The 198,535-nt window shown below is 57.4% G+C and carries 162 protein-coding genes, 2 tRNA genes, 2 rRNA genes and 1 pseudogene (1 of these 167 only partly in view); 97 read left to right on the top strand and 70 right to left on the bottom strand.

What is annotated here, in order from left to right:
• The 8 genes from ACYVAC_RS07605 to ACYVAC_RS07570 form a co-directional block, all read left to right on the top strand.
• Positions 1-91, top strand: a 23S ribosomal RNA gene (locus tag ACYVAC_RS07605); the annotation flags it as partial.
• Positions 92-212: 121 nt separating this feature from the next.
• Positions 213-323, top strand: a 5S ribosomal RNA gene (gene rrf, locus ACYVAC_RS07600).
• A 777-nt stretch (positions 324-1,100) separates the two neighbouring features.
• Entirely contained in the window at positions 1,101-4,214 is a 3,114-nt protein-coding gene (locus tag ACYVAC_RS07595) for a SusC/RagA family TonB-linked outer membrane protein (RefSeq protein ID WP_461096998.1), read from the top strand.
• A 7-nt stretch (positions 4,215-4,221) separates the two neighbouring features.
• Positions 4,222-5,823 carry a SusD/RagB family nutrient-binding outer membrane lipoprotein gene (locus ACYVAC_RS07590; RefSeq protein ID WP_461096997.1) on the top strand — a complete coding sequence of 534 codons (1,602 nt, stop codon included), beginning with the start codon at positions 4,222-4,224 and terminating at the stop codon, positions 5,821-5,823.
• A gap of 199 nt (positions 5,824-6,022) precedes the next feature.
• Entirely contained in the window at positions 6,023-9,283 is a 3,261-nt protein-coding gene (locus tag ACYVAC_RS07585) for a VCBS repeat-containing protein (protein WP_461096996.1), read from the top strand.
• Positions 9,280-10,635, top strand: coding sequence for a vanadium-dependent haloperoxidase (locus ACYVAC_RS07580; RefSeq protein WP_461096994.1), 1,356 nt, complete (start codon positions 9,280-9,282; stop codon positions 10,633-10,635). Before ACYVAC_RS07585 ends, ACYVAC_RS07580 begins: the two co-directional genes overlap by 4 nt.
• 256 nt (positions 10,636-10,891) lie before the next feature.
• Positions 10,892-12,106: an ROK family protein gene (locus ACYVAC_RS07575; protein ID WP_461096993.1), complete on the top strand. Its 1,215-nt coding sequence runs from the start codon at positions 10,892-10,894 to the stop codon at positions 12,104-12,106.
• A gap of 23 nt (positions 12,107-12,129) precedes the next feature.
• Complete coding sequence (locus ACYVAC_RS07570; RefSeq protein ID WP_461096992.1) at positions 12,130-14,424, top strand: GH92 family glycosyl hydrolase; 2,295 nt, start codon at positions 12,130-12,132, stop codon at positions 14,422-14,424.
• Between the two features lie 84 nt (positions 14,425-14,508).
• Here ACYVAC_RS07570 and ACYVAC_RS07565 read toward each other — a convergent pair whose 3' ends face one another.
• The 11 genes and pseudogenes from ACYVAC_RS07565 to ACYVAC_RS07515 form a co-directional block, all read right to left on the bottom strand.
• A complete protein-coding gene (locus tag ACYVAC_RS07565) occupies positions 14,509-15,063 on the bottom strand; it encodes an LOG family protein (RefSeq protein ID WP_461096991.1) in 555 nt (184 codons plus the stop codon).
• A gap of 45 nt (positions 15,064-15,108) precedes the next feature.
• A complete protein-coding gene (locus ACYVAC_RS07560; RefSeq protein ID WP_461096990.1) occupies positions 15,109-16,473 on the bottom strand; it encodes a UDP-N-acetylmuramate--L-alanine ligase in 1,365 nt (454 codons plus the stop codon).
• A 231-nt stretch (positions 16,474-16,704) separates the two neighbouring features.
• On the bottom strand, positions 16,705-18,261 hold the full coding sequence (locus ACYVAC_RS07555) for a DHA2 family efflux MFS transporter permease subunit (protein ID WP_461096989.1): 1,557 nt from the start codon (positions 18,259-18,261) through the stop codon (positions 16,705-16,707).
• Between the two features lie 164 nt (positions 18,262-18,425).
• Positions 18,426-19,535, bottom strand: coding sequence for an HlyD family secretion protein (locus ACYVAC_RS07550; protein ID WP_461096988.1), 1,110 nt, complete (start codon positions 19,533-19,535; stop codon positions 18,426-18,428).
• Positions 19,536-19,570: 35 nt separating this feature from the next.
• Positions 19,571-20,902, bottom strand: a complete 1,332-nt coding sequence (locus ACYVAC_RS07545) for a TolC family protein (RefSeq protein ID WP_461096987.1) — start codon at positions 20,900-20,902, stop codon at positions 19,571-19,573.
• Positions 20,903-20,905: 3 nt separating this feature from the next.
• A complete protein-coding gene (locus ACYVAC_RS07540) occupies positions 20,906-21,334 on the bottom strand; it encodes a MarR family winged helix-turn-helix transcriptional regulator (protein ID WP_461096986.1) in 429 nt (142 codons plus the stop codon).
• 160 nt (positions 21,335-21,494) lie between these two features.
• Positions 21,495-22,412: pseudogene (locus ACYVAC_RS07535) on the bottom strand (alpha/beta hydrolase fold domain-containing protein).
• A gap of 90 nt (positions 22,413-22,502) precedes the next feature.
• Positions 22,503-23,585 carry an NAD(P)-dependent alcohol dehydrogenase gene (locus ACYVAC_RS07530; RefSeq protein WP_461096985.1) on the bottom strand — a complete coding sequence of 361 codons (1,083 nt, stop codon included), beginning with the start codon at positions 23,583-23,585 and terminating at the stop codon, positions 22,503-22,505.
• A 218-nt stretch (positions 23,586-23,803) separates the two neighbouring features.
• Positions 23,804-24,916 carry an NAD(P)-dependent alcohol dehydrogenase gene (locus ACYVAC_RS07525; protein ID WP_461096984.1) on the bottom strand — a complete coding sequence of 371 codons (1,113 nt, stop codon included), beginning with the start codon at positions 24,914-24,916 and terminating at the stop codon, positions 23,804-23,806.
• Positions 24,917-25,130: 214 nt separating this feature from the next.
• Positions 25,131-26,174 carry an NAD(P)-dependent alcohol dehydrogenase gene (locus ACYVAC_RS07520; protein WP_461096983.1) on the bottom strand — a complete coding sequence of 348 codons (1,044 nt, stop codon included), beginning with the start codon at positions 26,172-26,174 and terminating at the stop codon, positions 25,131-25,133.
• A gap of 119 nt (positions 26,175-26,293) precedes the next feature.
• Positions 26,294-27,271 carry an aldo/keto reductase gene (locus ACYVAC_RS07515; RefSeq protein ID WP_461096982.1) on the bottom strand — a complete coding sequence of 326 codons (978 nt, stop codon included), beginning with the start codon at positions 27,269-27,271 and terminating at the stop codon, positions 26,294-26,296.
• A 266-nt stretch (positions 27,272-27,537) separates the two neighbouring features.
• Here ACYVAC_RS07515 and ACYVAC_RS07510 point away from each other — a divergent pair, with 266 nt between their 5' ends.
• From ACYVAC_RS07510 to ACYVAC_RS07495, 4 genes are all read left to right on the top strand, one after another.
• Positions 27,538-29,142, top strand: coding sequence for a M12 family metallopeptidase (locus ACYVAC_RS07510; protein WP_461096981.1), 1,605 nt, complete (start codon positions 27,538-27,540; stop codon positions 29,140-29,142).
• Between the two features lie 69 nt (positions 29,143-29,211).
• Entirely contained in the window at positions 29,212-29,562 is a 351-nt protein-coding gene (locus tag ACYVAC_RS07505; protein ID WP_461096980.1) for a hypothetical protein, read from the top strand.
• 207 nt (positions 29,563-29,769) lie between these two features.
• Positions 29,770-31,248, top strand: coding sequence for a type III PLP-dependent enzyme domain-containing protein (locus tag ACYVAC_RS07500; protein ID WP_461096979.1), 1,479 nt, complete (start codon positions 29,770-29,772; stop codon positions 31,246-31,248).
• Between the two features lie 124 nt (positions 31,249-31,372).
• On the top strand, positions 31,373-31,498 hold the full coding sequence (locus ACYVAC_RS07495; RefSeq protein WP_461096978.1) for a hypothetical protein: 126 nt from the start codon (positions 31,373-31,375) through the stop codon (positions 31,496-31,498).
• A gap of 78 nt (positions 31,499-31,576) precedes the next feature.
• Here ACYVAC_RS07495 and ACYVAC_RS07490 read toward each other — a convergent pair whose 3' ends face one another.
• Positions 31,577-32,098 carry a D-glycero-alpha-D-manno-heptose-1,7-bisphosphate 7-phosphatase gene (locus ACYVAC_RS07490; RefSeq protein WP_461096977.1) on the bottom strand — a complete coding sequence of 174 codons (522 nt, stop codon included), beginning with the start codon at positions 32,096-32,098 and terminating at the stop codon, positions 31,577-31,579.
• Between the two features lie 149 nt (positions 32,099-32,247).
• Here ACYVAC_RS07490 and ACYVAC_RS07485 point away from each other — a divergent pair, with 149 nt between their 5' ends.
• Positions 32,248-33,573, top strand: coding sequence for a glycosyltransferase family 87 protein (locus ACYVAC_RS07485; RefSeq protein ID WP_461096976.1), 1,326 nt, complete (start codon positions 32,248-32,250; stop codon positions 33,571-33,573).
• Here the strand turns inward: ACYVAC_RS07485 and ACYVAC_RS07480 are convergent.
• A complete protein-coding gene (locus ACYVAC_RS07480; RefSeq protein ID WP_461096975.1) occupies positions 33,540-36,173 on the bottom strand; it encodes a valine--tRNA ligase in 2,634 nt (877 codons plus the stop codon). The two genes, ACYVAC_RS07485 and ACYVAC_RS07480, sit on opposite strands and share 34 nt — an antisense overlap.
• A gap of 206 nt (positions 36,174-36,379) precedes the next feature.
• On the opposite strand from ACYVAC_RS07480, the gene ACYVAC_RS07475 reads away from it, so the two are divergent.
• The 7 genes from ACYVAC_RS07475 to hisF all read left to right on the top strand — a co-directional run bounded on the left by ACYVAC_RS07475 (position 36,380) and on the right by hisF (position 41,150).
• Positions 36,380-37,291 (top strand): DUF72 domain-containing protein, encoded by a 912-nt coding sequence (locus tag ACYVAC_RS07475; RefSeq protein ID WP_461096974.1) that lies wholly within the window; start codon positions 36,380-36,382, stop codon positions 37,289-37,291.
• A gap of 158 nt (positions 37,292-37,449) precedes the next feature.
• The gene (hisH, locus tag ACYVAC_RS07470; RefSeq protein WP_461096973.1) at positions 37,450-38,049 is read left to right on the top strand and encodes an imidazole glycerol phosphate synthase subunit HisH; all 600 of its coding nucleotides are present in this window, start codon (positions 37,450-37,452) and stop codon (positions 38,047-38,049) included.
• Between the two features lie 31 nt (positions 38,050-38,080).
• Positions 38,081-38,497: a four helix bundle protein gene (locus tag ACYVAC_RS07465; RefSeq protein ID WP_461096972.1), complete on the top strand. Its 417-nt coding sequence runs from the start codon at positions 38,081-38,083 to the stop codon at positions 38,495-38,497.
• Positions 38,498-38,552: 55 nt separating this feature from the next.
• Positions 38,553-39,272: a 1-(5-phosphoribosyl)-5-[(5-phosphoribosylamino)methylideneamino]imidazole-4-carboxamide isomerase gene (gene hisA, locus ACYVAC_RS07460; RefSeq protein WP_461096971.1), complete on the top strand. Its 720-nt coding sequence runs from the start codon at positions 38,553-38,555 to the stop codon at positions 39,270-39,272.
• Positions 39,269-39,949: a hypothetical protein gene (locus ACYVAC_RS07455; RefSeq protein WP_461096970.1), complete on the top strand. Its 681-nt coding sequence runs from the start codon at positions 39,269-39,271 to the stop codon at positions 39,947-39,949. Before hisA ends, ACYVAC_RS07455 begins: the two co-directional genes overlap by 4 nt.
• Positions 39,950-39,955: 6 nt before the next feature.
• Positions 39,956-40,390: a GNAT family N-acetyltransferase gene (locus ACYVAC_RS07450; protein ID WP_461096969.1), complete on the top strand. Its 435-nt coding sequence runs from the start codon at positions 39,956-39,958 to the stop codon at positions 40,388-40,390.
• A gap of 4 nt (positions 40,391-40,394) precedes the next feature.
• Complete coding sequence (gene hisF, locus ACYVAC_RS07445) at positions 40,395-41,150, top strand: imidazole glycerol phosphate synthase subunit HisF (RefSeq protein WP_461096968.1); 756 nt, start codon at positions 40,395-40,397, stop codon at positions 41,148-41,150.
• Positions 41,151-41,168: 18 nt separating this feature from the next.
• Here the strand turns inward: hisF and ACYVAC_RS07440 are convergent, their stop codons facing one another.
• The gene (locus tag ACYVAC_RS07440; RefSeq protein WP_461096967.1) at positions 41,169-42,056 is read right to left on the bottom strand and encodes a porin family protein; all 888 of its coding nucleotides are present in this window, start codon (positions 42,054-42,056) and stop codon (positions 41,169-41,171) included.
• A gap of 39 nt (positions 42,057-42,095) precedes the next feature.
• Here ACYVAC_RS07440 and ACYVAC_RS07435 point away from each other — a divergent pair, with 39 nt between their 5' ends.
• The 5 genes from ACYVAC_RS07435 to ACYVAC_RS07415 all read left to right on the top strand — a co-directional run bounded on the left by ACYVAC_RS07435 (position 42,096) and on the right by ACYVAC_RS07415 (position 47,844).
• Positions 42,096-43,070 (top strand): gliding motility protein GldB-related protein, encoded by a 975-nt coding sequence (locus tag ACYVAC_RS07435; RefSeq protein WP_461096966.1) that lies wholly within the window; start codon positions 42,096-42,098, stop codon positions 43,068-43,070.
• Between the two features lie 53 nt (positions 43,071-43,123).
• Complete coding sequence (locus tag ACYVAC_RS07430) at positions 43,124-44,926, top strand: ABC transporter ATP-binding protein (RefSeq protein WP_461096965.1); 1,803 nt, start codon at positions 43,124-43,126, stop codon at positions 44,924-44,926.
• A 42-nt stretch (positions 44,927-44,968) separates the two neighbouring features.
• On the top strand, positions 44,969-45,385 hold the full coding sequence (locus ACYVAC_RS07425) for a Fur family transcriptional regulator (RefSeq protein ID WP_461096964.1): 417 nt from the start codon (positions 44,969-44,971) through the stop codon (positions 45,383-45,385).
• Between the two features lie 112 nt (positions 45,386-45,497).
• Positions 45,498-46,040, top strand: a complete 543-nt coding sequence (locus ACYVAC_RS07420; RefSeq protein WP_461096963.1) for a hypothetical protein — start codon at positions 45,498-45,500, stop codon at positions 46,038-46,040.
• A complete protein-coding gene (locus ACYVAC_RS07415; protein ID WP_461096962.1) occupies positions 46,030-47,844 on the top strand; it encodes a MutS-related protein in 1,815 nt (604 codons plus the stop codon). Before ACYVAC_RS07420 ends, ACYVAC_RS07415 begins: the two co-directional genes overlap by 11 nt.
• A 257-nt stretch (positions 47,845-48,101) precedes the next feature.
• Here ACYVAC_RS07415 and ACYVAC_RS07410 read toward each other — a convergent pair.
• A tRNA-Phe gene (locus ACYVAC_RS07410) sits at positions 48,102-48,177 on the bottom strand.
• A gap of 124 nt (positions 48,178-48,301) precedes the next feature.
• Here ACYVAC_RS07410 and ACYVAC_RS07405 point away from each other — a divergent pair.
• The 12 genes from ACYVAC_RS07405 to ACYVAC_RS07350 all read left to right on the top strand — a co-directional run bounded on the left by ACYVAC_RS07405 (position 48,302) and on the right by ACYVAC_RS07350 (position 58,270).
• Positions 48,302-49,684 carry a 4Fe-4S dicluster domain-containing protein gene (locus ACYVAC_RS07405; RefSeq protein ID WP_461096961.1) on the top strand — a complete coding sequence of 461 codons (1,383 nt, stop codon included), beginning with the start codon at positions 48,302-48,304 and terminating at the stop codon, positions 49,682-49,684.
• A 179-nt stretch (positions 49,685-49,863) separates the two neighbouring features.
• Entirely contained in the window at positions 49,864-50,667 is an 804-nt protein-coding gene (locus tag ACYVAC_RS07400; protein ID WP_461096960.1) for a (Fe-S)-binding protein, read from the top strand.
• Positions 50,668-50,720: 53 nt separating this feature from the next.
• Entirely contained in the window at positions 50,721-51,233 is a 513-nt protein-coding gene (locus ACYVAC_RS07395) for a hypothetical protein (RefSeq protein ID WP_461096959.1), read from the top strand.
• A gap of 268 nt (positions 51,234-51,501) precedes the next feature.
• The gene (locus ACYVAC_RS07390; RefSeq protein ID WP_461097012.1) at positions 51,502-52,164 is read left to right on the top strand and encodes a sigma-70 family RNA polymerase sigma factor; all 663 of its coding nucleotides are present in this window, start codon (positions 51,502-51,504) and stop codon (positions 52,162-52,164) included.
• 80 nt (positions 52,165-52,244) lie between these two features.
• Complete coding sequence (locus tag ACYVAC_RS07385; RefSeq protein ID WP_461096958.1) at positions 52,245-52,535, top strand: hypothetical protein; 291 nt, start codon at positions 52,245-52,247, stop codon at positions 52,533-52,535.
• Between the two features lie 96 nt (positions 52,536-52,631).
• Positions 52,632-53,231 (top strand): guanylate kinase, encoded by a 600-nt coding sequence (gmk, locus tag ACYVAC_RS07380; protein ID WP_461096957.1) that lies wholly within the window; start codon positions 52,632-52,634, stop codon positions 53,229-53,231.
• A gap of 3 nt (positions 53,232-53,234) precedes the next feature.
• Positions 53,235-53,816 carry a nicotinate (nicotinamide) nucleotide adenylyltransferase gene (nadD, locus tag ACYVAC_RS07375; protein ID WP_461096956.1) on the top strand — a complete coding sequence of 194 codons (582 nt, stop codon included), beginning with the start codon at positions 53,235-53,237 and terminating at the stop codon, positions 53,814-53,816.
• Positions 53,817-53,979: 163 nt separating this feature from the next.
• Positions 53,980-54,390 (top strand): hypothetical protein, encoded by a 411-nt coding sequence (locus ACYVAC_RS07370; RefSeq protein WP_461096955.1) that lies wholly within the window; start codon positions 53,980-53,982, stop codon positions 54,388-54,390.
• Positions 54,345-55,439, top strand: a complete 1,095-nt coding sequence (locus ACYVAC_RS07365) for a S41 family peptidase (RefSeq protein ID WP_461096954.1) — start codon at positions 54,345-54,347, stop codon at positions 55,437-55,439. The genes ACYVAC_RS07370 and ACYVAC_RS07365 overlap by 46 nt, the downstream gene beginning before the upstream one ends.
• Before the next feature lie 160 nt (positions 55,440-55,599).
• Positions 55,600-56,601 carry a Kelch repeat-containing protein gene (locus ACYVAC_RS07360; RefSeq protein ID WP_461096953.1) on the top strand — a complete coding sequence of 334 codons (1,002 nt, stop codon included), beginning with the start codon at positions 55,600-55,602 and terminating at the stop codon, positions 56,599-56,601.
• A complete protein-coding gene (locus ACYVAC_RS07355; RefSeq protein ID WP_461096952.1) occupies positions 56,591-56,941 on the top strand; it encodes a DUF4907 domain-containing protein in 351 nt (116 codons plus the stop codon). Before ACYVAC_RS07360 ends, ACYVAC_RS07355 begins: the two co-directional genes overlap by 11 nt.
• 18 nt (positions 56,942-56,959) lie before the next feature.
• Positions 56,960-58,270, top strand: a complete 1,311-nt coding sequence (locus ACYVAC_RS07350) for a DUF4270 family protein (RefSeq protein ID WP_461096951.1) — start codon at positions 56,960-56,962, stop codon at positions 58,268-58,270.
• Between the two features lie 338 nt (positions 58,271-58,608).
• On the opposite strand, the gene ACYVAC_RS07345 is transcribed toward ACYVAC_RS07350, so the two are convergent.
• Genes ACYVAC_RS07345 through cysS form a run of 3 tightly spaced genes read right to left on the bottom strand, consistent with a single transcriptional unit; the run spans position 58,609 to position 61,607 of the window.
• Positions 58,609-59,019 (bottom strand): hypothetical protein, encoded by a 411-nt coding sequence (locus ACYVAC_RS07345; RefSeq protein ID WP_461096950.1) that lies wholly within the window; start codon positions 59,017-59,019, stop codon positions 58,609-58,611.
• 13 nt (positions 59,020-59,032) lie between these two features.
• Entirely contained in the window at positions 59,033-60,070 is a 1,038-nt protein-coding gene (locus tag ACYVAC_RS07340; RefSeq protein ID WP_461096949.1) for a M28 family peptidase, read from the bottom strand.
• A gap of 34 nt (positions 60,071-60,104) precedes the next feature.
• Positions 60,105-61,607: a cysteine--tRNA ligase gene (cysS, locus tag ACYVAC_RS07335; protein WP_461096948.1), complete on the bottom strand. Its 1,503-nt coding sequence runs from the start codon at positions 61,605-61,607 to the stop codon at positions 60,105-60,107.
• Between the two features lie 135 nt (positions 61,608-61,742).
• Here cysS and ACYVAC_RS07330 point away from each other — a divergent pair, with 135 nt between their 5' ends.
• Both ACYVAC_RS07330 and ACYVAC_RS07325 read left to right on the top strand, forming a co-directional pair.
• Positions 61,743-62,942, top strand: a complete 1,200-nt coding sequence (locus ACYVAC_RS07330) for a hypothetical protein (RefSeq protein ID WP_461096947.1) — start codon at positions 61,743-61,745, stop codon at positions 62,940-62,942.
• An 86-nt stretch (positions 62,943-63,028) separates the two neighbouring features.
• Positions 63,029-63,943: a PfkB family carbohydrate kinase gene (locus ACYVAC_RS07325; RefSeq protein ID WP_461096946.1), complete on the top strand. Its 915-nt coding sequence runs from the start codon at positions 63,029-63,031 to the stop codon at positions 63,941-63,943.
• A gap of 153 nt (positions 63,944-64,096) precedes the next feature.
• Here ACYVAC_RS07325 and ACYVAC_RS07320 read toward each other — a convergent pair whose 3' ends face one another.
• From ACYVAC_RS07320 to ACYVAC_RS07310, 3 genes are all read right to left on the bottom strand, one after another.
• Entirely contained in the window at positions 64,097-68,941 is a 4,845-nt protein-coding gene (locus ACYVAC_RS07320; protein WP_461096945.1) for a hypothetical protein, read from the bottom strand.
• A 57-nt stretch (positions 68,942-68,998) separates the two neighbouring features.
• Positions 68,999-69,826, bottom strand: a complete 828-nt coding sequence (prmA, locus tag ACYVAC_RS07315) for a 50S ribosomal protein L11 methyltransferase (protein WP_461096944.1) — start codon at positions 69,824-69,826, stop codon at positions 68,999-69,001.
• A 117-nt stretch (positions 69,827-69,943) separates the two neighbouring features.
• Entirely contained in the window at positions 69,944-72,460 is a 2,517-nt protein-coding gene (locus tag ACYVAC_RS07310; RefSeq protein ID WP_461096943.1) for a nidogen-like domain-containing protein, read from the bottom strand.
• Positions 72,461-72,985: 525 nt separating this feature from the next.
• On the opposite strand from ACYVAC_RS07310, the gene ACYVAC_RS07305 reads away from it, so the two are divergent.
• The 3 genes from ACYVAC_RS07305 (at position 72,986) to ACYVAC_RS07295 (ending at position 77,332) form a co-directional block, all read left to right on the top strand.
• Positions 72,986-74,491, top strand: a complete 1,506-nt coding sequence (locus ACYVAC_RS07305) for a S41 family peptidase (RefSeq protein WP_461096942.1) — start codon at positions 72,986-72,988, stop codon at positions 74,489-74,491.
• 112 nt (positions 74,492-74,603) lie between these two features.
• Positions 74,604-75,143, top strand: a complete 540-nt coding sequence (locus ACYVAC_RS07300; RefSeq protein WP_461096941.1) for a 3'-5' exonuclease — start codon at positions 74,604-74,606, stop codon at positions 75,141-75,143.
• An 83-nt stretch (positions 75,144-75,226) separates the two neighbouring features.
• On the top strand, positions 75,227-77,332 hold the full coding sequence (locus ACYVAC_RS07295) for a prolyl oligopeptidase family serine peptidase (RefSeq protein ID WP_461097011.1): 2,106 nt from the start codon (positions 75,227-75,229) through the stop codon (positions 77,330-77,332).
• A 93-nt stretch (positions 77,333-77,425) separates the two neighbouring features.
• On the opposite strand, the gene ACYVAC_RS07290 is transcribed toward ACYVAC_RS07295, so the two are convergent.
• Positions 77,426-77,944, bottom strand: a complete 519-nt coding sequence (locus tag ACYVAC_RS07290) for a hypothetical protein (RefSeq protein WP_461096940.1) — start codon at positions 77,942-77,944, stop codon at positions 77,426-77,428.
• 198 nt (positions 77,945-78,142) lie between these two features.
• Between ACYVAC_RS07290 and ACYVAC_RS07285 the strand changes: the two genes are divergently transcribed.
• Complete coding sequence (locus tag ACYVAC_RS07285; RefSeq protein WP_461096939.1) at positions 78,143-78,673, top strand: response regulator; 531 nt, start codon at positions 78,143-78,145, stop codon at positions 78,671-78,673.
• A 36-nt stretch (positions 78,674-78,709) separates the two neighbouring features.
• Here ACYVAC_RS07285 and ACYVAC_RS07280 read toward each other — a convergent pair whose 3' ends face one another.
• On the bottom strand, positions 78,710-78,976 hold the full coding sequence (locus ACYVAC_RS07280; RefSeq protein WP_461096938.1) for a hypothetical protein: 267 nt from the start codon (positions 78,974-78,976) through the stop codon (positions 78,710-78,712).
• 301 nt (positions 78,977-79,277) lie between these two features.
• Positions 79,278-79,835, bottom strand: a complete 558-nt coding sequence (gene msrA / locus ACYVAC_RS07275) for a peptide-methionine (S)-S-oxide reductase MsrA (RefSeq protein ID WP_461096937.1) — start codon at positions 79,833-79,835, stop codon at positions 79,278-79,280.
• A gap of 140 nt (positions 79,836-79,975) precedes the next feature.
• On the opposite strand from msrA, the gene ACYVAC_RS07270 reads away from it, so the two are divergent.
• On the top strand, positions 79,976-80,857 hold the full coding sequence (locus ACYVAC_RS07270; RefSeq protein WP_461096936.1) for a PPK2 family polyphosphate kinase: 882 nt from the start codon (positions 79,976-79,978) through the stop codon (positions 80,855-80,857).
• Between the two features lie 30 nt (positions 80,858-80,887).
• Positions 80,888-81,766: a PPK2 family polyphosphate kinase gene (locus ACYVAC_RS07265; protein WP_461096935.1), complete on the top strand. Its 879-nt coding sequence runs from the start codon at positions 80,888-80,890 to the stop codon at positions 81,764-81,766.
• A 58-nt stretch (positions 81,767-81,824) separates the two neighbouring features.
• Here the strand turns inward: ACYVAC_RS07265 and ACYVAC_RS07260 are convergent, their stop codons facing one another.
• Positions 81,825-82,682: a TraB/GumN family protein gene (locus tag ACYVAC_RS07260; RefSeq protein WP_461096934.1), complete on the bottom strand. Its 858-nt coding sequence runs from the start codon at positions 82,680-82,682 to the stop codon at positions 81,825-81,827.
• Between the two features lie 185 nt (positions 82,683-82,867).
• Between ACYVAC_RS07260 and ACYVAC_RS07255 the strand changes: the two genes are divergently transcribed.
• Together ACYVAC_RS07255 and ACYVAC_RS07250 are read left to right on the top strand one after the other, a co-directional pair.
• Positions 82,868-85,255, top strand: coding sequence for a TonB-dependent receptor (locus tag ACYVAC_RS07255; protein ID WP_461096933.1), 2,388 nt, complete (start codon positions 82,868-82,870; stop codon positions 85,253-85,255).
• Positions 85,256-85,275: 20 nt separating this feature from the next.
• Positions 85,276-86,196: a DUF4249 domain-containing protein gene (locus ACYVAC_RS07250; RefSeq protein ID WP_461096932.1), complete on the top strand. Its 921-nt coding sequence runs from the start codon at positions 85,276-85,278 to the stop codon at positions 86,194-86,196.
• On the opposite strand, the gene ACYVAC_RS07245 is transcribed toward ACYVAC_RS07250, so the two are convergent.
• On the bottom strand, positions 86,193-87,752 hold the full coding sequence (locus ACYVAC_RS07245) for a lipopolysaccharide biosynthesis protein (protein WP_461096931.1): 1,560 nt from the start codon (positions 87,750-87,752) through the stop codon (positions 86,193-86,195). The two genes, ACYVAC_RS07250 and ACYVAC_RS07245, sit on opposite strands and share 4 nt — an antisense overlap.
• Positions 87,753-87,831: 79 nt before the next feature.
• Here ACYVAC_RS07245 and purH point away from each other — a divergent pair, with 79 nt between their 5' ends.
• The 3 genes from purH (at position 87,832) to gatC (ending at position 90,523) form a co-directional block, all read left to right on the top strand.
• Positions 87,832-89,385: a bifunctional phosphoribosylaminoimidazolecarboxamide formyltransferase/IMP cyclohydrolase gene (gene purH, locus ACYVAC_RS07240; protein ID WP_461096930.1), complete on the top strand. Its 1,554-nt coding sequence runs from the start codon at positions 87,832-87,834 to the stop codon at positions 89,383-89,385.
• Between the two features lie 92 nt (positions 89,386-89,477).
• Positions 89,478-90,227 (top strand): lysophospholipid acyltransferase family protein, encoded by a 750-nt coding sequence (locus tag ACYVAC_RS07235; RefSeq protein WP_461096929.1) that lies wholly within the window; start codon positions 89,478-89,480, stop codon positions 90,225-90,227.
• Between the two features lie 8 nt (positions 90,228-90,235).
• Entirely contained in the window at positions 90,236-90,523 is a 288-nt protein-coding gene (gatC, locus tag ACYVAC_RS07230; RefSeq protein ID WP_461096928.1) for an Asp-tRNA(Asn)/Glu-tRNA(Gln) amidotransferase subunit GatC, read from the top strand.
• 71 nt (positions 90,524-90,594) lie between these two features.
• Here gatC and ACYVAC_RS07225 read toward each other — a convergent pair whose 3' ends face one another.
• The 6 genes from ACYVAC_RS07225 to uvrA all read right to left on the bottom strand — a co-directional run bounded on the left by ACYVAC_RS07225 (position 90,595) and on the right by uvrA (position 104,885).
• Positions 90,595-91,260, bottom strand: coding sequence for an alpha/beta fold hydrolase (locus ACYVAC_RS07225; protein WP_461096927.1), 666 nt, complete (start codon positions 91,258-91,260; stop codon positions 90,595-90,597).
• A 9-nt stretch (positions 91,261-91,269) separates the two neighbouring features.
• The gene (locus tag ACYVAC_RS07220) at positions 91,270-92,766 is read right to left on the bottom strand and encodes a DUF1501 domain-containing protein (RefSeq protein ID WP_461096926.1); all 1,497 of its coding nucleotides are present in this window, start codon (positions 92,764-92,766) and stop codon (positions 91,270-91,272) included.
• Positions 92,767-92,781: 15 nt separating this feature from the next.
• Complete coding sequence (locus ACYVAC_RS07215; protein WP_461096925.1) at positions 92,782-95,547, bottom strand: DUF1553 domain-containing protein; 2,766 nt, start codon at positions 95,545-95,547, stop codon at positions 92,782-92,784.
• Between the two features lie 150 nt (positions 95,548-95,697).
• Positions 95,698-98,085: a sialate O-acetylesterase gene (locus tag ACYVAC_RS07210; protein WP_461096924.1), complete on the bottom strand. Its 2,388-nt coding sequence runs from the start codon at positions 98,083-98,085 to the stop codon at positions 95,698-95,700.
• A gap of 81 nt (positions 98,086-98,166) precedes the next feature.
• Positions 98,167-101,784: a family 78 glycoside hydrolase catalytic domain gene (locus tag ACYVAC_RS07205; protein WP_461096923.1), complete on the bottom strand. Its 3,618-nt coding sequence runs from the start codon at positions 101,782-101,784 to the stop codon at positions 98,167-98,169.
• Between the two features lie 152 nt (positions 101,785-101,936).
• A complete protein-coding gene (gene uvrA, locus ACYVAC_RS07200) occupies positions 101,937-104,885 on the bottom strand; it encodes an excinuclease ABC subunit UvrA (protein WP_461096922.1) in 2,949 nt (982 codons plus the stop codon).
• Positions 104,886-105,021: 136 nt separating this feature from the next.
• Between uvrA and ACYVAC_RS07195 the strand changes: the two genes are divergently transcribed.
• Both ACYVAC_RS07195 and ACYVAC_RS07190 read left to right on the top strand, forming a co-directional pair.
• Positions 105,022-105,654 carry an MgtC/SapB family protein gene (locus ACYVAC_RS07195; RefSeq protein WP_461096921.1) on the top strand — a complete coding sequence of 211 codons (633 nt, stop codon included), beginning with the start codon at positions 105,022-105,024 and terminating at the stop codon, positions 105,652-105,654.
• Between the two features lie 40 nt (positions 105,655-105,694).
• The gene (locus tag ACYVAC_RS07190) at positions 105,695-106,330 is read left to right on the top strand and encodes a hypothetical protein (RefSeq protein WP_461096920.1); all 636 of its coding nucleotides are present in this window, start codon (positions 105,695-105,697) and stop codon (positions 106,328-106,330) included.
• 84 nt (positions 106,331-106,414) lie between these two features.
• Here ACYVAC_RS07190 and ACYVAC_RS07185 read toward each other — a convergent pair whose 3' ends face one another.
• Positions 106,415-107,452, bottom strand: coding sequence for a GDSL-type esterase/lipase family protein (locus ACYVAC_RS07185; protein WP_461096919.1), 1,038 nt, complete (start codon positions 107,450-107,452; stop codon positions 106,415-106,417).
• A 278-nt stretch (positions 107,453-107,730) separates the two neighbouring features.
• On the opposite strand from ACYVAC_RS07185, the gene ACYVAC_RS07180 reads away from it, so the two are divergent.
• Genes ACYVAC_RS07180 through ACYVAC_RS07170 form a run of 3 tightly spaced genes read left to right on the top strand, consistent with a single transcriptional unit; the run spans position 107,731 to position 111,543 of the window.
• Positions 107,731-109,176 (top strand): MBOAT family O-acyltransferase, encoded by a 1,446-nt coding sequence (locus tag ACYVAC_RS07180; RefSeq protein ID WP_461096918.1) that lies wholly within the window; start codon positions 107,731-107,733, stop codon positions 109,174-109,176.
• A 21-nt stretch (positions 109,177-109,197) separates the two neighbouring features.
• Complete coding sequence (locus ACYVAC_RS07175; RefSeq protein WP_461096917.1) at positions 109,198-110,373, top strand: alginate O-acetyltransferase AlgX-related protein; 1,176 nt, start codon at positions 109,198-109,200, stop codon at positions 110,371-110,373.
• Between the two features lie 51 nt (positions 110,374-110,424).
• Positions 110,425-111,543, top strand: a complete 1,119-nt coding sequence (locus tag ACYVAC_RS07170; RefSeq protein WP_461096916.1) for an alginate O-acetyltransferase AlgX-related protein — start codon at positions 110,425-110,427, stop codon at positions 111,541-111,543.
• Here the strand turns inward: ACYVAC_RS07170 and ACYVAC_RS07165 are convergent.
• On the bottom strand, positions 111,533-113,200 hold the full coding sequence (locus tag ACYVAC_RS07165; protein ID WP_461096915.1) for a GMC family oxidoreductase: 1,668 nt from the start codon (positions 113,198-113,200) through the stop codon (positions 111,533-111,535). The genes ACYVAC_RS07170 and ACYVAC_RS07165 overlap by 11 nt on opposite strands.
• 264 nt (positions 113,201-113,464) lie before the next feature.
• Here ACYVAC_RS07165 and ACYVAC_RS07160 point away from each other — a divergent pair, with 264 nt between their 5' ends.
• On the top strand, positions 113,465-114,274 hold the full coding sequence (locus ACYVAC_RS07160) for an SMP-30/gluconolactonase/LRE family protein (RefSeq protein ID WP_461096914.1): 810 nt from the start codon (positions 113,465-113,467) through the stop codon (positions 114,272-114,274).
• 47 nt (positions 114,275-114,321) lie between these two features.
• Here ACYVAC_RS07160 and ACYVAC_RS07155 read toward each other — a convergent pair whose 3' ends face one another.
• Both ACYVAC_RS07155 and ACYVAC_RS07150 read right to left on the bottom strand, forming a co-directional pair.
• Entirely contained in the window at positions 114,322-114,987 is a 666-nt protein-coding gene (locus tag ACYVAC_RS07155) for a phosphatidylserine decarboxylase family protein (protein WP_461096913.1), read from the bottom strand.
• Between the two features lie 102 nt (positions 114,988-115,089).
• Positions 115,090-116,364 (bottom strand): Glu/Leu/Phe/Val family dehydrogenase, encoded by a 1,275-nt coding sequence (locus ACYVAC_RS07150; RefSeq protein WP_461096912.1) that lies wholly within the window; start codon positions 116,362-116,364, stop codon positions 115,090-115,092.
• 330 nt (positions 116,365-116,694) lie between these two features.
• On the opposite strand from ACYVAC_RS07150, the gene ACYVAC_RS07145 reads away from it, so the two are divergent.
• The 5 genes from ACYVAC_RS07145 (at position 116,695) to ACYVAC_RS07125 (ending at position 119,412) form a co-directional block, all read left to right on the top strand.
• Positions 116,695-117,081, top strand: coding sequence for a TraR/DksA family transcriptional regulator (locus ACYVAC_RS07145; RefSeq protein ID WP_461096911.1), 387 nt, complete (start codon positions 116,695-116,697; stop codon positions 117,079-117,081).
• 169 nt (positions 117,082-117,250) lie between these two features.
• Positions 117,251-117,658, top strand: coding sequence for a phage holin family protein (locus ACYVAC_RS07140; protein WP_461096910.1), 408 nt, complete (start codon positions 117,251-117,253; stop codon positions 117,656-117,658).
• Positions 117,659-117,728: 70 nt separating this feature from the next.
• A complete protein-coding gene (locus ACYVAC_RS07135) occupies positions 117,729-118,250 on the top strand; it encodes a hypothetical protein (protein WP_461096909.1) in 522 nt (173 codons plus the stop codon).
• On the top strand, positions 118,228-118,977 hold the full coding sequence (locus tag ACYVAC_RS07130) for a phosphoglycerol geranylgeranyltransferase (RefSeq protein ID WP_461097010.1): 750 nt from the start codon (positions 118,228-118,230) through the stop codon (positions 118,975-118,977). The genes ACYVAC_RS07135 and ACYVAC_RS07130 overlap by 23 nt, the downstream gene beginning before the upstream one ends.
• 3 nt (positions 118,978-118,980) lie before the next feature.
• Positions 118,981-119,412, top strand: a complete 432-nt coding sequence (locus ACYVAC_RS07125; RefSeq protein ID WP_461096908.1) for an energy transducer TonB — start codon at positions 118,981-118,983, stop codon at positions 119,410-119,412.
• Between the two features lie 91 nt (positions 119,413-119,503).
• Here the strand turns inward: ACYVAC_RS07125 and ACYVAC_RS07120 are convergent, their stop codons facing one another.
• From ACYVAC_RS07120 to ACYVAC_RS07110, 3 genes are all read right to left on the bottom strand, one after another.
• Positions 119,504-120,430 (bottom strand): AraC family transcriptional regulator, encoded by a 927-nt coding sequence (locus ACYVAC_RS07120; RefSeq protein ID WP_461096907.1) that lies wholly within the window; start codon positions 120,428-120,430, stop codon positions 119,504-119,506.
• A 174-nt stretch (positions 120,431-120,604) separates the two neighbouring features.
• Positions 120,605-121,774: an acyl-CoA dehydrogenase gene (locus ACYVAC_RS07115; protein ID WP_461096906.1), complete on the bottom strand. Its 1,170-nt coding sequence runs from the start codon at positions 121,772-121,774 to the stop codon at positions 120,605-120,607.
• 76 nt (positions 121,775-121,850) lie between these two features.
• Positions 121,851-122,321, bottom strand: a complete 471-nt coding sequence (locus ACYVAC_RS07110) for a MaoC family dehydratase (RefSeq protein ID WP_461096905.1) — start codon at positions 122,319-122,321, stop codon at positions 121,851-121,853.
• Between the two features lie 31 nt (positions 122,322-122,352).
• Between ACYVAC_RS07110 and ACYVAC_RS07105 the strand changes: the two genes are divergently transcribed.
• On the top strand, positions 122,353-123,201 hold the full coding sequence (locus ACYVAC_RS07105) for an alpha/beta fold hydrolase (RefSeq protein ID WP_461096904.1): 849 nt from the start codon (positions 122,353-122,355) through the stop codon (positions 123,199-123,201).
• A gap of 14 nt (positions 123,202-123,215) precedes the next feature.
• Here ACYVAC_RS07105 and ACYVAC_RS07100 read toward each other — a convergent pair whose 3' ends face one another.
• On the bottom strand, positions 123,216-123,887 hold the full coding sequence (locus ACYVAC_RS07100) for a TVP38/TMEM64 family protein (RefSeq protein ID WP_461096903.1): 672 nt from the start codon (positions 123,885-123,887) through the stop codon (positions 123,216-123,218).
• 96 nt (positions 123,888-123,983) lie between these two features.
• Here ACYVAC_RS07100 and ACYVAC_RS07095 point away from each other — a divergent pair, with 96 nt between their 5' ends.
• The gene (locus ACYVAC_RS07095) at positions 123,984-125,126 is read left to right on the top strand and encodes a cystathionine gamma-synthase (protein WP_461096901.1); all 1,143 of its coding nucleotides are present in this window, start codon (positions 123,984-123,986) and stop codon (positions 125,124-125,126) included.
• 509 nt (positions 125,127-125,635) lie between these two features.
• Positions 125,636-126,121, top strand: coding sequence for an RrF2 family transcriptional regulator (locus ACYVAC_RS07090; protein WP_461096900.1), 486 nt, complete (start codon positions 125,636-125,638; stop codon positions 126,119-126,121).
• A 68-nt stretch (positions 126,122-126,189) separates the two neighbouring features.
• Here ACYVAC_RS07090 and ACYVAC_RS07085 read toward each other — a convergent pair whose 3' ends face one another.
• The 5 genes from ACYVAC_RS07085 to ACYVAC_RS07065 form a co-directional block, all read right to left on the bottom strand.
• On the bottom strand, positions 126,190-127,716 hold the full coding sequence (locus ACYVAC_RS07085; RefSeq protein WP_461096899.1) for a DUF4301 family protein: 1,527 nt from the start codon (positions 127,714-127,716) through the stop codon (positions 126,190-126,192).
• 143 nt (positions 127,717-127,859) lie between these two features.
• Positions 127,860-128,657 (bottom strand): amidohydrolase, encoded by a 798-nt coding sequence (locus tag ACYVAC_RS07080; protein WP_461096898.1) that lies wholly within the window; start codon positions 128,655-128,657, stop codon positions 127,860-127,862.
• A gap of 3 nt (positions 128,658-128,660) precedes the next feature.
• Positions 128,661-129,233, bottom strand: coding sequence for a peptide deformylase (def, locus tag ACYVAC_RS07075; RefSeq protein WP_461096897.1), 573 nt, complete (start codon positions 129,231-129,233; stop codon positions 128,661-128,663).
• 104 nt (positions 129,234-129,337) lie between these two features.
• The gene (ruvX, locus tag ACYVAC_RS07070) at positions 129,338-129,751 is read right to left on the bottom strand and encodes a Holliday junction resolvase RuvX (protein ID WP_461096896.1); all 414 of its coding nucleotides are present in this window, start codon (positions 129,749-129,751) and stop codon (positions 129,338-129,340) included.
• 58 nt (positions 129,752-129,809) lie between these two features.
• Complete coding sequence (locus tag ACYVAC_RS07065) at positions 129,810-130,415, bottom strand: nucleotidyltransferase family protein (RefSeq protein ID WP_461096895.1); 606 nt, start codon at positions 130,413-130,415, stop codon at positions 129,810-129,812.
• Positions 130,416-130,497: 82 nt separating this feature from the next.
• Here ACYVAC_RS07065 and ACYVAC_RS07060 point away from each other — a divergent pair, with 82 nt between their 5' ends.
• The 12 genes from ACYVAC_RS07060 (at position 130,498) to ACYVAC_RS07005 (ending at position 143,530) form a co-directional block, all read left to right on the top strand.
• Positions 130,498-131,646: a Gfo/Idh/MocA family protein gene (locus ACYVAC_RS07060; RefSeq protein WP_461096894.1), complete on the top strand. Its 1,149-nt coding sequence runs from the start codon at positions 130,498-130,500 to the stop codon at positions 131,644-131,646.
• A gap of 138 nt (positions 131,647-131,784) precedes the next feature.
• A complete protein-coding gene (gene nagB, locus ACYVAC_RS07055; RefSeq protein WP_461096893.1) occupies positions 131,785-133,758 on the top strand; it encodes a glucosamine-6-phosphate deaminase in 1,974 nt (657 codons plus the stop codon).
• 164 nt (positions 133,759-133,922) lie between these two features.
• Positions 133,923-134,702 (top strand): hypothetical protein, encoded by a 780-nt coding sequence (locus ACYVAC_RS07050; RefSeq protein WP_461096892.1) that lies wholly within the window; start codon positions 133,923-133,925, stop codon positions 134,700-134,702.
• Between the two features lie 69 nt (positions 134,703-134,771).
• Entirely contained in the window at positions 134,772-135,923 is a 1,152-nt protein-coding gene (locus tag ACYVAC_RS07045; protein ID WP_461096891.1) for an acyltransferase family protein, read from the top strand.
• Between the two features lie 59 nt (positions 135,924-135,982).
• Complete coding sequence (locus tag ACYVAC_RS07040) at positions 135,983-136,201, top strand: hypothetical protein (RefSeq protein ID WP_461096890.1); 219 nt, start codon at positions 135,983-135,985, stop codon at positions 136,199-136,201.
• The gene (locus ACYVAC_RS07035; protein ID WP_461096889.1) at positions 136,191-136,523 is read left to right on the top strand and encodes a type II toxin-antitoxin system RelE/ParE family toxin; all 333 of its coding nucleotides are present in this window, start codon (positions 136,191-136,193) and stop codon (positions 136,521-136,523) included. Before ACYVAC_RS07040 ends, ACYVAC_RS07035 begins: the two co-directional genes overlap by 11 nt.
• Before the next feature lie 79 nt (positions 136,524-136,602).
• Positions 136,603-139,467 (top strand): M16 family metallopeptidase, encoded by a 2,865-nt coding sequence (locus tag ACYVAC_RS07030; protein ID WP_461096888.1) that lies wholly within the window; start codon positions 136,603-136,605, stop codon positions 139,465-139,467.
• Between the two features lie 235 nt (positions 139,468-139,702).
• The gene (locus ACYVAC_RS07025; protein WP_461096887.1) at positions 139,703-140,578 is read left to right on the top strand and encodes a c-type cytochrome; all 876 of its coding nucleotides are present in this window, start codon (positions 139,703-139,705) and stop codon (positions 140,576-140,578) included.
• Between the two features lie 95 nt (positions 140,579-140,673).
• Positions 140,674-141,225, top strand: coding sequence for a cupin domain-containing protein (locus tag ACYVAC_RS07020; protein ID WP_461096886.1), 552 nt, complete (start codon positions 140,674-140,676; stop codon positions 141,223-141,225).
• Between the two features lie 2 nt (positions 141,226-141,227).
• Complete coding sequence (locus ACYVAC_RS07015) at positions 141,228-142,073, top strand: helix-turn-helix domain-containing protein (RefSeq protein ID WP_461096885.1); 846 nt, start codon at positions 141,228-141,230, stop codon at positions 142,071-142,073.
• A 32-nt stretch (positions 142,074-142,105) separates the two neighbouring features.
• On the top strand, positions 142,106-142,936 hold the full coding sequence (locus ACYVAC_RS07010) for a helix-turn-helix domain-containing protein (RefSeq protein WP_461096884.1): 831 nt from the start codon (positions 142,106-142,108) through the stop codon (positions 142,934-142,936).
• A gap of 75 nt (positions 142,937-143,011) precedes the next feature.
• A complete protein-coding gene (locus tag ACYVAC_RS07005) occupies positions 143,012-143,530 on the top strand; it encodes an SgcJ/EcaC family oxidoreductase (RefSeq protein ID WP_461096883.1) in 519 nt (172 codons plus the stop codon).
• A 62-nt stretch (positions 143,531-143,592) separates the two neighbouring features.
• On the opposite strand, the gene nadC is transcribed toward ACYVAC_RS07005, so the two are convergent.
• Positions 143,593-144,426: a carboxylating nicotinate-nucleotide diphosphorylase gene (nadC, locus tag ACYVAC_RS07000; RefSeq protein WP_461096882.1), complete on the bottom strand. Its 834-nt coding sequence runs from the start codon at positions 144,424-144,426 to the stop codon at positions 143,593-143,595.
• A gap of 204 nt (positions 144,427-144,630) precedes the next feature.
• On the opposite strand from nadC, the gene ACYVAC_RS06995 reads away from it, so the two are divergent.
• The 8 genes from ACYVAC_RS06995 (at position 144,631) to ACYVAC_RS06960 (ending at position 154,020) form a co-directional block, all read left to right on the top strand.
• On the top strand, positions 144,631-145,017 hold the full coding sequence (locus tag ACYVAC_RS06995) for a hypothetical protein (RefSeq protein ID WP_461096881.1): 387 nt from the start codon (positions 144,631-144,633) through the stop codon (positions 145,015-145,017).
• A gap of 105 nt (positions 145,018-145,122) precedes the next feature.
• Positions 145,123-148,200: a protein translocase subunit SecDF gene (gene secDF / locus ACYVAC_RS06990; RefSeq protein WP_461096880.1), complete on the top strand. Its 3,078-nt coding sequence runs from the start codon at positions 145,123-145,125 to the stop codon at positions 148,198-148,200.
• 158 nt (positions 148,201-148,358) lie between these two features.
• Positions 148,359-149,861, top strand: a complete 1,503-nt coding sequence (locus ACYVAC_RS06985) for an amino acid permease (RefSeq protein ID WP_461096879.1) — start codon at positions 148,359-148,361, stop codon at positions 149,859-149,861.
• 69 nt (positions 149,862-149,930) lie between these two features.
• Complete coding sequence (locus ACYVAC_RS06980) at positions 149,931-150,572, top strand: Crp/Fnr family transcriptional regulator (protein ID WP_461096878.1); 642 nt, start codon at positions 149,931-149,933, stop codon at positions 150,570-150,572.
• A 47-nt stretch (positions 150,573-150,619) separates the two neighbouring features.
• Positions 150,620-151,432, top strand: coding sequence for a sulfite exporter TauE/SafE family protein (locus ACYVAC_RS06975; RefSeq protein WP_461096877.1), 813 nt, complete (start codon positions 150,620-150,622; stop codon positions 151,430-151,432).
• 42 nt (positions 151,433-151,474) lie between these two features.
• Positions 151,475-152,881, top strand: a complete 1,407-nt coding sequence (locus ACYVAC_RS06970) for an MBL fold metallo-hydrolase (protein ID WP_461096876.1) — start codon at positions 151,475-151,477, stop codon at positions 152,879-152,881.
• A gap of 39 nt (positions 152,882-152,920) precedes the next feature.
• Complete coding sequence (locus ACYVAC_RS06965) at positions 152,921-153,496, top strand: YeeE/YedE family protein (protein WP_461096875.1); 576 nt, start codon at positions 152,921-152,923, stop codon at positions 153,494-153,496.
• A 65-nt stretch (positions 153,497-153,561) separates the two neighbouring features.
• Positions 153,562-154,020, top strand: a complete 459-nt coding sequence (locus ACYVAC_RS06960) for a DUF6691 family protein (protein WP_461096874.1) — start codon at positions 153,562-153,564, stop codon at positions 154,018-154,020.
• A gap of 1 nt (position 154,021) precedes the next feature.
• On the opposite strand, the gene ACYVAC_RS06955 is transcribed toward ACYVAC_RS06960, so the two are convergent.
• Together ACYVAC_RS06955 and ACYVAC_RS06950 are read right to left on the bottom strand one after the other, a co-directional pair.
• Positions 154,022-154,381: a hypothetical protein gene (locus tag ACYVAC_RS06955; protein ID WP_461096873.1), complete on the bottom strand. Its 360-nt coding sequence runs from the start codon at positions 154,379-154,381 to the stop codon at positions 154,022-154,024.
• Positions 154,382-154,581: 200 nt separating this feature from the next.
• Positions 154,582-155,565 (bottom strand): pyruvate dehydrogenase complex E1 component subunit beta, encoded by a 984-nt coding sequence (locus ACYVAC_RS06950; protein ID WP_461096872.1) that lies wholly within the window; start codon positions 155,563-155,565, stop codon positions 154,582-154,584.
• Between the two features lie 896 nt (positions 155,566-156,461).
• Here ACYVAC_RS06950 and ACYVAC_RS06945 point away from each other — a divergent pair.
• Both ACYVAC_RS06945 and ACYVAC_RS06940 read left to right on the top strand, forming a co-directional pair.
• Positions 156,462-159,653: a SusC/RagA family TonB-linked outer membrane protein gene (locus tag ACYVAC_RS06945; RefSeq protein ID WP_461096871.1), complete on the top strand. Its 3,192-nt coding sequence runs from the start codon at positions 156,462-156,464 to the stop codon at positions 159,651-159,653.
• A 24-nt stretch (positions 159,654-159,677) separates the two neighbouring features.
• Positions 159,678-161,183 carry a RagB/SusD family nutrient uptake outer membrane protein gene (locus ACYVAC_RS06940; RefSeq protein WP_461096870.1) on the top strand — a complete coding sequence of 502 codons (1,506 nt, stop codon included), beginning with the start codon at positions 159,678-159,680 and terminating at the stop codon, positions 161,181-161,183.
• A gap of 95 nt (positions 161,184-161,278) precedes the next feature.
• Here ACYVAC_RS06940 and ACYVAC_RS06935 read toward each other — a convergent pair whose 3' ends face one another.
• The 3 genes from ACYVAC_RS06935 to ACYVAC_RS06925 all read right to left on the bottom strand — a co-directional run bounded on the left by ACYVAC_RS06935 (position 161,279) and on the right by ACYVAC_RS06925 (position 165,216).
• Positions 161,279-162,268 carry a phosphotransferase gene (locus tag ACYVAC_RS06935; protein WP_461096869.1) on the bottom strand — a complete coding sequence of 330 codons (990 nt, stop codon included), beginning with the start codon at positions 162,266-162,268 and terminating at the stop codon, positions 161,279-161,281.
• An 82-nt stretch (positions 162,269-162,350) separates the two neighbouring features.
• Positions 162,351-164,600, bottom strand: coding sequence for a type IX secretion system anionic LPS delivery protein PorZ (porZ, locus tag ACYVAC_RS06930; protein ID WP_461096868.1), 2,250 nt, complete (start codon positions 164,598-164,600; stop codon positions 162,351-162,353).
• Positions 164,593-165,216, bottom strand: coding sequence for a thymidine kinase (locus ACYVAC_RS06925; protein WP_461096867.1), 624 nt, complete (start codon positions 165,214-165,216; stop codon positions 164,593-164,595). Before ACYVAC_RS06925 ends, porZ begins: the two co-directional genes overlap by 8 nt.
• A 155-nt stretch (positions 165,217-165,371) precedes the next feature.
• Between ACYVAC_RS06925 and ACYVAC_RS06920 the strand changes: the two genes are divergently transcribed.
• Positions 165,372-166,634 (top strand): hypothetical protein, encoded by a 1,263-nt coding sequence (locus tag ACYVAC_RS06920; protein WP_461096866.1) that lies wholly within the window; start codon positions 165,372-165,374, stop codon positions 166,632-166,634.
• Between the two features lie 109 nt (positions 166,635-166,743).
• Complete coding sequence (locus ACYVAC_RS06915) at positions 166,744-168,846, top strand: ComEA family DNA-binding protein (RefSeq protein WP_461096865.1); 2,103 nt, start codon at positions 166,744-166,746, stop codon at positions 168,844-168,846.
• 3 nt (positions 168,847-168,849) lie between these two features.
• On the opposite strand, the gene ACYVAC_RS06910 is transcribed toward ACYVAC_RS06915, so the two are convergent.
• Together ACYVAC_RS06910 and ACYVAC_RS06905 are read right to left on the bottom strand one after the other, a co-directional pair.
• Positions 168,850-169,596, bottom strand: a complete 747-nt coding sequence (locus ACYVAC_RS06910; protein ID WP_461096864.1) for an ABC transporter ATP-binding protein — start codon at positions 169,594-169,596, stop codon at positions 168,850-168,852.
• An 89-nt stretch (positions 169,597-169,685) separates the two neighbouring features.
• Complete coding sequence (locus ACYVAC_RS06905; protein WP_461096863.1) at positions 169,686-170,420, bottom strand: MlaE family ABC transporter permease; 735 nt, start codon at positions 170,418-170,420, stop codon at positions 169,686-169,688.
• 129 nt (positions 170,421-170,549) lie between these two features.
• Between ACYVAC_RS06905 and ACYVAC_RS06900 the strand changes: the two genes are divergently transcribed.
• A complete protein-coding gene (locus ACYVAC_RS06900; protein WP_461096862.1) occupies positions 170,550-171,224 on the top strand; it encodes an SDR family oxidoreductase in 675 nt (224 codons plus the stop codon).
• Positions 171,225-171,343: 119 nt separating this feature from the next.
• A complete protein-coding gene (locus ACYVAC_RS06895; RefSeq protein WP_461096861.1) occupies positions 171,344-172,258 on the top strand; it encodes an ROK family protein in 915 nt (304 codons plus the stop codon).
• A gap of 84 nt (positions 172,259-172,342) precedes the next feature.
• On the opposite strand, the gene murB is transcribed toward ACYVAC_RS06895, so the two are convergent.
• Positions 172,343-173,368, bottom strand: a complete 1,026-nt coding sequence (murB, locus tag ACYVAC_RS06890) for a UDP-N-acetylmuramate dehydrogenase (protein WP_461096860.1) — start codon at positions 173,366-173,368, stop codon at positions 172,343-172,345.
• Positions 173,369-173,489: 121 nt separating this feature from the next.
• Here murB and ACYVAC_RS06885 point away from each other — a divergent pair, with 121 nt between their 5' ends.
• Positions 173,490-174,092 (top strand): SPOR domain-containing protein, encoded by a 603-nt coding sequence (locus ACYVAC_RS06885; RefSeq protein WP_461096859.1) that lies wholly within the window; start codon positions 173,490-173,492, stop codon positions 174,090-174,092.
• A 79-nt stretch (positions 174,093-174,171) separates the two neighbouring features.
• Positions 174,172-175,284 carry a GDP-mannose 4,6-dehydratase gene (gene gmd, locus ACYVAC_RS06880; RefSeq protein ID WP_461096858.1) on the top strand — a complete coding sequence of 371 codons (1,113 nt, stop codon included), beginning with the start codon at positions 174,172-174,174 and terminating at the stop codon, positions 175,282-175,284.
• A gap of 121 nt (positions 175,285-175,405) precedes the next feature.
• Here the strand turns inward: gmd and ACYVAC_RS06875 are convergent, their stop codons facing one another.
• The 6 genes from ACYVAC_RS06875 to nadA all read right to left on the bottom strand — a co-directional run bounded on the left by ACYVAC_RS06875 (position 175,406) and on the right by nadA (position 182,715).
• Positions 175,406-176,935: a Do family serine endopeptidase gene (locus tag ACYVAC_RS06875; protein WP_461096857.1), complete on the bottom strand. Its 1,530-nt coding sequence runs from the start codon at positions 176,933-176,935 to the stop codon at positions 175,406-175,408.
• A 356-nt stretch (positions 176,936-177,291) separates the two neighbouring features.
• A complete protein-coding gene (gene rnc, locus ACYVAC_RS06870) occupies positions 177,292-178,050 on the bottom strand; it encodes a ribonuclease III (RefSeq protein WP_461096856.1) in 759 nt (252 codons plus the stop codon).
• 3 nt (positions 178,051-178,053) lie between these two features.
• A complete protein-coding gene (gene fabF, locus ACYVAC_RS06865) occupies positions 178,054-179,304 on the bottom strand; it encodes a beta-ketoacyl-ACP synthase II (protein ID WP_461096855.1) in 1,251 nt (416 codons plus the stop codon).
• Positions 179,305-179,358: 54 nt separating this feature from the next.
• Entirely contained in the window at positions 179,359-179,598 is a 240-nt protein-coding gene (locus ACYVAC_RS06860) for an acyl carrier protein (protein ID WP_169549787.1), read from the bottom strand.
• 475 nt (positions 179,599-180,073) lie between these two features.
• Positions 180,074-181,663, bottom strand: coding sequence for an L-aspartate oxidase (gene nadB, locus ACYVAC_RS06855; protein WP_461096854.1), 1,590 nt, complete (start codon positions 181,661-181,663; stop codon positions 180,074-180,076).
• 62 nt (positions 181,664-181,725) lie between these two features.
• Complete coding sequence (gene nadA / locus ACYVAC_RS06850) at positions 181,726-182,715, bottom strand: quinolinate synthase NadA (protein ID WP_461096853.1); 990 nt, start codon at positions 182,713-182,715, stop codon at positions 181,726-181,728.
• 158 nt (positions 182,716-182,873) lie between these two features.
• On the opposite strand from nadA, the gene ACYVAC_RS06845 reads away from it, so the two are divergent.
• Positions 182,874-183,914, top strand: coding sequence for a 2Fe-2S iron-sulfur cluster-binding protein (locus ACYVAC_RS06845; RefSeq protein WP_461096852.1), 1,041 nt, complete (start codon positions 182,874-182,876; stop codon positions 183,912-183,914).
• Between the two features lie 39 nt (positions 183,915-183,953).
• On the opposite strand, the gene udk is transcribed toward ACYVAC_RS06845, so the two are convergent.
• Both udk and ACYVAC_RS06835 read right to left on the bottom strand, forming a co-directional pair.
• Positions 183,954-184,577, bottom strand: coding sequence for a uridine kinase (gene udk / locus ACYVAC_RS06840; protein ID WP_461096851.1), 624 nt, complete (start codon positions 184,575-184,577; stop codon positions 183,954-183,956).
• Positions 184,578-184,599: 22 nt separating this feature from the next.
• The gene (locus ACYVAC_RS06835) at positions 184,600-185,325 is read right to left on the bottom strand and encodes an MIP/aquaporin family protein (RefSeq protein WP_461096850.1); all 726 of its coding nucleotides are present in this window, start codon (positions 185,323-185,325) and stop codon (positions 184,600-184,602) included.
• A gap of 74 nt (positions 185,326-185,399) precedes the next feature.
• Between ACYVAC_RS06835 and ACYVAC_RS06830 the strand changes: the two genes are divergently transcribed.
• The 4 genes from ACYVAC_RS06830 to ACYVAC_RS06815 all read left to right on the top strand — a co-directional run bounded on the left by ACYVAC_RS06830 (position 185,400) and on the right by ACYVAC_RS06815 (position 189,444).
• Positions 185,400-186,374, top strand: coding sequence for a zinc-dependent alcohol dehydrogenase family protein (locus ACYVAC_RS06830; protein ID WP_461096849.1), 975 nt, complete (start codon positions 185,400-185,402; stop codon positions 186,372-186,374).
• Positions 186,375-186,519: 145 nt separating this feature from the next.
• The gene (locus tag ACYVAC_RS06825; RefSeq protein ID WP_461096848.1) at positions 186,520-187,230 is read left to right on the top strand and encodes a MotA/TolQ/ExbB proton channel family protein; all 711 of its coding nucleotides are present in this window, start codon (positions 186,520-186,522) and stop codon (positions 187,228-187,230) included.
• A 109-nt stretch (positions 187,231-187,339) separates the two neighbouring features.
• The gene (locus ACYVAC_RS06820) at positions 187,340-187,732 is read left to right on the top strand and encodes an ExbD/TolR family protein (RefSeq protein WP_460959661.1); all 393 of its coding nucleotides are present in this window, start codon (positions 187,340-187,342) and stop codon (positions 187,730-187,732) included.
• 116 nt (positions 187,733-187,848) lie between these two features.
• Positions 187,849-189,444, top strand: coding sequence for an FAD-dependent oxidoreductase (locus ACYVAC_RS06815; protein WP_461096847.1), 1,596 nt, complete (start codon positions 187,849-187,851; stop codon positions 189,442-189,444).
• 69 nt (positions 189,445-189,513) lie between these two features.
• On the opposite strand, the gene ACYVAC_RS06810 is transcribed toward ACYVAC_RS06815, so the two are convergent.
• From ACYVAC_RS06810 to ACYVAC_RS06775, 8 genes are all read right to left on the bottom strand, one after another.
• Positions 189,514-191,220 carry an AMP-binding protein gene (locus ACYVAC_RS06810; RefSeq protein ID WP_461096846.1) on the bottom strand — a complete coding sequence of 569 codons (1,707 nt, stop codon included), beginning with the start codon at positions 191,218-191,220 and terminating at the stop codon, positions 189,514-189,516.
• 282 nt (positions 191,221-191,502) lie between these two features.
• On the bottom strand, positions 191,503-192,828 hold the full coding sequence (locus ACYVAC_RS06805; RefSeq protein ID WP_461096845.1) for an autotransporter outer membrane beta-barrel domain-containing protein: 1,326 nt from the start codon (positions 192,826-192,828) through the stop codon (positions 191,503-191,505).
• A 198-nt stretch (positions 192,829-193,026) separates the two neighbouring features.
• Positions 193,027-193,098, bottom strand: a tRNA-Arg gene (locus tag ACYVAC_RS06800).
• 71 nt (positions 193,099-193,169) lie between these two features.
• Positions 193,170-193,856, bottom strand: a complete 687-nt coding sequence (locus ACYVAC_RS06795; protein WP_461096844.1) for an NUDIX hydrolase — start codon at positions 193,854-193,856, stop codon at positions 193,170-193,172.
• A gap of 195 nt (positions 193,857-194,051) precedes the next feature.
• Positions 194,052-195,698: a GH35 family beta-galactosidase gene (locus ACYVAC_RS06790; protein WP_461096843.1), complete on the bottom strand. Its 1,647-nt coding sequence runs from the start codon at positions 195,696-195,698 to the stop codon at positions 194,052-194,054.
• A gap of 215 nt (positions 195,699-195,913) precedes the next feature.
• A complete protein-coding gene (locus tag ACYVAC_RS06785; RefSeq protein ID WP_461096842.1) occupies positions 195,914-196,576 on the bottom strand; it encodes a hypothetical protein in 663 nt (220 codons plus the stop codon).
• 90 nt (positions 196,577-196,666) lie between these two features.
• Positions 196,667-197,509 carry a phosphodiester glycosidase family protein gene (locus tag ACYVAC_RS06780; RefSeq protein WP_461096841.1) on the bottom strand — a complete coding sequence of 281 codons (843 nt, stop codon included), beginning with the start codon at positions 197,507-197,509 and terminating at the stop codon, positions 196,667-196,669.
• An 80-nt stretch (positions 197,510-197,589) separates the two neighbouring features.
• Positions 197,590-198,535, bottom strand: partial view of a S9 family peptidase gene (locus ACYVAC_RS06775; RefSeq protein ID WP_461096840.1) — the 3' end only. The gene runs 1,256 nt beyond the window's last position; only the last 946 of its 2,202 coding nucleotides appear in the window; its start codon lies off the right edge, out of view; its stop codon occupies positions 197,590-197,592.

Raw genomic sequence — 198,535 nt, 5'->3', positions numbered from 1 at the left:
GCGTTGGAGACGACGACGTTGATAGGCGGCAGGTGGAGGTGCAGAGATGCATGGAGCCGAGCCGTACTAATGGCCCCGGACGCGTGATTAGGAAAGTGTTTTACGAGATAAGAGCTTAGGGTGGAGTAGTCTGGTTGTGTGGTGCGTTTCTCTCTGTGGGGAAAAAGACTGCAGGAATTAGGTAGCTGAAGGGTTACCGAAGGTATATACAGGTTGGTGCAGTTAAGGCGGGTGAACACCTCTTCCATTTCGAACAGAGCCGTTAAGCCCCGCACTGCCGATGGTACTGCTGTCACAAGCGGGAGAGTAGGAAGGTGCCACCTGTGTTATTTGAGAGCGGGGAGAGTCTGCTGACGAAGGTCGGCAGACTTTTTTCGTTTAGGGCTACCCCACAAAACGGCCAATATAGATTGACTAAATACGAACTTAATCAGCTTAAAAGCCGGTGTAAATAAGGATTAACCTGTATTAGCACACGCTCGTGTCGTTGTGATATAGTCAAGAGGGGGCTTGTAAGTAGCATACCCGCCAAAAAGGAATACAGGCTTTGTGAGTGAGATCAAAAACAGGATGATCAGGAGCTCAATTTATACAGTTAAAACACTATTGGTCGATTCTGAAGCGGGGGTTGAAGCGCAGGCAGACGAATCAATGGGATGCATTGGTTGCATAGGACGAACAGGTTAAGAAAATTTGGCTTAGGGCTGATGTTAGCAAAGCTTAACTACCTAAAACAAAAATGAGTAAAATTTGCATTATTAGGATATTTGAAAAGTAATTGGTGTACATACTTGTTTTTTTTGCTTTGATCGATTTAATTCTAAAATTATTTAGAAAGTAAGAATATATTTGCTCTAAAATTTAGTAGTTCAGAATTTAATAGGGCTTAAAAGTCATCTAACCGACTAGACTAACTTTGTTTACAAGGGATTAGTTAGCCATTTAAAGACACGTCTTGAGTAATTATCCTGAGAGTCAGTCGAGTATTTCACCCGGTCGGGTAGTACTATGCCCCTATTAATACCTACGTATCGACTAAGTTTTTAACAGTCCAGTACTTCAGTTCAGTAAGTGTTGTCAACCAATCAAATTAATCGTTTATGAAACCAAAGCTACGGAAAGCCTCAGCGCAGGCTTTACTCCTGCTGGGTGCATGGCTGCTGTTTGCATTCGCGCCATCTCTGGCCGTTGCCCAGGAAGTCTCAGGAAAAGTACAGGATGAGAAAGGGAATAGCCTGGCTGGTGCATCGGTAACCATTAAGGGAAGCACCAAAGGAACCAACACGGATGGCGACGGTAACTACCGGATCAGTGTACCGGCCGCCAACGCAGTACTTGTATTCTCGTATATCGGCTATCTAAAGCAGGAAGTAGCGGTCGGCAATCAGTCGGTGATCACCGTAAAGCTACAGCCAGGCGATGCAACGCTGAATGAGGTTGTTGTAACGGCCCTGGGAATTTCGAAAGAAGCTCGTAAGCTGGGTTACGCCGTAACGACTGTTGATGGAACCTCGTTGACTAAAGCCCGCGAAAACAACATCGGTAACGCACTGGTGGGTAAAGTAGCGGGTCTGAGCGTGCGGGGAACCAACAGTGGGCCCGGCGGTACCTCTAAAATTCTGATGCGGGGTATGCCCAGCATGAACTCGGCCGGCGCTCCTCTGATCGTTATCAATGGCGTACCTATGGACAACACGCAGCGTGGTAGCGCTGGTCAGTGGGGTGGTGCCGACGGTGGCGATGGACTGGGTAACCTGAACCCGGATGATATTGAAACGATGACCGTTCTGAAAGGGCAGTCGGCCTCGGCCCTGTATGGGTCGCGGGCGTCGAATGGCGTTATCCTCGTAACGACCAAGCGCGGTAAAAAAGGCGACTATGCCGTTGAGTACAATATGAACCTGACGGCCGATCAGCCGCTCAACCTGACCGACTTTCAATACGAGTATGGTCAGGGTATGAACGGCCAGAAGCCAACTACGGTTGCCGCGGCACAGGCTACGGGCCGGATGAGCTGGGGCGCTAAACTGGATGGATCGAACGTAATTCAGTTCGATGGCAAGCAGTATCCCTACACGGCACAGCGCGACAACATCAAGAACTTTTACAACATCGGTTCGAACTTCACCAATACGGTGTCGGTAACGAAAGGGGGCGATAATGGTTCGTTCCGGCTGTCGCTGTCGAACCTGGCCAACAAAGGTATCATTCCGAACACGGGCCTGACCCGGAAAACGGTTAACCTGACGGCCGATCAAAACATAACGTCGAAACTGAGCTTCAGCATTCTGGCCAACTACATCGATGAGCAGGTGAAGAACAAACCCCAGCTGAGCGATGGTCCACTTAATGCCAACAACGGTCTGCTGCTGGCTACGAACATCGATGAGCGCATTCTGGCGCCCGGTTTCAATCCAACGACAGGTCAGGAAGTTGTTTTCAGTGACGATAACTACGTAACGAACCCGTATTTCGTGGTCAACCAGTACGTGAACAACGTTCAGCGGAAGCGGATTATCTCGATGGCCTCGACCAAGTACCAGTTTGCCGACTGGATCTACGCGCAGGCTCGGGTCGGGTATGATAATGCTAACGACCGTATCATGAACGTTACGCCCTGGGGTACGTCGTACTCGATCAGCTCGAGCCCCAAAGGCCAGGGTGCACTGAACGAACTGTCGAACGCACAGCGGACCGAACTGAATATCGATGGTTTGCTTGGGATCAACCGTAACATTACGTCGGACCTGACGCTGAATGCAATTCTGGGCGGTAACATCCGGAAAAACTACTACGAGAAGATTGGCGTGAGCGGAAGTCCTTTTGTGCTGCCGTACCTGTACAGCTACAACAACGTAGTTAACTTCAACCGCTCGTACGAATTTGCCAGAAAGCAAATCAACTCGGGTTTCTATAGTCTTGATCTGGCTTATAAAACCTTCCTGACCCTGAGCACCACGGGCCGTTACGACACTTATTCGACGCTATCTGCTGGCAACCGTAGTTTGTTTACGCCTTCGGTATCGACGGCACTTGTCTTCTCGGATCTGGTGAACGTACCCAATCTAAGCTTCGGTAAGCTGCGGGCTTCGTATGCCGTAACCAGTGGTGAGGCCATCGATCCGTATCTGACCGATGTGTACTACGGTGTAGGTAATGCGATCAACACCATCCCAACGGGTAATTTCAGTTCGGCGCTGCCTAACCTATTTCTGAAGCCCTTCTCGAAATCAGAACTGGAAGTCGGTCTGGAGATGCGTTTCTTCGGCAACCGTCTGGGCTTTGATGTGGCGTACTACACCCAGAAAACGCGTAATGAAATCATGCCGGCCAACTACAGCTGGGCAACGGGCTACACGAGTGGGGTAGTAGCGACGGGTTCAGTGCAGAACAATGGTCTGGAAGTACAGATCAACGGCACACCGATCCGGTCGTCGAAACTGACCTGGAACGTGTCGCTGAACCTGACGTCGGTACACAACAAGATTCTGCAAACCGACCTGAACAACAACCCAATCTCGCTGGGTCAGAACCGGGCCACGCTGGGCAACGCCATCACGGCGTTTAAACCAGGCATGGCTGGTCCGCAGATTCGGGCGTATGACTACAAGTACGGTGCCAACGGTCAGATTGTGGTCGATGCTTCGGGCCTGCCGGTGCGGGGCGATCTGATCGACATGGGTACTGTACTGCCAACCCTGTATGGTGGTCTGAACAACGAATTCGTGCTGGGTCCGGTCAACCTGTCGTTCCTGGTCGACTACAACTATGGCAACAAAATTCTGTCGGCTACCGAGAACTACTCGATCCGCCGGGGTCTGAATAAGCTGACGCTGCCTGGCCGCGAAACGGGCATCCTGACGGGGGTTACGAGCGATGGCAAAACCAACACCGTAACGGCTGCCGCACAGGATTACTACACGGCGCTGGCTAACAACGTAACCAAGACGAGCGTTGTCGACGGCGACTTCATCAAACTGCGTCAGCTGACGCTGGGCTACAGCCTGCCCGTTCGCCTGCTGGAGAAACTGCCCCTCATTCGTACGGTAAACGTTTCGTTTGTTGCGCGGAACCTCTTCTACATCATGAAGAAAACCACCAACATCGATCCTGAAGCTTCGTTCGGGTCAAACCTGACTTATTCGGGTATTGAAGGCGGCAACCTGCCGGCTACACGTAACTACGGTGTCAACCTGAACATTAAGTTTAAATAAGAAGACAATGAAGAAGAGATTAATCGCAACAACCTTCCTCATCGGAGCGCTGCAGTTTTCGTGTAACGATTCGTTCGACGCGCTCAATATCGACCCAACGCGGGCTTCGTCGGGTACATTCGACGCCAACCTGCTGCTACCCAGCATTCAGTTCAACCACGTGAACGCCAATGCCGGCTACAACGGGCCAATTCTGTTCCAGAGCATGTGGGTGCAGGTGCTGGCGTCGACCAGTTCGGGTGGTGCCAACTACTATACCAATGCCGACAAATATGTGATCTCGGGTAACACCAACGATTACCTGCAGCGGACGTGGAGCATCGATTACAATGCCGCCAGCTACGCCTACGAAATGGAGCAGCTGACCAATGGCAATGCGGCCCGGGCTAACCTGAACAACATTGCCGTAATCATGCAGGTACAGTCGCTGGCTACCATCACCGATACCTATGGCGACATTCCTTACACGCAGGCGCTGATGGGTAAGGCCGGCACGACGCTGCCCGCCTACGATTCGCAGCAGGCCATCTACAGTTCGATGCTGAGCCGGCTCGACAAAGCCACCGCGGCTCTGAGCACGTCGGGCGATGTGCCGACCAACGATGCCTTTCCCTACAAAGGGGACATCTCGAAGTGGAAAAAGTATGGTTACTCGCTCATGCTTAAACTGGCGATGCGGCTGACGAAGGTTGATCCGGCAACGGCGAAAACCTACGCCGAGAAAGCAGTGGCCGGTGGCGTTTTTGCCAGCATCGACGATGATGCCTACGTAATGCCCGACAACGCAAATGGGTACGGTAACAGCAACGGCCAGGCGCTGACGACGCTCGACGACATCTACCAGGTGCGCTGGAGCAAGTCGCTGATCGACTACCTGAAAACCAACGGCGATCCCCGCCTGGGCGTTATTGCCGAGGTGCCGGCGGCTGGCCTGAAAGCCAACCAGGATGCGGCTACCTCGGGTACGTCGGCTCCGGCTTCGCAGCTTGGTCTGCCCAACGGATTCGACCTGAACGGCGGTGCCACGGATATCAGCAAATCGGCTGGCTATCCGGGCCCAACGGGGTCGGGCGACGATGTAACGCCGATCGGCAAGTACTCGCGGCCAACGGCGTTCTACCGCAACCGGAACGCTCCCCTGTTTGTACTGACGTATGCTGAAACCGAACTGCTGCTGGCCGAAGCCGTTACGCGTGGGTTTGCCGTGGGTGGTACAGCTGCCCAGCACTATCGTAACGGAGTTATTGCCGGTATCCAGGCGCTGTCGCGCTTTGGCGGCTCGGCTGCGATCAGCGCAACGGCAGCAGCTGCTTACGCCGATGCAAAGCCGCTGACGACGACCAACGCCCTGAAACAAATCAACGAACAGTACTGGGCTACCACCGGTACGCTGATGAACTTCATGGAGGCCTGGAACAACTGGAAGCGCTCGGGCTACCCCGAACTGACACCAGTCAACTACGTGGGTAACTTCTCGGGCGGTGTTATTCCGCGCCGGCAGCCGTATCCAACCAACGAGGCTACGCTCAACACGGCGAGCTACTCAACGGCCATCGGCAAACTAACGGGTGGCGACACCTGGTCGTCGCGCGTATGGTGGGATAAGTAAGCACGAACTGACACAGGAAAGGTAAGGTGGCAATGCGCCCCTTACCTTTTTTGTTTAAGTGGTATAAATCCGGGATTTTATTTCGTTTATCGGTAGAAAAACCTTATTATGTGCTGTGAACGAGCTACTTGTACGGCTTATTAGTCGATCCTCTATAGTATTAATTTTTCTTCTTATCACCCTGGCCGGATCGGAATTGATGGCGCAGTCGACTCTGTTTCGACCCCTGCCCGCCAGCCAGACAGCCATCGCGTTTCGCAACGACATCGACGAAAACGAGCAGCTGAATGTATTGTCATACGAGTATTTTTATAACGGTGCCGGCGTAGCGGCTGCCGACTTCAACAACGACGGCCTGATCGATCTGTTCTTTACGGCCAATCTCAAGCCAAACAAACTCTACATAAACGCAGGCGGACTAACGTTTAAGGACCAGACCCGTGAAGCGGGTACCGAACTGGCGGGTCGGCCACGGGGCTGGAAAACGGGGGTCACGGTAGGCGATGTCAACAACGATGGCTGGGTCGATCTGTACGTATGCTACTCCGGCAAAGGCGATGAGGCTACCCGGCGGAATCAACTCTTCATCAATGAGGGATTTGGTAAGGACGGTAAGGTGCATTTCAAGGAGCAGGCCAAACTATACGGCCTCGACGACCCCGGCTACAGCACCCAGGCTGCCTTTTTCGATTACGACCGGGATGGCGACCTCGACCTGTTTCTGCTGAATCACAACGTCAAGAAATACGACAACCTCGAATTGGCGCGGCTCCACGGCGAAACCGATGCGCTGGCCGGCAACAAACTGTTCGAGAATCAGGGAAATCGGTTTGTGGATGTAAGCCAGAAAGCGGGCATCTACCAGTATCCGCTCACGTTTGGGCTGGGGGTGGCTATCGCCGATATCAACCGCGATGGCTGGCCCGATCTCTACGTCACCAACGATTACAATGAGCCCGACTACCTGTACATCAACCAGAAAAACGGGACGTTTCGGGAATCGACCCAGCAGCAGCTGCGCCACCTGTCGCAGTTTTCGATGGGCGTCGACATTGCCGATTACAACAACGACGGGTTGCCCGATATCATGTCGCTGGATATGCTGCCCGAAGACAACCGCCGGCAAAAGCTGTTGCAATTGCAGGAGAACTACGAATCGTTTGAGCTGATGGTGCAGCAGAACCTGCATCGGCAGTTTATGCGCAACACGCTCCAGCTGAATAATGGAAACGGTCCCGACGGGCTGCCTTCGTTCAGCGAGATTGCCCAGGTGGCGGGCGTGTCGAATACCGACTGGAGCTGGGCTCCGCTATTGGCTGATTTCGACAACGATGGCTACAAAGACCTGTTCATCACAAACGGCTACCTGCGCGACTACACGAACAAAGATTTTCTGAAATACTGGGGCGACTACAAGGTGAAGAAGGCGATCGATCGGGAGCCGGTGCAACTGATGGATCTGGTGAAGGCCATGCCCGCTACCAAAGTCGCCAACTACATCTTTCAGAATCAGCACAACCTGACCTTTGCCAACCGGCAGCAGGCCTGGGGCATCAACACACCCACCATATCGAGTGGGGCAGCCTATGCCGACCTCGACAACGACGGTGATCTGGAATTGATCGTAAATAACATCAACGAACCCGCCACCATTTACCAGAACATGGCCCGGGAGCAGAACCGGAATGCCTTCGTACAGCTGAAGCTACGGGCAGTTCGGGGCGATAGAAGCGCGATTGGCACTAAAGTAACCGTATTTGCCGCCGGACAGCAGCAGTATCAGGAATTGCAGCAGACGCGTGGTTACCTCTCGGCGCAGCCGGCTACTCTGCACCTTGGACTAGGCACGGCTACGCAGATCGACTCGATCGTGGTGGAGTGGCCCGATCAGACCCGGCAGGTATTGCGGCAACAACCCATCAATCAGTTATTGACGATCGAGCAGGTGGGCAACGACCGTAGCCAGTGGGTGACACCGAGCTGGCCGGCCGTGTTCTTGGCTGTGTCGTCGGTGCTGCCGTACACGCACGAGGGCTTTGCCGAAAACGATTTTAAGCGGCAACCCCTTATGCTCTGGATGTACTCGAACACGGGCCCAGTGCTGGCCCGGGGCGATGTAAACCACGATGGCCTGACCGATGTGTTTGTAAGTGGCGATCAGAAACAGCCGGGGGCAGTCTGGCTGCAGCAGCCGGCGGGCCGTTTTGCCAAATTACCGGGCCTTACGCTGAGCGATGAAACCGGCTCGGCTGTTTCGGCGGCCCAGTTCTTCGACGCCAACAACGATGGGTTCGACGATCTGTATCTGGCCCACGGCGGCTACTCGCTGTTTGAGCCCAATACGCCCGCCCTGCAGGACGAACTGTACCTGAACGATGGTCACGGGCAACTCGTGCTGGCCAAAACGGCTCTGCCGGATCTGAGCGGAAGCAGCAAATCGTGTGTGCGACCAGCCGATTACGACGGCGACGGGGATCTGGACCTATTTGTGGGGGGGCGGGTAGTGCCGGGCCGGTACCCCGAAACGCCGGTGTCCTACCTGCTCAAAAACAACGGCGCGGGGCAGTTCAGCCGGGTGCCAATGCCATTTGCGATGGTGGGTATGGTGACCGATGCGCAGTGGGCCGACCTGGATGCCGACAACCGACCCGATCTGATTCTATGCGGTGAGTTTATGCCCATCAAAGTGTATCGCAATACAAAAGAGGGGTTCGTCGATGCTACCAAAACGTATTTCCCCGATGGGCAAAACGGCTTCTGGCTGTCGCTGACGGTAGCCGACCTCAACGGCGACGGTCAGCGCGACATCGTGGCGGGCAACCTGGGGCTGAACACACAGATCAAGGCGTCGGCCGCAGAGCCCGCCGAACTGCTGTATGCCGATTTCGACGAGAACGGCTCGGTTGACCCCTTTTTCTGTTTTTACGTACAGGGTAAGACCTATCCGTTTGTGAGCCGTGATGAATTGAATGATCAGATTTACGCCATGCGCCGGAAGTTTGCTTATTACAAAGACTACGCCGACGCAACGGCCACCGAAATTTTCACGCCGGAGCAGTTGAGCAACGCTCGTCGGCTCGTGGTCAATGACCTGCATACGACCTGCTTTCTGCAAACCAATGGCCGATTTGCGCCGGTGTCGCTACCGCTGGAAGCGCAGTTTGCCCCCGTCACCCGAACACTGACCGGAGATTTCGATAAAAATGGCACAATCGATCTGTTGTTGCTGGGTAATAAGTCAGACAACCGGCTCAAACTGGGCAGCATGGATGCCAACTATGGCTGCCTGCTGGCGGGCGATGGTAAGGGTGGTTTCCGGTATATACCCCAGCCCCAGTCTGGCCTGTCGGTATCGGGCGATGTGAAGTCGGCGCTTGAACTGCCGGTGGGTTCTGCCACTTATCTGCTGATCGGAGCGATGAACCAGCCGCTGCAACTCTATAAACCCAATCGTCCATGAAACGAGTACGGTTTCTACTGCTTCTGTTAAGCCTGGTCAGTAGCCTTCGGGTTACGGCCAGCCGCCCCGACCTGAAGAGCCGGCTGCAACCAACGGTTTTTGCCCTGACAATGGTGATGATTCACGACGTGGTGAATCCGCCGGCAGCCAGCCGATTTTACACGTATTGTCTCCTGGGCGCTCACGAGATTGTGGCTCAGCGACACCCGGCCGAGGTTGTATCGCCCGGTCGGTTTGTGCGCAATTTTACGCCCATCCAGATCGACACAACCCGTCCCGGCGATGAACAGCTGACGGCGCTTTACTGCATACTGGAAACAGGACGCCTGCTACTTCCATCGGGCTCCCTGCTGGAGAGCGAGCAGGCCAAGCTACTTACCGCAGCCAGGCAGGCGGGCTATGCACCGTCACTGATCGAGCAGTCGGTAGCGGTAGCGCAGCAGGTGGCCAGACAGATACAGCGCCGGGCTGCTGGCGATCAGTATAGCCGGTTAAGTACGCGGCTGCGCTACCGACCCGTCAAAGACGAGGCTCACTGGTATCCGACCCCCCCGGCCTACCTCGAAGCAGTCGAGCCAAACTGGCGAACCATCTCACCGATGCTGCTTGATTCGTGCAGCCAGTTCAGGCCGGCTCCGCCCGTACCGTTTAGCCGCGACAGTAGCAGCGCTTTCCATAAACTGGTCAATGAAGTCTACCGTGTGGGCCAGTCACTCACACCCGAACAGCGGGCCATTGCCGCTTACTGGGACTGTAATCCCTTCGCCGTCAATACAGCAGGCCACATGTCCATCGGTTTCAAGAAAATCAGTCCGGGGGGCCACTGGATCAACATCACCAGTCAGGTTACGGCCAAAGCCAATGTTTCGTTTGGCCGGGCAATTGCTATACACTCGCTGGTGGCGATGACGCTGATGGACGCCTTTATCAGCTGTTGGGATGAGAAGTACCGCAGCAATCGGATTCGGCCCGAAACCGTGATCAACCGCTATATCAATCCGCGCTGGCAGCCGCTGTTGCAAACACCGCCGTTTCCGGAATATACAAGCGGACACAGCGTGATTTCGACGGCGGTAGCCGAATTGCTGACTTACCTGCTGGGCGATTCGTTTGGGTTTACCGACACAACCGAAACGCTCTTTGAACTGCCCGAACGCCGGTTCACGTCGTTTCGGCAGGCAGCGGCTGAGGCTGCCATATCGAGGCTCTACGGCGGCATTCATTACCGCGATGCGATTGAGAACGGGCAGGAGCAGGGCCGGGCCCTGGGTCAGTTTGTGATTGATCGTATCCGACGGGCTGGCGTTGTGCCCATGCTGGCGCACCCAAACGTGGCAACGAAGAAACGCTGATTGATAATCAGCGTCTTAACCGGTACGATAAATGCATTGCTATGGAAGTAAGTAGGTAGGGTATTCAGGTCGCTTATTTGACTGCCGGCTGGCCCGGCGCATATACATTCAGGTAGAGCGCCGTACATTTGCATTCGGTTGCAGGCCACCCGGCAGCTTAAAAACTACGTTAACCTAAACTTCCTTAAACCAAACCAAATATTCACTCCACAACCGTTGGCCGGTTAGTCATCACCAGCCAAATTCGCGTGATATCATGCAGGACAACCCCGTTCTTTCCGTCATTGATACGAAGAAAAGCAAACTCAAGCGTAAGCTGATTGCTGAACTCTATCGATCCGACTCCCGCACCATCTCTCAACTGGCGGGCATTCTCCACACCAGCGTACCGTCGACCACCAACCTCATCGATGAACTCAGTGCCGATGGCTGGGTTCGTGGCATCGGTACGGGCAATGCCCAGTTTGGCCGGAAACCATCCCTGTTCGCGCTCGACCCTACCCGCTTCGTAACCATCGTGGCCGATATCACCATACACGATACCAAACTCGTAGCGTTTAACCTGGCCAATCAGGTAGTGAGCCGGCTCGATATTGAACTGGGGCTCGATCATTCCGCTAATTTTCTGTCGATCCTGCGGGAGCCTCTCGAACAGCTGGCTCAGCAGTTATCGCCGTTTTCGGTGCAGGTCATCGGTACGGGTATTTCGCTGCCCGGCCTGGTCGACCCGCGCCATAACATCAACCATACGTACGCCAACCTCAATGGGCCGGGCCCGTCGCTTGGGCAGCTGTTTCAGGATGTCTTTGGTGCACCGACTTACTTCATCAACGATACGCAGGCCACCATTCTGGGCGAACACCGCTTTGGGCTGGCCCGCGGCAAAAGCCACGTGATGTCGGTAAACATCGACTGGGGCGTTGGCCTGGGCGTGATCATCGGGGGGGAGATTTTTCAGGGCAGTGCCGGCTTTGCCGGTGAGCTGGGCCACATTCAGATGAAAACGGAAGGGGGCGAACTTTGCCACTGCGGCAAGGTGGGCTGCCTCGACACGCTGGCGTCGGCGTCGGCCCTGATCCGGAAAGCCCGGCTGGGCCTGCAGGAGGGGGCTATCTCGGTGCTTTCCGAAGAAAACCCGGATGAACTGACCATCGAGACTATCATTACCAAAGCCAGTCTGGGCGACGCGTTTTCGCTCGATTTGCTGAGCGATGTGGGGCAGGAGCTGGGTCGGGGGTTAGCCACCGCTGTACACCTCTTCAATCCCGAACGCATCATCGTAAACGGCGTACTGGCCAAAGCCGAGAAGGCCATTATCCGGCCTATCGAACAGGCCATTGCCAAATACTGCCTGCCCAACTACCGCGATAACCTGACCATCGAACAGTCGACACTGGATGGTATGGCTAAACTGTATGGTGCGCAGGCCTATGTGCTGCAAAACCTGCTCGATCAGGAGCTAATCCCTTAATGCCAACCTTAGTAACTCAACGTATGCGTTTTATTTTACTGGCCGCCCTGACAGCTACACTGTCGGTGCCGGCTCATGCCCAGACGGTCGACCGGGTCGATGATCCGGTCGAGTGGGTCAACCCGCTGATGGGGACCGATTCAAAACCCAGCCTGTCGACGGGCAACACCTATCCGGCCATTACGCTGCCCTGGGGCATGAATTGCTGGATGCCTCAAACCGGTAAAATGGGCGATGGCTGGGCCTATACCTATAATGCCGACAAGCTGCGGGGATTCAAGCAAACGCACCAGCCCAGCCCCTGGATCAACGACTACGGGCAGTTTGCCATCATGCCCATCACCGGCGCTCGTCGGTTTAAGGAAGACGATCGGGCCAGCTGGTTTTCGCATAAATCGGAGGTAGCCAAGCCGTACTACTACAGCGTTTACCTGGCCGATCACAACGTCACGACAGAAATCAGCCCGACCGACCGAGCCGCTGCACTGCGGTTTACGTTTCCGCAGACCGACTCTGCCTACGTCGTAATCGATGCGCTCGACAAAGGGTCGTATGTGCGGATTATTCCGGCCCAGAACCGAATCGTGGGCTACACCACTAAAAACAGCGGAGGGGTGCCGGCCAATTTTAAAAACTACTTCGTCATTCAGTTCGACCGGCCATTCGCCAACACGGCAGTCTGGCATGGCGATGTGCTGTCGACAAACGAACTGGAGCAGAAAGCCAATCACGTAGGGGCCGTAGTAGGGTTCCGTACGCGCAAGGGCGAGCAGGTCTACGCCCGGGTAGCCTCGTCGTTTATCAGTCCTGAGCAGGCCGAGCGTAACCTGGCCGAAATCGGTAGCGATGGGTTCGATACGGTCAAGCAGAAAGCTAAAGCCGTCTGGAACAACGAGCTGAAACGGGTAGCCGTAACCGGTGGTACAGCCGATCAGACCCGCACGTTTTACTCGTGCCTGTACCGCACCATGTTGTTTCCGCGCAAGTTCTATGAGCTGGATGCCAGCCAGCAGATTGTGCATTACAGCCCCTACAACGGGCAGGTGCTGCCTGGTTATATGTTTACCGACAATGGCTTCTGGGACACCTTCAGGGCCGTCTTTCCGCTGTTCAACCTGATGCAGCCTACGCTGAACAGCCACATCATGGCCGGGCTCGAAAATGCGTATAAAGAAAGCGGTTTCCTGCCCGAGTGGGCCAGCCCCGGCCACCGCGACTGCATGGTGGGGTCGAACTCGGCGTCGATCATTGCCGATGCTTACCTGAAAGGCAACCGGCAGGGCTACAACATCAATACGCTCTACGAGGCCATTCTGAAGAATACCCAGACCGAGGGGCCCCTAAGCTCGGTAGGGCGCAAAGGAGCGGCTTATTATAACAAGCTGGGCTACGTACCCTACGATGTCAAGATCAATGAAAATGCGGCCCGCACACTCGAGTACGCCTACGACGACTTTACGATCTATCAGCTGGCCAAAGCCCTGAAACGCCCGCAGGCCGAAATCGATCTGTTTGCACGCCGGAGCCAGAACTACCGCAACCTGTTCGACCCCAGCACTAAACTCATGCGGGGCAAAAATGAGAACGGCACGTTTCAGTCGCTGTTTAACCCCTTCAAATGGGGCGATGCCTTTACGGAGGGGAACAGCTGGCACTACACCTGGTCGGTTTTTCACGACGTACAGGGGCTGGCGGGCCTGATGGGCGGACGCCGGGAGTTTGCCCGCATGCTGGATTCGGTCTTTGTAGTACCCCCCGTATTCGACGATTCGTACTACGGTTCGGTGATTCACGAAATCCGGGAAATGCAGATCATGAACATGGGCAACTACGCACACGGCAACCAGCCCATCCAGCACATGATTTACCTCTATAACTACGCAGGCCAGCCCTGGAAGTCGCAGTACTGGCTGCGCGAGGTAATGAACCGGATGTATCAGCCCACGCCCGATGGCTACTGTGGCGATGAGGATAATGGCCAGACCTCGGCCTGGTATGTGTTCTCAGCCCTGGGTTTCTACCCCGTTTGCCCGGGTACCGATCAGTACGTAATGGGCGCTCCGCTATTCAGGCACGCACAGGTGCAGCTCGAAAACGGTAAAACCCTGACGATCGACGCACCCGCCAACAGCGAGCAGAATCGTTACGTAAAATCCGTTCAGGTGAATGGGAAGCCCTACAGCCCGACCTGGCTCAGTCATACCGAGCTGCTGAAGGGAGCCACGCTGAAGCTGCAAATGACCGATCAGCCCGACCGGCAGCGCGGTACCCGGGTAGCCGATGCGCCCTATTCGTTCTCGGCGCCCGCCCCCAACTAGCGTATCGAAATCCAAAAAATCCCCCGCTCTACTGTGGCATCGTCACAGCAGAGCGGGGGATTTTTTTATGTCGGAGCGTTTGGCTTAGCCGGCCTGCGTCCAGAAATCCCGAATAAGCGCGAGCGTTTCGTCGATGGTATCGGCCACGAGCAGTAAGGCCCGGTTTTCGGGTTTAAGGAAACCATCGGCTACGCAACGGTCGAGCTGTTGCAGCATCAGATCGTAGTAGCCATTGGCGTTCACCACCACAATGGGCCCATCGTAGAGTTTGAGCTGCCGCCACGCCAGTATCTCGAACAGCTCATCGAAGGTGCCGTACCCACCCGGCAGGGCCACAACGCCCCGGGCCAGCTGCACCATCTTGTATTTCCGTTCGTGCATGGTTTCCACGAAGTGAATTTCGGTGAGCGTCTGGTGGGCGACTTCCAGCTGGGCCAGAAAGTTGGGAATAACGCCCGTTACTTCGCCCCCCTGCTGCAGTACCGCATCGGCTACGGTACCCATCAGGCCAAAGCCACCGCCACCGTAAATAAGCCGGATCTGCTGCGCGGCCATCTTCTCGCCCAGCTCAATGGCCAGCTGGGTATAAAGCGGATTCGTGCCGGGGCTCGATCCGCAGTAAACAACAATACTTTGCATAGGAACGTAGGTTACGGGTGTCCGGAAAAGCGGATATAAAGTCGGTTAAAGCAGTGTAGTGGCCAGTTGCTGCAGGTCGAGGCCGCTGAAGTTGCCCGAACTCATGAGCAGAAACAGGTCGGCCGTGGTACGCTGGCCCAGCAGGTACTGCTGCAGGTCGGCTGGCTCGAAAAACAACTCCAGATCATCGCGGCCGAAGGCGGCCCGGATGTCGTCGCGGCTGAAAGCACCCTGGCCGCGGCTTTCCAGCGTATGCCGGTTTATATACACGGCAGCTTTATCGGCCGCATCGAGCGTGCCTTTATACTGACCCAGAAAGTCTTTGTTGAGGCTGCTGAACGTGTGCAGTTCAACCACAGCCACCAGCGACTTACCGGGAAACTGGGTCCGAACGGCTTCGGTGGTGGCTTCGACCTTCGAGGGGGCGTGGGCAAAATCGCGGAACAGAATCCGACCGTCGCGCTGCGCTACCGTTTCGAGCCGCCGGGCTGCTCCCCGAAAGCTGCTCACGGCTTCGTAGAACTGATCGTCGGTGATCCCGATCCGGTCGCAGACGGTCATGGCTCCGGCTACGTTTTTCATGTTATGCTCGCCAAAGATTAGTACCGGCACCCGGCCCCCCTTTTTGGGCAGCAGGTAGGTTTTACCCTCTACAATCTCGTTGGGATGCGCCTGGTACGGTATTTTGGTGATGTCGGGACGGTCTTTCTGCCCAATCACGTCGAGCATATTGTCGGAGTCGTCGAACACCAGAATACCCGCCTTGGGCATGGCTTCGGCCAGCGATTCGAACTGATCGACGTACAGATCCCAGGTAGGGTAGATGTTGACATGATCCCAGGCAATGCCGCTGATGAGGGCAATGTGGGGTTGGTAATGCAGGAATTTGGGCCGCGGGTCGATGGGCGACGACGCGTATTCGTCGCCTTCGATGACAATCAGCGGAGCCGATTCGGTCAGGCTAACCATGGTATCGAACCCATCGATCTGCGCGCCCACCAGGTAATCGAATGTGCGCTTGTGGTAGCGCAGTACGTGCAGAATCAGCGCGGTAATGGTGGTTTTGCCGTGGCTGCCGGCAATGACAACGCGCTGTTTCTGCCGGCTGTGCTGATAGATGAATTCGGGGTAGGAGAAGATCGGCAGGCCAAGCTCCTGCGCCCGGAGCAATTCCGGGTTGTCGGCGCGGGCGTGCATACCAAGAATGACCGCGTCGAGCTGTGGCGTAATTTTTTCCGGAAACCAGCCCATCTGGGCCGGCAAAAGGCCGTGGTGTTGCAGACGCGTCAGCGACGGTTCGTAAATCTCATCGTCTGAGCCGGTAATGGTGTTTCCCTGATGCTGCAGCGCCAGGGCCAGATTGTGCATGGCACTCCCCCCGATGGAAATGAAGTGGATGGTTTGGGGCATGGGTGGGTATTTGTTGCGACTATGGGCAAAAGTACGGCTTTCCGTTGGTTTGGGGAAACCACTGTTCAATCGGGCTGGCTCGACCCGCAGCCTGTCGCCAAGTTCTTACCGGGCCCCTAGGTGTGCATGGGTCCTCACGTAGCGTCTGACCCCTAAAAAAAGGCCGCCGGTAACAGTACCGACGGCCTTTTTGCACAAACGAAAACCCGAACAAACGAGTACAGAAAGCGGCTACTCCATGGCCATATCCATGTGAGCCGGTGCTTCGATTTTCTTGCCGATAAACAGCAGCAACAGCGGCACACAGATCAGGAAGAAGCCTCCGATAACCAGAAAGGCATCGGCATAGGTCATCACCAGTGCCTGTTTCAGCACGGCCCCGTGCATCACCCCGTAGGCTTTGCTGGTGGCTGCCATCAGGGCATCGCCTTTCGACAGAAAGAGATTCGTATACTGCCGGATCCGTTCGGCCGACAGCGGGTTGTAGACCGACACATTGTCGCCCAGCCGTGCGGCATGGAACATGGTGCGGGTCGAGATGTAGGTGGTCATGATGGCGGTGCCAAACGTACCGCCCAGTTGCCGGATCATACCCGTCAGGGCCGAACCCTGCGGTATCTCCACCGTTTTCAGGTCGGAGAGCGTAATGGTGGTCAGCGGGATAAAGATCATCCCCATGCCAATGCCCCGCACGATCAGCGGCCAGAAGAAATAATCGGGGCCGGCGGCCAGGCTGATGGCCGACAGGTCGAAACAGAAGCCGAAAAACAGCAGGAAGCCGATGGCCGCGTACCAGACCGGGGAGATGTAGTTTTTGCTCAGCAAGCCACCCACAACCGGCATCATCAGGCCCGTCATGATCGACCCCGGCATCAGCAGCAGCCCCGTCTGACTGGCGGTGAAGCCCAGAATGGTCTGGCAGAACACCGGAATGATAAAGACCGAAGCAAACAAGCCAAAGCCCAGAATAAAGTTGAACAGCGTACCGACCGCAAACCGGCGCTGCCGCAGCAGCCGTAGATCCAGAATGGGCAGGCTAACGGCCAGCTGCCGCCAGATAAAGCCGATCAGGCCCACACCCGCTGCCACCGACATGCCGACAATAAAGGTCGAGTCGAACCAGTCTTTTTCTTCGCCTTTCTCCAGAATGATCTGCAGACCGCCGATGCCCATAATGAGCAGAATGAGTGCCAGCCAGTCCATCTTGCCCGCCACCATTTTCTCGGCCGGCTCCTTGATGTACTGGTAGGTGAGCCAGGTAGCCAGAATGCCGAATGGAATATTGATGTAGAACACCCAGTTCCACGACAGGTTGTCGGTGATGTAGCCGCCAAGGGTGGGGCCAATGGATGGGCCAATGATAACCCCCATGCCGAAGATGGCGTTGGCAATACCAAGGTCTTCTTTCGGAAAGGTCTGGATCAGAATGGATTGCGCCGTGGTGAGCAGGCCGCCCCCGCCAATGCCCTGCACCACCCGGAAAAACACCAGCTCCCACACGTTGGTGGAGGTGCCGCAGAAAACGGAAGCAATCGTAAATAAAATAATGGAGGCCGCGAAGTAGTTGCGCCGGCCCAGCTTGGCGGTTAGCCAGCCCGACATCGTGATCATAACCGCGCTGGCGGCTGCGTAGCCCGTAACGACCCAGCTAATATCGCCCAGCGATGCGCCGAGGTTACCCATCATCTGGTTGAGCGTCACGTTGACGATCGACGAGTCGATGGTCTGGAGCAGGGCCGCCGTCGTAACGGTCAGCACCACAATCCATTTGTCAAACCCTAATTTCATGTCAGTAACTCAGTTTTAACTATGCCGTGTCGGGGGCAGCCGGTATGGTTTCGGCATACAGTTTTCAGTAGCTGGCTTATACCAGGCTCGGGCAGTGACCCGCCGGGCCGCGACTACTGAAAACCGTAAACCCTAAACCCTAAACCGCACTCTCACCCCGTGGGCTACTTCTGCAAATCAACCGCTACCGTTGCGCTCATACCGGGGCGCAGACGGGCGTAGAGCGCGCTGTTTTTATCCAGGTCGATCCGAACCGGAACACGTTGTACTACTTTCACGTAGTTACCCGTTGCGTTGTCGGGGGGCAGCAGGGTAAACTTGGCCCCGGTAGCGCCGGCAAACGAACCCACGTGGCCCACCAGCTTATCGCCCTCGAAGGCATCGACATCGATCGATACCGTCTGGCCCGGCTGCATCTGTTTCAACTGCGTTTCCTTGAAGTTAGCCGTTACCCACAGGTCGGTGTTGCCCACGATCGAGCATAGTGCCTGACCGGGTTGTACCAGCTGGCCAATCTGTACCGACCGTTTCGAGACAACCCCCGAAGCCGGCGCCCGAACCACCGTGTACGACAGTTGCAGGTTGGCCATGTCGAGTTCGGCCTGGCGCTGCTTGATGGTGGCCTGAGCGACCGAGATCTGATCCTGGGTGGCCCGGCGCTGCGAGTTGGTCACGCCCGTTTGCGTGCCGGCTGCAGCTACCTGCGCCTGTGCGGTCTGGAGCTGGGCCTGTGCGGCCTGAAGTTGTGCCAGCGCGGCATCGCGTTCGGCCTGTACGGCGTCGAACTGCTGCTGCGGAACGGTTTTTTCGGCCAGCAGCCGGCTGTAGCGATCAAAGTCCTGGCTGGTTTTGCGGGCGCGGGCCTGCGCAGCCGTTACGTTGGCCTGGGCCGTAGCGACCTGATTGCGGGCCGTTTGCACCCCGGCCTGCGAACTTTGGACCGTGGCCGAGGCCACACCGACGTTCGAGCGGGTCACGCCCGCGCCGGCCATAGCGCTTTGCAGAGCCGCTTCGGCCTGGGCCACCCGAATGCGGTAGTCTGCATCGTCGAGCACCACCAGCGTATCGCCTTCTTTCACAAACTGATTGTCTTTAAACCGGATGGCTTTCACGTAGCCCCCCGCCTTCGGAATAACCGGGTTCACATCGCCGTCGATCTGGGCATCGTCGGTGGTTTCGTGGCGCTGGAGGTAACGGAATTCGCTGTACCCAAAGAAGAGCGCAATGGCCAGGATCAGAACGCCCCCGACGCGAATGAGTGTTTGCTTGTTCATGGTTGGTTGTATGTCGTCTGTGTGTGCGACTGGTATTAGTTAAGATTGCCACCCGTGGCCCGCAGCAGCCGCTGATAGGCAAGCTGGGCATCGACAGTAGCGTTGATTACGTTGAGTTGCGCCTGGAGCAGAAAGCTGTTGGCTTCGAGCAGATCAGTCGAGCCCACCAGCCCGTTGCGGAACCGCGACTCGGTCAGGCGGTAGTTTTCGCGGGCCTGGTCGACAGCGGTCCGGATCACGTTCTGCTGCTCGAGGGCCAGCTGGTAGTTGTTGTAGGCCGTTACCACATCCGACTGAATCTGATCGGTCTGCTGCTGTGTCTGCAGGCTGGCCTGGTCGATGGCCGCCTGGGCGCTGTGCAGCTTACCCTTCATGTTGTAGAGCGAGCCAATGTTGTAGGTTATACCGGCACCCACGTTCCAGGCACTGATAAACGAGTTGGCTTCGGGAATCACCCGGGCCGTGGGGTTGATGTAGTTGTAACCAGCCTGCACACCCAGGTGCGGGTAAAGGCTGCTGCGGGTGTTCTGCAGCTGCGCCTGAGCCGCCTGTACGCGCAGGTTATTGGCCTGCAGGTCGGTGCGGGCCTGAATGGCCTGATTCAGCAGATTGCCCAGTGGCTCGGCCGCCACAACCGGGTTGGCCAGCGTCGTGTCGACCGATATGGTCTGGTCCTGCGGCAGGCCTACCAGCAGGTTGAAATTGTACAGAGCCGTCTGGCGGGCCTTGTCAACCTGCAGCCGGCTCAGTTGCAGGTTGTTTTTCTGCAACTGAATCTTCAGCACTTCATTGGCCGTTACGATGCCTTCTTTCTCCAGATTGCGGGCGTCGCGCTCTTTCTCGTCGAACTGGCGGATGCTCTGATCGATCACGCTTGTCGACTTGATAAGCTTGATGATGTTGTAGTAGGCGTCGGTAACGGTATACACCAGCTCGGAGCGGTTGCGCTGGGCATCGAGCCGACTGGCTTTGGCCAGCAGATCGGCCGATCGTTCGGCCGACTTCTCGGCAAACCCGCCAAACACTTCCTTGGCTACCGTTACGCCCCCGATGGTGGCGTTGAAGGCCCCGGCCGGAATACCCAGCAGGGGTTTGCCATCGCTACCCTGTCCCAGCGAGAATGGGCCGGTGAGGCTGTAGCGCGAATAAGCCAGCGAGGCAGTGGCCTGCGGTAAACTACGGTCTTTGGCTTCCTGCGACCGGGCTTCGGCGGCCAGCGTGCGGCTGTCGGCCAGTTTAATGGTTTTGTTGTTCTGCAGCGCCAGCTGAATGGCTCTGTCGAGGGGCAGCACCGCCGGTGCCGGTTGGGCCAGCGCGCAGCCGACACTCAGCAGTCCCAGACCGATGCTGGTCATGTACGTTTTCATAAGTCAGTGAAGTCTGATTTTATCCAGGAGGGTATTCATAAGCGCCACCTCATCGGGCGTGAGGTGACTCACAATTGATTCAAAATCCCGAAACTCGATGGCTGCCTTCTCCACGAAGGCCTGCGAGTCGCTGGTCAGGCGCAGGTTTACGCGCCGGCGATTCTGCAGGTCTACTTCGCGTACGACCAGGTTTTTGGCCACCAGCCGATCAATCAGGCGCGTCACGTCGGAGTTGATATCGCTCAGCCGTTCTTTCAACTCACCAGCCGTCAGGCTATCGGGAAAGACTTCGGAGAGCCGTCGTAACACGATGTACTGTTGAACCGACAAATCGAACGGAGCCAGCTTCTGGGCGAAGTGGTTGAATATGTAGGCATCGGTCTGATGCAGGTTCTTGATGAGCTGTTGGTAAGGATTCTGATACGTTTTCATGCGGTGCCCTCAGGGAGTTGCAAAGGTATAACCAACATTCGTTTAAACGAATTTCGTTTAAACGAAATTTAATGTGTTTTTTTTAGGGAGTAGTGCCTAAATAGATTTTTGAGGATGATTTATTGGTATTTTTATAAGAAATAGACTCTTCTGAAAAGCCTTACAGGTATTGTTGAAGCCAGGTTGCAATGGCCTGTCGGTTTGTTTCACTGTCGAACAGGTCGCCGTAGTGGGGGGCATTGGGCACGATGATAACCCGGTTGGCAACGCCCGACAGCGTCAGCCAGGAACTGAGCAATACCGACTGCGCAGGGGGGACCGACTCGTCGCGCTGGCCGTGGATGATCAGGAAGGGTGGATCGTTCCTGTCGACGTAGGTAACCGGGCTGGCGCGCCGGGCCAGATCGGGCCGGTGAATGGGGGTGGCCCCCAACAGGCGGCTCTCCGACGTAATCAGACTATCGCTCAGCGAACCATTGCGGGGCACCATGGCCAGCAGATCGGCCGGGCCCTAGAAGTCGATCACGGTTTTGATCCGGAAGGGAACGGGCTTGCCGCCGGGCAGAAAATCACGCACGGCATTGTTGGTCGACAGGCCCAGCAGCGATGCCAGGTGCCCTCCGGCCGAGAACCCGATCAGCGCAATGCGGCCGGGGTTGTACTGGTAGCGGGCTGCCTGCCGGTACAGAAACGTCAGCGCCTGATTGCAATCCTGAATCTGGGCCGGAAACGGGGCCGTGGTGCTATGCCGGTAATCGATTGAGGCAAAGGCATAGCCCTTGTCGAGTAGCATCCGGATGGTCTGCTTCATATAACTCATGTCGGCATACTTGTCGTTGAGCATCCAGGCCCCCCCGTGTACCCACACGATCAGGGGCGTGTTGGGGTGCATCGTGGCCGGCAGATACAGATCGAGCTGGTGTTTCTGCAGGGTATCGCCGGCGTAGGGCAGGTTAGCGATCAGGCGGGTGCCGGTCGGAAAAATCGACAGTACGCGGTTGGTGGCCTGTGCGTGGCTCAGGCGGGGCAGCACCAGCAGAAATGCGTTGGTAATCAGCGTATACAGACAAAAGCGCATCGGGCGGCTGGTTTAGGGGTTGGGGCTGTAAGAACGCAAATAAAGCGCCTGCCCCCATCGGAGCAGGCGCTTTTCGCGGGGCCGGTTTGATCAGGCTTTCAGCGACTGCATGTCGATAACGTAGCGAAACCGAACATCGCCGGCTTTCAGCGTATCGAAGGCTTCGTTGATCTGCTGCATCGGAATTACCTCGATTTTGGGCCGAATACCGTGATCGGCGCAGAACTGCAGTACCTCGCGGGTTTCGGCGATGCTGCCAATAAGCGAACCCGCCACCGAACGCCGATGAAAGGCCAGCTTCTGATTGCTCAGCGCTCGCTCGTAATCGACCAATAGGCCAACGGTGATCAGTACGCCGTTGCGTTTCAGCAGATTGAGGTACGGCGCCACATTGAACGGATCGGGGATGGTGGTCAGGATAAAGTCGAAAGCGCGTGTATGGAGCCGCATGGCTGCCCGATCGGTCGACAGCACAACGGCGTCGGCACCGAGGGCCAAGGCATCAGCTTCCTTGTCGGCCGAGGTCGTCAGCACCGTTACTTGGGCGCCACGGGCCCGGGCCAGCTGAACGGCCATGTGGCCCAGCCCGCCCAGCCCGACTACGGCGATGTGGTGGCCGGTGCCGATCTGCCAGTGTTTCAGGGGCGACCAGACCGTAACGCCGGCGCACAGGATCGGGGCTGCCTCCTGCGGAGAAAGCCCGGCTGGGATGGGCACTACGAACGCATCGCGAACAACCAGGTGGGTGGAGTAGCCGCCGTAGGTGTTGAACCCACTGCCGTCGGGCATCAGGTAGCCGTTGTAGGTACCAGTCCAGCCAACGGGCCCTTCGCAGTACTGCTCGTCGCCTTCCCGGCAGGACGCGCAGTGACCGCAGGAGTCGATCATACAACCCACGCCCACCAGATCGCCGGCGGCAACCTGGGTAACGTCGGCGCCCGTTTCGATTACCCGGCCCACCACCTCGTGGCCGGGCACGCAGGGGTAAATCGTGTTCTGCCAGTCGTTGCGAACCTGGTGCAGATCGGAGTGGCAAACGCCACAGTAGAGCACCTCGATCAGCACCTGATCGGCCGCCGGTGGCTGCCGTTCAATCTGCATGGGGGCAAGCGTATTGGTTGCATTGGTGGCCGAACCGGGCGTGCCGTAGGCCTGGATGAGGAAAGGTTTCATGGCCCAAAAATGGGGCATCCGACCGGATAATGGGCTATGCGTCCGGCCGACCACCGGCCCGGGTAGCCCACGTTCGACCCGGAGTTACCGGTAACAAAGATCCCGCACCGAACTGGCCGGGAAGCCAGTCAGGTGCGGGATAGGGATGAAACAAACTTACGGTCAGCGGCTTGCGGCCATTAGGCGCCATCGGCAGTGCCCCGGTGCTTTCCGATGCCTTATTTTTCGTCTTTCAGGGACTGCATATCGATAACGTACCGGAACCGTACCCCTTCGTCCATCATTTTTTCGTAGGCCTCGTTGATGTCTTTCATAGCAATCAGCTGTACTTCGGGTAGAATGTTGTGCTCGGCGCAGAAGTTGAGCACCTCCTGGGTTTCGGCGATACTACCGATAAGTGAGCCCGACACGGTCCGGCGCTGAAAAGCGATTTCCTGGTTGTTGAGCGGGCCGTCGTAGGGACCCAGCAGCCCAACCGTCACCAGTGCCCCATCGCGTTTGAGCAGTGTCACATACGGGTCGATCTTAAACTTGTCCGGAATGGTAATCAGGATAAAGTCCAGCGTTTTTTCGTGTTCGGCCATGGCCTCCTTGTCGTCGGAGATGATGACGCTGTGGGCACCCAGCTTCAGCGCGTCGCTCCGCTTCTCTTCTTTGGTGGTCAGCACCGTAACGCGGGCGCCCATGGCTTTCGCCAGCTGAACGGCCATGTGGCCCAGCCCGCCCAGCCCCACGATACCGACCCGGCTGCCTTCTTTAACCCCCCAGTGTTTGAGGGGTGAATAGGTAGTGATGCCAGCACACAGGATCGGGGCCGCGGCCTTGATGTCGAGCTTGTCGGGAATGCTGAGCACAAACGATTCTTTGACGACCAGCGTCGTCGAGTAGCCACCGAAGGTATTGTAGCCGCTGCCGTCGGGCTTCATGTAGCCGTTGTAGGTAGCCGTCCAGCTAACAGGCCCGTCGCAGTACTGCTCGTCGCCTTCCTGGCACGACGCGCAGTGGCCGCAGGAGTCGATCATACAGCCCACGCCCACCAGATCGCCGACCTGATAATTGGTCACGGCCGAGCCGACCTGCGTTACGCGTCCGACTACTTCGTGGCCCGGCACACAGGGGTACAGCGTGTTGTTCCAGTCGTTTCTGACCTGGTGCAGGTCGGAGTGGCAGACTCCGCAATACAGCACGTCGATTTGTACTTCGTCGGCCTGGGGTGGGTTGCGGTCGATGTCCATGCGCGACAGGCTGCTGAAACGATCAATCAGCGCGCCTTTGGCACCGTAAGCTTTTACTTTCATGGGTTTAGTTGGGTTGTCAGCGGTCGATTCCATAACGTCAGGCCAGTTTAGCGTGTATACGTTTCTGAAAAAGCCGTCACCTGACGGCTTTGTTTGGGTCGCGAAACGAGTATTATCCAACGGGCATCTGCTATGCAAAAGCCCCGCCGGGCGACTCAGTGGTCCGGCGGGGCTTGCAGAAGGAAACATCTGAAACGAATCTGGGTCGCCAGCGCAGGAAGCGCCCGGCGCTGCTGGTGTTAAATTGTCAAAGCGTTTTCAGATCGATAACGAACCGATACCGGACATCACCTTTAAGCATACGTTCGTAGGCCGTATCGATGTCCTTGATGTCGATCAGTTCAATGTCTGAAACGATGTTGTGTTCGGCACAGAAGTCGAGCATTTCCTGCGTTTCGGGCATGCCGCCCGTGTTGGAGCCGACCAGACTTTTGCGGCCCATGAGCAAACCAAACACGGCAATATCGGCTGGGGTTGGGGGGGCACCCACGCAGATATGAACGCCGTTGGTTTTCAGCAGGCTCATGTACATGTTATAGTCGTGCGGAGCCGAAACCGTGTCGATAATGAAATCGAAGTAATTCTTAACGCTGTTAACCTGCTCCTCGTCTTTGGTGAGCACAAACTTGTGGGCGCCCAGCCGTTTGGCATCTTCTTCTTTCGAGGGCGAGGTGCTGAGCATGGTTACTTCGGCACCAAATGCAACGGCAAACTTAACGGCCATATGGCCCAGCCCGCCCAGACCCAGCACAGCCACCTTATGGCCGGGGCCTACGTTCCAGTGTTTGAGGGGCGAGTAAGTGGTGATACCGGCGCAGAGCAGGGGGGCTACAGCCGCCAGATCCAGCTTGTCGGAAACAGTCATCACGAAATCTTCGTGAGCCACCATCATATTCGAATAGCCGCCGTAGGTAGGCGTTTTCTTGTCCTGCTCCAGGCCATTGTAAGTCTGCGAGTTGCCATTTAGGCAATACTGCTCGAGGCCTTCCTGGCAGTTGTCGCAGTGCCGGCACGAATCGACAATGCAGCCCACCGCGGCCAGGTCGCCAGCTTTAAACTTGGTCACCTGCTCGCCCACGGCCGTCACCCGACCCACGATTTCGTGGCCCGGTACCATCGGGAAAATCGACCCACCCCATTCGTCACGAATCTGGTGCAGGTCGGAGTGGCACACGCCACAGTACATGATATCGAACTGCACATCGTGCGGACGAAGATCCCGTCGTTCGAACTGAAACGGCGCCAGCGACGAATGGGCGTCCTGAGCGGCATATCCTTTAGCTACAGTCATACAGGTTTTGTGTAAGTTGACAAAAACGTTGTCGTTACATGGATAACCATCTGCGCCCGGCAATAGTCAATGCGAACAAAAAAAAAGCACCGATCGGGCCGATGGGCTGAACGAACAGCCTAGATGCCGGCTACCGGGTGGGGCTGATACAGCGCTTCGAGCTGATCGACTTCATCGTCAGAAAGCCGCACCGACAGCGCACCGACGGCATCTTCGAGGTGCCCCGGCTTGCTGGCCCCGACGATAGGGGCCGTAACAGCGGGTTTCGACAGGAGCCAGGCCAGAGCCAGCTGGGAGGCCGGCAGGCCACGGGCTTCGGCCAGCTGGGTCAGCCGGTCGGCGATGGCGAAGTCGTCGTCGCGGGTGTAGAGCGATTTGCCGAACGCATCGGTTCTGGCCCGCTCGGTTTCGTTGCGTTCGCGGGTGCGTTTTCCCGTCAGCAGCCCCCGCGCCAGGGGCGACCACGGAATAACGGCCACGCCCTGATCCTGACAGAGGGGCAGCATCTCCCGCTCTTCTTCGCGATACACCAGGTTGTACTGCGGCTGCATCGATACGAAGCGGGTCCAGCCGTTTCGCTCGGCTGTATACTGGGCTTTGGCAAACTGCCAGCTGTACATTGATGAGGCACCAATGTAGCGGGCCTTGCCGGCTTTTACCACATCGTGCAGGGCTTCCATGGTTTCTTCGATGGGGGTGTTGTTATCCCAGCGGTGAATCTGGTAGAGATCGACATAATCGGTGCCGAGCCGTTTCAGACTCGCGTCGATGGCACTCATGATGTGCTTGCGCGACAGGCCACGGTCGTTGGGGCCGGGGCCCATCGGGTTAAATACCTTGGTGGCCAGTACAATCTGATCGCGGCTGCTATACTGCCACAGCGCGCGGCCGGTTACTTCTTCGCTCGCCCCGCTGGAGTAGACATCGGCCGTGTCGAAAAAGTTGATACCCAGCTCAATCGCTTTTCTGAAAAAGGGCTGACTCTGGTCTTCGGTCAGGGCCCAGGGCCAGCGATCGGTTGGCCGACCGTAGGTCATACAGCCCAGACACAGTTTAGAGACCATCAGGCCCGTATTGCCAAATCGAACGTAATCCATAGTGGTTTTGATCAGTCGGAAGTTTGAACGATAACCAACCAGCGGGGCAGGGGTTTTTACGCCCCCTGCTTTTTCGGCTGGTAATGGCTTCCAGGTCTGCCTGAATGAGCGTGAAATGGCCGAAAACGGGCGAAAAAAGCGCGATCCAGCAGTCGGCTTACCGTTCGCTCAAAGCTGTATTTATGTATTGATTTTCAGGTATTTGTCCCCTTTTTGATGGTTTCGGGACGCGCTACTTTTGGCTTCTTGCTAAACCAATCACACACATGGATAACCAACCCCACACAATCGATCCGTTTAGTGCCGAGAACACGGGCGAAGCCAAAACCACCTATGTTGCCGGTGCCACCTTCGGGCTCCGCGAGGTTACGTACATTGCCCGGGAGGGCAACGCCTTGTTTGAGGGCGACATTCTGCTGGGCACCGATGAGGAAATGCAGCGTGTCCGGAAAAATATTGAAGATCAGCAGGTCGAGGCTGCCGTAGCCGTCAGCGGCCAGGGAAATCGCTGGCCGGGCGGCACACTGGCCTACCGGATCGATCCCGGACTGCCTAACCAGAACCGGGTAACCGATGCCATTCAGGCCATTCAGAACAACACGAACCTGACATTTAAAGTACGGACCAACGAAGCCAATTTTATCACGTTCCGGAATAGCGACTCATGCAGCTCGGCCGTGGGCATGAAAGGCGGAGAGCAGTTTATCAACCTGGGGCCCGGTTGCAGCACGGGCAACGCCATCCACGAGATCTGCCACGCGGCCGGGCTGTGGCACGAGCAGAGCCGCGAAGACCGCGACTCGTTCGTACGCGTCAACTGGGCCAACATTGTGCCGGCGCTGCGTCATAACTTCGATCAGCACATCACCGACGGCGACGATGTTGGCCGCTATGATTATGATTCCATCATGCACTACCCGCGCAATGCCTTTGCCATTAATCCCAATCAGGATACGCTGACCCCCATCCCTAACAATGGGCAACCCATCGGGCAGCGGACGGGATTGAGCGCCGGCGACATTCGGGCTATCAACATGCTGTATCCGCGCAAAGCCATTCTGGCCGATACCAGCTCCAACGGCCCTGCCCTGATTGACCGGGGGAATACGCTGCTGATGGGCTGGACGGGCGTCGGTAATCTTAAACTGAACTTTATGTCGTCGGTCGATGGGCTGACGTTCGGCAATAAAGTAACGCTGAACGAGATATCGCCGGCGGCTCTGGCACTGGCGGTGTTTAACAATCGGTTTGTAGTGGCCTGGATCGGGGTGGGCAATAACAGGCTCAACATCATGCAGTCGGCCAATGGGCAGCAATGGGTTCAGAAAGTGACCCTTGGCGATACGTCGCAGTCGGCCCCCGAACTGGCGGTGCTGAATGGCCAGCTTCATCTTGCCTGGCGGGGCGTAGGCAACAATAAACTCAACATAATGCGCAGCGCCGACGGGGTTCACTGGGGCAACAAGGTAACGCTGAACGACACCACGCCTTCGGGCCCCACGCTGACCGTGTTTAACGGGCAGTTGCTGCTGGGCTGGCGGGGCGTGGGCAACAACCAGCTCAATGTAATGCGCAGCGCCGACGGCGCTAACTGGACGAACAAAGTGACGCTCAACGAAACCACCCTGTCGAAGCCATTCCTCTTCACGCGGGGTGGCCAGGTTTACCTGACCTGGCAGGGCGTCAGCAATGCCCTGCTGAACATACTGGTGAGTACCAACGGCAGCAGCTGGGGAAACAAATTCATTTCCAACGAAACCTGCATCGATGGACCGGTGATTGCCAACCTGCCCAATTACAACCGCATGGTGTGGAGCTGGACCGGCACCGATGCCGCTCACCACCTGAACACGCTGCTGTTCAACTGGTAGCCAACAATCGGTTTTCATTCACGGCCTCCACCGCTCACCGGCGGTGGAGGCCTTTTCATTCCAAATCAGATGGCTACATCCCAAACCCTTACCGGCACGGTCTGCTTTGCGGCTCCGGCCGGTCACCTGTCGAGCCAAACGACGATCCGGGTGTCGGTACGGCGCACCGACCCGGCCGATGCGCCGGCTGCTGTGGTGGCCGAAACCGTACTGCACCCCAACTGGTCCCAACTCCAGCCCGGCAGTGAGGTGCCCTTTCGGCTGACGTCGGTTCCCGACCTGCCCGACCTGACCCTGTCGGTAACGGTCAGCGAAGCGCCGGACGATCGGCTGGTGGCTGGTAATTTTATCACCATGGAAAGCTACCCTGTCAGCGCCGGTAAAACCGATGGATACCGGCTGGTGGTGAGGCCGATCTGAGGCCCCGGCGGGGGGCGGGCCAGGCCGTCTGAGCGGGTCCGGCCCGTTGAAATTTAGCAAAATCTTAATGCGCCGATGAATCAAAATCTCCGGCGATCGCGTTGTCTATCATGCGGATAGGCGGGGTTTGCAAAGCCCGGTTTTTTAGGCCATTTTCGCGCCTGTTTTTTTAAAATACAAACTCCTTTTTATGCGCCGATCGTAGGGATGAAGACATACTATGACCTGATTGACCAGACGTTCGAATTTCCTACCCGGGAGTTCAATGTCGAGAACAACGAACTGATGTTCAACAATGTACCGCTGATGGACATTGTTAAGCAATACGGTACTCCCCTGAAACTGACGTATCTGCCAAAAATTACGGAGCACATTGAACACGCCAAACTGCTGTTCAAGAATGCGATGAAGCGATACAACTACAAGGGCAACTACACGTATTGCTATTGTACCAAGTCATCCCACTTTCGATTCGTGCTGGAAGAAGTTCTGAAAAACAACGTCCATCTCGAAACTTCGTCGGCCTATGATATTCAGATTGTACGCGAGCTGTACAAGATGAAGAAGATCAACAAGCAGACGTACATTATTGCCAATGGCTACAAGCGTCCGCTCTATACGCAGTACCTGAGCGAGATGATCAACGAAGGCTTCAATGTGCTGCCCGTGCTCGATAACCTCAAGGAAATCGAAGCCTACGAAAATGCCGTTACGGCCGACACCGTCAACTTCGGTATCCGGATCGCCACCGACGAAGAGCCCAACTTCGAGTTCTACACCTCGCGGCTGGGTATTCGCTACAGCGACGTCAATGAGTTGTACCGGAACAAGATTGCAACCAACGAGCGGTTCAAGCTCAAGATGCTGCACTTCTTTATCAATACCGGGATTAAAGACAGTGCGTACTACTGGAGCGAACTGAGCCGGTTTATGTACAAATACTGCGAACTGCGCAAGATTTGCCCGGACCTCGACTCGGTCGACATCGGGGGGGGCATGCCCATCCAGACGTCGTTCCAGTTTACCTACGACTATCAGGCCATGGTCGATCAGATCGTGGAGAGTATTCAGTGGATCTGCAACAAGAGCAACGTGCCGGTGCCGCACATCTTTACCGAGTTCGGCTCGTACACGGTGGGCGAAAGTGGCGCGGTGATCTACAAAGTAATCGATCAGAAACTGCAGAACGACAAGGAACTGTGGTATATGATCGACGGCTCGTTTATCACCCAGCTGCCCGACTCGTGGGGCTTAGGGCAGAAGTACATCATGCTCTCGGTCAACAACTGGGACAATCCGTACCAGAAGGTCAATCTCGGTGGCCTGACCTGCGACTCACACGATTTCTACAACACCGAAACCCACAGCGCCGACCTGTACCTGCCGATCTTCGACCAGGAGGCCGAAGACCAGTACGTGGGTTTGTTCCACACGGGCGCCTATCAGGAGTCGCTGGGCGGCTATGGCGGTATCCAGCACTGCCTCATTCCGGCTCCGCAGCACGTGATTGTGGATAAGGACGAGGAGGGCAATCTGCGCTCGCGGTTGTTTGCCCCCGAGCAGAACAGCGAAGTGATGCTCAAGATTCTGGGCTACGGTGATGCCGAACCCGGCATGACCGAGCTGGAAGCGACCGAAGCCGCCGAAGAACGCGAAGAAGCCGAGCTGATCAAAGAAGACGAATAGACAGACCGACTGCCCCGAACGCCATTTGGTAAATTGCCGGTGGAATTCGGGGCAGCCTGGAATCGAATACTGGTTTTGGCATTATATTCGTTATCGGTCTGATACTGAACGCAACGTATTATTCATGAAAAAACTACTGATTCTGGGCGTTGTTCTGACAACGTTGTCACTGGGAGCCTGCTCACGCCGGGCAACCTGCCCTGCCTACGGCAGTGTACAGAAAACCGCACCGCAGTCGGTACGGGTATAAATCGAATCGGCTGTTAACGCATAAGCCCCGCTCGTCTTTCCAGACTGGCGGGGCTTATGGCTTTATGGGGGTACGCGGTCAGGCCGATTGCAGCACCAGGTGCGAGGCTTCGAGCAGACTGGTAACGCAGCCATCGCTCTCCGACGCGTCGGACACGGGTTGATGGGCAATCCGCACGGTGCGTACGCCGGCCCGCCGACCCGCCTGTATATCGCGGGCCGCATCGCCGATCATCCACGACTGATCGGGCCGGATGTTATACTTGGCCATAGCTTTCTCGATCATCAGCGAGCCGGGCTTGCGCGTCAGCGACTCCGTATCGAACTGGGGGTGATGAGGGCAGTAGTAGATGTCGTCGATCAGATTACCGCACGACGCCTGCAGGTAATCGTAGCAGGCCATCACATCGGCGCGGGTGTAAAGACCACGGGCAATGCCGGCCTGATTGGTGATGATAATCAGCATATAACCGGCGTCTTTCAGCAGCCGCAGCGCTTCGGGTACGCCCGCCGGAATAATAAAATCTTCAACTCGGTACACGTAGTCGGGTCGGTCTTCGTTCAAGACACCATCGCGGTCCAGAAAGATGCACTTTTTCATAAGCAGGAACTATAACAATCAGCTAGTGCGGTAGCGGTTTAAACAAAAATAGCACTATTAGGACTATTAACTGAACAGATTTCAGATCAGGAATGCCAACTGGCTGATCCGGTTAGCTTTGTACAATCCACACATTAGTACAAAGCACGATGAAAGAGATCAGAACGTGGCAATACTGGCGCACAAATCCGGTTCGGTTGGCCTGTTTGATCGGGCTGATCCTGCTCATAGCCGTGTTAAAAGCGGTTCAGGAGGCTCATAATCAGGATACTCACGGCGACATCTATATATTCTGGTCGGCAGGGGTCAATTTCATGAATGGGCTGCCCCTTTACAACCGGATTGGTGGGGCCGAGGAGTTTCTGTATCCGCCGGTAGCGCCCCTGGTTTTTCAGTTACTGGCGCTGATGCCGTTTCCGGTGGCGGTGGGCGTTTTTACGTTTTTCAACGTATTGGCCTGGATTGCTGTTTTCCGAATCACGTACCTGATCCTGCGGCAGTATTTCCCGACGGTCGATCTGGGCCCTGCCTTTACCTTTGGTTTTCTGGCCGCTATCCGCTATTTCTGGCACAACATCATCTGGGTCAATATCAATGAAGTGGTAGCCCTGCTGAGCCTGGGGGGCGTGTACCTCTACAGCCGTGGCCGGCACAATACGGCGCTGCTGCTGCTGACGCTGGCCACCTGGATGAAAGTGATGCCCGCCCTGCTGTTGCTGATGCTGTTTATCCGGCGGCCACTACCCACATTGGTGCGCGCCATTGGGTTCAGTGCACTGCTGGCCGGGTGTGTGCTGCTGTTTCGGGGTATTGGGCAGGGCGTGCAGGATTATATCGATTTCTGGCAGCTGGCCCTGCGGCCGTTTCTGCAGGCCGGTAAAGTGTACACCGATGCCATTAGTTTCAGCATGCCATCGATGCTGGCCAAGCTGCTGACGGCGGCCGGTACCAATTTTGAAAACCACCGCTATAACCTGGTTGCCTGGCCGATGGCACTGGTGCGGCAGCTGAGTTTGCTGGTGCAGGTGCTGCTGCTGGGACTGACCTGCTGGCGTATCTGGGCCACGCGCCGGGCCGATCGGGTACCGCTCCCCGTGCTGATGCTTGTGTACCTGACCATGCTGCTCGTGGCGGGCGTAAGCTGGGAAGGGCATTTCGTGACGATGGCGCTGCTCCTGCCCGGCACTTATCAGCTGCTCACTCAGGCCGGTTTTCTGCGGCTGCGCCGGTGGGTGGTAGGCCTGGCCGTTGTAACGGGCCTGATGATCTACGATACGCTGGGCGCTACCCTGTACGACTACGCTCAGGGCTTTAGCGTGATCAGTTACCTGACCCTGCTGCTCTACGGGGTGGCTTTTCGGTTAAGCCTGCAAAAAACAGGTTCACCGATCCGGCCGGAAACCCAGCCCATCGGTGAACCTGTTCTTGGTGGTATAGCCGCCTACAGCGTTGCCAGCCGGTCTTCGAGGGCCTGAATCTTGGCGTCGGCATCGGCCAGCTTCTGGCGCTCCCGGTCAACAATGTCGGCTTTGGCGTTGGCCACGAATTTCTCGTTCGACAGCTTTTTCAGGATCGACTCCCGGAAACCGATCAGGTAGTCGAGTTCCTTGCGGGCGTTGGCGGCTTCCTGCTCGGTATCGACTTCGCCGGCCAGGTTTACGAAGAATTCATCGGACTTGATCAGGAACGCCGTGCCGTCGACTTGCTCGCTTACGTAACTGATGGCCGAGAGGTTGGCCATTTTGCGCAGCAGGGGCTCAAGTGTCTGAAAGCGCGCCGAATCGGCCGTGCGGATGGCCAGGGGCAGTTCGGTTTTGGGCGATACCTGCCTGGCGTTGCGGATGTTCCGAACGTTGCTGATGATCTCGAACAGGGTGTCGAAATCGGTGAGCATGGTCTGATCGACAGTACCCGGTTTGGGGAAGGCCGCCACGCAGATGCTGTCACCGGTGGCCCGCTCCCGAATATCCTGCCAGATTTCTTCGGTGATAAACGGCATGAACGGATGCGCCAGGCACATCAGCCGCTCGAAGAAGTCGATGGTGGCGTCGAACGTGGGCTGATCGATGGGTTGCTCGTAGCCGGGCTTGATCAGCTCGAGGTACTGGGCGCAGAAGTCATCCCAGATCAGCTTGTAGATGGCCTGCAGGGCTTCCGAAATCCGGAATTTGCCGAACAGGTCGTCGATTTCGATCAGCGTGGCGTTGAGCTTCGATTCGAACCAGCGGATGGCCAGCTCATTCTGCGCTGTATCGGCCGTAGTCGGGGTCGTATGCCAGCCCTTTACGAGCCGGAAGGCATTCCAGATTTTGTTGCTGAAGTTGCGGCCCTGTTCCACCAGCTTCTCATCGAAGGGCAGGTCGTTGCCGGCAGGCGAGCTGAAGAGCATCCCTACGCGCACCCCATCGGCCCCGTACTGATCGATCAGGTCGAGCGGATCGGGCGAGTTGCCCAGCGACTTCGACATTTTGCGGCCCAGCTTGTCGCGGACGATACCCGTCAGGTACACGTTTTTGAACGGCGCTTCGCCCTTGTATTCGTACCCGGCAATGATCATGCGGGCCACCCAGAAAAACAGAATTTCGGGCGCCGTAACGAGGTCGTTGGTGGGGTAGTAGTAGTTGATGTCGGCGTTGTCGGGCTCCAGAATCCCGTTGAATACCGACATGGGCCAGAGCCACGACGAGAACCACGTATCCAGCACGTCTTCGTCCTGGGTCAGGTCGGCTTCGGTCATGGCAAACAGCAGTTTTTCGTGCTGCACTTTCTCCAGCGCTTCGTGTTTACTGCGGGCCACAATCACGGTGCCGTCCTGCATGTAGTAGGCCGGAATGCGCTGCCCCCACCACAGCTGCCGGCTAATGCACCAGTCATGGACGTTTTCCATCCAGGCCCGGTACATGTTCTTGAACTTGGGCGGATAGAGCTGGATGGTGTCGTTCATGACGTTTTCGAGCGCCGGTTTGGCCAGCTCGTCCATCTTCAGGAACCACTGCAGCGACAGCCGCGGCTCAATCACGGCACCGGTCCGCTCCGAGGTGCCCACGTTCGACTTGTTGTCTTCGGTCTTGACCAGATGACCCGCTTCGTCGAGCTGTTTGATAATCGCTTTGCGGGCGGCAAAGCGATCCTGCCCGATTAGAATCTGGGCTTTTTCGTTCAGCGTGCCGTCGTCGTTCAGAATATCGATAACGGGCAGGTTATGCGTTACCCCCAGGGCATAGTCGTTGGGGTCGTGGGCAGGCGTTACCTTAAGGCCACCCGTCCCGAAATCCATGGCGACATACTCATCGGTGATGATGGGGATTTCGCGGTTGATGAGCGGGATGATGGCGGTTTTGCCGTGCAGGTGCGTGTAGCGCTCATCGTTGGGGTTCACGGCGATGGCGGCATCGGCCATGATTGTCTCGGGCCGAACGGTAGCAATCGTGATATACGACCCGTCTTCGCCGGCGGGTTCGCCTTTGATCTGGTAGCGGATATACACCAGCTTCTGCTGTACCTCCTTGGTAATCACTTCCTCATCGGATACGGCCGTGCGCCCCTGCGGGTCCCAGTTTACCATGCGGATACCACGGTAGATCTGGCCTTTCTCGTACAGATCCACAAACACGTCGATCACCGACTGGTAGAGGTCGGGCTCCATGGTGAAGCGCGTCCGATCCCAGTCGCACGAAGCGCCGAGCTTGCGCAGCTGGCTCAGAATGATACCGCCGTATTTTTCTTTCCACTCCCAGGCATAGGCCAGAAACTCGTCGCGTGTCAGGTCCTGCTTCTTAATGCCGCGTTCGGCCAGCATGGCCACCACTTTGGCTTCGGTAGCAATACTGGCGTGGTCGGTGCCGGGCACCCAGCACGCGTTTTTGCCTTCCATCCGGGCCTTCCGTACCAGCACATCCTGAATGGTGTTGTTGAGCATGTGGCCCATGTGCAGCACCCCCGTTACGTTGGGGGGCGGAATCACGACGGTATAGGGCTCGCGGTCGTCGGGGGTCGATTTGAAAAATTGGTTATCAAGCCAGTACTGATACCATTTTGCTTCAATCTCCTGGGGCGTATATGTCTTGGCGATCATTCGTAGTCGGCGGGCCAAACCCGGTTAAGCTGCAAAAATAAGCCCGTCGGCCGAAATACCGGTTGCAGCCACGGCATCTGTTTGGTAAACCCCCGCCGGGGGCCAATCGGTTCGGCTGCAGGCCGGTCTGGCCGGGGCGCGGGCGATTGTTCTGGCAAACAAAACAATCGTATTTTTACTTGCTAAGCTACCTTCAGTCAACCAACATGGAATTCGGAAAAACGCCTAATCTCGACACGGTAAACTTCGCGCTGCCGCCCGGCGCGGCCTTCAACGCCCGGATCTGGAGCCACGTCGAACCCACCACGCGGCCGCAGGTAGCCATTGGCGGTCCGGTCTGGGCCAACAAACAGTACGTGGGTAAAGTGTACCCCGCTACGGCCAAAGACAAGGACTTTTTGCATTACTATACCCGGCAGTTCAATACCATCGAGCTTAATCTGACGCACTACCAGATTCCGACGCCGGGCATGATCGAGAAGTGGAAAGCCGAAGCCACGCCGGGCTTCACCTACTGCCCCAAGTTTCCGCAACTCATCAGCCACGAACGGCAGCTGGTAGCGACCGAGGCCCTTACCGAAGAGTTTGTCAATGCGGTGCTGGGGCTGGAGGAGTTTCTGGGCATGACGTTTTTGCAGTTGCCGCCCACCTTTGGCCCCGATAAGTGGCCGGTGCTGGAAGCGTACCTGAAAAACCTGCCCGACGAACTGAACGTGGCTGTCGAGTTTCGGCACCCCGACTGGTTCAGCAAGGCGCCGGTCTGGCAGCAGACGCTCGAACGGCTCTACGCGCTGCGTCGGCACGTGGTGATTACCGATGTGGCGGGTCGGCGCGACGTGCTGCACATGGGCCTCAGCAGCCCCGTACTGACGCTGCGGTTTATTGCCAACGAAGGGCACCCGAGCGACTACAGCCGTACCGATGCCTGGGTGCAGCGCCTGAAAAGCTGGTTCGACAAGGGCCTGCAGACGGCTTACCTGTTTGTGCACGGCGGTGGCGACAACGACACCGCTCCCGAACTGATCCGGTACTGGATTCAGCAGCTCAACCAGCACTGCGGCTTCGACCTGCGCGAGCCGGTGCTGCAACCCAAAGTGGTGCAGGGAAGTTTGTTTTGATTTGAGCGGCAGGCCGTTTACTTTTGCTGCATGAGCAACACCCCCCAAATCGGTCGTCATCAGCATCACCAGCGGTAAAGCCGGGTTGGTGCGTTTGTTTTTGGGATTTCTTCTCACAGCCTTACCAAAGCCCGGTTTATCAGCCGGGCTTTTGCTTTATGAAAACGGTAATAATCAAGTACAACGCAGGCAATGTACAGTCGGTCATGTATGCCCTCGACCGGCTTGGCGCCAGCTACCTGCTCACCGACGATGAGGCCGAAATCCGCTCGGCCGACAAGGTGATCTTCCCGGGCGTCGGCGAAGCCAGTACGGCCATGGCCTACCTGCGGGAGCGTGGCCTCGACCGGCTGATTCCGTCGCTGACCCAGCCCGTGCTGGGCACCTGCGTGGGTATGCAGCTCATGTGCCGCTACTCCGAAGAAAATAACACGACCTGCATGGGCATTTTCGATATCGACGTGCGTCGGTTTCCGGGCGATGCCGGGCTAAAAGTGCCCCACACGGGCTGGAACAACATCCACTCGCTGCAGGGACCGCTAACCGAGGGATTGCGCGAGAACGAGTACGTGTACTTCGTGCACAGCTATGCCGCCGATGTATGCCCGGCCACCACGGCTGTCTGCGACTACGTGCGCCCGTTCAGCGCGATGCTCCACCGCGCCAATTTTTACGCGGCCCAGTTCCACGCCGAAATCAGCGGCAACGCCGGGCAAAGGATTCTGGAGAATTTTCTGCGATTAGACGATAGACGATAGACAGAAGAAGAACGATAAAGCCCCACCGTATATGGAAGCGCACAACTTTAGAGAACGCAAAGTATGGCAGATGGCGCGACTATTTGTCAGAGATGTATACGTTGCGTCGTCGACGTTTCCGGCGGAGGAACGCTTTGGCTTGACGTCTCAATTGAGAAGGGCCGTCATATCCGTTCCCTTAAACATAGCCGAAGGGTCGGGTCGATCCGATAAAGACTTCGCCCGGTTTCTGGGCATGAGTTTGTCATCTGCTTACGAAGTAGAAACGCAGCTACTTCTTGCCTGTGATCTTGGTTTTATAACCGAGAGCAAACTGGCCTCTCTTAGTCAAACAGTACAGGAAATTCAGCGAATGATTTACGGACTTCAGCGACGAATCAATAAGAATTTTCTGTCTGTCTTTCTCATTCCCGTTCCACTGTTAGTCAAGCTATTAGTTAGAAAGTAGTGCGTCAGGTACGCCACATCTTTCTTCTTTCATCTCATTTCTTTCCTCTACTAGAATGCATATCATTCCCGCTATCGACCTGATCGACGGAAAGGCTGTCCGGCTGACGCAGGGCGACTACAGTCAGAAAAAAGAGTATAATGCCCGTCCGCTTGAAGTAGCCAAGGCGTTTGAAGATGCCGGCCTGACCCGGCTGCACCTGGTCGATCTGGATGGCGCAAAGGCAAAGCAGGTCGTGAACTGGAAAGTGCTCGAACTGATTGCGTCTCAGACCGGTCTGCAAGTCGATTTTGGCGGAGGCATTCAGTCGGACGACGATCTGCGCATCGCGTTTGAGTGCGGGGCACGGCAGATCACGGGCGGCAGCATTGCCGTGAAACAACCCGACGTGATGGAACGCTGGCTGTCGCAACAGGGTGCCGACCGGATCATTCTGGGCGCCGACGCCAAAAATGAAAAAATCGCTGTCAGTGGCTGGGAAGAAGGAACCGATGTCTGGATCTACGACTTCGTGCAGAACTGGGTCGACAAGGGAATCCGGTACGTCATCAGTACCGACGTTGCCAAAGACGGGCTACTCGAAGGCCCCTCGTTCGAACTGTATCGCAACCTGCAGGATCAGTTGCCGGATCTGAACGTCATTGCCAGCGGGGGTGTCAGCAACATGAGCGATATCGAAACCCTGGCCGACATGGGACTCTATGGCGTCATCGTCGGCAAGGCGATCTACGAAGGGCGGGTTACCCTGAAAGAACTGTCTGCTATCAGTCAATGATGAAATACGGTCTGCTGTTTGTCACTTGGTTGGTTGTGCTATCCGCCAGCGGTCAGGGAGTTGCAGTCAATCATGAATTTGATGAACGATGGCAGCAGCAATTGCAGCAACTCACAAAGCGACTTGGCTGGTCGACTCCGACTCCAAAAGTGGGCGACTACGAAGTACGGATATGGTATAAGCATGGTCTGGTGAAAGGTGCTGCACACGGTATATATATCATCCGGAAAATTAATCGGAAGGTCTTCCTGAACAAGTACCGGATTCAATACACTGAGCAGGGAAGCCCCGTAGTCAGCCGCTATCGACCGAAACACAAACTGCCCCTGGCTGTATGGGATAAATTGCTTGAACGACACCTGCTGACGTTGCCAACCTTGTCGGATATTCTGACCAGATATTACGCCGGACTCCCGAGAGATTCTACCTGGACTGAGATAGCCCCCGATGGAACGATCACTGTAAAAGCGAATAAGAGTCGCAAAAGGCTACTTTTTGGTGATGGTAGTGTAGAATATGGATTTTCTATTTTCAGTCATGAGGGATCCCGGTTCTACGTATACAGTGATCCCGATTTGTATTGTCGGGAGCTACCCACAATTCCAGAGCTACGCAACGCAGTCGACATTTTAAACGAGTTAAGCTCACTTTGCCAGCACGACACGTACAAGCCATAGCCTGAAATGATTGGTTCAAAAGAAGTTGGCTACATCATCAGTACTGACAAAAGCAGACTGAACGTTGACCTGATTCACCAGTACCTGAGTCAGGAATCGTACTGGGCGCAGAACATACCGCGAGCACTGGTTGAACGGTCGATCGAGCACTCGCTCTGCTTCGGCGTGTACTGGCACGAGCAGCAGGTTGGCTTTGCCCGCGTCATCAGCGACTTTGCCACGTTTGCCTACCTCGCCGACGTGTTTATCCTGCCCGACCATCGGGGGCAGGGGCTGTCGAAACGCCTGGTCGCTGCCATAGCAGCCCATCCGGATCTGCAGGGGCTGCGCCGGTTTATGCTGGCCACCCGCGACGCCCACAGCCTGTACGCCCAATTCGGGTTTACGGCGATCGACAAGCCCGATTTATTTATGCAGCGCAAGCTGATCGAACGATACTAATCCCATGCTGACCAAACGTATTATTCCCTGCCTCGATATCAAAGACGGGCGCACCGTAAAAGGAACCAACTTCGTCAATCTGCGCGACGCCGGCGACCCCGTAGCGCTGGCGGCTATCTACGCCGAACAGGGCGCCGACGAACTGGTTTTTCTCGACATAACCGCCACCGTCGACGGGCGTAAAACGCTGATCGAGCTGGTGCGCAATGTGGCCCATACAATCAACATTCCGTTCACGGTGGGGGGCGGCATCTCGTCGGTGGCCGATGTGTCGGCACTGCTCAACGCCGGGGCCGACAAAATATCCATTAATTCATCGGCGGTGCGCAACCCCGACCTGGTCAACCAACTGGCGCTGGAGTTCGGGAGTCAATGCGTCGTGGTAGCCATCGACACGCGCTTCGTCGATGGCGAGCATATTGTGCATACGCACGGCGGCCGCAAGCCTACCGAGCTACGTACACTGGCCTGGGCCCGGGCGGTAGAGGAGCGGGGCGCGGGCGAACTGCTGCTGACTTCGATGGACTGCGATGGAACCAAGGCCGGTTTTGCGCTGGAGCTGACGGCCCAGATTTCGGGCGCGGCCAACATTCCGGTGATTGCGTCGGGCGGAGCCGGCACAATGGACCACTTCGTCGATGTGTTCACAACGGGCAAAGCCGATGCCGGACTGGCTGCCAGTATTTTCCACTTCAAAGAAATCGACATTCCCGAACTGAAGGGTTACCTGCGCGATCAGGGAATCGAGATGCGGCTCTGAGGCTGCGGTATTGGAGGCTCAGAACTGGAATCCAAGGTCGAGGCCAACGATCCGGCTTTTTGATACCAGGGCGCTGCCCCGGGCAATATTGATCAGGCCCCGCTGGTAGCTCAGGCCGATGTTGACGGCGTTGTTGCGGTTCAACTTGTACTGCACACCGGTGCCCAGCAGCAGCTCGACGTCGCCGAAACCATACTGCCGGCGGCTGCCGCCCGTTTCGGCCAGGTAGAGGGCGTTACGGGCCTGATCGAGGGCTTTTTCGGCCAGCTTCAGGCTCAGCAGCCCGCCCGTCTGTACGTACAGACGCATGCCCGGCGCAATGTCGTTGGCAAACAGTTTGGCCGTGAGGGGCACCTGCAGGTATTGCAGGTTATAAGTCGATTCTTTTTCGGGTGCGCCGGGAATGAAGCGCGTCTGCCCAAACGTACCCGGCATCTGAAACCCCGATCGTTTGATGGTGTACCAAAGTCCGGTGCTGAACGCGTAGCGATCTTTGAAGAAATAGTAATCGAGGGTGGGGCCCACACTTAAACGCACCCCGGCGCCATTTGGTCGGAAGCCGGCGTAGGTGCCCGAACCTTCGGCCGTGTTGAGGTTGAGCGAAGGCGCAAACCGGATGCCCATTTCGATGAGGTGGTTGGGGCGGGCGTAATCGGGTCCCGTTTCGTCGGTCGAGTTAGTGCCCGTAGCCTGCCGCCGGCGCCGACGTTTCCGGTCATCGTCATAATCCCGTTTGTTCTGATCCTGCCCGTCGTAGTTGTCGCCCAGAATTTTCCGGAAGCGCTTGTCTGTCACGCTCGATTCCCGGGTCTTGAGCCGATAGAGCGCCGGCGAGGTGGTCTGTGCCCAGGCCGTCAGGCTCAGAAGGAGCGCGGAAATGAAACCCAACCCTGCAACTTTTTTCATAATTTTGTACGTTTTCAATACAGAAAACCGGTGATTTTCATGCGAATACGAGTTGCCCTGCTTGGGCTTTTTTGCGCTTTGTGGGCTACGTCGTGTACCAAACCTGGTGAAGTAGCGGTTGTTCGACTCGACCAGCAGCTTTTCGGGGCGACTTCGGCCGACAGTGTACGGTCGTTTCTGAACCGCCACCCCGACGTTGCTCAATTGTACTTTAACGCGAACGGAGCCGGGAATGATACGGCCCTGGTGCGGGAATTGACCGAGCGGGTCAGCAATCCATCGCTGCAGGACTTCAACCGGCAGGTTCAAACCGAATTCGGCAATCTGACTGACCTGCGCACCCAGCTGGCCGACGCCTTCGCTGCTATTAAGAGCGACTTTCCGGACTTCCGCCCCCCCCGCGTCGAAACCGTAGTCAGTGGGTTTCTGGGCCCCGACCTGGTCGTCAACGACAGCCTGGTTATTATCGCGCTCGACTACTTCGCCGGTCCCAAAGCCCGCTACCGGCCCAAGGGCCCCTCGTTTCCGCAGTACATTCTGCGCCGGTATCAGAAAGACTACATCGTTCCGGCTGTTATCTTCGCCATCTCAGACCGCTACAATGCCACCAACCGGGCCGATCAGTCGATGCTGGCCGACATGGTGTACTACGGAAAGGGATACGTATTTACGAAAACAATGCTGCCCAACACAGCCGATAGCCTGATCATCGGCTATTCAGACAAGCAGCTGACCGAAACGTTTAATGCCCAGGATATTATCTGGGGGCATTTTATCGACAACCAGCTCTTGTACCAGACCAGTCCGGTTATCAAGCAGCGGTATATGAACGAACGCCCGTTCACAGCCGAGATCGGGCAAGCCTGCCCGGGGGCCATTGGCCGGTGGGTAGGGTGGCGCATCGTGGGGCATTACCACGATGAACAAAGCAACGTGGGTATTGCCGAACTGATGCGTAACGCAGACGCCCGGCAGATTTTTGAACAGTCGGGCTACAAAGGACAAACCCAGTAGCCCGGCGCTTTGATTCGGGGGGAGCAGCGGCTCCGCCCGCCTAACTGACAACCATGGCAAAACGAGGAAACGCTGACTCCGAGGTCAGTGACGCCGACAAAAAGAAAATCACCCGCGACGGGTTTCGGAAAACGCTCAGCATCTTCCGGTTTGTGCACCCCTATCGCTGGCAATATGCGGCTGGCTTTCTGTTCCTGATTCTGTCGACGGGAACAACCATGAGCTTCGGACTGCTCATTGGCCAGATCACGAGTGTTATTCAGGGAAAATCGGCCTTTACGCTCAATCAGGTTACGCTCTTTTTTGTGGGCGTGCTGGTGGCGCAGGCCGTGTTCTCGTTCTTCCGGATTTACTTTTTCTCGCAGGTCAGCGAGCGGGCCATGGCCGATGTGCGCCGGGCTACCTACAGCAAGATCATTACACTGCCCATCCCGTTTTTCGAGCAGCGCCGGGTGGGTGAACTGACTAGCCGCATCTCGGCCGACGTGTCGCAGTTGCAGGATGTGCTGACCCTGACCGTAGCCGAGTTGTTTCGGCAAGTCGCCACGCTCCTGATTGGTACCAGCATTATTCTGTATGTATCGTGGAAACTGACCCTGTTTATGCTGGGTACCTTCCCGGTCATCATCATTGCCGCTATTTTCTTCGGCAAGTTTATCCGTAAGCTGTCGAAACAGGCGCAGGATCAGCTTGCGCAGGCCAACGTGGTGGTCGAAGAAACGCTGCAGTCGGTCAATATCGTGAAGGCGTTTACCAACGAGCGGCTCGAAATCAACCGCTATGCCACGGCTCTGCAGCGCGTGGTGGCTACCGCCCTGCACGCGGCCAAGTATCGGGGGGTATTTGTGTCGTTTATCATCTTCGCCCTGTTTGGAGGTATTATTGGCGTGGTCTGGTACGGCGGTTCGCTCGTGCTGAACAACGAGATGCCTTTCTCAGACCTGCTTACGTTTATCGTCTACACCACCTTTATCGGCGGCTCGGTAGCGGGCATGGGCGATCTGTACGCACAGCTTCAGAAAACGGTTGGCTCGTCGGAGCGGATTCTCGAAATTCTGGGCGAGCCTTCCGAAGTCGACGCCAGTGCCGAACTCCCGCTGTTTGTGCCGGTACAGGGCCACGTGCAGTTCAGCAACGTGCGGTTTGCCTATCCGTCGCGGCCCGATGTACCCGTGCTCAAAGGCGTATCGCTCGACGTAGCGGCCGGTCGTAAAATTGCGCTGGTAGGCCAGAGCGGTGCCGGTAAATCGACCATCGTGCAGCTGCTGATGCGGTATTACGAAATTGGCAGCGGGCAGGTGACCATCGACGGGCGCGATCTGTCGGGAATCAACGTAACTGAACTGCGCCGAAACATTGCCGTAGTGCCGCAGGAGGTGATGCTGTTTGGCGGTACCATTCTCGAAAATATCCAGTATGGCCGGCCCGGTGCTACCGAAGCTGACGTACGGGAAGCGGCCCGCAAAGCAAACGCCCTGCAGTTTATCGATTCATTTCCCGAAGGATTCCAAACCATTGTGGGCGAACGGGGCGTTAAGCTATCGGGTGGGCAGCGGCAGCGTATCGCCATTGCCCGGGCTATCCTGAAAGATCCCGCCATTCTGATTCTCGACGAAGCAACCAGTTCGCTCGACGCCGAATCGGAACGACTGGTGCAGGATGCCCTCGATGAACTGATGCAGAATCGCACCACCATTATTATTGCCCACCGGCTGGCCACCATCCGCAAGGTCGATACGATTTACGTACTGCGCGAAGGGCAGATTGCTGAGTCGGGTACGCACGATGAACTGGCCCTGATCGAAGATGGCATGTATGCCAACCTGGTACGGCTCCAGTTCGAGACCATCGACTAACCCGCGGTTGTTTTTGTTTCATCCGTCGTTCCGATTACCGATATGACCCCTGCCGCTCAAACCCTCAAAAAGTTTAGTCTGCGCCACACCAGTGGGCGCGAGGAAGTGCTGGCGCTGTTTCTGAAGGCTGGGCACGCGCTGGCCCACAATGACGTAGAAAACGGTCTCGGACCCGACCATGACCGCGTAACGATTTACCGCACGCTGCGGACCTTTCTCGATAAAGGGCTGCTGCACAAGGTGCTCGACGATGAGGGTGGTACGAAGTATGCCCTGTGTCAGGACACCTGCGCACACGGGAATCACCAGCACGAACACGTTCATTTCAAGTGCGAAAACTGCGGTCAGACGACCTGCCTCAACGAGGTTCGGATACCCGGTCTGGCCCTACCTGATGGTTACGAACGGCGCGAAATGAACCTCCTGATCCAGGGCGTTTGCCAGGGATGTAATAAGTGACTGGTTTTCCTGCTACAATTTTCGCTCCTTGCCACGGTGTCAGGTTTTTAGGCCTGACACCTTTTTTGTTTTATGTAACTGCTTCTAAAAACACACGCAACGATCAACTCCTATGAAAACACCCTTTTTTCAACCTTGGGTAGGGGAGAACTACAGCACACAATCGCCGAAAATCCTGGTGTTAGGCGAATCACATTATGGTAAAGACGAATGGTACACACCTGAGTTTACTCAAGGGGTAATCAAGGACTGGGCCCTGTGTCAGAAGGGGACTAGGTCCTTCTTTACAAAGATTGCCAAGATTCTGTTAGGGAAACCTCACGAATGGATCAGCCTTGAAGAAAAGCATGATTTATGGCACCGGGTGGCATTCTACAATTATGTGCAAGAGTTCGTTGGGGTGGGGCCCCGGATGCGCCCCACTCCCGCGATGTGGACGGACGCAGAGGATGCTTTCGAGTACGTAATGAAACAACTGACACCCGACATTGTCATTGTGATGGGTAAAGAACTGGGCTGGCATGTAAGAACGTTTGAAAAGAACTACCCCGGCACAGCTAATTTCTGTTACTGGACGCATCCATCAGCTCGGTCTTTTAAGAAAGATGAAGCGGTTGACGCGTTCGCAAAAGCGTTAAACCCTAATGCCAATTGATATTGATGTAGAATCCGCTTTTCAGCAGCGGCAACAAACGTTTTTACAGCAGCAGGAAGCTGCACAGCGCCGGCACGACCGGCTGGCTATGGTACGGCTGGTCTGGTTTGCCGGTAGTGCGGTTGCCGTATGGGGGCTGGCACAGGCCGGTCAGGCGCTGGCGGCCATTGCCGTGCTGCTGGTGGGGATAGCTGGCTTTATGGTGTTGCTGACAAGACATCAGCGTATTCGGGCCGAACGCGAACGGGCGCGGCACCTGGCCTTTGTCAATGAAGATGAAGGGGCCCGGCTCCGGCGGCAGTACCGACGGCCCGAAACCGGTGAGTCATACGCCACGCCCACCCACGCCTATGCCGCCGACCTCGACGTATTCGGGTCCCACTCCTTATTTCGACTGCTCAACCGCACCCACACCCGCACCGGCCAGATTATCCTGGCCTCCTGGTTGCTGCAGCCCGCCCCGGCCGATGCGATTCGGCTGCGGCAGCAGGCCACCCGCGACCTGATACCCCAACTCAACTGGCGGCAGGAACTGGAAGCCAGTGCCTATGCCGAAGAAACCATCGGAGCCTCGCCCGATGCACTCATCAGCTGGGCCACGGCCCCCGCTCCGGCCTTACCCGCCTATGTGAGCCTGGGACGCTGGTTGCTGCCCTTGCTGACACTGGCCGCATTCACGGCCTGGCTGACGGGCTATGGGCCCGGTCTGGCGGTTCTGGGCGCGTTGGGGCTATCGGGGCTGGCCCTGCGGCAAACCACGGCCCTGGCCGCTCAGCTCAGCGAACAAACCGTGGCGCTCTCGACGGCGCTGGGTGCTTTTCGGCGGCTGTTTGGGCAGGCCGGTCAGGTAACCGGTGATGCCACGCGCCTACAGGCTATCCGGCAGGCCCTTACCAGCCGAAACCAATCGGCCGAGGCCGCGATCGGGCAGCTGGCCGAGTTGACCCAGGGACTCAATTACCGCCGGAATCCATACTTCTACCTGCTAATTGGGGTGGCTACGCTTTGGGACTGGCACTACCTGCTCCGGCTCGAACGCTGGCGGGCGCAGCACGGTGCCGATCTGGCGCGATGGTTCGATGCGCTGGGTGAACTGGAAGCCCTCAACAGCCTGGCGGGCTTCGCCTATGCGCATCCGCACTACGCTACGCCCGATATTGCCGATGAGGGCCCGACGTTGCAGCTGCAGGCGGGTGTGCATCCACTATTGCCTGCCGACAAAAGCATAGCCAATTCGATCGATCTGAACGGGTCGGGCCAGACCATTCTGATCACTGGTTCAAACATGTCGGGCAAGAGCACGTTCCTGCGCACGGTAGGTGCCAACGTGGTGCTGGCCTTGGCGGGAGCTGTTGTAGGAGCCGATCGGTTCAGCTGTTCGGTCATGCAGGTGTTTACCAGCATGCGCACGCAGGACTCCCTTGAGGAAAGTACGTCTTCGTTCTATGCAGAGTTAAAGCGCCTGCAAACGCTGATCGGGATGACGGCCCCCGGCCACGCCGTGCCGGTTCTGTATTTTCTCGACGAAATTCTGAAGGGCACCAACTCAGCCGATCGGCACCGGGGTGCTGAAGCCCTGATCCGGCAGTTACACCAAACCACCGCCACAGGCTTCGTATCGACGCACGACCTGGCGCTCGGCCAACTCTCCGATGCCGAAGGGTTTGTGCGCAATTACCACTTCCAGTCGGATTTACGCGATGGGCAGCTGCTGTTCGACTACACACTGCGACCGGGCGTCTGCACCAGTTTCAACGCCAGTCAGCTGATGCAGGCTATCGGCATTAACATGGGACTGGTTTGACGAGTAGCACCACGTCCCCAAGGCTGGAGTAAATGCGGTAGCCCCGCAGGGTGCTTTTTTCTCTACGATTCATCCAAAACAAGCCCTCCAGATACTTGTTGTCTTCGGAGAAGCCCTTATATTTGCTCACGCAAAAAATGGTATGCACGCATACTGTTTTTTGCGCTTTAGCCCCTGTAATCGTCAAACCATGATCGACATAACCGACCCGAAACGACATAAAAAAAGCCTTCCCGGTGGGAAGGCTTACGTTAAGGTGGTGGTGATGGACGGAATCGAACCGCCGACACAAGGATTTTCAGTCCTTTGCTCTACCAACTGAGCTACATCACCGAAACGTGGGTGCAAAAGTAGGCGAGGGAATGACTTCCTGCAAGCCTACGGCCCAAAAAAGTAGAAGAAAAAATACGTAAAAAAGACAGGTGACTGATTGTCAGTGCCTAATTCAGTAAAATAAATGGAAATTGTTCAACAGATTCTGTTCGTAGCGGCCCTGGCAGGGGCTGGCTGGTTCATCGCTCAACGCGTCGGGCTGATTAGTCGCGCTATCAAACTGGGCCGTCCCGAAAACCGATTCGACCACCCCGATGAGCGGCTGAAGACCATGCTGCTGGTTGCCTTTGGGCAGAAAAAAATGTTCACCAACCTGCTGGTGGGCAGTATGCACTTCGTGATCTACGCCGGCTTTATCATCATCAACCTCGAAATTCTGGAAATCATTCTGGACGGTGTGCTGGGTACACACCGTCTGTTTGCGCCCTACATCACACCCGTCTACTCGGTACTGATCGATGTGTTCGAGGTGCTGGCCTTTGGCGTACTGGCTGTTTGTGTGGTGTTTCTGTGCCGCCGGTTCATTGCCCGCGTGAGTCGCCTGCAGGCGAGCCAGCATCGGGAACTGACAGGCTGGCCTGTTTCTGACGCGACTATAATCCTGACCGCCGAGATCGTGCTGATGATTGCTTTCCTGACCTGGAACGCGTCGGACAGCGTACTGCGCGACCGGGGTATTGGCCACTATGGCGAGCTGAAGGGCATTGTTCCCGATTTTATAATCAGCCAGTTTCTGAAGCCGCTTTTCGCAGGATTAAGCGACGGGGCGCTGGTAGCCTACGAGCGCGTATCGTGGTGGCTGCACATCCTGGGCATTCTGGCCTTTGGTGTCTACGTAACCTACTCCAAGCACCTGCACATTGCACTGGGTTTCCCGAACGTGTATTTCTCCGATCTGCAGCCAAAGGGCGAAATGCAGAACATGCCCGAAGTAACCCGCGAAGTGCAGCTGGCCCTGGGCCTGCCCGTTACAACCGGCCCTAACGGCGAACAGGCCAATGACAACGGCGAGCAGGTGGCCGAGGTAGGCCGGTTTGGCGCCAAAGATGTCGAGGACCTGAAGTGGATAAACCTCATGAACGCCTATAGCTGCACGGAATGTGGCCGCTGCACGGCTGCCTGTCCGGCCAACATCACCGGCAAGAAACTGTCGCCCCGCAAGATCATGATGGATACCCGTGATCGGCTGGAGGATATTCAGAAAGGCTGGAAAGCGAATGGGCCCGACTACAAGGACGACAAGTCGCTGCTGGGCGATTATATCACGGCCGAGGAACTGAACGCCTGCACGACCTGCCAGGCCTGCGTGAACGCCTGCCCGATCAACATCAACCCGCTCGACATCATTCTGCAACTTCGGCGCTACCGCGTTATGGAAGAGTCGCAGGCACCGGCGTCGTGGAATGCGATGTTCAGCAATATTGAGAACAACATGGCCCCCTGGAAATTCTCGCCCAGCGATCGGTTCAACTGGGCCGACCAGGTGAATGAGCCTTTGACAAAGTAAGCGTTTACGGTTTACAATATTCAGTTTACGGTGGCCCGTCACACGGTGGCCCGTCACACGGTGGCCCGTCACACGGTGGCCCGTCACTCGGAGATCCGACGGGTCGATAGCTAGCGTAAGAAAGGTGTTCCACTGATGAACGACAATGTAAACCGTAGACCGTAAACCGAATACCAACAATGATTGCTAACGAAAAAACATACACAGTGCCGACCATGGCCGACATGGCGGCTGCCGGTGACGAACCGGAAATCCTGTTCTGGGTTGGCTGTGCCGGCTCGTTCGACGACCGGTACAAGCGCGTAACGATTGCGTTCGTGCGCATCCTGAACCACGTGGGCATTAAATTCGCGGTGCTGGGGCCCGAAGAAGGCTGCACCGGCGATCCGGCCCGTCGGGCCGGCAACGAGTTTCTGTTTCAGATGCAGGCCATGTCCAACATTCAGGTGCTGAATGGTTACAACGTGAAGAAAATTGTGACGGCCTGCCCCCACTGCTTCAACACGCTTAAAAACGAGTATCCCGAACTGGGTGGTAACTACGAAGTCATTCACCACTCGCAGTTTCTGCAGGGGCTTATCAACGAAGGGCGCGTGACGGTGAAAGACGGCGAGTCGTTTAAAGGGCGCCGGATCACCTTCCACGACTCCTGTTACCTGGGTCGGGCCAACAAAGTCTACGAAGCCCCGCGCGAGGTGCTGGCCGCGCTCGATGCCGATCTGGTTGAGATGAAGCGCGTGCGGGCCAATGGGCTCTGCTGCGGTGCCGGGGGCGGACAGTATTTTAAAGAGCCGGAGCCCGGAACCAAAGATGTCAACGTCGAACGGGTACAGGAAGCCCTGGCTACCGGTGCCGATACCATTGCTGTGGCCTGTCCGTTCTGCATGACCATGATGTCGGATGGGGTGAAAAACCAGAACCGTGAGGATACCGTTCGGGTCTACGACGTGTCGGAACTGATTGCCCAGGGGCAGGGGTTGTAACGGCGTAAACCGGATCGCCCGTCGGGGTGGGTCCGCTCAGCTTCCAGACAACTATGTTCATTCCATTCGATACGCTGCCTGATACAGCCCGGCTCTGGGTATATCCGGCCAGCCGGCCTCTGTCCGATGCCGATGTTACGCTGATTGAGCAGCAGCTCGAACCTGCGCTGCAGGGATGGACTGCCCACGGGCAGCCCCTGATGGCGTCGGCCCGGGTCGTGGCAAATCGGTTCATTCTGATTGCCGTCGACGAAGGATTTGCGCTGCCCAGCGGTTGTTCGATCGACGCATCGGTGGGTATGTTGCAAAGCCTTAGTGAGCAGCTGACCGCTCAGAGTGGAGCCGTCGATTTTTTTGATCGATCGGCCATGGTGCAGACGGAAAGCGGTGGCGTAACGGCTGTGGCGCTCCCGGCCATCAAGGCGGCCGTTGCCAGCGGGCAGCTTCGCCCCGACACCGTTGTGTTCAACACCCTGGTGCAAACCGTGTCTGATTTTCGGACAGGGTGGCAGATACCGGCCGAGGCTTCCTGGCTGAAGCGCTATTTTCGTTCGGTAGGCGCCTAACGAACTGGTCTAGAGAAGAGCCGGTCTGCTTTTGCCCGTATTTGGGCTCAGGCAGGCCGGCTCAAACATTGGGGGTGCCCGAAACGTTCACTGCCAAATCGGCAGATGGGGGTTGTTTAGGCTTTTTTTTTAAACAAAGGATTGATTTTTGCAGTCTCAACCTGATACGTATCAACGGGTTAGGCTTCTGGCCGCGCCTGCACTGTTGAGCGGAGCCGATGGTTAACGGCAATTAACTCTTACTTTTATAGCGACCATGCCCGAAGTTATGTCAGATACGCCAACTCGCGACGACGACCAAACGCAACCGCTTGACAGCTCACTCACGCCACAACCCGCAGCCGAAACGCCGGCCCGGGGATATTCCGATGAGCAGAAGTACCGGATTTTCAACAAGGAGTTTATGCCCCACATCGACTCCATGTACAACTTCGCGTTTCGGTTGACCATGGACGAGGATGATGCCAACGATCTGGTACAGGACACGTATCTGAAGGCATTCCGGTTTATATCGTCGTTTGAGCAAGGAACTAACGCAAAAGCGTGGCTGTTTCGGATTCTGAAGAACAGCTTCATCAACGATTATCGGAAGAAAAGTAAGGAGCCGGCTAAAGTGGATTACCAGGACGTGGAAACGACCTATAATTCAGAAGATGCCGAAACCGAACATACCGTCGACCTGCGGGCCGAGTCGGTGTCTGACCTGATCGGTGATGAAGTGGCAACGGCACTCAACTCGTTGCCGGTCGACTTCCGCACGGTAATCATCCTGTGCGACATCGAAGGGTTCACTTATGAGGAAATGGCCAAGATTCTGGACATTCCAATTGGTACCGTTCGATCCCGGCTGCACCGGGCTCGTAACCTGCTGAAAGAAAAATTGCGTGATTATGCTTCTTCCATGGGTTATGATGAAGAAATAGATGAATAAACCGAACTTTTTCTATCGATAAACTAGTTGTGCTGATAACTTAACGTATTATTATTTTTGGAATAAATTAAACTTTTCCAATGCAAACGTCGTTGCCATCGTCATCTTCTTCCAGCGATAAGCCTGAGATGAAACACGAGTGCGGTCATCAGGCTGACTGCTTGAAGATGATCCAGCTGATTCTGGATGGTGAAGCTACCGAACAGCAGCTCGCCAGACTACAGGTCAACCTGGAGTCCTGCAAACCCTGTATTGAAATGTATCATCTCGAACGGGAAGTCAAGGAACTGTTGACTAAACGGATGGAGAAAAAATGCTGCCCGGAACAATTGATAGCAACGATCAAATCCCGGATACTGACATTTAGCTAGTGCGTCGAATATACCGATTGGGGTAAACAGTGAGCGTTTTTCAAACGAGCCTGTTTACCCCAATTAATTTTATAACCACCTCAAAGTCATTGCACCTTGGACGGCAAACTGATTATCTTCTCGGCGCCTTCGGGCTCCGGAAAAACAACCATCGTTAAACACCTGCTGACCGAAAATGATCATTTCGGCTTCTCGATCTCGGCCTGTACGCGTGACCGGCGGGGGCGCTCTGAAGAAAACGGGAAAGACTACTACTTTCTGACCCCCGATGAGTTCAAGCACAAAATAGACGCCGACGAGTTTGTTGAATGGGAAGAAGTATATACGGGGGCGTTCTACGGCACCCTGAAATCAGAAATTCAGCGACTCTGGGACAGTGGCAAACACGTTCTTTTTGATGTAGACGTGCAGGGTGGTCTTAAACTCAAGGAGTATTACGGCGACAAGGCACTGGCCGTATTTGTGAAAGTGCCCAACGAAGAAACGCTGCGCGAGCGGCTGATTGGCCGGGGCTCTGAGACAGAAGAAAGTCTGTCGAAACGGCTGTTCAAAGTTCATTTCGAGATGAGCTTTCAGGATCAGTTCGATGTCGTACTGGTCAACGACGACCTGGAAACGTCGCTCCGGAAAGCCCAGCAGCTCGCCGACGATTTTGTGCTGCGCAACATCGTTCCGCCCAAATCAACCATCCTGTAGGCCATGCGGATCGGCTTGTTTTTTGGCTCCTTCAACCCGATTCATATCGGTCACCTGATCATTGCCAACACCATGGCCACCACAACCGATCTCGATCAGGTGTGGTTTGTGGTGTCGCCCCACAATCCGTTCAAGAAAGCAACCAGCCTGTTGCATGAGTTCGACCGGCTGGATCTGGTCGAGCAGGCCATTGCCGACAATAGCCGCCTGCGGGCTACCGATATCGAGTTTTCGATGCCCCGCCCGAGCTATACCATCGACACGCTGGCCCGGCTCGCCGAGAAATATCCGCAGCATACGTTTCGGCTGATTATGGGCGAGGACAATCTGGAGCAGTTTGCCAACTGGAAAAATTACCGGCAAATTCTGGATCTCTACGGGGTGTATGTGTACCCGCGTCCGCTGGCGGCTGGTGTGCCCGAAAGCCCGTTCAAGACCGACCCGCAGGTGCGGCTGGTAGAAGCGCCGTTGCTCGCCATCTCGGCAACATTTATTCGCAATTGCATCCGTGCCGACCGATCGATCCGCTACATGGTGCCCGACGTGGTCGAAGAAAAAATCCGACGGAAGAAATTCTACCGCTGAACGGCGGTCACACTTTTTCAGACAGGCGGCAGTCACCCAGCGGTGGCTGCCGTTTTTGCTGGTGGGTAATTGGTGCGGGCAGACTGGGTGCAACAGCAACTGCGTTAGGTGCGTACTGAGAAAGGGTAGTCATGTACTCTTGTATCTCTAACGGACAAATAGAATGAAGGCGACCAGCCGTTTTTCATCCCTGCAACTAGCCGGTTTCATAACAGGCCTGAGCCTGATTCTGATCGGTATTGGCTGCAAACCCTCGGGCGATGCCGTAACCCCCCAGCCGGCTACGAGCACCACCACCAGCAACCTAACGGTGAATCGCTGGATTCTGGAGAATATGCGGACGTATTACTACTGGAACGACAAGATTCCGGCCGCACCCGATACGACACTGGCACCCGATGCCTTTTTCGATTCGATTCTTTACGACTACGACGCTACGCTGCGCCCCGATGGCGACCGATTCTCGTGGATCGAAGAAAGTGCGGCCGACCTGACTGCCAGCTTGAGTGGTGAGACAAAACAACCGGAATGGAGTTCAACCTGTACCTTCGGGCATCGGGTTCGACGGCCGTGATTGCCCAGGTGCTGTATGTGCTGCCTGGTTCGCCCGCCGAAAAGGCCGGCCTGAAACGGGGTGACATTATCAGCAAGGTAAACGGACAGGCCATCACCACTACCAACTACCAGTCGCTGCTATTCGACAGCAACGTAGCCACCTACACATTTGGGTTGGCGCAGGTCAGCAACCAAAGCATTGTCGATACCGACGTAACGCGTAGTGTGACGCCCACGGTGTTTCAGGAAAATCCCGTCTTTCTCGACTCGATATACACCATTGGCAGCAGGAAGGTGGGCTATCTGGTGTACAATCAGTTTGTGCCCGGCCCCAATGGTAGTGCTACGGCCAGCTACGACGCGCAGGTAGATGCCGTCTTCGGCCAGTTCAAGGCAAACGGTGTAAACGAACTGGTACTCGACCTGCGCTACAACCCCGGCGGCTACACATCGTCGTCGGCCAATCTGGCCAGTTTGATCGGCAGGGGAGTCGATGCCAGCAAACTTTATTTCAGCGAGCACTGGAACAGCACGCTGACACCCCTGCTTCAGAAGGAATACGGCAGCGACTTTTTCCTGCAGAAGTTCAGCACCAAAGCGCAGAACATTGGCGGCAACCTGACGCGCCTGTACGTGCTGACGAGCGAGCGCACTGCTTCGGCCTCCGAACTGATCATCAACGGCCTTCGACCCTACATGACCGTAAATACCATTGGCACTACAACCGTTGGCAAGAATGTAGGGTCTATTACAATAACCGACGATACGGGCAAAATAAACTGGGGAATGCAGCCGATCGTATTCCGGTCGTACAACAGCCTCGGGCAATCGGATTATGCAGCTGGTTTTACGCCGACCACCGACGTGGAGGAGCCCATTAATCTGCTTCCACTGGGCGACACGCGGGAAGCACTGCTCAACCAGGCCCTTTACGAAATTGCCGGTACAACGCCCTCGGGTCGGTTATCGAGTCAGCGCGTTGGCAATGTATTGCCGTTCGTGCGGTCGTCGGTTCAGCGGAAGATGGCAGGAAGTCAGCTGATAAAAGCTATGAAATTAATACCTTAGCGGTGCCAATTGCTTCGTTATAAGAAAAAACGCCGGACCCTGCTGGTCAGCAAGATGGGTTGGCCATGGTTAGATTTAATTTTTTATTCGTTAGTCCCCCTTTATGAAGTACAATTTGTTGACTGAAAATCGTCCGGCAACGACCGGTAACCACACTACATTGCTTTCGCGTCTTCGTCAGCAGCGGGTCAACAGCGCGCTGCTGTTGCTTTGTGTTGGCTGGTCGGCCGCGCTGTTCAGCTGCTCCAAATCCAGCACCACCAGCACGCTGGGCGACTGGCGGCACCGGTCTGATTTCGAAGGACCCGCCCGTACGCAGGCGGCTAGCTTTGTGATCGGCAATAAGGCTTATATCGGTACGGGAACCAACTCCGACAACGAGCGGCTGAACGACTTCTGGAGCTATGATCCGGCCCGCAACGCCTGGACACAGATTGCCAACTTTGGGGGTGCACCCCGGGCCGCGGCCATCGGTTTTGCCGTAGGCACCAAAGGCTATGTAGGCACGGGTACCGACGTCAACAGCGACCGGCTGAAAGACTTCTGGTGCTACGACCAGACCAGCAATACCTGGAAAAAAGTTGCTGACTTCGGCGGCACGGCCCGCCGGAATGCGGTATCGTTTACCATTGGCAACCGTGGCTACGTAGGAACGGGTTTCGATGGTAATTACCTGAAAGATTTCTGGGCGTACGATCCGGCTACGAATGTCTGGACCAAGACGGCCAGCTACAGCGGTGCCAAACGAATTGGGGCAGTTAGCTTCGTGATCGACAACCTGGCCTACGTAGGTACGGGTAACAACAATGGCTCGCCCGAGAAAGACTGGTGGGCATACGATGCTACGCAGGATCTCTGGATCGAGAAAGCACAGTTCACCTCCGATCAGTCGACGATTGCCCGTAGCTATGCAGCTGCCTTCGCCATCGATGGCAAAGGGTATATTGTGGGTGGCGATGGCAACACGACGGTGTGGCAGTACACGCCGGCCAGCGATACCTGGGCTACGCTGGGTGTGTTTGAAGGGGTAACCCGGCAGTACGCGCAGGGCTTTGCTCTGTCGGGTAAAGGCTATATCACCACAGGTAACTCTGGTACCAACCGGTTCGACGACCTGTGGGAGTTCGACCCAACCAAAGAACAGGATACCAGTGCCAACTAAACAGGACGTAGCGCCGTCTCCGGCTTACCTGCGACCACTGCTGGTGGTTGTATTGCTGGGGCTGGCGGTGTTCACGGCCTACCGATTCTTTCCCGTTCGTCAGTCGTATCGCGTCGACCCTTTTCAGACACCCTCTGGCTGGGGCTACGATATCCGGCAGGACGAACGGGTATTGATTCATCAGCCCGGCATTCCTGGCGTAGCCGGTAACGTCGGATTCAGCAGTGAAGCCCAGGCCCGCCAGGTTGGCGAACGGGTTATTCAAAAGCTGAACGACAACGACGGGCTGCCCACGCTTACTCACGACGAACTCCGCCAACTGGGGGTGTCTGTTCCATAACTATTTAGCATTTACCTCATGCATTTTATTCACCGCTGTGCCAGCGTTTTTCTGGTAGCCATGGGGTTGTTTGCCTGTCAGTCGGGAACCCTCGATGTGGGGCAGGCGGTCATCAATCCGCAGGAGCTACTGATTCAGTCGATCGACACCGTAACGGTGAAGATGTCGACCGTGCTGGCGCCCGATTCGTTCGTAACCTATGCCGATACGAACATCATGGTGGGGCGCTGGAACGACGCCACTACGGGGGTACTTACCGCCAGAGGCTTCACCACGGTCGACTACGTCAGCAACGACCTGGTGTCGCAATCCAACCTGCGGCTCGACTCGCTGGTACTGGAGATGGGCTACTCGTTTGCCTACGGGGATACCACCTCGGCCTATACGCTCAACGTACACCAGCTGAGCAATGCCCTGAGTGCCAATACGGTGTATTATAATACGAGTTCGGTGTCCTACAATCCGACACCGCTGATGACCAGAACGGTTGTTCCACGGCCTCGTACCAATAACCGACTCATCCGGTTTCGGCTCACCGATGCCATGGCCAGTGCGTTCTTCGCCAGGCTGATCGACGGCAGCATCTCCGATGCAACAACCATGGTCGATTATTGGAAAGGGTTTGCGTTTACCAGCTCTTCAGCAGGCAATATACTGGCTGGGTTTGGGGTCAACAACTTCTCTAGTCTGCGCCTGTATTATCACAATACAAACCTTGAGCGTACGGCCAGTTCGATTCGATTCCCACTCCGGTCTACGCATTTCACGCAGCTGCTGAATGATCGGAGCAAGACGGTACTCAACAAACTACAGAGCCGGTCAGATGCCGTGTCGAGTGATCAGACTGATCGGTCAACAACGGTAGCGCTTGGTGCAGGGTTGCGGACACGAATCGAGTTTCCGTACATCGATCAGTTCTACCAGCCCGGATCGTTTGCCGGTGTCAACAGTGCCTTGCTGGTGCTACAACCCATCCGGAGAACCCTGCGTGACAATACGACGCCCCCCAATCAGCTGGCCCTGTACGAAACCAACAATCAGAACGAGCTTCTGTCGGCGGTACCAGCCACCGCTTCGGGCGGTTCGCAGGCTATCGTTTCGTATTTCTATGATGCCAACGCCGTGGACCTGACCGATACCTACACGTTTGATCTGACCCAGTACATTGGGAATCTGATTACGCGTAAAACGCCCAACCGCCCACTTATCCTGACCGTTCCGACTGGTTCGTACAGTCTGGCTACGCTGGCGCAGCGGGTATCGATCGGCGATGCGCAACGTTCCGGCGATCGGGTACGGCTGCGGCTGTTCACCACGCAAAGCCTGTAAGCAGACTCCGCATAATCGAGGCCCATAAAAAAAGCGGCTCACCCATCGATCGGGTGAGCCGCTTTTTTATTGGTTTTAGTCAGTTCGTTCTGCTAGTCGATGAGCCCTAAACTGACAAGAATGGCCTGAAAACAATAAAGAGGACGAGTAAGGGCTCATCCTCTTTAAAACTACCTTAACCTATGATAAGACTACGTATTCTCAGACACTAATCTGCGAAACCGTGATTATGGGGCTAAAGGTACTATACGTTTTTAAATAACAGCCAAAATGCTCGACTATTTATGAAAATAATTTACAATATGGCTTTTTGGAGTCAGTAATCCGTCTGTGATGACTCAGGGAAGGCCATTTTGAAAGGTTACTTCAGTGGCTAACCCGATGGCACTCATGCGAATAGCTACCGATCGACTGTTCGACTTCGCGCCCGGCTTATCGCAATGGACACCGCGTTCGAGGAAGTAGATGTAAAACTTCTGGTTCCGATCGGCAATCTCGTTGATGTCGGGGCGGCCGAGCAGATCGCCAATCGTGTTGGCCCGCTTACCCTTCAGATTTTTTATTTCGGCCCGGAAATCGGGCAGGAGCGTGGCCCGAACGCCGTTGCAGCCTCCCCGGTCGCCCCGCCATTTTTTCAGGTCGAGCCGGCCAAAGGTATCAGGTGGCGGGTCGCAGCTGACCAGCCCGGCAGACAGCAGAAGCACAAAGGCACCCAGCCGCTTGAGCTGGGCGTGGATGGGCCGACGCATTGGATGGGTTGCGTTAGCGCTCATTGTAAAGGACCTGCGTGAGCGTCTGGCCAACGGCCTTCAGCGTAGTTTTATCGATATTGGCCATCGTGTCGTCGGCGGTATGCCAGGCCGGGAAGAAGCCGCCCATCGTTACGTTGGTGTGAATGATGTCGATCATCGGGATTTTGGCAATCAGATTAGGCGCCAGATGATCGTCGGTAATGGCCCCACCGGGCGTATCGATGAAAAACTGACTGTAGCCCGCCCGGCTGGCCGTTTGCCAAACCGTGTCGACCACACTGGGAGCCAGCTGCTGCGAATAGCCTTCGCGGGTAAACGTAGCCCCCTTCGCGCCAACCATGTCGAGCAGAATGCCATAATAGGCCGAATAGCCCGGTTTATGCGGGGTTTTGGCCCAGTAGCGTGACCCCAGGCAGAAGCCCACGAAATCGACAGGTTGCCCATTCACGGTAAGGCCGTCTTTCACGTCGTTGGCGGCTTTTTCGCCGTTGCCCCAGTCTTCGGCATCGAACAGGATCAGATCGATACCTACGTCGGGTTTGTCTTTCGCCTGCTGAATGGTGCGGGCCACTTCGAGCATAATGCCAACGCCACTGGCGCCGTCGTTGGCCGCGGGCACTGGTTTGCTCTGGTCGGCCGCATCGGCATCCTGATCGGCGTGTGGGCGCGAATCCCAGTGCGACGCCAGAATGATCCGCTTGGTCGCTTTGGGGTTGATGCTGCCGATGATGTTGCGGGCGTTCAGCTTCTGACCGTCCCAGGTGGTGGCGACGAATTTTTGCTCAGTTACCTCACAGCCGTATTGCCGGAGTTTAGCCACCAGGTAATCGCCGGCTTTGGTGTGCGCTGCTGTGTTGGGCACGCGGGGGCCAAAAGCTACCTGCTGATCGATAAAGGTATAGGCCGAGTCGGCGTTGAACGCCGGGGCGGGCGTCATTGCGGGCTGGGCTGCCGTGGTGGCCGTGGTTTCGGTCTTCGATTCGTTGGTACGGCAGGCGCCAGTGGCCAGCGTCAGCAGCAACGAAGCGGCCAGAATGGATTTGGTCATGGAATAAAAGGGGCTGTTGGTTGGGATAAACCGGTTACTCTTCGTAAGCCCAGTCGATCTGGTGTTTCATGTCTTTGATGGCCAGGCCCTGCGCTTTGAAGTACGAACGGATCTGGTCGACTTTATCGTATTGCTTCTGCTCCTTGTATTCGCGGTAAAGCGTGAGCAACCCGCTCAGCACGGGCTGGTTGTCGGTACCTTCTTCGGTCAGGCCCAGCACATCGTTCAGGAAGGTCTGGTACGAGGTCCGCAGTTGATCGAATACCGCTTCGCCCAGCGCAGCCGGGGCCAGCTGCCCCATATACAGCATGTTGATATACTTGAGCAGCGTAAAGAGCTGGGCGATACCGACGGCGGTGTTGAGATCGTCGTTGAGGGCGTCGTAGAACTGCTGTACGGCTTTCTGAATGTCGGCCTGCTTGGCGGTATCGATGGCCACGGTCTCATCCGAACGATACGTCAGCGTTTTCACCACACGCAGCCCATTGGCCAGTCGGCGGTAGCCTTTCTGGGCCGCCTTCAGGGCATCGTTCGAGAAGTCGAGCGTGCTGCGGTAGTGCGACTGAAGCATAAAGAACCGCACCGTCATGGGGCTGTAGGGCTGCTCGAGCAGGCGGTGACTGCCCGCAAACAACTCGGCCGGCAGAAACGAGTTGCCCAGCGATTTCGACATTTTCTGGCCATTCACGGTGAGCATGTTCGAGTGCATCCAGTAGCGCACCGGGTCATGACCGGTCAGGCCATCGCCCTGCGCAATTTCGCATTCGTGGTGCGGAAACTTAAGGTCCATACCGCCCCCATGGATGTCGAACTGCTTACCGAGGTATTTGGTGCTCATGCAGGTGCACTCGAGGTGCCAGCCCGGAAAGCCAGCGCCCCAGGGCGAGTTCCAGCGCATAAGGTGCTCCGGTGCAGCCCGTTTCCAGATGGCAAAGTCGAGCGGGTTACGCTTTTCCGACTGCCCGTCGAGTTCGCGGGTTTCGTTGAGCAGGTCGTCGAGAATGCGGCCCGACAGCTTTCCGTACTGACCACCCCGCTTGTTATAGGTCTCGATATCGAAATACACCGATCCGTTCGCTTCATACGCCAGTCCGTTGGCCAGTAGCTGCTGCACGGCTTCGATCTGCTCGACCATGTGGCCCGTTGCCGTGGGTTCGATGCTGGGCGGAATGGTGTTGAATTGCGCCATCACCGTGTGAAAATCATTGGTGAAACGCTGCACGATTTCCATGGGCTCTACCTTTTCGAGCTTCGCCATCCGCCCGATCTTGTCTTCGCCCTCGTCGCCGTCGCCCACCAGGTGGCCCACATCGGTCAGGTTGCGCACATAGCGCACCTTGTATCCAATGAACGTAAGGTAGCGGTACAGTGTGTCGAATGTCAGGAAGGTACGGACGTTGCCCAGGTGCACGTAATTGTAGACCGTTGGTCCGCAGACGTACATGCCAACGTAGGGTGGCGCAAGCGGTTCGAAGCGTTCTTTCCGGCGGGAAAGCGTGTTATAGAGGTGAAGCGGTTGTGTGCCAGATTCAGTCATACTGCCAAAATTGGGGGCCGTGGGCCTGGGCAAAACTACGCATTGTCGACCGGAAAACGGTGGGCCATTCGGTGGGCCCGCCCGCTTTTGGCTATATTCGCGTTTTGTTTTCAGAACCACCCGTTGGGGTCATCTATGCAGGTAGTGGAGGTGGGCAACAATGCCCGGTATCAGAACGAATTTCTTCAGTTGCCCGTTCGGCTCTACCGCACGGACCCGTGCTGGATCAGACCCCTCGATACCGATGTAGAAGAAGTATTCGACCCAACCCGTAACAAGCGGTTTGAGCAGGGCGAGTGCACCCGGTTTCTGCTGCTCAACGACAAACAGGAAACCATTGGCCGGATTGCCGCTTTTGTCGACCGGGCCATTGCCACCCTCGACAATGAGCAACCCACCGGCGGAATGGGCTTTTTCGAGTGTATCGACGATCGGGACGCGGCTTTCCGGCTGTTCGATACGGCCAAAGCCTGGTTGCAGGCGCGGGGTATGGAGGCCATGGATGGCCCCGTCAACTTCGGCGACCGCGACCGCTGGTGGGGCCTGCTGGTCGATGGGTTCGACCGCGAACCCAACTACTGCATGCCCTATACCAAGCCCTACTACATTGGCTTTCTGGAAGCATACGGGTTTCAGGATTATTTCAGGCAGTTCACGTTTGGGATTCCGACTACCTGGGATAAGCTCGTCAATATGTCGCAGGCGGTCAAAGACCGGGCGCAGCGCATCTACGAAAATCCCGAGTACAGTTTCCGGACGATCGACAAACGGCACCTGCCCGCGGCTGCCGAACAGTTTCGGCATATCTACAATGCCGCCTGGGGTGGCCACAGTGGCGTGAAAGAGATGTCGGCCGAACAGGCGCAGCTGCTGATGCAGAAGCTGAAGCCAGTAATCGACGAGAAGATTATTTATTTCGCCTACCACGGCGATGAGCCGGTCGCTTTTTTCGTCTGCCTGCCCGAACTGAACCAGGTGTTTAAGCACGTCAACGGCAAGCTCGACCTGATTGGCAAAATCAAGTTCTTGTGGCACATGATCCGCAAGACCAACCACAAAGCGTTTGGGGTTGTGTTTGGCGTGGCGCCGGCCCATCAGGGAAAAGGCCTCGAAGCCGCCATTGCCCTGCGCATGCCCCACGAAGCCGCCAACAACCCCGGTTTTCAGTACGATGAACTGGAAATGAACTGGGTCGGCGATTTCAATCCGATTATGGTGCGGTTCGTCAGTCAGCTGGGGTCGACGATCGTGAAAACCCACATTACCTATCGCTACCTCTTCGACCGAACCAAACCCTTCAAACGGTGCCCACCCATCGGGCGCAAAAAACAGTGATCGGTTTGTGGTTTATGGTCGGTAGTTCGTAGTTAACTGCACCCGGAAACCACAGAAGACGAACGACAAACCACAAACGAATAACCATGAGTCTGCTAACTATTGGATCTGTAGCGTTCGATGCGCTCGAAACCCCGTTCGGCAAAACGGATAAAATTATCGGCGGGGCTGCCACCTACATCACCCTGTCGGCGTCGTATTTCACCCGCCCCAATAATCTCGTGGCGGTCGTGGGCGACGATTTTCCGCAGAGCATGATCGATGATCTCAACCGCCACGGCGTCAATACCGATGGGCTGGAGATTCGCCAGGGCGAAAAAACGTTTTTCTGGTCGGGTAAGTATCATGACGACATGAATACCCGCGATACGGTGGAGGTGCAACTCAACGTAATGGAGCACTTCGATCCGATTATTCCGGATGCGTACCAGGATTGTCAGTATCTGATGCTCGGCAATACCGCCCCGGCCATCCAGCAGAAGGTGATCGAGCGGCTGCACAACCGGCCCAGGCTGATCGTACTCGATACCATGAACCTCTGGATCGAGATTGCCCATACCGATCTGGTCAACCTGCTCAAGCTGGTCGATGTGCTGGTGGTGAATGACGAGGAAGCCCGGCAGCTGTCGCGCGAGAGTTCGCTGGTGAAAGCGGCTGCCAAAATCCGGACCATGGGACCACAGACGGTTATCATCAAAAAAGGCGAACACGGTGCGCTGCTGTTTCAGGGCGATCAGGTGTTTTTTGCGCCGGCGCTGCCGCTCGAAGAAGTGTTCGACCCCACCGGTGCCGGTGATACCTTCGCGGGTGGCTTTATCGGGCACCTCGCCAAAACCGACGATACCTCGTTCGACAATATGAAGCGGGCCATTATCTACGGGTCGGCCATGGCGTCGTTCTGCGTAGAGAAGTTCGGCGCCGAGCGCATCATGAACCTCACCGACGCCGAGATTCAGAGCCGGGTCGATCAGTTTGTGAACCTGTCATCGTTCGGGCTGTAGGCATCGCCGATACGTAGCTGCTGTTTTGCCCAAACGCATAACCCAGCGAGCGACATTCGCCTTAAAAAACGAGGCAGGCCGGAACTCAGATAGTCCCGGCCTGCCTCGTTTGGTATCACCTGGTGCCGACACCGTGATCGGTCAGGCGCTGGCTTAAAAGCCTTCTTTTTCGGCTTCCTTGTCTTTCTTCTTCTCCTTTTCCTTCGGCGCTTCCTTCACCACTTTTTCGCCGGGCTTGGGTTTCGGCTTCGGCGCTGGTTTGACCTTCGTTTTGTACTGGTCCAGGTAGTGATCGACAAACTGGGTTTTCTCATCGATCGTGGCCGGCACGACTTCCAGCGTGGCTTTAGCACTGTTTTTCGATCCGGCCAGCAGCCGGTCGTTGATCTCCTGTTCGGAGGTGATGATGGCCAGCTGGGCCAGCGCCCCCGGCCCGTTGCCCGGCTTGAAATCGTAGAATACCCACACCTCGGGCGACGACTCGAGGTAAATACTGGCTTCGTCGCCATTGGCCGATTTCCGGATTTCGACGAAGCCATCCATCTGCGCGTTCACGTCGGTGCCCATGATGTTCGACACGCCCAGTTTACCGGTGCTGTAAAAGGCATTGAACTTGTCGGACCAGCGCAGGTTGGCGTTGGCCAGTACCAGCGAGGTCAGCAGACGGGGCGATGCCTGATGCAGCGGCACATGCTGATTCTGGGCTTTGGTCCGGTACGCATCGACGGCTTTCTGACCAATGAGGGGCAGCAGCTTATCCGACAGCCGGTTCAGGTCATCGTCGGCGGCTTCGTCGTTTTTCTCCTCCTGGTTGGCACTGACCAGCTTGCTCGCAATGGCCGTGTTGATGCCCTCCGGAATGGGGAATGTAAAGGCCAGCAGGGTGTTGAACCGGTACTGGGCACTATCGATGTTGATACGGGCCGAACCTGCCGAGAGCAGGTACGTCTGCGGGGCTGCGTTGAGCAGGTTCAGCTGTCCCTTAAACGTGACCTGACCTTTTGGGTCGTTGAAGGTAAAGGCGTTTTCGACCTCGTCGCTGGCGCTGTCGGCCACCACGCCACCCGGGTCGGTATCTTTCGAACTAATCCGGTATAGCTTGTCCTTCTCGTCGTACTGCATGATGCCCGTGGCCGTAAAGAGGTCTTCGTCTTTCGTGTCTTCCTTCGGCGACAGGAAAGTAGGGTAGAGCCCGGCCCCGCCCCCCCGGAAGTGGATACCCGCCACGAGCGGCTGATCGCCCTCGTTTTTGAGGTTTTTGTCGACCCGGATCGCCAGCCGCTCCGCCACTTTTTCCCTGAACGGAATCCAGCCGCTGATCAGGTCCCGGCGTTTCTTGAGGGCTGGTTTGATATACCCGTCGAGGGCCAGATCCTTGTCGGGGGCTTTCATCGTAATCACACCTTTGTAGAGGATACTGGGGGCCAGCTGCAGGTTGTCGCCCTCGTCGACTTCGGCCCGGGCCACGGTGTAAAACGTCTTGAGCGGTCCGGCAGCCCGGCGGGTCGTTCGGCCGGGCCGTCGGTTGTCGGTACTGGCCACAGCCACCGGCGCTTCGGTCAGCTCGAAACTACCCATCTTGATACTGGCCGTGTCGCCCCGGGCCGTGGCAAACTGGTAGGTGGCATCGCCCGAGAAGCGCGTGCGCGACTGCACCTGGATGTTGCCATTCTTGAGCCGGTGAAACAGACTAACGGTATCGAGTTCGAGCCGGGCATTTTTCAGGGCCAGCATCTCGCCGTTCCGCCGGATCGTAACCACGCCTTTGTCGGGGTAGATACGCGCATCGGCTGCCGTCACGTAGGGCACCCCGCTGATGTTGAGCATCATTTTCTCCACATCGTACAGGGCTGCCGATCCGTTGAAGGTCAGGTTTTCCTGCTCGTCGGCGGTGGCCGTAAACGTCGATGTTTTGACATCGCCCTTCATGGCGATGGTTTTGGCGTTGATGTTCCATTGCGCCCGGTTGATGCTTGTTTTGTAGGCTGCGAACGGAAACGCCATACTCGACTGAACCGTATCGGCCAGATTCTGCTGCCGGTTGATGGCCAGTCCGACCATGCCTTTCACCTGGTTGAAATCGACATCGATGGCATCGCCCAGCAAAATGGGTTTGTTGCCTTCCTTATCCGACAGGATCTTGAACTGGGCGTTGTCGGCCAGAAAACCCTCCTTGTTGAATTTGATGCTGTTCGAAATCGCTTCGGAGTCTTTCCGGCGGAGGGTACCGTTGCCAAAGAGGCCTTTCGAGCGCAACACCAGCCCACCCTCCAGGTTGGTGGTTGCGTTGTAGAAGCTGAAATTGTTTTTCTGGGTGGTGATAACCATGCTGTCGGCCTTTGGCCACCACTTGAGGGCGTAGTTGTTGAGCTGCACCTGCGGAAAATAAGCTTGTGCCGTACCCGGTTTGCCCGCCACCAGACCCTCGCGAATCTCACCTTTGGCGCCGGTGGCTACCAGCGAGTCGGGCATGAAGAGGATCGACTGGGCGGTAAGGCTTGCCGTGAGGTGGTTCAGCATCCCCTCGGCCCGCAGTCCGTTCTTATCCATGACCAGATCGCTCGTGAGTTTTACGTTCGACGTTTTGCTGCCGTAGAGCGGATAACCACCCGGGGGCGCCTTATGCACAAATCCCAGCGTATTGTCGGGCATGGTTTTCAGCTCGGCCTTAAAGGGCGGAAACAGCCCATCGGAATAAAACGTACCCATAAACGAGATGTCGCCCTTGCCCAGGCTGTCGTTGTCGATGGCCGGGATCTTGAAATACACCTTCTGGTTGTAGATCAGGTCGCCCCGTACCGGCTGGTTGAAATAAACGGTCATACCCTCGGGCATCACCAGCCGCTGGGTGGTTTTCTTACCTTTCACCAGCCCCGACTTGTTATCGGCACTGGCCAGGTATACGGTACCGGCCTTGTCGTACTTGATATCGCCACCCACTTCGCCCGTCTTGCCCTGAGCCGCCAGTTTCTGCGACGAGAAGGTGATGGAGTCGATCTTGTTGAGGTTGATGGCAAACTTGTCGTAGTCGAACTTCAGGTCGCGGCCGGCGTAGCGCAGCGTACCGGCTTTTACCTGTCCGTTGAGCATGAACGACCGGCCTTTGCCCACGCGCAGGGTCTTGTCGGACGGAAAGCCGAATACTTTCAGTGAATCAGACAGTGTGAACTGGCTGACGCCCCGGATGGTCAGAATCTTATCGGTCAGATCGATGGTAGCGTTTTTGAGGCTATCGTTGGAAGGGAAAAACGACTGGACCCGAAAATTGTCGTAGTCGTGTTTCTGGGCGTAGGCCAGCACGTAAAGCACGCCCTTGCGGCTCAGGCGCATGAGCCCCGTGGCCGGGTTCTGATCCAGATAACCTTCGAGCACCATGCGGTTGAGCGACCCCCGCAGCGCCATCGGGTTTACTTTTACCGAGGCAATCACATCCTCGGGTAAAAACTGCTGTACCTTTTTGGTGGCCACGTAATTGGCAACGATCTGCAGCGGGTGAAACCCGTAGTCGACGGTCAGGTCGGCATAGCGCTGGGGCTGGAAGTAATCGAACGACTCAAACTGCACCGGTACTTCGCGTTTGGCACCTACCTGGTAGAAATCGACTTTCTGCCGGCCCACATCCCAGCGCATCACTTCGGGCAGAATAAAAAACATGTGGTACGAGTCGGCGTAGGGGACACGGGCATAACTCGTGCGGGTTTCGCGGTTGAGCCAGGCCACGCGTTGCGCCTTGTCGAACCGGAACTGTGTGGCGGGGTGCGTGATGGAGTCGGTGGCTACGTAGCCGACAAACGCGGCCGACCCGGCCGTGATGGTCGAGTCGCGGAAGTCGAACCGGCGGCTGCTGGCCTTGAAGGCCGGCTTGCCATTGGCTTTTACGATCAGCACGGCCGGGTTGCCACTGGCCGATGAGCCCACCAGCTGGGTGCCGGCCAGTGCCAGGCCACCCCGGTAGTCGACGTCGGGGCCAAGGTTTGGTATCCGGGCGTCGTTCTGCCACGACATGAAGCGGGGATACTGCCCGCCCCCTTTCCGGCGGCTGACGTACTCGAAAACGCCCTTCACGGGTTTCATGCCGTCGTAGGTCAGCGTTACATCGTCGGCCTGCAGGCGTGGATTGGCCGTGTTAAAGGCATACTCGCTCAGGGTCACAAAAATGTCGGGGCGTCCTGCTGTTTCCCACGTAAACGTGCCGCCTTTGCCGAGGAGGGTGCCGTTGGTGAGCATCACCTCAGCCGAGGTATTGGCCAGCAGTGCTGAGTCGCCATTAGCAACCAGGGCCAGCGTAGTGCCGGTTAGGGTCAGCAAGGCGCCCGATACGCCCGGTAAGGCCCGACGCTGCGGAACAAACTGCACGCCCAGCGTTCGAACAGCGCCCGAGTCGCCCGGGGCCGGCTCATCCCAGCCATCGAAGCGTGACCGTTCGGCGGCTGCTTTGGCGGCAGCGGCCGAGTCGGCCGGTGTTTGCACAGCGGTCAGGCTGGCAGTCGGCGAGGGGGCCGCGTCGGCAAAGCGAAAGGCAAACGAGCCTCCCTGGGCATAGAGTTTATTGTAGTTGCTGGCGTAGAGTTCACGCCGTTCCAGAAAGCGCCGGATCGTTTGCAGGCTCTGGCCGAGCGTGCGGGTGTCGGTGGTTTCAAAAAGCTTTTCCTGCACCGTCAGCAGCCCGTCGATACTGGCCGCGGGCATCGACTGGGTATTGATACCGTGGTAGAGCGCTTCGAAAAACGGTACGAAGTGCGAGGCAGCGGGCAGGCGCTTCTGGTTCATCTTCCGGCTCAGGGCCATCACCCGCTCCTGCTGGGCGGCCGACAGGCGGTTCTCGGACCAGAGCGACTGGAGGTTGGTGCCGGCCCTGACACCGGCGGGGCCACCCGTGGCCATCAGCTTCTGTACATCGGCCACGAACTGCTCGGGCTTATCGGAAAGCCGAACCGCCTGGCCGAAGCCAGACAGCGCCAACGTCAGAAAAAAACAGAGCGATAAAGCGCGTCTCATAGAGCGGGGAAAAAGCGGTATGCTTTGAAAAACAAGCGTGTCGGAACCAGGCGGTACCTACCGGGTAAAGGCCAGTGAACTCCAGTCGCGCAGGCTGAGGGCGGTGCCCGGCATCAGACCCGCGTCGACGGCTTTCTGCCGGATATCGGGCGCATCATGCTCGTAGAACCCGCTCACCAGCAGCGTACCACCGGGTCGAAGCAGCGATACGTAGGTCGGTATTTCGGCCAGCAGTACGTTGCGGTTAATATTGGCCAGCACCACGTCGTAGCGACTGGCGGGGTCGACATCGGCAATGGTGCCCAGAAAGACCGTCACCTGCGGGCAATCGTTCAGGCCGGCGTTTTCGCGGGCGTTCTCCACGGCCCATTCTTCAATGTCGAAAGCCAGCGCGGCCGATGCCCCCATGCGGGCCGCCAGAATGGCCAGAATGCCGGTGCCGCTGCCCACGTCGAGTACGGATTTGCCCGTAAAATCGAGCGCCAGCTGCTGCTCCATCATCATGGCCGTGGTTTCGTGGTGGCCCGTTCCAAACGACATCTTGGGATTGATGACCAGATCGTAGCGAAACGTTGGGTCGACCGCATGAAACGACGCCCGCACCCGCACCGTACCGGCCACTTCGATGGGTTCGTAATCGCGCTCCCATTCGGCGTTCCAGTTCCGTTTTTCTAACGAACTGACCTGATAGGCTATTGCGGTCATTGGCTGGTATTTAGCCACCAGTTCGGCCAGCGCGTCGGCATCAAACTGGGCTTCGGTAACGTAGGCGTTCAGCCCTTCGTCGGTCTCAACGAAGGATTCATACGCGAGCTCGGCCAGCTCGGCCGTCAGGATGTCGGCAAAGTCGGGCGAAACCGTTAGTTGCACTTCTACATAGTTCATGGATCAAAGTAACGAAAAAGCCCGCCGACCCGATCCGTTCAGGATCAGATTGGCGGGTTGTTTCTGCGGCTGTAACCGGGGCGCCCACCCCCGATTGCGGGCGGGCGACACCAGTGGCTACTGCTTGATCACCTTCAGGCTAACGGTTTGGGTGGCGGTACTTACCCGCAGCAGGTAGAGGCCCGGTGGCTGCTGGCCCATGGGCAGCGTTTCGCGCTGATCGTTCTGATCAACCGTTACCATACGTTCGCCAACGGGCTGGCCGGCCAGGTTGGTGAGCCGCAGTCGTACAGCCTGGCCCCGGGCGCCTTGTATCTGCACCACCAGCTCGCTGCCAACCGGATTAGGATAGACCGATGCGGCCAGGCGGGACGTTGCCTCGGCGCTCAGCCGGCTGTTGCTGTTGCACAAACTCAGCCAGTTGTAGCTGAACGTAACGTCGCCCGGTGTGCCGGCCTGTGCCGCTTTCAATGTAATGGTCGGATTGTCGGTGTACACCCGGAGAGTGTAGGGGCCGGGAGCCGTTGTTGGCGAAAGCTCGTTGACCACCGAGAACGTTACGGGTTGCCCGGTCAGGCCGGTATAAACGGGCGTGAACGTGAGCATCCGTTCGGAAGCAGTGACAGATGCGCAGGCAATCGTGTTGACGCTGGTGATGGTAAACGAGCCGGGTACAGGCGTGGGCGGTAGTACCGGACCACCACAGGTAGCCAGCCAGTTGAAGGCAAACGTGATGGGGCCAGGCGAGCCCGTCTGGGTAGCGCTGAGGGTAATAACCGGGTTGTCGGTATACAGGCGCAGGGTGTAGGGGCCGGCCTGGGTAGTGGGCAGCATCTCGTTCACAATCGAAAACGAAATCGGCTGGCCGTTCAGGCCGGTGTATTTGGGTAGGAGCGTAAGCTGCCGTTCGGAGTTGGAGAATACCTGACAACTGACCGTTTCAATACTGGCAAAGCCAAAGCCGCCGGGCGTGGGGGGCGTGCTGCTAATGATGATTGTGATTGACCCATTGGCGACCAGTGTACCCGGATCGGTAGCGGTCAGCAATACGTTGTAGGTGCCCGGCGTGGTGGGCAGCCCACTAAGGGTAGTGCCGCTGAACGTCAGGCCGGGGGGGAGGTCGGTTGCTGCATACGTAAGCATATCCCCGTTCGGATCGGTAAAGGCACCGGGGGGCAACGTGTAGCTGAAGGAAATACCCGTTGTACCATTTTGGGTGGGTAGCGGCCCGTTGAAGGCCGGGGGCTGGTTGGCGGGTGGGGTAGTGCCGATCACGAAAAGCAGCGTGCCGGTGGTGCTCAGCTGGCCGGGATCAGTAGCCGTGATTGTGACGTTGAAACTACCGCTGGCCGTTGGTATACCGCCGAAGGTGGCTCCATCGAACGTCAGGCCCGGTGGGAGCCCACTGGCCGAGTAGGTCAGCGCGTCGCCGTTGGCATCGGTAAAGGTGCCTGGCGGGAGCGAGTAGCTTAAGGAGACTCCCGTTGTGCCAGTCTGGTTGGGTAGCGGCCCGTTGAATACCGGGGCCTGGTTGGTCGGTGGCGGTGGGTTCACCGTTACCGACAGGGTATAGGTTTGCGTGGCGGCCGGTGTCCCATTGTCGGTCAGGGTAAACACAATGGGCGAGGTGCCCACATTGCAGGGGCTGCCGGTTGTGGCAACGGTGATGGTTGGATTGGGGGTGTCGTTGCCGTTGATGATAAACGACGAATTGCAGAGCGCACCCAGATCGACCGACACATGTACGTTTTGATTGGTTTCGGGCCCAGTCGCCTGCAACGGCAGGGTTGCTGTTTGGCCCTGATTCAGGCTGAGCGCGTTGTTGGCCGGTAAGCCGGAGAGGGTCGGGGCGAGGTTTCCGGCCGAACCCGACAGCCGGTAAGCAAAGCACTGCCCGTCGAGCCAGTCGATGCCCCCCGGCGATCCAAGCGAAGGGACGTTGGGGGGCTGGTTGCCATTGATGTTGAAACGGCCCGTCTGAATATAGTCGATTCCGTTGCCGCGGTTAATGCCAACAGTGGCCGGGGCTCCGCCGAAACCACCCGATCCGCCCGATGCACTACCCGTAGTCCATTGCATATCGCCATACGAGAAAAACACGTCGTTGCCCGAAAAACCCGGATCGGTGTTGGCTTTGATAACCAGCTGAAACGTATTTTTCTTGTCGGCCTGACTGGGGTAGTAACCGACAAAACTCCAGGTAACCACCAGGCGGTCCGGATACACTTTGTACCACACACTGCCACTGCTGGGGTTACGCGTGTCGACATCAGACCAGAAAGGGGCGACCATCGGGGTTGAGATAGGAAAACCCGTGGCCGTGTACTGACTGAGCGGGGCCGAGAAGGTGATATTCCCGTTGGTATTGATGTAAACGCTGTTGTAGACCGAGCCGAAAAGCGAAAAATCCCAGCCTAGTGCAATGGGCCCAATCGAGTTGTCATCCTGCCGGGGCAGCCGGGTCCAGCCTCCTCCCGCCGTGGTATCGTAGGGCTCGAAGCAAGCGGGCAGCGCCACCCGTGCCTGCGAGCGGGGCGCCACCGGACTGCCTGCTGTGGTTTGGGCTTGCTGCTTGCGGGCGTCATAGCCGGGGTCATTGTCAGACGGGTTCCAGTTGGCGGGCGTTTGCGCCATACCCGTAGCCAGGGCTATTAGCCACAAGGCCGGCATGACAAGCCTCCGGGACAGCTTCTGTAAGGCCGCTTTCAGGCCGTCTGTCGATCTGTCAAATAGTACTTTTTTCATGTGATAATTGAGTTGGTGTGGATAATTGGGAAACGCTCAAACCTACAGCCTTACCGGGTAGGAGCAGCCTGACGCCAGGTAAAATGTAGCTTTATCTTTATTGATCGGTGTATGTGATAATTAGTTTATATGTATCTGCTTATCAGTGATTTATATGATAAACTGGCTTTTTTTGGCGTGTTGGCAGCCGGCGTAACGTGTGGCGGGTTGGTACGTTTTCGGGTCGTTGGCAGCGGTATGGTCACTGTCCTGGGTGAGGTGTTAGGTGCCTGCCTGGCCTTCTTTTCTTTGGCTTGTTGATGGGATGATGAGATTTTAATAAGGTTTTTAAACAAAATGCATTTGTTTGAGTTGCTGCCGTTATCTTCACAAACCTGCCGTCAGGGTCTGGCTGGCTTGCCGTGTTGATTGCCGATGAATACTTCCTCTGCTGTGCGCCTGATGTTGTTGGTATGGATGGGTCTGGTGAGCATGTCGCTGCGGGCGCAGTCGCCGGCGCTGTCTCCCGACCAAACCCGGGCCGACCTCCGCTTTCTGAAGCGCAAACTCGACCTGCTCCACCCGGGTATGGGCTACTACACACCCCGCCCCCGCATGGAGCAGCTCTACGACTCGCTCTATAACCGGCTGACCGCGCCCATGCCGTACGAGCAGTTTTACCACCACGTCAGTCCGCTCATAACGGCTCTGAAAGACGGGCACACCAGCCTGAGCCACCGCCGGAATTACATGGGCAAAAACACCCGCTTTATTCCGTTCTACATTCGGCCGGTGGGCGATCAGTATTTTATCAGTCATAACGTATCGGCCGATAGCAGCCTCCAGCGCGGGGTAGAACTGCTTACCATCAACGGCCGTACCGTGGCCGGGCTGCACCACGAGCTGATGAATGCCGACCATTCGGGCTCCGACGGCGACAACCTGACGGGGCGCCGGCAGTGGAGTCTGGTGCAGTTTGCCGACTACTATGCCGCCTGGTATGGGTCGACCGATTCGATTCGGATTACCTACCGGACCCCTGCCGATTCGATTACCCGCACAGCCACGGTGGCCTGTCTGCTGCTGTCCGACTTTCGGCAGACCATGCAGCAGCGCTACGGGGCCGAGATCGACCGCCGGCCCAACCTCTCAGTACGGGTTGTTGACACGCTGACCCGAACGGCTGTACTGCGGGTGGCCTCCTTTGCCGATCCGGGGCGGAAGGGGCTGCTGCAGTGGGGCTTTAACCGCCGGCTCAAGCGGGCGTTTCGGACGCTGCACGATGCCGGGGTTCAGAATCTGATCGTGGATGTGCAGGGCAACGGGGGCGGTACGGTTGTCAACTCGGCCCGCCTGCTGCGCTACTGGATGCCCGGCCGGTTCTCGGTATTCGAGCAGGAAGAAATGAAACCAGCCGCCCGCACCGAACTGGTAGCGCGCTGGAATCCGTTGTCGGCGCTCAACTTCAGCCGGCAGTACCGCCGAACCACGGGGGGCGGCTTTGCGAGCCGGGCCGGGCGGTGGCGCTTCCGGCCCCGCCGGCACCTGGCCTTCCGCGGCAATCTGTATTTTCTGATGAACGGCGCGTCGTTTTCGGCCACTACGTCGGTGCTGGCCAAAACGCTCGACGCCGGCATGGGCACCTTCATCGGCGAAGCCAGTGGCAGTGCCTACTGGGGCGATTTTGCTGGTCATTTCAAAACCGTAGTGCTCCCCAACTCGCGGCTTCAGGTCCGGATTCCGCTTAAAAAGCTTACCCATGCCGTCGACCCCAACCGCGGCAATGGATTCACGGTTGAACCTGACTTTACCGTTACGCGTTCGTATAGTGACCTGCTTACCAATCGGGATTACGTACTCGACTACACCCTGCAGCTGATCCGGCAGGGCGTGGTGGCCCGGCAGCCGATGCGGGCTCGTCCGTTGCAGGCGTCGCGCTGATCGCGTATCTTGGTTGGGTGGTAGCCGGATGGACCGGTTCGCGGTTGCGCCCCCGGGTGTAGCCCACGCACAGAGCAGCCCTAAACGAGCGTTTCCGTAAAACCGGTTTTTTGTGTATTGTATCGTCGACGTTGAAACAACCGGGGGTATCAAAGGCCCCTCCCGGCTTACTGAAATAGCAATCTTTCGCCACGACGGCCAGCAGGTTGTCGATTCATTTCACACCTTGCTGAATCCGGAATGTCCCATTCCGCCCTTCATCCGGCACCTGACCGGCATTTCGGATGAGATGGTGGCCGATGCGCCCCTGTTTGCCGATGTAGCGCAGGAGGTGCTCCGGATTACCGAAGGGGCCGTTTTTGTGGCCCACAACGTAAGCTTCGATTTCGGCTTTATTCAGAAAGAACTTAACTGGCTTGGCTACGATTTTCTGCGCCGGACCCTCTGTACCGTGCGCACCAGCCGCAAACTGCTGCCCGGTTATCCGTCATACAGTCTGGGCAAGCTGTGTCAGTCGCTGTCGATTCCGCTCAACGGGAGGCACCGGGCACAGGGCGATGCTGCCGCTACGGTTCGACTGTTCGAGCTGTTACTGCGCAGCGATGCCAACGGCCTGATTCCGCGCCCCGACCTGGCGGCCACCCGCGACTGATTTCTCTGCCTTTCTGATCCTTACACCCTGTACTGCTGGCTCCCATGCGCATCTGTACCCTTACGCTTTTTGGCATTGCACTCATGCTCGATTCTCAGTCGGCCGCGGCTCAGGCCAACGCCCCCCTTCGCTACCCGGCTGCCCGCAAAACCACGCAGACCGACACCTACCACGGCACGGTAGTCGCCGACCCTTACCGCTGGCTCGAAGATGATCGCTCGGCCGAAACAGCGGCCTGGGTAGCCGCCGAAAACAACGTAACCGATAGCTACATGGCCCAGATTCCGTACCGCAAACAGTTGCAGGAGCGGATGGAGGCCATTTACAACTACCCCAAGTACTCGGCTCCGTTTCATCAGGGCACGGGCGACCAGGCCAGGTGGTACTATTTCTACAAGAACGATGGTCTGCAAAATCAGTCGGTGCTGTACCGGCAGGAGGGCCTGGCGGGCAAACCGGAAGTCGTTATCGACCCCAACCAGCTCTCGCCCGATGGGACCACCAAACTGGCCGTGTTTGCCCTGTCGCGCAGTGGGCAGCATGCCGTAGTTGGGCTGTCGAAAGGCGGTTCCGACTGGCTGCAGTATCGTATCCTGGATCTGACCACCCGGCAGTACCTGACCGAAACCATCGAATGGGTCAAGGTGTCGGGGGCGGCCTGGCAGGGTAATGGCTTCTACTATAGTCGGTACCCCAAGCCATCGGGCAGTGCGCTGGCGGCCAAAAACGAAAACCACCAGGTTTTTTACCACACGCTCAACACCCCCCAGTCGGCCGACCGGCTGGTGTACGAAGATGCCGCCAACAAGCAGCGGTTTCACACCCTGTCGACCACCGACGACGAGCGATTTGCCCTGCTGACCGTGAGTGATCGGGGCCAGGGGAAAGACGGCAACGCACTTTTTTTTCTGGACGCGCAGGCAGGCGACAAAACCTTCCGGCCGGTGGTATCGACAATTACGAACGACAAGTACAGTTTGATCGATAACGACGGCGACGCGCTGCTGCTGCTGACCAATGCCGAGGCCCCCAACAATCGGGTGGTGCGCTTCGATACGCGAACCAGTGCCGTCAAGACGCTGGTACCCGAGCGCCGGGAACCTATTGCCGAAGGCGGTGTCAGCACGGGTGGGCGCAGGCTGTTTATCGAATACACCAAAGACGTGGTGTCGCAGGTAGAGGTGTTCAGCTACGCCGGTGTCCATGAGCATACCGTCGCGCTGCCGGGTCTGGGCTCAGTTGGCGGCTTCAATGGCGAAGCCTCGGATACCTTCGTGTTTTACTCCTACACCTCGTTTACCAGCCCGCCGACGATCTACCGCTACGATATTGCTACGAACAAAAGCACGGTGTTTCGGGCGCCCGAGGTGCGGTTCAACCCCGCCGAATACGAAACCCGGCAGGTATTTTTCACGAGCAAAGACGGCACGAAGGTGCCCATGTTTCTGACCCACCGCAAGGGCCTCAAACTCGATGGCACCAATCCTACGCTGCTCTACGGCTACGGGGGCTTCAACGTGAGCCTGCCCCCGGGTTTCAACCCGCTCCGGATTCCGTTTCTCGAGCAGGGGGGAATCTACGTGCAGGCCAACCTGCGCGGGGGCAGTGAGTACGGCGACGCGTGGCACGAGCAGGGCATGAAGCTGAAAAAGCAGAACGTATTCGACGATTTCATTGCGGCTGCCGAATACCTGATTCGGGAGAAATACACGAGTCCTGCACGGCTGGCCATAATGGGGGGCTCCAATGGAGGGCTGCTGGTGGGTGCCGTGATGAACCAGCGCCCCGACCTGTTTCGGGTGGCCATTCCGCAGGTCGGTGTCATGGACATGCTGCGTTTCCACCGCTTCACCATCGGCTGGAACTGGATTGCCGACTATGGCAGCAGCGACAACCCCGATGAGTTCAAGGCGCTGTATGCTTATTCGCCCCTGCACAACCTGAAGCCGGGCGTAGCCTATCCGGCTACGCTGATCTCGACCGCCGACCACGACGATCGGGTTGTGCCGGCTCACTCGTTTAAGTATGCCGCCAGGCTGCAGGAGGTTTATAAAGGCAGCAACCCCGTGCTGATTCGGATAGAAACCAACTCGGGCCACGGGGCCAGCAATACCCGCAAAAACATCGAAGATTCGGCTGAGACCTACGCCTTTATACTCTGGAATATGGGTATCAAAACGCTGCGGTAGTGAGCCTGGTGCATGTATCCAGCTCTCTGTCAACGAGAAAGCCCCGTCCAATAAGTGGACGGGGCTTTCTCGTTGACAGGTATCGGAGCTCTATTAGAACTTGAATGTCACGCCTAGTTTAAGGGTTGCTAGGCTGGAGCCTAGTTCACCAAAAGCGCCAACATTGTTACTGAAGAAATAACGGGCACCTACGTGAATGGGTACGTAAGCTGTTGTGTATGAATCTGAGATCCCGACTGAGCGCAGATACGTACTACCGTAAGACAACCGGTAAAAGGACACGCCGATACCGGCGTAAACATCGAGGTTATCCTGCGAGATATTCAGCAGTTCGTTGAAGTGATATGATCCACGAACACCAACATCGAACGATGAAACGCCACTGCCATAGCTACGAAATCCGCCCAGTACACCTGCCGTAATGTTTTCGTAGACGCCTTGATCGTATGAAGCGTTGAGCGCTATACCACTACCCGAAAAGTAGCCGTAACCGCCTACACCAATACCAGCATTCAGAAACTTGCTACTCTTGTCGATCTTCATCTGAGCGAATGATTGCGTGCCCATCAACAGGGCCACCAGTAGCAGAAAAGCGTAATGAAATTTTTTCATAAGTAGTGAAATTGACGTGAAACTGATGGCAAGGTAAGCACCCCAGCGGAAAGGCGTCAACTTTACATACATAGGTCTTATTTATCGGTAGCATCCTGCGCGGCCGTCCCGTCGGGCAGGGGCCTGCCAGAAACAAGATTGGTCAGTGGTGGGGCAACCGGAGCAGGGCATTCTGCCAGGGCATCGGCGTCGGCACCAATGCAGACAAAGCCGCCGGGGCAACGACGAATCGAATCGAAAAATGAGCCTAGGCCCGGTCCAAAATGTGAAGTTGGTGCAATTGTTGTTAAAGTGGTCTCGGACAAACATTTGACCCATTCATCCAACATGATTACTGTAAATGCACCGCTGGTTTATGTCGTTGATCACGGTGGAACGTTATCCGACTATGCTCAGCGCGATCTGGTAGACAGCTATACCGATCCCGTTTTCTGCCATCTCGATAATGGGGCTGACTTACTGATCCGGCTGACGCATTGCCTGGACGGACGGTTGCCCGATCTGATTCTGATGGCTACCAACAATCCAATCCTGAATGGGTACGAAACGCTGCAGCTGCTTAAAAAAGACAATAACTTTCGGCATATCCCGGTACTGATGCTGGTAAATTCGAGCCAAGAGAAGGCCGAACGGCGCTGCTTCGAGCTCGGCTGCAACGGCCTGATCCGCAAACCCGGCAATTACCGGAATATGGTCAATGCCGCCCGGATGTTAAGTTTCGCAAACTGATAAAAACGAAAAGCCTATTCAAAACTTTACTGAAAATCAGTATTTTGTTGTTTGTACGGTGTAAAAACCCGTGGCAATCAGTTTGTCGACTGAGGTGGCCGGTACTATCCAGAACTGCAGCGCATCCTTGGTGAGCAGCCGCAGCTGACACTCCGACGAGTCGTTTTGCTCGATATAGCGGATGGCGTCGGCCGAATTGGTGAAGGATACCACGTCGGCTTGATTGTCCTGTGGCAAAATCCGGACAATCTGAAGGAGTGTCTGCCAGTTCCGCGCGTCGGCGGTAGGTAACAGCTGGGTCATCAGTATGAAAAATAGAGTCCGTGCAATGTTGTCGGTAAATGTAAACGACAGCCATGCGTAGCGGACTAAATTGTATGTAAAGGGTCAGGGAAACGTATGCGAAAGAGCTACTTTGGATGATGAATGGTGGGTAAGGCCGCAAATCAAATGCCAGTCTCTACTGCGCAACCATGTATTGCCACGAAAATATGAAAATAATAGCCTATGATCTATACTAATTCTATGGGAAAGATATATTTCTATTTTCTGGACAAAAAAAAGGCTACTGTTCGGTAGCCTTTTTTTTGTCCAGAACCGTTGACTAAACCGCCTGAGGTTTGAGTTTCTCTTTGAACACTTTCCGAAACTTGTCGAGCTTGGGGGCAACTACAAACGCACAATAACCCTGGTTCGGGTTTTTCAGAAAGTAATCCTGGTGGTAATCTTCGGCCCGGTAGAACGTTTCGGCCGGGCTGATTTCAGTGACGATCGGGTCGGCGTAAGCGCCGGCTTTATCGAGCTCGGCTTTGGCGGTCTCGGCCAGTTGCTTCTGCTCGTCGGAATGGTAGAAAATCACCGAGCGGTACTGCGTACCGACGTCGGCACCCTGCCGGTTGAGCGTGGTTGGGTCGTGGCTGCGGAAAAAGGCCTGCAACAAATCCTGATACGAAATCCGGGTTGGGTCGTAGGTGACCTCCACGCATTCGGCGTGGCCGGTGGTACCGGTGCATACTTCTTTGTAGGTCGGGTCGACCGTCTGGCCGCCTTCGTAGCCCGACACCGCCGAAATAACACCGTCGAGGGTATTGAACATGGCTTCCGTACACCAGAAGCAGCCCGTTCCGAATGTGGCTTTCGCCGTATTGCTGGTTGTGTTCATCGAATGTTTGTAAGCTTGTCTGGCCGGCGCTGGTACGGGCGTGGTCGTTGCGTCTGCCGCCCGTAACTATTGCCGCCGATTGTAGTTGTTAGCTACAGACTAAACACCACCTAATCGCGTAAAGTTTACGCCCACTGCCCGTGACTGATTTCGATACCAAGCGCTTTCGCTACGACGGCGATAAGCCACTCAAACTCAAAAAAGCACCCACAAAAGTCGACGATCTGTACGAAGACGACGCCCATTACGAAGCCCTGCTGCGGAGTCATGCGGCCGAGATCGACAAATGGCAGAGCCGCATGTTTGCCCACAACCGATATGGGTTTCTGGTTGTTTTTCAGGCCCTCGATGCGGCCGGGAAAGATGGAACGATTAAAAACGTGTTTACCGGCACCAACCCCGCCGGCGTGCAGGTGTATTCGTTCAAGCGTCCCACCGATCAGGAGCTCGATCACGATTTCCTGTGGCGCAGCTGGCGCGAACTGCCCGAACGGGGCCGTATCGGGATCTTCAATCGGTCTTACTACGAAGAGGTGCTGGTAACTAAAGTGCACCCCGAAATTCTGACCGAGAGCCAGCGCCTGCCGGAGAAACAAACCGACGACCTCGACAAACTCTTCAAACATCGTTACGAAGCCATCCGCGATATGGAAAAGTTTCTGCTCCACAACGGCTTCCCAACGATAAAGTTCTTCCTGAATGTCTCCAAGAAAGAGCAGGCCGACCGACTGATTGCCCGTATCGAATCGAAAGACAAAAACTGGAAGTTCGAAGAAGGCGATGTGAAGGAGCGGGAATTTTGGGACGAGTATCAGGACGCCTACGAAGCGTGCATCAACGAGACGGCAACCGACAAGGCGCCCTGGTACGTGATTCCGGCCGACGACAAGAAAAATATGCGGCTTCTGATTGGCCATATTCTGGTGGAAGAACTCCAGAAACTGCCCATTGAAGAACCCGAAGGCGATGACAAGCGGTTTGCCCAACTTAAAAAGCTGATTCCGATTATCCGGGCGCAGTAACCTTTTAGCAACGGTCTTCGGACTGGTTTTATGGCTTTCGACATAACCCCCTACCGTATCGACGGAAAACGCCCGTTCTCGATCGGGAAAACCCCGACCCGTATCGACCCGCTCTACACCACGCCCGACGACTGCAACGAGCAGCTCGATGCGCTGGGTGTCCGGATGGATCAGGCGCAGAACCGCATGCATGCCGATGAGAAATTTGGGCTTATTTCGGTGTTTCAGGCAATGGATGCTGCCGGCAAAGACAGTAGTATCCGGCGGGTGTTCAAAGGGGTGAACCCATCGCGGTTCAAGATGTCGGCTTTCAGCAAACCCGAGGAGGGCGATCTGAAGCACGATTTTCTGTGGCGTTTCTGGCAGGAATTACCCGCCCGCGGGTATATCGGTGTTTTCAACCGGTCGTACTACGAAGAAGTACTGACCCTGCGTGTGCATCCCGAGAAATTGCAGGATCAGTACATACCGGACTCACTGCTGCCCAAAAACGAGAAACTGCTCTGGAAGCAACGGTTCGGCGACATCATCCATTTTGAAGATTATCTGTTCCGCAACGGCTTTCCGATCATCAAGTTTTACCTGCACGTCGATCGGCAGGAGCAGGGGAAACGCCTGCTGGCCCGGCTCGACGATCCCGAAAAGCAGTGGAAACTAAGCGAAAATGATTTGAAAGAGCGGATGTTCTGGCCGCAGTATATGCAGGCCTACGAAGACATGATCAATGCCACGGCGACGGAGCAGAACCCGTGGTATGTGATTCCGAGCGATGACCGGCCCACGCAGCAACTCCTTATCGCCCACATCCTGACGCAGCGACTCGAAGCCCTGCCCACCGCTTTTCCGCTGACGGATGCCAAAACGGCGGCTAAACAGAAGAAAACAGTCCGCGATCAGGATAAACAGTAAAAGCTGGCATCGCTTACCCGGTTCAGCCTGCTGCATCGGATAAACGATGGGGCTTTTTTTACCTGACTGGCTTGAGGGTGTAGCCCTGCTGGCGCAGCAGACTGATGAGGCCGTCGGGTCCGGGCAGGTGGAGCGCCCCCACGGCCACGAAGGTGGGCCGCACGGTCATCAGCCCCGGCAGGCGTTGCATCCAGGTTCGGTTGCGGTCGTTGACCAGGTAAGCCATATCCCCATATTTATCTTCGTATTGCCGGCTCAGCGTTACCAGTCCGTCGAGGTTGCCGGCCAGATACAGATCGGTGAGTTGCCGGCCGGTTCCGCGCATCGTATCCTTCTCTTTCACCATCGTAACCAGATCGGTTGCCTGCTTTTCAACCGGATCGTGGTCGAACAGAAAAGCCATCTGCTGCTCCATCGTTTCGAGAGGTACCAGGGTTTTGTGGCGCCGGGTCGCTTCGGCGGCAAAAAACAGGTCGAGTGGCTGGCCGCTGAAACGGTGAAGTGTGTCAGACTCCTGCTCGGCATAGGCCAGACTCAGCGTAGTGGCCGCCATGATGGGTTTCATCAGGCTGAACATGGCCAGATCATACCCCGTGGTTTTCTTGAACTCGTTGGCTACCAGACTATAGTCGTCAGTGCTGATCAGTTGCTGCAGCGTTTTGCCGGGCATCAGGGCCCGAACGGCCATGTTGAGCATAGCGCTCGAGTCGACAGTGGTTTCGACGACGACGCCCTCAGCCCGCTCGAAGGCACCCCGAACAAGGGGCGCCTGTTGCAGGTAGCTGTCTTTCAGAATGTGATAGGTACCAAACAGATACGATGGTCGGGTGAGGCCGTTGCCCGAGACTTCCCAAAGCAGCGACTGAGCCCCAAGGCGGCCCGACAGAAGGAGTAAAAACAGCAGCAGATGACGCATGAGCAGGGGAGAAAAGCGTTTGTAAAGAAACCGTTTTTACGGCACAGGCCGTTTACCGTTTAACCGCCGAAATCAGGCCTTTGTCTAATTTAAACCAGGGGTAACGCCGGTCGACCTACTTTTGTGTTGGTATCGACCCGGGGCACATTGCTGGCCCCCTGTACCGTAACGAATACTACATACGTATGACTATCAGACGATTACTCTTCTGCTTCTGGGTGTTGGGGGCGCTGCTGGGTGTGTCTGGCGCGCAGGCTCAGGATAAATTAACGATCAGCGGCTATGTGAAAGATGCCGCTAATGGCGAGGGGCTGATTGGGGTTTCGGTTTATGTAAAGGAAACCGGATCGGGAGCCGTCACCAACAACTATGGATTCTACGCCGTCACCGTACCACCGGGCACCTACAACCTGATTATTACCTACGTAGGCTACCAGAAACAAACCCGAACCGTAACACTGGGCGGGCAGAACGTAAAGCTCGATCTGGAGTTGAGTGAAGAAGGCAAACAGCTGCAGGAAGTGGTGGTGTCGACAAAACGCGAGGACGACAACGTCAAGAACATCGAGATGAGCGTCAACCGCATCGACGTCAAAACGCTGCAGCGCATTCCGGCACTGCTGGGCGAGGTCGACGTGATCCGGAGCATTCAGCTGCTGCCGGGTGTGAGCACGGTCGGTGAAGGCGCCACTGGTTTCAACGTGCGGGGTGGCAGTATCGATCAGAACCTGGTGCTGCTCGACGAAGCACCCGTTTACAACTCGTCGCACCTGTTCGGATTTTTCTCGGTGTTCAACCCCGACGCCGTAAAAGATGTGAAACTCATCAAGGGCGGCATCCCGTCGAACTACGGCGGCCGGATTGCCTCGATTCTGGATGTACGGCTGAAAGAAGGTAACGCCAAGAAGCCCGAACTGAACGGCGGTATTGGCTTGATTTTCAGTCGGCTGTCGTACGAGCGGCCGCTGTTCAACGGCAAGGGCTCGTTTATCGTGGCGGCCCGCCGGTCGTATGCCGATATTCTGGCGCAGCCGTTCCTGAAAAACGACCTCAAAGGCTCCAAATTCTATTTCTACGATCTGACGGCTAAGGCTAATTACCGCATCAACGACCGCAACACGGTCTTTCTGTCGGGCTACCTGGGCCGCGATGTGTTCGGGGCTGACTTTGGCTTCAACTGGGGCAGCACCACGCTGTCGGCCCGCTGGAACCACGTCTTCAGCGACAAGCTGTTCCTGAACACCACCGCCTACTACAGCAACTACGATTACTCGCTCGACTCGGACCTGAAGCGGAAAGAAACGCAGGACTATTTCCGCACCAACTCGCGCATTGTCGATTACAGCATCAAACCCGATTTCACGCTGTTTCTGGGGCGCAGTACGCTGTCGTTTGGCGGGCAGAGCATCCTGCACGATTTCCAGCCCGGTACGGCAACGGCTGCCAGCGCGGGCAGTGTCCGGACGTTTGGGCTGCAGAGCAAATACGGTCTCGAGAACTCACTATACGTCGGCAACGAGCAGCAGCTGACACGCCGGCTGCAACTGCAGTATGGCCTGCGCTATTCACTGTTTACCTACATCGGTCCCGGTGAGGCTTATACGTTCAGCAACGACGGGGCGGTGGGGCAGCGCAAGGCCCTGACCGGTACGCAGATCTACGAACGGGGGAAACCCATCCAGACCTACGGCAACTGGGAACCCCGGTTCGCGGCCAAACTCGACCTCGATGCCAACAGCTCGCTCAAGGTAAGCTACAACCGGCTGGCGCAGTATATCCATCTGATTTCCAACACAACGGCCTCGACGCCCCTCGATATCTGGACCCCGTCGACCAATAACATCCGGCCGCAGCTGGCCGATCAGGTAGCGGCCGGGTACTTCCGCAACTTTGGCCTGTCGGCCACGCGGGGCAGTGAGTTCGAGGCTTCGGTAGAAGTGTATTACAAATGGCTGCAAAATCAGATCGATTACATCGACGGGGCAAGCCTGATTCTGAACAAATACCTCGAAGGTGATCTGCTCAGCGGCCGGGGCCGGGCCTACGGGGCCGAATTCTACCTGAAACGCAACCGCGGCACGGTAAATGGCTGGGTGAGTTATACTCTGGCCAAAACCGAACGGCAGGTCGATGGCATCAATAACAACAACTGGTATGCTACGCGCTTCGACAAGCGCCACACGCTTACCACGGTACTGCTGGTCGACCCACCCAATGCCAAACGGTGGAATTTCTCAGCCACCTTCACGCTGGCGAGCGGAACACCGGCAACGTTCCCAACGAGCCGGTTCGAGTACGACGGGGTAGTGCCCTACACGGTCAATGGCCGCAATAACTACCGCATTCCGGCCTACCACCGGCTCGATCTGGCGGCCACGCTGCAGGGCCGCAAACGGCAGGGCAAGCGCAAAGACGACAACTGGGTGTTTTCGGTCTACAACGTCTACGCCCGCAAAAACGCGTTCTCCGTATTCTTTCAGCCGAGCGAAACCAACGCCCGCGTGACCGAAGCCATCCGGTACTCGGTGTTCGCCACGGCCATCCCATCGGTAACCTACAACTTTAAATTCTGAGTTTGCGCTCCCGTTATACTATGCGTACACAAACTGGTTTTCCGGGCCGCGTCCTGCGGATCGGATCGCTGCTCATGCTGACCGGGCTGCTCCTGAGCAGCTGCGAAACGGTGATTGATGCCAACCTCGATACGGGCCCCACACTGCTCTCGGTCGATGCGACCCTAACCGATCTGCCCGGTCCTCAAACGATTCGCCTGAGTCTGACGGCCCCTTATTTCGACAGTCAGGTTACGCCGGCGGCTACCGGCGCCACCGTATCGGTTACCGATAATACCGGCCGCACCTACGCCTTTACCGACCCCGACAACGATGGCTACTACAGCTGGACGCCCGGCAGCCGCGATACGCTGGGGCGCGTTGGCCGTACCTATCAGCTCTCGATAGCCTACAAGGGCGAAACCTACCGGGCCAGTACGCAGATGAACCGCGTGCCGCCCATCGACTCGCTGGTGTTCCGCAAACAGCGGCTCAACCCGCTATCGAATACGGAAGGCTACCAGGCCGAATTCTATGCCCGCGATCTGGCCGGCGCGCCCGATTATTACCGCATCAAATACTATCGCAACGGTACGCTGCAGAATCGCCCGGCCGACCTCATTACATCGCAGGATGGTTCGTTTCGGGGCACGGCCGATACCGATGGGCTACAGTTTATCCGGCCTATCCGGCAATCGATCAACCCCGACAGTCTGTTCGCGCTGAACGATGTCGTGCGGGTCGAACTGCGGTCGGTATCGCCGGCTGGGTTCGAGTTTCTGCAGGCGGTGCGCACCCAGCTGACCAACGGCGGACTGTTTGCTACGCCCCCCGCCAGCCTGCCTACCAACGTGCTCAACACACGCTCGGCTGGTCCGGTGGCAACGGGCTATTTCATGGCATCGGCCATCCGGACACGCACGGCCACGGTAGCCGCCGAAAACATCCGGACGACGCCTTAACGCGGCTGTTTGGGAGCCGTGGTCGACCGGCGAAAACGGGCCAGCCCCTGCTGCACCGTGTCGCGCTCGACCACGACGACGATACCCAGAAACAACAGAAACAGGGCCAGGTGGAAGGGGATGGCTATCCAGAGATTAGCAATGGGAATCTGTAGCGAGGCCCAGATCAGGGTGCCTGCTCCGATGATATACCCCAGCGCCGACCCAACGTGGTAAGGCACTGGGTAGTACTTTTCGCCCAGCAGGTAACACACGGCGGTCATGACCACGCTCGACGCCAGAAAAGCCAGCGCACAACCCATGTAGCCCATGGTCGGGATGAGCAGCAGGTTGCCGACGATGGTAACGGCCAGTCCGATGACCGTGATAATGGTGCCGAAGCGGGTTTTGTCGCTTAGCTTGAACCAGAAGGCAATGTTGTAATAAACGCCCAGAAACAGATTGGCCAGCAGCAGAATCGGCACCACAGAAAGCCCCGTTCGGTAGAGGGGCGACCGCAGCATGAGCAGGCCTACCGCGTCGAGGTTCAGGCTGACCCCTACCCACAGCACCACACATACGATCACGAACCACTTGGTTACGCGGCCCAGTAGCTCGGGTGCCCCCTTGTCGTCGGCCTGGGCAAAGAAAAACGGATCGGCCGCGAACTTGAACGACTGAATGGCCAGCGCCATAAACACCGATAGCTTGTAGCAGTTGCCATAGATACCCACGGCATCGTCGGTGGTCAGGCCGGGATAGAAGCCTTCGGGCAGCCAGTGGGCCAGCACGATTCGGTCGGTCAGGGTATTGAGCAGCCCCGCCAGCGCCGTCAGCATGAGCGGAAACGAATAGACCAGCAACGCCCGAACGTCGGCCGCTTTCAGCTGGAACCGGAAATGGAACAGCGTTTTCCGGAGCTGGATAACGTACAGCAGGTTGGCCAGCAGGTTGGCCAGAAAAATATAGCCGGGGCCAATGGTGGGGTCGTAGACCAGGTCGATCAGCGGGCGCAGGCCGGTCAGGTACTTACCTGCGTCGATGTCGCGGCAGAACAGCAGAAAGAAAAAGTTGAGGCCAACCATCACCACCACGTTCACGATCTTGGCCGTGACAAATTCGCGGGCTTTGTTTTCGACCCGAAGCCGGGCAAACGGAATGGCCATGCTGGCATCGATGGCCACCAGCAGCGCTACCCACGTAATGGAGCGCTCCTGCCCCCGGTAGTCGAGCCAGGCGGCAATCTGGTGGCTGAAGAGCAGGATAAACAGCGTGCAGACCCCCGTAATGAGCAGCACCAGGCTTTGTGTGTTGTTATACGCTTCGTCGCGCTGACCGGCATTTTCGGGGCCTTTGGCGCGGGCAGCTCCGCGAAAAAAAGCCGTTTCGAGCCCAAACGTGTAGACCGCCAGCATCAGGGCTACGTAGGAGTAAAGCACCACGTTGGAAGAAAGCTCGCCGGGTCGGGTAAACACGGTAGTTTGAAGCGGTACCAGCGCAAAATTGATCATACGCGGTACAATCGTGCTCAGGCCGTACAGTGCCGTATCGCCGGCCAGTTTCTTAAAGGTACTCATGCAGGGGGGCGGACCACGAAGCCCGGCGGACAAAGTTAAGACCTTTGGCTATCTTTGCAGATACGTTGTACTGTACAGCATGTCTCGCAAAATCTCCTCCGCACTCATTTCGGTCTATTACAAAGACGGTCTTGAGCCCCTCGTTCGCCTGCTTCACGCCCACAATGTGACGCTCTATTCTACCGGCGGCACCCAAACGTTTATCGAAAAGCTCGGTATTCCCGTCACGGCCGTTGAAGACCTGACCGGTTACCCGTCGATTTTCGGTGGGCGGGTCAAAACGCTGCATCCGGCCGTAATGGGTGGTATTCTGTACCGGCGCGATGTGCCCGGCGATTTGGCTCAGGCCGAAGAGCACCGCATTCCGCCCATCGATCTGGCCGTGGTCGACCTCTATCCGTTTGAAGAAACGGTGGCGTCGGGCGCATCGGACGACGATATCATCGAGAAGATCGACATCGGCGGAATTTCGCTCATTCGGGCGGCTGCCAAGAATTACAACGACGTGCTGATCGTGTCGTCGCGGAGTCAGTACAGCGACGTGGTTGCGCTGCTGACCGCCAAAGACGGGGCTACCGATCTGGACGACCGGCGCGACTACGCCCGGAAAGCCTTTGGTGTAACATCGCACTACGATACGGCCATCCACGCTTACTTCGCCGGTCAGGCAGCCCCCGCTGCCGATGCCGCCGACGTGCATAACTTCCTGACACTGCCCGCCAGCCACCTGCGCTACGGCGAAAACCCGCACCAGCAGGCTACGTTCTTCGGCGATCTGGACGCGATGTTCGACAAGCTCCACGGTAAAGAACTGTCGTACAACAACCTGGTCGATGTGGATGCCTGCGTAGGCCTGATCGACGAGTTCGACAGTACGCCAGCCTTCGCCATTATCAAACACACCAACGCCTGCGGAGTGGCTACGGCGCCTACCAGCCGCGAAGCGTATCTGAACGCGCTGGCCTGCGACCCCGTGTCGGCCTTCGGTGGCGTGGTGATCACCAACGTACCCGTCGACCGCGAAACGGCTGAAGAACTGAATAAGCTGTTCATGGAGATTCTGATCGCGCCCGACTATGCGCCGGAAGCCCTTGAGCTGCTGAAATCGAAGAAAAACCGGATCCTGCTGAAGCGAAACCCGGTGGCCCTGCCTAAAGCGATGTTCAAAACTATTCTGAACGGCGTACTGGAGCAGGATAAGGACAGCCAGACCGAAACGGCCGACCAGTTTAAGGTGGTGACCACCAAGGCACCCACCGAAAGCGAAGTGCACGCGCTGGAATTTGCCCTGAAAGTGTGCAAACATACCAAGTCGAACACGATTGTGCTGGCCAAGGAAACCGAATCGGGTTATCCGCAGCTGCTGGCCAGCGGAGTGGGCCAGACCTCGCGCGTCGATGCGCTGCGGCAGGCCATCGAGAAAGCCCATGCGTTCGGCTTCGATCTGCAGGGATCGGTTATGGCGTCAGATGCGTTCTTCCCCTTCCCCGACTGCGTCGAGATTGCCGGGCAGGCCGGCGTAACGGCCGTGGTGCAGCCGGGTGGGTCGATCCGCGATCAGGACTCGATCGACTACTGCAATCAGCACGGGCTGGCCATGGTCACAACCGGCGTGCGTCACTTCAAACACTAGTCAGTTTACGGTTTTCAGGATCCAGTTTTCAGCGCGCCAGCGGAGGTATCTGTCGGGGGCTGGAAACTGGATTCCGAAGACGGGATACGTCTATGCGGCTGCTCTACACAATCTGGTGCGCGGGTTTCTTTCTGAGCCTTTACCTGTTGCTGTTCCCGATCCAGTTTATCTGTCTGCAGCGGGACGCCTGGAAACCGGCGGCTCACTGGATCAACCGGCTCTGGGGAAAGCTGTTTTTCACGCTGGCCGGTATGCCGGTGCGGGTCGAGTACCGATTCCGGCCCGAGCCACGCGGGGTCTACGTGTTTTGCGCCAATCACTTTTCGTACCTCGACATTGCTGCCATGGGGGTGGTGATCGACAATTATTACGCCTTCGTCGGCAAGAGTGAGGTGAAACATATTCCGCTGCTGGGGTATATGTTTGCCAAATTGCACGTGCAGGTCGACCGGAGCCAGCCCAACAGCCGGGCCTATTCGCTGGCCAAATCGATCCGGACGCTGGCGGGTGGTCGCAGCATCATGATTTTTCCGGAGGGCGGTATTGTAAGCAAAGAGCCGCCCCGGATGCGGCACCCGTTCAAAGAGGGTGCGTTTATCATGGCGGTGCAGCAGCAGGTGCCTATCGTGCCCATTACGCTGCTGACCAATTACCAGATTTTACCCGACGTACCGACGATTCGGCTGCACTGGCACCCCCTTCGGGCCGTCGTGCATCCGCCCATCGCCACCGCCGGCCTCACTGCGGACGATATTCCGGCCCTGCGCGAGCAGACTTACCAGATTATTCAGGACGAACTGCTAACCAATGCCGGTGCCTCCGGAACCCGGCCCAACCCGTAGAACCAACCATGAAAGTAGATCAGGAAACGCTGCAGAAACTAGCTCATCTGGCCCGCCTTGAGGTAAAACCCGGCGAAGAGGCCGGCCTGCTCGAGAGCCTTAACGACGTACTGAACTGGATGGAGCAGCTCAACGAAGTCGACACGACGGGTGTGGAACCGCTTACGCACATCTCGCTGGAAACCAACGTGCTGCGCGATGATGTGGTGGCCAACCAGCTCCCCCGCGACCGTGCGCTGGCCAACGCTCCCCAGCAGGACGGCCAGTTTTTCGAAGTGCCAAAGGTGCTGGAGTAGCTCTTGTGCGGTTGAGTGATTGAGTGGAAATCAGTTTGCCGGACAAGGTTGTCGCTCAACCGCTCATGGGCTCAATCACTAATCAGTTTCCGGATCGGTTCGGCTACGCGCTCGGGGTGGAAGACGAGGCTGAAATGGTCGCCGGGTACCTCCACGAAGGGTTCGTCGGGCGGAGCCACGATGTTGTCGTGCCGGGCGTGGATGCGCAGATCGGGTTGCACCGTCAGCGGGGCAACGGGCGCAAACAGCGTTTGTTGCTGCTGAAAAATGTAGGGCCGGCTCAGCCCCGCCGTACCATCGACCAGCCGCCCGTATAGCTCAGCCGATTCAGCAAAGCGATACTGCTTCTTGAAAAAACGCGTGAGCGTACGGCTCTGCGTCAGGCCCGTATCGAGCAGAAACTTAAGTAACCGCAGGTTCTGGGTTGGAAACCGGATTTTGCGCTGATCGGTCCAGGTGGCGAGCTGCACCACGCGGGCGCCCGTCAGCTCCTTGATGTTGATGGCTACCCAGCCCCCCATCGAATGCCCAATCACCACGTCGGCACTGGTAATGGCATACTGCTCGGCCAGGTAGCGCGCCAGGTCGCGGGCGCTGAACCGACCCGCTGGCTGCCAGCGCGCGAACTCATCGACCAGGTTGAGCCGGACCACCGGATTGGGTGGCAGTAGCGGGATGAGCTGATCGAAGATGGTAGCGTCTTCAACGTATCCGTGAATAAACAGCAGCCGGGGCATAGGCTTTTTTTACGCCAATATCGGCGTAATTACCTTACCCGCCACATCGGTCAGCCGGAATGGTCGTCCCTGAAACTGATAGGTCAGTTTGGTATGATCGAAGCCCAGCAGGTGCAGAATTGTGGCCTGCAGGTCGTGCACATGCGTCTTGTCGGTAACGCCGTAGTAGCCGATGTCGTCGGTTGCGCCGTGGGTATAGCCAGCTTTCACGCCCCCACCGGCCAGCCAGACCGTAAACGCGTCGAGATGGTGGTCGCGGCCCATAAACGGCAGGGTCTGGCCATCGCGGTTTTCCTGCATGGGCGTTCGCCCGAATTCGCCCCCCCATACCACCAGCGTTTCGTCGAGCAGCCCGCGCTGCTTCAGGTCGGTCAGCAGCGCGGCTACGGGCCGGTCGGTTTCGCGGCATTTGGTTTTCAGGCCAATGTCGATCGAACCGTCGGCACTCGTGCCGTGGGTATCCCAGCCCCAGTCGAACAACTGTACGAAACGCACCCCCCGCTCGACCAGCCGCCGGGCCAGGAGGCAGTTGCGGGCAAACGACCCCCGGGCCGGATCGACTCCGTAGCTATCGAGCACGTAGGCCGGCTCGCTTTTTATATCCATGGCGTCGGGTACCGACAGCTGCATCCGAAACGCCAGTTCGTACTGAGCAATGCGGGTCAGAATCTCCGGGTCGTTGACGTCGGCGTACTGCTGGCGGTTGAGTTCGGTAATGGCCTCGATCGTTTGCTGCCGGATGTTACGGCTCATGCCGGCCGGGTCAGAGGCATACAGTACCGGGTCGCCATCAGTTCGGCACTGCACCCCCTGGTACACGCTTGGCAGAAAGCCGCTGCCCCAGATCGACTTACCCGCGTCGGGCTGCTTGCCACCCGAGGCCAGTACCACAAAGCCGGGGAGATTGTCGTTTTCGGTACCCAGCCCATAGGTCACCCACGAGCCCAGGCTGGGCCGGCCCAGCCGCGCATTGCCCGTATGCATGAGCAACTGCGCGGGTGCGTGGTTGAACTGATCGGTGTGCATGGCCTTCAGAAACGAGATGTCGTCGACGGCGCCCTGCAGATGGGGCAGGTAGTCGGAAACCCAGGCCCCCGATTGCCCGTGCTGCGCAAATTTGCCCTGCGGCCCCAGCATTTTCGGCGTCCCCCGGATAAAAGCAAATTTTTTCCCCGTCAACAGCGCCTGCGGGCAGTCTTTGCCATTGTATTTGACCAGCTCCGGCTTGTAGTCGAACAGTTCGAGCTGACTGGGCGAACCGGCCATGTGGATGTAAATCACCTGTTTGGCTTTGGCGATGCGGGGCGAGGGCCGCGCGGCCGTAGGGTCGGCGGGTGGGCCGGGTGCTGTGGCTGGCGGTTGCCCCGCCCGGTCGAAAAAGCCGCAGCCGCCCAGCAGCGAGCTAAGCGCCATGGCGCCCAGTCCGGTGGAACAGGTGTGCAGAAAATGCCGGCGCGTGGCCTGCCGGGCCGCCGTCTGGTGAAGTTCGTTGAGCAGGTTGTTCATGATGATGGCTGAGGGCTATTCCTTGGTCAGTACTTCATCCAGGTTAAGCAGCGTATTGGCCGATACGGTCAAAGCCGCCAGTTGCGGGCTGGGGTCAAGACAGTCGACGAGGGCGCGGGTTTCGGCGGGGTGCTGCCGGTAGTACGCTTCAGCCTGCCGGTAGAGCCGGTCGAGCACAGCCAGCCGGCCGGGGGTCGGGTTGCGGAACAGCAGCCGCCGAAAGCCCGCTGCCAGCTGCTGCCGGGGTGTCTGGCCACGCTGGGCCATATGCTGCGCCAGCTGCCGGGCCGCTTCCAGATACACCGGATCGTTGAGCGTTACCAGTGCCTGCAGCGGGGTGTTGGTCCGAATCCGGCGCGACTGGCAGAATTCGCGGCTCGGGCTGTCGAACGTAATCATCGACGGGTAGGGGGCCGTGCGTTTCCAGTACGTGTAGAGCGCCCGCCGGTGGGCATCGTCGCCCAGGCTCTGTTTCCAGCTGGCACCATCGTAGGGCGATTGCCAGATGCCATCGGGTTGCAGCGGCATCACGCTCGGGCCGCCCTGTTTGGGGCTTAGCAGGCCACTCACGGCCAGCGCCTGGTCGCGCACGGCTTCGGCCGGCAGCCGAACCCGCGGCCCCCGGGCCAGCAATTTGTTGTAGGGGTCGCGGGCCAGCAGGGCCGGCGTTACCGACGACTGCTGCCGGTACGTAGCCGACAGCACAATGCGTTTCAGCAGTTTTTTGAGGTGCCAGTGGTCGACTTCCATGAGGTCGACGGCGAGGTAATCAAGCAGTTCGCGGTGGGTAGGCGGGATTCCCTGCGTACCCATATCCTCGACCGTTTCGACCAGGCCCGTCCCGAACAGCTGTTCCCAGATCCGGTTGACTACCACGCGGGCCGTGAGCGGGTTCTGCCGGCTCACCAGCCAGCGCGCCAGGCCCAGCCGGTTGCGGGGCTGATCGGCGGGCAGGGGGGGCATGGAGCGGGGTACATCGGGCGTTACCCGGGCGCCTTTCACCAGCCAGTTGCCCCGTTCAAACACATGGGTTGGTCGGGCCAGATCGCCCTGGCCGTCGAGCAGAACGGGTGTCTGATCGGGGTCGGCATTGAGCAGGGCGAGCAGCTGCTTTTCCTGCGGGCCGGGGGCCATAACGGGCTGATCCGGCAGGCGGGGCTGGGCCGATACCCACTTGATCAGCACCCACTCTTTGGGCGTTTTGGGGCTATTGAGTGACAGGTAGAGATGGTGCCGGCCGGTGAGGGCGGGCAACGGAATCAGCTGAATGGTATCGTTCCAGGCATTGCCCGTTCTGGGCACCGGTACCGTGGCCAGAACGCGGCCGTTGAGACTATCCTGCCGAATGGTAACCACGGCATCCGACGCGTTGGTGCCCCAGGCTACCAGCAGGCGGGGGCGGTTGGTCAGGGTAACGCCACGAACCCGGGCCGAACCCCGGTGCTGAAACCCGAAGTATTTGGCGTCGAGTAGCGACGCGTTGACGAGCTGATCGAAGTCGTGGGAGTTGATCTTGGGCTCTACCAGCCGGGCAAAGCGGGTGAGGTCGCGGGCGGCCGTGGCGCTCCGGGTAGCCACAAACTGCGTCAGGCTGACCAGCTTAAGCGAGTCGGCGGGCTTGTAGAAGCGCAGGGTGGGCGTATCGCTGACCACGTCTTCATCGCGGGTATTGTTAAAAAACGCCAGGTATTTGTAGTACTCCTCGTGCCGAAACGGATCGTAGGGGTGGCTGTGACACTGTACACAGGCGAAGGTGGTGCCCTGCCACACATCCCAGGTAGTATTGACCCGGTCGAGGAGGGCAGCCGTCCGGAATTCTTCGTCCTGCGTGCCGCCTTCGTCGTTGGTCATGGTGTTCCGGTGAAAGCCGGTAGCAATGAGCTGATCGTCGGTAGGCAGGCCGCCGTGCGGGCCGGGCAGCAGGTCGCCGGCCAGTTGCTCAACCGTGAACTGATCGAAGGGTTTATCCTGGTTGAAGGCGTTGATTAGCCAGTCGCGGTAGCGCCAGATGGTGCGGCCACCGTCGCGTTCGTAACCTTTGGTGTCGGCGTAGCGGGCCAGATCGAGCCACATACCCGCCCAGCGTTCGCCGTAGGCCGGGTGCGCCAGCAAACTGTCGACCAGCCGCTCGTAAGCATTGGGCCGCGTGTCGTGAACAAACCGGTCTACGGCGGCTTCGGCAGGCGGCAGGCCCGTCAGGTCGAACGCCACGCGCCGGAACAGGATAGCGCGGTCAGCTTCGGGCGAGGGGGTGAGGCCCGCCGGGCGCAGTTTCTCCAGCACAAAATGGTCGATGTCGGTGCGTGCCCACCGGCTCTCGTCGCTATCAAACAGGCCAAGCCGACTCCAGAGCGTACCGATGGCCGGCAGGGCGGGGCGCTCAACGGACTGGTAGGCCCAGTGGTTTCCCCAGGCCGCGCCCTGATCGATCCAGGTACGCAGCAGGTCGATCTCATCGTCAGAGAGGGGGGGATGGTCGAGGGGCATCCGCTCGTCGGGGTCGGTAAGCGTAAGCCGTCGGATCAGTTCGCTGCCTTCCGCATCGCCGGGCACAATGGCGCGCCGGCCCGATTTGGCGGGGGCCAGGGCCTCCTGTTCAAACAGCAGCGAAAAGTCCCCCGCTTTTTTGACCCCGCCGTGGCAGGCTATGCAGTGCTTGTTGAGCAGGGGTTTGATCTGGGTGTTGTAGTCGACCCGCGTGCCAAAGAGGCCCGGAAAGCCCGAGAGGGTAAGCACAAGGCCTATGGCTGCCAGGCCAATACCGATCCAGCGCAATGTCATACGGTCAATGACCAACCGGCTGCAGCCCGATCCCGACGATCGGGCTGAGTTGGTCCATACCCTAAAGGCCAACGGGCTGAAACTCTCCCCGTTTGCGCCAGTCGATGTCGTCCGGGTGGGGCGGCAGTATCGGCCTGGTCGATTGGCTGACTACTGGGTTCGGATGTCGGTGCGGGCGGTATCGTCCTCGCCGTTATCGACTCCGTTGTTGGGTGTCGAATCGGAGTCGGCAGGCGCGCTGGCGATTATCTGGCTGGTGCAGCTGCCTGCTCCGGCGGCCGTTACGCGGGCCTGAAACACCAGCGTGGTACTGCTGCCGGCGGCCAGTTGTGCCACCGTGCCCGTAACAGTCGAACCGCTGGCGGTCATGTTGCTGCTCGCTACGAATGTCTGACCGGCAGGCAGGTAAGCGGCTACCGTGGCTGTAGTTGCCGTAGCACCCCCTCGGTTGCTTACCAGGAGGGTGTACGAAATGATGTCGCCCACACGCGGGGCCTGGTTGCTCACGACCAGGCGGAGGCTGAGGTCGGCAGTATTCGGATCGGCCGCGGGCTGATTCGACTGTACAGCGGGGAGTGGCGTCTGATTGGGGTTGGGCGAGGTGTAGACCGCTGGGCTGGTCTGGCGGGTGCGCAGGTCACCAGCGGCTGCATCGTCCTGCCCGTCGCCGGTGCCGCTGTTAGGCTGGCTGTCGGGATCGCTGGAGATGGCCTGCGCCACTTCGGCCGTGTTGATGTACAGACCCGGCGCCGTGGGACGCACCGAAAACGACAAGGTCGTGCTGCTGCCAGCCCCTAGCTGATCGACGGTGCCGGTAACGACCTGCCCGTTGTTGCTTACCCCCGACCCACCCACAAAGGCCAGGTTGTCGGGCAGGCGATCACGGATAACGAGGCCGTTCGCCGTGCCGGGCCCGTCGTTGGCTATGCCCAGCGTAATCGTAACGGGCTCATTGACGTCGGGTGTACGCTGGCTGATAGCCATGCTTAGCCGCACGTCGGCTTCGTTGGCCAGTGGGCTGATTTCGAATACGTTGGATGGTACGGCCGGCAATACGGGCGAGCTCGAAACTACCCGCAGCCTGAATTGTCCCGTCTGGTAATCGCCGGGCATGGTTACGGCAATGGGGCTGCTGGCACCACTGCCCAGCACCCGCAGAAAATGGCCCTGGGCGTCGAGGAGCTGCACCTGCCACTGATTGTCGCCGGCAAATGTACCCAGCGTAGCAAACGTGACGCTGATGGCAGCCCCCTGCGCGACGTACTGGGCAACAGGACCCGTAGCGGCAAACTGCGCGGGGGTGATGGGTTGGGCGTTCTGGAAAAACGCGTTGCTGAGGCTGTTGTTCCAGTTGCGGGCAAACCGCGACAGCCCCATGTCGCTCGGAATAATGTTCGGATTGAGATAATAGCGGGGATGCACGTCCGGCCGTGCGCTGTTCCGAAAGTGTACATCGGTGGCACCGGCGTTGCGGTTGATGATGGTATCGTTGTAAGGGCCCTGGAACACGTTGAGCCCTGGGGTGTCGATGACGCGCTGCTGCTCGTTGATTACGGCGGGGCGGGTAACGCTTCCGTCGAACGAGGCCCGGGCCACCACCCACGGCAGGTTGCGCCCCCCGTAGTCCTGCCGCGATTTCTGAATGACGTTGGTGAGCCGGTTGTAATACTCGGTAATGCTGGAGTTGCCCTGCCCATCGTCGAACTCGGCTTCGCCCTGATGCCACAGTAGCGCCCGTGCGCCCGACACCGAGAGGTAATAGCCCAGTACGTTTTTGAGGTTGGTGTAGGGTTGCAGATTGGCCCAGTTTTCCACGCAGTAGTACCGGTTGCAGGTGGGTTGCCCATTGGCCGTTTTATACCAGTTCTCAACGGTCGAACCGTCCCAGCCCGTTACGTAAAAAGCAACCGGTACGTTGTAGCGGTTCACGATATAATCGCCCAGCTCGCCCCAGCCCCACGAACTTTCGGCCATCGGGAAAATGCGTCGGCCCGCCGTCAGGGATTCAAAAACGGGTACGGGCGACGGATCGCCCGACGATACCAGCGACTGGGCGCCGGGCGGGTAGCTGTGGTTGATGGAGTCGATGGCGTTGACGCGGTCGGTAGCCGTACCCAGGTCGTTATCGCCCGAGCCCAGCCCCCGCGCGTTCGATTGCCCGGCCGTCACGAAAACTTCGCCGATACCAACGGGTTGCAGGCTACTCTGCGCCGTTACGACGCCCCCCGATACCGTGCGAACGTTCAGTACGTACCAGCCCCCGGTACCGGTCACGTAGCCCAGAAACAGACGATTGGTGGGGTTAGCCTGCACCAACTGCCAGTCGGTAGCGGTGCCCTGCCCGGCCACCACGGGCGTTAGCTGTGCTTCGACCCGCTCGGCCGTATTGCTCAGCTGGCCGGCCAGATAAATACGCCCGGTTCCGTCGGCCCCGCGCTGCACCACCAGCCGGGCCATGGGGTGCGCCAGCTGAATCTGTGACCAGCTACAGAGGGGTATGCAAAGCAGAAAGAAAGCGATACGTAGACGTTGAGCCATACCGGATTGTTGCGTAACTGTTCAAGCGCAAAAATAAGGTCCATTCCGGGTTTGTCAGGGCCGCTGTCTGGAAAAGCGGGACTACGGCGTCCGGAGCAGTAGCTGAGCCGTATCGTCTTCGCCGTTGGTCGTTCCGTTGTTCGGCGTCGAATCAGGGTCGGCTACAGAGGCTGTTTCCAGTTCTGCCCGAATCGCTACCGGCCCCGCCTGGTGCAGCAGCAGCGGCACGGTAAGGCTGAGGGCTTGTCCGGACGCTACCATGCCGGGCAGTACCAGCGATAGCCGGGTGCCGCCCGCGCTGCCGGTATGACCATCGATCTGCGCTCCTTCCGGTATCCAGACGGCCACCCGGATGGCGCCCGCCGGGAGGCCCCCTTCATTGCGGACCGTTAGCGACAGGTCCGTTGGCTGACCGGGCAACAGTACCGCCTGCGCCGTGGCCAGCTGCAGACTCAGATCGGCTTTGGCCGGGTCGGCGGGTGGCTGGTTGGAGCGCACCGGGGGGAGCGGACGCTGGTTGGGGTTTGGGGAGGTATAGACCGCAGGTGTTATCTCGGTAGTACGAAAATCAAGCACGGCCATGTCGTCTTCGCCATCGCCGGTTCCCGAATTGGGGGTTGAGGTCGGATCGGCCTGGTCGGTAGCCGTTACCTGCGCCGTGTAGATGTACTGGCCGGGCCGGGTGGGGCGTAGCAGAAGGGTATATTGTACCTGATTGCCAGGGCCAAGCTGCGGCAGATGACCCGTGAGCTGCCGGTCGGTTACGGCAAATCCTGAGGTCGAAACCACGTCGAGCCCATCGGGAAGGTGGTTGGTGTGCTGAATGTTGGTGGCGGTTTCGGGGCCATCATTGCGCACGATGAGGTACACTTCGATGGGTTCGCCCACGGGAACGACGCGCCGGTTGGCCAGCATCGCTACGGTCAGGTTGGCCAGCTGGCGGGGAGCGTTGCTGAACACGTAGGTACCGCTGCCCACTTCAAAAATGATGCGGTCGCCTTCCTGACGCAGCAGCCGCACGCCATTGGCCAGGGCGGCCCGCTGGCCCCCTTCCCAGACCTGATCGGGGCTGCCGGCGGGCACGGCCACTTCGGCCCGGCAGTTGCCCGGTACCGTTACCGTCCAGCGGAAGGTGTTGCCGTCGAGCTGCCAGTCGCTGCCGATAAGGCCGTAGGGCGAAGTATGACTGGCGGCTACCTGCGTCAGCTTACCGACGGGCGTGGGGTGCATGCTGATGCGCCGGAAGGCGGGCGAAGTCGCTTTGATGCCAGCCACGTTTTCGTACAGCCAGATGAGCAGATCGCCCAGCAGCATCACGTGGTTGCCCGAATTCATGGCCGGGTTGGCGGTGTCGCCGTTCCAGAGTTCCCAGATCGTGGTGGCCCCGCGCTGCGCCATGTAGCCCAGGCTGGGGTACGTGGTCTGGGTGCTCATCTGGTAAGCCAGATCGATGCGGCCGATGCTCGTCAGGGTGCGCATAAGCCACTGCACGCCCACCACCCCCGAACTGACATGCGTGCCATATTCGCCCGTAAGACGACCCACCAGGTTGTCAATCACGCGCTGCCGCCGGTCGGCCGGCACCATGTCGAACGCCAGGGGCAGCACATTGGCGGTAGTGGTGTTGTTGGCGTATTGCTGCAGGCCCGCATTCCAGTGGTTACGGTTAAACGCATCTTTTACGAACCCGGCCCGCTGGGCAAACCACGCCTGGTCAGATTCATTGCCCACGATGGTCGCAAACCGCTCCAGCAGTCTCAGAATGTGGTAATAATGAGTCGAGCCCAGCACCGGGCCCGGCGTTTTGCGGGTTGGGTCCTGCGTGATAATGACGTCGGGCGACTCGGGGGGAACGGCCCAGTCGCCGTATTCGTCGCGCCAGTAGTCGTACTCGTGCTGGTATTTGTCGATGTAGAACAGCCACTTCTTCATCGAATCATAGTGGGCGCGAATGGGCTTGTCATCGCCAAACTGGTCGTAGAGCATATTGGCCACCGACACATAGGCGGCTGGCCAGGTAATGTTGTCGGTATATATCTTCCAGTAGGAGGGGGCCACGTCGGGAATGCTGCCCTGGTCCGACTGGGCATCCTGGATATCGTCGAGCCATTTGGCATACAGGGCCTGATTGTTGTACAGAAAGCTCTCCCCCCGGGCCCCGGTTGTGCGGTCGCCCAGCCAGCCATGGCGCTCGTCGCGCTGCGGACAGTCGGTTGGAATACCCTGGTAGTTGCCTTTTATGCCCCAGTCGGCATTGCGGACAATCTGGTTCAGCAGGGAGTCGGACGTGGTTAGCCGGCCATGCTGCGCCATATCGTCGTAGAGCACACAGCCATCGAACTGCTCGACGGTGGGTGGCTGGGCGAAGCCCGTCAGTTCAACGTAGCGAAAGCCGTGGTAGGTAAAGCGGGGCTCCCATACTTCGGGGCCGTTGCCGCGCAGAGTGTACACATCGGTCTGTTGGGCCGACCGCAGGTTGTCGGTATAGAGCGACCCGTCGCCGTTGAGGCTTTCGCCGAAGCGCAGGGTCAGGCGGGTGCCGCGCGAACCACTGATCCGCATCCGAAGCCAGCCGGTCATGTTCTGGCCCATGTCTAGCATGTACACGCCCGGGCGCAGCGGTCTGATGGTGCGCGGACGCAGGGTCTGCATAATCCGGATGGGCGGGTTGGTCTGGCTTTCGAGCCGGCTGGCCGGAGCCGCCACAGCCTCGGCCTGTAGCCAGGCGTAGTCGTCGAAGCCGGTTTTATGCCAGTCGGTCAGTTCGCGGGTCGCGTCGTATTCTTCGCCATCGTACTCGTTGTTGGCCCGGATAGGCCCATCGGCGGTTGCTTTCCACGAAGGATCGCTGATTACGGTCTGGGTACTGCCGTCGTCGTAGGTCACTTCGAGCTGCAGCCAGAAGCGGGGCATGCCGTAGTGGGTAGTCTCGGGCAGACCGGCTTCGTTGAGCCGCATCCGGAAAAAACGCCCCGTACCCAGCGTAATACCCAGCGCGTTAGCCCCTGGGTGCAGCAGGTTCGTTACATCGTAGGTGTTATAAAAAACCCGTTTGTTGTACTCGGTGGGGCCGGGCGCCAGCACCTGCGTTCCCACCCGGTTGCCGTTCAGAAACAGTTCGTAGAGGCCCAGGCCGCAAACGTAGGCCGTGGCCTGCCGGATGGGTTTGTAGAGGTAGGTTTCCTTGCGAAAGTATCGCGCGGCCAGCCGGGTTCGATGCGCCGTGGGGGCTTCCCAGTCGAATGTTCGCTCGAGGCCCGTCCACTGCGCCAGCCGGTCGGCGGGCTGCATCAGACCCATGCGCCACTGGGCGGGGGTGCTCCAGCCTGACTGGGTGCCCGAGGTGGCCCGAACGGAAACTTTCCAGTAGCAGACGGTTCGACTGGTGAGGGCCTGCCCACGATAGGACACCCACAGCGACTGATCGCTCGTGACCACGCCCGAATCCCACAGGTCGCCTTCATTACGCGCCAGCTTCTCGGCCGAACTGGCCACCAGCACATGATAGGCCGCCTGCTCGATGCCGCGCTCCGGCCCCGTCAGCGACCAGCTGAGTCGGGGAGTAGCCGTCTCGAGCCCGACCGGATCGACCAGGTTTTCACACCGTAACTCGGTGGGGGTGAGGGCCGCCTGTGCGAAGAGGCAGGCCTGAATCAGAAAGAAAAAACTAACGCTGAGGAGAAGCCGCGGGCGGACCATGCAGTACTGGAAAAGAGTCGGGTGCCTAGCCCCGTACATTTCCCGTGCCGAACGTCATTCGAGTCACAACGGATTGCCCGATCGGGCCGGTGGACCTGAAAAAGGGCCGGTGTTGCCACCGGCCCCGCCTGTACTGTCAACTGGGCTGCTACTTATAATTTGCCGCGCAGGAAGTCGGCGGTAACGTTTTCGCCCTCAGGTAGTTTAGCCATCTCTTCGGGTGTACCGGCGAAGGTGATGTAGCCACCCAGCTCACCCCCATCGGGCCCCAGATCGATGATGTGATCGGCGTTTTTTATCACCTCCATGTTGTGCTCGATGATGATGACCGAATCGCCCTGATTGACCAGCGCGTTGATGGCTCCCAGCAGTTTACGAATGTCGTGAAAATGCAGACCGGTGGTGGGCTCGTCGAAGATGAACAGGGTACTGCCTTTGTTTGGATTGCCCTTGCCCAGAAACGACGCCAGCTTCACCCGTTGCGCTTCGCCCCCCGACAGGGTATTTGCCGACTGGCCCAGTCCGATGTAGCCCAGCCCAACATCCTGCAGCGGCTGCAGCTTATCGGCCATTTTGGGGTCGACCGTCCGGAAGAAGGTAATGGCTTCATCGACCGTCATGTCCAGAATGTCCGACACGTTTTTATCGTGCAGCATCACCTCCAGCACTTCCTGCTTGAAGCGTTTGCCGCCACAGCCTTCGCATTTAAGGTAAATATCGGCCATGAACTGCATCTCAATCTTCACCTCGCCCTCACCCTGACAGACTTCGCAGCGCCCCCCGTCGACGTTGAACGAGAAGTGGCTGGGTTTGTAGGCCCGGGCTTTCGATACCGGCTGGTCGGCCATCACCTGCCGCAGGTAGTCGTAAGCTTTGATGTAAGTGACCGGGTTGGAGCGGCTCGATTTGCCGATGGGATTCTGGTCGATCATCTCGATGGCCGAGATACGGTCGAGCGACCCGCCCAGGCTGTCGAAGCGGCCGGTGTCTTCAGCGGTTTCGCCCCGGTGCCGCATTAGGGCCGGATACAGTACTTTTCGGATGAGCGTGCTCTTGCCCGATCCCGATACGCCCGTCACCACCGTCAGGGTGTTCAGCGGCACGCGGATGTCGACATGCTTGAGGTTGTTTTCGCGGGCTCCCTTCAGGTCGATGAAGGCCGTGGGCTTGCGCCGGAAGGTAGGCGTCGGCACCGTTTCGCGGCCGGTCAGGAAGTCGATGGTGTGCGACACGTAGGGCGTGCCGGTCGCCGGATTTTCGAAACCTGCCGTCTGATCGCTGTCGGTCAGGGCCACCACGTCGGACCAGGTACCCTGGAAAACGAGGTTGCCGCCGAGCGAGCCCGCGTCGGGCCCAATGTCGATCAGCTGGTTGGCCGCCCGCATCACTTCTTCTTCGTGCTCCACCACAATCACGGTGTTGCCCAGGTCGCGCAGCGATTCGAGCACACTCACCAGCCGTTTGGTGTCGCGCGGGTGCAGCCCAATGCTGGGTTCGTCGAGAATATACATCGACCCCACCAGCGCCGACCCCAGCGAGGTGGCCAGCTTGATTCGCTGGTATTCACCGCCCGAGAGGGTATTGGTCAGTCGGTTGAGGGTCAGGTAGCCCAGCCCCACGCGCTCCATGTAGTCGAGTCGGTTGCGGATTTCGATCAGAATGCGGTTGGCTACCTGTTGCTGGTGGGCAGACAGGTCGAGATCGCGGAAAAAGCGGGTTGCCTGCGTGAGGGGCATCAGTACCAGATCGGTGATGCTCATGCCGCCTACTTTCACGTAGCTGGCATCCCGACGCAGCCGCGAGCCCCGGCATTCGGGACAGGTGGTTTTGCCCCGGTAGCGCGACAGCATGACCCGGTACTGTACCTTGAAGGTCTGGCTTTCTACATAGTCGAAGAAGCTGTTCAGCCCCCGGAAATACGTATTGCCCGTCCAGAGCAATTCCTGCTCGGCCGGCGTAAGGTCTTTGTAGGGGCGGTGAATCGGGAAGTCGAAGCGAATACCATTGCGCAGCAGGGGCTTCAGAAACTCCTCGCCCATTTTTTCACTGCGCCAGGGCATGATGGCTCCCTCAAATACCGAGAGGTTTTTGTCGGGTATGACCAGATCGGGGTCGATACCCAGCACCTTGCCAAACCCGTCGCAGCGCCGGCAGGCTCCGTAGGGGTTGTTGAACGTGAACAGGTTTACGCTGGGCTCTTCGAATACGATGCCGTCGAGCTCGAACTTATCGGAGAACACGCGCGATTCGCGACCAACTACGTCGACCCGGCAGGTGCCTTCGCCCTCGCTGAAGGCCGTCTGCACCGAATCGGAGAACCGATACTGGTTATCCTCGTCGGGCTGCCCGGCTTCGTCATAAATCACCGTGCCCCGGTCCACCAGAATTTCAAGGTTTGTGGTGGGCAGCTGGTCGGTCTGGTCGGCCTGCTGGAGTAGTTCTTCAATGAACTTTACGGCCCGCCCCGCCGGCCCTTCGTCGACCACAATCCGGGTGTAGCCTTTCTGGAGCAGAATGTTCAGCTCCTGCGACAGCGTACGGTCGGCCCGGACGCGCAGGGGCGCCAGAATCATAACGCGCTGGGCGCCACCGTCGGGTCCTTCGGTAAAGCTGTACATGTAGTTGACCACATCGGTCACGGTGTCTTTCTTCACCGGCAGGCCCGATAGGGGCGAGTAGGTGACACCGGCGCGGGCAAACAGCAGCTTGAGGTAGTCGTAGATTTCGGTCGAGGTACCCACCGTGGAGCGGGGGTTGCGCGTCGATACTTTCTGCTCGATGGCAATGGCCGGCGACACGCCCTTGATGTACTCGACTTCGGGCTTTTCCATGCGGCCCAGAAACTGGCGGGCGTAGCTGCTCAGGCTTTCGACATACATGCGCTGTCCTTCGGCAAAGAGCGTATCGAAGGCCAGCGACGATTTGCCCGACCCCGACAGGCCCGTCAGGACAACGAGCTGATTCCGGGGGATGGCAACATCAATTCCTTTCAGATTATGTACTTTCGCCCCTTTGATGATAATGAACTGCTTGGGGTCGAGTTGGTCAACGGAACGGGGTGCCTGCAGGCGTTGCCGTTCGGTTTCCGATGTATGGGTCATTCGCTGGATGAGTCGGGTAAACTGGATCTTATTTCTAACGGTTTTGGGCTCGGATAGGTTCTTTCTGATCCGACCGGATACCGGCCAATGCCAGTCGCCGGCAACGCGGGCCAACGGTCTAAAACCCAGATGACGAATGGAATTTGCAACACAGGATTTGATTCGGCTGGCGGCTGCCCTGGTGATGGGGGGGCTAATCGGTGCCGAGCGTGAGTACCACGGCAAACCGGCCGGCTTCCGCACCATGATTATGATCTGCGTGGGATCGGCGCTGTTTACGCTGGTCTCGACCCGTATTGCCGTTGGCTCGGGCGACCGGATTGCGGCCAACATTGTCAATGGCATTGGCTTTCTGGGGGCTGGGATCATCTTCCGCGACGATAACCGGGTGAAGGGGCTGACTACGGCTGCAACGGTCTGGGCCGTATCTGCGTTAGGGATGTGCGTAGGGAGCGGGCACTACGATATTGCGCTGGTCGGCTTTGTGTTTATTGCGGCTTCGCTGCTGTTTCTGTCGGGTTTTTCGAAAAAAATCCAGCAGCTGAACCAGATTCGCGACTACAAAATCGTGACGCCCTTTCGCAACAAAACGCTCGATCAGTACGAAGCCCTCTTTGAAGAATGTGGCCTGACGCCCTCCCGGAACCTGCAACAGCGTATCGGTACCGATATCATTGGCCGATGGCGCGTGTCGGGCGCCCAGAAAAAACACGAGAAGTGCATTAAACGCCTGCTCAACGACCCGGAGGTAAAAGAATTTACGTTTTAATTTCGTTAGTAGGTAGACCTGCTTTTTTGTCTAAATCGATATGAGTTCTATTCAGAAGTTCCTGTTTATCATAGCGTTGCTGAGTAGCAGCGTTGCGTTTGGTCAGCTGACCGAAGACCCGGAAGATCGGCGCGAACAGGGTAAAGACCCCCTTCGTACCCAAACACCCGAAGGGCGCCCATTGCCGTTTGGGCAGCGGCTGCGGTTTGGGGGCGGCATCAACGGGCTGCGTTTCGGTAATCCCTTCAGCATCGGCGTATCGCCGGTAGTGGCCTACCAGGCAACCGAACGGCTGGTCGTTGGGGTGGGCGGCAGCTACACGTACACGCGTTACAAAGGCTACACCACTTCGGGCTCAACCGTACCCCTGTCGACCTACAACCAGTATGGCGTGCGGGGCTTCGGGATGTATGAGTTTATTCCCTCCATCCTGCCGAACCTGTACCTGCACGGTGAGATCGAGAACAGTACCATTTCAGTCAAGAATGACCAGACGGGGGCCACGGGCAGCTATGGGCTGACGGCTCCGTTGCTGGGGCTTACTTACTCGCAGCCCATCTCGCGCCGGTTCGGCGTCAACCTGACGGCCCTCTACAACCTCAACTACAACCAGAACCAGGCGGTGGCGCAGGCCATCTACGGTAGCCCGCTTATTATCCGGCTGTCGTTCTTCTAAGTCAACTGCTGCCATAAAAAAAGCGTCGCTACTCTCCGTAGCGACGCTTTTTTTGTGCGGTTCGGCCAAGCGCCGGGGGCAAGACTACGGTAGACTATCCCAGAGAATGTCGGCAATACGCTGCATGCCCGTGTCGTTGGGGTGAGCCGCCACATCGGCATTGGCATACTGGCTGGCAAAAAACGAGGGTACACCCACCATGCTTTTCATGTCGGCAACGGGATAGCCCTTCTCGGCAGCCACCTGACGCACAACCGCGTCGTATTTGGGGCGATTCCAGACACTGGTTGAGCAGATGATCTGCACGGGGCCACCTGCCTGCGAGGCCAGTTTGTCGAGAAACTGCCGGTATTCTCCTAGGAAGTTGCGGGCCGTTACGTCGGCTTCGGTCACGTTTTCGCCAATCCGCACCACGATCAGATCGGGTTTGAACGACTGTACAGGCAGCACAAATTCGTCGACACTGTAGGAGGGCAGGCCAAAGTACCGCTCGAAGCTACCGCCCGAATACAGATTAACCTGCATATTCGAATTCAGGCGTTTGAGGTTGGTTGTGAGCAGATACACAAAATCTTTGTCGGGGGCCGAAGCGGCCATACCGTTGGTGTTGGTCCAGCCAAGGTTGGGAGCCGGAGCGTGGCTCATGATGCTGTTGCCAATAATCATGGTCCGTTTGAAAAACGGCGTAACCGTAGCGGTGGCCGTAGCCGAGGTCAGGTCGTTGACGCGCACACGGGCCAGAATCGGTTTTTTACTGACGACGGGTGCCGATGTTCCTTTCACCCAGGAGGTTCCGTTGTCGGTGGAGTATTCGATGAATGCATTTGTTGGCATGCCAGTTGCCGTGATGCTGACAGTGGTACCGTAAGCCAGGGTGCCGGTCTGCTGACTAAAGACGGGGGTTGGCAACCCCTGCGGAATGGGGGCTGGCGCCACGGTAGTCGGCATCACGCGCGACACCGTGATGGTACGACAGGCGGGGTCGGTGAGGGCTGCCGATGTCGTTAGGCCCGGATCGATCTGCGCACACCCGTACTGCCAGACGCTAACGTAGAGAAGACAGGTTAGGCCAAACCGAAGCGTGGCCGTGCCGATCCGATACTGTTTTAATAGTTGGTTCATACAGAAAAGCGTTACAATCTGCATGGCCAACTCGCCAAAAGCGTGCCAATGGTCACAAAAAGAAAGCATCGACCACAAATCACCTTTCGGTATGATTGCCGATATAAGTCCAAAAACCGGTTCGCCGGCCGTCAATAGGTCTGCCATACAGGTGCGGGGAGGAGATGCAGGCGTAAAGTAGTGCCAATCAGTAGACAATACATAGACGTCCGGATCAGCGGTCCTTCATGCGCTGTTAAGTTTTGTTTACCTTTGTTACCTTTCCACAAACGTCGCCCATGCTGTTCAGTTCGGCAATTTTTCTGTTTTTATACCTGCCGTCGTTTCTTGTCATTTATTATCTGTTGCCCCGGCGGTGGCATAATGCGTTTCTGTTTGCCGCCAGCCTGGTGTTTTACGCCTGGGGCGAAGGCATGATCGTTCTGGTGCTGCTACTCTCGGCCGGCATCAACTACCTGGCCGGGCGGCTCATCGAGCAGGGTCATCGCCGGCTGGGGCTGTGGCTGTCGCTGGTGGGTAGCCTGTCGCTGCTGTTCTATTACAAATACGCCAATTTTCTGTTCGATTCGGTGCGCGGCTTTGCTGAGGCCTTTGCCCTGCCCGTTTCCGAAGGCCTGACACTGGCGCAGATTGCCCTCCCGATCGGCATCAGCTTTTATACGTTTCAGGGCATTTCCTACACACTCGACATCTACTGGGGGCGTATCCATGCCAACCGCAGTTTTCTCGACTATGGTACCTACGTGGCCATGTTTCCGCACCAGATTGCCGGCCCCATCGTTCGCTACGCCGATATTGCGCCCGAGCTGACCGACCGCACCACAACGATCGAAAAATTCGGGGTGGGTGCCGAGCGATTCATCATCGGCCTGGCCAAGAAAGTGCTTATTGCCAATACCTTCGCCGGCATGGCCGACACTGTTTTTAACGCAGCGCCGGGCAGTTACGATACACCAACCGCCTGGATCGGTATTGTGGCTTACTCCCTGCAGATCTATTTCGACTTTTCGGGTTACTCCGATATGGCCATTGGACTGGGTAAAATGGTCGGCTTTGATTTTAAAGAAAACTTCAACTATCCGTACGTTGCCAAATCGATTCAGGATTTCTGGCGTCGGTGGCATATTTCGCTGTCGAGCTGGTTCCGCGATTACGTGTACATTCCGCTGGGCGGCAACCGGGCCGGTAAGGTACGCACCTACGTTAACCTGCTGATCGTTTTTCTGGTGACGGGGCTCTGGCACGGGGCCAGCTGGAACTTCATTGTCTGGGGGCTGTATCATGGCGCGTTTCAGCTGATCGAACGGTTTGGGCTGGGGCGTCGACTTGAGCGGGGCTGGGCTCCGCTGGCCCATCTCTACACGCTGCTGGTGGTCATGATCGGCTGGGTATTTTTTCGGGCCGCCACCCTGACCGACGCGGTAACCTACCTGCGAAAAATGGCTGGCCTCGACGGCGTATCGTCGCAACTGGTTGCTTACCCGCCCACGTATTTCATCAATACCGAAACCGTGGGCTCGCTGGTCATCGCTCTTGTGTGCTGTACGCCTGTTTATCACCGCTTCCAAACGAGTTGGGCACGATTTCAGCTAGGGATTACTAAACCCGCTGTGCGCTACACGCTTGACTCGGTTTACGTACTCGGACTGGTGGGACTGTTTGTGATGGCCGTGATGTATCTGGCGGCCGACACCTACAACCCGTTCATTTATTTTCGCTTCTAACCACGCTCATCAATCGTAACTATGTTTTATCGACAACGTGACCCGGGACCTGTCATCGTGCAGCCCGTCAGCCGGGTCAGGCGATCCGCCACCCGCTTTCGATCAGTGCTGGCAGGCAGCTGTTTCTGCCTGCTGTTGCTGTTGCCTGCGCTCGATCAGTGGCTGGGGTTGTCGAGTTCGTTCCAGAGTACCGAGAAACGAACATTGTCGCCCCGGCCAGTGCTGCAGCTGCCCCACGTCATGACGTTTGTCGATCAGTTCAATCAATATTACAAAGAGAGTTTTGGGGGCCGAAACGCTCTGTTTTATGCCTATAGCCACTGGAAACTGAGTGTGCTGGGGCAATCGCCCCTGCCCGAGAAGGTGGTGGTGGGTAAGGATGGCTGGTTCTATCCCGGCAACTTTTTCGCCGATGTGGCCCGTCAGCATCAGGGACTGCGCCCAATCAGTCGGTCGATGATGCAGGCGATTGCAGCCCGGCTGAGCCGCTATCAGCAGCAACTGGCCCGGCGCGGAGCCCGGCTCTATGTCATGGTAGCGCCCGACTCCCACACCATTTATCCTGAACATCTGCCCGATAACCTGCAACGGACAGCAACCAGCGCCAATCTCGATGCGCTTTATCAATACCTGCAGCAGCACACGACCGTTTCAGTCATTGACATTCGTCGGCCCCTGCTCGACGCTAAGGCCGTGCGGCCGGTTTATTATCAGACCGATACCCACTGGAATGAATTTGGGGCCGTAGTTGCCTCTACGGCACTCGTCAACTACCTGCGCCACGATTACCCGACACTGCCCGAAGCCCGCCTGTCTGACTACCGGTTTCGGCCTGTGACCGGCGTTGGGGGCGATCTCACCACCATGTTGGCTGTCAACGACAGTTACCGCGATATGGTGCAGTACAAAGTAACGTCGCTGACCGGTGCGGGAGCCCGTCAGACGGCCAGCATTCCCAACGCAGAGATGAATTTGCCGTCGTCGCGTTTTGTGGGTCAGCAGACCAGCCGCCCCCGACTTTTGTTCGTGGGCGATTCGTTCAGCTATAGCCTTAATCAATACCTGCCGCCCTACTTCAGCGCGTCGTTTCTGGTGCGTAGCCGCCATTTTAACCCGCAGTTGGTGCAGGCCGAACAATCAGATATTGTGGTGATCGAGGTGGTCGAACGGAATCTGCATATGCTTGCTGACCTGTGATCACGTATTTTTGTTTGTGTGTACAGATCAGTACGTATACGCCGGTTACGGATGAACACCACCTTTCGCTTTAAATTAGCTGCATTCACCTTCGCAGGGTTACTTGTACTTCCTACTTTCGATCAGGTACTGGACCTGTCGGCTTCGTTCAGAAGCACCGAGAATCGCCGGCAGTCGGGAATGCCCGCGCTGGAGCTGGTACACATCCGAAGCTTTGCCCGCCAGTTTGGCCAATACTACAAAGAGAATTTTGGCTGGCGCAACGCGCTGTTCTACGCCTACAGTCGCTGGAAGCTCAACGTACTGGGGTTGTCGCCCCTGCCCGAGAAAGTTATTGTTGGCAAGCAGGGCTGGTTTTACCTCGGTAACAGCTACAACCATGTAATGGATCAGCACCGGGGCCTGATGCCGCTATCGGCCGATTCAGCGCAGCTGATTGCCCGCCATCTGGCAAAGCGGCAGCAACAGCTGGCCCGTCAGGGCGTACGGCTCTACGTGATGATCGCGCCCGATTCGCACACGATTTACCCCGAACACCTGCCCGATCAGCTTACGCCTGCGCCGGTGCCAACCCGGCTCGATGTGCTGCGGCAGGCTATGGCCACCACGACCGTTCCCTTCGTCGATATCCGCGATACGCTGCTGGACGCCAAACGGCGCGAGGTGGTCTACTACCAGACCGATACGCACTGGAACGACTATGGTTCGCTGATCGGCAGTGTGGCGCTGCTCAACACCATCCGGCGTGCGGTGCCGGCCTTGCCACCTGCCCGCCTATCTGACTACCAGATCGAAAAGCAGGGCGGGCTGGGGGGCGACCTCACCACCATGCTTACCGTACAGCGCGAGCACAAAGACCCCGTTTTCTTTCTCATTACCCCGTCGCCGGCGCGGCAGGGCCGGCGCGTGGCCGAGGTGCCCAACCCTGAACTGGGTTTCCCATCGACCCGCTTTGTCAAGGCCGACGCCGATACCGCGGGGCTGCCCCGGCTGCTGTTTATCGGCGACTCGTTCAGCCATAGCATGATGCAGTTTGTATCAGGCTATTTCCAGTCGTCTTACTTTATTCGGGGGCATCACCTCGATCAGGCGGCCATAACGGCCGAGCAACCCACCGTTCTGGTTGTAGAGGTAGTCGAGCGCAACATTGGCGATCTGGCTACACTTTAGCTGGGGTTGCGCCATGGGTTTGGCTGATAGCCCGGTCGGGTGCGCGGCCCAGAATCAGGTCGGCCCCCTTTTCGGCAATCATGATTACCGGCGCATTGGTATTGCCCGATACGATGGTGGGCATAACCGATGCATCGATCACGCGCAGGCCTGCTACGCCCCGCACTCGTAGCGACGCATCGACAACGGCACTGTCGTCGGTCCCCATTTTGCAGGTGCCTACCGGATGGTATACTGTTTCGAGCTGCCGCCGAACGTGCTGCAGGATAGTATCGTCGGATGTGCGATCGGGTGGCGTTTGTATGCGGTGGCAGAAAGGGCCGAATGCATCTGTCTCCAGAATCGACAGCGCTTTTCGCACGCCAGCCAGCAGAACCGATACATCGTCGTCGTGGCTCAGGTAGCGTGGGTCGATCACCGGCGCATCGAACGGACTGGCCGAGCGCAGGCCCACATACCCCGTACTTTTGGGTTTCAGCAGGGTTGGCAGGATGGTGTAGCCATCGGTAGTGGGGTAGGTGCGCGCGTCGTACATATCGGCCTGGTAGTCGTCGCCGAGGTGAACCGGGGCAAAATGCAGCTGCATGTTGGGGCGGTCGGTAGCTCCGGCAACCCGCACGAATGCATTGGCTTCGAGCGGGCTGATGGTCAGCGGACCCCGGCGGCTGATCATGTACTGAACCAGTGCCTTAAACTGGTTCAGCGGCTTCAGCGTATGGTTGGCCGAAACGGCCTGCTTGCAGAGGCTGCTAACGCCCATAAATACGTGGTCCTGCAGGTTTTGCCCTACACCGGGCAGGTCTACCAGTAGCGGAATGCCGTGCTGGCGCAGCATGTCGGCCGGACCAATGCCCGACAGCATCAGCAACTGGGGTGAGTTGAAGGCGCCTGCCGACAGAATAACGTCGCGGCTGGCTTGGGCCACCTCGGTAGTCTGCCGACTGGTCATAAATTCGACGCCGGTTGCCCGGTCGCCTTTGATCAGGATTCGGCGTACCTGCGCCTGCGTGATTACCTGCAGATTGGTCCGGCTAAGCACTGGTTTCAGAAAGGCCGTTGCGGCACTGTGCCGGCGTCCGTCTTTTATCGTGAACTGAAAGTAGCTAACGCCTTCCTGCTCCCGGCCGTTGTAGTCGGTATTGCGTACGATGCCGCTCTGCTGGCAACCGGCCACAAAGGCCGGAGCCAGTGGGGTACGGTACTGCTGGGCAAATGTTACGTTCAGCGGTCCCTGCTGCCCATGATACCCTGCATCGAGTTGGTCGGCCTGCTCATTATGTTCCGACCGGATGAAGTAGGGCAGCACATCGCGGTAGTGCCAGCCCGCATTCCCGGCATTACCCCAGTCGTCGTAATCGAGCGAATTGCCGCGTACGTAGGCCATGGCGTTCGTCGAGCTGCAGCCGCCCAGGGTTTTGCCGCGCGGCTGGTACATCCGACGCCCATCTACCCCTGGCTGGGGCTCTGTCCAGTACTGCCAGTCGACAGCAGAGCGGTGGAGATTGGCGTAAGCCGCCGGAATGTGAATTTCGGTCTTGCGATCGGGGCCACCGGCTTCCAGCAGCAGCACGCGATTGGCCGGGTCGGCCGAGAGTCGATTGGCCAGTACACAGCCCGCCGAGCCGGCTCCAACAATAATGTAGTCAAACGTCGTCATGGCGTAGTTGGTCATATGGACTAGGTAAATATACAATTTTACCTTTTTATAGTACTTTATCGGACCGAAATTGGCGCTAAGCACCACAGAATTACTGAGCCACTGGTACCCTGCTACATACCTTTCTGTTAGTAGGTTTGCGGTCATTCTCGAACAAAGCGACGGGGTTATAGCTTGTCTATTAATAAGTCGTTAATAAGTTCCTTTTTCTGCAGGGGCGGTGTGTGTGAATGGGGGGTTGACTGACAACCTGATCGGGCTTTTATGGAAGACGTACGTGTACTGGTTTCAGGGCTCCGGTTTCCGGAAAGCCCGTGTTTTGATTCAACGAATTGCCTGTGGTGTGTTGAGCAGGAGGGGCAGGGTCTATTCTGCCGCGATCGTGATGGCAGTGAGATGCGTATACACACGGGCGGGCGGCCCAACGGGCTGGTAGCCCAGGGCGATTACATCTGGTTCTGCGACTCAGGTTACAACGCCATCCGACGCCTGAACATACAGACCCGGCAGATCGAAACGGTACTGGATTCAATCAACGGCGAGCCACTGGCTATGCCAAATGATCTGATCTTCGACCCCGCGGGTAACCTTATTTTTTCGTGCCCCGGCCCGCCCGATGGCGATGCACTCGGCTACGTGGCTGTTTACGACACCAATGGGCAGGTCGAAGTGATTGCCGACGGGCTCGACTACCCGAATGGGCTGGCCTTCTTCCCGGAAGAAACGTCGCTGCTAATCGCCGAAACACACCGGCAGCGGATTTGGGAGGGCTATTGGGATCAGCACGAACTCAGTTGGGAAAATATCCGGGTATGGGCAACGGTAGGCGATCGTCGAGCGCAGCCGCAGGACATACCGGGCCCCGATGGTATGACCGCTGGCCCCGGCGGGCGGCTGTATGTTGCCGAATTTGGGGCCGGCCTGATCCGGGTCTATAATACCGACGGCGACTTTGTCCGATCCATCGAATTGCCCGGTAAAAATCCGTCGAACTGCACTGTCGATCCCTCGGGGCAGTTGGGTCTGGTTGTCACAGAAACAGAAAAAGGGCAATTGCTCAGCATTGCCCTTTAACGTACCCTTCGGTAAAACTCGGTTCGGGAAGCTTTCCCGAGGCATGGTCAGGCTTTCAGGTCGGCCAGAACCGTTACCCCGCCTTTAGTCTTATCGCCAATCTTTACTTTTACCTCAGCGTCGAGTGGCAGAAATACGTCGACGCGGGAGCCAAATTTAATGAAGCCCAGTTCGTTGCCCTGATCGACCGATTGTCCTTCCTTTACGTACCAGACAATACGGCGGGCTACGGCGCCGGCAATTTGACGTAGCAGCACTTCGACCCCGTTGGCCAGCCGAATAACGACCGTTGTCCGCTCGTTTTCGGTGCTCGACTTCGGATGCCAGGCCACCAGGTACTTACCCGGATAGTAGCGGAAATAACTGACAATGCCGGTGACGGGATTGCGGTTTACGTGCACGTTGAGGGGCGACATAAAGATAGACACCTGCCGGCGACGCTCTTTAAAGTACTCGCTTTCCTCTGTTTCTTCGATAACGACAATGGTACCATCGGCCGGCGCAATCACATGCTGCTCACTCAGAGTAAGTGGCCGGGTAGGAATCCGGAAAAACTGTACGACCAGAACAAAAACGATCAAACTGGCAACTGCCAGTAACCCAATCGCCGTCGAATTGTCGGAGAAGAGGAAAAAGTAAGCGAGCAGATTCAGCGCGAGCAGAACCAGTCCCGTTACAAGCATAATCGTGTATCCTTCCCGATGTAGGCGCATGGATTCGTGTTGAGTTTACGATTTTTTTGACTTGTCAAACCATCATCTGCCGACGATGGCCGGGCAAAAATCGGAAATCGAACCGCAGAAATCAACAATCTGTTAATAACCGCCCCGGAACTTGTAGGTGCTGGCTACTTTGTCGATGGCTACGATATAAGCGGCCAGGCGCATGGGAACCTGATATTTCTGGGAGGTTTCGAACACCCGGTCAAAGGCATCTTTCATAACCCGGTCGGCCCGGCGATTGATGCGGTCGAGTGTCCATTTGTAACCGATTCGGTTCTGAACCCATTCGAAATACGACACCGTAACTCCGCCTGCATTGGCCAGAATGTCGGGTACCACCATGATTCCCTTGCTGTTGATGATTTCGTCGGCACTGGCCGAGGTGGGGCCATTGGCACCTTCGACAATCATACGGGCCTGAATCGAGGCTGCATTGTCTTCGGTAATCACGTCTTCCTTGGCGGCTGGTACCAGCACATCAACCGGCAGGGCCAGCAGTTCTTCGTTAGTTATACGTCCGGCGCCGGTGAAACCTTCCAGCGTACCTTTGTTGCCGTTCCGGTAAGCCACGGCTGCCGTGATATCGATGCCGTTTTCGTTGTAATAACCCCCCGAAATGTCGCTGATGGCCACCACCGATACGCCCCGCTCGTGGAGCAGTTCGGCCGCAAATGAACCTACGTTGCCGAAGCCCTGGATGGCGGCTGTAGAGCGGTATGGGTTCATACGGAGTTTGTCCATAGCGGCCAGCGCAGCCACCGTAACCCCCCGGCCCGTGGCCTCAGTACGGCCCAGCGAGCCACCCAGTACAAGGGGTTTTCCCGTTACGACACTGTTGACGGTCATACCGCGTGACTTCGAGTATTCATCGACGATCCAGGCCATTTCGCGGGGACCCGTACCCATATCGGGAGCCGGAATGTCGCGGTCGGGACCAAATACGTCGAGCATTGCCACGGTGTATTGCCGAATCAGCCGTTCAATCTCGCCGGCCGACATGTCGCGCGGGTTGCAGGCAATACCGCCTTTGGCCCCCCCGTAGGGAATATCAACCACGGCACATTTCCAGGTCATCCAGGCTGCCAGCGCCCGAACCTCATCGAGGTGAACCGCCGGATCGAGCCGGATACCACCCTTAGATGGCCCCAGGATATTGGAGTGGATAACGCGATATCCTTCGAAAACCCGGATACTGCCATTGTCCATCGTTACGGGCAAACCAACGATGACCTGCCGGGCCGGCACTTTCAGAATATCGTACATCTCATCTGAAATACCGAGCAGACGAGCAGCCGCGTCGAAGCGCGACATCATAGATTCGAGTGGATTCTCTTTGTCTTTTATTGGTGCTGGTTCAATGTATCCCATAGCCATTACTTTTCTGTACTAAACTATTTTCAGAGACGAAGTGTCAGGCAAACTTACAAAAGCTGAGCTATGTTATGAAAGGTATATTTTTTCTGGAATTAATATAAAATTAATGGAGGCAGTCGAACGATCGGAAATTGCGTATAATGCCAAACGGTATAATAGTTATTAAACGGTATGCAGAATAAAAAAAGGTTTATAAGCGTCCAGACCATTCAGGAAAATATGCTAAAAATGCCAAGATATTCGGCTGTACGTTGAATAAGCGAAGCGAATTGTACTATTTTTGTACTTTCATCGTATACTAAAAGTCTATTACGGCAGGTTGCTATGATCCAGGAAGAAAAAAAGCGCTATTCGGAAGAGGATCTGAAAGAGTTCGCAGAACTCATTGGTCAGAAACTCGAAGCTACCCGGAGCGAACTTAACTATATCAAGGAAACGCTCAGTAAGCGTAATGATAGCGGTACGGATAATACGTCGGGCAACTCTAAACTGCTGGAAGACGGCGCCGACACCAGCGAACGCGAAAACCTGAGTCAGCTGGCAGCCCGGCTGCAGAAGTTTACACAACAGCTTGATGCAGCGATGGTACGGATCAAAAACGGAACCTATGGCATCTGCAAAGACACGGGCAAGCTGATTCCGAAAGAGCGGCTGCGGGCAGTGCCGCATACCCAGCAAACCATTGAAGCTAAACTACGCCAGTCGCGGTAAGCGGTTCAGGTAGCTTCCTATATAGCCTACCCACGGGGGGGCTGTCCGATCGGGCAGCCCCCCCGTGGCGTTTAACGCCTGATAGTACGGGCTTTTGGGGCGAAAAGGTAGCTTTCCCAAACAATATCGACCCTTATTAGTAGATAAGTAAAAACTAAACAGCAAACCCATGTTAGAGCACCTCGAAGAAATTCGGGAAAATATATTCCGCTATCTGGAAGCACGGATCGAACTGTTCACACTCGAGACCCGCAGCAAGATTGAGGAAGGCGTCGTTGTTGGCATCCACGGCATTGTGCTGGCGCTACTGGCAACGATGACCACTATTTTCCTGTTCAGTCTGCTGGCCGCCTACCTGAACGAAGTAACGGATAGCCGCTATCTGGGCTTTCTGATCGTGGCCGGTTTTTTTCTGATCATGACGCTTATCTGGGCCATGGCAAAAGACGTTATGAAAAGCCGGATTCGACTGATGGCCTATAAAACCATCAAGAAAAATCAGGAGAATAAAGTCCACGAAAAATCCGAAATCGTCAAAGATTTGCTGGACAAAACGTCGGGCAATGCCGCTCAGTAAAACGCGACAAAGCCGCTTTTCTGAGCACAACCAGTTTTCTATAACGATACTCATACATTAACATTTTTTTATGGAAGACCCCAAAGTATTATTCGCTGATACCACCGCTCGTCGGGCACAACTGATTGCCGCAACCGAGCGCATCAAATCGTCGATTACCGACAATGTCGAATCGATCAGGGAAGATGCTACCGAAGTAGGCAAAACCGTCGCTTTTGTTGCTGGTGTCAGTTTAGCCGTATATTTGGTAGTAAATGCCGTACTGCCAAAATCCGATGAGTATCGGTTTGCGGAGAAATATGGTGAGCCTGACGAAGACGATTACGATGAAGATGGAGCGCTGCTGACACCAGCCAGCCGTCGGCAGGTTAAGCAAACGAAAGAGACAGCTCAGAAAACGGGCGCTGCTACCGGTCTCATCAGTGGTCTGCTCACGTCTGTGCTAACGAATATCGCCCGTCAGCAGCTCACCGGCTTCATTGACCGAATTCGTACCAATAATGCGCCTACATCAACAGCCAGCCCAACGATTGGACGTCAATACCATACTGAAACACCAACCGAATTTACTGACTACTCTTCGCACGCGTAGAGCCAGTGGGCAGAAGTCGCTTGCCATTTTGCTCGATCCGGATAAGGTTGGGGCAGATGTGCTTCCGGGGCTGATGCAGCAGTTGGCGACTTATCCGATCGATTTCATTCTGGTCGGGGGTAGTCTGGTTGTCGATTATATTCACCGGCAGGTCATCGATACGATTCGTCAGTATTGCGACCGGCCGGTGATTCTGTTTCCGGGTAACCCGCTGCATATCGACCCGTCGGCCGATGCCGTACTGTTTCTGTCGCTTATCTCAGGCCGGAATGCCGATTTTCTGATCGGTCAGCACGTCGTGGCGGCTCCGCTGCTCAAAAAAAGTGGTCTCGAAATTTTGCCGACCGGGTATATGCTGGTCGACAGTGGTGCTCAGACCACCGTCTCCTACATTAGCGGGACAATGCCAATTCCGCATAACAAGCCCGATGTGGCCGCCTGTACGGCTATGGCCGGCGAAATGCTCGGGCTGGGACTCATGTATCTCGATGCCGGCAGCGGGGCACGCTGGCCCGTATCGACCGATATGATTTCGGCCGTCAACCGGGTTATCGACGTGCCCCTCATCGTGGGCGGTGGCATCGATTCGGGCGAGAAGGCCTACAACGCCTTACAGGCGGGAGCCGACCTGCTCGTGGTCGGAACGGCTATCGAGCGCAACCCCGATCTGCTGCCCGAACTGTGTGCAGCCGTACAGAAAGTAAACCAAGCTGTTTTTCAGGAATAACGTATGATTCGGATGCTACGCCGTGTGGCCTGCCTCTTCCTGCTGCTGGCAGGCGCAAGTGCCGTGCCTGCTCATGCGCAGACGCGCACTGGTAAAGTGTATACGGTTGTTGAACGCGCCCCTGAGTTTCCGGGTGGGTCGGCTGCGCTCAGCAACTACCTCGCTCAGCACATTCGCTACCCCAACTCGCTGCTGCGCAAAAACGCAGGTACGGGCCCTGTATCGGCCCGATTCATCATCGATGAAACCGGACAGGTCTCTGATGTACGCGTGCTGACGAAGCCTATCGACAAATCGATACGGCGGGGTATGGAAGAGTACATGGCGACGATCATTACCGCCGTGGAAAAAATGCCGCGCTGGCGTCCGGGCGAGGTTAATCAGCAGCCCGTTCCGGTGTTTTACACCCTGCCTATCGAAATCAGTGTGAAGTAAACAGAGCGGGGCGTTGTAGCAGCAACCGGACACCCTGTGCGCCTGGCTGCCGATACAACGCCCCGACTATAGGCTGATCGAATAGAATCGGCTAAACGTTCATCAGCGACTCGCGCCGACGCATTTTACCCGCCGGAATACCAAACATCATTTTGAAGCGTCGGCAGAAGTAAGCGGTGTCTTTGTAGCCCACTTCCGCCCCAATTGCCCGAATGCTTTTCTTGCTGGTCCGGAGCAGACCAACGGCGGCTTCCATGCGCTGGTACTCGATGTAATCCTGCGGATTGATACCGGTCAGCATCTTGAAATACTGCCCTACATAATCTTCCGAAACGTTGGCGACATTGGCCAGTACCTTGTTCGAGAGGTCGCCACCCAGGTTATCCTTGATATAAGCAAAGATGTCGATCAGGCGAGGGTCTTTGAAGTACGTACTGTTGGTGACGAGCTGCTCAACGAAGAGGTGGTTTTTCAGAATGTAGCGTACTACTTCGATAACGATCTCTTCGGTTTTTATCTTGATGATCCGGCCTTTGCCCGCCAGATCGGCCATTTCTTCGGCCAGAATCTGATCGATGGTGTTGGCCAGGTGCTCTTCGCGCTTGATGATAAAGGGCGGCACATCGAGCGAATTGAAGAAGTTGACCGAATCGAACACCTTGGCTTCGAACGATACAAACCCGAACGAGTTGGGCAGGTGACCGATCAGCTTGGCGTCGTGGTTGCCTTCCCAGTACGACTCGCGGTGGGTCATGAACTCTTCATTGGAAACCACCTTGGGGTTCGATGGATCGCCGTAGGTAACCGTAACGTGTTTCCCACCGGGAATGAACAGCATATCGCCGACATCGACCTTGATCCGTTCTTCTCCAATCGATACCTCTCCGTTATACAGAATCAGCAGGGTATTCTCTACATCGTAGAAGTTTTTGATCGTGATTGGCTGAAGGATTCGGATATTACGGGCTTTGATGAACTTGACGCCCAGTGATTCGATGATTTTATTGTAATCTTCCATGCCAGAAGGGAGTGTGTCGTGAAATTCGGTTTCTGTGCGTAAAGTTGCACAAAACTAATAATTTGTACAAAACTAATATCGGCGTAAAAGTTTCAAAAAAAAATAAAAAAAGGCACGTATTCAACGGGAATACGTGCCGGGCTTTCATAAAATACTACTTTACCAAGAATACAGCTAGCGAATCAGCTCACGGGCGATAACCAGTTTTTGTATTTCAGAAGTACCCTCGTAGATCTGAGTAATTTTTGCGTCGCGCATGAGCCGCTCTACGTGAAACTCTTTTACATAGCCATAACCACCGTGAATCTGGACGGCTTCGGTCGTGGCCCACATGGCCACATCGGAAGCAAACAGTTTGGCCATGGCGGCTGCCTGCACGTAATCCTTGTGCTCGTCTTTCAGGCGGGCGGCCTTGTAAACAAGCAGGCGGGCGGCTTCTATTTTGGTAGCCATCTCGGCCAGTTTGAACTGAATGGCCTGGTGGTCAAAGATTTGTTTGCCAAACGCCTTGCGCTCCTGACTGTATTTGAGGGCCAGTTCGTAGGCACCGGCTGCGATGCCAAGGGCCTGCGCAGCAATGCCAATGCGGCCACCGTTGAGGGTCGACATGGCAAATTTGAAACCAAAACCATCATCGCCAATGCGGTTGGCCTTGGGTACCTTTACATCGGTGAAGAGCAGCGAATGGGTGTCGGAGGCTCGAATCCCCATTTTGTCTTCTTTTTTGCCCACCACGAAGCCGGGCGTACCCTTCTCCACGATGAGGCAGTTGATGCCCCGGTGCTTTTTCTCACGGTCGGTCTGGGCAATAACCAGGCAAATGCCCGACGAATTGCCGTTGGTAATCCAGTTCTTGGTGCCGTTGAGCAGGTAATGATCACCCTTGTCGTCGGCGGTAGTGGCCTGCGATGTAGCGTCGGAGCCGGCTTCGGGTTCTGAGAGGCAGAACGCGCCGATGGTTTCGCCCGATGCCAGCCGGGTCAGGTACGTTTGTTTCTGCTCTTCGGTACCGAACGCTTCGAGGCCGTAGCAGACCAGCGAATTGTTGACCGACATGATGACCGAACACGACGCGTCGACTTTGGAGATTTCTTCCATAGCCAGCACATACGATACGGTGTCCATGCCGCCCCCGCCATACTCTGGCGAGACCATCATGCCCAGAAAGCCCAGTTCGCCCATACGTTTGACCTGTTCGGCCGGAAAGCGGGCTTCGTTGTCGCGCTCCACAATGCCGGGCATCAGCTCGTTCTGAGCAAAATCACGGGCGGCTTCCTGAACCGCGAGGTGTTCTTCCGATAAATTGAAATTCAGACCCTGTAGGTCAAGCGTTGCCGTAGCCATCTGAATCGGGAAATTAGTTGTTGATAGATAATGAGGTAAAGGTAAGAATTTATTGGACGAATAGTATGCACGCATACTATTCGAAAAACAGATTAATCAGCTCGGCCACACAAACGGGTTTGTCGGAGCCGGCCCGTTCGAACACGCAGTCGAAAGTGGCCCGGAGCCCGCGTTGGCCAGCCGGGGCGGGTTGCGGTTCTACCTGCTTCAGGGTCGCCTGTAAGCGTAATTGGCTGTCGACGGGTACGGCCTGTGTAAATCGTATTCGATTGGCTCCATAATTGATACCGATCTTCACCGAGTCGATGCGGTAGAGCGATGCCAGCAGTTGGGGCGCCAGCGATAGGGTCAGAAAGCCGTGGGCAACGGGTGCGCCAAATGGTGATTCGGCCCGCGCCCGGGCGGGGTCGGTATGAATCCACTGCCGGTCGCCGGTCGCTTCGGCAAACTGATCGACCATCGACTGGGTAATGGTAAGGTAGGGGGTGTGGCCGAGCGACTGTCCGACGAGGGTTGAAAACTCGTCGAGATTGGCAATGATTCGCATAGATAACGGGGGTTGGATGCAACTTGAACGAATGAGTAAACACCAGACAGGGCGGTCATTTACCCACGGGGCCTATCAGCTTTCGTATGTGGTAATCGGGTCGGGGCGGATGCCGCTCCTGGCTTTTCACGGATTCGGGCAAACCGGTTCCGTGTTCGAAACCCTGTTGCCCCAAACCGACGATCGCTATACTATTTATGCCATCGACTTGTTTTTCCACGGCGGTAGTGCGTTGCCCCAGTCGGTCTGTCTGAGCCGGGAGACCTGGTGGGAGCTGATCGAGGCTTTTCTGGCCGATCAGCAAATATACCGGTTTGCCTTACTGGGATTCAGCCTGGGTGGCCGCTTTGCCCTGTCGCTGACCGAGCGTTTTGGCAACCGGCTGGCCGAATGCATACTGATTGCGCCCGATGGGATCACCTACACCCGGTGGTACCGGCTGGCAACGACGACGTGGCTGGGGCGGGCCACGTTTGGGTTTGTGCTGCGTCACCTGTCGATCCTGTACCACGTGGGGCAACTGCTGGTAAATGCCCGGTTGCTCGATCGGTCGCTGCTGCGCTTTGCCGAACTATCGCTGGGCACACCCGCGCAACGAAAACTTGTGTATCAGTCGTGGGTATGGTTCCGGCAGCTCTGCCCCGACCTCACGGTCGTAGCCGCCCAACTCAGGCAGCATGCGGTGCCGGTTCGATTTTTTATGGGTCTGTATGACCACATCATCCCGCCCGCCTATCTGCTGCCGCTCACGCGCCAGCTGGCCGTTTACGAATTGACCCTCATTCCGTCGGGGCATGGCCGCCTGATCGACAAGGTGGCTGGCTGGCTCGGCCGGAAAAACCACGACAAGCCGATCAACTGGTCGCCCCGCGACAACTGAGCCCCGGTTCAGCCCTACCGCATGGCTTTCTGAATGACCCGCCAGAGCCCCGCGATCGAAACGATAACCAGCGCGCCGATAACCACTTCGCCCCAGATTCCCTGACGCGGGTTTTCGAGCAGCGTCCGGATTTCGCGCGCTTCATGGCCGCTGAAAATAGCCAGTGCCGTGCGGGGAGCCATGCCCAGAAAACCGCCGAGTAGAATGTTGCGGAGCCGGGCCCCTGACAGGGCAAACAGCAGGTTGGTAAGCCCGAACGGCAGGATGGGCGAGAGCTTCGCGAAGAAAATAACCTCCAGCTCTTTATCCAGAATACGGTCGAGTACCGACTGGGCTTTCGGGTTTCGGCGCAGAAACCGCAGAAACTGATCGTGGTCGATCCAGCGAACCAGCAGGTTAATAAACAGAATACCCCCCAGATTGATGACACACAGGGGCAGAATGGCCTGCCAGCCCAGAAAATAGCCGAAAATAAGCGCCAGCATGGTGGGCGGGGTAAGCCCGGCCGAGGTTATGGCGCACAGCAGCGAAATCAGGGCCCAATCCCAGCCCGAGAAAGACTGGATCTGAGGCTCGTACACAATGGCATAATACGTCAGCAGCGACGTAAACACGACGGGCGTAACCGACAGGACGATACCGAGCAGGGCCGGGCCGGTGATTTTCTGGAGAATGGCTTTATTCACTGGTGTGGTAACCCGCAAAGGGGGCCGGTAGTTTACGGCTTAACCAGCCGGGTGTCGCTGTAGCCAGGCTCGTCGCCTGATTCACTATATTTGACAATGAACTTCGCAACCAAAGCCATCCATGCCGGCATCGAGCCGGATCCCACTACCGGCGCAATTATGACGCCCATCTACCAGACGTCGACCTACGTGCAGGAGTCGCCGGGTAAGCATAAGGGCTACGAGTATGCCCGCACGCAGAACCCGACCCGAACGGTGCTGCAGAACAACCTGGCCGCCCTCGAAAACGGCGCGCATGGAATTTGTTTTGCCTCGGGCCTGGGAGCTACCGACGCCATCCTGAAGCTGTTTCGGCCAGGCGATGAAATCATTGCCAGCAGCGATTTGTATGGTGGTACGTATCGCATTATGGTACGCGTGTTTCAGGAGTTCGGTCTGACCTTCAAATTTGTCTCGCTCGACAATCCGGCGAATCTGGAAGCCGCCCTGAGCCCGGCCACCAAAATGGTCTGGATCGAAACGCCAACCAACCCCCTGCTGCGGCTGGTCGATATCCGTGCCATTGCCGACATCACGCAGGCCCGGCAGATCAAACTGGTTGTCGACAACACGTTTGCTTCGCCTTATCTGCAAAATCCGCTCGACCTGGGTGCCGATATGGTCGTTCACTCGGCAACCAAATACCTCGGCGGTCATTCCGATACGGTCATGGGCGCCATCGTAACCAACGACGAGGCCACGGCGCAGCAACTGGCTTTCATTCAGAACGCCTGTGGAGCCGTACCAGGGCCACAGGATTGTTTTCTGGTACTGCGGGGTATTAAAACGTTGCACATACGCATGGAGCGGCATTGCGAAAACGCGCTGAAAGTGGCTACCTATCTGCAGCAACACCCCAAAGTAGGGCACGTACACTACCCGGGCTTACCCGATCACCCGGGTCATGAACTGGCTACCCGGCAGATGCGGGGATTTGGCGGTATGCTGTCGTTCGAACTGACCGGCGATCGCATGGACGACGCCCTGCGGGTGATGGAAAGCTTCACTGTTTTCTCACTGGCCGAGTCGCTGGGTGGGGTCGAATCGCTCTGCACGCACCCGGCCAGTATGACCCACGCCAGTATTCCGAAAGCAGAACGGGAAAAAAACGGTCTGAAAGACACGCTGATCCGGCTAAGCGTTGGTATCGAAGATGCCGATGATCTGATTGCCGATCTGGCCCAGGCCATTGGCGACTAATGCCCAGGTAACAGGCATCTGTTTAGCAGACTGGTCGAGACTACTCAAGTAATTCTGTCGGCTGGTCTGCTTTTTGTAATCAGGCAATTTATTGAGTATTTCTACGCTGAAAAAGAAGGGCTCATTAAGGATGCATTAAAAAAAAGTGGCGGTGCTGCTGGCACCGATAAAACTTTTTTCTGACGAATAGAGCTGGTTTTTAGAAACGTTGCTGGTTGGCCTGGCAGGCAAATAGCGGGTTTGCGGTCAGAAACATGTAACCTTGGTGAACCTGCACCCGTCTAATACTCCGTAAAGCCCATTGACAAATAGGGATGTTCGCCGTAGGGTGTCGGTGAATAAGCATGTAGAAAAAATTTGAAAATAAATATATTTGAGTGATGAACGGCAATATGGTGGTATTTCGGGCCTACCCGGTTTATACAGCCTGCCGTGCTTAACCTGATGAAACGGGTGCCGTGTGGCGCCTGAGGATTACGCCAGTTCCTACCTGTTAATTCACCGTAACCATGATTTCGAAAAAAGCCAAGTACGCCATCAAGGCGCTTAAAGTTCTTACCGAAGAGTACGGCAAAGGTCCCGTGCTGATCTCGTACATCTCTGCCCGGGAGAATATTCCTAAAAAGTTTCTGGAAGCCATTCTGCTCGAACTTCGAAATCATGGAATCCTGCAAAGCCAAAAAGGGAAGGGCGGGGGGTACCTGCTCCGCGTCGATCCGAGTCGGGTTAATCTGGCGCAGGTGCTGCGTGTGATCGATGGGCCCATTGCGCCAACGCCCTGCGTATCGTTTAATTTCTACGTGCGCTGCGACGACTGTACCGATGAAATTACCTGTGCCCTCAAACCCATTATGGAGCGTGTCCGGGACGCCAACCTGAGTGTATATGAAAACACCACGCTGCTCAGTTTTCAGCAGCAAAACCGGGAGCAGGTCAGCGTATCGCCCGCGGGCGAGCTGGTCAGCAGCGACGAATCGGCGCAGGTTGCCCTTTGATATACGGTGTCATAAAAAAAGCCGTCGTGGTAGTAGCGACGGCTTTTTTTTGTGACTAGTCAGTGGGCTCAGGCAGGCTGGTGCTCGGGCCGAAGCAGATCGTTGACCGTTTTGACGGGGTTAAACGTAATGAGCGGTACTTCGACAAAAATGGTGTTCCAGTTGGCCATGGCTCCGTTCCAGAGACCGGGCAACTCCTGCGCCTTCAGATCTTTGCCGTCTTTCGACTTGGCCGTGATAAAACCCGTTTTGGGGTCGCGGTAGTCGGGCAGATTGTATTTGCGGCCATGGTAGTCATTGACCCCGCAGACCAGGTCGACAGGATTGAAGTGAGTGGCCGTATCGAAGAGTTCTTTCTGCTGTGGATTGTCGAGATCGATCTGTGCCGACTCGACTACCTGCAGCGACACCGACCCGTCGTCGTTACGTGCCCAAAATGGACCACCACCCGGCTCACCCACATTTTTGACCATGCCACACACCCGCACCGGACGATCGAGCTTCTGGCGCAGGTAACTGAGTTTGCGGGTTTTGTCCCAGCCATCGAAATCGTCGGGAGGAAGAGTAAACAACGTCCGGCGCAGCAGTTCGTCGGCTTCGGCCAGGTAGCCATCGCTCACGTCGTTGCCATCACCGCCTGGCCCTTCGATCAGGCTCTGCATGCGGGCAATCTGCTGTTGAGCATCCATCAGCACAGCCGCCAGCGCCTTTTTGTACGAGATCGTTGTTTCCTTGATCTCGTCGGGCACCACGTTATCAATGTTTTTGATAAAGATGATGTCGGCACTGATATCGTTAAGGTTTTCGATCAGCGCGCCGTGACCGGCTGGCCGGAACAGCAGGGTGCCATCGGCGTTGCGGAACGGGCTGTTGTCGAGGTTGACTGATATCGTGTCGGTCGATTTTTTCTGTTCAGAGAAAGAGATATCGAACGTAACGCCGAGCCAGGCTTCGTAGTCGGCTTTTTCGGCGGCAATGAGCGTTTCGAAGCGCTCGCGGTGTTCGGGCGATACCGTAAAATGAATCCGGACGATACCGTTGCTGTTGGCATAGGCCGCCCCTTCAACCAGGTGTTCTTCTACCGGTGTGCGGGGACCATCGGCATACTGGTGAAACTTCAACAGGCCCTTTGGCAAATTACCGTAGTCGAGGCCATCGCTGGTGAGCAGGTACCGAAGCACGGTTTTGCGGTCGTCGGCCGCTACGGCTTCATCGAGATCGACCCCGCCGGCAGCCATGGCCGCCTTCAGATCGTCGTAGAAGGCAAACGCGGGCAGGTTGGCAAAAAAAGCGTCGGTCGCTTTGTCGAACTTGCCGTCGAGAGCGGCAAACAGCGATTTAAACATCCGGGTCGCTGCGCCCGAGGCCGGTACAAACTTCACCAGTTGTTTGGAATCGGCCGCTTCGTCGAACCGGCGCAGGTGAGCCGTCAGCTGGTTGTCGTCGATGTGTACAATGCCGTCGCCCACGGTGGCTGCCCGGATCACGTTCAGAAAAGGGAAACCGGTGACGAAATGATTAATCTGCTCGTTGATCTGGTCCAGGGTAACTCCCTGCGTTTCAATTTGTGCCTGATCCTGTTGGGTAAACGACATACGGGTAAGAAAAAATAAGGCGTTTCGGAATGAGAGGCAAGTTGCGGATTTAGGCAACGCTACGCAAACAAATGCGCATGGGCTTACTAGCCGGGCCTGTTGGCTGGCGGAGTAGTGCCGTAAGCAATCAGACTAGACAGCCGCTAGTGCAGCGTAAAGGCGTCGGCGTCGAGGTTGGCCGGGAAGGCCGCCCGAAAGGCGTGCAGATCAGCCATCGACAGCGTCTGCTGGTGCACACCGGGCGTGTCGGTCTGTCGGAAGAGCACCTCACCCCGAAAATCGATCAGGGCCGTATCGCCCGTGTAAGGGTGACCGTTACCGTCGGTACCGACGCGGTTGACACCGGCCACGTAGCTGAGGTTTTCGATGGCCCGCGCCTGGAGCAGCACGTTCCAGGCATTGCGCCGGGCAGCCGGCCAGTTGGCTACGTAGAGCAGCAGGTCGTAGGCAAACGGTTCGGTTGGGGTGGGCAGGTTGCGGCTGAAAGCCGGAAAGCGCAGATCATAACAGATAAGGGGGCAGATGCGCCACCCTTTCCAGGTTTTGATAAGCCGCTGCCGGCCGGGCTGGTAAACGGCATCTTCGCCTGCCATCCGAAACAGGTGCCGCTTGTCGTAGCAGTCGAACTGGCCGTCGGGTTGCATCCAGATCAGTCGATTCACATACTGCGGGCCTACCGCTTTGCCCGGTAGTTTCACCACGTAACTCCCCGTTACCACCGCCCCCGATTGGGCCGCCATCTGCTGCAGCCACCGGAAGGTGGTCAGGTTCATGGGTTCGGCCACGGTGGCGGCTTCCATCGTAAAGCCCGTAGTAAACATCTCGGGCAGCACGATCAGATCGGTAGGGGCCGGGAGGCCTGCCAGCTGCTCCTCCAGCATGGCGCGGTTGGCCACGGGGTCGTGCCAGTACAGGTCGGGCTGGAGGAGGGTGATGTTCATGGCTTATTTCGGAAATTTCATCCGGTAGTCGGCATCGGTGCGTCCCTTGGTAATGTCGGCCAGCTTCTTCTTGATCAGCTGCCGGCGCAGGCTGGGCAGGTAATCGGTAAAGAGTTTGCCCTCAAGGTGGTCGTATTCGTGCTGGATGATGCGGGCGGCCATGCCGTCGTATTCTTCTTCGTGCTCGTTCCAGTCGGTATCGAAGTAGCGGATCACCACAATTTCGGGCCGGAACACCTCACCCCGGATACCGGGAATGCTCAGGCAGCCTTCTTCGAAGCCCCAGTCGTCGCCGGCTTCTTCGATAATTTCGGGATTGATAAAGACTTTTTTGAAGCCAACCAGCGAGGGGTCGACGTCTTCTTCCTTTTCGTCGTCGTTGAGGGGCTCACCGTCGACCACGAAAAGCCGAATGCTCTGTCCGATCTGCGGAGCGGCCAGCCCGACACCCGAGGCTTCGTACATGGTTTCGAACATGTTTTCGCTCAGCGCCTTTACGTCGATCGAGCCGGGTTCGATGTTTTTTGCCCGTTTCCGGAGTACCGGATCACCATAGGCAACAATGGGGAGGATCATTTCTGCGATTTTTGGTTTGAGGGGTTCGTCACCAATCGTTCGGAGGCCACCGTGGGGCCGATGACCAACCCGGCAGCACCCGCGACAGGCCGTAGCCGCGCACCTTACTGTTTGCTTTCCATATACGACTGCAGGATAATGACCGCACTGACTTTGTCGATGTTGCCTTTCTCCCGCCGGTCTTTTTTACTCGTGCCACCGGCAATCATCGCCTGCAGGGCCATGGCCGATGTAAACCGCTCGTCATGCCAATAAACCGGAATGGCCGGTAAAGCGTTCTGCAACAGCGCTACGAACCGGCGCACCCGCGGGGTATTGTCGGTATCGGTGCCGTCGAGTCGGCGGGGCAGGCCAACCACAAAAGCGTCGACCGGCTCGCGCTCGGTATACGCCTTTAGAAACGCCAGCAGCTGATGGGTGGGCACCGTTTCGAGGGCCGTCGCAATCAGTTGCAGCGGATCGGTAACCGCAATACCGGTTCGTTTGGCACCAAAATCGATTGCGAGCAGTCTGGCCATAATGTAGCAAAGGTACGAAGACTGGGCTGGTTTTGGGCAGTTTATGCAAACGGCTCCTTCACTGCTGGGCCTGCTGCGCCTGCCACCGGCGCACGTCGTCGGGCGTGTCGAGGTCGATGGTAGCGAGCGGAAACGGCACCTCGGCGCAGTCGGCCTCGTACTGCCGGATCAGTTTGCGGGCGCCCACATCGCCGGTGAGCCGCAGAAATTCGGCCCGGTAGTGCCGGTCGAACAGGGCAGGCACGCCGAGATGGCCGCCGGGCTCGGCGTAGCGGCTGGCCACAATGCCGCGGCCAGTCTGGCGCTGGGTGTCGATGAGCTGCCGGAGCAACGGCAGGCCGACATACGGTTGGTCGGTGAGCAGTACCAGAAACGAATCGGTGGTTTCGGCGTCGAGGGCGCGCAGGCCGGCCTGCAGTGAAGAAGCCATACCATCGGCCCAGGTTGAGTTGGCAACCACCTGAACGGGTAGATCGGTCAGCTCGGCTTCGATGTCGGCGCGCCGGGCGCCCACCACCACCACGACCGGGCCAGCCGCCAGGGCCAGGGCCAGCCGGGCCATGTGCCGAACAAGCGACTCGCTGCCGATTTGAAAAAGCTGTTTGGCCGGGCCACCGAGTCGGCTCGAGGCACCCGCGGCCAGCAGGATGGTGGCAATAGCCATAGCGATAGTGGGGTTATGATGGGCAGTTTAGTAACATAACCCGGTAGCCGGGTGTTGTTCTGACAGATACAAACGCAACGTAATGGAAAATCAGACACCGAACGAAAAAGGCATTGGCATTGGTGTGATCGGTATGGGTGGTTTTGGCCTGTTTGCGGTACAGCAGTTTTTGCAGATACCGCATACCCGGCTGGTCGCCATCGCTGGCTCGAAGCGCGAAGAAGCCATTACCACCGCCCGACGCTACGGCGCCGAACAACTGGGCAGCCTGGACGAACTGGTGAACCACCCGGACGTGGATCTGGTCTATATTGCTACCCCCCCCTTCATGCATTATGAGCAGGGTATGCTGGCGCTCAATGCCGGCAAGCACGTGATCTGCGAAAAACCGCTGGCCATGAACCCCGACGAGGGGCGGCACATGATCGAAACGGCGGCCAGCAAGGGACTGCTCATGGTAACCAACCTGATGCAGCGCTACAATCCCATGTATGCCCGCATCAAGCACCTGATCGACAAAAAGCTGCTGGGCGAATTTCTGCACGGGTACTTCGAAAACTACGCGGGCGACGAGGGCCTCTCGCCGGAACACTGGTTCTGGGACCGCAGCAAGAGCGGGGGCATTTTTATCGAACATGGCGTTCACTTCTTCGATATGTTTGCGGGCTGGCTCGGCGAGGGCACGGTTAAGTCGGCCCAGATTCTGAAGCGCCCCAACAGCAACGACATCGAAGACCAGGTGCAGGCCACAGTCGAATACGGCGACGATACGACCGGACGCAAGCTGGTTAATTTTTACCACGGCTTTACGCAGACTGGCCGTATGGATCGGCAGGAGATGCGGCTGCTGTTTGAACGGGGCGACATAACCCTGCACGAATGGGTGCCCACGCGGCTGGTGATGCGCTGCGTGGCCGACGAAGAAACGACCCGGGCCCTGCTCGATCTGTTTCCCGGGGCGCAACTCAACGTAACAGCCAACATCGGCGGTAAAGACCGGGTGCTCAAAGGGCGACATAAAACGTTCGAAGCCTACCAGCAGATCGAAATTCGGTATGGCTTTGGCGACGAGAAACAACACCTTTACAGCGAACTGTTACGGCTGATGTTCCGCGACCAGGCCACCGGCATTCAGTACCCTGACACGCACCGCATTATCAGCGAAGCCAACGGACTGACCTCGCTGGAGACAGCCATGGCCGCCGATCAGCTGGCCCGGCAGGGACAATAGTGGTGCTGGTATCGGTTCATTGATAAAAAAATTTAAAAATAAGCCCCAAAACGGGGTGCCGTTGGGGCGGGGCGCTGTAAAGTGCCCCGTTTTTTTTTCACCTTTGTACCCTCACATAAACGCTGTGCATAACTGATTATGACCACGGAGTCTCCGATACTCGACAGCCCGGACGGGCAGGTGGCGGGTAATCCGCCTACGGGTGGACCGCTTCAGGCCGCCATTACCTACGAAAAAATTCCAACCTATATCTACGCCGATGCAAAAGCAGCGAGCCGTGCCGTAGCGAAGGAAATTGCCGATCTGATCCGTCAGAAACAGGCCGAAGGAAAGCCCTGTGTGCTGGGCCTGGCAACCGGTTCGTCGCCTAAAACGGTGTATGCTCAGCTGGTCAGAATGCACCGCGAAGAGGGGTTGAGTTTCCGGAACGTGGTTTCGTTCAACCTCGATGAGTATTACCCCATGGAAGCCGACTCGCTGCAGAGTTACGTGCGGTTCATGAAAGAGCAGCTGTTCGACCACGTCGACATTCCGGCGGGCAATTACCACCTGCCCGACGGTACCGTGAGCCTCGATCAGGTCAGTGCGTTCTCGCGCAGCTACGATGCCGAAATCGAAGCGGCCGGCGGCCTCGACTTTCAGCTGCTGGGTATTGGCGGTAACGGCCATATCGGTTTCAACGAACCGGGTTCGCTTATCAACTCGCAAACCCGCCTGATGATGCTTGACAACTCGACGCGGGCGGCTGCTGCGTCGGATTTTGGCGGGCTGCCCAAAACCCCGCGCAAAGCCATCACCATGGGAGTATCGAGCATCCTGGGGGCTCGGCGTATTGTACTGCTGGCCTGGGGTGAGCGCAAAGCCCCCGTTATTCGGGAAGCGGTTGAAGGGGGCGTTACGGAGCATAATCCGGCCTCGTATCTGCAAACCCACCCCAACGTAGCCTTCGTGATCGACGAAGCCGCTGCGTCGGAACTGACCCGCATGAAAGCCCCCTGGCTCGTCGACTCGGTGGTGTGGGACAACAAAATGAAAAAGAAAGCCGTGACGTATCTGTCGCTGCTGCTTAATAAACCCGTCCTGAAACTCACCGACCGCGACTACAACGACAACGGGATGAGCGACCTGCTGGCGCAGTACGGACAGGCCTACGATATCAACATCGACGTGTTCAACCAGCTCCAGCACACCATTACGGGCTGGCCCGGCGGGAAGCCAAACGCCGATGATACCAACCGGCCCGAGCGGGCCGAACCAGCGCAGAAGCGCTGCCTGATCTTCAGCCCGCACCCCGACGACGACATCATTTCGATGGGTGGCACGTTCCAGCGGCTGCGCGATCAGGGGCACGATGTGCACGTGGGCTACCAGACCTCGGGCAACATTGCCGTGGCCGATGACGAGGCCCTGCGGTTTGCCGACTTCGTTGTCGATTTCAACCGCAAATTCGGGATCGACAGCCCCGAAGCCAACCGAATTTTCCAGGATGCAGCCGCGTCGCTCCGCACCAAGCGCGACAGCGAAATGGATACATCGGAAGTGCGCTACGTGAAAGGCCTGATCCGGATGGGTGAGGCCAAATCGACCTGCCGCTTCGTGGGCATTCCCGTCGAGAACGCGCACTTCATGAATATGCCGTTCTACGAAACCGGAACGGTGGCCAAGAAGCCGCTGAGCGAAGAAGATATTCAGATTACAATGGCGCTGATCGAAGAAGTGAAGCCCCACCAGATCTACGCAGCCGGCGACCTTGCCGACCCGCACGGTACGCACAAGGTGTGTCTGGATGCCGTACTGGAAGCCGTTCGGCGCCTGAAAGACCGTGACTTCATGCAGGACTGCTGGGTTTGGCTCTACCGCGGAGCCTGGGCCGAGTGGGATATCCACGAAATCGAAATGGCCGTGCCCATGTCGCCCGACCAGGTGATGAAAAAACGGCTGGGTATTTTCAAGCACCAGTCGCAGAAAGACGGTGTTGTGTACCAGGGCAGCGACTCGCGCGAGTTCTGGCAACGGGCCGAAGAGCGGAACCGGGGTACCGCTGCGCTTTACAACCGCCTGGGTCTGGCCGAATACGAAGCCATGGAAGCCTTCGTGCGCTGGCAGTTTTAAGTGACCTGGTACTCCTATATGAATGTACCGCACAAGGCCGACCCGGTTCCGGGTCGGCCTTGTGTTGTTTGCGCCGGTCGGTTTTTAATCCGTATAATACATAAATTGAATATACTTGCAGTATATATTTTTATTGTATTATAAAGCCCACGCTTTCCCGACGCATGATCCGACACAACAAACCGCAAACCGCCCGCATTTTTGCGGTACACGAGTTTATCCGCGACCATTTTACCAAATCCGACTGGTTCCGGATTGCCTACCTGACCGATACACTTGAACTGCTCGACGATCATCCGCGCCTGTTGCGCAGTCTCGATTTTCGCGACGACGACTACGAAGGCAATAGCCTGCAGGTCCTCTCACGCATGATTGGGGTAGGGCCCGGCAATCTGGCCGAAATAGAACGCTACGTGGCGGGCCGGCGACTGAGCCTGGCTTCGCTGCCGGGGCCGGATACCCGTTTTATTTCGACGGTGCAGCGCCACCCACCCGAACGGGTGCTGACCTTCGCGCCCGATGTGTTCCGTATTCCCGATAAACTGGTCGAATCGAATGTACTATCGGTGATGATGCCGTTCGAAGGTCGTTTTGCCGGCACCTACCGGGCCATTCAGAACGTATGCCGGCAATTGGGAATCGAGTGCCGGCGGGCCGACGATATCTGGGACAACAGCATTCTGATTCAGGATGTGTTTGACCTGATCTTCACGTCGCGGGCGGTGCTGACCGATTTCACCGACCGCAATCCCAACGTGTTCTACGAAACGGGTGTGGCTCATACGCTGGGTAAGCTCGTCATTCCGATTACGCAGTCGGTAGCCGATATTCCGTTCGATCTGCGGCACCACCGCGCCCTGACATACCTGCCCAATACCGAAGGCTTGCAGAAGCTGGAGGCTGATCTGACCAAAAAGCTGGGGCGGGTTTTCGGGGAGGGCTGACGGGGCTGGCCGGCCACTGGCGCGGCACCCGCTTTTCAGTACCTTCGTGGCTGCATCAACGTCATTGGTATGTATCCTGAACCCACGGCATCTGCGCCTGGTCAACTGGCCCCGGGGGCGGGCCGTCTGTTATCGCTCGATGCCTTCCGGGGCCTGACGGTGGCGTGTATGATTCTGGTCAATAATCCCGGCGACTGGGGCCACATATACCCACCGCTGGAACACGCTCCCTGGCACGGCTGGACACCAACCGATCTTATTTTTCCGTTTTTTCTCTTCATCGTTGGGGTTTCTATCACGTTTGCGCTGGGGCAGGGCACGCGCGACAGCAACGCCGTTCAGAAAATTCTGAAACGTAGCCTGACGCTGTTTCTGCTGGGTCTGTTCCTGAATTTCTTTCCCAAATTCGACCTGGCCCACGTCCGTATTCCGGGGGTACTGCAGCGGATTGCCCTCGTGTATCTGGCCTGTTCGCTGCTGTTTTTGAAAACGACGCCCCGGCTGCAGGTGTATGGGCTGCTGGCCATTCTGGTGGGTTACTGGGCCCTGATGACCCTGGTGCCGGTGCCCGGTGTTGGTTACGCCAATCTGGAGCCCGAGAGTAACCTGGCCGCCTGGCTCGACCGTACCCTGCTGACACCGGCTCACGTATATAAGCCCGCCAAAGTGTGGGACCCCGAAGGACTGTTAAGTACCCTGCCCGCCATCGCAACGGGCCTGCTGGGATTGCTGGCGGGGCAGTGGCTGCGCCGGGATTCGGTGGCACCGGCCGAGCGGACCGCGTGGCTGTTTGCCGCCGGTTGTCTGGCCACGCTGGCCGGGTTGCTCTGGGATGCCTGGTTTCCGATCAACAAGGCGCTCTGGACCAGTTCGTATGTGTTGCTGGCCGGTGGGCTGGCCCTGCTGGGTCTGGGCCTGTTCTACTGGCTGGTCGATGTGAAGGGCTACCGGCGGGGCGCGCTGCCGCTGGTGGCGTTCGGAGTCAATGCCATCACGGTATTTTTTATGTCGGGGCTCATTCCGCGCATACTCAACCTGATTAAGGTGCAGAGCCCGGGCGGGGGTGAGGTCGGGGCGCAGGCCTATCTGTACCAGCAGTTCATTGCGCCCCACTTTACCAGCCCAGCCAATGCCTCGCTGGCCGGGGCGCTGACCGATGTGCTGATCTGGGCGGGTATTCTGTGGTGGCTCTACCGAAAAAACGTGATTATTAAGGTGTAACCGAATAGAATTCGTCTCCAATCTGTTGTACTTTCGATACGGTCAAGTCCGTTTTTTTTATGCAATTCATCGTTCAGGTACCCGATCATAAAGCGTCGTTCTTTCTGGAGCTGGCGCGGAGTCTGAAATTTAAAGTGCAACCCGCCGAAGTAGATGCCGTGGAACCTACCCGGGAGCAGCTTAAAGATGAACTTCGGCAGGCTGTCAAGGAGGTAAAGCTGGCCCAACAGGGGAAATTGCAACTGCCCACGCTGGACGAATTTCTCAATGGCTTATAGTCTGCGACTCAGTACGTCGTTTCAACGGCAGGTAAAACGACTGCTGAAGAAATACAAATCGCTGTCGGCCGATCTGGCCAGTCTGGGAGAGCAGCTAGTGGAAAATCCCGAGTTAGGTACGTCGCTGGGGCGTAACTGTTATAAGGTCAGACTGGCCATCCGGAGCAAAGGCCGTGGCAAGTCGGGGGGCGCCCGGGTCATTACCTACGTGCAGGTGGTGGGCGAAACCATTTACCTGCTTAGTATCTACGACAAAGCGGAGCAGGACAGTCTGGACGATCAGGATCTGAACGAGCTGCTCGGCGAAGTTGAGGCCGACTGATACCGAATTGGTTATCAGGGCCGTTTATCCATACGGCAGAGCCCCCGTTACGGGCTCACTACGTGAACCTATTTCTTCTATGACTGTACGCATTTTGCCGGTGGCGCTGCTGTTGGGCAGCCTGGTGGCGCTGGAGCCGTTTGCCCGGGGGCAGGCGATACCGAAAAAGCCGGTTACCCGGACAACGACCAAAACTAGCCCGGCCGCGGCCGATCTGAATCGGCCCATTCCAACCGACCCGGCCGTGAAAGTCGGTCGTCTGCCCAACGGGCTGACGTACTACATCCGTAAAAACGAAGAACCGAAAAACCGGGCCGAACTGCGGCTGGTTATTCGTGCGGGCTCCGTCCTCGAAACCGATGAGCAACGCGGCCTGGCCCACTTCATGGAGCACATGGCGTTTAACGGCACCAAAAATTTCCCGAAAAACGAGCTGGTCAACGTGCTGCAGTCGTCGGGTATCCGGTTTGGCGCCGATCTGAACGCCTACACCAGCTTCGACGAAACCGTTTACCAGCTGCCCGTACCAACCGATTCGGCGCGGGTATTCCGGCAGGCGTTTCAGATTCTCGAAGACTGGGCCCACAACGCCACCATCGACCCTGCCGAGGTTGAGAAAGAGCGGGGTGTGGTGCTCGAAGAACGCCGGCTGGGCCAGGGCGCCGGGCAGCGCATGCGCGACAAGTACTTTCCGGTACTGCTCAACAACTCGCGCTATGCCGAGCGGCTGCCCATAGGCACCGAGCAGGTGCTCACATCCTTTAAGCCCGAAACCCTGCGGCAGTTCTACAACGACTGGTACCGGCCCGACCTGATGGCGGTGGTGGCCGTGGGCGATTTCGACGTGAAGGAAGTGGAAGGCATCATCCGCGATAAGTTTGGCCGCATTCCGGCCGTTGCCAACCCGAAGCCGCGCGTCACGTACGACATACCGGCTAACAAAGACACCAAGGTCGTAATTGTAACCGATACCGAGCAGCCCAACACGGTGGTGCAGGTGATTTACAAGCGCCCCGGCCTGACCGATCGCACGCTCAACGACCTGCGCGAGAGCATCAAGCGGGGCCTGTTCAATACCATGCTGGGCAACCGCATTCAGGAACTGACCCAGCAGGCCAACCCACCCTTTTTGGGCGGCTACAGCAGCTACGGCGATTTTCTGGGTAATCTGGATGCCTTCACCTCGATCGCGGTGGCCAAGGAAGGCAATGTAGAGCAGGCCATTCGGGCTGTGCTGAACGAAAACGCCCGGGTGAAGCAATTTGGCTTTACGCCCACCGAACTGGCCCGCGCCAAGCAGGAGTTTCTGACCAATGTGGAGCAGGCCTACAGCGAACGCGACAAAACCCGATCGGCCAGCTTTGTGGAGGAGTACGTCAAGAACTTCACCGACAAAGAGCCCTATACCAGCATCGACTTCTATTACGGCTTCCTGAAAAAGGAGCAGGCGGGTATCAAACTGGCCGAAGTAAACGCGCTGGTCGATCAGTTTATTCACAATGACAACCGGGCGGTGATTGTCATGGCCCCCGATAAAGACAAGGCTAAGCTACCCAGCGTGGAGCAGATCATCGGCTACGTCGACGATGCCGGCAAGGGCCTGACCGCCTACGAAGACAAAACCCTCGATGCTCCGCTGCTGACTACCCAGCCAACCCCTTCGCCCGTGGTTGAGACCAAACAACTGGCCGATATCGGCGTGACGGAGTGGCGGCTTAAAAACGGCGCTCGGGTGGTGGTGAAGCCTACAACCTTCAAGAACGACCAGATTCTGTTTGCCGGCACCAGTTTCGGTGGTACGTCCCTCTATGACCTGGCCGATTATTCGTCGGCGCGCTTTGCCTCGACGCTGACGGCGCTGGGTGGCACTGGTGCGTACAACCAGGTGCAGCTGGGCAAGTTTCTGGCGGGCAGGCAGGTGAGCGTGTTCCCCTACGTGAGCGAACTCAACGAAGGCGTTGGCGGCAGTGCGGCCCCGAAAGATCTGGAGACGGCCCTGCAACTGCTTTACAGCTATTTTACCCAGCCCCGCAAAGATGCCGACGTGGTGAAAGGATTTCTGTCGAACCAGCGGAGTGCGCTTCAGAATCAGATCAGCACGCCCACGCCCGCCCGCGTTTTTCAGGATACGGTACAGGTGACGCTGGGCGCCAACAACCCCCGCCGGCAGCCGCTCAAACCCGCCGACCTCGATAAAATCGATCTCGACCGGGCGCTGGCTATCTATCGCGAGCGCTTTGCCAACGCCGGCGACTTTACCTTTTTCTTCGTGGGTAATGTGAAGGAAGAGCAGCTGAAGCCGCTGGTCGAGAAATACCTCGGTGGCCTGCCCTCGACCGGCAAAGCCGAATCGTTCCGCGATCTGGGAATCCGGATTCCAGCCGGCGCTATCAGTAAAACCGTTTACAAGGGTGTCGATCCGAAAGCGTCGGTGCAGCTTGTTTACAGTGGGGATTTGGTCTGGTCGCCCGAAACCACCACGCAGCTCGACGCGCTGGCCGAAGTGCTGGAGATCAAACTGATCGAGCAGCTGCGCGAACAGGAGAGTGGCGTGTATGGGGTGGGAGCCAGTGCCTCCTACAGCAGGAATCCGGTGCCCCGCTACACGTTCCGCATCAGTTTTGGCTGTGCGCCCGAGAACGTGGAGAAACTGATTGCCAAAACGCAGGAGCTCATCAACGACGTAAAAACGAAGGGAGCCGCCCCCGGCGACATTGCTAAATTTAAGGCCGAAACCAGTCGCGAAACCGAACTGCAACTCAAAGACAATCAGTTCTGGCTGGGGTACCTGCAGAACCAGTACGCTAATGGCGACGCGCCCGATGAGGTGCTGCACGAGGCCGAGCAACTCAAAAAAGTAACGGTCGACAGTACGAAGGCGGCCGCCAATCAATACCTGGGGGCCAATTATGCCCGGTTTGTACTGCTTCCGGAGAAGAAGTAAGTCGCAGACTTATCGCGAACGGCATCGGGCCGGGCTAACACACAGGTGTTGACCCGGCCCGATGCCGTTTTGCGTTGATGGCCAACCGGTTGCTCAATTCCGGCTACCAGTCAGGCAATAAGTAGTGGTGGCGGCCGGTCAACGCCTTTCTTTTACAGTGGTCGTCGTTGCGGGTTGATAATCAGTTCGCTAACTCGACTGCGTACTGGGTTAAGCCACGAAAAAGAGCTGTCTCATGAAATCATTGCGTACCTGGATTCCCCGCCTGTTGATTGGGTTGCTGGTGTTACTCGCCATTGCCTTCGCCACCGTCTATGTCCAGACAGAAGGGCGCGCCCGTAAAACGTACACGGTAGCGCTGCAGCCGCTTACTATTTCATACGACTCCGCATCGTACCAACTGGGTAAACACGTTGCCGATTTGCGGCAGTGTGGCGAGTGCCATGGTGCTGACTACGGCGGAGCTGTGTTCATGAACAGCGAATCGCCCGTGGCCGAGCTGACCGCCACCAACCTGACCCGCGGGCGCGGAGGCATCCGGTACCGCGATCAGGACTGGATTCGGGCGCTGCGGCACGGGTTGAACCCGCAGAACAACTCGCTGTGGTTTATGCCATCGGCAGAGGTAAGCGTTCCGCTCTCGAACCGGGAGCTGGGGGCCCTGATCGGGTATCTGAAGCAGCAGCCACCTGTAGACCGGGTGTTGCCCGCCAGTCGCGTGAAACCGCTGGGGCGGGTGCTGGCTTTTCTAGGCGAATTTCCGCTCTTCGCGGCCGAACACATCGATCATGATGCCAGGCCGATCGATGAAATTCAGGTGGCTACCAACGCCACGTACGGAGCCTATCTGGCCACGACCTGCATGGGCTGTCATGGCCCCCGGTTGAGAGGGGGGCCACCCCACAAGCCCGGCGAACCACCGGTCAGTAATGTAAGCGCCACGGGGCATGTGGGGCGCTGGTCGGCCGCACAGTTTATCACCGCCATTCGAACGGGCCATACGCCCGAGGGCAGGCTGTTGAGCGACGCCATGCCCTGGAAGTCGTTTGCCCGATCGTACAACGACGCCGAACTGACCGCCATTTACCTCTATATGCATAGTCTGAACTAAGCCGCTGACCGCCCGGCAGGATGTCGGTTTTTTACCAGCAGTTGTGCAGCCAGCCGTACCAGCTTTGTGCCGTAAACCGAAAACCAACGATCTCTATGAAACGCCGATCATTTGTTAACGCGGCCCTGCTGGCACCCGTAGCGCTGCCAGCACTCACTCCTAGGCCGGCACCCCGACGCCCGGTCGACGGGTTTGTCGTCAGAGCGGGGGAGAGCCGCACCGGAGTGCACACGCCCTACCGGGGCGTAAATCCCAACGATGTCAAAGTGTCGGGCAAGGATACCGATGGAGCACTGGCCGTGTTTGAATACACAGGCACCCAGCCAATCGGGCCACCCCTGCACACCCATGCCGGGCAGGATGAACTGTTTTACATTCTGGAGGGAGAGTACCTGTTTCAGGTGGGCGATCAGCAGTTTACGGCCCGCCCCGGCGACACCGTGTTTGGCCCGCGGGGCGTGCCGCACAGCTGGCTGCAGCAATCGGAGCGGGGCAAGATCGTATATAGCGTGCAGCCCGCCGGCAAACTGGAAGCGTTCTTTCTGCGCATGAGCCAGCAGCAGGGCCCGCTCAGCGAGGCCGATGCCCAGTGGATCCACCGCGAGCACGATATGACTATTGTGGGTCCACCGATAACGGCCCGCTAGCCATGCTGCTGCACTACTTCCTGCCGCAGCCCGCGTTGCGGGATTATGTGCGGCTGCTGCAACTTATCCATCTCGACTTTACCGGCGCCCCGGTGGTGCCGGTAAAGGCCTACTGGCCCCGGCCCGAAAACTGCCTGGCGTTTTATCCGCGCGACAGCGAAACGGTGACCTACACCGACACAGGCCTGACCAGCGCCAAAGGACGGTCGGCGCTGATCGGCCAGCCAACCGTGGTAACCAACCGGCAGGTGGGGCGGCACTGCCTGGTATTTCAGGTGGTGTTTCAGCCCGGAGCGCTGTTTCGACTGACGGGTATTCCGGCCTACGAGCTGACCAACACGTTTGTCGATGCCGAGGCTGTTTTTTCGGCCGAAATCCGGCGGGTCAACGAGCGGCTGAGCAGCACCGACGCGTATCCGGTCATGATCGATATTGTCGAGACGTTTCTGCTGTATCTGGTAAGCCGCACCCAAAAAGAGCGTCGGCCTATCGATGCCGTTAGCCTCACGTTGCTGAACCGTTCGCGGGCCGGGCTCTACCGGCCGCCAACGGTCGATGAACTGGCCCAGGCGTCGTGCCTGAGCCCGAAACAGTTTGGGCGACAAAGTCTGGAGCGGCTGGGTGTTGGTCCCAAGTGGTATGATCGGGTGATTCGGTTCGACCAGGCGGTTCGGCACCACCTGGCTAATCCCACCAAAGACTGGCTCACGGTTGCGCTCGAAGCCGGATATTACGATTATCAGCACCTGGTACGGGACTTCCGGGCTTTTACCTCACTTACTCCCGCCCAGTTTGCACCGGTCGATCAGCAGGCGCCCGAACGGGCCTTTGGGCTGGCTGAGTCTTGACCGGCTGATGCCGTTAAACCGATCGACAGCTAATGTTTACGCGATTCTACACACCCCCGCCCGCCCTGCGTGGCCTGGTTCAGGCGCTGATGGTCAGCCATGTAGCGCTGCCCGCCAGTGGACCCGTGCAAATCTGTCCGTATCCACCAGCGGCTGAGCAAACCCTGTTTTTCTACCCGCGTATGCCCATGGGGCGCTATCGCCACCGCACCGGCCAAACCGATATGCTGCCAGCTAGCCTGATCGTGGGACCGCAGGTGTCGCGGGTCGATCTGACGATGGGGTACGACCACCTCGTGGTAGCCGTATTTTTTGCGCCGGGGGGCCTGCACCGGCTGCTGCGGCTACCGATGCACGAACTGCTCGATGCCACCATCGATGCGACCCTGATCTGGGGCCGGACGTTGCAGGAACTGAATGAGCAGCTGGGCGAAACCACCGACTACGACCGGATGCATGGGCTTGTGGAAGCATTTCTGCTGCGCCAGTTCGACCGTCGATCTCTCGATCCGCACCCTATCGACCGGGCTTTTCAGCAGATGCTCGATGTCCGGCACCCCCGCTCGCTCGACTACCTGGCCGATCAGGCTTGCCTGAGTCCGCGGCAGTTCGAGCGCAAGTGCCACGAGCGGCTGGGCCTGGGCCCCAAAACGTTTAGCCGGATTGTGCGCTTCAGCCGCGCCTTTCGCCTGAAAGAGCACAACCCCGCCATCGACTGGCTCGACGTGGCGCTACGGTGTGGCTACTACGATTTCCGGCACATGCTCCGCGATTTCAGTACGTTTGCCGGTACCACACCTACCCGCCTGCTGGCCGACGAAACCCAGACCACTGCCCGTCCCTACACATCGGCCCGCTTCTGAATCAATGTCGTTTTCTTACACCAGCCCTGTCAGTAGGTACCGGTAGTTTTGTGGCCTACACAAACGAAGTCAGTCATGAAACGGACCCTTGCCCTGGGCGCATTACTGCTGAACGCCGGCCTTGCCCTGGGCCAAACCAACCCAACACCAGTGGCCAACTCACCCGCCGACGAGGCTGCCGTGCGCGCTACGGTCGACGCTATTGTAACGAGCTGGACCAACCACGACTACAGCGACATTGCCCGCTGGGCCACGCCCGATGCCGACTGGGTAAACATTGTGGGCATGTGGTGGAAAGGGCGCGATGCTGTTCGCGATGCCCATCAGCTTTTTCACAAGGCCATGTTCCGGCAAACTCCGCTGCAAACGGTCCGCACCGATGTGCGCTTCGTAACGCCCGACGTAGCCCTGGTGCATCACCTGACCAGAGTAGGGGTCTACACTACGCCTGGCGGACAGACGATGGGCAACGATCAGAACCTGGCCACGCTGGTGCTGGTGAAACAGAATGGCACCTGGCTGCTGACGGCCGGCCAGAATGCCGTTGTCGATGCCCGGGCGGCTCAGCACGACCCGGTCAACGCCCGCCACTAAAGCAGCAGGGCCCCGACTCACCATGAGTCGGGGCCCTGACGAAGAACCAAAGGCAATGCAGGTCAGTAAGCCTTCAGGCTCAGATCGAGGCTGTTAATCTGGTGGGTCAGCGCACCCGACGAAATAAAGTCGACGCCCGTTTCAGCGTAGGCCCGAAGATTCGTTTCGTCGATACCCCCCGAGGCCTCGGTCACGAACCGACCATCGATCAGGCGCACCATCTCCCGGATGCCTTCGGGCGCAAAATTATCGAGCAGGATCACATCGACCTGACCGATGCGCAGTACCGCTTCTACTTCGGCCCGGTTGCGCGTTTCGACCTCAATGCGCAGCGTGCGGCCTGTATCGCGCAGGTAGTCGAGCGCTTTCTGAATCGCAGCTTCGACCCCACCGGCATAATCGATGTGGTTGTCTTTGATCAGAATCATGTCGTACAGTCCGAAGCGGTGGTTGACAGCCCCGCCGATTTTGGTGGCGATCTTCTCGCAGATGCGGAAGTTGGGCGTGGTTTTGCGGGTGTCGAGCAGTTTGGCGCGCGTTCCCTCGAGCAGGTCGACCAGGGCGCGGGTGTGCGTGGCGATACCGCTCATGCGCTGCATGCAGTTGAGCACGAGCCGCTCGGCCGTCAGAATATGGCGGGCATTGCCCGAAACGGTCAGCACCACATCGCCGGGGCGAATGGCGGTGCCGTCGGGGAGGAGTACATCGACCACGAAGGCAGGATCTACCTTGGCGAAGATGGCTTTAGCCACCTCAACGCCGGCCAGAATACCCGCTTTCTTCACCAGCAGGCGGGCCCGTTTTTCGGCATCGGCCGGAATAGTGGCCAGAGAAGTATGATCGCCATCGCCGACATCTTCGGCCAGCGCAAGCGTGATAAAGTCGTCCAGATTCATGGCTGCAAGGTAATGGATTTATCGGGTTCGGACCACGGTTGCTTCCAATCGGCGGCCGTGGCGCAGGCGTGTGCAGGCGCAGGAAGCAGGGTGCCTGTTCGGTGTTTGGGGCCACTGACGAAATTTTGTATCAGCGACATTGTCATAAAACAACTTGCATAACTCCCAAAACGAAACGAAATTTGTCGTTCCCGTTTTGAATTTATGAAGCAGCCCCGTCTCATACAACGTCTTTCTGGCATCACGCTCGCCGTGCTTTTGCTGGTTACGGCCATGTGGGGACCGGGTTCGCTGACCGGCCGTCATGTGCCGATGACCGCCAAAGTCCCCGCTGGTCTGGCCAAAACCCAGAAAACGAACCGGCAGGAAACCGGTAAGGCTCAGCTGAGTGCTAAAACGCTCGAAGCCGTGGTAACGCCCGCCGTTACGCTCGATGGGGGCAGTCAGACGGCTTTTCTGCTGCCGGCGCCGGCGCTCATTATCCTGCTGTTGCTGAGTGTTCCGCTGCTGCGGCACTTCACGCTGCCCCATTTCTATTTTTCATACTTCAGGCACGTATTCGGGCATCACATAGCCACGAACGCCCCCTAGCTGCCGGGCAGACATCCTGTCTGTACCGCCGTATTTCCGTTTTCCTTTTTTTCTATCAGTACCTAGTCTACCTAATGCCCAACCACTGGCGTTCGGGCTCTATTTATGCAAAATAAAACTGGCATACTCATTCTGACGGGGGTTATCTCGGCAATCTGCCTGTACTTCCTCTCGTTCACGTTTGTGTCGCGCAACATCAAGGCCGATGCCGAAGCCTACGCGACCGACAAAAGCGGTCAGGTCGACCGCAACAAAAAGCAACGTTACCTCGATTCGCTCTGGAAAGAGCCTGTTTACCTGGGTAGCACCCTGCAGGAAGTAAGCGAACGGGAACTGGGCCTTGGCCTTGACCTGCAAGGCGGTATGCACGTGGTTCTCGAAGTATCGCCGGCCGACATTCTGAAAGGGCTGTCGGGCAATAACCGCGATCCGAAGTTTGCCCAGGCCCTGAAAATGACGCAGGACGATCAGAAAGCCAGCAACAGCAGCTTTGTTGATCTGTTCGTCGGCAATTTCAAGGAAGTAGCGCCCGATACGAAACTGGCGTCGATTTTTGCCACCAGCGCGAACCGCGGCAAAATCAACTACCAGTCGTCGGACACGGAAGTAAAGAAGATGCTGAACGATGAAGTGAACGGGGCCATTGCCCGGGCGTTCCAAATCATTCAGGCGCGTGTCGACAAGTTCGGGGTGGCTAACCCCAACCTCCAGCGTCTGCCCGGCTCGGGCCGGATTCAGATCGAACTGCCCGGTGTCGATAACCCCGAGCGTGTTCGTCGCCTGCTGACCGGTGCAGCCAAGCTGGAGTTCACCGAAGTGTATCGTCTGAACGAACTGGCACCGGCTATCGACGGCATGGGTGCTTACCTGCTGCGCGAAGAAGCGGCCCGCAAGGCAGCCCTGAAAACGGGTGCTGCAACCGCCCCGGCGGCTGGTTCTGCTGTTAAAGGCACGAGCCTGGAGTCGCAGCTGGCCAAGAAAGACACGACGGCTAAAAACGATACCACGGCGGCTGCCGCGCAGGGCACGGCCCTAACCCAACTGTTTATCCCACTGGGTCAGGATCAGCTGGGCGTTTACCTGAAAGATACCGCCCGCGCCAATGCCGTGCTGAACGCGCCCGAAGTGCGGAGCCTGTTCCCCGCCGATGCCGTGTTTGCCTGGAGCCGCAAGTCGGAAAAAACCAATGACAGCCGCGAAATTCTGCCCCTCTACTTCCTGAAGAAGCCCGGTGGTCGCGCTCCGCTCGAAGGGGATGTGATTACGGATGCCGCCAACGATTACGATGATCGCGGCCGCCCCGAAGTAACGATGAACATGAACGCCGAAGGGGGCCGCAAATGGCGCAACCTGACGGCCGCCAACATCAACCGGCCCGTTGCCATTCTGCTCGATAACCTGGTTTACACCGCTCCGAACGTACAGAACGAAATCCCGAACGGCCGTTCGAGCATCTCGGGTAACTTCACGGTAGAGGAAACCAAAGATATGGCCAACGTACTGAAGGCCGGCAAACTGCCCGCGCCGACCAACATCGTTGAAGAGAGCGTGGTAGGTGCAACGCTGGGTTCGGAGGCCGTACAGGCCGGTATCCTGTCGTCGGTAGTCGGTATTCTGCTGGTACTGGCCTTTGTGGTGTTCTACTACAACCGCGCCGGTCTCATTGCCGACCTGGCCCTGATCGTTAACCTGTTCTTCCTGCTGGGCGTAATGGCCTCGCTGGGTGCCGTACTGACCATGCCGGGTATTGCCGGTATCGTCCTGTCGATCGGTATGGCGGTCGATGCCAACGTACTGATTTTCGAACGGATCAAGGAAGAACTGGAACTAGGCAAGTCGTTTAAGACGGCCGTTAGCGACGGGTTCAAAAACGCCCTGTCGTCGATTATCGACTCTAACGTGACCACGTTCCTTACCGGTGTGGTGCTGTTCATCTTCGGTACGGGTCTGATCCTGGGCTTCGCCACCACGCTGATCATCGGTATCCTGACCTCGCTGTTTGCCGCGATCTTCATCACCCGCCTGATTCTGGAGTCGTACATCCGCAACGGCAAAACGCTGTCGTTCTCGTCGAGCTGGGCCAAGAAACTCTTCGCCGACTCGAACTTCGACTTCGTCTCGCGCCGGAAACTGTACTACACCGTATCGTCGGTCATTATCGCACTGGGTATTATCTCGGCCATCTTCAAAGGGTTCGGCCTGGGTGTCGACTTCAAAGGGGGCCGCTCGTACGTGGTTCGGTTTGAGAAATCGGTCAGTACCGACGACGTCCGGAATGCACTGGAAACCGAGCTGGGCAGCTCGCCCGAGGTGAAAACCTACGGTGGTACCGGTATCGGCGCCAACCAGGTGAAAGTAACGACCCCGTACCTGGTCGACGACAACTCGCGCGGTGCCGACAAGAAAGCTGAAAACGCCATCTACAAAGGGCTGAGCACGATCAAAGGCAACCCCGCCCGCATCGAGAGCTCGCAGAAAGTAGGCCCGACCATTGCTTATGACCTGCTGACCTCGGCCCTCTGGTCGATTCTGCTGGCTGTGGCTGTCGTGTTTGTGTATATCCTGATTCGCTTCAAGAAGCTGGCGTTCGGCTACGGTGCGGTAGTGGCCATGTTCCACGACGTACTGATTATCCTGGCTATCTTCTCGATCTTCAACGGCCTGCTGCCCTTCTCGCTCGATGTCGATCAGGCCTTCGTAGGCGCCCTGCTGACGATCATGGGTTACTCCATGAACGATACCGTAGTTGTGTTTGACCGTGTACGGGAATACCTGGCCGAAAACAAAGGCAAGAAGGAGAGCATCCCGACGATTATCAACAACGCCCTCAACAGTACGCTGAGTCGCACGGCCGTAACCGGTTTCTCAACCATTCTGGTCCTGCTGGTGCTGTTCTTCTTCGGTGGTGAAACCATCCGGGGCTTCTCGTTCGCCATGCTGATCGGCGTTATCGTCGGTACCTACTCGTCGCTGTTCGTGGCTACGCCGATTGTGGTCGACTCGCTGAGCAACGATCAGCTCAACGAAGACAAAGCGAAGGTGGTCGCTGAGAAGAAAACGGGCTTCGACGCGGTGCCGGCCGACTTCACCACGGCTGAACCCACCACGCCCGAAGAGTTTGCGGCCCAGACAAAGAAGGAGAAGAAGGACAAGAAACCCCTGATCCGGCCTTCACAGTCGTAGCCTGACGCACGAAAGAGCGAAAGAATGGAAGAATGAATGCACAGGAAACTCTCTTTCAGTCTTTCGCTCTTTCGCTTTTTAATTTTCGTATATTTCCCCGCTCTCTGCCCAATAAAATTTCCCCGAAACACTTAATCACAAAATAATTACACTACTGCATGGAAACAGGAATGAAATCAAGTGATACCACCAGCGTATGGCGCCGAAAGCCCATGTACCTGTACGAGCAGGACATGCAGAAAAGCGAGCTCAAGCGCGTACTGGGTAAATGGAGTCTGACGGCGATTGGTATCGGTGCCATCATCGGGGGTGGTATTTTCGTATTGACGGGTACGGCCGCTCACTACCATGCCGGCCCGGCGCTTGCCCTGTCGTTTGTGATTGCCGGCATCGGCTGCATCTTTGCCGCCCTCTGCTACGCGGAGTTTGCGGCCATGCTGCCCGTTGAGGGCTCGGCCTACGCCTATGCCTACGGTACCATCGGTGAGTTGTTTGCCTGGGTTATCGGCTGGGGACTTATTCTCGAATATGCCATGGGCGCCATGACCGTGGCCGTGAGCTGGTCGGGCTACTTCAATAAACTTGTACACTTATTCGGGGTCGACATACCCTTCTGGTTACGCAACGATCCTGTTTCGGCGGCCAATTATGCCCGCGACAATGGCCTGGCCGATCCGGGTTTTGCCATCAATCTGCCCGCCTTTCTGATTGTCTGGCTGGTAACGGCCATTCTGGTACGCGGTATCAAAGAAGCCGCCGGTGCCAACAACCTGATCGTTATTCTGAAAGTAGCCGCCGTAATCTTCGTAATTCTGGTGGGTATCTTCTACGTGAACACGGCCAACTGGATTCCCTTCATTCCGGAAGCGCGGACCATTACGGGCGACAACGGGGCTCCGCATCAGGCATACGGCTGGGCGGGTGTCGTGTCGGGCGCATCGGCTATCTTCTTTGCTTATATTGGCTTCGACGCCGTGTCGACGCAGGCGGGTGAAGCTATCAATCCCCGCAAAGACATTCCGTTTGCCATCGTTACCTCGCTGCTGGTCTGCACCATTCTGTACATTCTGGTTTCGCTCGTGCTGACCGGTATGATCAACTACAACGACATCGTGGGTGACGCCCTGAAAGCACCCGTAGCGGCTGCGTTCGACAGCGTAGGTCAGAACTGGGCCGTATTTATCATTACGGCGGCTGCCACGGCCGGTCTGATTTCGGTGATGCTGGTGATGATGCTGGGCCAGACCCGGATTTTCCTGGGCATGGCCAAAGATGGTCTGCTGCCCGGTTTTTTCCGCGTGATTCACCCCGTGCTGAAAACGCCCTACAAGAGCACCGTACTGGTGGGCCTGCTGGTGTCGGTGGTGGCGGCCTTCACGCCCATCAGCATTCTGGGCGATATGTGTTCGTTCGGTACCCTGTTTGCCTTCGCCATGGTTTGTCTGGCCGTACTGATTCTGCGTCGGCGCGATCCGGAGCGGGAGCGGCCGTTTAAAGCCCCTGCCCTGAGCATCATCGCTCCGCTGGGTATCTTCACCAACTTCTACCTGATCATCAACCTGAGCGAGCTGGCCCAGCTGCTGGCGCTGGCGTGGCTGCTGATCGGGCTGGTCGTGTACTTCCTGTACGGTCGCCGGAACAGCAAGCTCAACGATCTCTAGTCCGACCGATTTTCCCGGTCATCACAACGGCTCCCGGCACCTGTCGGGGGCCGTTTGCGTTAGTAGCCTATGCTGGCAGACAACCAATTTGCTGAACAACGACTCAACGCCCTGTTCGACCCCGAACTACGCGCCGAGATACTGGCCGTGGGGCGGCTGCAGACGGTCGAACCGGGGGCTGTACTGATGGAGCCCGGCGCGCCCATGACCTACGTGCCGATTGTACTCAGTGGTACCATCAAGATTATGCGGCAGGGCACTGATGCCGAATTACTGCTCTATTACCTGCGGGCGTCCGATACCTGCGCGCTCTCGCTCAGCAGCCTGCTAACGGGTGAAGGCAGTGCGATCCGGGCCGTGGTCGACGAAAAAGCGGTGGTGGTGCTGATTCCGGCGCGGCTGGCCGATGAGTGGCTGGGACGATACCCGGGCTGGCGGCAGTTTGTGTTCAGAACCTATCAGCAGCGGTTCGACGATCTGCTGGAAACGTTCGACTCGGTAGCCTTTCGGCAACTCGACGAGCGGCTGGTGGCCTACCTGACCCGCAAAGCCGCCGTTACGGGCGGCCGGCATCTGTACCTGACCCACGACGATATTGCCCGTGATCTGAACACGTCCCGCGAGGTTGTATCGCGGCTGCTCAAACAACTCGAGCGGCTGGGCCGGGTGGCGCTAACCCGCAATAAAGTAAGTCTGCTGCCGCCTTTGTGACTCAGGTCACTGTCTGGCTGGGTCGGAGACCCTACTTTTGTATGCAAATGACAATACAAGCGGTAATCGGATATGTGGCGGCACTGGTTGTAGGCCTGGTGATTGGGCTGGCGGGGGGCGGAGGCTCCATTCTGACCGTACCCATTTTTGTGTACGTTTTTAGTATTCCCACCGTACTGGCAACCACCTACTCGCTGTTTGTGGTTGGCTCAACCTCGCTGGTTGGCTCGGTCAATCACATCTGGAAAAAGCGCGTCGACCTGTGGGTAACCCTGGCCTTTGCCCTGCCCTCGTTCGTATCGGTCTACCTGAGCCGTCGGTTTCTGGTGCCGGCCATTCCCGATCCCCTGATTCAGGTTGGCACTATGGCGCTGCCCAAGAGCGAAGCTATCCTCTATTTTTTTGCCTTTGTCATGATTACGGCCGCCCGGGCCATGATTCGGAGCGAAAGCCCGGAGCAGGGCGAAGCCGCCGACGGACATCCGCGCTACGGCCGGCTGGCACTCGATGGCCTGGCCGTAGGGCTGCTGACGGGGACGATCGGCGCGGGTGGCGGCTTTCTGATCGTGCCGATGCTGGTGCTGCTGGCCGGCCTGTCGATACAACGGGCGGTAGCCACATCGGTCGTGATCGTTGCGGTCAATTCGTTTGTCGGCTTTCTGGGCGACGTTCAGCACACGCACCTCGACTGGAATTTTCTGCTGCCATTCACCGGTTTATCCATCGCCGGCATATTTCTGGGTATGTATCTGGCCCGCTTTGTGGCGCCCGACCGGCTCAAGAAAGGCTTCGGCTGGTTTGTGCTGGTGGTGGCCTGTTACATGATTGGCCGCGAGGCTTACACCGCCTTTTTTTCCTGACAGATACAACCTGGCCCATTGGGGCCAACGACGCATATGACTATGATCATCGAACAACTGTACACGGGCTGCCTGGCGCAGGGGGCCTACTACATCGAAAGCAACGGCGAAGCCGCTATTATCGACCCACTGCGCGAAACGGCCCCTTACCAACGGCGCGCCGAGCAGGCTGGGGCTACCATCCGCTACGTGTTTGAAACCCATTTTCACGCCGACTTCGTATCGGGTCACCTCGATCTGGCGCAGAAAACCGGGGCCACGATCGTCTATGGTCCCAGGGCCGAAACCGGTTATGCCGCCCATCACGCGGTCGATGGCGAAACGTTTACATTGGGCAACATCACGATTAAAGTGCTGCATACGCCCGGTCATACCCCCGAGTCGACAACGTATCTGCTGCTCGACGAAACCGGACGGGAGCGGGCCATCTTTACCGGCGACACCCTGTTTATTGGCGACGTGGGACGGCCCGATCTGGCCATCAAAGGCAACCTGACCGAGCGCGATCTGGCCGGCATGCTCTACGATAGCCTGCACCAGAAAATCATGCCGCTGCCCAACGACGTAATCGTGTATCCGGCCCACGGCGCGGGGTCGGCCTGCGGCAAAAACATGAGCAAGGAAACAACCGATACGCTGGGTAATCAGAAGCTCTTCAACTACGCCCTGCGGGCCAAATCGAAAGCGGAGTTTATCGATCAGGTACTCGACGGACTTACCAAAGCGCCGGCTTATTTTGCCGGTAACGCCCGGCTCAACAAAGAAGGATATGAGTCGATCGACGATGTGATGGAGCGGGGACATCAGGCCCTTTCGCCGGCGGCTTTCGAAGCGGCTGTGAACGAAACCAGTGCACTGGTGCTCGACGTGCGTCCAGCGGTCGACTTCGGAGCCGGCTTTATCCCCAACGCCATCAACATTGGCCTCGACGGGCAGTTTGCACCCTGGGTGGGTGCGCTCATTCCCGATCTGAACCAGCCCATCGCGCTCGTAACGCCCGCCGGGCAGGAAGAAGAAACCGTGCTGCGGCTGGCCCGGGTCGGCTACGATCACTGTATTGGCTACCTCGACGGGGGATTTGCGGCCTGGCAGGCCGCAGGACGCGAGGTCGATACCATTGAGACGATCTCGGCCGACACCTTTGCCGAACGCCGGCGCCACGACACCAGCCTGACCGTAGTCGATGTGCGTAAGCCGGTCGAGTTCGATGCCGAACACATTGCCGACGCGGCCAATTATCCGCTCGATACGCTCAATGACCACATGGCCGCGTTTGGCCGCGAAACCCCCATCTACGTACACTGCGCAGGGGGCTACCGCTCCATGGTTGCCAACTCCATCCTGAAAGCACGGGGGATCGACAATGTAATCAATGTGGCGGGGGGGCTGGCGGCCATCCGAAAGACCGATGTGCCCCTTGTCAGTGAACAAACCGCGCCCCACGCCTGATCCGGGAAACGGAACAGTAGTAAACTCGTGTTATCAGGTATGATACATTTTCTGACACAGCCCTGGCCCTGGTATGTGGCCGGTCCGCTGATTGGTCTTACGGTGCCGGCCCTATTGCTGCTGGGTAACAAGGCGTTCGGCATTTCATCGTCGCTGCGCCATATCTGCGCGGCCTGCCTGCCGGCCGGCATCGACTTTTTCAACTACGACTGGCGCAAGGAGAGCTGGAACCTGTGGTTTGTTGGCGGCATTGCCGTTGGCGGCTTCATTGGTGCCCAACTGCTGCCTAACCCGGGCGCCATGCAGATTACGCCCGCCACGGTGCAGGCTCTACAAGGGCTCGGCATTCACGATTTTACGAGCGGGTTAATGCCAGCCGATATCTTCAGCTGGGATAATCTGCTCAGTCTGAAAGGCCTCATCTTTCTGGTGCTGGGTGGGTTTCTGGTCGGATTTGGTACGCGCTATGCCGGAGGCTGCACTTCGGGCCATGCCATTATGGGTTTGTCGAACCTGCAATGGCCGTCGCTGGTGGCCACCATCAGCTTTATGGTGGGCGGGTTTGCCATGACCCACCTCGGCCTGCCGTATCTACTGCAACTGGCCGGTTTCTAACATCACATACGCCAGCTGGCCGCCCGGCAATCGGGTAGCGCGGTCTGGCTCAATCAACCCAGCATATGGTTACAGAAGAAAAACGGGTGCAGTCGCCAGTACGCCGGCCAGCAGCCCACAACTGGAAGTTTGGCCTGGTAGGGGTGCTGTTCGGCATTGTGTTTGTCAAGGCCGAGGTTATCTCCTGGTTTCGCATTCAGGAAATGTTCCGTCTCGACTCCTTCCACATGTACGGCGTTATCGGCATGGCCGTAGCCGTGGGCATGCTGTCGGTCTTTCTGATCAAACGCTTCAACGTGCGCACCCTGCAGGGCGACCCCATTACCATTGCGCCTAAGCAGTTCAGCCAGGGACAGATCTATGGAGGGTTGCTGTTTGGCTTTGGCTGGGCCATTACGGGCGCGTGCCCGGGGCCTTTGTTTGCGCAGATTGGAGCGGGTTATACAGTCGTAGCCGTAACGTTGCTGAGTGCGCTGCTGGGTACCTGGGTGTACGGGGCTATCCGGCACCGGCTACCCCATTGACCTATCCGGTCGGGTGCTCATCGATACCCAGTCGGGGCAGGGCCGGGTTGAGCACCCGGGCGGTGACTTTGACGCGAAACATGCGCACGCCGTGGACATCGAAATCGCAGCTGTAAAAGGCCCGTTGTTTGATGCCCCGGTAGACCGCCGTGTAGTTGACGCGGGGAGGCCAGTTGTTAATAGCCAGTTCGGCGCTAATGGCATCAACGGCTTTGCGCAGGTTTGAGAAGAGCGTCAGCACGGGCTCGCGCTGCCGCAGTGCGTTGAGCGATCCCGTGTACACAATCGATACTTCGTAGACAGTCCGGCTGGTGAGCCGTATTCGGGGCGTTTCGCCCTCTTTTTTTGTCAACATCTTCATCATTAGCAATATTATGAAAAATAATTTGCCTATTTTTCATAAGCTAAACTAAAAGCATGCCTGGGGCGTTTTACTATCAACTACGCAGGAAAGGCCGGACGACATCAATCGCCCGGCCTTTTTCGTGCCTAAACAAAACGCCCCCGATGGACTCCATCGGGGGCGTTTTGTTACTATACCGGCGGGCAGCTGCCCGTTGATCAGGCTTTCTTGTACATCACCGACTCCACGGCATCCAGCGTCCGTTTCACGTTCGGCAGGATGGCTTCGATAAGGGTTGGTGCGTAAGGCAGCGGCAGGTCGAGGCTGTTGACCCGGATCACGGGCGCATCGAGGTAATCGAAAGCGTTCCGTTGAATGTTATAGGTCAGTTCCGACGAGATAGCAGCCAGCGGCCACGCTTCTTCGACAATAACGCAGCGGTTGGTTTTCTTAACCGACTCGATGATGGTAGCGTAATCGATAGGCCGAACGGTGCGCAGGTCGATTACCTCGGCCGAAATGCCTTTCTTCGCCAGTTCGTCGGCAGCCGCCAGAGCTACTTTCATGATTTTGCCAAACGAAACGATAGTAACGTCATTGCCTTCGCGTACGACGTTGGCTTTGCCGAGCGGAATCAGGTATTCTTCCTCGGGTACCTGCCCTTTATCGCCATACATCAGTTCCGACTCCATGAAGATAACGGGGTCGTTGTCGCGAATCGAGCTTTTCAGCAGGCCTTTGGCATCGTAGGGGTTCGACGGAACCACTACTTTCAGGCCGGGCGTGTTGGCAAACCAGTTTTCGAAGTTCTGCGAGTGTTGCGACGACAGCATCCCGGCGTTGCCGGTGGGGCCGCGGAATACGATGGGGCAGGAATACTGACCACCCGACATCGACATTATTTTGGCCGCCGAGTTGATTACCTGATCGATGGCAACCAGCGAGAAGTTGAATGTCATGAACTCGATAACCGGACGCAGGCCGTTGATAGCCGCCCCAACGCCGATACCGGCAAAGCCCAGCTCGGCAATGGGTGTGTCGATCACGCGATCGGCCCCAAATTCGTCGAGCATGCCCTGACTGACTTTATAAGCGCCGTTATACTCGGCCACTTCTTCACCCATTAGAAAAACGCTGGCATCCCGGCGCATCTCTTCCGTCATAGCCTCCCGCAGGGCTTCACGGAACTGTATTTCTCTCATGCTGAATTCGTCTGTTTCGGTCCAGAAAGGCAACTGACCGGCCAGCACTTACCCCAAAAAGGGAACGAAGCAGGGCCGGAAAGGCAGGCCAAAAGTAGGCAAAATGGGGGTATTCATCAAATGTAACCGCTACACCGGCTACCCCTTTTGGGGCCATGCACTCAATTTGTCGGGATTGGGGGCCGTAGATGCCCCGCCACGGGTCGATCGGCGTACTGTTTCAATCACTGCCGGGCCGTGGCCGGGGCTGGTTCAGGGACGAGTACACCCCTAGTAGTAAGCCGAGCGGAGCAAACGAGCGGTTGCTGATAAGACGTAAGGATCTAGCAATCAGGCGATCAGATAAGGCTATAGATTTAGGATAAAAGCAAGATTGCTCACGGTAACTACGCCCCGTACAAATGTCAGTATGGCGCTCATTTAGCAGTTCCAGTGGGCGATAGGTATAATGGCGAAAAACTTATAAGTATTTATGCTACAGATAATTGATGGATTTAGGAGCACCAGGGTGATCCCGTAGGCTGTTCGACAAGAACCGTGTGCTGTTGATTCAGGGAACAGGGTAACACTGTTATTCATTTTGTATTTTACTGGCCATCAATCCCTTGTAAAATACTTTTAAAAATATTTTAATAATATACATTAGACTGCCTCCGTGTGGCAGCTTATAGTCAATTGATATTGGAACCCTATCGACATTGTCTACTTAGTAATGGGCGGAAAATGGATCGACCGCAGGCAGTGGCCGTATGTCGGATATACCGAATCGGGTGGCTGCGTTCGCGCCGGCACTACCTGTAAAAATCCGATCGCTGCTGCGCAAAAACCACGGCTGCTAAAGAGGCCGATCTTTTTATGCCCGAGTCACGAGTAAACGCTACCTCAAAACAAACGCTATGAAAAATCACGCTCAACTGTCCGGGAAAAGCCCGGATAAGCTGACACCCCCGATTGTGCCTACCTGGGTAGCATGGGCGCTGGCTGGTATTGCCCTGGCGGGGCAGCCGGTAATGGCTGGTTTGCCCGAACAGCCGGGCCGCGCGATCGAGCGCCGGCTGTTCGGCCGACTGCCCATTTTGCCCGCCCAGACCGTTACAGGGCGAGTTACCGACGATACGGGCGCGGGCCTGCCCGGTGCCAGTGTCGTAATTAAAGGTACGACCAACGGCACTACTACCGATGCTAATGGCGCCTTCTCACTGTCGGTACCAACCGGTACCGAAACCCTCGTGATCTCGTATATTGGCTACGTACCCCAGGAAATTGCCCTGGGCGGTCGGGCGCAAATCGACGTTAAACTGGCATCCGACAGTAAGGCGCTGAGCGAAGTGGTGGTGGTTGGTTACGGTACGCAGAAACGCTCCGACCTGACCGGGTCGGTAGGGAGCGTGAAAAGTACCGAACTGCTCGACCGGCCGGCTATCAACGTCGAACAGTCGCTGCAGGGCCGCATTGCGGGGGTCAACGTATCGGCCAACTCGGGGCGACCGGGCGGTAATACAACCATCCGGATTCGGGGATATAGCTCGATCAACGCAACCAATAATCCGCTCTACGTGGTCGACGGCATTATCTGGGCCGCCGGCATCGACGCCCTCAACCCGGCCGACATTGAGAGTATCGACGTGCTGAAAGATGCGTCGGCAACGGCTATCTACGGTACGCGGGGGGCCAACGGCGTTATTCTGGTGACGACCAAGCGGGGCCGCAAGGGCGGTACCATCAGCTACGACACCTACGTGAGTGGCAGCCGCATTGCCCGCAAGCGCGATGTGCTGAACGCCCGCGAATTTCTGGACCTCGAAGACCGGGCCTATCAGAACGTCGCCAAGTATGACCCCGCGGGCTGGGCCGCCGGCAAGTACGCCAGCAAGGACCCCAAAATTAAGCGGACGGCCCTCATTGGCAAACTGTTCGATGCGAACCTAAATCCGCTCTACGATGTCGACTGGCAGGACGAAACCACCCGTACGGCCGTTAGCCAGAACCACAACCTCGGGTTCACGGGCGGGGGCGATCAGACAACGTTTGGCTTCTTCCTGAACTACAACGACAACCAGGGGATTATCAAAAACACGTACCTCAAACGCTACACGGGCCGGCTGGTTGTCGACAGTCAGATCAAGCCGTGGGTGAAGGTGGGCGCTACGCTCAACTACAGCAACTCGGAAGAGCGCCGGGCCGACGATGGTGTGGGGGGCAACAACATTCCGCGGATGCTGATCGAAATGGTGCCGATTGTGCCGATCCGGTATCCCGACGGGACTTACGGCAAGCGGCAGGATTACCCGGACATGGAAAGCGGAGATAACCCGGTTGCCCTGGCCAACGAAGACAACCGGCAGTATAAGAAGCAGGTGTTCGGGGCTAATGCCTACGCCAACATCACGTTTATGCCCGGTCTGGATTTTCGCACTACGCTGGGAGCCAACCTGTCGAGTCAGTACAACCCCTTCTCCGAAACCAGTCTGGTGCAGCTGACGCGCCCGTTCCGGGGTTACGCCGAGATCTGGAGCTACGATACCAAGTTTCTGCAGTGGCAGAACTACCTGACTTACAACAAGCAGTTCAACGCCAGCAACTCGCTCAACGTGGTGGCCGGGGTCGAGTTTCAGCGCTACAACTACCTGCAGTGGTTTGCGGGGGTCGAGAGCTTGCCCGACAACTACTACCAATACTATAACCTGGGGGTAAGTGCCAACCCGCTGCCGCCGACATCGTCGTATAATGCCTACCAGATGGCATCGTACTTCGCCCGGGCCAACTACAATTTCAACGACCGCATTCTGCTAACCGCCACGGGGCGTTTCGATGGGTCATCGCGGTTTGGGGCCAACAACAAGTACGCCTTCTTCCCGTCGGCGGCCGTGGCCTGGCGCGTGTCGCAGGAGGAGTTCCTGAAAAACAACACGGTGATCTCGGATCTGAAACTGCGGGCCAGCTACGGCCTGACGGGGAATTCCGAAATCAACTCCTACCAGTCGCAGGCGAACCTGAGCACCACAACGGCCGTGTTTGGCGGACAGCGGGCAGCGGGCACCATTGTCGGTACGCTGGCCAACCCCAACCTGCGCTGGGAAAAAACGGCGCAGTATGACCTGGGTGTGTCGCTGTCGTTGCTGAAAGGGCGCATCAACATCGAAGCTGATGCTTACCTGAAGAAAACCCGCGACCTGCTGCTGTCGGCGCCCGTACCCCTGTCGAGTGGGTACGCGAGCATCTACAAAAACATCGGCAGCATGGAAAACCGGGGGCTTGAACTGGGGCTGAACACGATCAACATCGACAACAAGGATTTCAGCTGGTCGACAACGTTCAACATCTCGTTTCTGCGCAATCGCGTAACGGCGCTGGGCGACGCCAACGACGATATCTTTCCCGATCCGCAGTTCCTCAACAACACCAACATTCTGCGGGTGGGCGAATCGGTTGGCTCGTTTTACGGCCTGATCCGGACGGGTACCTGGGGGTCGAACGAAGCTGATCTGGCAGCCCGCTACGGCCGCAAACCCGGCGATCTGAAATACCTCGATCTGAACAATGATTTTCAGATCAACGACCAGGACCGGCGGGTGATGGGCAAGGGGATTCCAACGGCCTACGGCACGTTTAGCAACACGGTCCGCTACAAAGGCATCGACCTGACGCTCGACCTGCAGTATTCCTACGGCAACGATATTCTGAACCTGACCCACCACTCGGGTCTCGACCGCACCGGACAGGCCAACAGCTATGGCGAAGTGCTTAACGGCTGGACACCAGCCAACCAGAACACGTTTATCGCCGAAGCCCGCCCGTCGTACGTATACTACGATTCAAAAATTGACTCGTACAAGGTAGAAGATGGCTCGTTTCTGCGGGGGCGCAACCTGTCGGTGGGCTACACCTTCCCCAGCGACCTGACGCAGAAGCTGAAGCTGGGCCGCCTGCGGGTGTATGCCTCGGCGCAGAATTTCTTCGTGCTTACCAAATACAGCGGTTACGACCCCGAAGTGTCGACCTACGGCAACGCCTTTGCGCAGGGTATTCAGTTTTTCGATTATCCCAAAGCACACGTCCTGACGGCCGGCCTCAATATTTCGCTTTAACCGATCCTCAATCGACACGTTCTTATGAAACGATACAGTAAAACCATTGGAAAAGTCCTGCTGGGCGGGGCGCTGGTGGCGCTGACTTTCGGCTGCTCGGATTACCTGCAGGAAGTCAACAAATCGAATTTCTCGCAGGAGAGTTACTTCACCTCGGCGGGGCAGGCTCAGTCGGCCGTCGATGGTATCTACGCTTCGTTGCGGATGTTCAACGCAGACAACGGCTACGGCGAGCGCCCGTGGGTGTCGCTCGAACTGATCAACGGGCACGCTAGTACGCTGGGCCAGAGTTTTTACAACAGCCAGTTTATCAACCAGACGGCCGATGCGGCTAACCCGCCATTCCGGACCATCTGGCAGAGCAGCTATAACGCTATTGGCAGCGCCAACCTGGCGATTCAGAAAATTCCGGGAATCCAGATGGACGAGGTGCAGAAAAAATCGCTGCTGGGGCAGACGTACTTTCTGCGGGCTTTTTTTTACTACCACCTGGTGCGGCTTTACGGCGATGTGCCGCTGCTGACCAACCCCATCGACGCGTCGAGCGCCGATCTGTATGCGTCCCGGTCGCCCCAGGCCGATGTTTACAAGCTGATCATCAGCGACCTGACCATGGCCGAACAGGCGGGCCTGCCCGCGTCGGACCAGACGGGCCGCGTATCGCTGGGAGCTGTCAAATCACTGCTGGCCAGTGTGTACCTGACCACGGCGGGCTATCCGCTGCAGCAGAAGGAGAACTACCAGAAAGCCGCCGACAAAGCAAAGGAAGTGCTGGCGCTGGGGGTGTATTCGCTGTTTCCGTCGTACGAATACCTGCACGACAACGCCCACAAAAACCAGGGTGAGCTGATTCTGCAGGCCCAGTACGCAACGGGTATTGCCACCAACTCAATCAGTGCGCTCGTGATTCCGTATTTCGCACGGATATCGGTCTACGGTGATGAATATGGTGCCCTTATTCCAACGGAAGCGTTCTATAATACCCACGAAGCGGGCGATTTGCGGGCGCAGGAGCGGCAGTTTTACTTCTCGCAGTATCCGTCGATCAGCGACACGACCAAGGTTGTGACGTTTGGTGCCCACGCACTCTACAAGTATTTCCACAAGGAGAGTGCCCTGAATCGCAACGTTAATACCGACGAAAACTGGACCCTGCTGCGGCTGCCGGAGGTAATGCTGATTCTCGCCGAAGCCTCGAACGAGGTGAGTGGTCCCACCGCTGCCGCCTACGACCCGATCAACACCATCCGGACGCGGGCCCGGCTCAAGCCACTGGCCGGCCTGACCAAAGACCAGTTCCGCGAGGCTATCTGGAAAGAGCGCTACCATGAACTGGCCTACGAAAACAAAGCCTACTTCGACACGCAGCGCACCCGCAAAGCCTACGACGTGATCAACAACAGGTTTGTGGATGCCATTGGCTTCAAAAACGAGAGTGGGGCCACGTTTACGGAGAAGTACCTGCTGTGGGGAATTCCGCAGTATGAAATCAACAACAACAAAAAGCTAACCCAGAATCCGGGCTGGTAGCCTAGTTTGGTGGTTGGCCCCACATTACTTACTGAACTGTATTCTGGAAAGGGAGCCGGCGCATGCCGGCTCCCTTTTTTGGCGTCGGTCCGATTTCAGGCGGGCCGGACGGTTTGGCGGGCCTGTTCGAGCAGCGTCTGTTTCTGGTCGAGCGACAAGTGCAGCGGTAGCTGGGCCAGCCCGATCAGCCGGCGCAGCAGTTCGACGGCCGTGAACTGCCGGCGCAGGCCATCGTCGAAGGTAGCGGGGGCCTGGTAGCGCTGCCAGATCGAGTCGATCAGCGCATCGGGTTGCCCGGCCATGTAAATATGAGCAATCATGATACCGAGATCATATTCGGCGGGGCCGTAGAAGCAGAACTCGGGGTCGATAACTTTGGTGCCCTTATCCGTCTGGAGCCAGCTACCGGGGTAAAAATCGCCGTGAAGCAGCGTATGCCCGTCGGCCAGGTACGTATCGCCCAGGCGGAGTACAGCTTTTTTTAGGGCTTCGTCGGTTTTGTAAGGCATGGCCAGCGCCTGCAGACCGGGCTGAACAGTGTCGAGGTCGAAACCATTGTCGGGCATAAACGGGAACACAAACAGGTGCTCGTGGTTGAGCGCCCGCATGGCCCGGTTGGCAAAGGCCGGGTTGGGCACCGCCCGCTCAAAGTGATTGTGCAGGTCGGAGAGGTAGCCAGTCAGGGTATCCAGGGCCACATCATCGAGGGATTGGCCAGGCTGGTAAAGCCACGTGAAGTCGCACGACTCGCCCAGGTCTTCCAGCACCAGAATGTTATTTTCGGGGTCCATGCCGAGGAGCTGCGGCATCTGCTCGGCCAGCAGCGTAAACGGCCGGACTGCTTCATAGAAATGCCCTTCCACAATGGCGCGCTCGGCAGGAGCCGGAATCGACGGGTATTTCTCGACGTAGTCGCGGGCCTGTTTTACGATCAGCGTGCGAATCGGGGTCCGGACACGCAGGGTAAAATTCATGTTGCCTTCGCCCGGCTTTTCAACGGTGGCGATCGACTCATTCTCGTCGAGCCAGCCCCGCCGGAGCAGGTAATCCTGAAGTTGCGGAATATGCTGGGCAGATAGTAGCATAGGAATCAGATTGGCTAAAGGCCGGGCCGTTGAAGGCGCGCAACCAGATGGAAAGATACAGCCCCGCAGCAGAAAACGCTAGTCAGCGTATTACGGCCAGTTTGCCCGCCAGACCCGCCACGCCGTCGGCCCGGACCACTACAATCAGGTAGATACCCGTCTGAGCCGCCCGCCCCCGGTAGTCGCGCAGGTCCCAGACGGCCGATCCGCCCTGCGACCGGGTTTCATAAACCAGTTGCCCGCCCGCGTCGAGAATCTTGACCGTGGCGTTGTCGGTCAGGCCCCGGATACCTACCGAGCCTGTATAGTCGGGCCGCACCGGGTTGGGGTAAATGGTCAGGCCAGTCAGCTGCTCGGCCGGTTCTGTTGCCACGCCCTGGTAGGAAACGAGTCCGCCGGGTGTCTGTACAAACACCCGCCCAAGCGTTGGCTCAACGGCCAGCGCCTGAATGGGCAGACTGGGTAGCGGGCTATTGTCGGGCGTGAAGCTGTCGAGCAGCTGCGCGCCGTCGGCCGATACGTGGTAGAGACCGGTACGCGTACCAATCCACTTCTGGTTGCCCCCATCGACGGCCAGCGCCGTGACTACCTCGTTGGCCAGCAACCGACGCCGGTTCAGGATAGGCGGGCTGGCGTTTACCCGGCCCGAAAACACGCTGCCCGGGTCGTCGAAAACCGTTGGGCCCAGGTCGGTGCCTACCCAGATGGCGCCGTTCCGGTCTTTCACCAGCGTCCGGACCACGTTGCTCAGCAGGTTGCCGGCATCGGCCAGCGTCGAGAGCGTGCGGGTGCGGTTGGTCGTTGGGTCGAACACGTACAGGCCTGTACCCGGATCCGATCGCAGCCAGAGAAACCCGGCATCGTCGGGCACAATCTGCAGAATGGAACGCAGACTACCCGCCGAATAGGTCTGGAACGTACCGTCGGAACGGCGAACGTGGAGCTGAGCCGCCCGCAGGGCCGAGCCATCGGTGGCCAGCCAGAGGTTGCCCGCGCCGTCGGTGGCCAGACTGCTGATGTTGGGGCTGATACCAGCGGCCAGCGGCACCGGCGTGGGCGATGGGCTGCCAGCCGACAGTTGCCAGAGGCCGGCGCCGTAGGTGCCCAGGAACAGGGTTTGCTGAGCCGGCACATAGGCTGCGGACGTGAACCCCCGATCGAGGGCACTGCCGCCCGTCAGCGTTTGCCAGCGGTTATCGGCCGGGGCATACAGACTGGCAGCGGCCTGTCCGGTGCCCAGGCCCGTGTTGTCCTGCGGCCCGTTGGGCAGGGCAATTACTTGCCCCGGCAAGGCATACAGACCCACAAACAGATCACGATCGGGGCCGGGGGGGCTCAGCCGCGAAAAAATGCCGTTAACACCGGCCAGCAGCCCAAACCGCGTGTCGGCCACCCAGATGCGCCCGCTATCGACCGCTACCTCGCGCGGATCGGTCAGCAGGGGGCCGGCAAACGTGCCCAGGCCCGGTACCTGAATGGCCTGCTCGGTGGCGACTACGGCGCTTGTCGGAGCCGTGGTACTGCCGGGTGCAAAAAGACGGATAGATGCGCCCGTAACCGGTTGCGTAAGCGCCCAGCTGCCCGTTTGGCGCGTGTAGATGCCCTGTCGTGCTACCGATGCCGATAGCTGCCCCTGCAGGGTGAGGAGGGTGGTGGGCGACCCGGGCGGGCCGTCGATAGTACGCCAGTTGGCCGGGTCGGCGATCGCCACGGTGCTGGCGAAGCGCGTAGCCCGGATCGACTGGGTTGTGCCACTGACCGACAGGGGAGCGGTGAGGGCATACAGGCTATCGCCGACGAGGGTGGTCTGGTAGAGCGGCAGTGGCGTACCGTCGGCCCGGCGGCTGAAATAGGTGTCGAGAATATCGTTGGTGCTCAGGTTGAGCACGACCAGGCCGAAATCGGTGCTGAGGCAGGCCCGCGTGCCAATCCGGTAGATGTGGTTGATGGTACGGGCGTCGGGCAGGCCGGGTGCCGTGGCAATGGTCGACAGCGTTGTAACGGCACCTGCTTCGCCCGTAGCCGAGACCTGCATAAAATCGACCGCGCCCGACAGGTAGGCAATCAGCAGTCGCTGCTGATCGGGCAGGTACAGGAGCCGACTGATCCCCACATCGCTCAGGCCATCCTGCCGGGTCAGCACTCGCAGGTCGCCGGTGGGTTTGTGGTAAGTGAACAGGCCGTTGCGGGTGGCTGTATAGACATACGCATTGACCACCGCCACCGACTGCGCCGACTGGTAGCTGGCGTGCGACTGCCAGGTCCGGGGCTGCGCCTGTACCGGCCCGAACAGCCACAGGCTGGCAAGCAGCCCCGCGAGCCACCTATTCATCGTCGGGTTCGTAGACCCACTCGCGCCGGCCGGCGTCGGGGCCGAGGTTGAAACAGCGCCGGCAGCGCGCTTCGTAGCTGTCAGTTTCGCCCAACAAAACGCGCTCCTGGGAGGGCACCAGCCGGTAGGAATGCTGCGCAATGTCGCCACAGACCACACAAATGGCGTGTACTTTCGTTACGTACTCGGCAACGGCCATCAGTTGAGGCATACAGCCGAAGGGCTGCCCCGAAAAATCCATGTCGAGACCAGCTACTACGACCCGCTGCCCCCGGTTGGCCAGTGTCTGGCAGACGTGCACAATAGCCTTGTCGAAAAACTGCGCTTCGTCGATGCCCACTACGTCACAATCGCCGGCCAGTTCAATGATTTGGCCTGCTGTTTGCACCGGTATCGACGGAATGGAAATGGCCGAATGCGACACGATGTTATTGACATCGTAGCGGGTATCGAGGGCGGGCTTAACAATGCGGACGTTGAGCTTGGCGATGCGGGCCCGGTTGAGCCGGCGGATCAGTTCTTCGGTTTTGCCGGAGAACATCGATCCGCAGATCAGTTCGATCCAACCCGTTCGGAGATGGGGCGGTTCGCGCCGTCGCGACGGTTCAATAAACATAGGCGGCTGGTCGTTGGCGATAGTGACGAAACGGCATCGAAATTCGACACTAATTCGCTTGATTAGTGGACAAAAACCGCTTCTTTTGATTTTAATACGTGTAAAAAAGGGTCGTGTCCGAAAATTATATCTCTACAAAACAAAGGGTTTTACCGATGTCGAACAAGTTTAATGCGAACGCCCTCAACGACTACAGTCGGTCGTATGCCCGCCGGATAGCAGCCGATTTTTACCAGCAATATCCCACCATAAACGGTCAGCAGATTCTGTCGCTGACGCCCATCAGTCATGTCAATCTGCTCGTCGTCAGTAGCTTGTCGGATAAGTGGCAGGCCGATGCGGCCAAGTTTCGCAGTCCTTACTTCGATTTTGGGAATGCCGAAGTAGAAGAAGCGCTGCAGCAGTTCATGAACGTGGTGTCGCAGCATATTTCGATTCGGCGGGAGCACCTCGAACCGCTGCTGATCGATGCCGTTCGCCGAACCATTATTCTGATCTTCGACCCCCGTGCGTATTTCGATGAACTGCTGCGCAGCCAGCCCGATTTTACACTCACGGCTCCGGCGCTCAAACAAATCAGCCGGTACACCAAAATCAACCAGTTTATCACGACGCACCTCACGCAGCGCATGAACGGCAAGCCGTTTGTCTACGTGAATCAGGCGCTCGGCTATCTCGACGAGGCTCTCACCCAGAAAGCCCACGAACTGGAGCATTACGAAAAGTTTGTGCAGGTTTTTTCGGAGAAGGTGCCGATGGATGTGTCGGCGCTGCTGCGCAGCCACGTTCCCGACAGTATCCCGCCGGGACCGGCCCGCTCGTTTTTCGATTCGGTAACCGAACCGGCCGTGCCGCCCGCTCCGCTGGTAGCCCCCGACGTCCCGGCCATGACACCCCCGGCCGCTGCTGCGCCTGCTGCTCCGGCCGAAACGAGCGATACAACATCGGGAGGGCCGCTGGTGCTCGACGCCAGTACGCCCGGTCCTGAGCCGGTAGCGCCCATCAGCCAGCCGTCGCCTATGCCGTCGGGCGCCATCAGTCAGCCGGAGAAAACCGATGTGCCGTTTAAAACGGCTGAAACGGTGGCCGATGCTGTGCCGACGCTCAACGATCAGCTGCGCGAAAAAGCGGCTGCCGAGACGGCCGAGCCAGCCAGTGTGGCCGAAAGCTTCACGCGGGCACCTATCGAAAGCGTCGGCCGCAGCATCTCGCTCAACCAGAAATTCCGGTTTATCAACCAGCTGTTCAACGGCAACGGCACGGCCTACAACCAGGCCATCGAAGAAATCGACACGCTTAACAACTACGGCCAGGCACTTGATCTGATCTCGTACCGCTATGCCTCGCAGTATATGTGGGACATGAGCAGCGATGAAGTAAGCGAACTGGTCGAAATTCTGAAGCGCCGGTTCGCCTGATTCCGAAGCCCGCCTGGCTTTCCTATACAACGTTCGAACAACTTTCTTTTCACCCAACTCTCCTGTCGGCGCGGTGTCGGCAGTACCGTAACGTGAAACCAGACTTGTTGTGCGTTTTGCCCTACTGCTGCTGGCGGGGTATTGCGCCAGTACGCTGACACTGGCTCAGACAACCCCGTCGCGACCCGTCCGAACGTCACAGTCGGCCGAAGCCGTTTCCCGCTATTTGCAGGACCTGTTCCCGTTTCAGACCGAAGGCGTCGACTACGAGACCATCTTCGATGCGCTTACCCAGCTCTATACGAGTCCGCTCGATCTCAATGTAGCCACCCGCGACGAACTGGCGGCTACCTACCTGCTGTCGGACCGGCAGCTGAGCAGTCTGCTGGACTACCGGGCCCGCTACGGCGACCTGCTGTCGGTATATGAACTACAGGTCGTACCCGACTTCGACATAGGCACCATCCGGCGGCTACAGCCGTTCGTTACAGTCGATGGCACCCGTCAGTTGCTGAAAGGGTTACCCACACCTACCGATCATTACCTGCTGGTGCGTTACGAACAAACGCTGGAAGAACGCAAAGGCTTTTCGGAAGCCCTGCCCGACAAGAAAGGCAATCTGCCTACGCGTTACCTCGGCAACCCGCAGCAGTGGTTTCTGCGCTACCGCTACACACGACCACGGGCCTTTAGTGTGGGGCTGACACTTGAGAAAGATGCGGGCGAGGGAGTGGCCTGGCAGCCAGAACGGGGCTGCTACGGCGCCGACTACGTTTCGGGACACGCGCAGGTGCAGAACCGTGGCCGGTGGCGTAACCTGCTGCTGGGCGACTACCAGCTTCAGGTAGGGCAGGGACTTGTGCTATCGGCTGGCTTCGTGCTTAATAAAAGTGCCGAGACCGTGCAGACGGTTCGGCGCCCTACGCTGGGCGCCCGCCCCTACACCTCACTGAGCGAATGGGGGTACCTGCGGGGCGGCACGGCTACTTATGCCCTGCGCCCCGATCTCGATCTGACCGTACTGGCTTCCCACACCCGGCGCGACGCCAACCTGACCCCCGATAGTCTGGGGACGGCACTGGTGGCTACATCGCTGCAAACATCGGGGCTGCACCGCACCCTTGCCGAACAGGCCGATCAGCGCAGCCTCTGGCAGACCGATCTGGGGCTGCATATACTGTATCATCCGAAGGCCCGCCTACAACTGGGTCTGACCCTGCTGCAAACCTGGTTTGACCACGGTTTGCAAAAGCGCGCGCTGGCGTACAACCGTTACGAATTTGTGGGCATGAACAACCGCGTGGCCGGCCTGCATGGGGGCTACGTAGTACGCAACTGGAACCTGTTTGGCGAACTGGCCTACAGCACGGGCTCACAGACGAGCCGGGGCGGGGTCGGGGCTGTAGCCGGTGCGCTGGGTAGTCTGAATCGTCGGGTCGATGTGGCGGTGGCGCTGCGGCATTACGATCCGACGTTTCACTCGTTTTATGCCAACGGGTTTGGTGAGAACAGCCGTACCATCAACGAAACGGGCGCTTACCTGGGCCTCAAATACAGCCTCTATCGCCGGCTGACACTCAGTGGCTTTGTCGACTACTTCCGGTTTCCGTGGCTCAAGTATCTGGTCGATACCCCCTCGTCGGGATTCGATTACCTGCTGCAGGGGCGCTACACGCCCGATCGGCAAACGGCTTTTGCGCTGGTTTTCCACGACGAGCATAAGCAGAAGAACAAGCCGGGCAGCAAAACCACGCCCCGCGAGGTGGTGGCAACGACCCGACAAACGCTGGCGCTCACGGCCGACTACCGGCCCGGGCGGGCGGTATCGATGCGGTCGCGGGTGCAGTGGGGGCGTTTCGGGTATGCCGGCCTGCCGGCATCGAGCGGGTTTGCGCTGGTGCAGGATGCCACGTTCGACTGGCGTCGGCTAAGTCTGAGCGGGCGGGTGGCTCTGTTCGGGACGGATGATTACGACGCCCGGCAGTATGTCTACGAGCGCGATGTGCTCTATGCGTTCTCGTTCCCGGCCTACTACGAGCACGGTGTCCGGCACTACCTGCTGCTGCAGTACAGTCTGAACCGCCAGCTGGATATCTGGCTGCGCTGGGCCCGTACCGATCTGACCAACCAGCCCACCATGGGCTCTGATCTGGAGTTGATCAACGCCCCCCACCGCTCGGAGGTGAAAGTGCAGGCGCGGTGGCGGTTCTGAACCCTAGCGGTCCATTTCCCGAATAAGCTTGTTGGCGTTGATGAACTCGTTTAGTTCGTCGACGCTGGAGTGGGTCAGGCTTTCACTGTTGCCCTCCCACAGTTTTTTGCCTTCGTAGAGAAACACGATCTTCTCCCCAATCTCCATCATGGAGTTCATATCGTGGGTAATCACGATGGTTGTCACGTTATATTCCTCAGTGATTTCCTTGATGAGCTGGTCGATCTTGATCGAGGTAAGTGGGTCGAGGCCCGAATTAGGCTCATCGCAGAACAGGTATTTGGGGTTCAGCACGATAGCGCGGGCTATACCGACTCGTTTTTTCATGCCCCCGCTGATTTCCGATGGCATACGGTCGGCCGCTTCGGCCAGGCCTACCCGTTTCAGACACTCCTGTGCCCGTTCGAGTTTCTCATCTTCCGACTGGTCGGTCAGCATATCGAGCGGAAACCGCACATTGTCGAGCACCGTTTTGGAGTCGAACAGGGCCGATCCCTGAAACAGTACCCCCATCTCGCGCCGGATGGCTTTCTGTTGCTCCGGGTCGCTGGTCAGAAAGTCGCGGCCGTCGTAGATAACCTCGCCGGCATCGGGCTTCACCAGGCCAATCATGCTTTTAAGCAGTACGCTTTTGCCCGTACCACTGCCGCCGATAATCAGGTTGGTTTCACCCTGTTTGAAAGTCCCGCTGATACCCTTGAGCACCTGACGGTCGCCAAACGTCTTGGCTATGTTCTTAATCTCGATCATGATTCAGTGAGTGATTGAGCGAATGAGTAATTGAGTGTTCGGTGATGCATCAGCCCCAAGCACGCAATCACTCAATCGCTCATGCACAATTAGGTAAGGAGCACCTGCGTCAGCACGAAATCGGCGGCTACGATGGCGATACAGCTGCTGGTAACGGCGGCCGTTGAGGCACTACCTACTTCGAGGGCACCGCCCTGCACGTTATAACCCTGATAAGCCGAAATGGTCGACACCAGAAAGGCGAAAACAACCGTCTTGATGAGGGCAAAGGTGACGCCAAACGGGTTGTAATCGAACCGCAGTCCGTGGATATACTCTTCGGGGCTGATCACGCCCGCCAGCGTTCCGGCAATGTATCCGCCCAGCACCGACAGAAAGGCCGCCATGATAACCAGCAGCGGAAACATCAGTACGGCGGCAATCACTTTGGGCAAAATCAGATACGAACTTGAGTTGATGCCCATGACCTCCAGCGCATCGATCTGTTCGCTGATGCGCATGGTACCGAGCTCACTGGCAATGTTCGACCCCACTTTACCGGCCAGTACGATACACGACAGGGTAGGGGCCAGTTCGAGGATGGAACTGTCGCGCACGATGAGTGCAATGATATAGCGGGGAACAAACGGGTTCGTGAGGTTATAGGCCGTCTGCACACAGGTGACGGCGCCGATAAACGTATTGACGAGGGCAACGATAAAAATAGACCCAACACCGATCGACATACACTCGTCGATAATCAGGCGCAGGTAAACGCTCATCTTTTCCCGGTTCCGGAACAGCGTTCCCAGGAAAATGAAATAATGACCAATTCGTGATAGCATGATTCTGGTAGCGAAACAACCAACGGCGCGGGAGCGGGGTGGGTAATACTCCTTTCAGAAACTCCATCGGCGCCCGAATGGTTTCTACCGTAACTTGCGCACCAACCCGCGTTTCTGTTTTTCGTAGTTATGAAGCCTTTACTCGTTGTTACCGGTGGCACCAAAGGGATTGGACTGGCCATCGCCGACCGGTTTATTGCCGGTGGTTTTGACGCGGTTATCTGTGCCCGATCGGTCGACGGTGCCGATGGCCCCGGCCGATTGCCCGTTGCGGCCGACCTGAGCACCCGCGCCGGGGTCGACCAGCTGATCGACTTTGTCCGGGCGCTCGGCCGGCCCGTCGACGTGCTGGTCAATAATGCTGGCGTGTTTCTGCCCGGTCAGATTCAGAACGAAGCGGAAGGTACTTTCGAACAGCTGATGACGACCAACGTGGGCAGTGCCTACCACCTCACCCGGGGCCTGGTAGGCGATATGGTGGCCCGGCGGCAGGGGCATATCTTTATGATGTGCTCTACGGCCAGCATCACACCCTACACCAACGGTGGTTCGTACTGCATCTCCAAATTTGCACTGCTGGGCATGAGCCGGGTGCTGCGCGAAGAGCTCAAGCCAACCGGAGTGAAGGTAACGGCTATTTTGCCCGGCGCCACGCTCACCAACAGCTGGGCCGGCACCGACCTGCCCGCCGATCGCTTTATGGAATCGACCGACGTAGCCGACAGCGTCTGGTATGCCTATTCACTCTCCCGATCGGCCGTTGTCGAAGAGATCCTGATTCGCCCCCAACTCGGTGATTTGTAGGGGCTCTGCTAGTCGACTTGACAGGTATATAAGTAGTAAGAGGGTTTTTTAAGTAACTTGCGCCCGGCTCGATCGATGTATAGGGTGAATTATTAACTGAAAAACGGCTAACGCAAGGAATGGCTTCTGTTGAGTATCTGGGTATTGATGTCGGGGGTACGAACGTCAAAATGGGTATCGTTGATGCGGGTACCGGCAAAATTTCAAACTTTTACAGTCATGATACCGATAGCTGGCGGCAGTCCGGGCATTTTATCGATCGCTTCGGCGACGCGGTAGCCCTGCAGTTACTGGCCAACAAAGACGTGAAGCACGTTGGTATCGGGCTGCCCGGTATGCTCAATCGCGAACGGACCGTTCCGCTCGAAATCACCGCCATTCCCGAAATCGACGGCCTGCCCATGGTCGATATTCTCTCGAAACGCTTTCCGGGTACGCAGTTTTTTCTGGAAAACGATGCCAACGCGGCCGCTCTTGGCGAGTACTATTTCGCGGAAGAGAAAATCAACGAGAACTACATCTTCATTACCCTCGGTACGGGGGTAGGCGGAGCCGCCATCATCAACAAGAAAATCTTTACCGGTGGCGATGGCAATGCCATGGAGCCCGGGCACATTCCGTCGCGCAATGGCCGGGTGCTCGAACGCAACATCGGCAAGAAAGAACTGCTCGAACTGGCCAACCTGCGCCGGTCTGAATATACGGGTACGACGCAGCTGTCGGCCGATGGCGATATCTCCACAACGGGACTGGTAGCTGCTGCTGCCGAAGGCGACGCGCTGGCCCTGCGAATCTGGGAGGAAGTGGGCGAGATGCTGGCCGAAGGCCTGGCGTCGCTGATCAAGATTCTCGACATCAAGCAGGTGCTGATCGGCGGTGGTCTATCGGCTTCGTTCGATTACATTCTGCCGGCCATCCACCGCACCCTCGACTACTGGCTCAACCCCTACTACAAAAACGGGCTGGCTATCAAACGGGCTACGCTGGGCAACGATGCCGGCCTGCTGGGCGCGGCTTCGCTCTGCTTCGAATAGACAAGCGATAACGCTGAACAGAAAGGGGGGGCGCTTCGATCCGATCGAAGCGCCCCCCCTTTTGTAGTATATATGACCGTCGCGTTAAACGATGTTGACTTCCGGGTTGATCGTGATGCCGTAGGTTTCCTGCACCGAAGCCTGCACCTGCCGGGCCAGTGCCAGCACCTCATTGCCCGAAGCCTGTCCGTAATTGACCAGCACCAGCGCCTGCCGGGCATGCACGCCCGTGTCGCCGGCGCGGTGCCCTTTCCAGCCCGCCCGTTCGATGAGCCAGCCTGCCGGCACCTTCACGGTATCGGACCCTACGGGATAACCGGGCATATCGGGAAAGCGCTCTTTCAGGGCGTCGAACTGATCACGGGAAATTTCAGGGTTCTTGAAGAAACTGCCGGCGTTCCCGATCTCGGCCGGGTCGGGAAGTTTGCTGCGCCGGATCTGAATAACGGCATCGCTGATGGCCCGGATCGACAGGGTTTCGTCTGTGATGCCCATGGCGTCGAGCGTTTCCTGAATGGCCCCGTAGCGGGTATGGAACGTTGGCGTTTTGTCGAGCCGGAACACCACGCTGGTGATGATATACTGACCCTTCAGCGCGTGTTTGAATACGCTTTCGCGATAGCCGAAGGCGCAATCGGCGTGGGTAAAGGTGTGCCGAGCCCCGGACTCGATATGGATTGCCGTCAGCGAGTCAAAAATCTGTTCGAGCTCAACACCATAGGCACCGATGTTCTGCATCGGCGCTGCCCCCGCCGTGCCCGGAATCAGCGACAGGTTTTCCATACCGGCATAACCGGCTTCGACGCAGAATAGCACCAGCTCGTGCCAGTTGACTCCGGCACCGGCCCGCACGTAGACATGGTCGTCATCTTCGCGCACAACGTCGATGCCCTGAATGGCCATCCGAACCACCAGCCCGTCGAAGTTATGGCAAAGCAGTACATTGCTGCCTCCGCCCAGAATCAGCTTGGGGGTATCGATAAAGTCGGCGAGCTGGAGGAGGGTAGTAAGATCGTCTTCGTGCGTAATGTCGACCAGATAGCGTGCCTGAGCGTCAATGCCAAACGTGTTGTAAGGCTTCAGCGACACATTGCTTCGTATATTTAGCATAAACCCGTGGCAGTGTAGCCACAAAAATAACCAAAAACGACGACCCGCTGTCCGTCGGATGGAACGCGTCGCAGCAGACGCCGTAAAAACAGTACATTTGTTTCTCTGTACAATAAAGACTATGACCATTCGATCTGCTACGGCAGCGCTGGGTGCTGTGCTGCTGCTGATGGGTTGCGCCAGCAGCCGGCCCGTCGGCTCATCCCGCTCGTCGGTAGACTACAGTGCCTACGAGGAAGACCTGTCGTCGGTTCGGCCCGTATATGGGGCCGGGACTACGGGGCGCGCTGGCACCAGTAGCCGCCCGGCTTCGGTCAGCACCACGACTGTGCCGACCGCTACTACCCCTGCCCGCAAACCCGACGTTCGGCGCCCGGCCGCCGGGCCCGTGTCGGCCCTGCATGTCAATCGCCAGCTCGATCAGTTTCTGGATACGCTGGCGCAGCAGAACCGGTCGATTCGCTACGCCCCCGGCTTTCGGATACAGGTGTACGTGGGTACACAACGGCAGGAGGTCGAATCAATTAAGTTACTGATATACCAGAATTTTCCCGAATTAAATCCATATTTAAGCTATAATCAGCCAACGTATAAACTAAAGGTGGGGGATTTTATGCGCCGGACCGATGCCGAGCGTTATTTTGCGTCGATCCGTCAGCTGATCCGATCCGCGCAGCTGCAGGGCGATAAAGTTGATATTCGCCGGAGCCTCTCAATAAAATAAAAACTGATTTTCAGGTCGCTTACTTTAACTTTACTTTGTTTTGCGCAACCTGGGCTGAAGCCCCTCAGTGTAACAATCTATGAAAAAAGCGTTGGTAACCGGTATAACCGGTCAGGATGGAGCCTATCTGGCTGAATTACTGTTGTCGAAAGGATACGAAGTGCACGGCATCAAACGCCGGAGCTCGCTGTTTAACACGCAGCGTATTGACCATGTTTACGAAGATCCGCACGAAAAAAATGTGCGCTTCAAACTGCACTACGGCGATCTGTCCGATTCGACCAACATCATCCGGATTATCCAGGAAGTCCAGCCCGACGAGATCTATAACCTCGGCGCCATGTCGCACGTGCAGGTAAGCTTCGAAGAGCCCGAATACACGGCTCAGGTCGATGGTATCGGTACGCTGCGTATTCTGGAAGCCGTTCGGCTGCTGGGCCTGACCGAGAAGACGCGGATTTATCAGGCGTCGACATCGGAACTGTACGGTGGGGTTCAGGGCCACGCCCAGTCGGAAACCACGCCGTTCTACCCCCGGTCGCCCTATGCTGTAGCCAAACAGTACGCCTACTGGATTACGGTCAACTACCGCGAGGCTTACAATATGTATGCCTGCAACGGTATCCTCTTCAACCACGAGTCACCGCTGCGGGGCGAAACGTTTGTAACCCGGAAAATCACCCGTGCCGTAGCTCGTATCGGTCTGGGCCTGCAGGACAAAGTGTATCTGGGTAACCTCGATGCACAACGCGACTGGGGCCATGCCAAAGATTATGTCGAGGCTATGTACCTGATTCTGCAACAGGAGTCGCCCGAAGACTTCGTTATTGCCACGGGTGTAACGACCCGCATCCGCGATTTCGTCCGGATGGCGTTTGCCGAAATCGGTGTCGAACTCGAGTTCTCGGGCGAAGGTGCCGGCGAAACGGCTAAAGTGGTGAAAGCCAACAACCCTGAATTCCCGGTTGAAATCGGTAAAGAAGTTGTCTGCGTGGATCCACGTTATTTCCGTCCTACCGAGGTTGACCTGCTGCTGGGTGATCCTACCAAGGCTATGACCAAACTGGGCTGGACGCCTAAATACGACCTGCCAGCGCTGGTCAACGACATGATGAATGCTGATATCGACCTGTTCCGGCGCGACAAACTGCTGGCGCAAAGCGGCCACCAGGTGCTGAATTACTTCGAGTAATCTGCTGAGGTAACGGCCTGCATGGTCAACGCCGTAATTGCCAATCAGTCGATCATGCATACCCTCAACAAAAAAGCCCGGTGCATTGCACCGGGCTTTTTTGCTATTAATTACGGGTCGGTTAGACCGGCACCGCGTAGTAGTACATCCGCGAACTGTTGGGGTACATCCCGATCAGCATCAGGCCTTCGCCTTCTTTCACAGTGCTTAGAATTGCCTGCAGATCTTTGGTTGTTTTCACGTTCCGGCCGTTTGCTTTCACAATGATGAAACCTTCTTCGATGTCGGTTTCGGCCAGTTTGCCGTCGACGATACGTTTCACCCGAACGCCACCGCTCACACCCAGTTGCTTGGCATCCTGTGCGCTCAGCTCTTCGAAGTCAGCACCCAGCGATTTGAGGGAAGCCGACGCCGTCGTTACGTCTTCTTTCCGGATCACGTCGCGGCCACCGTTGCGGTTGCGCAGCTCAACTTTAACGTCACGCTCGGTGCCGTTCCGGTTGATCGTCACGTTAACGATATCGCCCGGACGACGACGGCCAATGATTTCACGCATCTGCGCATCCGAATCGAGCGGCTGTCCTTCCATCTTCACGATGACATCGCCTTTCTGGATACCAGCCTGTTTGGCCGCCCCACCGTCAACAGCATCCTCAACGTAAATACCACGGCCTACTTTCAGGTTTTTCTCCTTAGCCACGGCGCCGTTCAGTTCGATCGGCAGAATACCGATGTAACCACGCTGCACGTTACCATATTTGAGCAGGTCGGCCGATACCTTCTTTACCAGCGAAACCGGTACGGCGAAGCCATAGCCACTGTAGTAACCGGTTGCCGAGGCAATGGCCGAGTTGATACCAACCAGTTCACCGCGCAGGTTAACCAGCGCACCACCCGAGTTACCGGGGTTGATAGCCGCATCCGTCTGAATAAACGACTCGACCGGTGAATCAGGCTTTTTGTCGTTTTTATCGATGTTCTGATCCAGAATACCAATCCGGCGGCCTTTAGCGCTCACGATGCCGGCAGTAACGGTCGATTCGAGATCGAGGGGATACCCCACGGCCAGTACCCATTCGCCCAGTTTCAGCGCATCGGAGTCGCCGAGCGTAATGAAGGGCAGGTTGCTGGCATCTACTTTAATCACAGCCAGATCGGTGAGGGGGTCGGTACCGATAACTTTGGCTTTGAAGCTGCGTTTGTCGGTCATGATAACCTCCACCTCATCGGCGTCCTGCACCACGTGGTTGTTGGTGATGATGTAACCGTCTTTGCTGATAATCACGCCCGAACCCGAGGCCTGGCCCTGTTGCCGGCGCGGCCGGCCGCCACCCTGGCTACCGCCAAATTCATCGCCGAAGAAATCGCGGAAGATATCCGGTACCTGCTGCTGCCGTACCGTGCGGGTCATGGTGGTCCGAATGTGTACGACCGTTGGCGTAACGGCTTCGGCAGCCGTCGAGAAGTCGCCTGGTGCTGCCGTCGAACCGTTGCCGGTCAACGCAGCCAGCCGACCCGTAATCGTGGGCGACGATGACGCTTCATTGAAGATGACATCCCGGTTGTTGAAGCCCAACAGGTTGTAAGCGGCCAGCGTAACAACACTCGAGAGGAGGGCCATCAACGCTAAAAGTTTCCAGTTGCTTTTCATGGTTAATTGGGAAAACAGATTGCTTTTCTTTTGTGTAAGTCAAGTAGGAGCGAACTCGACTGTATAACGGAAACCGAATGGCGAAAAATCCGCTGGATATACGTCCTTAACAAAATTTAACAGGTCATTGTTAGGGGCTTGCAGCGCCGGGCAAAAGCCACCGGAACCGGATCGACAGCCATAGTCTATAAGACAGCTTCCATCTACCTATACAAAGACAATTTGCATACCACAGCTACTACAACCGCGCCATCTGACAGTCTGACAGCAGCAAAGCACAATCAATCCGCCAGATCGACAGTATGGAGCGTGTGCGTAAGTTAATAAGGGATAAGTTGCCAGGCAGGCCGCGCTGATCAGGGGTTGAGCAGGCCCAGCGCTTTCTCGGCGGCTGCCTGTTCGGCTTTCTTCTTGGAGTAGCCGCTGCCCGTAGCGAACGGTTCATCGTCGACTACAACCTGCGCGATAAACTCGCGGAAGTGGCTGTTACCCTTCTCGGAAATAATGTCGAACCGGATTTCTTTACCCGATCGTTGCGCCCATTCGATCAGGCGGCTCTTGAAATTGACATTGTTCTGAACGACGAGTTCCAAATCATAGTGGGCCAGCAGCTCGTTCAGAATGAATTTCCGCGAAAAGCGGAAGCCCTTGTCGAGGTAAACAGCGCCCACGAGCGCTTCAAGCGCATCGCCATACATGGAAGTGCGGCTGGGCATACTACGGGTACGATTGCCGTCATACTCGATCAGGTGATCGAGGCCAATTTTGCGGGCAATGCCATTCAAGGTTTCCCGATTGACGATCCGGGAGCGAATCTCGGTCAGAAAACCTTCGTCTTTGTACGGATACTTTTTGAACAGAAACTCGGCAATAACCATACCCAGCACGGCATCGCCCAGGTATTCGAGCCGCTCGTTGGATTCGCGGAACCCCTCGATAGCGGTGGCTTTGGATGCCGACGTATGGCGCAGTGCCAACTGGTACAGACCCAGGTTGGATGGCCGTTCGCCGATGATGTGCGCAATGGATTTGCGTAACGTACGGCGGGGCGACGCGCTGCCCACCCGAAACCAGTCGAGTGGCTTAACCAGGATACGGGGCAGCGCGAGTTGCAAGGCTCAGCTCAGTTTACGGAAGATAACGATGGCGTTGTGGCCGCCAAACCCGAAAGCGTTACTCATTACCGTATTGATGGTTCGTTGCTGGGCCACATTGGGCGTCAGGTTGAAACGGGCATCAATTTCCGGATCGGGATTCATCAAGTTGATGGTGGGCGGCACCAGTTGATGCTGCATGGCCATGATGCCGGCAATGGCTTCGACGGCTCCGGCAGCACCCAGCAGGTGACCCGTCATCGACTTGGTCGAGCTGATGTTGAGCGAGAAAGCATGCTCGCCAAAGAGCTTGTAGATGGCTTTCAGCTCCTGCGGATCACCAACGGGCGTCGACGTGCCGTGGGTGTTGATGTAGTCGATCTCCGTTGGTTCGATGCCAGCGTCGGTGAGGGCATCCTGCATGGCCAGATACGCGCCAAGTCCGTCGGGATGGGGAGCCGTGATGTGATAGGCATCCGACGACATACCGCCACCAATCAGTTCGCAATAGATTTTGGCGCCCCGCACCATCGCGTGCTCGTAGTCTTCGAGGATCAGTGCGCCGGCGCCTTCACCCATCACAAAACCATCGCGGTCTTTGTCGTAGGGGCGAGATGCTGTTTCGGGCGAGTCGTTACGCTCCGACAGGGCCCGGTTGGCGTTGAAACCACCAATACCCGCTTTGGTAACAGCCGCTTCCGAGCCACCCACCACGCAGGTGGTCAGGCGACCCAGCCGGATGTAGTTGAAGGCGTCGATAATGGCATTGTTGGTCGAGGCACAGGCCGATACCGTAACGTAGTTGGTACCCCGGAAACCGTACCGCATGGAAATCTGACCCGACGCGCTGTCGGCAATCATCCTGACGATAAAGAAGGGATTGATGCGGGGGGTACCGTCGCCTTTGGCGTAGTCGATCATCTCGTCTTCAAACGATTTGAGACCGCCAATACCCGAACCCCAGATCACACCGACCTTGTTGAGATCGATTTTTTCCAGATCGAGGCCCGAGTCGCGAACCGCTTCGTCAGTGGCGATGAGCGCATAATGGGTGAAGGTATCCATTTTGCGCGCATCCTGACGGGGAATGAACTGGGTGACGTCGAGATTCTTTACTTCACACGCAAACTGCGTACGAAACTTGGAAGCATCGAACTTCGTGATCGGGCCGGCACCGCTTACGCCGGCTGATAAGTTGTTCCAATACGTGGTGACATCGTTACCAATCGGCGTAAGTGCGCCTAAACCCGTTACGACTACTCGTTTTAACGTCATACAGTTAAACTGCGAGGTAATGAAAGCAGGAGAGCAAATGCTGTCCCGGTGATATTATTTGCCGGCGTTTTCTTCGAGGTAGGTGATCGCCTGACCAACCGTACCAATGTTCTCGGCCTGATCGTCGGGGATCGAGATGTTGAATTCTTTTTCGAATTCCATGATCAGCTCAACCGTGTCGAGCGAATCGGCGCCAAGGTCGTTGGTGAAGCTAGCCTCAGGCGTAACTTCTGATGCTTCAACACCTAATTTTTCAACGATAATGTTTTTGACTTTCTCTGCAATTTCCGACATTTTAGTAGTCTGTTCTAGTTAAAAAACTGCGCAAAGAAACAGATTTACCTTCGTATTGCCAAACAAATTTTTCCTCACTATTGCGTTGTTGAAGGGTCAAAAACTGCATATAATTTGTTGATAATCAGTGTATTTGTTTGAATTGATGCAGCCTTGGCTTTCTGCTGTTCCGATGGACTATGAGGGCATATCGGGCTGTCGGGGGCCGGCGACCGAACCGTTTTGCCCGCTGCCCAACAACCCTGACTGGAACAGGCCGGGCCCGTTTTGCCGACCAGACCCGCTTGCCAGCCTGGTCGTTGCCTGAGGACTGCCTGACCCTTTGCAGACTCACTCCCGACCGAATGATTGCTGCGTCTGTCAGGTCTATTCTTCTGGGCAGGGGAATCGGCAGGGCTGAAACCAGGAGCGGCACCCGCCACCCAGTAGAGGGTAGACGGGTGCCGCTCGGTGTAGGGCAGGGGTTGGTTCGGCGTCAGGCCTTCACATTGTCGAGGTTGAAGTGCAGCCCCCGGTTTTCGCGCCGGGCCATGGCCATCTTGATAACCAGATAAGCTACTTCGATCATATTTCGTAGTTCGCAGATGGGAGCCGACACCTTCGACTGCCGGTACAGTTCTTCGTGTTCCAGATACAACAGTTCAAGCCGGTCAAGGGCGCGTTTGAGCCGGCGGTTGGTGCGCACAATGCCCACGTAGTTCGACATGATGGCTTCCAGTTCCTTCCGCATTTCGGTCACCAGCACCAGTTCTTCGGGGTGGGTCGTACCCGCGTCGTTCCAGGCCGGAATGTTGTCGGGCAGCTGGGCACCGTCGAGCAACTCCACCGTTTTCTGGTAGGCGCGGTGGCCAAACACCACCGCTTCGAGCAGCGAGTTGCTGGCCAGGCGGTTGGCGCCGTGCAGACCCGTACACGAACACTCACCAACGGCGTAGAGGTACTGGATGTTAGTTTGTCCCCACTCGTTGACCCGGATACCCCCGCAGAGATAATGCTGGGCGGGTACCACGGGAATGTAATCCTTCCGCAGATCAAGACCCAGGTTGTCGCGGCAATAGGCCGTGATGTTGGGGAAGTGCTCAACAAACTTCTCATAGTCGCAGTGGGTCACGTCGAGGTATACGTGCGGGTCGCCGGCTTTCTTCATCTCGGAGTCGATGGCGCGGGCCACAATGTCGCGGGGGGCCAGCGACAGCCGCTCGTCGTAATGTTCCATGAAGGTCTCGCCCCGGCGTGTGCGCAGAATACCGCCAAAGCCCCGTACGGCTTCCGAGATCAGGAAGTTTGGTTTCTTGCCCGGCTCGTAGAGGGCCGTGGGGTGAAACTGGATAAACTCCATGTCCTTGCCAATGCCTTTGGCGCGGTATGCCATGGCAATGCCATCGCCGGTAGCAATGCTGGGGTTGGTCGTGTTCTGGTAGATGTTGCCGATACCGCCGGTGGCCAGCAGGGTGGTACGGGCCAGAAACGTTTCGACCTGTCCTGTTCGGGTGTTGAGCACATACGCCCCGAAGCAGCGGTTGTCGGTATCGTAGCGATGCACGGTGTCGCCCAGCTGGTGACGCGTGATCAGCTCGACCGCGTAGAAGTGGGTGAAGATCTCGATAGACGGTAGTGAGCCGGCTTTCTCGAGCAGGGCCCGCTCGATCTCGGCCCCGGTAATGTCTTTGAAATGCAGAATCCGGAAGTCAGAATGTCCCCCTTCTTTAGCCAGATCATACTCCGAGCTGCCGTGCTCTTTGTCGAACCGGGTGCCGTAGTCGATCAGCTCCCGAATGCGGCCGGGCCCTTCGTTGACCACGATTTCGACCACGTGCCGGTCGTTCAGGAAATCGCCGGCAATCATCGTGTCTTCGATGTGCTTCTCAAACGAATCGTCGGGGGCCCACACGGCAGCAATGCCCCCCTGTGCGTATTTGGTGTTGGTCTCATCGGCCTGCACTTTCGTAATGACACCGATCCGGACCGGCTGCCCCTCTTTTTCAAAGTGCATGGCCAGCTTGGTGGCGTAACTCAGGCCCGCAATGCCGGAGCCAATAACCAGAAAATCGAATTGATGGGGCATGCTGCTAAATGTTGGCAGTGTATAGAAAAGCGGGGTGGCCGGCAGCCGGCCCGTTGAGAATATTATTTACTTAACTCCAGCATACGCAGCACAGAAGCTTCGGCCTTGACACGGATGTCTTCGGGCACCTCGATTTCGGGCTGCTCATACAGCATGCAGTTGTACAGCTTTTCGAGGGTGTTCATTTTCATGTACGGACACTCCGAGCAGGCGCAGGTATTATCCTGACTGGCCGGCGCCGGAATAATTTTTTTATGCGGAACAGCCTGCCGCATCTTGTGCAGAATGCCAGCTTCGGTGCCCACAATAAAGGTTTGCTCGGGGCTGTCGACAACGTATTTGAGCAGGGCGGTGGTCGACCCTACGTAATCGGCCTGGCTCAGAATGTGCTCCTGGCATTCGGGGTGCGCAATAAACTTGGCCTCGGGGTATTCGGTCCGGAGGTGCTGCAGCTTCTCGAGCGAAATGTCGATATGAACGATGCAGGCACCATCCCAAAGCACCATCTCGCGGCCGGTTTTCTTGGCTACGAAGCGACCGAGGTTGGCATCGGGCGCAAAAATGATCTTTTGATCCTTATGCAGGCTCTCCACAATTTTCAGCGCGTTCGACGAGGTCACGATAATGTCGGACAGCGCCTTGATCTCGGCCGAACAGTTGATGTACGACAGCACAATATGGTCGGGGTACTGGGCCTTAAAAGCTGCAAACTTGTCGGCGGGGGCAGAATCGGCCAGTGAGCAGCCCGCGTTGAGGTCCGGAATCACTACCTTCTTCTGGGGCGACAGTACTTTGGCCGTTTCGCCCATGAAGTGCACGCCACAGAACACAATCATGTCGGCTTCGGTGCTGGCGGCCTGCTGGCTGAGACCCAGGCTGTCGCCAATGTAATCGGCCAGGTCCTGAATGGCGCCATCGACGTAATAGTGCGCCAGAATCACGGCGTTTTTTTCTTTTTTGAGCCGGTTGATTTCCGCCACAAGATCGATTTTGTCGTCGACGGGCTTGTTGACGTAGCCTACGCGCTGCACTTCTTCCAGTAAAGCGTCCATTAGCAAGACAAGTTGGTTATGTTGATATACGTAACAACAGAAAGAGCCATTTGGTCATCGGGAATGATGACGGCCGGGCGAATTTCAACAAACGTTTCGGGCTTTCAAACAACCGCGCCCCTCCGCCGGGTTGTAGGCCTGTAGTCATGCTGTATTCTATGAACGATCCGTTTTTGCGGTTGCGCATCGTGCGCATCGATATCGAAACGGCCGATGCCCGAAGCTACTGGCTCGAGGCCACCAATGGGCAACCGGTATCGTACCGGCCGGGTCAGTTTCTGACCCTGGTACTTCGGCACAACGGCCACGAGGTGCGTCGGTCGTATTCCATCAGTTCACCCCTCGGGCAGGGCCTGCGGCTGACCATCAAACGCATCAGCAACGGCGAGGTGTCGCGGTGGCTGCTCGATACACTGCGGGTGGGCGATGAACTGACCAGTCTACCCCCCGCCGGGCGGTTCACACTCGACGCGGCTTCCCCGGGCGACCTGCTGTTGCTGGGGGCGGGGAGCGGCATAACCCCGCTGCTGCCACTGCTTAGTCAGGCACTTGCCGGGCGGCCCAACGGCCGGATCACGCTGCTCTACAGCAATACGCACGAACGGTCGGTGCTGTTTCGGGATGAACTGGAAAAGCTTCAGCAGCAACACCCGGACCGGTTTCGGCTCATTCATCTGTTGAGCAACCCCTCCGACGACTGGACGGGCCGGCGCGGGCGGCTCAACAATGTGATGCTCGAGCAACTCCTGCCCAGCCTGACCGATGGTACTGACCGGCGTGCCCTGACCTGCTACGTATGTGGCCCGCCGGCCTATATGCGTATGGCGCAGTTTACACTGGTGGTGGCGGGGGTACCGGCCGAGCAGATCCGGCGCGAAAACTTCGTGGTCGAGCCCGTGATGACAGTGCCGCAGCCGGCCCAGGCCATTGATCGCTCGGTGACGCTGCAACTGCCCGACCGGCAGGTTTCAATTCAGGTCCCCGCCTACAAAACCATTTTGCAGGCCGCCCTCGACGAGGGGCTGCACCTGCCCTACAGCTGCCGGGGCGGGCGTTGTGCTACCTGCGCGGCCCGGCTGGTATCGGGGCGGGTCGGGATGACGATCAACGATGTGCTGACAACGCGCGACCTGGCCGAAGGCTGGGTTCTTACCTGTACGGGCTACCCGGAAAGCGATGGGGTCGTGATTGCCCTATAAAAAAACGACACCCGGTTGGGTGTCGTTGGTAGTGTGCGCCTATGGATTGATTTTCGATTTCAGAAAGGCAATCACTACGTCGAGCCCCTTCTGATAGTGAACATTGTTCGGAATCACGATGTCGGCCTCGGCCCGGTACGGTTTGATAAACTGTCGGTAGGTGGGCTTCACGTGGTATTTCCAGCGGTACATCACATCGTCGAGATCGTAGCCCCGCTCTTCGGCGTCGCGTTTGACCCGGCGCTCAAGCTTGATGCTATTTTTGGCGTCGATGAAAATCTTCAGGTCCATCTGGTCGGCGATCTCGCGGAAGTGGAACACGAAAATGCCTTCCACAACAATGATCGGAGCGGGCCGAAACGCCAGCATCTTCGGCACGATGGCAGGATTGTTGAACGTGTACTCCTTTTGATAAACCGTCTGTCCGCTACGCAGCTGCTCGATGTGCTGCGCGTAGAGGTGATGGTCGATGGTTTCGGGCAGGTCGAAGTTGTGAATGCCCTGATCGTCGACCTGGATTTCGGCGAGTGTCCGATAATAATTGTCCTGTGAAATCAGACAAATTTCGTCGTCCGAAAATGCATTCAGAACGCCCTTGAGAAACGACGTTTTGCCCGAGGCACTGCCGCCGGTGATGCCGACGATAAACGGTTTGGTGGTCATGGCGGCAAAGATACGGCAGAAATCAGAGCGCGAACCACTGAATCAGGAGTCCGCCCAGGGCGCCCCCGACCATGGGACCCAGCACGGGCACCCAGGCGTAGTCCCAGCCCGACGATCCTTTGTTGGGTATCGGCAGCACGGCATGCGCAATGCGGGGCCCCAGGTCGCGGGCCGGGTTGATCGCGTAGCCGGTAGGGCCACCCAGCGACAGGCCAACGCTCCAGACCAGCACGCCTACCAGATAAGGGCCGATGCCGATGGCCAGTTCGCCCATGTGTTTGGAGGAAATACCGGCCAGTCCCAGAATCAGCACGAGTGTGGCAATAACCTCGCTGGTGATGTTGGAGCCGATTGAGCGGATAGCGGGGCTGTTGGAAAAAGCGCTCAGCTTGGCTCCCTGATCGTCGGTAACGGCCCAGTGGGGGAGGTGATGGAGCCATACCAGCACGGCACCCAGAAAGGCGCCGATCATCTGCGCCGTAATGTAGGGAACCACGTTGCCGTAGTCGCCCGAGGCTACGGCAAAGGCCAGTGTCACGGCCGGATTGAGGTGGGCGTCGGTGCTGCCAAACGCCTTGGCTACGAAGATGCCGATGGTCACCGCAAACGACCAGCCTGCCGTAATAACGATCCAGCCGGCATTCTGCCCTTTGGTTTTGTTCAGCACAACATTGGCAACGACACCGTCGCCGAGTAGGATAAGCACAAGCGTACCGATCAGTTCGCCGAGAAATGGAGATGTTTGCACGAAAATAGGTTTAGGAATATGGTGTGCGAATTAAACCATATTTTTGGTTCTCATCCTATAGCCTACTCCCCACAATGAAATCGATTCGCTTCGAACAAACGGGCAAACCTGCCGATATTCTGACGGCTGTAGCGGTACCGATGCCCGAGCCCGGTCCGGGCGACGTTCGTATCCGCGTTATTGCCAGCCCTATCAATCCGTCCGATACTATGTTTGTGCAGAACCTCTACGGTATCCGGCCCCAGCTGCCGTCGGGTGCCGGTTTCGAAGGTGTCGGCACGGTCGATGCGGTGGGCGAGGGGGTAACGATACCGACCGGTACGCGGGTGAGCTTCACGGGAATCGGCAGCTGGGGCGAGTACGTGGTTACGCACCATAAGGCGCTGATACCGGTGCCCGACGAAATGCCCGACGACATAGCCGCGCAGCTGTTTGTCAATCCGTTCACGGCCTACGCCATGGTACAGGCGTCGGGCGTAGCCGAGTCGGGTGGGTGGCTCATGCTGACAGCGGCAGGCTCGGCCTTCGGCAAGCTGGTGATTCAGTTGTGTCGGCGACAGGGTATCCGCACCATCGGCACGGTCCGGCGCGATGATCTGAACGACGAACTGCGAACGCTGGGCCTGACCGAGGTTATCAATACCGAAACCGAGTCGATGGCGGCCCGCGTGAAAGCCATTACCGGGGGCACCGGTGTCGATTGTGTGCTCGATGCGGTAGGGGGCCATACGGCCGCGCAGGCGCTTACCTGCCTGAAGCGGGGCGGCACCATGCTCATGTACGGGCTGCTGAGCATGCAGGACCCGGCCATCAACGTGGGGCTTATGATTTTCAAGAACCTGACCATTCGCGGGTTCTGGCTCACCGACTGGATGCGCACCGCCGACGAGGCTACGCGGCAGACTGTGGCCCGGCAGGTTATCGACCTGCTCCGTTCGGGCGAGGTGCAGCTGCCGGTAGAGGCTACCTACGGCCTCGACCAGATTGTGGAGGCCGTGGCGCATGCCGACCGGCCCGGGCGGTGGGGCAAAATTCTGATTCGACCCTGAGCCGCGGGGCGGGGGGCGTAGCTAAGTTTATACGCCTATTTCGCGGCCCTTCCCTATCTTTGACAACAATATCCGGCGAAATAACGGCGTTTGTCCTAATACTGGCCGCCGGTCACGTTTACTTTTCATTTACCGATTCGTCTGTATGCTCCTGCTTCAGGTTCCGGCCGTTGACTCCACGGCATCGCTGTCGGCCACATCGGCGGCCACCCAACCCCAAAGTCTTCAACTGTTCGATCTGGTGGCGAAGGGCGGCTGGGTGATGATCCCGATCGCGTTTCTGTTTTTCTGTACCCTCTACCTGATCTTCGAGCGGTATTTCGTGATTCGGGCGCAGACGAAAGCCGATGCGAACTTTATCGATAACATCCGCGACATGGTGGCGCAGGGCAACATCAAATCGGCCGAGTCGTTCGCCAAAAACCAGCGGACAGCCATGGGGCGGGTGTTCGAAAAAGCCATTGGCCGCATCGGATCGCCCATCCGCGATATCGAAAGCACCATCGAAACGGTCGCCCAGATCGAACTGTCGCGGCTGGAGCGCAATATGGGGTATCTGGGTATCATTGCCGGTATCGCCCCCATGCTCGGGTTTATCGGTACCATCTCGGGTATCATCCGGATTTTCTACGACATCTCGCTGACCGACAATATCAGCGTGGGTATCATTGCCGGTGGTCTCTACGAAAAGATGATCACGTCGGGGGCCGGTCTGATTGTCGGGGTTATTTCCTATACCGGCTATCACCTGCTCAACATGATGATCGAGCGCTTCACGCTGGCTATGGAGATGAACGCGTTCGAGTTTATCGAGGTGCTGCAGAAGCCCACCACCGAATCGGCACGGGTGCGGTAGCGCTTAGCCAGTATTCCGTTTACAGTTTTCGATTTACCGTGTTGACAGGCAATCGACTAATCGCGTCAGCAATCCCAGTAAACCGAAAACCTGGACCCGTAAACCGACCATGAAACTACGCCGTAAGAATAAGTTCGCTGCCGAAGTGGCGACTTCGTCGCTGAACGACATCATGTTTTTCCTGCTGTTGTTCTTTCTTATTATCTCGACCGTCGCCAATCCCAACGTCATCAAGCTGATGTTGCCCAAAGCTTCTTCGTCGCAGCAGCTGAGCAAAAAGCAGGTGACGCTTTCGGTCGACGACAAGAAGCAGTATTTTATCGACAAGAAGCCCGTTGACCCGGCTAATCTGGAACTCGAACTCAAAACCATCATGGCCGGTATTGCCGAGCCGACAGTGGTGGTCCGGTTCGACAAGTCGCTGACCGTTCAGGATCTGGTCGATGTGTTGCAGACCGGTGCCAAACTCAATATCAAAATGGTGATGGCCACCTCGAAATAAGCCCACTCACAACAAGGCTAGAGCCACGGTTTCCGAGCAGGAGGCCGTGGCTTTTTTCGTTGCCGGCAATCAATTGGATTAACTGGGGAGTTATCTCAGAACAACCCTCAACAACCATGCTGACAGACTATAGCGAAGAAGCCGTGTGCGGTGTCGATGACCTGCGCGATGGCGATATGAAAGAAGTACGGGTGGGCGATACCGATGTGCTGCTGGCGCGGGTCGACGGGCAGTACTATGCCCTGCACCCCAAGTGTTCGCACTACCAGGCCCCGCTGGCTAAAGGGCTGCTGCACGGTAGCCGGCTGGTATGCCCCTGGCACAACGCCTGTTTCGACGTAAAAACGGGCCACCGGCTCGAAGCACCCGCCCTGAACGGGTTGCCTACTCACGAAGTCCGGATCGAAGGCGACCGGGTGATGGTGCGGCTGACGACCGAAAAGGAAAGTCTCGAAAACCCGATGGCCGCCCCCGACACCGCCGTTGCCGATACCTGCGTGATTGTGGGTAGTGGCGGAGCCGGCGCTTTTGCGGCCGAAGGCCTGCGCGAAGGCGGTTTTACAGGCCCTATCGTGGTGCTGACCAGCAGCAGCCAGGCACCCTACGACCGCCCTAACTGCTCCAAAGATTACCTGCAGGGAAAAGCCCCCGACGAGTGGATGCCTCTGCGCGAACCCAGCTTCTACGAGAACTATGGTATCGACATCCGGACCGGGCAACATGTGACGAGTCTGAACCCCGAAGCGCACGAAATTGAGGTGCGGGCCTGGGACGCCGAAACCACCGAAACCATCCGCTATACCAAAGCGCTGATCTGTACAGGGGGCGTGCCCAACCGGCCACCGGTACCTGGTATCGACCTGGCTAATGTGCTGGCTCTGCGAAGCCTGCACGACAGTCAGGCACTGCGGGAACTGGGTCAGGCGGGCAAGCCGATTGTTATAATTGGCAGTTCGTTCATCGGCCTCGAAGCCGCCATGAGTCTGCGCAAACTCGGCAGTACGGTGCATGTGGTCGGTATGGAAACCGTACCGTTTGCCAAAATCCTTGGCGAACGCATCGGCAAGGTGATCCAGGGCTGGCACGAAGCCGCCGGCATCACGTTTCACCTGGGCCGCAAGCTCAGCGCGCTCGAAGGCGACGGGGCTGTATCGGCCGTTGTACTCGATAACGGCGACCGGCTGCCCGCCGAAGCGGTGTTGCTGGGTCTGGGCGTGAAGCCCAATACCGAATTCGTGCAGGGCGTTGACCGGCCCAAGGACGGCAGCCTGACAACCGATGCGCACCTAAGCGTAGCGAACGATCTGTATGCTGCCGGCGATATCGCACGCTACCCAACGGCCGACGGTACCCAGCGTATCGAACACTGGAAAGTGGCCGGGCAGCAGGGTTACGTAGCGGGCCTGAACATGGCCGGCAAAGCAACCGTCTATGATCAGGTCCCGTTTTTCTGGACCAATCAGCAGGGCAAACGAATCAACTACGTAGGCCATGCCGACACAATCGACGAAATCATCTACGACGGTAACCCCGAGCAGGACGATAATTTCCTGGCGTTCTATGTGCAGGCTAACGCCATCCGGGCGGTGGCCGGCCTGAAACGCGATACCGCGATGGCGGCCATCCGGGAGCTGATGCAGGCCGACCGGATGCCAGCGCCCGACACGGTGCGGCAGCCGGTCGACTGGCCGGCGCTGCTGGCGAAGGTATAAGCCGAGAACCGAAACAGCCGCCGATGGGAAATCCCGTCGGCGGCTGTTTCGTTCAGGAGGGTAGTTGACTCAGGCTTTAGCCAGCTTGGCCATTTCCTCTTCGCGGAGCGCCCGGCGCAGAATTTTGCCCACGTTGGTTTTGGGCAGTTCGGTCCGGAATTCGACCTGCTTGGGCACCTTGTAGCCCGTGAGGTTTTCGCGGCAGAAGGCTTTTATCGACTCTTCGGTCAGCGCCGGATCTTTCTTGACCACGAAAATTTTCACGATTTCGGTCGAGCGGGCATCGGGCACACCAATGCAGGCTACTTCGCCTACGCCGGGGCACTGCGCCACTACGTCTTCGACTTCGTTGGGATACACGTTGAACCCCGACACCAGAATCATATCTTTTTTCCGGTCGACGATTTTAAAGAAACCGTCGGCGTTCATAACGGCTACGTCGCCCGTTTTAAACCAGCCGTCGATCATCGATTTTTCGGTTTCTTCGGGGCGCTTATAGTAACCCAGAAAGACCTGCGGGCCCTTGGCCACAATCTCACCGGCTTCGCCCAGCGGGGCGTCGGTGCCATCTTCCCGAATCACTTTCATCTCGGTGCTTGGCCAGGGAATACCAATGGTACCGACCCGAACCCCACCGTCGACGGGGTTCGACGACAGTACCGGCGAAGTTTCGGTCAGGCCATACCCTTCGCAGGGGGCTTTGCCGGTCAGTTTCTCCCAGCGGTCGGCTACTGCCGTCTGCAGCGCCATGCCGCCCGCCGAGGTTACCGTGAGCTTGCTGAAATCGACTTCCTTGATGCGGGGGTGATTGAGCAAACCGTTGTAGAGCGTATTGACCCCGGTGAAAGCCGTAACCTGGTATTTTTTCAGGTCGTTGATAAACGCGTCGAGGTCGCGGGGGTTGGTGATGAGCAGGTTCATGGAGCCGCTCTTCAGCGAGGCCAGAGCATTGGTCGTCAGGGCATAAACGTGGTAGAGGGGGAGGGCTGCCACGATAATGCCCTGCCCGTCGGCCACACCACCCGGTTTCATCCACTCGTGCTGGCTTTCTACGTTGGCCAGCAGGTTGCGGTGGGTGAGCATCGCGCCCTTGGATACGCCTGTTGTACCACCCGTATACTGGATAAAGGCCAGATCGGTATTTTTCAGATCGACTGGCTTCATTGGCTGTTGACTGCCCCGGCTGAGGGCCTCGCCGAACGAGATGGCGTCGGGCAGATTATAAGCCGGCACCAGCTTCTTCACGTATTTGACAACCGCATTGACCAGCTGCTTTTTGGGGAAGCCCAGCATATCGCCCAGCTGGGTAACGATCACGTGCTGAATGTCGGTGCGGTCGAGAATTTTCTCGAGGTTGACCGCGAAGTTGGCCAGAATAACGATGGCTTTGGCCCCCGAGTCCTTGAACTGATGCTGCATCTCGCGGGGCGTGTAGAGTGGGTTGGTATTGACCACAATCAGGCCGGCCCGCAGGGCGCCGAACATAGCAATGGGGTACTGCAGCGTATTGGGCATCTGAATCGCAATGCGGTCGCCCTTCTGCAGGTGCAGGCCATTTTGCAGAAACGAGGCAAACTGACGCGAATAGGTATCGAGTTCGGCGAAGGTAATTTCTTTACCCATACACGAGTAGGCAGGGCGGTCGGCAAACCGGCGGCAGCCTTCGTCGATCAGGGCCGCCAGCGATGTATAGGCATCCGGATTAATTTCGTAGGGAACACCTTTAGGATAAAAACGAAGCCAGGGGCGGGTTTGAGCAGTTACAGGCGTTTCCATAGGTATAGATTATTGTCTGTTTTATAGCAAAAATAAAACGAAAGAAGGAAACGTTCCGTCTAAACGCCTGAATTTAACGCTTTGTCCATGCATCTGCCTACGCATCAGCCCGATTGAATTCAGATGTCACCGGTTATGGATAACGACAGCTTCTCTTAACAGCTCCATTGTGCGAGCAGTTGGCAACCAAAAAGGCCGCTCAGCATGGCTGAACGGCCCTATGCGGTAGCCGCCGAATGATCGGCTGTCACACGAAAGGTCGTATATGGTTTGGCTACCGACTTACTTCTTTTGTAGCAACGTCTTCACCAGTTCTTCAAGCTTCTCCAGCCGTTGCTGTTGTTGCTGTTCGCGTTGTTTAGTTTCCTGATTAGCCTTTTCGAGCTGAATGCTGTACAGGGTCAGCTCCTCAACTTTTTCAAGCAGTAAACTAGTCATGCTAACCAGATCAACTCCCTGCTTTTGTACCTGCTCGGCTGAGGGTACACCCGGTAGGTGCCCTTGCTGGTTCACATAGGTCGCGACTTCGTTCAGAGGGCGTAACCGGTACGCCGGGCTGAATACGTTGTCGCTCCACTGACTGACATCATTGATCCGCAGCTGGTAGCTGGCCTTGATCACATCGCCGTGTTGGTTGACCGTCAGGAACTGATCGGTGGCCATCGTGGCGGGGCTGTTCGTCGTCAGTTGGGTCAGGCGCAGCCCGCTCTGATCAGACTGCGCACCCACTACTTCCAGCCGGGTTGTAGGGGCCGACGTACCAATGCCAACATTGACACCATTACCCAGTACCATGGCGTTACTGGCAGCCACCCGTGCGCCTGATCCGATAGCCGTCGCATTGTATAGTCCGTCTTCAGCCTGACTGTTGTAGCCCATCAGCACGTTGTCACTGCCGTCGGTAATAGCTGTTCCGGATGTGGGCCCAATAATGATGTTATTACTGCCGGTCGTCACGTTCTGACCAGCCTGGTAGCCGACGAGCGTATTTCTGGTTCCTAGTGAGTTTTTATACCCCGATTGATAACCAACAAATGTGTTTTGCCCCCCGGTTGAATTGAAGCGTCCGGCGCCACTGCCCAAGAAGGTGTTCTGGTTGCCGCTTAGGTTATCATAGCCCGCTTCATAACCCAGAAATGCGTTGTGATTACCCGATCTGGTGCTCAGGCCAGCTGTGTTACCTATATAGGTATTGTTATTGCCGTCGTAAACATTCTGGCCGGCATTGAAGCCAACAAAGGTGTTTCGGCTACCGATACCGCTGTAATAGCCAGTATTACTGCCTATGAATGTATTTTCGATACCGGTGCTGTTGTGTAAGCCGGCATTGGTACCAACCAGCGTATTAAATCCACCAGATGTAAGGTAATAACCAGCCCGGTACCCCAAGGCTGTATTAAAGGTGCCAGACGTAAGCAGGCGACCGGATTCAAAACCAAAAAGTGAATTGTTAATCCCTGACATAGCGCTGTTGCCAGCCGAAGGCCCCACCAGTGTGTTATTGTCACTGGGCGTAAAGGCGTTGGCCGTGGTAACCACATAATTGGTCTGTGCCCGAAGCGAAACGGGGAGGAAAGCAAAGGCAAACAAAAGGTAGATTTGTTTCATCAGTAAGTGAGCAAAACAGTTAGCATGAGATGCCTCAAATATACTGAGTCACTACAGTTTACATGTTATTTACTTCATGGGGAGTAATCGGAAATAAGATAGATTCAAAACCTGTACCTATCGGCTCGATAATATCGAAGCTACCCATAGCTGGTGTAAACAAAAAGGCCGCTCAGCATTGCTGAGCGGCCTTTCTTGTGCTCCCGAAGGGATTCGAACCCCTATCGATGGTACCGGAAACCATAATTCTATCCATTGAACTACGGGAGCAGTAGGTCCCAAACGGGAGTGCAAATATAGTAGTTGACACCCCATTATCGCAATACCCGTTTGAAAAAACCTTACAGGAGGGCCATTGTCCTGTAATCTTTTACGTGCTGCAGGTACAGGAAGTGAATCAGCAGCCCGTTGACGTTATTAACGAGCTTGTGGGCTTCGGGCAGCGTCGTGACCACGGTTGTGATGCGCTCAAACTCCGACTGATTACCCATGTCGCGGTGGTGGAAGGCCATAATCTCCGCGCGCGGCAGCGTTTTTTCGAGGAAGAAAAAATGCATCGACTCGTCGCTGGTGCCGGTGCTGGGATACCAGAGCTGGTTGTTCAGGCGGGTCAAGTCGGCGGCCGTGGCTTCCAGACCGATTTCTTCGCCCAGTTCGCGGGCCGCTACCTCGTCGGCGGCATCGTCGGCATCGACCATGCCCGCCGGGTGTTCGTAGGTGTGCGAACCGTTGCAGATTCGGCGCTGCCGCACCAGCACCACAAATTTTTCGCCCGTTTCGGCATCGATCAGGCAAACCAGCACCGAGGCTGCGTGGCCTTTCAGAAACAGCGCCGGCGGAATCTTGTCGCCCTCTGGCGTGTCGGCGTCGACTTCGAGCATGGCAAACAGCACTTCGCCGTTGTGCCGGCGACGAATATAAGATTCGTTGATGCCGTTGATAGTGAGGCCGTGCAACGCCATCTGGCTTTTCCAGAACCGGAATTTGGGGGCGTCTTCCAGACGCTCAGGTTGGGGGTGTTTGCTCATAACGGATCCTGATCCGGACAAGGGTGATACGCGCGAATGCCGCAACGACCGGGCTGCAGGCAGGCGGCAAGTTCGGCGGTGTGTGCCATCAAATGCAAATACAACCCGTTTTTACGAGTTATTGACAGCGACTGATAGGCCCTGGTTTCCGCCGGATATAGCCTGCCGGCCCCGCTGGTCGCAAAAGAAAGCCGGTTAGTAGCGGTACAGTGTCAGTTTCTGGATGCCGTATTCGCCACCCGGAATCCGGATGTGACGGCCCTGATGATCCTGATCGCCGTTCAGCCGCCGGCCGGCTTTCCAGACCCCATTGATGTAAGTGCCCTCATCGAGTTGCAGAATTCCGGCATTCGGCTGCTGGGGCTGATCGGACGTGCAGGTGATCACGATGCCCGTACCGGCTACGGTGAAGTCGTCGGGGCCGGTCTGGACAATCAGGCCACCCGCCATTGCCCAGTCGTCGTCCTTGGCTTTGGGCGACCACCCGAGGGTGTATTCGTGCTTACAGGTGAAGGTGTAGCCACCCAGACGAATGGTATCGGTGGTATTTTTTTTGTCGAACAGCATGCCACGCAGTACGCCCTTGCCCTGGCTGGCTAGCAGCAGGGGCGACAGGCTGCTGAGTACAGCGTAGCTTTGGGCGACTGGCTCCTCGGCGGGCTTATCGGTCGATTCGATGGAGAAAGGCGAAAAGCCCATGGCCTCGTAATGGCCCAGGGCGTAGAATACCTTGGCCGCATCCGACGGCTCGAATCGGATTTCGGGGATAAAAAGCGGGTTGTCGGGTCGGGTATAGAGGTCGTTCCAGTACTTGAAATCGGGGTTATAAAAATCAGGCGACAGGAAATCGATAGCCGGGGCGCCAGCTTTCCAGGCATCGATAACGTGGGGCAGCGGACCACCACTGGGGTAATCGCCGGGCTTCACGTTGGGCCGGTTGAGGGCGGCATTGACAAACATGGGCAGTGGGTAAATGGCTTTACCCGCCTGGGCTACCTGGTCGGCATAGCGGGCAAAATACCAGGCAATAAAGAGTTCGTCGGTAGCGAGGCTTTTACCAAACACGGTTTCCCAGTTACCCGCCGACTTCGAGCCATTGGCCTGCCAGGCCGTGCGGATGGCAGGGGTCAGCGTTGTTTTGTGGGCCTGCAGATACTGCATGAATGGCGTTGGCACGGGCTGCGAGAAGGCGGCATTGGCGGGCGCCGAATGATCGCGGGCGCTGGGCAGCATGCCGATCTCGTTCTCGACCTGAATCATCACTACGGTCTGCTGCCGGCTGTCGACCTCGCGCAGGTGCCGCATAAGGGCACTGAAGGCCCTGATGTCGGCCTGCAGGTTGGCCTGGGCGAAGGGAGAGAGAATTTCGTGCGCGCGGCCGCTGGCATCCCGAATGCGCGGGAAGCGCTTTGTATCCGTTTTGACCCAGGCTGGTGCGTAGCACGACATGCTGTTTTTCCAGCTCCCGAACCACAATAGCACCAGTTTCTGGTTGTGCTGGCGGGCACCCTGGAGCAGACCGTCGACCAGTGTGAAGTCGAACGTACCCTCCCGCGGCTCAAGAAGTTCCCAGTAGACCGGCGTCAGAATGGTGTTGACATGCATCTGCCGGAGCCGGTCCCAGATGGGTGCCATATAGGTCAGATCCGACGCGCTGGAGTTGCCCAGCTCGCCCCCCAGTATCAGCATGGGCCTGTTGTCGACGATGAGTTGGGTAGCGGTGCCCTGTTTCCGCAGGTGGGGCAGGCTGGTTACCGATTGAGCCATCGCCTGACTGGCCAGTAGTAGCGAAGCTGCCAGTAGCGGGCTCCGGAGCGATTGTAGAAAGTGATGGATAGTCATAAGCTGGTCAATACGGGCCGGACCAATACCCGCCTGTGGGTTTGCCCGGCCTGTAGCCTATGAAAACGACGACTAAGCAGGGTCTACTGTAGTTACCCGAAGGGTGTTGTCTGTAAAAACGGTTGACAATACTGAACCCCTGCCCGTTAACCATCGTAGATTTAGCAGTCGCACAGGCACTGAACAGGCAGGGTTGCCGGCCAGAACGGCGTGGGTCACTTTTTAAACTGCAGTGTAAATGTGCCGTTAGTCAGCACCACCTGATCCTTTTTATCGAGTCGTTTATAGCCGTTACCCTCGGGGTCGATGTCCGAGTCGTAGCCCGACGCTTTGGTAATCGCTTTATCTTCCAGTTTGCTGACCAGGCGGTTCATGCCGCCAAATACCGTGGCCGACGCGCGCTCTTTCCAGTAGCTGCCGGCCAGCGTGCCGCTGAACCGAGCTGTCAGCAGGCCATCGGTACTGGCCACTACCGTAACTATACCATCGCCGTTCTGCGATTTGCCCACGTGGTATTCCATGCGGGGCGATTTGGTTTCTTCGACATACTTGATCACCGCAAATCCTTTGTAGGTGCCGAGGTCCTCAATCCTGCGTTTATTGTCGCGGGTATCGGGGTTATCGGCGTCAACAATGAGGTAGTTACCGGGTTCGAGCACATCGCGGCCGTCGTAGCGGCCCAGCCACAGGCGCAGCGATTTGTCGGGCTTAACGGTGTTAGCCGTTACCCACCAGTAGTTGCCGATCCGGATGCGCCGGGGCTGAGTGGTAAAGGAGGTACCGTCGATCGATACGGTCAGGCTGTTGGGGTTGGCCAGCTGACCCAGCGCGGACGTGAACGGTAGCAGAAAAAACAGGAGTGTGTAGCGGCTAATCATGATCGTAGCGAACAGAGGTCGATGAATGCTGGTAAAGTACCCCAAACCCGCCTGGATTATAGCTGCTTTTTTGAGCGTTCGGCCAGGTAACTACCTGATCAGGATAGCATTACTGACGGGCCGCTCGCCGGTGTGGATCCACTGCCTGCTGTCGGACGGGTAGTTGACCACCCCCGATTCCGGTGCCTGTCGCAGCCAGAGTGTCGTAGATCCCCCGCCGTCGAGGTTGATAGCATCGCGGCAGCCGAGCCACTGCATCAGACGGGTCAGTTCGTGCAGCTTCATACCCTGCGCATTGGCATGCCGGCCATCTACGGTGGCCAGGATCAGCTGCCGCCGGGGACCCAGACAAAGGCAGGTGCGCGGATGACGATTGTCGTTGAAGGCATTGGCCTTGAGCGGATGCGCCTGCCCGTCGCGCAGCAGCAGCGGCCCCGTGGTCATTACGTTGGGCTGCGGAAGGGTCCGGTCCCAGCCGGGCTGGTCGCCACCAAACACGATACGTACCCGGTTCCGGTCGATCACGATGGCGGCCTGCTGGTGTTCGATCAGGTTGCGGCCGACCCGCCGGGTGGTATCAAGCAGTTGCCCGTCGATTCGGATCAGATCGACCGAGCCGCCGTTTTTGACATCGAAAAACGTGCCGTTGAGTGCCACCAGCGCCCCGCTCTGCCGACCAAACCAACTGGTTGGTTTCAGGCTGTCGCCGGCCGAGGCAAAGGTGATTACGGGTTTCCGGCGCCGGTTTTTCAGTACGATCAGATTGATGTTCTGCCGCGAACCGAACAAACTGTCGATACGGGCTTCGCGCCAGCGCAGGCCGCGACGCAGGCGGGTTTCGTGCCAGGGCGCGCGCCGGACGCGTACGGAATCGGGTGTAGGCTGGGCCTGTACGAGCGTCAGGCTGAGCAGGAAAAGAAGAAGGAATTTCATGGTTGAGCAGCAGGCGAATCAGGAACGACGATGCACACGAAAACAGCCCGGCACTGCGGGGAGTGGCCGGGCTGCGAAACTTATTTTTTGATGGCCTCGGGGCCGACGTAGCGCTCAAAGAATTCATAGATGCGGAGCAACCGGTCGATGCGCTGCCGCACGTTGCCCGATCGACTCAGTTCGTGCGTGGCCCCCGGCATCCGGACATATTCGACCGGGCGACCCAGAATCTTCAGGCTCTTGTATAGCATCTCGCTCTGAATAACGCCCGTGCGCAGGTCGTTCTCGCCATGCTTGATCAGCAGCGGGGTTTTGATGTTCTGTACGAAGGTGTAGGGCGAGTTGGCGTCGAGCACGCGGGCGTCGGGCGACCAGGGGTAATCGAAATAGCTTGGAATCAGGCGCCAGGCGTTGCCTTCGCCCAGAAAGGTAGTGAGGTCATACACACCGCGCTGTGCGAAGGCAGCCTTGAAGCGGTTGTCGTGCCCCACGATCCAGGCGGTGAGGTAACCAGCGTAGGAGCCACCCGTAATGACCTGCCGGCTCGTGTCGACCCAGCGTTCTTTGGCTGCATCGGTAGCCGCGGCCAGTACATCTTCGGTAGGGCCAGTGCCCCAGTCTTTGATGTTGGCGCGCTGGAAGTTGATGCCATAGCCACCCGACCCCCGGGGGTTGGCGTACACTACGCCGTAACCCTGCGCACACATGTACTGAAACTCGTGCCACATCGACTGCTCACCGGGCCCCCACATGGCCGTAGGGCCACCGTGCATGTTCAGTAGGAGGGGGTAGGTTTTACCGGCTTCAACCACCGTTGGCTTCATAATCCAGTAGTCAACGGTCTGGCCGAGCGAGTTTTTGTACGTCCGTTTTTCAGGCATACTCAATTGGCGCTGCGCTACCCAGTCGTTGTGGTTGCTGAGTTTGACCTGATTCTTCCCCTGCGCGTTGGCCCGGTACAGTTCCGACGGGTTGGTGATATCGGTTTTGGCCAGTACCACCTGATCGCCCACGATGTCGAAAGCG

This window comes from Spirosoma luteolum (assembly GCF_054778875.1).
Note: the sequence above shows the minus strand (reverse complement) of the source record. Positions and strands in the feature narration are given on the sequence as shown.

What these genes read in the sequence shown, in the direction of transcription:
- ACYVAC_RS07595 (WP_461096998.1), top strand. Translation starts at nt 1,101, where the DNA reads ATGAAACCAAAGCTACGGAAAGCCTCAGCGCAGGCTTTACTCCTGCTG.
- ACYVAC_RS07590 (WP_461096997.1), top strand. Translation starts at nt 4,222, where the DNA reads ATGAAGAAGAGATTAATCGCAACAACCTTCCTCATCGGAGCGCTGCAG.
- ACYVAC_RS07585 (WP_461096996.1), top strand. Translation starts at nt 6,023, where the DNA reads ATGGCGCAGTCGACTCTGTTTCGACCCCTGCCCGCCAGCCAGACAGCC.
- ACYVAC_RS07580 (WP_461096994.1), top strand. Translation starts at nt 9,280, where the DNA reads ATGAAACGAGTACGGTTTCTACTGCTTCTGTTAAGCCTGGTCAGTAGC.
- ACYVAC_RS07575 (WP_461096993.1), top strand. Translation starts at nt 10,892, where the DNA reads ATGCAGGACAACCCCGTTCTTTCCGTCATTGATACGAAGAAAAGCAAA.
- ACYVAC_RS07570 (WP_461096992.1), top strand. Translation starts at nt 12,130, where the DNA reads ATGCGTTTTATTTTACTGGCCGCCCTGACAGCTACACTGTCGGTGCCG.
- ACYVAC_RS07565 (WP_461096991.1), bottom strand. Translation starts at nt 15,063, where the DNA reads ATGCAAAGTATTGTTGTTTACTGCGGATCGAGCCCCGGCACGAATCCG.
- ACYVAC_RS07560 (WP_461096990.1), bottom strand. Translation starts at nt 16,473, where the DNA reads ATGCCCCAAACCATCCACTTCATTTCCATCGGGGGGAGTGCCATGCAC.
- ACYVAC_RS07555 (WP_461096989.1), bottom strand. Translation starts at nt 18,261, where the DNA reads ATGAAATTAGGGTTTGACAAATGGATTGTGGTGCTGACCGTTACGACG.
- ACYVAC_RS07550 (WP_461096988.1), bottom strand. Translation starts at nt 19,535, where the DNA reads ATGAACAAGCAAACACTCATTCGCGTCGGGGGCGTTCTGATCCTGGCC.
- ACYVAC_RS07545 (WP_461096987.1), bottom strand. Translation starts at nt 20,902, where the DNA reads ATGAAAACGTACATGACCAGCATCGGTCTGGGACTGCTGAGTGTCGGC.
- ACYVAC_RS07540 (WP_461096986.1), bottom strand. Translation starts at nt 21,334, where the DNA reads ATGAAAACGTATCAGAATCCTTACCAACAGCTCATCAAGAACCTGCAT.
- ACYVAC_RS07530 (WP_461096985.1), bottom strand. Translation starts at nt 23,585, where the DNA reads ATGAAACCTTTCCTCATCCAGGCCTACGGCACGCCCGGTTCGGCCACC.
- ACYVAC_RS07525 (WP_461096984.1), bottom strand. Translation starts at nt 24,916, where the DNA reads ATGGAATCGACCGCTGACAACCCAACTAAACCCATGAAAGTAAAAGCT.
- ACYVAC_RS07520 (WP_461096983.1), bottom strand. Translation starts at nt 26,174, where the DNA reads ATGACTGTAGCTAAAGGATATGCCGCTCAGGACGCCCATTCGTCGCTG.
- ACYVAC_RS07515 (WP_461096982.1), bottom strand. Translation starts at nt 27,271, where the DNA reads ATGGATTACGTTCGATTTGGCAATACGGGCCTGATGGTCTCTAAACTG.
- ACYVAC_RS07510 (WP_461096981.1), top strand. Translation starts at nt 27,538, where the DNA reads ATGGATAACCAACCCCACACAATCGATCCGTTTAGTGCCGAGAACACG.
- ACYVAC_RS07505 (WP_461096980.1), top strand. Translation starts at nt 29,212, where the DNA reads ATGGCTACATCCCAAACCCTTACCGGCACGGTCTGCTTTGCGGCTCCG.
- ACYVAC_RS07500 (WP_461096979.1), top strand. Translation starts at nt 29,770, where the DNA reads ATGAAGACATACTATGACCTGATTGACCAGACGTTCGAATTTCCTACC.
- ACYVAC_RS07495 (WP_461096978.1), top strand. Translation starts at nt 31,373, where the DNA reads ATGAAAAAACTACTGATTCTGGGCGTTGTTCTGACAACGTTGTCACTG.
- ACYVAC_RS07490 (WP_461096977.1), bottom strand. Translation starts at nt 32,098, where the DNA reads ATGAAAAAGTGCATCTTTCTGGACCGCGATGGTGTCTTGAACGAAGAC.
- ACYVAC_RS07485 (WP_461096976.1), top strand. Translation starts at nt 32,248, where the DNA reads ATGAAAGAGATCAGAACGTGGCAATACTGGCGCACAAATCCGGTTCGG.
- ACYVAC_RS07480 (WP_461096975.1), bottom strand. Translation starts at nt 36,173, where the DNA reads ATGATCGCCAAGACATATACGCCCCAGGAGATTGAAGCAAAATGGTAT.
- ACYVAC_RS07475 (WP_461096974.1), top strand. Translation starts at nt 36,380, where the DNA reads ATGGAATTCGGAAAAACGCCTAATCTCGACACGGTAAACTTCGCGCTG.
- hisH (WP_461096973.1), top strand. Translation starts at nt 37,450, where the DNA reads ATGAAAACGGTAATAATCAAGTACAACGCAGGCAATGTACAGTCGGTC.
- ACYVAC_RS07465 (WP_461096972.1), top strand. Translation starts at nt 38,081, where the DNA reads ATGGAAGCGCACAACTTTAGAGAACGCAAAGTATGGCAGATGGCGCGA.
- hisA (WP_461096971.1), top strand. Translation starts at nt 38,553, where the DNA reads ATGCATATCATTCCCGCTATCGACCTGATCGACGGAAAGGCTGTCCGG.
- ACYVAC_RS07455 (WP_461096970.1), top strand. Translation starts at nt 39,269, where the DNA reads ATGATGAAATACGGTCTGCTGTTTGTCACTTGGTTGGTTGTGCTATCC.
- ACYVAC_RS07450 (WP_461096969.1), top strand. Translation starts at nt 39,956, where the DNA reads ATGATTGGTTCAAAAGAAGTTGGCTACATCATCAGTACTGACAAAAGC.
- hisF (WP_461096968.1), top strand. Translation starts at nt 40,395, where the DNA reads ATGCTGACCAAACGTATTATTCCCTGCCTCGATATCAAAGACGGGCGC.
- ACYVAC_RS07440 (WP_461096967.1), bottom strand. Translation starts at nt 42,056, where the DNA reads ATGAAAAAAGTTGCAGGGTTGGGTTTCATTTCCGCGCTCCTTCTGAGC.
- ACYVAC_RS07435 (WP_461096966.1), top strand. Translation starts at nt 42,096, where the DNA reads ATGCGAATACGAGTTGCCCTGCTTGGGCTTTTTTGCGCTTTGTGGGCT.
- ACYVAC_RS07430 (WP_461096965.1), top strand. Translation starts at nt 43,124, where the DNA reads ATGGCAAAACGAGGAAACGCTGACTCCGAGGTCAGTGACGCCGACAAA.
- ACYVAC_RS07425 (WP_461096964.1), top strand. Translation starts at nt 44,969, where the DNA reads ATGACCCCTGCCGCTCAAACCCTCAAAAAGTTTAGTCTGCGCCACACC.
- ACYVAC_RS07420 (WP_461096963.1), top strand. Translation starts at nt 45,498, where the DNA reads ATGAAAACACCCTTTTTTCAACCTTGGGTAGGGGAGAACTACAGCACA.
- ACYVAC_RS07415 (WP_461096962.1), top strand. Translation starts at nt 46,030, where the DNA reads ATGCCAATTGATATTGATGTAGAATCCGCTTTTCAGCAGCGGCAACAA.
- ACYVAC_RS07405 (WP_461096961.1), top strand. Translation starts at nt 48,302, where the DNA reads ATGGAAATTGTTCAACAGATTCTGTTCGTAGCGGCCCTGGCAGGGGCT.
- ACYVAC_RS07400 (WP_461096960.1), top strand. Translation starts at nt 49,864, where the DNA reads ATGATTGCTAACGAAAAAACATACACAGTGCCGACCATGGCCGACATG.
- ACYVAC_RS07395 (WP_461096959.1), top strand. Translation starts at nt 50,721, where the DNA reads ATGTTCATTCCATTCGATACGCTGCCTGATACAGCCCGGCTCTGGGTA.
- ACYVAC_RS07390 (WP_461097012.1), top strand. Translation starts at nt 51,502, where the DNA reads ATGTCAGATACGCCAACTCGCGACGACGACCAAACGCAACCGCTTGAC.
- ACYVAC_RS07385 (WP_461096958.1), top strand. Translation starts at nt 52,245, where the DNA reads ATGCAAACGTCGTTGCCATCGTCATCTTCTTCCAGCGATAAGCCTGAG.
- nadD (WP_461096956.1), top strand. Translation starts at nt 53,235, where the DNA reads ATGCGGATCGGCTTGTTTTTTGGCTCCTTCAACCCGATTCATATCGGT.
- ACYVAC_RS07370 (WP_461096955.1), top strand. Translation starts at nt 53,980, where the DNA reads ATGAAGGCGACCAGCCGTTTTTCATCCCTGCAACTAGCCGGTTTCATA.
- ACYVAC_RS07365 (WP_461096954.1), top strand. Translation starts at nt 54,345, where the DNA reads ATGGAGTTCAACCTGTACCTTCGGGCATCGGGTTCGACGGCCGTGATT.
- ACYVAC_RS07350 (WP_461096951.1), top strand. Translation starts at nt 56,960, where the DNA reads ATGCATTTTATTCACCGCTGTGCCAGCGTTTTTCTGGTAGCCATGGGG.
- ACYVAC_RS07345 (WP_461096950.1), bottom strand. Translation starts at nt 59,019, where the DNA reads ATGCGTCGGCCCATCCACGCCCAGCTCAAGCGGCTGGGTGCCTTTGTG.
- ACYVAC_RS07340 (WP_461096949.1), bottom strand. Translation starts at nt 60,070, where the DNA reads ATGACCAAATCCATTCTGGCCGCTTCGTTGCTGCTGACGCTGGCCACT.
- cysS (WP_461096948.1), bottom strand. Translation starts at nt 61,607, where the DNA reads ATGACTGAATCTGGCACACAACCGCTTCACCTCTATAACACGCTTTCC.
- ACYVAC_RS07330 (WP_461096947.1), top strand. Translation starts at nt 61,743, where the DNA reads ATGCAGGTAGTGGAGGTGGGCAACAATGCCCGGTATCAGAACGAATTT.
- ACYVAC_RS07325 (WP_461096946.1), top strand. Translation starts at nt 63,029, where the DNA reads ATGAGTCTGCTAACTATTGGATCTGTAGCGTTCGATGCGCTCGAAACC.
- ACYVAC_RS07320 (WP_461096945.1), bottom strand. Translation starts at nt 68,941, where the DNA reads ATGAGACGCGCTTTATCGCTCTGTTTTTTTCTGACGTTGGCGCTGTCT.
- prmA (WP_461096944.1), bottom strand. Translation starts at nt 69,826, where the DNA reads ATGAACTATGTAGAAGTGCAACTAACGGTTTCGCCCGACTTTGCCGAC.
- ACYVAC_RS07310 (WP_461096943.1), bottom strand. Translation starts at nt 72,460, where the DNA reads ATGGCGCAAACGCCCGCCAACTGGAACCCGTCTGACAATGACCCCGGC.
- ACYVAC_RS07305 (WP_461096942.1), top strand. Translation starts at nt 72,986, where the DNA reads ATGAATACTTCCTCTGCTGTGCGCCTGATGTTGTTGGTATGGATGGGT.
- ACYVAC_RS07295 (WP_461097011.1), top strand. Translation starts at nt 75,227, where the DNA reads ATGCTCGATTCTCAGTCGGCCGCGGCTCAGGCCAACGCCCCCCTTCGC.
- ACYVAC_RS07290 (WP_461096940.1), bottom strand. Translation starts at nt 77,944, where the DNA reads ATGAAAAAATTTCATTACGCTTTTCTGCTACTGGTGGCCCTGTTGATG.
- ACYVAC_RS07285 (WP_461096939.1), top strand. Translation starts at nt 78,143, where the DNA reads ATGCAGACAAAGCCGCCGGGGCAACGACGAATCGAATCGAAAAATGAG.
- ACYVAC_RS07280 (WP_461096938.1), bottom strand. Translation starts at nt 78,976, where the DNA reads ATGACCCAGCTGTTACCTACCGCCGACGCGCGGAACTGGCAGACACTC.
- msrA (WP_461096937.1), bottom strand. Translation starts at nt 79,835, where the DNA reads ATGAACACAACCAGCAATACGGCGAAAGCCACATTCGGAACGGGCTGC.
- ACYVAC_RS07265 (WP_461096935.1), top strand. Translation starts at nt 80,888, where the DNA reads ATGGCTTTCGACATAACCCCCTACCGTATCGACGGAAAACGCCCGTTC.
- ACYVAC_RS07260 (WP_461096934.1), bottom strand. Translation starts at nt 82,682, where the DNA reads ATGCGTCATCTGCTGCTGTTTTTACTCCTTCTGTCGGGCCGCCTTGGG.
- ACYVAC_RS07255 (WP_461096933.1), top strand. Translation starts at nt 82,868, where the DNA reads ATGACTATCAGACGATTACTCTTCTGCTTCTGGGTGTTGGGGGCGCTG.
- ACYVAC_RS07250 (WP_461096932.1), top strand. Translation starts at nt 85,276, where the DNA reads ATGCGTACACAAACTGGTTTTCCGGGCCGCGTCCTGCGGATCGGATCG.
- ACYVAC_RS07245 (WP_461096931.1), bottom strand. Translation starts at nt 87,752, where the DNA reads ATGAGTACCTTTAAGAAACTGGCCGGCGATACGGCACTGTACGGCCTG.
- purH (WP_461096930.1), top strand. Translation starts at nt 87,832, where the DNA reads ATGTCTCGCAAAATCTCCTCCGCACTCATTTCGGTCTATTACAAAGAC.
- ACYVAC_RS07235 (WP_461096929.1), top strand. Translation starts at nt 89,478, where the DNA reads ATGCGGCTGCTCTACACAATCTGGTGCGCGGGTTTCTTTCTGAGCCTT.
- gatC (WP_461096928.1), top strand. Translation starts at nt 90,236, where the DNA reads ATGAAAGTAGATCAGGAAACGCTGCAGAAACTAGCTCATCTGGCCCGC.
- ACYVAC_RS07225 (WP_461096927.1), bottom strand. Translation starts at nt 91,260, where the DNA reads ATGCCCCGGCTGCTGTTTATTCACGGATACGTTGAAGACGCTACCATC.
- ACYVAC_RS07220 (WP_461096926.1), bottom strand. Translation starts at nt 92,766, where the DNA reads ATGAACAACCTGCTCAACGAACTTCACCAGACGGCGGCCCGGCAGGCC.
- ACYVAC_RS07215 (WP_461096925.1), bottom strand. Translation starts at nt 95,547, where the DNA reads ATGACATTGCGCTGGATCGGTATTGGCCTGGCAGCCATAGGCCTTGTG.
- ACYVAC_RS07210 (WP_461096924.1), bottom strand. Translation starts at nt 98,085, where the DNA reads ATGGCTCAACGTCTACGTATCGCTTTCTTTCTGCTTTGCATACCCCTC.
- ACYVAC_RS07205 (WP_461096923.1), bottom strand. Translation starts at nt 101,784, where the DNA reads ATGGTCCGCCCGCGGCTTCTCCTCAGCGTTAGTTTTTTCTTTCTGATT.
- uvrA (WP_461096922.1), bottom strand. Translation starts at nt 104,885, where the DNA reads ATGACCCATACATCGGAAACCGAACGGCAACGCCTGCAGGCACCCCGT.
- ACYVAC_RS07195 (WP_461096921.1), top strand. Translation starts at nt 105,022, where the DNA reads ATGGAATTTGCAACACAGGATTTGATTCGGCTGGCGGCTGCCCTGGTG.
- ACYVAC_RS07190 (WP_461096920.1), top strand. Translation starts at nt 105,695, where the DNA reads ATGAGTTCTATTCAGAAGTTCCTGTTTATCATAGCGTTGCTGAGTAGC.
- ACYVAC_RS07185 (WP_461096919.1), bottom strand. Translation starts at nt 107,452, where the DNA reads ATGAACCAACTATTAAAACAGTATCGGATCGGCACGGCCACGCTTCGG.
- ACYVAC_RS07180 (WP_461096918.1), top strand. Translation starts at nt 107,731, where the DNA reads ATGCTGTTCAGTTCGGCAATTTTTCTGTTTTTATACCTGCCGTCGTTT.
- ACYVAC_RS07175 (WP_461096917.1), top strand. Translation starts at nt 109,198, where the DNA reads ATGTTTTATCGACAACGTGACCCGGGACCTGTCATCGTGCAGCCCGTC.
- ACYVAC_RS07170 (WP_461096916.1), top strand. Translation starts at nt 110,425, where the DNA reads ATGAACACCACCTTTCGCTTTAAATTAGCTGCATTCACCTTCGCAGGG.
- ACYVAC_RS07165 (WP_461096915.1), bottom strand. Translation starts at nt 113,200, where the DNA reads ATGACGACGTTTGACTACATTATTGTTGGAGCCGGCTCGGCGGGCTGT.
- ACYVAC_RS07160 (WP_461096914.1), top strand. Translation starts at nt 113,465, where the DNA reads ATGGAAGACGTACGTGTACTGGTTTCAGGGCTCCGGTTTCCGGAAAGC.
- ACYVAC_RS07155 (WP_461096913.1), bottom strand. Translation starts at nt 114,987, where the DNA reads ATGCGCCTACATCGGGAAGGATACACGATTATGCTTGTAACGGGACTG.
- ACYVAC_RS07150 (WP_461096912.1), bottom strand. Translation starts at nt 116,364, where the DNA reads ATGGGATACATTGAACCAGCACCAATAAAAGACAAAGAGAATCCACTC.
- ACYVAC_RS07145 (WP_461096911.1), top strand. Translation starts at nt 116,695, where the DNA reads ATGATCCAGGAAGAAAAAAAGCGCTATTCGGAAGAGGATCTGAAAGAG.
- ACYVAC_RS07140 (WP_461096910.1), top strand. Translation starts at nt 117,251, where the DNA reads ATGTTAGAGCACCTCGAAGAAATTCGGGAAAATATATTCCGCTATCTG.
- ACYVAC_RS07135 (WP_461096909.1), top strand. Translation starts at nt 117,729, where the DNA reads ATGGAAGACCCCAAAGTATTATTCGCTGATACCACCGCTCGTCGGGCA.
- ACYVAC_RS07125 (WP_461096908.1), top strand. Translation starts at nt 118,981, where the DNA reads ATGATTCGGATGCTACGCCGTGTGGCCTGCCTCTTCCTGCTGCTGGCA.
- ACYVAC_RS07120 (WP_461096907.1), bottom strand. Translation starts at nt 120,430, where the DNA reads ATGGAAGATTACAATAAAATCATCGAATCACTGGGCGTCAAGTTCATC.
- ACYVAC_RS07115 (WP_461096906.1), bottom strand. Translation starts at nt 121,774, where the DNA reads ATGGCTACGGCAACGCTTGACCTACAGGGTCTGAATTTCAATTTATCG.
- ACYVAC_RS07110 (WP_461096905.1), bottom strand. Translation starts at nt 122,321, where the DNA reads ATGCGAATCATTGCCAATCTCGACGAGTTTTCAACCCTCGTCGGACAG.
- ACYVAC_RS07105 (WP_461096904.1), top strand. Translation starts at nt 122,353, where the DNA reads ATGAGTAAACACCAGACAGGGCGGTCATTTACCCACGGGGCCTATCAG.
- ACYVAC_RS07095 (WP_461096901.1), top strand. Translation starts at nt 123,984, where the DNA reads ATGAACTTCGCAACCAAAGCCATCCATGCCGGCATCGAGCCGGATCCC.
- ACYVAC_RS07090 (WP_461096900.1), top strand. Translation starts at nt 125,636, where the DNA reads ATGATTTCGAAAAAAGCCAAGTACGCCATCAAGGCGCTTAAAGTTCTT.
- ACYVAC_RS07085 (WP_461096899.1), bottom strand. Translation starts at nt 127,716, where the DNA reads ATGTCGTTTACCCAACAGGATCAGGCACAAATTGAAACGCAGGGAGTT.
- ACYVAC_RS07080 (WP_461096898.1), bottom strand. Translation starts at nt 128,657, where the DNA reads ATGAACATCACCCTCCTCCAGCCCGACCTGTACTGGCACGACCCCGTG.
- def (WP_461096897.1), bottom strand. Translation starts at nt 129,233, where the DNA reads ATGATCCTCCCCATTGTTGCCTATGGTGATCCGGTACTCCGGAAACGG.
- ruvX (WP_461096896.1), bottom strand. Translation starts at nt 129,751, where the DNA reads ATGGCCAGACTGCTCGCAATCGATTTTGGTGCCAAACGAACCGGTATT.
- ACYVAC_RS07065 (WP_461096895.1), bottom strand. Translation starts at nt 130,415, where the DNA reads ATGGCTATTGCCACCATCCTGCTGGCCGCGGGTGCCTCGAGCCGACTC.
- ACYVAC_RS07060 (WP_461096894.1), top strand. Translation starts at nt 130,498, where the DNA reads ATGGAAAATCAGACACCGAACGAAAAAGGCATTGGCATTGGTGTGATC.
- nagB (WP_461096893.1), top strand. Translation starts at nt 131,785, where the DNA reads ATGACCACGGAGTCTCCGATACTCGACAGCCCGGACGGGCAGGTGGCG.
- ACYVAC_RS07050 (WP_461096892.1), top strand. Translation starts at nt 133,923, where the DNA reads ATGATCCGACACAACAAACCGCAAACCGCCCGCATTTTTGCGGTACAC.
- ACYVAC_RS07045 (WP_461096891.1), top strand. Translation starts at nt 134,772, where the DNA reads ATGTATCCTGAACCCACGGCATCTGCGCCTGGTCAACTGGCCCCGGGG.
- ACYVAC_RS07040 (WP_461096890.1), top strand. Translation starts at nt 135,983, where the DNA reads ATGCAATTCATCGTTCAGGTACCCGATCATAAAGCGTCGTTCTTTCTG.
- ACYVAC_RS07035 (WP_461096889.1), top strand. Translation starts at nt 136,191, where the DNA reads ATGGCTTATAGTCTGCGACTCAGTACGTCGTTTCAACGGCAGGTAAAA.
- ACYVAC_RS07030 (WP_461096888.1), top strand. Translation starts at nt 136,603, where the DNA reads ATGACTGTACGCATTTTGCCGGTGGCGCTGCTGTTGGGCAGCCTGGTG.
- ACYVAC_RS07025 (WP_461096887.1), top strand. Translation starts at nt 139,703, where the DNA reads ATGAAATCATTGCGTACCTGGATTCCCCGCCTGTTGATTGGGTTGCTG.
- ACYVAC_RS07020 (WP_461096886.1), top strand. Translation starts at nt 140,674, where the DNA reads ATGAAACGCCGATCATTTGTTAACGCGGCCCTGCTGGCACCCGTAGCG.
- ACYVAC_RS07015 (WP_461096885.1), top strand. Translation starts at nt 141,228, where the DNA reads ATGCTGCTGCACTACTTCCTGCCGCAGCCCGCGTTGCGGGATTATGTG.
- ACYVAC_RS07010 (WP_461096884.1), top strand. Translation starts at nt 142,106, where the DNA reads ATGTTTACGCGATTCTACACACCCCCGCCCGCCCTGCGTGGCCTGGTT.
- ACYVAC_RS07005 (WP_461096883.1), top strand. Translation starts at nt 143,012, where the DNA reads ATGAAACGGACCCTTGCCCTGGGCGCATTACTGCTGAACGCCGGCCTT.
- nadC (WP_461096882.1), bottom strand. Translation starts at nt 144,426, where the DNA reads ATGAATCTGGACGACTTTATCACGCTTGCGCTGGCCGAAGATGTCGGC.
- ACYVAC_RS06995 (WP_461096881.1), top strand. Translation starts at nt 144,631, where the DNA reads ATGAAGCAGCCCCGTCTCATACAACGTCTTTCTGGCATCACGCTCGCC.
- secDF (WP_461096880.1), top strand. Translation starts at nt 145,123, where the DNA reads ATGCAAAATAAAACTGGCATACTCATTCTGACGGGGGTTATCTCGGCA.
- ACYVAC_RS06985 (WP_461096879.1), top strand. Translation starts at nt 148,359, where the DNA reads ATGGAAACAGGAATGAAATCAAGTGATACCACCAGCGTATGGCGCCGA.
- ACYVAC_RS06980 (WP_461096878.1), top strand. Translation starts at nt 149,931, where the DNA reads ATGCTGGCAGACAACCAATTTGCTGAACAACGACTCAACGCCCTGTTC.
- ACYVAC_RS06975 (WP_461096877.1), top strand. Translation starts at nt 150,620, where the DNA reads ATGACAATACAAGCGGTAATCGGATATGTGGCGGCACTGGTTGTAGGC.
- ACYVAC_RS06970 (WP_461096876.1), top strand. Translation starts at nt 151,475, where the DNA reads ATGATCATCGAACAACTGTACACGGGCTGCCTGGCGCAGGGGGCCTAC.
- ACYVAC_RS06965 (WP_461096875.1), top strand. Translation starts at nt 152,921, where the DNA reads ATGATACATTTTCTGACACAGCCCTGGCCCTGGTATGTGGCCGGTCCG.
- ACYVAC_RS06960 (WP_461096874.1), top strand. Translation starts at nt 153,562, where the DNA reads ATGGTTACAGAAGAAAAACGGGTGCAGTCGCCAGTACGCCGGCCAGCA.
- ACYVAC_RS06955 (WP_461096873.1), bottom strand. Translation starts at nt 154,381, where the DNA reads ATGAAGATGTTGACAAAAAAAGAGGGCGAAACGCCCCGAATACGGCTC.
- ACYVAC_RS06950 (WP_461096872.1), bottom strand. Translation starts at nt 155,565, where the DNA reads ATGAGAGAAATACAGTTCCGTGAAGCCCTGCGGGAGGCTATGACGGAA.
- ACYVAC_RS06945 (WP_461096871.1), top strand. Translation starts at nt 156,462, where the DNA reads ATGAAAAATCACGCTCAACTGTCCGGGAAAAGCCCGGATAAGCTGACA.
- ACYVAC_RS06940 (WP_461096870.1), top strand. Translation starts at nt 159,678, where the DNA reads ATGAAACGATACAGTAAAACCATTGGAAAAGTCCTGCTGGGCGGGGCG.
- ACYVAC_RS06935 (WP_461096869.1), bottom strand. Translation starts at nt 162,268, where the DNA reads ATGCTACTATCTGCCCAGCATATTCCGCAACTTCAGGATTACCTGCTC.
- porZ (WP_461096868.1), bottom strand. Translation starts at nt 164,600, where the DNA reads ATGAATAGGTGGCTCGCGGGGCTGCTTGCCAGCCTGTGGCTGTTCGGG.
- ACYVAC_RS06925 (WP_461096867.1), bottom strand. Translation starts at nt 165,216, where the DNA reads ATGTTTATTGAACCGTCGCGACGGCGCGAACCGCCCCATCTCCGAACG.
- ACYVAC_RS06920 (WP_461096866.1), top strand. Translation starts at nt 165,372, where the DNA reads ATGTCGAACAAGTTTAATGCGAACGCCCTCAACGACTACAGTCGGTCG.
- ACYVAC_RS06910 (WP_461096864.1), bottom strand. Translation starts at nt 169,596, where the DNA reads ATGATCGAGATTAAGAACATAGCCAAGACGTTTGGCGACCGTCAGGTG.
- ACYVAC_RS06905 (WP_461096863.1), bottom strand. Translation starts at nt 170,420, where the DNA reads ATGCTATCACGAATTGGTCATTATTTCATTTTCCTGGGAACGCTGTTC.
- ACYVAC_RS06900 (WP_461096862.1), top strand. Translation starts at nt 170,550, where the DNA reads ATGAAGCCTTTACTCGTTGTTACCGGTGGCACCAAAGGGATTGGACTG.
- ACYVAC_RS06895 (WP_461096861.1), top strand. Translation starts at nt 171,344, where the DNA reads ATGGCTTCTGTTGAGTATCTGGGTATTGATGTCGGGGGTACGAACGTC.
- murB (WP_461096860.1), bottom strand. Translation starts at nt 173,368, where the DNA reads ATGCTAAATATACGAAGCAATGTGTCGCTGAAGCCTTACAACACGTTT.
- ACYVAC_RS06885 (WP_461096859.1), top strand. Translation starts at nt 173,490, where the DNA reads ATGACCATTCGATCTGCTACGGCAGCGCTGGGTGCTGTGCTGCTGCTG.
- gmd (WP_461096858.1), top strand. Translation starts at nt 174,172, where the DNA reads ATGAAAAAAGCGTTGGTAACCGGTATAACCGGTCAGGATGGAGCCTAT.
- ACYVAC_RS06875 (WP_461096857.1), bottom strand. Translation starts at nt 176,935, where the DNA reads ATGAAAAGCAACTGGAAACTTTTAGCGTTGATGGCCCTCCTCTCGAGT.
- fabF (WP_461096855.1), bottom strand. Translation starts at nt 179,304, where the DNA reads ATGACGTTAAAACGAGTAGTCGTAACGGGTTTAGGCGCACTTACGCCG.
- ACYVAC_RS06860 (WP_169549787.1), bottom strand. Translation starts at nt 179,598, where the DNA reads ATGTCGGAAATTGCAGAGAAAGTCAAAAACATTATCGTTGAAAAATTA.
- nadB (WP_461096854.1), bottom strand. Translation starts at nt 181,663, where the DNA reads ATGCCCCATCAATTCGATTTTCTGGTTATTGGCTCCGGCATTGCGGGC.
- nadA (WP_461096853.1), bottom strand. Translation starts at nt 182,715, where the DNA reads ATGGACGCTTTACTGGAAGAAGTGCAGCGCGTAGGCTACGTCAACAAG.
- ACYVAC_RS06845 (WP_461096852.1), top strand. Translation starts at nt 182,874, where the DNA reads ATGAACGATCCGTTTTTGCGGTTGCGCATCGTGCGCATCGATATCGAA.
- udk (WP_461096851.1), bottom strand. Translation starts at nt 184,577, where the DNA reads ATGACCACCAAACCGTTTATCGTCGGCATCACCGGCGGCAGTGCCTCG.
- ACYVAC_RS06830 (WP_461096849.1), top strand. Translation starts at nt 185,400, where the DNA reads ATGAAATCGATTCGCTTCGAACAAACGGGCAAACCTGCCGATATTCTG.
- ACYVAC_RS06825 (WP_461096848.1), top strand. Translation starts at nt 186,520, where the DNA reads ATGCTCCTGCTTCAGGTTCCGGCCGTTGACTCCACGGCATCGCTGTCG.
- ACYVAC_RS06820 (WP_460959661.1), top strand. Translation starts at nt 187,340, where the DNA reads ATGAAACTACGCCGTAAGAATAAGTTCGCTGCCGAAGTGGCGACTTCG.
- ACYVAC_RS06815 (WP_461096847.1), top strand. Translation starts at nt 187,849, where the DNA reads ATGCTGACAGACTATAGCGAAGAAGCCGTGTGCGGTGTCGATGACCTG.
- ACYVAC_RS06810 (WP_461096846.1), bottom strand. Translation starts at nt 191,220, where the DNA reads ATGGAAACGCCTGTAACTGCTCAAACCCGCCCCTGGCTTCGTTTTTAT.
- ACYVAC_RS06805 (WP_461096845.1), bottom strand. Translation starts at nt 192,828, where the DNA reads ATGAAACAAATCTACCTTTTGTTTGCCTTTGCTTTCCTCCCCGTTTCG.
- ACYVAC_RS06795 (WP_461096844.1), bottom strand. Translation starts at nt 193,856, where the DNA reads ATGAGCAAACACCCCCAACCTGAGCGTCTGGAAGACGCCCCCAAATTC.
- ACYVAC_RS06790 (WP_461096843.1), bottom strand. Translation starts at nt 195,698, where the DNA reads ATGACTATCCATCACTTTCTACAATCGCTCCGGAGCCCGCTACTGGCA.
- ACYVAC_RS06785 (WP_461096842.1), bottom strand. Translation starts at nt 196,576, where the DNA reads ATGATTAGCCGCTACACACTCCTGTTTTTTCTGCTACCGTTCACGTCC.
- ACYVAC_RS06780 (WP_461096841.1), bottom strand. Translation starts at nt 197,509, where the DNA reads ATGAAATTCCTTCTTCTTTTCCTGCTCAGCCTGACGCTCGTACAGGCC.